At 68.8% G+C, this 222629-nt stretch carries 219 protein-coding genes, 2 tRNA genes, 3 pseudogenes and 1 riboswitch (1 of these 225 running past the window's edge); of the genes and pseudogenes, 120 read left to right on the top strand and 104 right to left on the bottom strand.

Annotated features, from left to right (window positions below):
* Positions 1–464: transposase domain-containing protein (locus ACZ3HL_RS05990; RefSeq protein ID WP_465529151.1), on the bottom strand; the 464-nt coding region annotated here is incomplete at its 3' end.
* Positions 465–853: 389 nt separating this feature from the next.
* Positions 854–2545 (bottom strand): hypothetical protein, encoded by a 1692-nt coding sequence (locus tag ACZ3HL_RS05995; protein ID WP_465529153.1) that lies wholly within the window; start codon positions 2543–2545, stop codon positions 854–856.
* Between the two features lie 140 nt (positions 2546–2685).
* Here ACZ3HL_RS05995 and ACZ3HL_RS06000 point away from each other — a divergent pair.
* A tRNA-Thr gene (locus ACZ3HL_RS06000) sits at positions 2686–2759 on the top strand.
* An 82-nt stretch (positions 2760–2841) separates the two neighbouring features.
* On the opposite strand, the gene ACZ3HL_RS06005 is transcribed toward ACZ3HL_RS06000, so the two are convergent.
* The gene (locus ACZ3HL_RS06005) at positions 2842–3480 is read right to left on the bottom strand and encodes a TetR/AcrR family transcriptional regulator (protein WP_465529155.1); all 639 of its coding nucleotides are present in this window, start codon (positions 3478–3480) and stop codon (positions 2842–2844) included.
* A gap of 44 nt (positions 3481–3524) precedes the next feature.
* Here ACZ3HL_RS06005 and ACZ3HL_RS06010 point away from each other — a divergent pair, with 44 nt between their 5' ends.
* The 6 genes from ACZ3HL_RS06010 (at position 3525) to ACZ3HL_RS06035 (ending at position 9766) form a co-directional block, all read left to right on the top strand.
* Positions 3525–4451, top strand: coding sequence for an alpha/beta hydrolase (locus ACZ3HL_RS06010; RefSeq protein WP_465529157.1), 927 nt, complete (start codon positions 3525–3527; stop codon positions 4449–4451).
* Complete coding sequence (locus ACZ3HL_RS06015; protein WP_465410476.1) at positions 4448–5263, top strand: SDR family NAD(P)-dependent oxidoreductase; 816 nt, start codon at positions 4448–4450, stop codon at positions 5261–5263. The genes ACZ3HL_RS06010 and ACZ3HL_RS06015 overlap by 4 nt, the downstream gene beginning before the upstream one ends.
* Positions 5263–6192 (top strand): ferritin-like domain-containing protein, encoded by a 930-nt coding sequence (locus tag ACZ3HL_RS06020; protein ID WP_465529159.1) that lies wholly within the window; start codon positions 5263–5265, stop codon positions 6190–6192. The genes ACZ3HL_RS06015 and ACZ3HL_RS06020 overlap by 1 nt, the downstream gene beginning before the upstream one ends.
* The gene (locus ACZ3HL_RS06025) at positions 6189–6674 is read left to right on the top strand and encodes an NAD(P)/FAD-dependent oxidoreductase (protein ID WP_465529161.1); all 486 of its coding nucleotides are present in this window, start codon (positions 6189–6191) and stop codon (positions 6672–6674) included. The genes ACZ3HL_RS06020 and ACZ3HL_RS06025 overlap by 4 nt, the downstream gene beginning before the upstream one ends.
* On the top strand, positions 6671–8158 hold the full coding sequence (locus ACZ3HL_RS06030) for a flavin-containing monooxygenase (protein ID WP_465529163.1): 1488 nt from the start codon (positions 6671–6673) through the stop codon (positions 8156–8158). Before ACZ3HL_RS06025 ends, ACZ3HL_RS06030 begins: the two co-directional genes overlap by 4 nt.
* Before the next feature lie 69 nt (positions 8159–8227).
* Entirely contained in the window at positions 8228–9766 is a 1539-nt protein-coding gene (locus ACZ3HL_RS06035; protein ID WP_465529165.1) for a PstS family phosphate ABC transporter substrate-binding protein, read from the top strand.
* A 234-nt stretch (positions 9767–10000) separates the two neighbouring features.
* On the opposite strand, the gene ACZ3HL_RS06040 is transcribed toward ACZ3HL_RS06035, so the two are convergent.
* Positions 10001–10465, bottom strand: coding sequence for a GreA/GreB family elongation factor (locus ACZ3HL_RS06040; protein ID WP_034310019.1), 465 nt, complete (start codon positions 10463–10465; stop codon positions 10001–10003).
* Between the two features lie 123 nt (positions 10466–10588).
* Here ACZ3HL_RS06040 and ACZ3HL_RS06045 point away from each other — a divergent pair, with 123 nt between their 5' ends.
* From ACZ3HL_RS06045 to ACZ3HL_RS06070, 6 genes are all read left to right on the top strand, one after another.
* The gene (locus tag ACZ3HL_RS06045; RefSeq protein WP_465410482.1) at positions 10589–11176 is read left to right on the top strand and encodes a TetR/AcrR family transcriptional regulator; all 588 of its coding nucleotides are present in this window, start codon (positions 10589–10591) and stop codon (positions 11174–11176) included.
* 115 nt (positions 11177–11291) lie between these two features.
* Positions 11292–12518 (top strand): M14 family metallopeptidase, encoded by a 1227-nt coding sequence (locus ACZ3HL_RS06050; RefSeq protein WP_465529989.1) that lies wholly within the window; start codon positions 11292–11294, stop codon positions 12516–12518.
* 85 nt (positions 12519–12603) lie between these two features.
* Entirely contained in the window at positions 12604–13125 is a 522-nt protein-coding gene (locus tag ACZ3HL_RS06055; protein ID WP_378445428.1) for a gamma carbonic anhydrase family protein, read from the top strand.
* Positions 13126–13158: 33 nt separating this feature from the next.
* A complete protein-coding gene (locus ACZ3HL_RS06060; protein ID WP_125797578.1) occupies positions 13159–13590 on the top strand; it encodes an uL11 family ribosomal protein in 432 nt (143 codons plus the stop codon).
* Positions 13587–14006: a CGNR zinc finger domain-containing protein gene (locus ACZ3HL_RS06065; RefSeq protein WP_465529167.1), complete on the top strand. Its 420-nt coding sequence runs from the start codon at positions 13587–13589 to the stop codon at positions 14004–14006. Before ACZ3HL_RS06060 ends, ACZ3HL_RS06065 begins: the two co-directional genes overlap by 4 nt.
* A 111-nt stretch (positions 14007–14117) precedes the next feature.
* Complete coding sequence (locus tag ACZ3HL_RS06070) at positions 14118–15386, top strand: serine hydroxymethyltransferase (protein WP_465529169.1); 1269 nt, start codon at positions 14118–14120, stop codon at positions 15384–15386.
* 94 nt (positions 15387–15480) lie between these two features.
* Here ACZ3HL_RS06070 and ACZ3HL_RS06075 read toward each other — a convergent pair whose 3' ends face one another.
* Entirely contained in the window at positions 15481–15999 is a 519-nt protein-coding gene (locus ACZ3HL_RS06075) for an inorganic diphosphatase (protein ID WP_016337787.1), read from the bottom strand.
* 167 nt (positions 16000–16166) lie between these two features.
* Here ACZ3HL_RS06075 and dacB point away from each other — a divergent pair, with 167 nt between their 5' ends.
* The 13 genes from dacB to folK all read left to right on the top strand — a co-directional run bounded on the left by dacB (position 16167) and on the right by folK (position 29619).
* The gene (gene dacB, locus ACZ3HL_RS06080; RefSeq protein ID WP_465529171.1) at positions 16167–18167 is read left to right on the top strand and encodes a D-alanyl-D-alanine carboxypeptidase/D-alanyl-D-alanine endopeptidase; all 2001 of its coding nucleotides are present in this window, start codon (positions 16167–16169) and stop codon (positions 18165–18167) included.
* Between the two features lie 100 nt (positions 18168–18267).
* Positions 18268–19296, top strand: a complete 1029-nt coding sequence (locus tag ACZ3HL_RS06085; protein WP_465411197.1) for a zinc-dependent metalloprotease — start codon at positions 18268–18270, stop codon at positions 19294–19296.
* Positions 19293–20255 (top strand): tRNA lysidine(34) synthetase TilS, encoded by a 963-nt coding sequence (gene tilS, locus ACZ3HL_RS06090; RefSeq protein ID WP_465410486.1) that lies wholly within the window; start codon positions 19293–19295, stop codon positions 20253–20255. Before ACZ3HL_RS06085 ends, tilS begins: the two co-directional genes overlap by 4 nt.
* 200 nt (positions 20256–20455) lie before the next feature.
* Positions 20456–21019, top strand: coding sequence for a hypoxanthine phosphoribosyltransferase (gene hpt, locus ACZ3HL_RS06095; protein WP_093933323.1), 564 nt, complete (start codon positions 20456–20458; stop codon positions 21017–21019).
* 144 nt (positions 21020–21163) lie between these two features.
* A complete protein-coding gene (locus ACZ3HL_RS06100; RefSeq protein ID WP_465410487.1) occupies positions 21164–21529 on the top strand; it encodes a hypothetical protein in 366 nt (121 codons plus the stop codon).
* A 17-nt stretch (positions 21530–21546) separates the two neighbouring features.
* Complete coding sequence (locus tag ACZ3HL_RS06105; RefSeq protein ID WP_465410488.1) at positions 21547–22923, top strand: WXG100 family type VII secretion target; 1377 nt, start codon at positions 21547–21549, stop codon at positions 22921–22923.
* Positions 22924–22988: 65 nt separating this feature from the next.
* A complete protein-coding gene (locus ACZ3HL_RS06110) occupies positions 22989–23783 on the top strand; it encodes an ESX secretion-associated protein EspG (RefSeq protein ID WP_465529173.1) in 795 nt (264 codons plus the stop codon).
* A 136-nt stretch (positions 23784–23919) separates the two neighbouring features.
* The gene (locus tag ACZ3HL_RS06115) at positions 23920–24753 is read left to right on the top strand and encodes an ESX secretion-associated protein EspG (RefSeq protein WP_465529175.1); all 834 of its coding nucleotides are present in this window, start codon (positions 23920–23922) and stop codon (positions 24751–24753) included.
* A 189-nt stretch (positions 24754–24942) separates the two neighbouring features.
* Positions 24943–27360, top strand: a complete 2418-nt coding sequence (gene ftsH / locus ACZ3HL_RS06120; RefSeq protein ID WP_465529177.1) for an ATP-dependent zinc metalloprotease FtsH — start codon at positions 24943–24945, stop codon at positions 27358–27360.
* A complete protein-coding gene (gene folE, locus ACZ3HL_RS06125; protein WP_465410493.1) occupies positions 27329–27943 on the top strand; it encodes a GTP cyclohydrolase I FolE in 615 nt (204 codons plus the stop codon). Before ftsH ends, folE begins: the two co-directional genes overlap by 32 nt.
* The gene (gene folP, locus ACZ3HL_RS06130) at positions 27940–28782 is read left to right on the top strand and encodes a dihydropteroate synthase (RefSeq protein WP_465529179.1); all 843 of its coding nucleotides are present in this window, start codon (positions 27940–27942) and stop codon (positions 28780–28782) included. Before folE ends, folP begins: the two co-directional genes overlap by 4 nt.
* Positions 28775–29134 carry a dihydroneopterin aldolase gene (folB, locus tag ACZ3HL_RS06135; RefSeq protein ID WP_020632060.1) on the top strand — a complete coding sequence of 120 codons (360 nt, stop codon included), beginning with the start codon at positions 28775–28777 and terminating at the stop codon, positions 29132–29134. Before folP ends, folB begins: the two co-directional genes overlap by 8 nt.
* Complete coding sequence (folK, locus tag ACZ3HL_RS06140; protein WP_465529180.1) at positions 29131–29619, top strand: 2-amino-4-hydroxy-6-hydroxymethyldihydropteridine diphosphokinase; 489 nt, start codon at positions 29131–29133, stop codon at positions 29617–29619. The genes folB and folK overlap by 4 nt, the downstream gene beginning before the upstream one ends.
* 398 nt (positions 29620–30017) lie before the next feature.
* Here the strand turns inward: folK and ACZ3HL_RS06145 are convergent, their stop codons facing one another.
* Positions 30018–30959, bottom strand: a complete 942-nt coding sequence (locus ACZ3HL_RS06145) for a MerR family transcriptional regulator (RefSeq protein WP_465529182.1) — start codon at positions 30957–30959, stop codon at positions 30018–30020.
* A 60-nt stretch (positions 30960–31019) separates the two neighbouring features.
* Here ACZ3HL_RS06145 and ACZ3HL_RS06150 point away from each other — a divergent pair, with 60 nt between their 5' ends.
* From ACZ3HL_RS06150 to ACZ3HL_RS06180, 7 genes are all read left to right on the top strand, one after another.
* A complete protein-coding gene (locus ACZ3HL_RS06150) occupies positions 31020–31481 on the top strand; it encodes a DUF3180 domain-containing protein (RefSeq protein ID WP_126730147.1) in 462 nt (153 codons plus the stop codon).
* Positions 31482–31550: 69 nt separating this feature from the next.
* Positions 31551–33530, top strand: coding sequence for a DUF6779 domain-containing protein (locus tag ACZ3HL_RS06155; RefSeq protein WP_465529184.1), 1980 nt, complete (start codon positions 31551–31553; stop codon positions 33528–33530).
* A 28-nt stretch (positions 33531–33558) separates the two neighbouring features.
* Positions 33559–34728, top strand: coding sequence for a PrsW family intramembrane metalloprotease (locus ACZ3HL_RS06160; RefSeq protein ID WP_465529186.1), 1170 nt, complete (start codon positions 33559–33561; stop codon positions 34726–34728).
* 134 nt (positions 34729–34862) lie between these two features.
* Positions 34863–35789 (top strand): Rossmann-like and DUF2520 domain-containing protein, encoded by a 927-nt coding sequence (locus ACZ3HL_RS06165; RefSeq protein ID WP_465529991.1) that lies wholly within the window; start codon positions 34863–34865, stop codon positions 35787–35789.
* Complete coding sequence (panC, locus tag ACZ3HL_RS06170; protein ID WP_465529188.1) at positions 35786–36694, top strand: pantoate--beta-alanine ligase; 909 nt, start codon at positions 35786–35788, stop codon at positions 36692–36694. The genes ACZ3HL_RS06165 and panC overlap by 4 nt, the downstream gene beginning before the upstream one ends.
* Positions 36695–36706: 12 nt before the next feature.
* On the top strand, positions 36707–37201 hold the full coding sequence (panD, locus tag ACZ3HL_RS06175; RefSeq protein WP_016337767.1) for an aspartate 1-decarboxylase: 495 nt from the start codon (positions 36707–36709) through the stop codon (positions 37199–37201).
* Between the two features lie 4 nt (positions 37202–37205).
* Positions 37206–38024 carry a type III pantothenate kinase gene (locus tag ACZ3HL_RS06180; protein WP_465410500.1) on the top strand — a complete coding sequence of 273 codons (819 nt, stop codon included), beginning with the start codon at positions 37206–37208 and terminating at the stop codon, positions 38022–38024.
* A gap of 46 nt (positions 38025–38070) precedes the next feature.
* On the opposite strand, the gene ACZ3HL_RS06185 is transcribed toward ACZ3HL_RS06180, so the two are convergent.
* Positions 38071–38835: a class I SAM-dependent methyltransferase gene (locus ACZ3HL_RS06185; RefSeq protein ID WP_465529190.1), complete on the bottom strand. Its 765-nt coding sequence runs from the start codon at positions 38833–38835 to the stop codon at positions 38071–38073.
* The gene (locus ACZ3HL_RS06190) at positions 38832–39605 is read right to left on the bottom strand and encodes a class I SAM-dependent methyltransferase (protein WP_465529192.1); all 774 of its coding nucleotides are present in this window, start codon (positions 39603–39605) and stop codon (positions 38832–38834) included. Before ACZ3HL_RS06190 ends, ACZ3HL_RS06185 begins: the two co-directional genes overlap by 4 nt.
* A 96-nt stretch (positions 39606–39701) precedes the next feature.
* On the opposite strand from ACZ3HL_RS06190, the gene lysS reads away from it, so the two are divergent.
* On the top strand, positions 39702–41213 hold the full coding sequence (lysS, locus tag ACZ3HL_RS06195; protein ID WP_465410503.1) for a lysine--tRNA ligase: 1512 nt from the start codon (positions 39702–39704) through the stop codon (positions 41211–41213).
* Between the two features lie 153 nt (positions 41214–41366).
* Positions 41367–41720, top strand: coding sequence for a histone-like nucleoid-structuring protein Lsr2 (locus ACZ3HL_RS06200; protein WP_005165380.1), 354 nt, complete (start codon positions 41367–41369; stop codon positions 41718–41720).
* Between the two features lie 6 nt (positions 41721–41726).
* On the opposite strand, the gene ACZ3HL_RS06205 is transcribed toward ACZ3HL_RS06200, so the two are convergent.
* Positions 41727–42566, bottom strand: coding sequence for an AraC family transcriptional regulator (locus tag ACZ3HL_RS06205; protein ID WP_465529194.1), 840 nt, complete (start codon positions 42564–42566; stop codon positions 41727–41729).
* A gap of 66 nt (positions 42567–42632) precedes the next feature.
* On the opposite strand from ACZ3HL_RS06205, the gene ACZ3HL_RS06210 reads away from it, so the two are divergent.
* Positions 42633–43214, top strand: coding sequence for a TIGR03086 family metal-binding protein (locus tag ACZ3HL_RS06210; protein WP_465529196.1), 582 nt, complete (start codon positions 42633–42635; stop codon positions 43212–43214).
* On the opposite strand, the gene ACZ3HL_RS06215 is transcribed toward ACZ3HL_RS06210, so the two are convergent.
* Complete coding sequence (locus ACZ3HL_RS06215; RefSeq protein WP_465529993.1) at positions 43211–43978, bottom strand: (2Fe-2S)-binding protein; 768 nt, start codon at positions 43976–43978, stop codon at positions 43211–43213. The genes ACZ3HL_RS06210 and ACZ3HL_RS06215 overlap by 4 nt on opposite strands.
* Before the next feature lie 406 nt (positions 43979–44384).
* Here ACZ3HL_RS06215 and ACZ3HL_RS06220 point away from each other — a divergent pair, with 406 nt between their 5' ends.
* On the top strand, positions 44385–46943 hold the full coding sequence (locus tag ACZ3HL_RS06220) for an ATP-dependent Clp protease ATP-binding subunit (protein ID WP_465410506.1): 2559 nt from the start codon (positions 44385–44387) through the stop codon (positions 46941–46943).
* Between the two features lie 375 nt (positions 46944–47318).
* The gene (locus ACZ3HL_RS06225; RefSeq protein ID WP_465529198.1) at positions 47319–49079 is read left to right on the top strand and encodes an Hsp70 family protein; all 1761 of its coding nucleotides are present in this window, start codon (positions 47319–47321) and stop codon (positions 49077–49079) included.
* On the opposite strand, the gene pcp is transcribed toward ACZ3HL_RS06225, so the two are convergent.
* Together pcp and ACZ3HL_RS06235 are read right to left on the bottom strand one after the other, a co-directional pair.
* Positions 49080–49715: a pyroglutamyl-peptidase I gene (pcp, locus tag ACZ3HL_RS06230; protein ID WP_340685372.1), complete on the bottom strand. Its 636-nt coding sequence runs from the start codon at positions 49713–49715 to the stop codon at positions 49080–49082.
* 68 nt (positions 49716–49783) lie between these two features.
* Positions 49784–51205: a M1 family metallopeptidase gene (locus tag ACZ3HL_RS06235; protein WP_465529201.1), complete on the bottom strand. Its 1422-nt coding sequence runs from the start codon at positions 51203–51205 to the stop codon at positions 49784–49786.
* 196 nt (positions 51206–51401) lie between these two features.
* On the opposite strand from ACZ3HL_RS06235, the gene ACZ3HL_RS06240 reads away from it, so the two are divergent.
* Positions 51402–54587 (top strand): BTAD domain-containing putative transcriptional regulator, encoded by a 3186-nt coding sequence (locus ACZ3HL_RS06240; RefSeq protein WP_465529203.1) that lies wholly within the window; start codon positions 51402–51404, stop codon positions 54585–54587.
* Between the two features lie 61 nt (positions 54588–54648).
* Here the strand turns inward: ACZ3HL_RS06240 and ACZ3HL_RS06245 are convergent, their stop codons facing one another.
* Positions 54649–55449 carry an ABC transporter permease gene (locus ACZ3HL_RS06245; RefSeq protein WP_465410513.1) on the bottom strand — a complete coding sequence of 267 codons (801 nt, stop codon included), beginning with the start codon at positions 55447–55449 and terminating at the stop codon, positions 54649–54651.
* Positions 55446–56423 carry an ATP-binding cassette domain-containing protein gene (locus ACZ3HL_RS06250; RefSeq protein ID WP_465410515.1) on the bottom strand — a complete coding sequence of 326 codons (978 nt, stop codon included), beginning with the start codon at positions 56421–56423 and terminating at the stop codon, positions 55446–55448. The genes ACZ3HL_RS06245 and ACZ3HL_RS06250 overlap by 4 nt, the downstream gene beginning before the upstream one ends.
* Before the next feature lie 136 nt (positions 56424–56559).
* On the opposite strand from ACZ3HL_RS06250, the gene ACZ3HL_RS06255 reads away from it, so the two are divergent.
* Positions 56560–57570 carry an endonuclease/exonuclease/phosphatase family protein gene (locus tag ACZ3HL_RS06255; protein ID WP_465529205.1) on the top strand — a complete coding sequence of 337 codons (1011 nt, stop codon included), beginning with the start codon at positions 56560–56562 and terminating at the stop codon, positions 57568–57570.
* A gap of 52 nt (positions 57571–57622) precedes the next feature.
* On the opposite strand, the gene ACZ3HL_RS06260 is transcribed toward ACZ3HL_RS06255, so the two are convergent.
* Both ACZ3HL_RS06260 and ACZ3HL_RS06265 read right to left on the bottom strand, forming a co-directional pair.
* Complete coding sequence (locus ACZ3HL_RS06260; RefSeq protein WP_465529207.1) at positions 57623–58438, bottom strand: SIR2 family NAD-dependent protein deacylase; 816 nt, start codon at positions 58436–58438, stop codon at positions 57623–57625.
* Positions 58431–58739, bottom strand: coding sequence for an antibiotic biosynthesis monooxygenase family protein (locus ACZ3HL_RS06265; RefSeq protein ID WP_192743939.1), 309 nt, complete (start codon positions 58737–58739; stop codon positions 58431–58433). Before ACZ3HL_RS06265 ends, ACZ3HL_RS06260 begins: the two co-directional genes overlap by 8 nt.
* Positions 58740–58779: 40 nt before the next feature.
* Between ACZ3HL_RS06265 and ACZ3HL_RS06270 the strand changes: the two are divergent.
* Positions 58780–60008: pseudogene (locus ACZ3HL_RS06270) on the top strand (FAD-dependent monooxygenase).
* Positions 60009–60288: 280 nt separating this feature from the next.
* Here ACZ3HL_RS06270 and ACZ3HL_RS06275 read toward each other — a convergent pair.
* On the bottom strand, positions 60289–61731 hold the full coding sequence (locus ACZ3HL_RS06275; protein ID WP_465529209.1) for a M1 family metallopeptidase: 1443 nt from the start codon (positions 61729–61731) through the stop codon (positions 60289–60291).
* On the opposite strand from ACZ3HL_RS06275, the gene ACZ3HL_RS06280 reads away from it, so the two are divergent.
* Complete coding sequence (locus ACZ3HL_RS06280) at positions 61730–62527, top strand: alpha/beta fold hydrolase (protein WP_465529211.1); 798 nt, start codon at positions 61730–61732, stop codon at positions 62525–62527. The two genes, ACZ3HL_RS06275 and ACZ3HL_RS06280, sit on opposite strands and share 2 nt — an antisense overlap.
* Here ACZ3HL_RS06280 and ACZ3HL_RS06285 read toward each other — a convergent pair.
* From ACZ3HL_RS06285 to ACZ3HL_RS06295, 3 genes are all read right to left on the bottom strand, one after another.
* Positions 62509–62943: a thioredoxin family protein gene (locus tag ACZ3HL_RS06285; protein ID WP_465410521.1), complete on the bottom strand. Its 435-nt coding sequence runs from the start codon at positions 62941–62943 to the stop codon at positions 62509–62511. The two genes, ACZ3HL_RS06280 and ACZ3HL_RS06285, sit on opposite strands and share 19 nt — an antisense overlap.
* Positions 62944–62955: 12 nt before the next feature.
* Complete coding sequence (locus ACZ3HL_RS06290) at positions 62956–63306, bottom strand: rhodanese-like domain-containing protein (protein WP_465410522.1); 351 nt, start codon at positions 63304–63306, stop codon at positions 62956–62958.
* A 94-nt stretch (positions 63307–63400) separates the two neighbouring features.
* Positions 63401–64327, bottom strand: a complete 927-nt coding sequence (locus ACZ3HL_RS06295) for a LysR family transcriptional regulator (protein ID WP_465529213.1) — start codon at positions 64325–64327, stop codon at positions 63401–63403.
* 186 nt (positions 64328–64513) lie between these two features.
* On the opposite strand from ACZ3HL_RS06295, the gene ACZ3HL_RS06300 reads away from it, so the two are divergent.
* The 3 genes from ACZ3HL_RS06300 to ACZ3HL_RS06310 are packed head-to-tail and all read left to right on the top strand — an operon-like array spanning position 64514 to position 67493.
* Positions 64514–65200, top strand: coding sequence for a tRNA-dependent cyclodipeptide synthase (locus ACZ3HL_RS06300; RefSeq protein ID WP_465410524.1), 687 nt, complete (start codon positions 64514–64516; stop codon positions 65198–65200).
* 2 nt (positions 65201–65202) lie between these two features.
* Positions 65203–66516 (top strand): purine-cytosine permease family protein, encoded by a 1314-nt coding sequence (locus tag ACZ3HL_RS06305; RefSeq protein WP_465529215.1) that lies wholly within the window; start codon positions 65203–65205, stop codon positions 66514–66516.
* A complete protein-coding gene (locus ACZ3HL_RS06310; RefSeq protein WP_465529216.1) occupies positions 66513–67493 on the top strand; it encodes a LysR family transcriptional regulator in 981 nt (326 codons plus the stop codon). The genes ACZ3HL_RS06305 and ACZ3HL_RS06310 overlap by 4 nt, the downstream gene beginning before the upstream one ends.
* Positions 67494–67530: 37 nt before the next feature.
* Here the strand turns inward: ACZ3HL_RS06310 and ACZ3HL_RS06315 are convergent, their stop codons facing one another.
* Positions 67531–68973, bottom strand: a complete 1443-nt coding sequence (locus ACZ3HL_RS06315) for a M1 family metallopeptidase (RefSeq protein ID WP_465529218.1) — start codon at positions 68971–68973, stop codon at positions 67531–67533.
* 166 nt (positions 68974–69139) lie between these two features.
* Between ACZ3HL_RS06315 and ACZ3HL_RS06320 the strand changes: the two genes are divergently transcribed.
* On the top strand, positions 69140–70294 hold the full coding sequence (locus ACZ3HL_RS06320) for an MFS transporter (RefSeq protein WP_465529220.1): 1155 nt from the start codon (positions 69140–69142) through the stop codon (positions 70292–70294).
* Here ACZ3HL_RS06320 and ACZ3HL_RS06325 read toward each other — a convergent pair.
* The 4 genes from ACZ3HL_RS06325 to ACZ3HL_RS06340 all read right to left on the bottom strand — a co-directional run bounded on the left by ACZ3HL_RS06325 (position 70239) and on the right by ACZ3HL_RS06340 (position 73827).
* On the bottom strand, positions 70239–71201 hold the full coding sequence (locus ACZ3HL_RS06325) for a peptidoglycan recognition protein family protein (RefSeq protein ID WP_465410529.1): 963 nt from the start codon (positions 71199–71201) through the stop codon (positions 70239–70241). The two genes, ACZ3HL_RS06320 and ACZ3HL_RS06325, sit on opposite strands and share 56 nt — an antisense overlap.
* Before the next feature lie 88 nt (positions 71202–71289).
* Positions 71290–72165 (bottom strand): HhH-GPD family protein, encoded by an 876-nt coding sequence (locus tag ACZ3HL_RS06330; protein ID WP_465529222.1) that lies wholly within the window; start codon positions 72163–72165, stop codon positions 71290–71292.
* Positions 72166–72183: 18 nt separating this feature from the next.
* Positions 72184–72675 carry a beta-class carbonic anhydrase gene (locus ACZ3HL_RS06335; protein WP_465410532.1) on the bottom strand — a complete coding sequence of 164 codons (492 nt, stop codon included), beginning with the start codon at positions 72673–72675 and terminating at the stop codon, positions 72184–72186.
* Between the two features lie 51 nt (positions 72676–72726).
* A complete protein-coding gene (locus ACZ3HL_RS06340; RefSeq protein ID WP_465410533.1) occupies positions 72727–73827 on the bottom strand; it encodes a LacI family DNA-binding transcriptional regulator in 1101 nt (366 codons plus the stop codon).
* 200 nt (positions 73828–74027) lie between these two features.
* Here ACZ3HL_RS06340 and ACZ3HL_RS06345 point away from each other — a divergent pair, with 200 nt between their 5' ends.
* Genes ACZ3HL_RS06345 through ACZ3HL_RS06355 form a run of 3 tightly spaced genes read left to right on the top strand, consistent with a single transcriptional unit; the run spans position 74028 to position 76679 of the window.
* The gene (locus ACZ3HL_RS06345) at positions 74028–74960 is read left to right on the top strand and encodes a metal ABC transporter solute-binding protein, Zn/Mn family (RefSeq protein ID WP_465529224.1); all 933 of its coding nucleotides are present in this window, start codon (positions 74028–74030) and stop codon (positions 74958–74960) included.
* Positions 74960–75793 (top strand): metal ABC transporter ATP-binding protein, encoded by an 834-nt coding sequence (locus ACZ3HL_RS06350; protein ID WP_465529226.1) that lies wholly within the window; start codon positions 74960–74962, stop codon positions 75791–75793. Before ACZ3HL_RS06345 ends, ACZ3HL_RS06350 begins: the two co-directional genes overlap by 1 nt.
* A 4-nt stretch (positions 75794–75797) precedes the next feature.
* Positions 75798–76679 (top strand): metal ABC transporter permease, encoded by an 882-nt coding sequence (locus ACZ3HL_RS06355; protein ID WP_465410538.1) that lies wholly within the window; start codon positions 75798–75800, stop codon positions 76677–76679.
* A gap of 29 nt (positions 76680–76708) precedes the next feature.
* On the opposite strand, the gene ACZ3HL_RS06360 is transcribed toward ACZ3HL_RS06355, so the two are convergent.
* Genes ACZ3HL_RS06360 through ACZ3HL_RS06370 form a run of 3 tightly spaced genes read right to left on the bottom strand, consistent with a single transcriptional unit; the run spans position 76709 to position 80488 of the window.
* Positions 76709–77932, bottom strand: a complete 1224-nt coding sequence (locus ACZ3HL_RS06360; RefSeq protein WP_465529228.1) for a DUF445 domain-containing protein — start codon at positions 77930–77932, stop codon at positions 76709–76711.
* A 49-nt stretch (positions 77933–77981) separates the two neighbouring features.
* Positions 77982–79208, bottom strand: a complete 1227-nt coding sequence (locus ACZ3HL_RS06365) for a DUF445 domain-containing protein (protein ID WP_465410543.1) — start codon at positions 79206–79208, stop codon at positions 77982–77984.
* Positions 79209–79258: 50 nt separating this feature from the next.
* A complete protein-coding gene (locus ACZ3HL_RS06370; RefSeq protein WP_465410545.1) occupies positions 79259–80488 on the bottom strand; it encodes a DUF445 domain-containing protein in 1230 nt (409 codons plus the stop codon).
* Positions 80489–80611: 123 nt separating this feature from the next.
* Between ACZ3HL_RS06370 and ACZ3HL_RS06375 the strand changes: the two genes are divergently transcribed.
* Positions 80612–81580: a coiled-coil domain-containing protein gene (locus ACZ3HL_RS06375; RefSeq protein WP_465529230.1), complete on the top strand. Its 969-nt coding sequence runs from the start codon at positions 80612–80614 to the stop codon at positions 81578–81580.
* Positions 81581–81584: 4 nt separating this feature from the next.
* Here the strand turns inward: ACZ3HL_RS06375 and ACZ3HL_RS06380 are convergent, their stop codons facing one another.
* From ACZ3HL_RS06380 to ACZ3HL_RS06395, 4 genes are all read right to left on the bottom strand, one after another.
* Entirely contained in the window at positions 81585–83024 is a 1440-nt protein-coding gene (locus tag ACZ3HL_RS06380) for an FGGY-family carbohydrate kinase (protein WP_465529232.1), read from the bottom strand.
* Entirely contained in the window at positions 83021–84355 is a 1335-nt protein-coding gene (locus ACZ3HL_RS06385) for an MFS transporter (protein ID WP_465529234.1), read from the bottom strand. The genes ACZ3HL_RS06380 and ACZ3HL_RS06385 overlap by 4 nt, the downstream gene beginning before the upstream one ends.
* Positions 84356–84890: 535 nt before the next feature.
* Positions 84891–85685, bottom strand: a complete 795-nt coding sequence (locus ACZ3HL_RS06390) for a DeoR/GlpR family DNA-binding transcription regulator (RefSeq protein WP_126730204.1) — start codon at positions 85683–85685, stop codon at positions 84891–84893.
* Positions 85686–85690: 5 nt separating this feature from the next.
* Positions 85691–86308, bottom strand: a complete 618-nt coding sequence (locus ACZ3HL_RS06395; RefSeq protein WP_465529236.1) for a histidine phosphatase family protein — start codon at positions 86306–86308, stop codon at positions 85691–85693.
* Positions 86309–86385: 77 nt separating this feature from the next.
* Here ACZ3HL_RS06395 and ACZ3HL_RS06400 point away from each other — a divergent pair, with 77 nt between their 5' ends.
* The 6 genes from ACZ3HL_RS06400 to ACZ3HL_RS06425 all read left to right on the top strand — a co-directional run bounded on the left by ACZ3HL_RS06400 (position 86386) and on the right by ACZ3HL_RS06425 (position 92438).
* Positions 86386–87072 (top strand): HAD family hydrolase, encoded by a 687-nt coding sequence (locus tag ACZ3HL_RS06400; protein WP_465529238.1) that lies wholly within the window; start codon positions 86386–86388, stop codon positions 87070–87072.
* The gene (locus ACZ3HL_RS06405; RefSeq protein ID WP_465529240.1) at positions 87069–88754 is read left to right on the top strand and encodes a dihydroxyacetone kinase family protein; all 1686 of its coding nucleotides are present in this window, start codon (positions 87069–87071) and stop codon (positions 88752–88754) included. The genes ACZ3HL_RS06400 and ACZ3HL_RS06405 overlap by 4 nt, the downstream gene beginning before the upstream one ends.
* Entirely contained in the window at positions 88754–89209 is a 456-nt protein-coding gene (locus ACZ3HL_RS06410) for a ribose-5-phosphate isomerase (RefSeq protein ID WP_465529242.1), read from the top strand. Before ACZ3HL_RS06405 ends, ACZ3HL_RS06410 begins: the two co-directional genes overlap by 1 nt.
* A 96-nt stretch (positions 89210–89305) precedes the next feature.
* Complete coding sequence (locus tag ACZ3HL_RS06415; protein WP_465529244.1) at positions 89306–90340, top strand: 2-hydroxyacid dehydrogenase; 1035 nt, start codon at positions 89306–89308, stop codon at positions 90338–90340.
* A complete protein-coding gene (locus tag ACZ3HL_RS06420; protein ID WP_465529246.1) occupies positions 90337–91785 on the top strand; it encodes an FGGY family carbohydrate kinase in 1449 nt (482 codons plus the stop codon). Before ACZ3HL_RS06415 ends, ACZ3HL_RS06420 begins: the two co-directional genes overlap by 4 nt.
* Positions 91786–91787: 2 nt before the next feature.
* A complete protein-coding gene (locus tag ACZ3HL_RS06425; protein ID WP_465411200.1) occupies positions 91788–92438 on the top strand; it encodes a class II aldolase/adducin family protein in 651 nt (216 codons plus the stop codon).
* Positions 92439–92513: 75 nt separating this feature from the next.
* Here the strand turns inward: ACZ3HL_RS06425 and ACZ3HL_RS06430 are convergent, their stop codons facing one another.
* From ACZ3HL_RS06430 to ACZ3HL_RS06450, 5 genes are all read right to left on the bottom strand, one after another.
* Positions 92514–93206, bottom strand: coding sequence for an HD domain-containing protein (locus tag ACZ3HL_RS06430; RefSeq protein ID WP_465529248.1), 693 nt, complete (start codon positions 93204–93206; stop codon positions 92514–92516).
* A gap of 66 nt (positions 93207–93272) precedes the next feature.
* Positions 93273–93911 (bottom strand): hypothetical protein, encoded by a 639-nt coding sequence (locus ACZ3HL_RS06435; protein WP_465410566.1) that lies wholly within the window; start codon positions 93909–93911, stop codon positions 93273–93275.
* Between the two features lie 40 nt (positions 93912–93951).
* On the bottom strand, positions 93952–94998 hold the full coding sequence (locus tag ACZ3HL_RS06440; protein ID WP_465529995.1) for a hypothetical protein: 1047 nt from the start codon (positions 94996–94998) through the stop codon (positions 93952–93954).
* A gap of 149 nt (positions 94999–95147) precedes the next feature.
* The gene (locus tag ACZ3HL_RS06445; protein WP_465529250.1) at positions 95148–95753 is read right to left on the bottom strand and encodes a transglutaminase domain-containing protein; all 606 of its coding nucleotides are present in this window, start codon (positions 95751–95753) and stop codon (positions 95148–95150) included.
* Positions 95750–96310 (bottom strand): TetR/AcrR family transcriptional regulator, encoded by a 561-nt coding sequence (locus ACZ3HL_RS06450; protein WP_465410568.1) that lies wholly within the window; start codon positions 96308–96310, stop codon positions 95750–95752. Before ACZ3HL_RS06450 ends, ACZ3HL_RS06445 begins: the two co-directional genes overlap by 4 nt.
* An 87-nt stretch (positions 96311–96397) precedes the next feature.
* On the opposite strand from ACZ3HL_RS06450, the gene ACZ3HL_RS06455 reads away from it, so the two are divergent.
* Positions 96398–97117 (top strand): alpha/beta fold hydrolase, encoded by a 720-nt coding sequence (locus ACZ3HL_RS06455; protein WP_465410570.1) that lies wholly within the window; start codon positions 96398–96400, stop codon positions 97115–97117.
* Here the strand turns inward: ACZ3HL_RS06455 and ACZ3HL_RS06460 are convergent.
* The 11 genes from ACZ3HL_RS06460 to ACZ3HL_RS06510 form a co-directional block, all read right to left on the bottom strand.
* Positions 97045–97524 carry a hypothetical protein gene (locus ACZ3HL_RS06460; RefSeq protein WP_465529252.1) on the bottom strand — a complete coding sequence of 160 codons (480 nt, stop codon included), beginning with the start codon at positions 97522–97524 and terminating at the stop codon, positions 97045–97047. The genes ACZ3HL_RS06455 and ACZ3HL_RS06460 overlap by 73 nt on opposite strands.
* Positions 97525–97533: 9 nt before the next feature.
* Positions 97534–97884 (bottom strand): hypothetical protein, encoded by a 351-nt coding sequence (locus ACZ3HL_RS06465; protein WP_465410574.1) that lies wholly within the window; start codon positions 97882–97884, stop codon positions 97534–97536.
* Between the two features lie 12 nt (positions 97885–97896).
* Positions 97897–99330 (bottom strand): MBOAT family O-acyltransferase, encoded by a 1434-nt coding sequence (locus ACZ3HL_RS06470; protein ID WP_465529254.1) that lies wholly within the window; start codon positions 99328–99330, stop codon positions 97897–97899.
* Positions 99331–99522: 192 nt separating this feature from the next.
* Positions 99523–100479 (bottom strand): 23S rRNA (guanosine(2251)-2'-O)-methyltransferase RlmB, encoded by a 957-nt coding sequence (rlmB, locus tag ACZ3HL_RS06475; RefSeq protein ID WP_037335364.1) that lies wholly within the window; start codon positions 100477–100479, stop codon positions 99523–99525.
* A gap of 35 nt (positions 100480–100514) precedes the next feature.
* A complete protein-coding gene (gene cysS, locus ACZ3HL_RS06480) occupies positions 100515–101906 on the bottom strand; it encodes a cysteine--tRNA ligase (protein ID WP_465529256.1) in 1392 nt (463 codons plus the stop codon).
* 46 nt (positions 101907–101952) lie between these two features.
* Complete coding sequence (locus tag ACZ3HL_RS06485; protein ID WP_465529258.1) at positions 101953–102639, bottom strand: HAD family hydrolase; 687 nt, start codon at positions 102637–102639, stop codon at positions 101953–101955.
* 71 nt (positions 102640–102710) lie between these two features.
* The gene (locus ACZ3HL_RS06490; protein WP_465410581.1) at positions 102711–103106 is read right to left on the bottom strand and encodes a PPOX class F420-dependent oxidoreductase; all 396 of its coding nucleotides are present in this window, start codon (positions 103104–103106) and stop codon (positions 102711–102713) included.
* Between the two features lie 22 nt (positions 103107–103128).
* Positions 103129–103524 carry a PPOX class F420-dependent oxidoreductase gene (locus ACZ3HL_RS06495; protein ID WP_034310201.1) on the bottom strand — a complete coding sequence of 132 codons (396 nt, stop codon included), beginning with the start codon at positions 103522–103524 and terminating at the stop codon, positions 103129–103131.
* Positions 103525–103552: 28 nt separating this feature from the next.
* The gene (gene ispF / locus ACZ3HL_RS06500; RefSeq protein ID WP_465529260.1) at positions 103553–104023 is read right to left on the bottom strand and encodes a 2-C-methyl-D-erythritol 2,4-cyclodiphosphate synthase; all 471 of its coding nucleotides are present in this window, start codon (positions 104021–104023) and stop codon (positions 103553–103555) included.
* Positions 104020–104667: an IspD/TarI family cytidylyltransferase gene (locus ACZ3HL_RS06505; protein ID WP_465529262.1), complete on the bottom strand. Its 648-nt coding sequence runs from the start codon at positions 104665–104667 to the stop codon at positions 104020–104022. The genes ispF and ACZ3HL_RS06505 overlap by 4 nt, the downstream gene beginning before the upstream one ends.
* A gap of 59 nt (positions 104668–104726) precedes the next feature.
* A complete protein-coding gene (locus tag ACZ3HL_RS06510; RefSeq protein ID WP_005165253.1) occupies positions 104727–105218 on the bottom strand; it encodes a CarD family transcriptional regulator in 492 nt (163 codons plus the stop codon).
* Positions 105219–105515: 297 nt separating this feature from the next.
* Here ACZ3HL_RS06510 and ACZ3HL_RS06515 point away from each other — a divergent pair, with 297 nt between their 5' ends.
* A complete protein-coding gene (locus ACZ3HL_RS06515; RefSeq protein WP_465529264.1) occupies positions 105516–106205 on the top strand; it encodes a copper chaperone PCu(A)C domain-containing protein in 690 nt (229 codons plus the stop codon).
* A 138-nt stretch (positions 106206–106343) separates the two neighbouring features.
* Positions 106344–107702 carry a DNA repair protein RadA gene (radA, locus tag ACZ3HL_RS06520; protein ID WP_034310209.1) on the top strand — a complete coding sequence of 453 codons (1359 nt, stop codon included), beginning with the start codon at positions 106344–106346 and terminating at the stop codon, positions 107700–107702.
* A gap of 136 nt (positions 107703–107838) precedes the next feature.
* Here the strand turns inward: radA and ACZ3HL_RS06525 are convergent, their stop codons facing one another.
* Both ACZ3HL_RS06525 and ACZ3HL_RS06530 read right to left on the bottom strand, forming a co-directional pair.
* Complete coding sequence (locus tag ACZ3HL_RS06525; protein ID WP_465529266.1) at positions 107839–108948, bottom strand: CU044_5270 family protein; 1110 nt, start codon at positions 108946–108948, stop codon at positions 107839–107841.
* Between the two features lie 10 nt (positions 108949–108958).
* Positions 108959–109570 (bottom strand): RNA polymerase sigma factor, encoded by a 612-nt coding sequence (locus ACZ3HL_RS06530; protein WP_465529268.1) that lies wholly within the window; start codon positions 109568–109570, stop codon positions 108959–108961.
* Positions 109571–109728: 158 nt separating this feature from the next.
* Between ACZ3HL_RS06530 and ACZ3HL_RS06535 the strand changes: the two genes are divergently transcribed.
* The 4 genes from ACZ3HL_RS06535 to ACZ3HL_RS06550 all read left to right on the top strand — a co-directional run bounded on the left by ACZ3HL_RS06535 (position 109729) and on the right by ACZ3HL_RS06550 (position 112992).
* Positions 109729–110379 (top strand): C39 family peptidase, encoded by a 651-nt coding sequence (locus tag ACZ3HL_RS06535; protein WP_465529270.1) that lies wholly within the window; start codon positions 109729–109731, stop codon positions 110377–110379.
* A gap of 116 nt (positions 110380–110495) precedes the next feature.
* Complete coding sequence (locus ACZ3HL_RS06540; RefSeq protein WP_465410591.1) at positions 110496–111452, top strand: glycoside hydrolase family 6 protein; 957 nt, start codon at positions 110496–110498, stop codon at positions 111450–111452.
* A gap of 214 nt (positions 111453–111666) precedes the next feature.
* Positions 111667–112719 (top strand): WD40/YVTN/BNR-like repeat-containing protein, encoded by a 1053-nt coding sequence (locus ACZ3HL_RS06545; RefSeq protein WP_465529272.1) that lies wholly within the window; start codon positions 111667–111669, stop codon positions 112717–112719.
* Entirely contained in the window at positions 112720–112992 is a 273-nt protein-coding gene (locus ACZ3HL_RS06550) for a MoaD/ThiS family protein (RefSeq protein ID WP_465410595.1), read from the top strand.
* Positions 112993–113091: 99 nt separating this feature from the next.
* Here the strand turns inward: ACZ3HL_RS06550 and otsB are convergent, their stop codons facing one another.
* From otsB to ACZ3HL_RS06565, 3 genes are all read right to left on the bottom strand, one after another.
* On the bottom strand, positions 113092–115620 hold the full coding sequence (otsB, locus tag ACZ3HL_RS06555; RefSeq protein ID WP_465410598.1) for a trehalose-phosphatase: 2529 nt from the start codon (positions 115618–115620) through the stop codon (positions 113092–113094).
* 36 nt (positions 115621–115656) lie between these two features.
* Positions 115657–117108, bottom strand: a complete 1452-nt coding sequence (locus ACZ3HL_RS06560; protein ID WP_016337688.1) for an alpha,alpha-trehalose-phosphate synthase (UDP-forming) — start codon at positions 117106–117108, stop codon at positions 115657–115659.
* Positions 117109–117189: 81 nt separating this feature from the next.
* Positions 117190–118755, bottom strand: coding sequence for a threonine/serine exporter family protein (locus ACZ3HL_RS06565; protein ID WP_465410602.1), 1566 nt, complete (start codon positions 118753–118755; stop codon positions 117190–117192).
* Between the two features lie 149 nt (positions 118756–118904).
* Here ACZ3HL_RS06565 and ACZ3HL_RS06570 point away from each other — a divergent pair, with 149 nt between their 5' ends.
* Together ACZ3HL_RS06570 and ACZ3HL_RS06575 are read left to right on the top strand one after the other, a co-directional pair.
* Positions 118905–120473 carry an alkaline phosphatase D family protein gene (locus ACZ3HL_RS06570; RefSeq protein ID WP_465529274.1) on the top strand — a complete coding sequence of 523 codons (1569 nt, stop codon included), beginning with the start codon at positions 118905–118907 and terminating at the stop codon, positions 120471–120473.
* Between the two features lie 44 nt (positions 120474–120517).
* Positions 120518–120590 (top strand) — tRNA-Thr (locus ACZ3HL_RS06575).
* A gap of 57 nt (positions 120591–120647) precedes the next feature.
* Here ACZ3HL_RS06575 and ACZ3HL_RS06580 read toward each other — a convergent pair.
* From ACZ3HL_RS06580 to ACZ3HL_RS06600, 5 genes and pseudogenes are all read right to left on the bottom strand, one after another.
* Positions 120648–120869, bottom strand: coding sequence for a hypothetical protein (locus ACZ3HL_RS06580; protein ID WP_465529276.1), 222 nt, complete (start codon positions 120867–120869; stop codon positions 120648–120650).
* Positions 120845–121318, bottom strand: a complete 474-nt coding sequence (locus ACZ3HL_RS06585; protein WP_465529278.1) for a hypothetical protein — start codon at positions 121316–121318, stop codon at positions 120845–120847. Before ACZ3HL_RS06585 ends, ACZ3HL_RS06580 begins: the two co-directional genes overlap by 25 nt.
* 1089 nt (positions 121319–122407) lie before the next feature.
* A pseudogene (locus tag ACZ3HL_RS06590) lies at positions 122408–122869 on the bottom strand (DnaB-like helicase C-terminal domain-containing protein); the annotation flags it as partial.
* 21 nt (positions 122870–122890) lie between these two features.
* Positions 122891–123118, bottom strand: coding sequence for a hypothetical protein (locus tag ACZ3HL_RS06595; protein WP_465529280.1), 228 nt, complete (start codon positions 123116–123118; stop codon positions 122891–122893).
* A 671-nt stretch (positions 123119–123789) separates the two neighbouring features.
* Positions 123790–124197: an RNA polymerase-binding protein RbpA gene (locus ACZ3HL_RS06600; protein ID WP_465529282.1), complete on the bottom strand. Its 408-nt coding sequence runs from the start codon at positions 124195–124197 to the stop codon at positions 123790–123792.
* Positions 124198–124261: 64 nt separating this feature from the next.
* On the opposite strand from ACZ3HL_RS06600, the gene ACZ3HL_RS06605 reads away from it, so the two are divergent.
* Positions 124262–124729: a hypothetical protein gene (locus tag ACZ3HL_RS06605; protein WP_465529284.1), complete on the top strand. Its 468-nt coding sequence runs from the start codon at positions 124262–124264 to the stop codon at positions 124727–124729.
* A gap of 324 nt (positions 124730–125053) precedes the next feature.
* On the opposite strand, the gene ACZ3HL_RS06610 is transcribed toward ACZ3HL_RS06605, so the two are convergent.
* The 5 genes from ACZ3HL_RS06610 to ACZ3HL_RS06630 all read right to left on the bottom strand — a co-directional run bounded on the left by ACZ3HL_RS06610 (position 125054) and on the right by ACZ3HL_RS06630 (position 129707).
* Positions 125054–125563 (bottom strand): hypothetical protein, encoded by a 510-nt coding sequence (locus ACZ3HL_RS06610; RefSeq protein WP_465529286.1) that lies wholly within the window; start codon positions 125561–125563, stop codon positions 125054–125056.
* Positions 125564–126086: 523 nt separating this feature from the next.
* On the bottom strand, positions 126087–127274 hold the full coding sequence (locus ACZ3HL_RS06615) for an ABC transporter permease (RefSeq protein ID WP_465529288.1): 1188 nt from the start codon (positions 127272–127274) through the stop codon (positions 126087–126089).
* Positions 127271–127954 carry an ABC transporter ATP-binding protein gene (locus ACZ3HL_RS06620; RefSeq protein ID WP_465529290.1) on the bottom strand — a complete coding sequence of 228 codons (684 nt, stop codon included), beginning with the start codon at positions 127952–127954 and terminating at the stop codon, positions 127271–127273. Before ACZ3HL_RS06620 ends, ACZ3HL_RS06615 begins: the two co-directional genes overlap by 4 nt.
* A complete protein-coding gene (locus ACZ3HL_RS06625; protein WP_465529292.1) occupies positions 127951–129066 on the bottom strand; it encodes a peptidoglycan-binding protein in 1116 nt (371 codons plus the stop codon). The genes ACZ3HL_RS06620 and ACZ3HL_RS06625 overlap by 4 nt, the downstream gene beginning before the upstream one ends.
* Positions 129067–129116: 50 nt before the next feature.
* Entirely contained in the window at positions 129117–129707 is a 591-nt protein-coding gene (locus ACZ3HL_RS06630) for a hypothetical protein (RefSeq protein ID WP_465529294.1), read from the bottom strand.
* Between the two features lie 99 nt (positions 129708–129806).
* Here ACZ3HL_RS06630 and ACZ3HL_RS06635 point away from each other — a divergent pair, with 99 nt between their 5' ends.
* Both ACZ3HL_RS06635 and ACZ3HL_RS06640 read left to right on the top strand, forming a co-directional pair.
* Positions 129807–130499 carry a response regulator transcription factor gene (locus tag ACZ3HL_RS06635; protein ID WP_465410623.1) on the top strand — a complete coding sequence of 231 codons (693 nt, stop codon included), beginning with the start codon at positions 129807–129809 and terminating at the stop codon, positions 130497–130499.
* Positions 130489–132237 (top strand): sensor histidine kinase, encoded by a 1749-nt coding sequence (locus ACZ3HL_RS06640; RefSeq protein ID WP_465529296.1) that lies wholly within the window; start codon positions 130489–130491, stop codon positions 132235–132237. Before ACZ3HL_RS06635 ends, ACZ3HL_RS06640 begins: the two co-directional genes overlap by 11 nt.
* 46 nt (positions 132238–132283) lie before the next feature.
* On the opposite strand, the gene ACZ3HL_RS06645 is transcribed toward ACZ3HL_RS06640, so the two are convergent.
* Complete coding sequence (locus ACZ3HL_RS06645; protein WP_465529298.1) at positions 132284–132580, bottom strand: putative quinol monooxygenase; 297 nt, start codon at positions 132578–132580, stop codon at positions 132284–132286.
* A 129-nt stretch (positions 132581–132709) separates the two neighbouring features.
* Between ACZ3HL_RS06645 and ACZ3HL_RS06650 the strand changes: the two genes are divergently transcribed.
* Positions 132710–133288 carry a TetR/AcrR family transcriptional regulator gene (locus tag ACZ3HL_RS06650; protein ID WP_465529300.1) on the top strand — a complete coding sequence of 193 codons (579 nt, stop codon included), beginning with the start codon at positions 132710–132712 and terminating at the stop codon, positions 133286–133288.
* Between the two features lie 199 nt (positions 133289–133487).
* On the opposite strand, the gene ACZ3HL_RS06655 is transcribed toward ACZ3HL_RS06650, so the two are convergent.
* Positions 133488–134738 carry a hypothetical protein gene (locus tag ACZ3HL_RS06655; protein WP_465529302.1) on the bottom strand — a complete coding sequence of 417 codons (1251 nt, stop codon included), beginning with the start codon at positions 134736–134738 and terminating at the stop codon, positions 133488–133490.
* The gene (locus ACZ3HL_RS06660; RefSeq protein WP_465529304.1) at positions 134735–135319 is read right to left on the bottom strand and encodes an RNA polymerase sigma factor; all 585 of its coding nucleotides are present in this window, start codon (positions 135317–135319) and stop codon (positions 134735–134737) included. The genes ACZ3HL_RS06655 and ACZ3HL_RS06660 overlap by 4 nt, the downstream gene beginning before the upstream one ends.
* A gap of 70 nt (positions 135320–135389) precedes the next feature.
* Between ACZ3HL_RS06660 and ACZ3HL_RS06665 the strand changes: the two genes are divergently transcribed.
* A complete protein-coding gene (locus ACZ3HL_RS06665; protein ID WP_465529306.1) occupies positions 135390–136841 on the top strand; it encodes a hypothetical protein in 1452 nt (483 codons plus the stop codon).
* 8 nt (positions 136842–136849) lie between these two features.
* Here ACZ3HL_RS06665 and ACZ3HL_RS06670 read toward each other — a convergent pair whose 3' ends face one another.
* Positions 136850–137218: a hypothetical protein gene (locus ACZ3HL_RS06670; protein ID WP_465410633.1), complete on the bottom strand. Its 369-nt coding sequence runs from the start codon at positions 137216–137218 to the stop codon at positions 136850–136852.
* A 137-nt stretch (positions 137219–137355) separates the two neighbouring features.
* Here ACZ3HL_RS06670 and ACZ3HL_RS06675 point away from each other — a divergent pair, with 137 nt between their 5' ends.
* The 3 genes from ACZ3HL_RS06675 (at position 137356) to ACZ3HL_RS06685 (ending at position 141224) form a co-directional block, all read left to right on the top strand.
* Positions 137356–138147 (top strand): ArsR/SmtB family transcription factor, encoded by a 792-nt coding sequence (locus tag ACZ3HL_RS06675; protein WP_465529308.1) that lies wholly within the window; start codon positions 137356–137358, stop codon positions 138145–138147.
* Between the two features lie 32 nt (positions 138148–138179).
* Positions 138180–138959: a DUF3800 domain-containing protein gene (locus tag ACZ3HL_RS06680; RefSeq protein ID WP_465529310.1), complete on the top strand. Its 780-nt coding sequence runs from the start codon at positions 138180–138182 to the stop codon at positions 138957–138959.
* Between the two features lie 105 nt (positions 138960–139064).
* Positions 139065–141224, top strand: a complete 2160-nt coding sequence (locus ACZ3HL_RS06685) for a terpene synthase family protein (protein WP_465529312.1) — start codon at positions 139065–139067, stop codon at positions 141222–141224.
* Positions 141225–141628: 404 nt separating this feature from the next.
* Here ACZ3HL_RS06685 and ACZ3HL_RS06690 read toward each other — a convergent pair whose 3' ends face one another.
* Positions 141629–142816 (bottom strand): beta-1,3-glucanase family protein, encoded by a 1188-nt coding sequence (locus tag ACZ3HL_RS06690; RefSeq protein WP_465529314.1) that lies wholly within the window; start codon positions 142814–142816, stop codon positions 141629–141631.
* A gap of 305 nt (positions 142817–143121) precedes the next feature.
* Between ACZ3HL_RS06690 and ACZ3HL_RS06695 the strand changes: the two genes are divergently transcribed.
* From ACZ3HL_RS06695 to ACZ3HL_RS06710, 4 genes are all read left to right on the top strand, one after another.
* Entirely contained in the window at positions 143122–143742 is a 621-nt protein-coding gene (locus ACZ3HL_RS06695) for a sigma-70 family RNA polymerase sigma factor (RefSeq protein ID WP_465410640.1), read from the top strand.
* 301 nt (positions 143743–144043) lie between these two features.
* Positions 144044–144769: a GAF and ANTAR domain-containing protein gene (locus ACZ3HL_RS06700; RefSeq protein WP_465529316.1), complete on the top strand. Its 726-nt coding sequence runs from the start codon at positions 144044–144046 to the stop codon at positions 144767–144769.
* Positions 144770–144800: 31 nt separating this feature from the next.
* Positions 144801–145514, top strand: coding sequence for a GAF and ANTAR domain-containing protein (locus tag ACZ3HL_RS06705; protein ID WP_465529318.1), 714 nt, complete (start codon positions 144801–144803; stop codon positions 145512–145514).
* A 52-nt stretch (positions 145515–145566) separates the two neighbouring features.
* Positions 145567–146481 carry a LysR substrate-binding domain-containing protein gene (locus ACZ3HL_RS06710; protein ID WP_465529320.1) on the top strand — a complete coding sequence of 305 codons (915 nt, stop codon included), beginning with the start codon at positions 145567–145569 and terminating at the stop codon, positions 146479–146481.
* Here the strand turns inward: ACZ3HL_RS06710 and ACZ3HL_RS06715 are convergent.
* On the bottom strand, positions 146463–147452 hold the full coding sequence (locus ACZ3HL_RS06715) for a small ribosomal subunit Rsm22 family protein (protein WP_465529322.1): 990 nt from the start codon (positions 147450–147452) through the stop codon (positions 146463–146465). The genes ACZ3HL_RS06710 and ACZ3HL_RS06715 overlap by 19 nt on opposite strands.
* Positions 147453–147604: 152 nt before the next feature.
* On the opposite strand from ACZ3HL_RS06715, the gene ACZ3HL_RS06720 reads away from it, so the two are divergent.
* The gene (locus tag ACZ3HL_RS06720) at positions 147605–148021 is read left to right on the top strand and encodes a YciI family protein (protein WP_465529324.1); all 417 of its coding nucleotides are present in this window, start codon (positions 147605–147607) and stop codon (positions 148019–148021) included.
* 30 nt (positions 148022–148051) lie between these two features.
* Positions 148052–149326 carry an RNA polymerase sigma factor gene (locus ACZ3HL_RS06725; protein ID WP_465529326.1) on the top strand — a complete coding sequence of 425 codons (1275 nt, stop codon included), beginning with the start codon at positions 148052–148054 and terminating at the stop codon, positions 149324–149326.
* Between the two features lie 56 nt (positions 149327–149382).
* Here the strand turns inward: ACZ3HL_RS06725 and ACZ3HL_RS06730 are convergent, their stop codons facing one another.
* From ACZ3HL_RS06730 to ACZ3HL_RS06755, 6 genes and pseudogenes are all read right to left on the bottom strand, one after another.
* Positions 149383–149778 (bottom strand): sigma factor-like helix-turn-helix DNA-binding protein, encoded by a 396-nt coding sequence (locus ACZ3HL_RS06730; RefSeq protein ID WP_465410654.1) that lies wholly within the window; start codon positions 149776–149778, stop codon positions 149383–149385.
* 120 nt (positions 149779–149898) lie between these two features.
* A complete protein-coding gene (locus ACZ3HL_RS06735) occupies positions 149899–150771 on the bottom strand; it encodes a nuclease (protein WP_465529328.1) in 873 nt (290 codons plus the stop codon).
* Between the two features lie 189 nt (positions 150772–150960).
* Positions 150961–152647 (bottom strand): annotated as a pseudogene (locus tag ACZ3HL_RS06740) (L-lactate permease).
* A 1-nt stretch (position 152648) separates the two neighbouring features.
* Entirely contained in the window at positions 152649–153431 is a 783-nt protein-coding gene (locus tag ACZ3HL_RS06745) for an IclR family transcriptional regulator (RefSeq protein ID WP_465410659.1), read from the bottom strand.
* A gap of 281 nt (positions 153432–153712) precedes the next feature.
* A complete protein-coding gene (locus ACZ3HL_RS06750) occupies positions 153713–154120 on the bottom strand; it encodes a CoA-binding protein (protein ID WP_125782248.1) in 408 nt (135 codons plus the stop codon).
* A gap of 34 nt (positions 154121–154154) precedes the next feature.
* Complete coding sequence (locus tag ACZ3HL_RS06755) at positions 154155–154727, bottom strand: hypothetical protein (RefSeq protein ID WP_465529331.1); 573 nt, start codon at positions 154725–154727, stop codon at positions 154155–154157.
* 130 nt (positions 154728–154857) lie between these two features.
* Between ACZ3HL_RS06755 and ACZ3HL_RS06760 the strand changes: the two genes are divergently transcribed.
* Both ACZ3HL_RS06760 and ACZ3HL_RS06765 read left to right on the top strand, forming a co-directional pair.
* Entirely contained in the window at positions 154858–155655 is a 798-nt protein-coding gene (locus tag ACZ3HL_RS06760; protein WP_410648071.1) for a 2-keto-4-pentenoate hydratase, read from the top strand.
* The gene (locus ACZ3HL_RS06765) at positions 155652–156413 is read left to right on the top strand and encodes a 2-keto-4-pentenoate hydratase (RefSeq protein WP_465529333.1); all 762 of its coding nucleotides are present in this window, start codon (positions 155652–155654) and stop codon (positions 156411–156413) included. The genes ACZ3HL_RS06760 and ACZ3HL_RS06765 overlap by 4 nt, the downstream gene beginning before the upstream one ends.
* Before the next feature lie 58 nt (positions 156414–156471).
* Here ACZ3HL_RS06765 and ACZ3HL_RS06770 read toward each other — a convergent pair whose 3' ends face one another.
* The 3 genes from ACZ3HL_RS06770 to ACZ3HL_RS06780 are packed head-to-tail and all read right to left on the bottom strand — an operon-like array spanning position 156472 to position 159570.
* A complete protein-coding gene (locus ACZ3HL_RS06770) occupies positions 156472–157398 on the bottom strand; it encodes an alpha/beta fold hydrolase (RefSeq protein ID WP_465529335.1) in 927 nt (308 codons plus the stop codon).
* 32 nt (positions 157399–157430) lie between these two features.
* A complete protein-coding gene (locus ACZ3HL_RS06775; protein WP_465410666.1) occupies positions 157431–157622 on the bottom strand; it encodes a hypothetical protein in 192 nt (63 codons plus the stop codon).
* Between the two features lie 46 nt (positions 157623–157668).
* On the bottom strand, positions 157669–159570 hold the full coding sequence (locus ACZ3HL_RS06780) for an ABC transporter ATP-binding protein (RefSeq protein WP_465529337.1): 1902 nt from the start codon (positions 159568–159570) through the stop codon (positions 157669–157671).
* Between the two features lie 512 nt (positions 159571–160082).
* Here ACZ3HL_RS06780 and ACZ3HL_RS06785 point away from each other — a divergent pair.
* Complete coding sequence (locus ACZ3HL_RS06785; RefSeq protein WP_465529339.1) at positions 160083–160514, top strand: hypothetical protein; 432 nt, start codon at positions 160083–160085, stop codon at positions 160512–160514.
* Here the strand turns inward: ACZ3HL_RS06785 and ACZ3HL_RS06790 are convergent.
* Entirely contained in the window at positions 160477–160953 is a 477-nt protein-coding gene (locus ACZ3HL_RS06790) for a cupin domain-containing protein (protein ID WP_465529341.1), read from the bottom strand. The genes ACZ3HL_RS06785 and ACZ3HL_RS06790 overlap by 38 nt on opposite strands.
* Positions 160954–161013: 60 nt before the next feature.
* Between ACZ3HL_RS06790 and ACZ3HL_RS06795 the strand changes: the two genes are divergently transcribed.
* Genes ACZ3HL_RS06795 through ACZ3HL_RS06810 form a run of 4 tightly spaced genes read left to right on the top strand, consistent with a single transcriptional unit; the run spans position 161014 to position 166232 of the window.
* On the top strand, positions 161014–161556 hold the full coding sequence (locus ACZ3HL_RS06795) for a TetR/AcrR family transcriptional regulator (protein WP_465529343.1): 543 nt from the start codon (positions 161014–161016) through the stop codon (positions 161554–161556).
* Positions 161557–161594: 38 nt separating this feature from the next.
* Positions 161595–163187 (top strand): 2,3-epoxybenzoyl-CoA dihydrolase, encoded by a 1593-nt coding sequence (gene boxC / locus ACZ3HL_RS06800; protein WP_465529345.1) that lies wholly within the window; start codon positions 161595–161597, stop codon positions 163185–163187.
* Between the two features lie 7 nt (positions 163188–163194).
* Entirely contained in the window at positions 163195–164616 is a 1422-nt protein-coding gene (boxB, locus tag ACZ3HL_RS06805) for a benzoyl-CoA 2,3-epoxidase subunit BoxB (protein ID WP_465410677.1), read from the top strand.
* Between the two features lie 17 nt (positions 164617–164633).
* On the top strand, positions 164634–166232 hold the full coding sequence (locus ACZ3HL_RS06810; protein WP_465529347.1) for a benzoate-CoA ligase family protein: 1599 nt from the start codon (positions 164634–164636) through the stop codon (positions 166230–166232).
* A gap of 54 nt (positions 166233–166286) precedes the next feature.
* Here ACZ3HL_RS06810 and ACZ3HL_RS06815 read toward each other — a convergent pair whose 3' ends face one another.
* Entirely contained in the window at positions 166287–166748 is a 462-nt protein-coding gene (locus ACZ3HL_RS06815; RefSeq protein WP_465410681.1) for a MarR family winged helix-turn-helix transcriptional regulator, read from the bottom strand.
* A gap of 99 nt (positions 166749–166847) precedes the next feature.
* Here ACZ3HL_RS06815 and ACZ3HL_RS06820 point away from each other — a divergent pair, with 99 nt between their 5' ends.
* The 4 genes from ACZ3HL_RS06820 to ACZ3HL_RS06835 are packed head-to-tail and all read left to right on the top strand — an operon-like array spanning position 166848 to position 169988.
* Positions 166848–167807 carry a ring-cleaving dioxygenase gene (locus tag ACZ3HL_RS06820; protein ID WP_465529348.1) on the top strand — a complete coding sequence of 320 codons (960 nt, stop codon included), beginning with the start codon at positions 166848–166850 and terminating at the stop codon, positions 167805–167807.
* Positions 167804–168409 (top strand): alpha/beta hydrolase, encoded by a 606-nt coding sequence (locus ACZ3HL_RS06825; RefSeq protein ID WP_465529350.1) that lies wholly within the window; start codon positions 167804–167806, stop codon positions 168407–168409. Before ACZ3HL_RS06820 ends, ACZ3HL_RS06825 begins: the two co-directional genes overlap by 4 nt.
* 36 nt (positions 168410–168445) lie before the next feature.
* Positions 168446–169594 (top strand): dipeptidase, encoded by a 1149-nt coding sequence (locus tag ACZ3HL_RS06830; RefSeq protein ID WP_465529352.1) that lies wholly within the window; start codon positions 168446–168448, stop codon positions 169592–169594.
* A 37-nt stretch (positions 169595–169631) separates the two neighbouring features.
* Complete coding sequence (locus ACZ3HL_RS06835; protein ID WP_465410690.1) at positions 169632–169988, top strand: LapA family protein; 357 nt, start codon at positions 169632–169634, stop codon at positions 169986–169988.
* On the opposite strand, the gene ACZ3HL_RS06840 is transcribed toward ACZ3HL_RS06835, so the two are convergent.
* Positions 169976–170905 carry an AraC family transcriptional regulator gene (locus tag ACZ3HL_RS06840; RefSeq protein ID WP_465529354.1) on the bottom strand — a complete coding sequence of 310 codons (930 nt, stop codon included), beginning with the start codon at positions 170903–170905 and terminating at the stop codon, positions 169976–169978. The two genes, ACZ3HL_RS06835 and ACZ3HL_RS06840, sit on opposite strands and share 13 nt — an antisense overlap.
* Before the next feature lie 82 nt (positions 170906–170987).
* Here ACZ3HL_RS06840 and ACZ3HL_RS06845 point away from each other — a divergent pair, with 82 nt between their 5' ends.
* Complete coding sequence (locus tag ACZ3HL_RS06845) at positions 170988–171386, top strand: pyridoxamine 5'-phosphate oxidase family protein (RefSeq protein ID WP_465529356.1); 399 nt, start codon at positions 170988–170990, stop codon at positions 171384–171386.
* On the opposite strand, the gene ACZ3HL_RS06850 is transcribed toward ACZ3HL_RS06845, so the two are convergent.
* Positions 171367–172218: a maleylpyruvate isomerase family mycothiol-dependent enzyme gene (locus tag ACZ3HL_RS06850; RefSeq protein WP_465529358.1), complete on the bottom strand. Its 852-nt coding sequence runs from the start codon at positions 172216–172218 to the stop codon at positions 171367–171369. The genes ACZ3HL_RS06845 and ACZ3HL_RS06850 overlap by 20 nt on opposite strands.
* A 96-nt stretch (positions 172219–172314) precedes the next feature.
* Between ACZ3HL_RS06850 and ACZ3HL_RS06855 the strand changes: the two genes are divergently transcribed.
* On the top strand, positions 172315–173097 hold the full coding sequence (locus ACZ3HL_RS06855) for an Abi-alpha family protein (protein WP_465410700.1): 783 nt from the start codon (positions 172315–172317) through the stop codon (positions 173095–173097).
* A 7-nt stretch (positions 173098–173104) separates the two neighbouring features.
* Positions 173105–174349: a DUF445 domain-containing protein gene (locus tag ACZ3HL_RS06860; protein WP_465410702.1), complete on the top strand. Its 1245-nt coding sequence runs from the start codon at positions 173105–173107 to the stop codon at positions 174347–174349.
* Between the two features lie 78 nt (positions 174350–174427).
* Here the strand turns inward: ACZ3HL_RS06860 and ACZ3HL_RS06865 are convergent, their stop codons facing one another.
* The gene (locus ACZ3HL_RS06865; protein WP_465410704.1) at positions 174428–174799 is read right to left on the bottom strand and encodes a winged helix-turn-helix transcriptional regulator; all 372 of its coding nucleotides are present in this window, start codon (positions 174797–174799) and stop codon (positions 174428–174430) included.
* A gap of 125 nt (positions 174800–174924) precedes the next feature.
* On the opposite strand from ACZ3HL_RS06865, the gene ACZ3HL_RS06870 reads away from it, so the two are divergent.
* The 7 genes from ACZ3HL_RS06870 (at position 174925) to ACZ3HL_RS06900 (ending at position 185910) form a co-directional block, all read left to right on the top strand.
* Positions 174925–175908 carry a zinc-dependent alcohol dehydrogenase family protein gene (locus ACZ3HL_RS06870; protein ID WP_465529360.1) on the top strand — a complete coding sequence of 328 codons (984 nt, stop codon included), beginning with the start codon at positions 174925–174927 and terminating at the stop codon, positions 175906–175908.
* Positions 175909–176197: 289 nt separating this feature from the next.
* Entirely contained in the window at positions 176198–179212 is a 3015-nt protein-coding gene (locus tag ACZ3HL_RS06875; RefSeq protein WP_465529362.1) for a patatin-like protein, read from the top strand.
* Positions 179213–179436: 224 nt separating this feature from the next.
* On the top strand, positions 179437–179928 hold the full coding sequence (gene ectA, locus ACZ3HL_RS06880) for a diaminobutyrate acetyltransferase (RefSeq protein ID WP_465529364.1): 492 nt from the start codon (positions 179437–179439) through the stop codon (positions 179926–179928).
* A gap of 38 nt (positions 179929–179966) precedes the next feature.
* Positions 179967–181217: a diaminobutyrate--2-oxoglutarate transaminase gene (ectB, locus tag ACZ3HL_RS06885; RefSeq protein WP_465529366.1), complete on the top strand. Its 1251-nt coding sequence runs from the start codon at positions 179967–179969 to the stop codon at positions 181215–181217.
* 44 nt (positions 181218–181261) lie between these two features.
* Positions 181262–181651, top strand: a complete 390-nt coding sequence (locus tag ACZ3HL_RS06890; protein WP_007033454.1) for an ectoine synthase — start codon at positions 181262–181264, stop codon at positions 181649–181651.
* 24 nt (positions 181652–181675) lie between these two features.
* The gene (thpD, locus tag ACZ3HL_RS06895) at positions 181676–182575 is read left to right on the top strand and encodes an ectoine hydroxylase (protein ID WP_465410714.1); all 900 of its coding nucleotides are present in this window, start codon (positions 181676–181678) and stop codon (positions 182573–182575) included.
* A gap of 545 nt (positions 182576–183120) precedes the next feature.
* Positions 183121–185910 carry an AfsR/SARP family transcriptional regulator gene (locus tag ACZ3HL_RS06900; protein WP_465529368.1) on the top strand — a complete coding sequence of 930 codons (2790 nt, stop codon included), beginning with the start codon at positions 183121–183123 and terminating at the stop codon, positions 185908–185910.
* A gap of 281 nt (positions 185911–186191) precedes the next feature.
* Here the strand turns inward: ACZ3HL_RS06900 and ACZ3HL_RS06905 are convergent, their stop codons facing one another.
* The 6 genes from ACZ3HL_RS06905 to ACZ3HL_RS06930 all read right to left on the bottom strand — a co-directional run bounded on the left by ACZ3HL_RS06905 (position 186192) and on the right by ACZ3HL_RS06930 (position 190823).
* Entirely contained in the window at positions 186192–186842 is a 651-nt protein-coding gene (locus ACZ3HL_RS06905; protein ID WP_465410717.1) for a DUF4190 domain-containing protein, read from the bottom strand.
* Positions 186843–187003: 161 nt separating this feature from the next.
* Positions 187004–187888 carry a hypothetical protein gene (locus ACZ3HL_RS06910; RefSeq protein ID WP_192743853.1) on the bottom strand — a complete coding sequence of 295 codons (885 nt, stop codon included), beginning with the start codon at positions 187886–187888 and terminating at the stop codon, positions 187004–187006.
* A complete protein-coding gene (locus tag ACZ3HL_RS06915; protein WP_126730318.1) occupies positions 187885–188361 on the bottom strand; it encodes a DUF6932 family protein in 477 nt (158 codons plus the stop codon). Before ACZ3HL_RS06915 ends, ACZ3HL_RS06910 begins: the two co-directional genes overlap by 4 nt.
* A 216-nt stretch (positions 188362–188577) precedes the next feature.
* On the bottom strand, positions 188578–188994 hold the full coding sequence (locus ACZ3HL_RS06920) for a hypothetical protein (protein ID WP_465529370.1): 417 nt from the start codon (positions 188992–188994) through the stop codon (positions 188578–188580).
* 7 nt (positions 188995–189001) lie between these two features.
* Positions 189002–189718, bottom strand: a complete 717-nt coding sequence (locus ACZ3HL_RS06925; RefSeq protein ID WP_465410722.1) for an OmpA family protein — start codon at positions 189716–189718, stop codon at positions 189002–189004.
* Between the two features lie 265 nt (positions 189719–189983).
* On the bottom strand, positions 189984–190823 hold the full coding sequence (locus ACZ3HL_RS06930; RefSeq protein WP_465410724.1) for an SGNH/GDSL hydrolase family protein: 840 nt from the start codon (positions 190821–190823) through the stop codon (positions 189984–189986).
* Between the two features lie 272 nt (positions 190824–191095).
* Here ACZ3HL_RS06930 and ACZ3HL_RS06935 point away from each other — a divergent pair, with 272 nt between their 5' ends.
* On the top strand, positions 191096–191779 hold the full coding sequence (locus ACZ3HL_RS06935) for a DUF3159 domain-containing protein (protein WP_465529372.1): 684 nt from the start codon (positions 191096–191098) through the stop codon (positions 191777–191779).
* Between the two features lie 108 nt (positions 191780–191887).
* Here ACZ3HL_RS06935 and ACZ3HL_RS06940 read toward each other — a convergent pair whose 3' ends face one another.
* Positions 191888–192838, bottom strand: a complete 951-nt coding sequence (locus ACZ3HL_RS06940; protein WP_465410728.1) for an N-acetylglucosamine kinase — start codon at positions 192836–192838, stop codon at positions 191888–191890.
* On the bottom strand, positions 192835–193878 hold the full coding sequence (locus tag ACZ3HL_RS06945; RefSeq protein WP_219147819.1) for an SIS domain-containing protein: 1044 nt from the start codon (positions 193876–193878) through the stop codon (positions 192835–192837). Before ACZ3HL_RS06945 ends, ACZ3HL_RS06940 begins: the two co-directional genes overlap by 4 nt.
* Before the next feature lie 140 nt (positions 193879–194018).
* Here ACZ3HL_RS06945 and ACZ3HL_RS06950 point away from each other — a divergent pair, with 140 nt between their 5' ends.
* The gene (locus tag ACZ3HL_RS06950; RefSeq protein ID WP_005160527.1) at positions 194019–194774 is read left to right on the top strand and encodes a GntR family transcriptional regulator; all 756 of its coding nucleotides are present in this window, start codon (positions 194019–194021) and stop codon (positions 194772–194774) included.
* Between the two features lie 91 nt (positions 194775–194865).
* The gene (locus ACZ3HL_RS06955; RefSeq protein WP_465529375.1) at positions 194866–196383 is read left to right on the top strand and encodes an MFS transporter; all 1518 of its coding nucleotides are present in this window, start codon (positions 194866–194868) and stop codon (positions 196381–196383) included.
* Between the two features lie 79 nt (positions 196384–196462).
* Here ACZ3HL_RS06955 and ACZ3HL_RS06960 read toward each other — a convergent pair whose 3' ends face one another.
* On the bottom strand, positions 196463–197401 hold the full coding sequence (locus tag ACZ3HL_RS06960; protein ID WP_465529377.1) for a threonine ammonia-lyase: 939 nt from the start codon (positions 197399–197401) through the stop codon (positions 196463–196465).
* A gap of 149 nt (positions 197402–197550) precedes the next feature.
* Here ACZ3HL_RS06960 and ACZ3HL_RS06965 point away from each other — a divergent pair, with 149 nt between their 5' ends.
* Positions 197551–198255: a hypothetical protein gene (locus ACZ3HL_RS06965; protein ID WP_465410735.1), complete on the top strand. Its 705-nt coding sequence runs from the start codon at positions 197551–197553 to the stop codon at positions 198253–198255.
* Positions 198256–198334: 79 nt separating this feature from the next.
* On the opposite strand, the gene thiE is transcribed toward ACZ3HL_RS06965, so the two are convergent.
* A complete protein-coding gene (gene thiE / locus ACZ3HL_RS06970) occupies positions 198335–199000 on the bottom strand; it encodes a thiamine phosphate synthase (protein WP_465529379.1) in 666 nt (221 codons plus the stop codon).
* Positions 199001–199030: 30 nt separating this feature from the next.
* Positions 199031–199138: riboswitch (TPP riboswitch) on the top strand.
* Here thiE and thiO point away from each other — a divergent pair.
* The 4 genes from thiO to ACZ3HL_RS06990 all read left to right on the top strand — a co-directional run bounded on the left by thiO (position 199132) and on the right by ACZ3HL_RS06990 (position 201707).
* Entirely contained in the window at positions 199132–200202 is a 1071-nt protein-coding gene (gene thiO, locus ACZ3HL_RS06975) for a glycine oxidase ThiO (protein ID WP_465529381.1), read from the top strand. (Overlaps the previous riboswitch by 7 nt.)
* Entirely contained in the window at positions 200202–200402 is a 201-nt protein-coding gene (gene thiS, locus ACZ3HL_RS06980) for a sulfur carrier protein ThiS (RefSeq protein WP_007033436.1), read from the top strand. Before thiO ends, thiS begins: the two co-directional genes overlap by 1 nt.
* A 2-nt stretch (positions 200403–200404) precedes the next feature.
* Positions 200405–201163: a thiazole synthase gene (thiG, locus tag ACZ3HL_RS06985; RefSeq protein ID WP_465410737.1), complete on the top strand. Its 759-nt coding sequence runs from the start codon at positions 200405–200407 to the stop codon at positions 201161–201163.
* A gap of 109 nt (positions 201164–201272) precedes the next feature.
* On the top strand, positions 201273–201707 hold the full coding sequence (locus ACZ3HL_RS06990) for a MarR family winged helix-turn-helix transcriptional regulator (protein ID WP_125683770.1): 435 nt from the start codon (positions 201273–201275) through the stop codon (positions 201705–201707).
* On the opposite strand, the gene ACZ3HL_RS06995 is transcribed toward ACZ3HL_RS06990, so the two are convergent.
* The 3 genes from ACZ3HL_RS06995 to ACZ3HL_RS07005 are packed head-to-tail and all read right to left on the bottom strand — an operon-like array spanning position 201685 to position 204286.
* Positions 201685–202482: an ion transporter gene (locus tag ACZ3HL_RS06995; protein WP_465529383.1), complete on the bottom strand. Its 798-nt coding sequence runs from the start codon at positions 202480–202482 to the stop codon at positions 201685–201687. The two genes, ACZ3HL_RS06990 and ACZ3HL_RS06995, sit on opposite strands and share 23 nt — an antisense overlap.
* A 26-nt stretch (positions 202483–202508) precedes the next feature.
* Positions 202509–203339: a bifunctional hydroxymethylpyrimidine kinase/phosphomethylpyrimidine kinase gene (gene thiD / locus ACZ3HL_RS07000; RefSeq protein ID WP_465410739.1), complete on the bottom strand. Its 831-nt coding sequence runs from the start codon at positions 203337–203339 to the stop codon at positions 202509–202511.
* Between the two features lie 23 nt (positions 203340–203362).
* Complete coding sequence (locus ACZ3HL_RS07005) at positions 203363–204286, bottom strand: NADP-dependent oxidoreductase (RefSeq protein ID WP_465529385.1); 924 nt, start codon at positions 204284–204286, stop codon at positions 203363–203365.
* Between the two features lie 88 nt (positions 204287–204374).
* Here ACZ3HL_RS07005 and ACZ3HL_RS07010 point away from each other — a divergent pair, with 88 nt between their 5' ends.
* Together ACZ3HL_RS07010 and ACZ3HL_RS07015 are read left to right on the top strand one after the other, a co-directional pair.
* Positions 204375–204773, top strand: a complete 399-nt coding sequence (locus ACZ3HL_RS07010) for a winged helix-turn-helix transcriptional regulator (protein WP_465410741.1) — start codon at positions 204375–204377, stop codon at positions 204771–204773.
* 95 nt (positions 204774–204868) lie between these two features.
* Positions 204869–206395: an alkaline phosphatase family protein gene (locus tag ACZ3HL_RS07015; protein WP_465529387.1), complete on the top strand. Its 1527-nt coding sequence runs from the start codon at positions 204869–204871 to the stop codon at positions 206393–206395.
* A 444-nt stretch (positions 206396–206839) separates the two neighbouring features.
* On the opposite strand, the gene thiD (ACZ3HL_RS07020) is transcribed toward ACZ3HL_RS07015, so the two are convergent.
* The 3 genes from thiD (ACZ3HL_RS07020) to ACZ3HL_RS07030 all read right to left on the bottom strand — a co-directional run bounded on the left by thiD (ACZ3HL_RS07020) (position 206840) and on the right by ACZ3HL_RS07030 (position 210049).
* Positions 206840–207655: a bifunctional hydroxymethylpyrimidine kinase/phosphomethylpyrimidine kinase gene (gene thiD / locus ACZ3HL_RS07020; protein ID WP_465529389.1), complete on the bottom strand. Its 816-nt coding sequence runs from the start codon at positions 207653–207655 to the stop codon at positions 206840–206842.
* Positions 207652–209295, bottom strand: coding sequence for a phosphomethylpyrimidine synthase ThiC (gene thiC / locus ACZ3HL_RS07025; protein WP_465410744.1), 1644 nt, complete (start codon positions 209293–209295; stop codon positions 207652–207654). Before thiC ends, thiD (ACZ3HL_RS07020) begins: the two co-directional genes overlap by 4 nt.
* Positions 209296–209455: 160 nt before the next feature.
* A complete protein-coding gene (locus tag ACZ3HL_RS07030) occupies positions 209456–210049 on the bottom strand; it encodes a LysE family translocator (protein ID WP_465529391.1) in 594 nt (197 codons plus the stop codon).
* Between the two features lie 157 nt (positions 210050–210206).
* On the opposite strand from ACZ3HL_RS07030, the gene ACZ3HL_RS07035 reads away from it, so the two are divergent.
* The gene (locus ACZ3HL_RS07035) at positions 210207–212375 is read left to right on the top strand and encodes a glycoside hydrolase family 15 protein (protein ID WP_465529392.1); all 2169 of its coding nucleotides are present in this window, start codon (positions 210207–210209) and stop codon (positions 212373–212375) included.
* 56 nt (positions 212376–212431) lie between these two features.
* Here the strand turns inward: ACZ3HL_RS07035 and ACZ3HL_RS07040 are convergent, their stop codons facing one another.
* Entirely contained in the window at positions 212432–212992 is a 561-nt protein-coding gene (locus ACZ3HL_RS07040; protein ID WP_465529393.1) for a peptide deformylase, read from the bottom strand.
* A gap of 158 nt (positions 212993–213150) precedes the next feature.
* On the opposite strand from ACZ3HL_RS07040, the gene ACZ3HL_RS07045 reads away from it, so the two are divergent.
* Positions 213151–213462, top strand: a complete 312-nt coding sequence (locus ACZ3HL_RS07045; protein WP_005160574.1) for a DUF3263 domain-containing protein — start codon at positions 213151–213153, stop codon at positions 213460–213462.
* Positions 213459–214094: a LytR C-terminal domain-containing protein gene (locus tag ACZ3HL_RS07050; RefSeq protein WP_465529395.1), complete on the top strand. Its 636-nt coding sequence runs from the start codon at positions 213459–213461 to the stop codon at positions 214092–214094. Before ACZ3HL_RS07045 ends, ACZ3HL_RS07050 begins: the two co-directional genes overlap by 4 nt.
* Before the next feature lie 57 nt (positions 214095–214151).
* Here ACZ3HL_RS07050 and ACZ3HL_RS07055 read toward each other — a convergent pair whose 3' ends face one another.
* The 3 genes from ACZ3HL_RS07055 to ACZ3HL_RS07065 all read right to left on the bottom strand — a co-directional run bounded on the left by ACZ3HL_RS07055 (position 214152) and on the right by ACZ3HL_RS07065 (position 218456).
* A complete protein-coding gene (locus tag ACZ3HL_RS07055) occupies positions 214152–216431 on the bottom strand; it encodes an AAA family ATPase (RefSeq protein WP_465529397.1) in 2280 nt (759 codons plus the stop codon).
* 321 nt (positions 216432–216752) lie between these two features.
* Positions 216753–217724, bottom strand: coding sequence for a CDP-diacylglycerol--serine O-phosphatidyltransferase (gene pssA, locus ACZ3HL_RS07060; protein ID WP_465410750.1), 972 nt, complete (start codon positions 217722–217724; stop codon positions 216753–216755).
* A gap of 3 nt (positions 217725–217727) precedes the next feature.
* A complete protein-coding gene (locus tag ACZ3HL_RS07065; protein WP_240599416.1) occupies positions 217728–218456 on the bottom strand; it encodes a phosphatidylserine decarboxylase in 729 nt (242 codons plus the stop codon).
* A 173-nt stretch (positions 218457–218629) separates the two neighbouring features.
* On the opposite strand from ACZ3HL_RS07065, the gene ACZ3HL_RS07070 reads away from it, so the two are divergent.
* Entirely contained in the window at positions 218630–218854 is a 225-nt protein-coding gene (locus ACZ3HL_RS07070; protein ID WP_465529399.1) for a hypothetical protein, read from the top strand.
* A gap of 80 nt (positions 218855–218934) precedes the next feature.
* Here ACZ3HL_RS07070 and ACZ3HL_RS07075 read toward each other — a convergent pair whose 3' ends face one another.
* Positions 218935–219216, bottom strand: a complete 282-nt coding sequence (locus ACZ3HL_RS07075; RefSeq protein ID WP_465410751.1) for a GlsB/YeaQ/YmgE family stress response membrane protein — start codon at positions 219214–219216, stop codon at positions 218935–218937.
* 131 nt (positions 219217–219347) lie between these two features.
* On the opposite strand from ACZ3HL_RS07075, the gene ACZ3HL_RS07080 reads away from it, so the two are divergent.
* From ACZ3HL_RS07080 to ACZ3HL_RS07105, 6 genes are all read left to right on the top strand, one after another.
* Positions 219348–219713 carry a hypothetical protein gene (locus ACZ3HL_RS07080; protein WP_465410752.1) on the top strand — a complete coding sequence of 122 codons (366 nt, stop codon included), beginning with the start codon at positions 219348–219350 and terminating at the stop codon, positions 219711–219713.
* 18 nt (positions 219714–219731) lie between these two features.
* Positions 219732–220394: a hypothetical protein gene (locus tag ACZ3HL_RS07085; protein WP_465529401.1), complete on the top strand. Its 663-nt coding sequence runs from the start codon at positions 219732–219734 to the stop codon at positions 220392–220394.
* A 16-nt stretch (positions 220395–220410) separates the two neighbouring features.
* Positions 220411–220848, top strand: coding sequence for a YbaB/EbfC family nucleoid-associated protein (locus tag ACZ3HL_RS07090; protein WP_465410754.1), 438 nt, complete (start codon positions 220411–220413; stop codon positions 220846–220848).
* Positions 220845–221252 (top strand): hypothetical protein, encoded by a 408-nt coding sequence (locus ACZ3HL_RS07095; protein ID WP_465529403.1) that lies wholly within the window; start codon positions 220845–220847, stop codon positions 221250–221252. Before ACZ3HL_RS07090 ends, ACZ3HL_RS07095 begins: the two co-directional genes overlap by 4 nt.
* Before the next feature lie 95 nt (positions 221253–221347).
* Complete coding sequence (locus ACZ3HL_RS07100; protein ID WP_465529405.1) at positions 221348–221911, top strand: ArsR/SmtB family transcription factor; 564 nt, start codon at positions 221348–221350, stop codon at positions 221909–221911.
* Positions 221908–222629, top strand: the 5' portion of a protein-coding gene (locus ACZ3HL_RS07105; protein ID WP_465529407.1) for an MFS transporter. Its footprint extends 523 nt past the window's final position; 722 of the gene's 1245 nt are visible here — the first part of the coding sequence; its start codon is at positions 221908–221910; its stop codon lies off the right edge, out of view. The genes ACZ3HL_RS07100 and ACZ3HL_RS07105 overlap by 4 nt, the downstream gene beginning before the upstream one ends.

Genomic DNA, 222629 nt, shown 5'->3' on the forward strand with positions numbered 1-222629 from the left:
TTGTCCTCGGTATCCGGAAGATTGAAAACCACACCGTCAACGGCCATAACCCGAAACCCGCGCAGCCACGCGCCTGGCGTGGATCGTTTCGCCATCGGCACGGCGACCCGTTCGAACAACAACCGCAATGGCTCTTCGCCCAGCCGCATCCGCGCCTTCGAAATCGCACCGACCGTCGGGACAGTCCATTCCTTCCGCCAGGAACCAACAGCTCGCAACCCGTGAGACAGTTTGCGCATGACCTCTTCGTAGCCATCGCCGAAGAACAAACACAACGCCAGCACGTAATACACAACAACCCGTGCAGGCAATAACCGGACACGCTTCTCCTGCCGGTCGGCGGCAGTGATCACCTCATCGACCAGGTCACGATCCAAGAGCCGAGTCAGCACACCAATGCCAATGGCGTCCGTCAAACGCTCGTGATCACTAACCATCGCCCGCAAATCGCGCGTCACACCCACAACGGAACGCTACCCCACGCCCCGTTACAATCAGCAACAACACCAACACAGCCAGAGCCAGCGGCCAGCTAAGTAAGTGGCATTGTCCCAGGGGGGCGACCCCGAGTCCAGTCTACCGGGGGTGGAGGGGGAAAAGGGCTGGTCGCGGGAGTTGTCCACAGGTGGGGATGGTTGTGGACAAGTGCTGTGGGTAAGTGAAGGCGCTTCGGATTCGTGGAGCAGCGTGGATGCGCCCAATGTGGCATTGGGGACGTCCAGTGACCCCAATGCCACATTGGGCGCAGCGAGCGGACCGCAGGCGCGAGACCTCTGAAAGCGATCGAGGTATGGACGGTCCTCTCACGCGGGACTCAACGTGAAAGGACCGTCCATCACCCTCCTCGCCCCGTCTAATCCTCCGAGTCCAGAGACCGCGGACGCGGCGAAGGTTTGAACGGCTTCTTCCCTTCGGCAGGAACAGGAACCACCGCGAGCCGTCGCCGTCCCGGCATGGCCGCCACGAGCACCACGCCGAGCAGCAGCATCGCCGTACCCGTCCAGAACATCGGCACCGTGTCGTAGGCCGCGCTGGTGTAGGCCAGGTTCTTGACCGGCCCCTTCGGTGCCGCGCCACCGTTGTTACCGGCAGGGGGCGCCTGAGCCGTCCCGCATTCGACACCGCCGGCCGGCGCGTACGCGCGGGCGATCTGCTCACCGAGCGAGACCTGGGCCAGCGACGAAGGCAGCTTCTTGGCGGCATCCGGCGGCAGTGCCTTCTGCAACGCCGTCGTCGGCAGGATCTGCAGGTCCAGCAGCCGCGCCGAGGCGCCCATCTGGAAACCCTTGAACGGCGACGTCATGTCGCTCGACTTCTGGTTCAGCCCGGCGATCGACAGCTTCAGCACTCCGAGGTCGAGGGTGAGCCCGTTGCCGGCCTCACCACCCGGAAGGTGCTTGGTGGCACCGTCCATCATCTCGGCGAGCCCGCCGACGACCGGCACGTTCTTCAGCTGCTCGAAGCCGGGGGTCTGCTTGAGCGACGGCAGCGGGATCCCGATCGGGATGTCCTTGGTCGGGTTGTTCGCGTCGAGGGTGAACAGCACCTTGTCGCCGCGGACGATTTGCAGCACCGGCGCGGTGTACTCGACCTTCGACGTCTTCTTGTCGCCGGTCGAGGTGACCCGCAGCGTCGGCTGGCTGGCGACCTTGATCGTCAGGCCGAGCGGCGTGCCCTTCAACAGTTCGATGTTGGCCGCCTGCAGCGTCGACGTCGATTCGACGGCCTTGTTCTTCGAGCCGGGGATGTCGACCAGCCGCACGACCGAACGCGACGACAGCGTGTTCGGCAGGCTCAGTACCGCGCCCTTGCCGTCGGCGTTGGTGCTGGTGCCCGAAAGCAGCCCGCCCAGGTTCGCCAGCGGGCCGAGCGCGGACAGGCCGGCCTTGAGCTGGTCGGAGGCCTGGGTCAGCTGGTCGGCGCCCGGGATGTTCGGGATGGTCGGCAGCAGCGCGAGGTTCGCGATCGACGTGCTCGAGTCGGCGATCGTGCCGACGCACGGCCCGAGCGTCGGGCTCCAGCGCGCGTGCGCCTCACCGTTGAGCAGGCCCAGGTTGAACAGCGGGTTCTTGGGCGCGTTGAGGCCGCCGCTGATCGGCTTCGGGTTGTCCGGCAGGGCCGTCTGCACGAGGCTGCCCGGCGTCTGCGGCGCGTTGCCCGCGGCGGACAGGCCGAACGGCGACGACTGCGCGATCGACTTCTCGTAGTTCAGGTAGGCCTCGGAGTTGGCCTGCGCGCTGGAAAGACCCATCCCGGCCTCGAGCGCGGACTGCTTCGGCAGCAACTCACCGGCGCCGGGGAGGATGGCGCTGGTCGGCACCGCGTTCGGCAGCAACCGCAGCACGCCGAGCGCCGCCCCGGCGTCACCGACGGCCTTGCCCAGTGGCTGCGGGCCGATCGGCGCCGACATCGGCGGCTGTCCCGGGTTCGCCGGATCGGGGATCGGCGTGGTCGGGATCGTCTGGGCGGTCGCCGGGGCCGCGGTCAGCAGAAGCAGGGCCGCGGCGGCCGGAAGCGCCAGCACACGGGGCAGTCGTTGCCGCATGAACAGGTCCTCCAGTGGGGGTGGGCCGATCTTGGGGGACTGAGACCGGCGTCATAGGACCCTAACGACGGTGGCCCTGGAAGGTGACGTTCAAGCCTCCGCTACACTTGTCCCCGTCATCGGGTGCGAGCCCGATGTCCGCCGCCTTAGCTCAGTCGGCCAGAGCGATTCACTCGTAATGAATAGGTCAGGGGTTCGATTCCCCTAGGCGGCTCCGCAGGTCAGGGCCTCATTCGGAACACTCCGGATGAGGCCCTGACTCGTTTCCGGCCCGGCGGAGAGCCCGCGCCGAAAGTTCACCCGTTGGTGTCACCCTTGAGGAACATCCGCGACAGTGAAGTGCCCACTCCGGTGAGGTGGCCGACGAGCGCGTCCGCGTCCGCGTCGAGCAGGCCCGAGCGCCACGCGAGCATGATCTCCACGAAGCCGCCGATGCCCAGCAGGACGTTGACCCGGAACTCCAGTTCGTCCACGTCCGGCTTGAGATGCGGCCGCGCGAGTTCGATCAGCAGGCCGGTGGTCTCCTGGACGGTCTGCCGCCGCAGTTGCTCCAGCACCGCGCTCCCCGCGTGGTCGCCGAACAGGATCTGCGCGCGGGCGGGCTCCTCCTGCACGTGGTGCACGACGACGTCGACAGCGGCGCGGAGCTGGTCCAGAGCGGGCTCCTCGATGTGGGCGGCGACGGCGTCGAGGACCATCCGCAGGGTCTCGTCGCGGACCTGTTCCCAAGCGGTGGCGAGCAACGTGTCGCGATTCGTGAAGCTCTCGTAGAAATACCGGTCGGTCAGGTTCGCCCGCGCGCAGACGCCGCGCATGGTGACCGCCGCCCAGCCCTGTTCCTGCCAGATCTCCAGTGCGGCGCCGAGGAGCGCCAGCCGTCGTTCGGCGCGGCGTTCGTCGGCGGTTTTGCCGCTGTAGCGGCGGGACGCGGTCACCCCTCCATCTTGACAGCAGGTGCCCTCAGATTCATTCTGAGGGCATGCGACTGCAGAATGGTCTGCGAGCCGGTTTGGCCTCCGCGCTGACGTCCGCCTTCGTGCGGCCGATCGCCAACGCGATCCCGGCCAGCCGGGCGGGCGTCGCGTTCTCCCGCGCCTTCATCGCGAGCAGTCTGTGGCTGGCCTCGCCGCCGTTGAAGGGAAGCCGCGTCGAGCCGGGCATCCGCGGCGAGTGGGTCCGCGCGCCAGGGGTGACCGAGGGCAACGCCGTGGTCCTCTACGTCCACGGCAGCGGTTACGCGCTCTGCTCGCCGCGCACCCATCGCGGGCTGACCACACGGGTTTCCGAAGGCACCGGGCTGCCGGTCTTCGCCTGCGAGTATCGCCTCGCACCCGGTCATCGGTTCCCGAGCGCCGCCGACGACGTCCGCGCCGCCTACGACCGGCTGCTCGACCAGGGATACCGGCGCATCCTCGTCGCGGGTGACTCCGCGGGCGGGCATCTCGCGGTCGACCTCGCCGCGCAGCTGCTCCGGGAACGAAAAGACCCACCGGCCGCACTGGCGCTCTTCTCTCCGCTGTTCGACGTGACGTTCTCCCTGGCCGCCGAAAGAGAACGCATGAGGCCGGACCCGATGATCTCCGCCGCCGCGGCCGCGCGGCTGGTCGGTCTGTACACAGTGGACGCGGACCTCGCTTCGACGCGGCTCCGGTTCGCCTTCGACGACATCAAAGGGTTCCCGCCGACGATCATCCAGGCGGGCGGGCTGGAAATGCTCGCCGCGGACGCCATCGAACTGGCCAGGGCCCTGCGCCGCGCGGGGGCCGACTGCGAACTCGAAGTGGTCCCCGGCCAGATGCACGTCTTCCAGGCGTTGACCCGCTTCATTCCCGAGGCGGCACCGGCGATGGAGCGCGCCTGCCGCTTCCTCACCGGCAATCTTCCGGCGATCGTGAGGGCGGCATGACGAAACGGACCCACGGAGCACACGCCGTCGTCACGGGCGCGGGCAGCGGGATCGGCAGGGCGATCGCGGCCGAGCTGGTCCGGCGTGGCGGCCGGGTCGTCTGCGCGGACATCGACCTCGGAGCGGCCGAAGAAACCGCGAAGATGCTCAAGAACACGGTCGCCATCGCCTGCGACGTGTCCGATGTGGACGAAGTCGCCGACCTGGCGAACCAGGCACGGTCCTGGTTCGGCCGCGATCCGGACCTCGTCGTCAACAACGCCGGGATCGGCGCGGGCGGCAAACTCGTCGGGGAGAGCCCGTTGCCCGATTGGCGACGGACGCTCGGCGTGAACCTCTGGGGCGTGATCCACGGCTGCCACACCTTCGTCCCCGCCATGCGCGCGGCGAAGGCGGGCGGCGTCATCAACGTCGCTTCGGCCGCGGGCTTCACCGCCGCGCCGAGGATGGCCGCGTACAACGTGAGCAAGGCGGGCGTCGTCAGCCTTTCCGAAACGCTGGCCGCCGAACTGTCCGGCACCGGCGTCGCGGTCACCGTACTGTGCCCCACCTTCGTGCGCACCAACATCTTCGGCGGCGAGCTCATCGAAGACGGGGCACGCGGGCTCGCCCAGCGGGTCTCCGACGTGGTCGGGTTCTCGCCGGAGCGCGTCGCCAGGATGACGCTCGACGCCCACGATCGCGGCCGCCTGTACGTGGTGCCGCAGCCGGACGCCCAGCTTCTGTGGCACGCCAAGCGGTTCGTGCCCGTCCCGTACACGCGGATCGCCGGTCTGCTCGGCCGGTTCCTGCCCGCCGAAAAGGAGAAGTGATGGCCTACGACTTCGCCGCGATGCTCCAGACCATCAAGGACAAGCAGTGGTCGCTGGCCGACATCGACTGGGACGCCCCCGGCGCCGAGACGATGACCGACGAGCTCCGCGCCAAGATGCGGCCGTTCATGGCCGACCTCGTGTGGATCGAGCACGTCGGCGCCCGCGGGTTCGCCTCGCTGGCCAAGAAGGCGCCGACCCCGGTGATCCAGGAGATCTACCGCTACTTCCACGCGGAGGAACAGAAGCACGCCAACGCGGAACTGGCGTTGATGAAGCGCTGGGGCATGCTCGACGAGCACGGCTCGATGCCCGAGCCGAACATCAACGTCAAGCTCGCCATCAAGGTACTCGACGACTACGGTGACACGCTTCCGCTGACGGCGCTGGCCACGCTCATCCCGCTGCTGGAATGCGCGCTGGACGGCGCATTGGTGAAGTTCCTGCTCGAAGAGGTCTCCGATCCGGTGTGCCACCAGGTGTTCCGGCATATCAACTCCGACGAGGCCCGGCACATCACGGCCGACTTCGAGGTGCTGGAGCTGATCGGCGCCGGCTCCACGACCAAATTGCTCACTGAATCCGTCGGCTCGCTCAAACCCCAGATCGTCCTCGGCCTGATCGTGGTGTTCGTCCCGCTGATCAACAAGATGCGGGACAACATCGTCGCGATGGGCCTGCCGGAGAAGAAGCTGTACAACGCGGTGAAGCGGTTCTCCACCATCGGCGGCCGCGGCGAGTTCACCAAACGCATCCCGGCGTATCACGTGCTCAAGGCGCAGGCGGCGATGATCGTCGACCGCTCGCACGTCTACCACCGGCTGCTCGCCGACCCGATGGTGAAGGTGACCCGCCTGATCCCCGCGCGGCTGCTGGGAAAGCCGCAGTCGTGGACCGAGGAGATCACCCACGAACCGGTCGCGTCGTGAGCCTCGGCGAATTCCGGGGCGAGGTGCTGCGCGGTACCGAGTGGTTCGGGCACGACTTCTCCGGGCAGCGCGTCGCCGTGGTCGCGCCCGGCCGTGAGGCGGCGCAGATCGTGCCCGAGGTCGCGGCCACCGCGCGTGCGGTGAAGGTGTTCCAGGAGGAACCGGACTGGGTGGTGCCGATGCCGGTCCCGGGGCCGGCTGCGCTCGGCATCGCCGTCGCCCGCGTCTTCCTGCGCTGGCAGGTGAAAGACCCGTGGATCCGCAGGCTCCTGACGCCGGACAGGCGCTTCGGCTCGCGCCGGACGGCGCCGGGTCTCGGCTACTACGGGGCGTTACGGCGGCCCGGCTGCAAGCTCATCACCTGGCCGATCTACGCCTTCGCACCCGACGGCATCCGCACCGCCGAAGGTATCGAGCACCAGGCCGACGTCGTCGTGCTCGGTGCGAGTTCGCTGTTCGCCAAGGAAGGACTTCCCGCATGACGCCGGACCACGAGATCGCGATCATCGGCGGGGGGTTCTCCGGTATCGGTGCCGCGATCCTGTTGCACCGAGCCGGTTTCGAAGACTTCCTGATGTTGGAGGAGGGCGACGGCGTCGGCGGCGCCTGGCATTGGAACACCTATCCCGGTGTCGCCGTCGACATCCCGTCGTTCAGCTACCAGTTCTCGTTCGAGCAGATCTCCGGCTGGTCGCGGGTCTACGCGCCCGGCCGCGAGCTGAAGGCCTACGCCGACTACTGCGTCGACAAGTACGACATCCGCCGCCGCACGCGTCTCGGCAGCAAGGTCGTTTCCGCGACCTTCGACGACGAAACACATTTGTGGCGCCTCGAAACCGTCGAAGGCTGGTCGATGACGGCCCGGTTCGTCGTCGGCGCGACCGGCGTGCTCACCCAGCCGAAACCGCCGGACATCGCCGGGCTGGACGGCTTCCGCGGAACGGTCATGCACACCGCGCGCTGGGACCACGGCGTCGACCTGCGGGGCAAACGCGTCGCCGTCGTCGGCACCGGGGCCTCGGCCGTGCAGGTGATCCCGTCCATCGCGCCTGAGGCCGGGCATCTGACGGTCTTCCAGCGCACGCCGATCTGGTGCCTGCCCAAACCCGACGCCGTCCTGCCGCGGCCGGCGCGGCTCGCGCTGCGGCGCCTGCCGGGCGCGAAACTGGTGTCCCGGCTGGCCAGCCAGGCGCTCGTCGAGGTGACCTTCCCGCTGGCCGCGCATTTCCACAATCTCCTGCCGACCGCGGGCGCGGGGGAGCGGATCGGGCGCGCGCATCTGCGTCGCGCGGTGAAGGACCCGGTGACCAGGGAGAAGCTCACGCCGCGCTATGCCTTGGGCTGCAAGCGGCCGAGCTTCTCCAACGAGTACCTGCAGACGTTCAACCGGGACGACGTGACGCTGGAGACCACGGGCATCGACACGATCACCGAATCCGGCGTGCGCACCGCCGACGGCACCGAGCATCCGGTCGACGTCCTGGTGCTGGCGACCGGGTTCAAGGTGTTCGAGAAGGGCAACATGCCCGCCTTCACCGTGCGCGGCGCGGGCGGCGCCGATCTGGAGAAGTTCTGGGCGGAGAACCGGTTCCAGGCCTATCAGGGCGTCAGCGTCCCCGGTTTCCCGAACTTCTTCACCATTCTCGGACCGTACGGCTACAACGGTTCGTCGTACTTCAACCTGATCGAGACGCAGACCGCGCACATCGTCCGCTGCCTGCGCAACGCCCGGAAGACCGGCGCGACCCGCGTCGAGGTCACGAGCGAGGCCAACGACCGGTACTTCCGGAGCATGCTGGAGCGCCGCAAGCACCAGGTGTTCTTCCAGGACAGCTGCTCACTGGCCAACAGCTACTACTTCGACGCGAACGGCGACGTGCCCTTCCGCGCCTCGCCCACCCTGGAAACCATGGTGACGAGCCGGTTCTTCGACCTCGGTGACTACGCCTTCGCGGACGGCCGGTGAACACTGGCTGAAGTCCGCCGTCCCCCGCCGGGATGAGCCATAGGTTCGATACCCCGAACCTGGAGGCTGGTGTCTTGGAAGGCTTTCCCTGGGACGTCCTGCTCGCGGTGGTCGGGATCGCCGTCCCGGCCGTCGCGTTCGGCGTGGGAGTTCGTACTCGTCGGCCGCAAACGGCTCGGCTACCGCGTGCAGATGGACACCCCGACGGCGTCCGGACGCGGGTTCGCGCCGACGGCCGACGCGCTGGCGCAACTGCAGCACGAGAACGGCGAGCGGCTCGTCGACCCGTCGTTCGTGCTGCTGCGCATCGAGAACAGCGGCACCACCGACATCGACACCGACGACTACGCGGTCAACGCGGACGACCCCGTCGGCATCCGCGTGAAGTTCCCCGGCCGCACCGTGGCCGGGATGGTGGTGACCGAGCTCAGCTCGCCGCATCTGCACGAATGCTTCGGCGACGACTCCGGGTTCGGTGCGCGGGACGAGAATCCCGAACGGCCCGCCGGCGTGATCGACCTGCCGAGGGTGCCGCTGAACCGCGGCGCGCACTACAAGATCCTCGCCGTGCTCGACCGTGTTCCCAACGGCTCGCCCGACGCTTTCGACGATCCTCGGGTCATCGGCGAGATCAAGGGCGGCAGCCTCCGCGAGACCAAGAGCCGTACCGGGCCGACGGGTTCGGTGATGGCGCTGGTCCTCTTCCTCGTCGTCGTCAGCATCTTCCAGCTGACCCGTTCGTTGTTCTTCGACGAGAAGCCGCCGCCGCTGGACTGCGCGTCCGGGAAGCTCACGATCACCGGGTCGACGGCCTTCGCTCCGGTGCTGAAGGAAGCGACCGCTTCGTACACGAAGACCTGCCCGGGCGCGTCGTTCGTCTTCGACAGCCGGGGGAGCGCCGAAGGGCTCGGGAGCCTGAATCAGGCGGCGAACGACGGCACGCTGGCGTTCTCCGACGGTGCCAAGGGCGAGGGCTACCCTCAGCTGCTTCCTCGCCCGGTCGCGTTCTCGCTGTTCACGCTCGTGATCAACTCCGACGCGGGCGTCCAGGACCTGTCGCTCGCCCAGATCCGCGACGTCTACGACGGCAAGATCGCGAACTGGCGGGAGATCGGCGGCAAGGACCAGCCGGTCCGGCTCGTCGACCGGCATTCCGACTCCGGCACGCGGAGGACGTTCGAGGCCCAGCTCCTGGCGGGCAAGCGGGAACCCGGCGACAACTCCGACGACTGCCTCAAACCGGCGCCGGGCGCCCAGCCGGGAGTGACGCGGTGCGCGAAGCCGTCCACGAACGACGTCCTCGACGCGGTGTCGCGGGTGCCGGGTGCGCTGGGTTACAGCGAACTGGGCGCGGCCACGAAACGCCAGGACGTGCTGCCGGTGCGGATCGACGGCCACCAGGCGACGCTGGAGGGCGCGATCCACGCCGCGTACCCGTTCTGGGAGACCGAGTACGCGTACACGTTCGGCGAGCCGAAGGCCGATTCGCTCGTCGCGAGCTTCCTGCGGTACCTGACGAATCAGGTCGGCAAGGACATCGTGCGGTCGCACGGGCACCGGCCGTGCGCGGAACTGGCGAATCCGGTGTTGTGCCGTCCGGGTGCGTGAAGGGGCGCTTCACGCACTTGCCGGACGCTGGTGCCGGCGCTGGGGTGTCGCGAAGGTGGCTTTCGCGACATGCGTCCAGACGACCTGGGGAGGCCGCTGAAGTTGCGAAAGCCACTTTCCCAACCTTCAACGTTGCGAAAGTGGCTTTCGCAACGCGCCGCCTTCGCCGTCCCCTCGACAACGCACGTGAAAGCCCCCTTCAGGTCATGAAGGGGGCCTTCACTCATGAACGAGTCAGGCAGGCGGCTTCAGCGTGACGACGGTGGCGCTGGTCTCGCCACGCGGCGTCCGGTACGTGATCTCGTCGCCCTCCTTCGCGCCGACGAGCGCGAGACCCAGCGGGCTGTCCGAGGTGACCGTGGAGGCGTCCGCGTCCTCCCCGGGGATCGTGACGATGTGGAGCTCGTCCTCGTCGCCGTCGGCGAACCTGAGGGTGACGGTGGTGCCGTCGGGGAGCAGGCCCTTGCTGTTCCGGCCGCCGTGCTCGAGCTTCGCCGCGACGTCGGCGATGCGCCGGTCGAGGTAGGCGGCGGCCTCCGCGCGGTCCAGCACCTCCGCCTGGTCTGCCGCGTCGCCGGTTCGTTCCTGCTCACCGACGAGCGGCGCCATCGCGTCGCGCTGCGCACGCAGATCGGCGAGTTCCTTCTCCAGCTGCCGCCGCGCGGCCGGGCTGAACCCGTTGTCCCCTGAGGTCACCATGTCGCGCATTGTCCGCTACGGATCGACGGCTAGCCACCTAGATTTTTCACCCGCTGTGATCGGCCAGGACGGTTGCCCTAAGCTTCAGGGCTCCCGTCCTGACTACTTGGTGTAAGGAACTTCGTGACCGCCGTTCCCGGCCGCAGCGCGCGGCTCTCCCCCAATCAGCTGCAGAAACAGGAGCAGATCGTCGAAGCGGCGCGTGTCGTGCTCGCCAGGGACGGGCTCGCGGGCTGCACCGTGCGTGCGATCGCGGACGCGGGACCGCTCACGAAGAGTGCGATTCATTACTACTTCGCGGATATCGACGTCCTGATCGACCGCGCGATGGCGGCGCACATCACAACGTTCATCGCCGATTTGCGCAAAATTTCGGCGAAGCACGATCACCCGGACGAGCGGCTCTTCGCCGCGCTCGAAGCCTTCCTCGGCGAGTTCTCCGGCCGCCCGAACGCCGCGTTCCTCTGGTTCGAATACTGGATCGCCGCGGGCCGCGCGCAGCATCCTCAGGCCATCGACGTGATGCTGACGTCGATCACCGAACTGCTCGCGGAACTGCTCGCCCCGCTCGACGTCGAAGATCCGCGGGCCCGGGCGCGGGCGCTGCTGTCCTACCTGCTCGGCGCGATCGTCCAGCAGCGCGTCCGGCGGCGGCCGTTCGCCGCACTGCGTGGCGACATCGAAGCTCTCTGTTTCGCGAACTACGGCTAGAAATACGCATTAGATCCGTACCGTTACGGATTGTTCGCTCCTGCCGCTCCGGTCATGGTGAGGTTCCCCTTCCCTGCCTGAGAGCTAGGAGACGACGATGCGCATAAGACGGTGCATGGCCGTGGCGATCGCGGCCGTCGCGGCGTTCACCATCCCGGTCGCCGCGAGTCCGGCGACCGCGGACCCGCAGGCCGAGGACGCGCAGGTGCAGATCTACGAGGTCTTCGGGACCGGGACTTCGCAGCAGCGCACCCAGATCTCCCGGCTCGGCGTCGACGTCCTCGGCTCGGCCGGCGGCACGACCACGTTCATCGGCGAGGCGCGCGACGCGGCGAAGATCCGTTCGCTCGGCTACCGGGTCGAGCAGCGCGGCGTCGTCGACCGGTCGGAGACCGTCGGCACCAACGCGATCAACGATTTCCCGCCGTCGGACTCCGGCTACCACAACTACGCCGAGGTCACGACCGAACTGCGCAACGCCCAGTCGAGCTTCGGGTCGATCGCGCGCCTGAGCAGCGTCGGCAACTCGTACCAGGGCCGCGCGCTGAACATGCTCAAGATCAGCGACAACGTCGCCACGGACGAGAACGAGCCCGAAGTCCTCTTCACCTGCAACCAGCACGCCCGCGAGCACCTCACCACCGAGATGTGCCTGCGGATCGTGAACCGGTTCACCCGGGGCTACGCCACCGACCCGGCGATCAAACGCTTCGTCGACAGCGTCGAGATCTACGTGATCCCGAACGTCAACCCGGACGGCTCGGAGTACGACATCTCCGGCGGCAGGTACAAGTACTGGCGCAAGAACCGGCAGGGCAACGGCACCGACCCCAACCGCAACTGGGCCTACAACTGGGGCTGCTGCGGCGGTTCGTCGGGCTCGACGACCAGCGAGACCTACCGCGGCCCGTCGCCGTTCTCCGCACCCGAGACCCGCGCGGTGTCCAACTTCGTCAACTCGCGCAAGATCGGCGGCGTCCAGCAGATCAAGGCGAGCATCGACTTCCACACCTACTCGGAGCTCGTGCTGTGGCCGTTCGGCTTCACCTACAACGACACCGCCCCCGGCATGACCGCCGCGGAGGCGCAGCGGTTCCAGACGGTGGGCCGTCAGCTGGCGGCGACCAACGGCTACACGCCGCAGCAGTCGAGCGACCTGTACATCACGGACGGGACGATCGACGACTGGATGTGGGGCACCCACAAGATCCTGAGCTTCACCTTCGAGATGTACCCGCGGGGTTCGAACCCCGGTTTCTACCCGCCCGACGAGGTGATCGTCCGGGAGACCACCCGTAACGACAAGGCCGTGGACCTCCTGCTGAACACCGCCATCGGCTGATCTCCGACGTTCCGTGAAGGCCCCCTTCCCTACGCTCAAGGTAGGGAAGGGGGCCTTCACGGACTTTCGGCATAGGGTGCGGGGCATGCCGATGTTCGAATTCGAGGGGCACCGTCCCCAGGTGGATCCCGAAGCGTGGATCGCCCCCACCGCCACCCTGATCGGCGACGTCGTCGTCGAGAAGGGCGCCTCCGTCTGGTACGGCGCCGTGCTGCGCGCCGACTTCGGGAGGATCCTCATCCGCGAGGGCGCCAACATCCAGGACAACTCGGTCATCCACGTCAACGGCGGCGTGACCGAGGTCGGCAAGAACGTCACCGTCGGGCACCAGTGCCTCGTGCACGACTGCACGATCGGCGAGCAGGCACTGATCGGGAACGGCTCGACCGTGCTCGACAAGGCGCAGATCGGCGCGAAGGCGCTGGTCGCGGCCGGCGCCACGGTGACGCCGGGGATGGTCATCCCGCCGGAGACGGTCGCCATGGGCAGCCCGGCGAAGAAGCACGTCCCGCTCGACGGCACCGCCCGCGGCTGGGTCGAGCACAACGCGGCGATCTACCAGGAGCTGGCGCGCCGTCACGCGGAAAGCGTCAAGCCGATCGATTGACTCTCCAGTAACTGGAGACCATAGCTTCGGCGCATGGCACCGAAGTCGAAGAAGAAGACGCACCAGGCGACGCTCGAGTTGACGGCAGGCAACGCGCCGGTGGTCGACCTCGGGAAGACGCTCGGGCAGACCGGCGTGAACCTCGTCGAGGTCAAGAAGGCCTACGACGCGGCGACCGCCGCGCAACGCGGAGACATCGTCCCGGTGGTCGTGTCGGTGTTCGAGGACCGTTCCTTCGAACTCCGGCTGAAGACCCCGCCCGCGTCGTTCCTCATCAAGAAAGCGTTGGGCGGCAAGGGTTCCGGCCGTCCAGGGCATGAGGTCGCCGGGAAACTGACCCAGGAGCAGCTGCGCGGGATCGCCGAGCGGAAACTGCCGGACCTCAACACCGGCGACATCGAGGCGGCCATGCGCACGATCGCGGGCACGGCCCGGTCGATGGGCGTCGCGATCGAAGAACCGTGACGCGCAAGCATCTGATCGTCCCGCCTTTCCGCGACCTCGACCCGGCCCTCGAGGTCGCGGAAAGGCTGCTGGCGCAAGGAAACCCGCCGCTCGTCGAAGTCGTTTCGGCACTGCCGGACGAATACGCCGCCGCCGGCCGGCTCAACCGGATCCTCGCCGGGACCGGCGCCGCGCCCCGGCTCGTCGAAGTCGCGAACGGCTGGCGTCTCGTGCAGGTGGCGTCGTGGCCCGGCTGCGGAGACCTGGTCGCGGGCGCCTCCGGGCTGGCGGAGCTGGTCGCGTTCGGCGGCTGGCGGCGGCTCAAACGGTGTGCCGTCTGCGCGCAGGCGTTCTGCGATCGGACGGCCGGATGCAGCCGCAGATGGTGTACCGGGCATCGTCCGCACACCGAGCCGGCCCCGAGCGGAGTGCTCTAGTCTGGTCCGCACCAGCGACTGGCGCCATTTGAGGTGGAGCACCACCGGGAAGCGACGACGAGGCCGGTACCGCGCGCCTGGGTCCGGCCGTCTCTGGCAGGAGTACGTCCGATGACACACCAGCCCGAACTTTCCGCGCTCGCCGCCGCCGACCCGCAGATCGCGGGGCTCGTGGAGGACGAGGCGAAACGCCAGCACGACAAGATCCGCCTGATCGCGTCCGAGAACTACGTCTCCCAGGCCGTACTGGAGGCGACGGGTACCGTCCTCACCAACAAGTACTCCGAGGGCTACGCAGGCAAGCGGTACTACGAGGGCCAGCAGCTCATCGACCAGGTCGAGAGCCTCGCCATCGAGCGCGCGAAGGCCGTCTTCGGCGTCGACCACGCGAACGTCCAGCCGTACTCCGGCTCCCCGGCGAACCTGGCGGTGTACCTCGCGTTCGCCCAGCCGGGCGACACCGTGCTCGGCATGGCGCTGCCGGACGGCGGCCACCTCACGCACGGCTGGAGCGTGTCCGCGACCGGCAAGTGGTTCACCCCGATCCGCTACGGCGTCCGTAAGGAGACCGGCCGCGTCGACCTCGACCAGGTCCGCGAACTCGCGCTGAAGCACCGGCCGAAGCTGATCTTCGCGGGCGGCACCGCGATCCCGCGCACCATCGACTTCCCGGCGTTCGCGGAGATCGCCCGTGAGGTCGACGCCGTCCTGGTCGCCGACATCGCGCATATCGCCGGGCTGGTCGCCGGTGGCGCGCACCCGTCGCCCGTCGGGCACGCGCAGGTCATCACCACGACCACGCACAAGACCCTGCGCGGCCCCCGCGGCGCGATGATCCTTTCCGACGCCGATCACGCGAAGGCCGTCGACAAGGCGGTGTTCCCCGGACTGCAGGGCGGCCCGCACAACCACACGACCGCCGCGATCGCGGTCGCGCTGGGCGAGGCGCGGAAGCCGGAGTTCGCCGAGTACGCGCACACGATCGTCGCGAACGCGCGGGCGCTGGCGGAGGCGCTGGCCGAGCGTGGCTACGACCTCGTGTCCGGCGGCACCGACAACCACCTGTTGCTGATCGACCTGACCAACAAGAACGTGCCCGGCAAGCCGGCCGCGCAGGCGCTGGACCGCGCCGGTATCGAACTGAACTACAACACCGTGCCGTTCGACCCGCGCAAGCCGTTCGACCCGTCCGGCATCCGGCTCGGCACCTCCGCGATCACCACCCGCGGCCTCAAGCCGGAGCACCAGACGCAGGTCGCCGAGTGGATCGACCGCACGATCACCGCGGCGGCGGGCGAGGAACAGTCCGCTTTGGACACCATCGCCGCCGAGATCCGCGAGTTCCTGGCGCCGTTCCCGATCCCGGGCTACTCGGTGTAGCGGGTCCCCGCAGTTAGCCGACTAAACGCGGAAGACGCGAAGGGCCCCTTCACCGCACGAGATGCGGTGAAGGGGCCCTTCAGCACTTAAGCGACTAGTGCGCCGCCGGACCGTCGATGGCCTCCTTGGCCAGCCGGTCGGTCTCGCGGTCGAGCGAGCGCTTGATCTCGGCCTCGGCCTCGGAGCGGCCGACCCAGGTCGACCCCTCGACGCTCTTGCCCGGCTCCAGGTCCTTGTACACCTCGAAGAAGTGCTGGATCTCGAGCTTGTGGAACTCGTTCAGGTGGTGGATGTCGCGCAGGTGCTCGAGCCGCGGGTCGTTCGTCGGCACCGCGAGGACCTTGTCGTCCGGGCCCTTCTCGTCGGTCATCCGGAACATGCCGATCGCGCGGCAGCGGATCAGGCAGCCCGGGAACGTCGGCTCCTGGACGAGCACCAGCACGTCGAGCGGGTCGCCGTCCTGGCCGAGGGTGTCGTCGATGAACCCGTAGTCGGCGGGGTACTGCGTGGCGGTGAACAGCGTCCGGTCGAGTTTGATCCGACCGGTCTTGTGGTCCACCTCGTACTTGTTGCGCTCCCCCTTGGGGATTTCGATAGTGACGTCGAATTCCACGCCGACCTCGCTGCTCTCATCTTTGGTCCGCGCGGGCGTCGCGGACGGCTCACCGAGTTCATGGTCTTGTCTTCACTAGTGTGGACCACGGGGTCCCGGGCGGTCGCATCGATGTGGTCGTATGTGAGCTTGGCCCCTTCCCCGGACGGTGGATGAAGGAGCGTTGAGTGCCGGAAAACGATGCCCCGAGGTGGCCGTCGGACGACAAGGACACCTCATCCGCCGAGCCCAAGGGCGCCAAGGGGGAGGGCGAAGCCACCATCTGGCTGCCCATGTCGGGGACGGCGAACGGCAAGACCGAAGAGCTGTCAGTGCCGAAGGTCACACCCGAAAGTGGCTCCTGGTTCGAGCCGGTCGTCGAGGTGGACGAGGAACCGGACGTTCCGGAGACCCCGACGCCGAAGTGGTCCGCCTTCGAACCGGTGACGCCTGTCGAGCCGAAGGAACCCGAAGCGCCGAAGACCGTCTTCGTCCAGCCCGTCCAGCCGCGGCAAACGGACGAACCGGACTGGGACCAGTTCGACCGGCGTGACCATGAGCTCGCGAGACCCGAGCCGAGGCAGGAGCCGCCGCGCCGTCCCGAGCAGACGCGGGTCGAGCCGCCGCCTCCTGCGCCGGTCCCGTCCGCGACCATGCACGCGCGCCCGGTCCGCATCGAGCCCGCCGAAGAACGCTTCGACGCCGAAGCGACCGTCGGGATCCAGCGGCCCGAGCCGCCGTCACAGGAGCCCCCGGCCGCCGAGACCGAGGCCGCGCCCGCGCCGAAGCCGAAGCGCAAACGCAAGGCCCTGCTGATCACGACCCTGGTCGTCGTCCTGCTGCTCGCCGGGATGGGCGGTGCCGCCGCGATGCCGAAGGTGTCGAACCGCCTCGGCCTGCCCTGGGCGCCGAACGCGCCGAAGGGCGAGATCCCCAAACCCGCCGGGGTCACTCGGGTCCTGCACGGGCCGGACGTCAACGGCGCCGGGCCGACGAAGGAAGGTCTCGCGGCCGCGCTGGCGGGCCCCGCCGGTTCGCCGGACCTGGGCACGCTCACCGGCACCGTCGTGGACGCGGCGTCCGGCGAAGTCCTGTGGGACAAGAACTCCGGCACCCCGCTGACCCCGGCGTCGACCACGAAGATCCTCGTCGTCGCGGCCGCACTGCTGTCGATGGACCACGGGACGCAGTTCTCGACGAAGATCGTCCAGGGTGCCGAGCCGGGCACCGTCGTCCTCGTCGCGGGCGGCGACCCGTCGCTGACCTCATTGCCGCTGGGCACGGACTCGCCGCTGTACCCGGGCGCGGCCCACGTCGACGACCTCGTCGCCCAGGTCAAGAAGGCCGTCGGCGGCAAGATCTCCAAGGTCCAGCTGGACATCAGCCTGTTCAAGGGGCCGACGTCCGCGAAGGGCTGGGACCCGGAAGACACCGCCGCCGGGAACACGTACATGGCGCCGGTCCTCCCCGTGATGGCCGACGGCGGCCGCGCCGACCCGAAGAACGACCACTCGCCCCGCGTCGCGAACCCGGCGGCCGCGCTGACCCAGAAGATCGCGGGCAAGCTCGAAGCCCAAGCAGGCGGTACGACGACGGCGCCGAAGGACGCGAAGGTGCTCGGCGAGGTCAAGTCCCAGCCGCTCGCGGAGTTCGCCAACTCGCTGATGCTGCTTTCGGACAACCTGATGGCCGACGTCCTCGCCCGCCAGCTCGCGCTCGCGAAGGGTGCCGAGGCGTCGTTCACCGGCGGCGCGACCGCGACGATGGACGTGCTCAAGCAGGCCGGATTCGACCTCACCGGCGTACAGATCAACGACGGCAGCGGACTGTCCGACCAGAACAAGATCCCCGCCAAGGTGCTCAGCGAGATCCTCGCGGTCGCGGCGGCGCCGGACGGCAAGGATCCGAGGACGCCCAAACTGCGCCCCCTGCTGGCGGGTCTCCCCGTCGCGGGCGGCAGCGGGACGCTGGAGAAGCGCTACGGCGACCCGGCTTCGGCCGCGGGCCGCGGCTGGGTGCGCGGCAAGACCGGGACGCTGTCCGGCGTGAACACCCTGGCCGGTGTGGTGCTGGACACCGACGGCCGGATGCTGGTGTTCGCGCTGATGTCGTCCGGTTCGGACCAGAACAAGGGCAGGGCGGCGCTCGACGTCGTCGCGGCCACTCTGCACAAGTGCGGCTGCCGGTGAGCGACCGGAACCGGAGCGTGAGGAAGTCGGGACGGAAACCGGTCTTCCAGCGGGTAGCGTCATAAGAGTGACTGAGGAAACGCCGACCAAGACACGTTCGATGGTCGACTGGTCCCTGGCCGCCTCGACGGGCGCCCTCCTGGTGCGCGGCGGTCCGGTGGTCGACCGCGAAGAGGCCGAAGAAGCCGTCGCCGATCTCCGTGACCTGACCGGCGAGGCGGAGGGGCACGTCCGCGAGCTGACCGGGCTCGGCCTCGATCTGCCGCTGCTGCCCGCCGAGGTCGTCGACAGACCCGGCTGGGTCCGTTCGGCCGCCGCGGGGCTCGACGCGCTCACCGGTCGCGCGCTGCCGGAAGCCCAGGGCGGCCCGCTGGCTCCCGTGCTGGCCGGGGGCGCCGGCGTCCAGACCGGACTGGTGCTCGCTTTCCTGGCTTCCCGCGTGCTCGGCCAGTACGACCCGTTCGGCGGGCCGGACCGAGCCGGGCGGCTGGTGCTCGTCGCGCCGAACGTGGTCGCCGCCCAGCGCGCGATGGACGTGCCGGGGCACGACTTCCGCCTGTGGGTCTGCCTGCACGAATGCACCCACCGGTTGCAGTTCACCGCGGTCACCTGGCTGCGCGACTACTTCGCCGACGAGGTCGAGCGCCTGATCGGCGGGCTCGCCGGCCGGGACGCGGACGGCCTGAGCGATCTGGTCGGCCGCCTGCCGGACACCATCAAGCAGATCGGCAAGGGCAAGGCGGGCGGCGCCGGGCTCGCCGAACTCCTGCAGTCGCCGAGCGAACGAGCGGTGTTCGACCGGTTGCTGGCCCTGTCCACCCTGCTGGAGGGGCACGCCGACTTCGTGATGGACGCGGTCGGTCCGCAGGTCGTGCCGAGTGTCGAGCTGATCCGTTCGCGGTTCACCGCCCGGCGCAAGGGCGGCGGCCTGATCGATCGGGTGCTGCGCGCTCTCCTCGGCGTGGACGCGAAGCTGCGCCAGTACGAACAGGGCGCGAAATTCACCAAGCACGTCGTCGAGGCCGTCGGGATGGAAGGCTTCAACGCGGTGTGGACTTCGCCGAACACGTTGCCGACCAGGGCCGAGATCACCGATCCGGCGGCCTGGGTGCGGCGCCTGCACGGGTGAGCGGGCCGGATCCGGCGATCGCGGCCGTGCGGACGGCCGTGCGGGACTTCCTCGCGTCGGCAAGTCCGCGCGACCAGGTGTACGTCGCGGTCTCCGGCGGCGCGGACTCCTTGGCGCTGGCCGAAGCGGCGGCGTTCGCCGGATCGCGCGCCGGGTTGAAGGTGCGGGCGCTCGTCGTCGACCACGGCCTCCAGGACGGTTCCGCCGAAACCGCCGCCCGGGCCGCGGACACGGCGCGGGAACTGGGCGCCGATACGGCCGAAGTCCTGAAGGTGCGCGTCGAGGGCGCGGGCGGACCGGAAGCGGCGGCCCGGCGGGCCCGCTACGGCGCCTTGCGCTCGGCGCTCCCCGACGGGCACGGCCTCGTCCTGCTCGGCCACACCCTCGACGACCAGGCCGAAACGGTCCTGCTCGGCCTCGGCCGGGGTTCCGGACCGCGCTCACTGGCCGGGATGCGGCCGCACGACCCGCCGTGGGGGCGGCCGCTGCTCGGCGTCACCCGCGCCACCACCCGGCAGGCGTGCCGGGCGCTCGGCGTCGACCCGTGGCAGGACCCGCACAACGAAGACCCGCGCTTCACCCGTGTCCGGTTACGGACCGAAGTACTGCCCCTCCTGGAGGATGTGCTGTCCGGCGGCGTCGCGGCGTCGCTCGCCCGCACGGCGGCGCAACTGCGCGAGGACGCCGAGGCGTTGGACACACTTGCGGACGAGGTCCACCTGCGCGCCTTCACCGGCGAAGGGCTCGATGTCGCGGTGCTCGCCACCGAACCGCCCGCGCTGCGGCGACGCGTCCTCCGCAGGTGGCTGCTGGACTCCGGCGTCCGCGAACTCACCGACGCCCACCTGCGTTCGGTCGACGCGCTGGTGGGGAACTGGCGGGGTCAGGGCGGGGTCTGGCTACCCGGCGACTTGGTGGCCGCGCGGGCGCATGGCAGGCTCACGGTGTCGATCGGGTGAACCCGCGTCCGCGATCGACGTCGGCAGGACGCTGCCTGGTCATCCACCTCCTGGAGGTGGATCGGGCGTCCTGCCACCGCGATAGCGGGGCCTCCGGCCGTGCGGGTTCACGCGTATCGTGACCATTCATCGACACGACCCGGCTCCGCGAACAGGCTCAGCCGAAGCACCCCAGTCCACCACCTAGAGGGGATCGTCCCGTGTACGAAGGCGAGATCGCCTCCGTGCTCGTCACCGAGCAGCAGATCAACGACAAGATCGCCGAGCTGGCGGCCAAGGTCGCCGCGGACTACCCGGCCGACGGCCCCGGCTCCGGGCAGGGAGACCTCCTGCTCGTCGGCGTGCTCAAGGGCGCGGTGATGTTCATGACCGACTTCGCCAGGGCGCTCCCCCTTCCCTCCCAGCTCGAGTTCATGGCGGTGTCCTCCTACGGCTCGGCGACGTCGTCGTCCGGCGTGGTGCGGATCCTCAAGGACCTCGACCGCGACATCGCCGGCCGCGACGTGCTCATCGTCGAGGACATCGTCGACTCCGGGCTGACGCTGTCCTGGCTGCTGAAGAACCTCGCCAGCCGGAACCCGGCTTCGCTGGAGGTCGTCTCGCTCCTGCGCAAGCCGGAGGCGGTCAAGGTCGACGTACCGGTCAAGTACATCGGCTTCGACATTCCCAACGAATTCGTAGTCGGATACGGCCTCGACTACGCGGAGCGTTACCGGGACCTGCCCTACATCGGAACCCTGGATCCGCACGTCTACACGTCCTGAGAACCGCTTGCCCGGGTGTGCGGAAATACGGAACCCTGAGCACGCGGAACGCGTCATAGGCTGCGATCGAGTGCGTTAACCTATGCGAAGACCTTTGCCACGCAGCCGTCGTGGCCTGGCCCGGGGGAAACGGAGAGAGCTCAGATGGGGAACAGCAGCCTGGCGGACGCGAACGCGTTCAAGAACGCCGCGGCTCAGGGGCAGGTCGGGATCGACCCGGACGCGGCCCAGACCGCACTGAACAAGATCCGCACCGGCAAGGACGCCGTCGAGGCACTGCTCCGCAATGCCGGCGACCTCGGGCAGGCGCCGAAGCTGGGCAACAACCCCGTCGGCAACGCGATCGCGGCCAAGGTCGCGAACCGTGCCGACGGTGGCGGCGACTCCTACACGGCCGCCCTCCAGAACCTTTACCAGCAGTACGAGGCCGCCGAGTCCGGCATCGTGACCGCGATGGCCCGCTACCACGAGATCGACCAGGCCGCGGCCGAGCCGTTCCGTAACGTCTGAGGGGGAGTCAGAAAGCCATGCCACCGAAGCACAGCGCCGACTCTTACGGCGAGAGCAACACCAGCGGCACGCCGGTCCAGCTCGGCGACAACACCGAAGCCGCGAACATCGTTTCGTCCGCGCGCGGCCGTTCCGACGGGTTCGACATCGGCGCCGACCGCGCCATCACGAACCCGCCGAACTGGGAGAGCGCGCCGAGCAGCCAGGACCTGTGGAACCAGGCCAACATCGGCAACGACCCCAGCACGGCGACCGCCATCAGCCAGTCGTGGGGCTCGCACGGCAGCAAGCTGAGCCAGGCGTCGAACGACCTCTACAACGCGATCTCCGAACTGGGCGCCGCCTGGATCGGACAGGGCGCCGCGGCCGCGCAGGGTTCGCTGGTCGCCATCGCGAACTCGGGTTCGCAGGCCTCCGAGGCCGCGCACACGATGGCGGACAGGCTGCAGAAGCAGGCCGACGCGGCCACCAAGGTCAAGCTCATGCCGAAGCCGACCGACTACAGCCCCGAGAAGGCCATGGGCCAGGCGCTGGCGGCGGGCCCGATCGGCATGATCACCGACCAGAAGCCCCTCGCCGACCAGGACAAGGAAGTGCGGGCGGAGCAGGCCAGGTTCCTCGAGGCCTACACCAAGGAGATGAGCGAGGTCGACAGCTCGACCCCGAGCTTCGGCCCCGAATCCCTCGGCATGAAGCCGACCGCGACGCACAACAGCGCTTCGTTCAGCGGCGTCGGCAACATCGGCGGCGGAGGCCTCAACTCCGGCGCCGTCTCCGGCACTCCCGTCTTCGCCGGCACGCACGGCTACGGCGGCGCGCAGGGCGGCGGCGCGGCTCCGGTCCACGTCGGTCCGGACTCGGGCGTGTTCTCGCAGGCCGGCTACAGCCCCGCCGCGAACGTCCCGGCCGCCGGTGTCGCGCCGGGTGCCGGTGTCGCTTCCGGCGCCGGTGCCCCGATGACCCCGCACGCCCCGGCGAGCGGCGGCAACGGGCTCGGCCAGGCCCTCACCGCGGCCGGGCTCGGCGGCGCTCTCGGCTACGCGGGCGCCAAGGCACTCGGCCAGGGCAACAAGTCCGGCGCCAAGGACACCGACAGCACCGACGCGGCGGCCACCGAGAAGGGCGGGCCTGCGCAGAGCGCGGCGTCCCAGGCCGTTCCGCAGCAGGGCATCGTGTCCTCCAGCGGCACCATCGGTGGCGGCGCCACCCCGCCGATGCACGGCGGCGGCATGGGCATGGGCGGCGGTATGGGCGCGGGTGCGCAGGCCGACCAGGAAGAGGAGCACACGCACGCGTCGTTCCTCATCGAGCCGGACCCGGACGACGCCTTCGGCGCCAACGAGGCGACCCCGCCGCCGGTCATCGGCGCGTGGACCGAAGACGACGAACGCTAGAGCGGTTTTCACCGGGCGCGCGGCCGATCCGGCCGCGCGCCCGCTGACTTGTTTGGGGGCGGAAGATGGCGAACGGTGACCTGCTCACCCCGGTCGAGCTGGACTTCCTGTGGGAGACCGCGAACGCCGGTGAGCTGCCGTACCCGCTGCGGCTCCGCTCGCACGGGGCGACCATGGACGAGCGCGCCGCCCTGCGGACGCAGACGCTCCAGTCGCTGAACCAGCGTCGTCTCGCCGACGAGCGAGGACGCCCCGAGCCGCATATCGAGGACTACTTCGGTGTCCTCGCGAGGCCGGACCTGAGCCTGGACTGCGTCCAGCTCAACAATCCCAACACCGAACCGCTGCTCGCGGTCGCGTCGCTGCTCGGCGGCCAGGGCCTGCTGACGGTGCAGGATCCGCGCGGTTTCCATTTCCACCCGATCGCCCCGGACGGTCTCGCGAGCGCGATCGTCTCCCTCCTGCCGCCGGGTTCGCGCGGCACGGAGAAGTCGATCACCCTGCCGCTGGACGGGCTCGTCGGTGCTTCGGGAGCGGACTTCCTCCAGCGTCGTCAGCCGCAGGTCGACGGTTCGGCGACGTCCGACGAGGACCGCAAGGCCCTGTCGAGGCTCCAGGCGCAGCCGCGGCTTCGCGGCGGCCAGTTCGGCGCCAACGCGCGCAGCAAACACGGCACGCGGAGCCGGTCTTCGGTGCTGAGCTGGTTCGACACGCAGTCCGGCCGGTACTTCACCCAGGCCAGCCGCGGTTCCGACGGACGGGACTGGATCACCGTCGCGCCCGCGGATCCGGCGACGCTGCGGCAGCGGCTCACGGAACTGCTGGGGAAGATCGCGGCTGAGTCTTCTGTCGCGCGCTGATCTTTGGGCCTCGTGAGTGGTAAGGACGGTTAGAACCGTCCTTACCACTCACGAGGCCTCCCCGAGTGTTCGCTATCGTGAACCTCTGGGCGTCCCGAGGCCCATGAAGCCGAGGTGCCGGGAGGGCACGGAGCAAATGCACCAGGAACACTTCACACCGATGGCGTTCGACTTCCTCTGGGAGTCCGCCGAGCTCGGCGACCTGCCATACCCGCTGCGCGTCCGGTCGCACGGCGCGACCGAGCTCGAACGCCGGGCGCTGCGCCAGCGCGTCGACAACGAACTCCAGGCCCGCGGCATCCGCGACGGCCGGGGAAGGCTGGAGCGGAGGATCGAGGACTGGCTGTACCTCCTCGCCCGCGGTTCGCTGACCATCGACGCCCTGCACATCCCCGAATTCCAGGCCCCGACGATCGCCGTGCTCGGCGCCACCGACGGCCGCGACGCGGTGATCGCGATCCAGGACCAGTCCGGGATCTGGCTGCGCGAAGCACCCGCCGACGGGCTCCCGACAGCGGTCGTCGACCTGCTGCCCCCGGGGCAGCGCGGCTCGGAGGCGTCGGTCACGCTGCCGATCGACGACGCCCGCCGCACCGAGCCGATCCGCGCCGCCATCAACGCGACGAAGCAGGCCGAGGAGCCCGAGGCGACGAAGACCCGCCGCAAGGACAAGCCGCGAGTCTCGCTCAGTGAACGCATCACCGCGGACCCGCGCGAGGCGTTCGGCAAGCTCACCGGCCAGCCGAGGCTGCGCGGAGGTCAGCTCGCAGCGAACAGCCGGTCCCACGTGGGCGCCAAACAGCGGTCCCGGGTCCTCGGCTGGTTCGACACCGCCAGCGGGCGCTATCTCAGCACGTCACAGGCCGGTCCGGACGGACGCGAGTGGGTCACCGTCTCGCCCGCCGACGTCAAGACACTCCGGACGCGGCTGGGCGAAATGGCCGCCGGTGTGGCGGTCGACACACGCTAGGGACCGGCTCCGGGAACCCTCGCGAGGCGGCGGGCGTTTACGTCCGAGAGGCTCACCACCCTCATCCGTCCAGGCGGGCGGTATCCTGAGGGGCGGGTGTCGGAGCACCATGGGTCGTCAAGATCGTGATGGCGGGTATCACATGAGCCGCCCAACCAGGAAGGGTCGAGGCCACCAGGGCCGAGTCGTATGAACCGGAAGAGCGTGCTCAAGAACCCAGTGCTCTGGATTCTCGCGGCGGTACTGGCGTTTCTCGCATACAACACGATCTTCGACAGTGATCGTGGCTACACCCAGGTGCCGATCTCGATCGCGAACCAGCAGATCACCGCGAACAACGTCAAGGAAGCCTCGCAAGAGGACAAGGAGCAGCAGATCAAGCTGCTCCTGAACAAGAAGATCGAGGTCGAGGGCCAGCAGGTCGACCAGATCATCGCGCAGTACCCGGCGAACGTCGCGGGCACCATCTACGGCCAGCTCATCGGCCTCAAGAACGGTGACAACCCGGTCAAGTTCACCACCAAGGTCACCCAGCAGAACATCCTCACCCAGATCCTGATCTTCGCCATCCCGCTGGCGCTGGTGCTGGGCCTGCTGATGTGGATGATGAACAACGCGCAGGGCGGCGGCAACCGCGTCCTCAACTTCGGCAAGTCGAAGGCCAAACAGCTCAACAAGGACATGCCCAAGACGACCTTCGGGGACGTCGCGGGCGCCGACGAGGCCGTCGAAGAGCTGTACGAGATCAAGGACTTCCTGCAGAACCCGGCGCGCTACCAGGCGCTCGGCGCGAAGATCCCCAAGGGCGTCCTGCTCTACGGGCCGCCCGGCACCGGTAAGACGCTGCTCGCGCGCGCCGTCGCCGGCGAGGCGGGCGTGCCGTTCTACACGATCTCCGGTTCCGACTTCGTCGAGATGTTCGTCGGTGTCGGCGCCTCGCGCGTCCGAGACCTGTTCGAGCAGGCCAAGCAGAACGCGCCCTGCATCATCTTCGTCGACGAGATCGACGCGGTCGGCCGCCAGCGCGGCGCCGGCCTCGGCGGCGGCCACGACGAACGCGAGCAGACGCTGAACCAGCTCCTCGTCGAGATGGACGGCTTCGACGCGCGCGGCGGCATCATCCTGATCGCCGCGACCAACCGCCCCGACATCCTCGACCCGGCGCTCCTGCGCCCCGGCCGCTTCGACCGCCAGATCCCGGTGTCCGCGCCGGACATGCGCGGCCGCAAGGCGATCCTCGAGGTGCACGCCAAGGGCAAGCCGATCGCGCAGGGCACCGACCTGAGCAGCCTCGCCAAGCGGACCGTCGGCATGTCCGGCGCGGACCTGGCGAACGTGCTCAACGAGGCCGCGCTGCTCACCGCCCGCCAGAACGGGCACGTGATCACCGACGCCGCGCTGGAGGAGTCGGTCGACCGGGTCGTCGGCGGCCCCGCCCGCAAGAGCCGGATCATCTCCGAGAAGGAGAAGAAGATCACGGCCTACCACGAGGGCGGGCACGCGCTCGCCGCGTGGGCGATGCCGGACATCGAACCGGTCTACAAGCTGACGATCCTGCCGCGCGGGCGCACCGGCGGTCACGCCCTGCTCGTCCCGGAGGACGACAAGGAGCTGATGACCCGCTCGGAGATGATCGGGCGCCTGGTCTTCGCGATGGGCGGCCGGACCGCGGAGGAGCTCGTCTTCCACGAGCCCACCACCGGTGCCTCCTCCGACATCGAGCAGGCGACGAAGATCGCCCGCGCGATGGTCACCGAGTACGGCATGAGCGCCCGGCTCGGCGCGGTCAAGTACGGCCAGGAGCAGGGCGACCCGTTCCTCGGCCGCTCGGCCGGCCGCCAGGCGGACTACTCGCTCGAGGTCGCGCACGAGATCGACGAGGAGGTGCGCAAGCTCATCGAGACCGCGCACACCGAGGCGTGGCACGTGCTGAGCACCTACCGCGACGTGCTGGACGAGCTGGTCATCGAGCTCCTCGAAAAGGAGACGCTGACCCGCAAGGACCTCGAGCGGATCTTCGCGACCGTCGAGAAGCGCCCGCACATCACCATCTTCAACGAGTTCGGCGACCGCAAGCCGTCCGACAAGCCGCCGATCAAGACCCCCGGCGAGCTGGCGATGGAACGCGGCGAGCCGTGGCCCCCGCCGGAGGAGAAGAAGGAGCAGCCGGTGCTGCAGCCGGCGCCGACCCCGGTCGGCACCGCGCAGGGCGGCGGCGACCTTCCCGGTGGCCCGCCGTACACGCAGCCCGCTCCGCCGCCGGACCCGAACGCGAACCCGTACGCCCCGCCGCCGCCGGGCGCCTACCCCAACGGTGGTCGCCCCAACGGTGGGCCGAACGGCACCGGTCACTGGCCCCAGGCATATGGTGGGCAGCAGCCGGGCGGTCCGGCAGGCGGTTACCAGGGTGGGCCCGTTGGCGGCCCGCCGAACTACGGGGCTCCTCCCGGATGGACCCCGGCCACGCAGCCGGGCGGCCAGCCGAACCAGCCCTGGCGTCCCGCCGAAGATCGCCCGCGTGACGGCTGGTTCGCTGACCAGCCCGGCGGTCAGCAGGACGAAGGACAGCAACGGCGTGACGACGGACAGGACGACACCAAGCGATAACGGCGACCGCCCGGTCTTCGACCAGGACCGGGCCGAGAAAGCCGTACGCGAACTCCTGCTCGCCTGTGGTGAGGACCCGGACCGGGACGGTCTCTTGGAGACCCCGGCCCGGGTCGCTCGCGCTTACCGGGAAATGTTCGCCGGTCTCTACACCGAACCGGACCACGTCCTGGACCGCACGTTCGACGAGGCCCACGAAGAACTCGTGCTCGTCACGGACATCCCGATGTTCTCGACCTGTGAACACCACCTCGTGCCCTTCCACGGTGTCGCCCACGTCGGCTACATCCCGAACGGCCACGGCAAGGTCACCGGCCTGTCCAAACTGGCCCGCCTCGTCGACCTCTACGCCAAGCGACCGCAGGTCCAGGAGCGGCTCACCTCCCAGGTCGCCGACGCGCTCATGCGCAAACTCGAACCCCGCGGCGCGATCGTCGTGGTCGAGGCCGAGCATCTCTGCATGGCCATGCGCGGTATCCGCAAACCCGGGGCCAGGACGACGACGTCCGCCGTGCGCGGGCTGCTGCAGACTTCGGCGTCCTCGCGGGCGGAGGCGCTGGACCTGATCAAGGGCCGTCGATGACCGCCCTGCCCCGGCCCGGCCGGTGCGCGGTGATGGGGATCCTCAACGTCACCCCGGATTCCTTTTCGGACGGTGGCCGCTATCTGGGCGTCGAGCAGGCGCTGGAGCACGCGCACGAGATGTGGGCGCGGGGCGCGGATCTGATCGACGTCGGCGGGGAGTCGACGCGGCCGGGAGCGTCCAGGGTGGACGCCGGGACCGAGATTTCCCGGATCATGCCGGTGATCCGCTCGCTCGCCGCCGACGGTGTCGCGATGTCCGTGGACACCACCCGCGCCGAGGTCGCCCTCGCCGCGGTCGAGGCAGGCGCGTCCGTCATCAACGACGTCTCCGGCGGGCTGGCCGATCCGAACATGGCGAAGGTCGCCGCCGAGACGGGTGTCCCGTATGTACTGATGCACTGGCGCGGGCACAGCAAGGACATGAACGCGCTGGCGTCCTATGAGGACGTCGTCGCGGACGTGCGCGCCGAGCTGCTGTCCCGAGTGGACGAAGCGCTCGCCGCGGGTGTCGATCAGAGCGCGATCGTGCTCGACCCCGGGCTGGGTTTCGCGAAGAACGCGGAGCACGACTGGGCGTTGTTGCACGGCCTGGATTCCTTTCTGTCGCTGGGTTTCCCGGTTCTCGTCGGCGCGTCACGCAAACGGTTCCTCGGGCGCCTGTTGTCCGGAAAGGACGGAAAGCCCGCTCCGCCGGACGGCCGAGAGAACGCGACCGCGGCCGTGTCCGCGCTCGCCGCGGCGGCCGGTGCCTGGGGAGTGCGGGTGCACGAGGTCGGCGCGAGCATCGACGCCGTGACCGTCGCGGCGGCTTGGCGGAAGGGGAGTCCTGTTGTCTGACCGGATCACGTTGACCGGATTGAGGGTCTTCGGCAGGCACGGGGTCTTCGACCACGAGAAGCGGGACGGGCAGGAGTTCGTCGTCGACATCGTGGTGTGGCTGGACCTCGGTCCGGCCGCCGCGTCCGACGACCTGACCAAGACGCTGCACTACGGCGAACTCGCGGAACTGGCCGCCGGGATCGTGGCGGGTGAGCCGTACGACCTCATCGAGAGTGTCGCCGGGAAGATCGCCGACGAGGTGCTGCGCGACGAGCGGCTGACCGCCGTCGAGGTGACGGTGCACAAGCCGTCCGCGCCGATCCCGCTGAACTTCGACGATGTCGCGGTCACGGTGCGGCGGGAGCGATGAGCCGCGCGCTGCTCTCGCTCGGCTCCAACCTGGGGGACCGGCTCGCGTTCCTCCGGTCCGCCGTCGCCGCGGTCCGGCCCGCGGTCGTCGCGGTGTCGTCGGTGTACGAGACCAAGGCGTGGGGCGTCGAGGACCAGCCGGATTTCCTCAACGCCGTCGTCCTGGTCGACGACCCGGCGCGTGATCACTGGGACTGGCTGCGCACCGGGCAGGCCGCCGAGCAGGCGGCGGAGCGCGTGCGCGAACTCCGGTGGGGCCCGCGCACGCTGGATGTCGACATAGTGACCGTGGACGGGGTTCGCTCCGACGACCCCCAGTTGCTGCTTCCGCATCCCGGCACGCCGGAGCGCGCGAGCGTGCTGATCCCCTGGCTGGAGATCGAGCCCGACGCGGTGCTTCCCGGCCACGGTCCCGTCGCCGACCTCCTCGCCGCCCGCCCCGCCTCGGACCGCGACTCCGTCCGCCTCACGCATTTCGTCCTCTGAATGCGGTAGTTGGCGATACGAACCACCGCATCCAGAGGACGAAACGCGCCTCGGGCAAGGGGGTGTGTGGATATAGGGACGTTGAGTGTCCCTATATCCACACACCCCTCACGTTCGGTCACCTCGCGGTGGGACTGGGGAGATTGGTGCGTTGGATGACCGGAAATCCACACAGTCACCGTCAAGCTCTGCCGGTGGTGCGTGGTGCGACTACCGCGAACCAGGTGTCGGATCGCTCCGGCGGGGAGCCCGATCTCCTCAGTGCCGGCGTTGCGAAAGCCACTTTCGCAACCTTCAACGTTGCGAAAGCCACTTTCGCAACGCCCACCCCGCCCCCGACCCTCGCAATTAGTCGACTAAATGCGGGAGCGGGGGCAGGTGGTAGCAAAGGTCCCTTGCTAACCCAGAGCGGAGCGCAGGGCGGCGATGATCCACTCGGCCTGCGCCATCTGCGAGGGGAACGACGGCCAGCCGTTGATCTTCCCCAGCAGCAGCCAGTACCGCTCGGCACGCGGGTCGGAGCTGATCGCCATCCCGTCGGTCAGCCGCTTCCGCCAGACCGGGTCGGCCGGGTCCCGGCCGTTCCGCGAAGACTGCGTGAAGATCGTCTCCGCCAGTTCGCGGCCCTCGGGCGAGTCCGGCGCGAGGCCGGCTTCGAGCGCTTCGGTCGCCCGAGCGCTCCACGCCATCCACAGCTCCTGCTGCTTCGCGCCGAAGTCCGCCCCGTCCTGCTTCCGCAGCTGCGAGTGCCACTCGCTCATCCGGCGGATGGACGCGCGGAACTCTTCGTCCTGCACGAGTTCGGCGAACTCGATCCAGGCCTCCAGCTGTTCGGGCGTCGGGTCGTCGGGCAGTTCCGGTTTCGCCGAGCGCATCCGCTCGTAGAACTCCGGGTCCAAGTCGAGTCCTTCGACCATGTCCGCCCAGAACTCGTCGAGCAAACGTTTGCGGTCTTCGTCCGACATCGACGCGAGTTTGTTCATCAGTTCGACCTCCTCCAGTGGTGAGTCCCGTTTGGCCACCGCTCGCAGGACCGCGCGGCGCAGTTCCAGCCGCCGGATCTGCTCGTCCAGGGCGGCGACGTGCTGGACCGCGAGGTCCCCGATGCTCGCTTCCCTGGTCAGCGCCCGCTCCACGTCGGCGAGGCCGAGTCCGAGCTCCCGCAGTGTCCGGACCAGTTCGAGACGTGCCATCGCGGTGGCGTCGTAGAGCCGGTAGCCCGAATCGGTGCGGTCGGTCGGGGGCAGGAGCCCCTCGTCGGAGTAGAAGCGGATGGTCTTCACCGGCAGGCCGGTCCGTTTGGCCAGCTCCCCGATGGTGAAAACCGCTGCGGTGCCCATATGCTTCATCGTCGACTCTCCAGTTGGTGGAGAGTCAAGCCTGCCAGGTAGCGTTGGACCATGCACTTCACCCGGCCACGTGAGCTGGCGGTGGCCGGCCTCCTGGGATTGGTCCTGGCCTATCTGCTCTTCCAGGTCGCCTACGGATCCATCCCCGCGCTTCCGCTCTTCGCCGGAATCACGCTGCTCGTCCTCGCGCTCTGCGAGTTCGTGCTCGCCTTCATCATCCGGTCGCGGATCAAGGAGGGCCGCGTGCTCTCCGCGATCTCCGTCGCTCGATCGGTGGCCCTCGCGAAAGCCTCTTCGCTCGCCGGATCCGCCATGACGGGCGTCTGGCTCGCGGCTTTCGCGTATCTTTTTCCGCGACGTGACGAACTCCTCGCGGCGAGCGGCGATCTCCGCTCGGCCACGGTCGGGATCGTCAGCTCGGCGGCGCTGGTAGCTGCGGCTTTATGGCTCGAACACTGCTGCCGGACCCCCGAGGGCGGTGATCGGGACACCGATCCCGAGCCGACCGGTTAACGCGCGAGAGCCACCGCTCGAAGTACCGACTAGGTCTCGTTCGGATTACTAGAAGGTACGGTGTTGGGCATGACCGGGGTGGGTGACGACTCGCGCGGCCGCCTTGCGGGTAGGCCGTGGCTTGTCGTCGGCTTGGTTCTCGCCGTCGGCGCGACTCTCGCATTGGTGCTTTCCGACGACCTCCGCTACTTGCGTCTGGGGATCGTCGCGGCGCTGTGGGCCGCCTTGATCGGTGCGTTCCTCGCGGTCCGCTACCGCAAGCACGTGTCACAGAGCGAGGACGCCGTCGCCGAGGCGCAGGCCGTCTACGAGCTGGAGCTGGAACGCGAGATCGCCGCCCGCCGCGAGTTCGAGCTGGAGATCGAGGCGGAGACCCGCCAAGCCGCCGAGAGCCGCTCGCAGGAAGAGCTCGAAGCGCTCAGAGCCGAGGTGAGCGCTCTGCGTGAAAGCCTCCAGTCGCTCTTCGGCGGCGAGGTCCTCCTCGAACGCGTCGCGCTCACCGCGCAGGCCACCCGGATGCGGTCCCTCGACAACAAGCAGCTGATGAGCGCGGGGTCCGAGAACGGCAACGGCAAACCCCAGCTCATGGCGGCCAAGAGCACCACGATCGACGTCGACGAGCGTGAGCGTGAACGGCCGACCGAGATGATCGACCGCGTCCTCGAACCCGCCGCCGCGCGGGTTCCGGCGCCGCCCGCCGCCCGCCGCAAACCGGCGAACGGCCAGGTCAACGGCGCAGGTGGCTACGGCCAGAGCAATCAGGTCCAGCGGCCGAAACCGGTCGACGAGTCGACTCGCCGCAGTATGCGCAAGGCGGACGCCCGCGCCTCGAAGGCGGCCGAAGCGCTCGCCGCCGAAGCCGCCCGCCGCGAGCGGATGGAGATGTCGAACCCCGGGATGTCGCCCGCCGAGATCTCCCGGCCGATGCCCAGGGTCAAGACCCCGCCGCCGGTGACCCCGGCCGAGGTGTCCCGCCCGTCCATGCCGGGGGTGTCGCGCGCCGAGGCCTCGCAGCCCTCGATGCCCACCGTCGCCCGGCAGCCCCAGCGCAACGAACCGCCCCGCCGGCCGCAGCAGCCGTCGCTGCAGCAACGACTCGACGCCGGCACCGTGCAGCGTCCGCCCGCGCCGCGGCCCGATGAGCAGACCCGGAAGCAGACGCCGCCGGTGAAGCCGCCCGTGCAGGCGAAGCCGGTCAAGAAGGTCGAGCCGGATCGCCCCCGGCCGAACCGCGAGCTCGGCCTGACCCGCCCCGGGATGAAGCCGGTCGAGCGGTCCCAGCCTGCCGGTGGCACGCCGCCGCCCGCGAACAAGCCCGCCGCGCCGGAGCCGATGGAGGCCACCGGCGAGTGGAAGCCGTCGTGGACGCAGGAGCGCCCGGTCTCCGACCTGAGCGCGGCGTTCCCCAGGAAGGACGACTTCCAGGACAGGCTGCGTCCCACGCCGCCGCCGAAACCGCAGCCCTCGGTGTCCCTGCCCCGGCCGGAGCCGCGTCCCGAGCTTCGTCGTGAGCCGGAGCCGCCGACCCCGCCGTCGATCCCGGCCGTGTCCGAGCCGCCTCGCCGGGCCGAGCCCGTGCGGAAGCCGGAGCCCGAACCGGTGCGCCGTCCGGCGGCCGAGGCGCCGTCGCGGCACAGTTCGCCGCCCGCCGAGGAGCCGCCCGCGGTCAACCCGACGTTGCCCGAAGAGATCCGCCTGGCGCAGAACGGCGGCGGTGGACGCCGTCGCCGCGCGGCGGAAGACTCCTCGGTTTCGCTCACCCCGGCCCCGAACGTTCCCGAGCCCACCGGAGGCGGCCGTCGCCGTCGTCCGGACGGCGAGCCCCCGGCCTGGCAGAACACCGAGTCCTCGGGTGGCCGTCACGGCGGCAGACGGGCGAAGCCGGACGACGAGACGCCGTCCCGCAGTGGCTCGTCCGGGGCTTCGCACAGCCGCCCGGAGACTTCCGAGGCGGGTTCCCACGCGTCCGGCCGGTCGGTGATGGATCTGCTCGCCGCCAACGGCGCGAACGAGTCCACACCGCGGCGCAGGCGGCGCGCCGAAGACTGACCCCGTACCGACGGTAGGGTGACCCGCTGTGAGCGAGCCTTCCTCCCCGGCGCCCGGTCCCGACCGGATCCGCCGGTCTCGGTCGATCACCGTGCTGCTGCCGGTGCTCGGGCTGATCGCCGTCGCGCTGTGCGGGTTGTTCGTCTTCGGCACGGTGACCGAAAGGGTCGGCCCGCTCGCGGTGGGGATCGGTGTGCTCGCGGCGCTGGTCCCGGTCGCCGTGGTGGTCACCGCGTTCCTGTGGGTCGACCGCTGGGAACCGGAACCGCCGAAGCTCCTGCTGCTGTCCTTCGTCTGGGGCGCGTGCGTCGCGACGATCATCGCGCTGCTGCTCAACAGCGGTGCCGAGGCCGTCGGTGACCTGCTGCTCGGCACCGGCGTCGGCGGCAAGATCAGCGGGCTCGTCTCCGCGCCGCTGGTCGAGGAGGCCGCGAAGGCCGCTTTCATCCTTTTGCTGTGGTGGCGCCGTCCGATCGAATTCGACGGCGTCGTGGACGGCATCGTGTACGCCGGGTTCACCGCGGCGGGCTTCGCCTTCACCGAGAACATCTACTACTTCGGCCGCGCCTTCGCCGAGCACGGATTCGGCGACGGCACGAGCGCCGGTGTGCTCGCGGCGTTCTTCCTCCGCGGCGTGCTCTCGCCGTTCACCCATCCGCTGTTCGCCGTGATGACCGGGATCGGGCTCGGCGTCGCCGCGAGCAGCAAGGTGCGCTCGCTGCGGATCCTGGCGCCCATCGGCGGCTACGTCGTCGCGGTGCTGCTGCACGCACTGTGGAACGGTGCCGCGCTGCTCGGCGGCGCGAAGACCTTCCTGAACGTCTACTTCCTGATCATGGTGCCGTTGTTCATCGGGGTCTTCTCGGTGGTGGTCATGCAGCGGCGCCGCGAGCAGCGGATCGTCGCGGCCGCGCTGCCGATGATGGTCGACGCGCGCTGGATCGCCCCGTCCGAGGTCGCGCTGCTGGCCAGCCTCTCCGGACGGCGGTCGTGGCGGAAACAGGCGCGGAAGCAGTCGGGGCGGGAGGCGGCGAAGGCCGTCGGCCGTTACCAGGCCAGCGTGACCGAGCTCGCGTTCCTGCGGCGCGGCCGCAAGCTCACCGACGACGCGAAACAGCGGCAACGTGAGCTGCTCCAGGTGCTCAAGACGTCGCGGGCCGAGGCCGTGCGGCTGGCCGACGGCGCGCCGCGCGGGTGACCACTGTCAGGTGAAGCTGGTCACGGGGGCCGGTTCAGACCCACGCCGGAGGGTTACCCTCGCGCCGTCGTCTGGTACCCGCGACCGCAGAGCGGGACTGGAACGAGTTGAGGAGTTTCGACCATGAGCGTCCACTGGCGCGCGCCATGATGAGGCCCGCTCGCCTGGCCGTCGGCGTCGTTTCCGCGGGCCGGGTCGGCAGTGTCGTCGGCGCCGCGCTCACCAGGGCGGGGCACACGGTCGTCGCCGCTTCGGGCCTTTCCAACGCTTCGGTGCGCCGGGCGGAGCAACTGCTCCCCGACGTGCCCCTCCTGCCTCCCGACGAGGTCGCCCGCCGTGCCGACCTGGTCCTCTTGGCGCTTCCGGACGACGCGCTCGCCGGGATGGTGCGCGGTTTCGTCGCGACCGGATCCCTCCGGCCGGGGCAGATCGTCGTGCACACCTCCGGCGCGCACGGGATCGACGTCCTCGCGCCCGCCGCCGAGGCCGGGGCGCTGCCGCTGGCCTTGCACCCCGTGATGACCTTCACCGGCCGCGCCGAAGACCTCGAAAGGCTGGCCACCTGCAGCGTCGGCGTCACCGCGACAGAGGGTGACGAAGCGGCGTGGAACGTCGGCGAGGCGCTGACCGTGGAAATGGGCGCGGAGCCCGTCCGGGTCCCTGACGAGGCGCGAGCGCTCTATCACGCGGCGCTGGCACACGGCGCGAACCACCTGATGACACTGGTCGCCGACTGCGCGGAATTGTTGCGGGAGGCGGGAATCGCCCAGCCCGAACGCCTGGTGGCTCCGTTGTTGTCGGCGGCGTTGGATAATGTTCTCCGACACGGGGACCGGGCGCTGACCGGGCCGGTGGCCCGTGGTGATCTCGGCACCGTGCGTAAGCATCTCGCGGTGCTGGCCGAACGTGGCCCCGGCATCGCCCCGAGCTACCGCGCGCTGGCCAAGCGCACGCTGGCGCGCGGCGACGCCGCCGGGCTCCTGGACGCTTCGGCCGCCGCCGAGCTCACCGAACTCCTGAGTGATCCCGCAGATCCCGCCGAAGGGCAGCAAAACCAGTGACCACACCGAAATTCGCCCGAGGCACGCTGCACACCTTCCAGCCGCCCGAGCAGGTCAGCCAGGTGACGCGTGCCCTGCACGGCGTCGGCCGCAAGGTCGCGCTCGTGCCCACGATGGGCGCCCTGCACGCGGGGCACCGCGAGCTGATCCGCCGGGCGAAGCGGCTGCCGAACACCGTGGTCGCGACGTCGATCTTCGTGAACCCCCTGCAGTTCGGGGAGGGCGAGGACTTCGAGGCGTACCCGCGTCCGCTGGACAAGGACCTCGAGGTGCTGAAGGAGGACGGCGTCGAACTGGGCTTCCTGCCCAAGGCGTCGGATCTGTATCCCGAGGGGGCCACCGTCACGGTGCATCCCGGCGCGCTCGGCGACGAGCTGGAAGGCGCGGTGCGGCCGGGGCATTTCGCCGGCGTGCTGACCGTGGTGGCGAAACTGTTCAACATCGTGCGGCCGGACTACGCCTTCTTCGGGGAGAAGGACTACCAGCAGCTGGTGCTGATCAAGAAGATGGTGCGTGACCTGAACTTCGACACCCGCGTCATCGGGGTGCCGACGGTCCGGGAACGCGACGGGCTGGCGTTGTCCTCGCGCAACGTCTACCTGACCCCGGAACAGCGCGAGGACGCGATCGTGTTGTCGGCGGCACTCACCGCGGGTGCCTTCGTCGGACGCGACGGCGCGGAAGCCGTGCTGGCGACCGCCAGGCAGACCCTCGCCGCGCGTGCGGGAGTCGAGGTCGACTATCTGGAATTGAGGGGAACCGACCTCGGGCCCGCGCCCGTGGACGGTGAAGCGCGGTTGCTGATCGCGGCCAGGGTGGGGAGTACCCGGCTGATCGACAACGTCCCGGTGATGCTCGGCGCCGCCGTGGATCATCCGGAACAAGCGCTGGACGCAGGGGAATAGGGAGAGTCCACGATGTACCGCACGATGCTGAAATCGAAGATCCACCGGGCGACGGTCACCCAGGCCGATCTGCACTACGTCGGTTCGGTGACCGTCGACGAGGACCTGATGGACGCGGCGGATCTGCTGCCGGGCGAACAGGTGTCCATTGTGGACGTCACCAACGGCGCGCGGCTCGAGACCTACGTGATCGCGGGCGAACGCGGCAGCGGGGTGCTCGGCATCAACGGCGCCGCGGCGCACCTGGTGCACCCGGGTGATCTGGTGATCCTGATCTCGTACGCGCAGATGGAGAACGCCGAGGCCGCCGCGTTCCGGCCGCGGGTCGTCTTCGTCGACGCGGACAACCGGATCGTCGAGAAGGGCGCCAACCCCGGGCACGCGCCGGAGGGTTCCGGTCTGCTGAGCGGCACCGTGACGCTGGCCGACGACGACACGATGACCTTCCCGGTCGCCGAAACCGCCGACGCCCGCCGTCTCGACGCGCTGCTGCACGCCGAAAGCTGAGCCCTTGCTGCTCACGGTCGACGTCGGCAACACCAATATCGTGCTCGGCCTGTACTCCGGGCACGCTCGAGCTGATGGCTCCTCGGCGGGAAAGAGTACCTCGGAGCTGATCGGTGACTGGCGCATGCGCACCGACGCGCGCATGACCGCCGACGAGCTCGCGTTGACCATGCGCGGGCTCCTCGGTTCGCACGCGGACGCGATCACCGGGATCAGCGCGCTGTCCACGGTTCCCGCCGTGCTGCGGGAGTTGCGCGTCATGCTTTCGCGGTACTACGCCAAAGTGCCGAAGATCGTCGTCGAGCCGGGGGTGCGCACCGGTGTGCCGCTCCTGGTCGACAACCCCAAGGAGGTGGGCGCGGACAGGCTGGTGAACACCCTCGCCGCGCACCATCTGCACCCGGACACCGCCTGTGTGGTGGTGGATTTCGGGACTTCGACCAATGTGGACGCCATCTCCGCGAAAGGCGAGTTCCTCGGCGGCGCGTTCGCGCCCGGTATCGAGATCTCGGTCGACGCGCTGGCCGCGCGGGCCGCGGCGCTGCGCAAGGTGGAGCTGGTGCCGCCGCGGTCGGTGATCGGGAAGAACACCGTCGAATGCCTGCAATCCGGCATCCTCTACGGTTTCGCCGGCCAGGTCGACGGCCTGGTGAAGCGGATCAAGCGCGAGCTTTCGCCCGGCGGGACGGAGCCGGTCGCGGTGATCGCGACGGGTGGCCTCGCGCCCCTGGTGCTCGACGAGTCCGAGACGATCACCGAGCACGCGCCGGATCTGACGCTCCTTGGCCTCCGGCTGGTCTACGAGCGCAACCACCGCGTTTAGTCCTCTGAATGCGGTCCTTGCGTGTGCAACGACCGCATTCAGAGGACTAAATGCGGCGGGAAGCGACGATCAGCACCCGCCGCGTCATGAGGTCTTGGTTCCGCAGCGTCTGTTCGAGGCTCGCCCGCAGCTGAGCCGGATCCTGCCCCGATTCCGCGGCGAGTTCCGCCACCCTCTCGAGCGAGAGCTCCACGGTCCGCCGTTGCCGTGCCCGCCAGTCCGGCGTCTCTTCGTAGGAGAGGACGTCGAAGCCGGCGGCCTCCAGCAGCGGCCGGTGGTCGGCCACCTGGGGCGGCCGGTTCACCGGCTGCCCGTCGAAATCCCAGGTCGTGACGAGCAGACGTCCGCCCGGTACGAGGATCCGCGCGAACTCCGCGCAGGCACGCCGCTTGTCGGGCGCGAACAGCAGCGCGTCGACGCTCATCACCGCCTCGAACGACGCGTCGTCCAGGCCGGTCTCCTGGAAATCGCCGAGACGGAACTCGGTCGCTTCCACGTCCATCGCCTCGGCGCGACGCCGTGCCGACGCCAGCGCCGTCTCCGCGATGTCGATGCCGGTGAGCGTCGCATAGGTGCGCGCGGCGACCCACAGCCCGGGACCGCCGCGCCCGCAGCCGATGTCGGCCAGCCGCCCACCCGGCTCCAGGCGCGCTTCGGCCGCGATGCGGCGCAGGTCGGTCCGGGTCACGAAGCTGTAGGTGTCCAGCTCGGCGGGGTACTCGTCGCCGTACACCTCGGCCCAGATCCGCGCGGACACCGCCGACGCCGGAGCGCCGAACGTCGCGGTGAACGCCGACTTCCAGTCGGTCATCGCTTACCCGCCCGGAAGACGGTGGTGGTGATCGGCAGGTCGAATTCCCCCGAAGCGGTTTCCGGATTCCGGTCGAGGAATTCCCGTGCCGTGCGAAGTTTGGCTTCGCGTTCCTCCGCCGGGGCCACCAGCATGTGCGAATGGGTGGCGAGAGTCGCCACCAGGGTCTCGGCGGTCCTCGGCTGTTTGTGGCCGAACGTCTTCTTCTCGAACGGCTCGAAGGCCTCGTGTCCCGGCAACGATTCGTAGTCGCTCAGCCAGCGCCTGCTCGCCGACGTCTTGATCAAGGCGTTCAACTCGGCCAGCCAGCCGGACGACTCGTCGTCGTGGTTCCACAGCGCGGCGACGACGCCTCCCGGTTTCAGCACCCTGGCCATCTCCGGATAGGCCCGGTCGAGGTCGAACCAGTGGACGGCCTGGCCGACGACCACGGCGTCCACGGAGCCGTCGGGCAGCGGGATCTCCTCGGCCGTCCCGATGAGCGGGGTCACGGAGGGGAGTGCCTTCTTCAGTTCCGCGAGCATCTTCCCGTCCGGCTCCACCGCGGTGACCTCGACACCGAGCGCGAGCAGCCCTTCGCTGACCTTGCCGGTCCCGGCCGCGAGGTCCAGTACCCGTTCCGGCGCGTGCCGGGCGCCTGCCAGCCCCCAGGCCAGTGCCTTTTCCGGATAATCGGGCCGATGCGCGGCATAGTCGGCGGCCTTCGCGCCGAAGGAAGCGGCGCGACGCGCGTGCAGTTCGGGTTCGATGCCGGGAGTCGATGAGTTCACGCGCTCAAGGTTAATGGACAGAAAACCGGCCGGTCCGGAGCCGGAAAAGGTAATCCGGTTGGCGTAGGGAAGCGGCGGGTTCGTACGCTGTGCGCCATGACTGAAATCCCCGCATCTGAGGGCGTGAGCCCCGACGAAGACCTGCCGGAACAGATGCGGGTGCGCCGGGACAAGCGCGACCGGATAATCGCGGAGGGTATCGATCCGTATCCGGTCGAGGTGCCCCGGACGCACTCGCTGGCCGAAGTGCGCGCGAAGCATTCCGGCCTTCCTGCCGACACCGCCACCGGCGACATCGTCGGTATCACCGGCCGGGTCATGTACATGCGCAATACCGGCAAACTGTGTTTCGCGAGTCTCCGCGAAGGCGACGGCACCGAGTTGCAGGCGATGCTCAGCCTCGCGAAGGTGGGCGAAGACGCGCTCGCGGCGTGGAAGTCGGATGTCGATCTCGGTGATCACGTATTCGTCTCCGGCGAGGTCATCACCTCGAAGCGCGGTGAGCTTTCCGTGATGGCCACCTCATGGCGGATCACGTCGAAAGCATTGCGCCCGTTGCCCGTGGCGCACAAAGATCTCGCCGAGGAAACGCGGATCCGGCAGCGTTATGTCGATCTGATCGTGCGTCCCAAGGCGCGGGACGTGGTCCGCACCCGTGCCGGTGTGCTGCGTTCCCTGCGTGACTCGTTTCACGGCCGGGGATTCCTCGAGGTCGAGACCCCGATGCTCCAAACGCTGCACGGCGGCGCGGCGGCCCGCCCATTCGTCACGCATTCGAATGCCTTCGACCTCGACCTCTACTTGAGGATCGCGCCGGAGCTGTACCTCAAGCGTTGTGTGGTCGGCGGTATCGAGAAGGTCTTCGAGATCAACCGGAACTTCCGGAACGAGGGCAGCGACTCGTCGCACTCGCCCGAGTTCGCCATGCTCGAGTACTACGAAGCGTATGCGACCTATGACTCCAACGCGGTGATGACGCGTCAGCTCGTCCAGGAGGCGGCGCAGAACGTTCTCGGTACTCAGGTGGTCACTCTGGCCGACGGTTCGGAGTACGACCTGTCCGGCGAGTGGACCACACTCGGAATGTACGAGTCGTTGTCCGAGGCGTTGTCGGAAGAGGTCACTCCCGAGACATCGGCGGACAAGCTGCGTTCCTATGCCGAAGCGCGAGAGCTGGAGCTCGACCCAAAGTTAGGCCACGGCAAACTCGTCGAAGAACTTTGGGAACACCTCGTCGGCGATCATCTCCACGAACCTACTTTTGTCCGTGATTTTCCGGTCGAGACATCCCCGCTGACCAGGCAACATCGCAGCAAGCCGGGGATCGCCGAGAAGTGGGATCTGTACGTGCGCGGATTCGAACTGGCCACCGGATACTCCGAGCTGGTCGATCCCGTCGTGGAGCGGCAGCGGCTGGTGGAACAGGCCCGGCTGGGCGCGCAGGGCGATAGTGAGGCCATGAACCTGGATGAGGATTTCCTCCGTGCGCTGGAGTACGGAATGCCGCCGAGCGGGGGTGTCGGAATGGGGATCGACCGGTTGCTGATGGCGCTGACCGGCCTTGGTATCCGGGAGACCATCCTGTTCCCGCTCGTCCGGCCGGAATAACCCGTCCGCGTGACAGAGATACCTCGATCGTTCTCGTAAACAAGATTTGCGTTATGTCTCGGTAGCGGGTATTAATGTCGCTAGACAAAGTCTTCTGTCCGGGGCATGCCCCGTACCAGATCATTCGTGTAAGTCCCCAGCAGGAGGAAACAGATGGCACAGAAGGTGCTCGTCTCGCTCGTCGACGACCTCGACGGCACTGAGGCGGAAGAGACCGTCGAGTTCGGTTTGGACGGTGTGAGCTACCAGATCGACCTTTCCGCGGAAAACGCGGAAGAGCTTCGTGACGCGCTGGCCCAGTATGTGGAGCACGCCCGTCGCGCGGGTGGCCGTAAGCGCACCGCCATTCGTCCGGTCGCCGGCGTGAAGGCCGCCGCCCGTCCCGCGACCGTGGACCGCGAGCAGAACCAGGCCATTCGCGCCTGGGCCCGCAAGAACGGCTTCCAGGTTTCCGACCGTGGACGTATCCCGTCCGAGGTCGTGGAGGCCTACCACAAGAAGAACTGAGGTCTTTCAGACCTGACGGCCGCCGGGAATCCGTTCCCGGCGGCTTTCTTGTTCTTGTACACGGTTCAAGCGGGCGTACTCGGTGGGCGCCCATCCGGTCACGGAGCGGAAATCCCGGATGAAGTGCGCTTGGTCGCTATAGCCCAGCACCGTCGCCAGTTCCGCGTAGTCCGGCCGTTCCTCGGCGGCGATCCGTGCCGCCGCTTCGTTCAAGCGGTATACCTGAATCGCCCATTTGGGGGCGGTGCCGACATGTTCGGCGAACAGGCGTTGCAGGCTTCGGTGAGACAGGCCCGTCCGGCTTGACAGCTCGCCGACTCTGGTAATGGCCGGATCGGCCGCGATTGTTTCCACCGCTTCGACGGCCGTCCTGGCCGCGGCGGTCAGCACCGGATCTCCTCCGAGGAGCAGTTCCTCGCAGCGGCGGACCATTTCGAAGTCGTCCGTCGCATTCCGTACCGATTCCGTCACTGGCCCGGCGCCGGGGAAGAGATCGGTGAGCGGAACGGAACCGCCGGAGATCATCGAGACCGGACCGGTGAGGAATGCCCGGAAAGCCCCCGGCCGGAATCGCACGCCGATACCGTGGTCCGTGCCCGCGACGGTGTAGCGGAAAGGCCGTTTCCCGGGGCCGAACGCGCCCGCCGCGTCGCGGAAGAACGTGACGTTCACCGCGAGATTGGGCAGGACCACCTGTTCCTGGGGTGGACGGCCGCTCAGCTCCCAGCGCAGCACCCAGTGATGGTCGACGAACGGGCGCAGCTCCGGCGCGGGCGGATGCCGGACGAGGCTGAACTTCGCCTCCCGCGCGTTGACGATCCCCGCCGGGATCCGGTGCCCGCTCACCGGATCAACCTAACCCTGTCGCGTTTCTTCAAGACAGCGCGCCGGGTTCCGTGAACTCATGCCCTCATGTCCGAACACGCTGCCCTGATCGCCCCCGCCGCCGCGGAATTCACCGGAATCCTCCGCGGGATCGGCGAAGCCGACCTCTCCGCACGCACCCCGTGCGCCGAATACGACGTCCGCGCGTTGCTGAACCACCTTCTCTACTGGGGCCCCTGGCTCGAAGCCGCCGGACGCAAGGCGGCGCCGCCCGAGGTGTCCTCCGGCGAGGCCGAGGCGGACCTCGTCGGCGACGGATGGCTCGACGGCATCGAGAAGCAGACCGCGCGGCTCGTGGACGTCTTCGGGGCGCCGGAGGCGTGGCAGGGGCAGACCACCTTCGGCGGCAACCCGATGCCCGCGTCGATGGCGGGATACATGGTGCTGGACGAGTTCGTCTTCCACGGCTGGGACCTCGCCAGGGCGACCGGCGCGGAGTTCTCCGTCCTCCCCGAAGTCGCCGACGCCGTGTACGCCATCGCGCTGGAGATCGGCGATCAGGCGCGCGCCATGAAGGTGTACGGCGAAGAAGTGGCCGTCGCGGACGACGCGACGACGTTCGAGCGCGCCCTGGGCGCGACGGGGCGCAATCCCGGCTGGACGCCTTAACGAACTCTCGGGCAGCCGCCGCATTCCGATTCCGCGGGCAACAGATAGTTGTAACAGCAGCCTTCGCGGTTTCGCGTCCATTCGCGGCGTCCGTCGGCTCCCGTGGCCAGCGTCAGCTTCGACGGCGATGTCAGCGGCGGGAACCGGGCTTCGAGGACCAGGGCGGCGTCCGCGACGCCGGCGCCTTCGGACTCCGGTGTCCCGCCCATCCGCCCCGCCGACCACAGCGCGTTGTCGAGCGCGTCCGTGGCGGCCGCCCACAACTGCCGTCGTCCGAGCCTCGTCAGCGGCCCGTAGACGTCGATGAACCGGCTCGCGTGGGCGACGAACCTGCCCCGCAGCACCGTCGCCAGCGCCCGCTCGTCCGGGACGACGACGGCCCTCGGATGCGCCGAGCCCGGGTCGGTCGGGAGACAGTGGAAACCGCGGAGGTCCGGGTCGAGGACGGCGACGGAGTCGGGATGGGGCCGGTCGGCGCCGATCCGGAACGCCAGCGCGGACGGCGCCAGCGACGGGACACGTCGTGCGTGATGGAGCAGCATCGCGCCGGCGAGGGCCGGGACGTGCAGGTACCAGGACAGGATCCAGCTCGCCGGGGTCCGCTCGGGGATCTTGGCCGCCTCCGGGTACGTCTCGGTCAGCCAGGCGGTGAGGCGCTCCCTCCACCGCACGAGCCGGGCCGGCTCGCCGAGCAGGTCGCCGCAGCGGACCCAGCCCGGCTCTCCGTCCGGCACGTCTCCGCGGAGCCCGGCGTCCTCCGGCATCCTGGAGAGGGATGCCCGGAGCCCGTCCGGCGGGGACGCGAGAGCGTAGTGTCGTGACACACCGGCCTCCCGTCATTAGGTACGCCTTACCTTACATACGGTCCGTGACTACTCCGGACGGGTGTCCATCCACTGGGCAGACCCGTGTTCGCGCTCAGCGGACAACCCTCGTCCGGCGGAATCCGAGGGCGCCTTCGCACGTTGGGCTTGACGTAAAGGTGCAGGGCAACCGGAAGATGAAAGAGCGCACGGCCGGAGAACGGCCGGGGCGCGAACGGGCCGCAATCAGCCGTAGTGGTACGCCAGCGCGACCGCATGGCTACTAGAGTGGTCTCACGGTGCTGAATCCATCGCGGTGAAAGCACGATGGAAACGGGCCGCCGTCGCAGCAGTCGAGGGAGTGCACATGTTTGAGAGGTTCACCGACCGCGCGAGGCGGGTGGTCGTCCTGGCCCAAGAAGAAGCCAGGATGCTCAACCACAACTACATCGGCACCGAGCACATCCTCCTGGGTCTGATCCACGAGGGTGAAGGTGTCGCCGCCAAGGCGCTGGAATCGCTGGGCATCGCGCTGGAGGGCGTCCGCCAGCAGGTCGAGGAGATCATCGGCCAGGGGCAGCAGGCCCCGAGCGGGCACATCCCCTTCACCCCGCGGGCCAAGAAGGTGCTTGAGCTGTCCCTGCGCGAAGCGCTGCAGCTCGGCCACAACTACATCGGCACCGAGCACATCCTGCTCGGGCTGATCCGCGAGGGAGAAGGCGTCGCCGCACAGGTGCTCGTCAAGCTCGGCGCGGACCTCAACCGGGTGCGTCAGCAGGTCCTGCAGCTGCTGTCGGGCTACCAGGGTGGCAAGGAGTCGACCGAGACGGGCTCCGGACGCGGTGAAGGCACCCCATCGTCGTCGCTGGTGCTCGACCAGTTCGGCCGCAACCTGACCGTCCAGGCCCGCGAAGGCAAGCTCGACCCGGTCATCGGCCGGGGCAAAGAGATCGAGCGGGTCATGCAGGTGCTGTCGCGGCGCACCAAGAACAACCCGGTCCTGATCGGTGAGCCCGGCGTCGGCAAGACCGCCGTCGTCGAGGGGCTCGCGCAGAACATCGTCAAGGGCGAGGTGCCCGAGACGCTGAAGGACAAGCAGCTCTACACCCTCGACCTCGGCTCCCTGGTCGCCGGTTCCCGGTACCGCGGTGACTTCGAAGAGCGTCTCAAGAAGGTGCTCAAGGAGATCAAGACCCGCGGCGACATCATCCTGTTCATCGACGAGCTGCACACGCTCGTCGGCGCGGGTGCCGCCGAGGGCGCGATCGACGCCGCGTCGATCCTGAAGCCGATGCTGGCCCGTGGTGAGCTGCAGACGATCGGTGCGACCACGCTCGAGGAGTACCGCAAGTACATCGAGAAGGACGCCGCGCTGGAGCGCCGCTTCCAGCCGATCCAGGTCGGCGAGCCGTCGCTCGAGCACACGATCGAGATCCTCAAGGGTCTCCGTGACCGGTACGAGGCGCACCACCGCGTCTCGATCACCGACGGCGCGCTGGTGCAGGCGGCGACCCTCGCGGACCGCTACATCAACGACCGCTTCCTCCCGGACAAGGCGATCGACCTGATCGACGAGGCCGGCGCCCGGATGCGCATCCGCCGCATGACCGCGCCGCCGGACCTGCGCGAGTTCGACGAGAAGATCGCCGACGTGCGCAGGGACAAGGAGTCCGCGATAGACGCGCAGGACTTCGAGCGCGCCGCCCGCCTCCGTGACGAGGAGAAGACCCTCCTCGGCCAGAAGGGCGAGCGGGAGAAGCAGTGGAAGGACGGCGACCTCGACGTCGTCGCCGAGGTCGACGAGGAGCAGATCGCCGAGGTCCTCGCCAACTGGACCGGTATCCCGGTGTTCAAGCTCACCGAGGAGGAGACCACGCGTCTGCTCCGCATGGAGGACGAGCTGCACAAGCGGATCATCGGCCAGGAGGACGCGGTCAAGGCCGTCTCCCAGGCGATCCGCCGCACCCGCGCCGGCCTGAAGGACCCGAAGCGCCCCTCCGGCTCGTTCATCTTCGCCGGCCCGTCCGGTGTCGGTAAGACCGAGCTGTCCAAGGCGCTCGCGGCGTTCCTGTTCGGCGAGGACGACGCGCTCATCCAGATCGACATGGGCGAGTTCCACGACCGCTACACCGCTTCGCGGCTTTTCGGTGCCCCTCCGGGCTACGTCGGCTACGAAGAGGGCGGCCAGCTGACCGAGAAGGTCCGGCGCAAGCCGTTCTCGGTGGTGCTGTTCGACGAGATCGAGAAGGCCCACCAGGAGATCTACAACACGCTCCTGCAGGTCCTCGAAGACGGCCGTCTCACCGACGGTCAGGGTCGTACGGTCGACTTCAAGAACACCGTGCTCATCTTCACCTCGAACCTGGGTACCTCGGACATCTCGAAGTCCGTCTCGCTCGGGTTCTCGTCCGGCGGCGACACCGCCAACCGGTACGAGAAGATGAAGCAAAAGGTCAACGAGGAAATGAAGAAGCATTTCCGGCCCGAGTTCCTGAACCGGATCGACGACATCATCGTCTTCCACCAGCTGACCAAGGACCAGATCATCCAGATGGTCGATCTGATGATCGCCCGGGTCGAGACGCAGCTCAAGGCCAAGGACATGGAGCTCGAGCTCACGGCCAAGGCCAAGTCGCTGCTCGCCAAGCGCGGCTTCGACCCGGTGCTGGGCGCGCGGCCGCTGCGTCGCACGATCCAGCGCGAGATCGAGGACCAGCTGTCGGAGAAGATCCTGTTCGGCGAGGTCCAGCCCGGCCAGATCATCCTGGTCGACGTCGAAGGCTGGAACGACGAAGAGGGCGAGAAGGACGACAAGGCGCACTTCGTCTTCCGTGGCGAAGCCCGGCCCTCGTCGGTCCCGGACGCCCCGCCGGTGAGCATCGGTGCCGGCTCGACCGAAGAGAACGGTGAAACCGAGGGCGAGTAAGTCCCTTTCGGTTCCGGAAGTGCCCGTCGCGGGTTCGCCGCGGCGGGCACTTTCGCGTTCGCTGCCGTGTTGTCCGTCTGATCACGTGAGTTCGCCTCCCAATCACGCGAGTTACGCGTTCAATCACGTGAGTTCGCCTTTCCCGCACAGGGGCCCTGTGTGCGTGGATGGCGAACTCGCGTGATCAGACGGACGACACGCGTGATTGGGCGGACGACACGCGTGATCAGACGGACGACTCGCGTGATCGGGGCCGTAACTCGCGTTATTGGGGCCGTAACTCGCGTGATCGGACGCGGAACTCGCGTGATCGGACGCGGAACTCGCGTGATCGGGGGGCGTGAGACGATGCCCTCGGGTCCGGGAGGGGGTCAGGTGGACGTTCTGGCGATCGATTTCGGTACCTCCAGCACGGTGGGGGTGCTGTCGATCCACGGCAGGGGGACGCAGGTCGTCGAGATCGACGGGTCGGTGACGATGTCGTCCGCGATCTACGCCGACAAGGACGGCACGGTTTTCGTCGGTCGTGACGCCGAACGCCGGGCCCGGCTGGATCCGAGCCGGTTCGAGGCGAATCCGAAGCGGCGCATCGACGAGGGCGCGCTCCAGCTCGGTGACGTCTCGCTCCCCATCGCCGACGCCTTCGCCGCGGTCCTGCGCCGGGTCGGCGAAGAGGCCGAGCTCATACTCCAGCGTCCGCCCGCCCAGGTGCGCATCTCGCATCCCGCAGGCTGGGGCCCGGATCGCAAGCAGATCCTCCGCGACGCCGCCCTCAAGGCCGGTTTCGGGACGACGATGCTCATTCCCGAGCCGGTCGCCGCCGCCGCGCATTACGCCTCGCTCAACAACGGTCACCGGCCGCCCGGTCCGATCGCGGTGTACGACCTCGGGGCGGGCACCTTCGACTGCGCGGTGGTCGGTGTCAGCGCGCAGGGGTTCGCCGTGCTGGCCGAGGACGGGCTGCCCGACCTCGGCAGTCTCGACATCGACCAGGCGCTCCTGGTGCATATCGGCCGCGAGGTTTCGCATTCCGAACCCGCGCGCTGGCAACGGATCCTGCGTCCGCAGTCGGTCAGCGACCGCCGGACGCGCCGGTCGTTGCTGCAGGACGTCCGTGACGCCAAGGAAAGCCTGTCCCGCCACCAGCAGACCGAGATCCCGATGCCGGAGCCGTTCGGCGACGTGCGGGTGACGCGGATGGAGCTCGAGGCGCTCGTCCGGCCGAGTTTCCTGCGCAGCGCCGAGCTTCTGGCCACCACGATCCGCCGCGCCGGGCTTTCCCCGGACCGCCTCGGTGGCGTCTACCTCGTCGGCGGGCCGAGCCGGATGCCGTTGCTGGCGAGTCTGCTGGCGAATCAGCTCAGGATCGCACCGACGACGCAGGACCAGCCGGAGACGGCGGTCGCGTTCGGGCTGCATCACGTGCCCGCCGGTGGCGAGGACTCCCAGCTGACCGTGCCCGCCTTCGCGCCGGTCGCGCCGCCGGTGCGGCAGCAGCCTGTGCAACAACAACCGCCGCGCCGTCCGCAGCCGCCGCGCTGGACGCCGCCACCACCACCGCCGGGGCGGAATTGGCAGAAGCCCACGACCTACGGCGTCATCGTGCTCGCTCTCGCGGCGATCGTGACGACGATCGTCCTGCTCAGCGGCGGCGAAGACGAGCCGGTCGCCGCGCCCACCCCGGCGAAACCGGTGAGCTGCGATCAGCCCGGGCCGAAGGACGCGCAGGGGTTCACGGACTGTCTCCGCCGGATCGCCGCCGTCATCCCGCAGCGGGACGAGTGCCGGGACGCGCCGGACGCGGCCGCCACGGTGGGCGCGGCGTCCGCGGTCACCTGCGTGTTCAAGGACGACAAGGGGTCGAACGCGATCAACTACTACCAGGGCGTCGCGATGACCGGCCTGGAGGACGGCGTCCGGCAGCGCATGACCAAGGGCAAGCCCGCGGAGGGCACCTGGGCGGCCGACGGTCTTCGGGGGCGCTACTTGGCGGGCGTGGGGCAGCGAAGGGGCATCGTGCTCTTCGGGACCGAGGACGCGCCGTTGAGCGCGATGCTCGTCTCGACCCGCAGCGACGGCTCCGCGCGGACGACCGCGGAGATGGTCGAGTTCTTCACCGCGCAGCTCAAGCCTTGATCAGTGCAGGGTGCCCGCCGGTGTCGAGAGATCCTCGGTCACCGAAAGCGAGGTCTCCACGATGATCTCCAGCGCTTCGGCGGCGCGGTGCACGGCCAGGCTCGGCGCGGTCGTCCGCGCGGCCTGCTCCGGCGTGTACGGCACGTGCACGAAACCGCCGCGCACCCCGGGAAAGTCGTTGTCCAGCAAGTGCATCAGCCCGTAGAAGACCTGGTTGCACACGTACGTCCCGGCGGTGTGGGAGACCGACGCCGGAAGCCCCGCGTCCTTGATCCCCGTGACACACGCCTTCACCGGCAGCGTGGTGAAGTACGCGTTCGGCCCGCCGGGGATCACCGGGACGTCGACGGGCTGCGAGCCCGCGTTGTCCGGGATGCGGGCGTCGATCAGGTTGATCGCGACCCGTTCCGGGGTGACGTCGGGGCGGCCGCCCGCCTGGCCGACGCAGATCACCAGTTCCGGCCGGTATTCGTCGATCGCGTCGCGCAAGGTGACCAGCGAACGCGAGAACACGCACGGCAATTCGACGGCGACGGTGTCGTGCCGACGGCCGGTGAGCAGGGAAACCGCCTGCCACGACGGGTTCACCCGCTCACCGCCGAACGGTTCGAAACCGGTGAGGAGCACTGACGTCATGCCCTCACCCTAACGTGTGACGCCGGTCCGGCTGGTTCTCGTGAGTGGCTAGGACGGTTCTAACCGTCCTAGCCACTCACGACCGGCTTGAGGTCCCCCGGGTAGAGGTACTCGGGCGCCGGTTTGGTGTTGCCGTAGAACCACGCGTCGAAGAAGCCCCGCAGGTCCTTGTGCGCGACGCGTTCGGCGAACTTCTGGAACTCCGGCAGGCTCGCGTTGCCGTCGCGATGGATGGCGGGCCACGTCTTCAGGATGCGGTCGAACGGCGCCGCGCCGATGTAGTTCTTCAGCGCGTGCAGTGCCACCGGGCCCTTCGAGTACACGTAGGTGAACTCGTTGCCGGGCCCCATGTCGTACAGCTTCCCGGCCCAGAACCGGTCCGTCGCCTTCTGCACGGCGGTCAGGTAACGCGCCTTGAGATCCTGGCCCGACTTGGCCTCCGACCACAGCCATTCCGCGTACGAGGCGAAGCATTCGTTGAGACAGACGTCCTTCCACTTGTCGACGGCGACCGAGTCGCCCCACCACTGGTGAGCGTTCTCGTGCACGATCGTTCCGACGTTGCCCGCCGCCCCCGAGTAGATCGGCCTGCTCAGCGTTTCCAGCGAGAACCCGATCGGCTCGGCGAGGAAGATGCCGCCCGCCGCGTCCACCGGGTAGCGCCCGAACTTCGACGCCAGGAAGTCGATGATCTCCGGCAGCCGCGCCTCGGCCTGTTTGGTCGACGCGGGGGTGCCGGGGGCGTAGGCGTTGACGACCGGGGTGCCGTCGGACAGCTTCGTCCGCTCGAACTCCCATTTGTCGATCGCGACCGTCGTCATGTACGGCACGGCAGGGGTCTCTTCGGCCCAGACGTACGTGGTGTTCTTCCCCGAAGCGAACTTCCCGCGCTCGCGGCCGTTCGAGATGACGCCCCATTCCGAGGGCACGGTGACGGCGAGGTGGAACGTCGCCTTGTCGCGCGGGGTGTCGTTGACCGGGTACCAGGTGGTCGCGGATTTCGGCTCGCCCGCGACGAACGCGCCGCCGGATTTCGCGTACTGCCAGCCGTTCTCGCCCAGCGCCGGATCCTCGATCGGCTGCGGGACGCCGTGGTATGCGACCTCGGTGGTGAACCGCTCGTGGTTCCGCAGCGAACGGGCCGGGGTGATCACGAGTTCGTGGTCGCCGGTCCTGGTGAAGGACGCCTTCCGCCCGTTCACCTTGACCGAGTCGACGGTGAGCCCGCGCAGGTCGAGGTTGAACGAGCTCAGCGCCTGGGTGGTCCGGCCGTCGATCGTCTGGAGGCCGGTGAGCTGCCTGGTGGCGGGCTCGTAGCCGATCTTCAGGTTGTAGCCGGCGACGTCGTAGCCGCCGTTGCCGTCCTGCGGGTAGTAGCTGTCGCCCGCGCCGTCGGCGCCGGGTTTCCCGGTGCCGGCGAGGGCGGTCCCGCCGCCGAGGACACTCGCGGCCAGAACGGCGGCGATGACGGCCGTACTCCGGTACCTCATTCACGCTCCCAGTCGATCGGCTGTGACTCGGTCACGAACGTAGCGCCGTGACCTCGGCGGTCCGCCCGGAAAGATCCTTCGTGCCCGGATAATCCCCACTTCCGTCGCCTGAGCGGAGTCCGGAGTTTGACAGCGCGTTCCGATGAACACAGCCTGACCGGGGTAAGCGTTTGCGGCTTCTGGAAAGCTGGGGGTCGTGCGTGTGACGCTGCTGGGCCCGGTCGGAGCGGAGGCCGGCGACGGCACCCCGGTCGACATCGGCGGTGCCCGCCTCCGCATGCTCTTGGCCAGGCTCGCGCTGGATCCCGGCCGCGCCGTCCCTGCCGCGGCCCTCGTCGACGGTCTCTGGGGCGCGGAGCCGCCCGCCGACGCGGCGAACGCGCTGCAGTCCCTGGTCTCGCGGTTGCGCAAGGTGCTGCGTGCCGACGACGTCACGCTCGACTCCGGGCCGGGTGGTTACCGCCTGGACATCGCTCGCGAGGACGTCGACGTCTGCCGCTTCGAGCGCCTGGCCGCGGAGGGCCGAGCGGAACTGGCAGCGGGCCGGGACGCCGGAGCGGCCGCGATCCTCGCCGATGCGCTCGGCCTCTGGCGAGGTCAAGCCCTGTCCGACGTGCTCGACGCCCCTTTCGCGCAGGCACCGGCGACCCGGCTGGAGGACCTGCGCCTCGAAGCCACCGAAGACCGTTTCGAGGCGGAGATCCGGCTGGGCGGGCACGACCGGGTACTCGCGGATCTCAAGGAGACGGCGGCGCGGCACCCGCTGCGTGAACGGCTCGCCGGACTGTGGATGCGGGCGTTGTGCGCGGCGGACCGGCAGTCCGACGCCCTCGCCGTCTACGAGGAGGTCCGGGCGGCGCTGGCCGATCAGCTCGGCGTCGACCCGTCGGCCGAACTCCGGGAGGTCCATCTCGCCGCGTTGCGTGGTGAGCTCGGCCCACCGCCCGCGGCCGCCGATCATCTCCCGGTCCGGCTCACCAGTTTCGTCGGCCGTGACGACGAGTTGAAGCTGGTCGCCGAGCTTCTCGCGGGCGCGCGGCTGGTGACGCTCGTCGGGCCCGGTGGCGCCGGGAAGACGCGGCTGGCCACGGAGGTCGCGACACGGCATCCGGCGCACGCGCGCGGACGCGTCTGGTTCGTGCCGCTCGCCGGTGTCCGCGATCCAGGCGACCTGTCCGGCGCGGTCTTCGCGGCGCTGGAGCTGTGGGATCTCGGCCTGTCGCACGCCGGCGATCCGATGCGCCGCCCGGCGGACGCGCTGGTCAGGGTCGTGGAGACGCTCGGCGCCGGTGAATCGGTGCTGGTGCTGGACAACTGCGAGCATCTGGTCGACGCGGCGGCGGAGCTGACGAACACCCTGCTGCGGCGCGTGCCGACGTTGCGCGTCCTCGCGACGAGCCGGGAGGCGCTGGCCATCGACGGCGAGACGCTGTGCCCGCTCGGCCCGCTGTCGGTCCCGGAAGGCATGCCGACCGTTTCCCAGGCCGCCGAGGCGGGCGCGATCCGACTGTTCGTCGACCGGGCGGTGGCCGTGCGCCCGGACTTCCGGCTCGACGAGTCCACTGTGGACGATGTCGCGCAGATCTGCCGCAGGCTGGACGGGATGCCGCTGGCGCTGGAGCTGGCCGCGGCGCGGCTGCGGTCGATGACCGTCGCGCAGATCTCGCAACGCCTCGACGACCGGTTCCGCCTGCTGACCTCCGGCAGCCGGACGGCGCTGCCGAGGCAGCGCACGCTGCGTGCCGTCGTCGAGTGGAGCTGGGACCTGCTCGACGACGCCGAACGCGTGCTCGCCAGGCGGCTTTCGGTGTTCGGGGCCGGTGCCGAGGTCGAAGCGGTCGAAAGCGTCTGCGCTGACGACGGCCTGCCCGCCGAGGACATCCTGTACGTCCTCGGCTCGCTCGTCGAGAAGTCCATTGTGGACGCGATCGCCGGGGAGCACGGCGAGCCGCGTTACCGCATGCTGGAGACCATCCGGGCCTACGCGGCGGAACGGCTCGACGAGGCCGAAGAGCGAGAACAGCTGACGAAGGCCTATCACCGCTACTACGCCCAGCTCGCCGAGCGGCTGGAGCCGATGCTGCGGACGGCGGATCAGCTCATCGCCATCTCGCGCTACGACGCGGAGCACGGCAACATCGTGACCGCGCTCCGCCAGGCCATCGACGCCGGCGACGTGGACATGGCGACGCATCTGTTCGGCAGCACCTTCTGGTACTGGCTGATCAAGGGCGACAGCGACCGGGTCGAATCCTTCGTCGCCGAAGTGCTCGCTTTCGGTGACCGGCTGGACGAGGACTTCGCGGCCGCTTTCCAGGCGATGCGCGAGATCACCACGATGGTGCCCGGCGTCGGCGACCGCGAAGCCGTGCGGGTCCTGATCGACGAATGCGTGCGGACGGACGCGTACACGCGGTTCGCCGGGCTGGCCATCGGCCTGCCGATGCTGGCCTTCTTCAGCCAGGACAAGGCACTCGCGCACCGTGAGGTGGAGCGGGCGTTGTCGAGCGCGGACCCGTGGGCGAGGTCGGCGGGGGCGTGGGCACAGAGTTTCATCCTCGTCGACGACGGTGACCCCGACGGCGCCGAACAGGCCAGGGACCGGGCCTACGAAGGATTTCTGGCCGTGGGCGACCGGTGGGGCACGGCGATGGCGCTGGGGATGAAGGCGAGCGACATCTCGATGTCCGGCGATCACGAAGCCGCGCTCGCGCTGTACCGCCGGGGGCTCGCCCTCGCCATCGAACTGGGGTCGCAGGACGACCTGGTCCAGCAGCGATGGAGGCTCGCGACGGAGTACGCGCGGGCGGGCGATCTGGACACGGCGATGCGCGAGATGTTCGAGGCCGAGCGCTACGCGAGCGAAATGGGCAACGCCCAGCTGGCGGTGATGGTGCTGGTGGGCAAGGCCGATCTGCTCTGCCGCGCCGGACGCGTGGACGAGGCGCGCGAGGTCGCCATCCGATTCCGGGAGAAGATGACCTCGGTCGCGGCGCCGGGCACGTTCGGCGAGGAGTTCGGCGGATACATCGACACCGAGATCGGGCTGGCCGCCGGGGATCTGGCCGCGGCCGAACGCGGGGCCGCGGCCGTCGCGAAGTCCACCGCGGAGCGCGGCGACATCGCCGACCTCGGGCGGATCGTCGAGGTCGGCGGCCTGATCCGGTTCCGGCAGGGACGACCCGAGACCGCCGTCCGGCTGCTCGGCGCGGCGAAACTCCTGCGCGGCAGGCTGGACCTCGGTGAACCCGGTATCCGGCAGCTGATCGACGATCTTCGCGAGCATTTCGGCGAGGAGCGCTACGAAGAGCTGCTCGTGCAGGACGCCGGGCTCGCCCGCACCGAGCTGCTGTCCTGGATCCTGCGGGAATTGGCTCCGTGAAGAAGGGCCCCTCGCCCGGCAGAGGCGAGGAGCCCTTCACGCGCGTTCCCCCTGACCCCCGTCAGACGCGCTTCCGGTAAGCCCAAGTGGCGAGCGGGAAGAAGACCGCGATCGCGGCCGCCATCCAGATCAGCGCCCCGGTCAGCGGACCGGCGACCGGTCCGCCGTTCATCAGCCCGCGCAGGACGTCGGACATCTGCGTCACCGGGCTGATGTCGGCCCACGCCTTCAGCCAGCCGGGCATGGTGCCGGTCGGGACGAAGACGTTGCTGCCGAAGGTCAGCGGCATCAGCACCACGAACATCAGGCCCTGTACCGCACCGGGGCTCTTCACCAGCATCCCGACGAAGACCGAGGCCCAGCAGAACGACAGCGCGAACGCGATGACGAGCACGATCGCGAGCGCGAACTCGGCCGGACCGGTCTGGACGCGATAACCCATGATCGTCGCGACGACCATCAGCACGACCAGGCACACCAGGTACCGCACGATATCGGCCAGTACGGCGCCGATCAGCGGCGCGGACCTGGCGATCGGCATCGCGCGGAACCGGTCGAACACGCCCTTGGTGACGTCGGTGTTCAGCTGGACGCCGACGGTCATGCTGGCCTGCAGGATGTTGAACACCATGATGCCGGGCACGATCATCTGGAGGTAGCCCTCGGTGCTGCCCATGATCGCGCCACCGAACAGGTAGACGAACATGACCAGGAAGATGATCGGCGCGATGGTGACGTCGGCCAGCTGCTCCGGATTCTTGCGGATTTTCAAGATGCCGCGCCAGGCAAGGGAAAGCCCGTGCCGCACGCCGCTCGACGGTGAAACGTGCCGTGGTGGTGCGGGCATCGCGATGGTCGTCATACCAGGCTCCCTTCCGGAGTGACGTCCTTTGTGGACTCGTCGGTCTTCTTGCCGGTCAGCGCGAGGAACACCTCGTCGAGGCTGGGCAGCCGCAGCGCCAGCTCGTCCGCGGTGATCCCGGCCTCGTCCAGCTTGCGGACCAAAGTGGACAGCAGGACCGGGTCGGCGACGGGCGCGGTGAGCAGCCCGGTGTCGTCGTCCCGGTGCGGCCGGGCCCCGGTGAGCCCGGCCAGGATGCGCTCGACGGCGTCGAGGTCGGCGAGCGCGGACGGCCGGACCTGCAGCGTCTGGCCGCCGGTCCGCCGCTTGAGCTCGTCGGCCCGCCCGTTCGCCACGACGTGCCCGTGGTCGAACACGGTGATCGTGTCGGCCAGCTGGTCGGCCTCCTCCAGGTACTGCGTGGTGAGCAGCACCGTCGTGCCGTCCGCGACCAGCGTGCGGACCACGGCCCAGACCTCGTTGCGGGCGTGCGGGTCGAGCCCGGTGGTCGGCTCGTCCAGGTACAGCACCTTGGGGCGGCCGACCAGGCTCGCGGCGAGGTCGAGCCGCCGCCGCATCCCGCCCGAGTAGGTCTTGATCGCGCGGCCGGCGGCGTCGGTCAGTTCGAACCGCTCCAGCAGATCGGCCGCGCGCTTCTTCGCGTCCGCCCTCGAGAACTCCAGGAGCCTGCCGATCAGGACGAGGTTCTCCGTACCGGAAAGGTCCTCGTCGACCGACGCGTACTGCCCGGTCAGCCCGATCATGCTCCGGACCGCCATCGGGTTCTTGACGACGTCGTAGCCGAAGACGCTCGCGTGGCCGCGGTCCGGCCGGATCAAGGTGGCCAGGATCCGGACGGCGGTCGTCTTCCCCGCGCCGTTCGGCCCCAGCACCCCGACCACCTTGCCCGCCGGGACCTCCAGATCGACCCCGTCGAGCGCCTTCGTCTCCCCATAGTGTTTGACCAGGCCCTCGGCCCTGATCGCGTGACTCATCGTTTCCTCCTGTGGATCTCGCCCCGCTGACCAAGGTGCACCCCCGGCCTGGCAGACCGCGCACAGCGCGCTGGCAGCGGCTGACAGGACCTGATAAGCGCTGGTAGACGCGGTGTGAGGAGGTTGTGGAGGTGTTGTGGAGACGGCCGCCACCACGCGCTTGATCGGCATACTCGACGGCATGGTGATCGAAGAACGCGTGGCGCGCCACGGCGCCGGGCGGAAGCTGGTCAGCGGGCTGCTCATCGGGGCGGTCGTGCCGTTCGCGGTGCTGACGGCGTTGCGGCTGGTGGGCTACGACGGCAACACGTACACGATCGCGGCGCTCGCGCTCACGCCCTACGCCGGGATCGCGACGCTGGTGCTGGGTGTCCTCGCGCTGGGGCTCCGTCGCTGGTGGACGGCGGCCGTCGCGCTGGTGCTGACCTGCACGATCGCGTCTCTGGTGCTGCCACGGGCGTTCGCGAACGAGCAGAAGGCGCTCGACGGGAAGCACGTGCGCGTGCTGGCGTCGAACATGCTGGGCGGGCAGGCGGATCCGGACCGGATCGTCGGCTACGTGAAGGAGCACCGGGTCGACGTCCTGAGCCTGACCGAGATGACGCCCGGCGCGATCACCGGCCTCGAACGGGCCGGGTTGTTCCAGGTCCTGCCCTACCACGTGCTGCACCCGGCCGCGTGGGCGTCGGGCTCCGGGCTGGTGTCGAGGTATCCGCTGACGCCGCTGAAGCTGAGCGGCGATTCGGACTACAAGCAGCCCAGCGCGAGCGTGGACCTCGGCGACGGCGTCCGGATCGAGGTCGTCGCGGTCCACCCGGCGGCGCCGATGTGGGACCGGCACGTGTGGGTCGACGAGGCGAAGGACCTGCCGTACGCCGACGCCGAGCACGACATCCGGATCCTGGCGGGGGACTTCAACGCGAGCCTCGACCACGCGCTTTTCCGCGAGCTGCTGACCAGGGGTTACGTGGACGCGGCCGATCAGCTGGGGAAGGCGCTGGAGGGGACCTGGACGAACGGGCTGGTGCCGCCGGTGGCGATCGACCACGTGCTCGCGGACAAGCGGACGGCCATCGCGGACTTCAAGGTGCTGGAGACGCCCGGCAGCGACCACGACGCGGTCTACGCGGAAATCGTCCTGCCCTGAGACGACGTCGCGTCTCGTGAGTGGTAAGGACGGTTCTAACCGTCCTTACCACTCACGAGCCGAGCAGGGCGTCCAGTGCCTTGAGGGTTTCGAGGCCGTTGGCCGCCAGAGAAACACCGCGGCCGTGCCGGACCTGTGGCTCGCGCGGGTTGATCCGGACCAGGGCGCCGGTCGCGGCGCTGGCCAGCTCCGAGTACCGCCGCACCGTCGGCACGGCCTGCCCGGCGCCGAGCTCCACCACCACGAGGTCGCGATGCTCGCGGCGCCACGCGTTCAGCTCGTCGAGCTGGGCTTGACTGCGCTGCCCGAGCCAGTCGTAGTCGCCGAACATCAGGATGTTGGGCCGGGCGAGGCCACCGCAGCGCGGGCAGGACGGCAGCGGCTCGAGCGCGCGCATGCTGTCTTCGTCGATCGGGACCGCGACGTCGTCCGCTGGCCAGATCTCCTTGGTGCACCTGTCGAGGCACTGCAGATGGTGGATGGACCCGTGCGCCTCGGCGACCCCCGGGTAGCCCGCCTTCTGGAACTGTCCGTCCACATTGGACGTGAACGCGCGCGTGCCGCCCGGTTTGCGCGCTCCCCAGGACAGCAGGAGCCCGAAGCCGTCGTGCGGGACGGTGGCGCGGTACAGCGCGAGCCGGTGCCCGTAGAAACCCCAAGCCAGCCCGGGGTCTTCGGCGAAATGCCGCGGGTCGGCGAGCTCGACGAAGCTGATGCCCAGCCGCTCGTACGGCGGATACGCCTTCCAGAAACCTTCGTCCCCCCGGAAATCGGGCAGGCCGGAGTCGACGCCCATCCCGGCGCCGGCACAGACGAGCAGCGCGCCGGCGCCGTCGATCAGTTCCGCGGCTCGTTCGAGCTCACTCACCCGGCTTCGAAGCCTGGACGACCTCGAATTCCAGCAGGTTCGCACCGGTGGAAACCGGCTTCGCGCGCTCGCCCGCGTGCGCCTCACGCGCCGGGCCGGACGCCCACGCCTGGTACGCCTCTTCGGACTCCCACTTGGTGTAGACGAAGTAGCGCGTCTCGCCGGAGACCGGGCGGAGCAGCTCGAAGCCGAGGAAGCCGGGCTGATTGTCGACGGCGTGCAGCCGCGCGGCGAACCGCTTCTCCAGCTCGGGGCCTGCGCCTTCGGGGACCTCGATCGCGTTGATCTTCACGACAGCCATGCCGCCAGCCTACGACGAAACTCTTTTGCGCCGCGATGTGATGCGTGGGACCTTCCCAAGGGTGGCTGACACCAAGATCCTCATTTCCGGGGCGAGCGTCGCCGGGCCGGCGCTGGCCTTCTGGCTCGCCCGGTACGGCTTCCGGGTGACCGTCGTGGAGCGCGCGCCTTCGCTGCGCCCCGGCGGCCAGGCCGTCGACCTGCGCGGAACGGCCAAGGAGGTCGCGCGGCGGATGGGCCTGGACGAACGTATCCGCGCCGCCTGCACGGACACGAAGGGCGAGACGCTCGTCGACCGGAAGAACCGCACGAAGGCCACGATCCGCGCCGACGACTTCGACGGTGACGGCGTCGTCGCCGAGATCGAAATCCTGCGCGGCGACCTGACCGACGTCCTCTACGAAGCGACCAAAGACACGACGGAGTACGTCTTCGGCGACCGGATCACGGCGCTGGACGAACGGGCCGACGGTGTCGACGTCACCTTCGCCGGCGGTGCGCGGCGGACGTACGACCTGGTCATCGGGGCGGACGGGCTGCATTCGGGGGTGCGGGCGCTGGCCTTCGGCGGGAGTCCCGGTTCGTCCGGCATCTGGGCTCGTACCTGGCGTTCTTCACCGTGCCGAACCGGATGGGCCTGCGGAACTGGGCCGTCGGCTACGACGACGTCGGCCGGTCCGCCGGGATCCGCGCCGTCCGCGACGGCGACGAGGCGATGGCCTACTTCGGGTTCGCCGCGGAGAAGGTGGACTACGACTATCGCGACGTCGAGGCGCAGAAGGCGCTGGTGCGCGAGTTCGCGGCCGGGATGGAGTGGGAGGCGCCCTGGCTGCTGGACCGGATGGACGAGGCCCCCGACTTCTACTTCGACTCGTGCGCCCAGGTGGTCATGGAGTCCTGGTCGCGCGGTCGCGTCGGGCTGCTGGGTGACGCGGCTTTCTGCCCCTCGCCGCTGTCCGGGCAGGGCACGAGCCTGGCGTTCGTCGGCGCGTACGTCCTCGCCGGGGAACTCGCCGCCGGTCTCGACACCGGGCTCAAGCGCTACGAGGCCGTCATGCGCGAATTCGTCGAGAAGACGCAGGAGATGGGGCGGGAGAACGCCGAGTCGATCTTCGCGAAGTCGCGGACCGCGCTGCGGACGCGCTACCTGATGATGCGGGTGATGCGGCTGAAGCCGTTCGCCGCGCTGGCTTCGCGGAAGATGCGGGACGTGGTGAACGGCATCGACCTGCCGGACTACCCCGATGCCCGACCGCATTCAGTCCTCTGAATGCGAGCGTCCCCGACCGCATTCAGAGGACTAAATGCGGTCGGGGCGTGAGGGGTTTGGCAAACGGGGCGGTCGCGGTGGGCTGAAGGCTCCTTTCGCCGGGTCTGATGCGGCGAAGGGAGCTTTCGGCGCTGGCCGGTACGCGCCGCGGCCTCGGTCCGCCGGGAAGGGTTGCGAAAGCCACTTTCGCAACCTTGAGCGTTGCGAAAGTGGCTTTCGCAACGCGCCCACGCGCCGGGGCATGGGGAGTCGCCCGCATTAAGAGGACTAAATGCGGGCGTCAGCCTCGCAGCGTGCCCGGCAGCAGTTCGCCGTCCGGCGGGATCGCCGTGCCGTGGAACCACGCGTCGAAGAACGGCCGCAGGTCCTGCGCCGCGAGCTTGATCGTGAACGCCTCGAAATCCGCCCAGGAGGCGTTGGCGTTCCGGTACGCCGCCGGCCATTCCTTCAGCAGCCGCGAGAACGCCGTTTCACCGATCTTCCGCCGCAGCGCGTGGATGGCCAGGATCCCCTTGTCGTAGACGCCGTGGAACTCCTTCCCCGCCCCCATGTCGACCAGTTTCGGTGTCCAGAAATCCTGGCTGCCGCGCATGATCTCGAGGGCGGCGCGGTAGCGGTCGTCCAGGTTCTCGTGGTCCCGCGACTCCTGCCACAGCCATTGCGCGTACGACGCGAGACATTCGTTGAGGCAGATGTCGGACCACGATTTCAGCGTCACCGAATCGCCGAACCACTGGTGCGCGGTTTCGTGCACCACGGTGATCAGGCCGGCCCATTTCGCGTAGGTCGGCCTGGTCTGGGTCTCCAGCGAGAAATGGATGTCCTCGTCGAGATAGATACCGCCCGCCGCGTCCACCGGGTACGGCCCGAACTTCGAGCTCAGGAAGCCGATGATCTCCGGCAGCCGCCTGCCGGCGTCGCGCCGGTCCTCGGCGCCCGGCGCGTACGCGTTGACCACCGGGGTCCCGTCCGGGAGCGCCATCCGGTCGACGGTGAACTTGTCGATCGCCACCGTGGTCAGATACGACGCCACGGGCGTGCGCTCCTGCCAGGACGTCGTGGTCCAGCCGTTCGCCGTGGTCTTCTGGATCTCGCGCCCGTTCGAGATGACCGTCCAGCCGTCCGGCACGCGGGCGGCGAGGGTGAACATCGCCTTGTCGCGCGGGGTCTCGTTGACGGGATACCAGAACGACGCCGAATGCGGCTCGCCGACGATGAACGCGCCGCCGTCCTTCGACTTCTGCCAGCCGTTCTCGCTGCCGCCCGCCTTGGGTGTCGCCGACGGGTCGCCGCCGTAGAGGACCTTCGTGCGGAATTCGGTCCCGTTCCGGATCGGCTCGGCGGGCGTCACCACCAGCTCGAATTCGCCCTCGCGCGCGAACTTCGCCGGTTTCCCGTCCACTTCGACGGAGTGCACGGTCAAGCCGCGTAAGTCCAGGTTGTACCGATCGAGGTCCTGGGTCGCTTTCGCGATCACCGTGGTGTCGCCGTCGAGACGCCCTTTCACGGGGTCGTACGTGATCCCGACCTGGTATTCGGTCGCGTCATAGCCGCCGTTCCCGTCCATCGGGTAGTACGGGTCGCCCGCGCCCGAAGCGCCGGGAGCCGGGTTCATCGGCGGCGGCGGTGGGGGCGCGGCCGGAGCGGGATCGGCGGTGCATCCGATAATCAGGGCGCAGACGGCCCCCATGACCAGACCGGCGGCGGGGACACGGCTGCGCATGGAGGGGAGCTTAGTGGTGATCCAGCGCGACGGGTTGATCACTTTCGGCGGTGACGGGCCGCCGATCGTCCTTCTGCACGGGCTGATGGGCAGGGCGACGACGTGGTGGCGGGTCGCGCGGAGGCTCCAGCCGTACGGGCGTGTCCACGGCCTCGACGCGCGAGGTCACGGCCGCGGACCGCGCGGCGGGCCTTGGCGCACCGAACGGTTCGCCGACGACGTCGCCGCGGTGCTGCGGGCCTTCGACGAGCCCGCGGTCCTGATCGGACATTCCATGGGCGGCCTGCACGCCTGGGTCACCGCGGCCACCCATCCCGGTCTCGTCCGCGCCGTGGTCTGCGAGGACTTCGCGCCGGACCAGCGCGGCCGGACCGTGGACACCTGGCGCGGGTACTTCGAATCGTGGCCGGTCCCGTTCCGCTCACTGGCCCACGTGCGCGAGTTCTTCGGTGACACCGGCGACTACTTCATCGAATGCGTCGAGGAACGCGAAGACGGCTACCACCTGATCGCGTCTCTCCCCGACCTGTACGAGATCGCGGCCGAATGGGGCAGGCGCGACTTCTGGGAGTTCGTCGAACGCGTGCAATGCCCGCTGCTCGCGATCGAAGGCGAACGGACCGCGATGCCCCCCGGCCAGCAGGCCGGGCTGGCCGCACGCGTGCCCGGCGGCCTCGGACGGCATGTCGTCGTCCAAGGCGCCGGGCACGTGGTGCACGACGAAGCGCCGGAAACCTATCTAGGTGCCGTCGAAGCGTTTCTCTCCGACGTCCTCGGTCAGCCCTTGGCGAGCTGAGCGTCGATCCAGGCGCGCAGCCGCGCTTCGCCCGGGTAGCCGATGTTCCGCGAAGACGGCAGCTCGGCGGCGTTCCGGACACCGACCAGCGTCGGGAGGTAGCGGATGTTGTACCGGGTGGACAGGTCCCGGCTCTGGTCGACGTCGACCTCGCCCAGCAGGAACCGGCCGCCGTATTCACCGGCGAGCCGTTCGATCACCGGCTTCATCTGGCGGCACGGCGGGCACCAGGTCGCGCCGAAGTCCATGATGACCAGTTTCTGCCGCGAGATGTCCATGACCTCGGCGTAGTTGGCCGAAGTCACCGTCATCACGTTTTCGGCCGCCGGCGCGGCCGAAGCCACGCCGTTGCCGACGCCGGTGATGAGCGCCAGCACACCGGCCAGCAAGCAGACGAACCGTTTGCGCTTGGACAAGACGATCTCCTTTCAGGACGAAGACCAGGTCGGCAATCCGTTCGCGACCCAGTCTTCGATGCCTTCGCGGTATTTGCGGACGTTCGTGTACCCGAGCTCCAGCAGCCGCCGCCCGACGAATTCACTGTTGCGGCACGGCGTGTTCGCGCAATAGACGACGATCGCGGCGGCCTTGTCCGGAAGCACCGCCGGTGCCAGGCGGTCGGTGAATTCGGTGGCCCGTTCGTACGGGAAACCCGGAATGTTGCGCGCTTCCGGAAGATGTTCCTTCGCGAAATAGGCGACCGGCATCGTGTCGACCACGATCACCGAGCCGTCCTCCATTCCGGAGAGCAGTTCCGAACGAGTGATCAACGGCAGCATGGTGTCCCTTCTTTTCCGGCGACCGTGATTGACGATTCCCATCGTCGGCCGCCGTCCGGGGCCCGCTCTAGTGCCGCCTCGGCATGCCGAGGGGTTATCCGGCGGTCAGCCTGCCGTGGCGATGCAGCCAGGCGCGGTACGGCGCCGTCCGTTCGGCGAGCCGCCAATATCCCGCTTTCGCCGACGCGGCGAGTGCCGGGACGCCGGACGCGCACCGGCCGTCCTCCCGCCAGGCGAGCACGTGCCGCACGCACATCGGCGCGCCCGCGAGCGGCCGGATGGCCAGTCCGTCGGCGGCCGGCCGCGTCGGCTGCAGCAGCCCGACGCCGTACCCGCCGCTGACCAGGTCCTCCCTCGTGGTGTCGAGGTCGGCGTCGTGGGTGATCCGGGGGTCGAAACCGTGCGCGAGACACATTTCGCGGAACACCACGCGGCAGCCGTCGCCACCGCTCGACACGATCCAGTCCTCCCCGGCCAGCTCGGCGAGCTCGATCTCTTCCTGGCCGGCGAGCGGGTGTTCCGCGGGGATCGCCACGAACGACGGCTCCTCGACCAGGGTCGTGGTCCGCACTTCGGGCGGCACCGGGAGGCCGCGCCCGCCGCAGATCATGATCAGCGCGAGATCGATGCCCCGGTTCGCCACCTGCGCGAGCAGCCGCGTGCGCGACGTGTCGGCGCGCGTGCGGAACGGCTCGCCGGGGCACAGGTCGCGCAGTCCGCCGAGCAGTGAACCCGTGATGGCGCTGTCGTTCCAGCCGATCCTGAGCGATTCGCCCGTCCCGGGTTCCTGGCGGTGGAAGTCGTGTTCCAGTTCATCGAACGTGAGCACGATCGCCCGCGCCCGCCGCAGGATCAGGGCACCGAGCTCGGTGGGGCGCACCCCGTGCTGGTCGCGGTGGAACAGCGGGCCGCCGACCATCCGCTCGATCCGGCGCAGCTGGTGGCTGAGCGCGGGCTGGCCGAGCCCCAGTGCGGCCGCGGCGCGGTTGAGGCTGCCGGAGGCGGCTATCTCACAGATCACGCGAAGATGCCGAACCTGAATCTCCATGACTTCGTATACCGCGACCCGTTCGCGCCCGGCACCCCCGAAAGTCGAGACACCCGATTTCTCATAACCCGGTGACAACATCCGGTGGCAATACCCGTGCCATCCGGTCGTGGCTACGTTCGGTCGACGCCCCGCATATCACGCGAATCAGGAGCCGTCTTGCCGCGACCACTGCCGCTCACGGAACATTGCGCTGATCCGCTGGCGCGAGCCGAGCACGTTTGCCTGGGTGTCAGCCCGTTCAACAGCCATTTCACGGTCGACCGTATCGCCGATCTCGCCCGCTGGGCCATGTCGGCCTTTCACGGTTTTCATTTCTTCGTCCCCGACGGCCCGTCCGCGTTCACCCTCGAAGCGCTCGGCTACGACCCGGTCCGCGCCGCTCAGAAGGCGCAGCGGCAGGGCAATTACACGCGGAACAAGATCGTCCGCGCGCTGGAGCAGATCTGTGTGCCGGATCCGCACGCCTTGATCCTGGACTCCGCCGCGCTCGAAGCCGACAGCGCGTATCTCGGCCTGCTTTCCGAGGCACACCACCGGTTCGCCACCGATCCGGAATTCGCCGGGCAGTGCCTCGGCGCCACGCGCTGGGTGCTGGACCGGCGGCTGCCCGAAGGCGAACATCCCACGCGTGACCAGCTGCGCAGCGCGGTCCGGTACTTCCTCGCCGAATTACCGATGTTCGTCGGCACCGTCGCCGTGGCCGGGGTCGAAAGCTCCGTGTTCGCCTATCACCAGCGGGTCGCCTTCCTCGAACGGCTCTACCGCGGCGAACTCTCGTGGCGGCCGTTGCCGGGCCAGGGCTTCGTCGTCCTCGAACAAGCCGTCCCGGAACGAGTGGAGTGACCGTGGAACACGACGACTTCTCCCTCCGGCGGGTGCCCGCCGAACGCCGCTACTCCTGGATTTCCGTCGCGTTGCAGCGGTTCGGGCAGGTGTCCTCGTTCCACCAGTTCCTGCTCGGCGCGGTGCTCGGCTTCGGAATGACCTTCTGGGAAGCGGTACTGGCCATCACGATCGGTTCGGTGCTGCTGGAGATCATCACCATCTTGATGGGCGTGGCCGGTACCAGAGAAGGGCTTTCGACGTCGGTTCTCGCGCGCTGGACCGGATTCGGCACCGGCGGATCGTCGCTGGTCGGGCTCCTGATGACGTTGAGCCTGGCAGGCTGGTTCGGGGTGCAGAACGACGTGTTCGCCCACGGCCTCCACGCCTTGATGGGCGGCCCGCCGGTGTGGGTGTGGGCGCTCGCGGGCGGCGCGCTGGTCACCGCGATCGTCGTGTTCGGCTTCCACGCGATGGCCTGGACGGCGTATCTGACGGTGCCCGCTTTTCTGGCGCTGGCGGGGTTTTCGATCGTCTCGGCGCTCGGCGACCATTCCCTGTCCGCGCTGATGGCCGAACCGCCACCGGGACCGTCGATGTCGCTGGCACAGGGCACCACGCTGGTGGCGGGCGCGTTCATCATGGGCGCGATCATGACGCCGGACATGACCCGGTTCAACCGGACGGCGTCCGACGTGGTGAAGCAGACCCTGGTCAGCGTCACCCTCGGCCAGTACCTCATCGGCCTGATCGGCGTCCTGCTCGCGCACGCGGCGAAAAGCGCCGACGTGGTCGGGATCATCACCTCGTCGTCCGGTGTGCTCGGCACGCTGATCCTGGTCACCGCGATCCTGAAGATCAACGACTGGAACCTCTATTCGTCCTCGCTCGGGCTGGTGAACACCGTGCAGGTGCTGCTGTCACGGCGGCTGGACCGCACCGCCGCGACCCTGCTGCTCGGTGGTCTCGGCACGGTGCTCTCCGCGATCGGCGTCCTCGACCACTTCACCACCTTCCTGACGTGGGTCGGCGTGCTCACCCCACCGGTGGCCGGCGTGGTGATCGCCGAGTACTACGTGGTCCGGCGCTGGAAACCGGATTTGGACGCCACCCGCGCGTCCGGAGAGCTGCCGTCCACCTGCCCGTCCTGGGTTCCATCCGCGCTGATCTGCTGGGTGGCCGGGGCGGCGGCAGGGGCCTGGCTGCCGTGGGGAATCCCCACCGTGAACTCCGTTCTCGGCGCCTTCCTCCTGTATGTTCTTCTCGGCAGACGGACCACGGCCGCGGTGTCCGCCACGGCCATGACTTCTTCCGGCGGGTCGAAAACCCGTTCGTGACAAAGGAGTTCGACGTCGTACAGCTGGATGTCCACCACCTGCGGGTGATCAGGGCGATCGCGGACACGGGCAGCCTTTCCCGTGCCGCGATCGCGCTCGGTGTCACCCAGCCCGCGGTCTCCGCGCAACTCAAACGACTGGAGAACATGCTGGGTTACCGGTTGTTCGACCGGTCCGAGGGCGGCGTGACCCCGACGCCGATGGGCGAACTGCTGCTGCGTCGCACCGCCGCTTTGCTGCCCCAGCTGGACAAACTGCTCGAAGACATCGAGCAGCGCGGCTGCCCCGGCGGTCCGCCCGACGTGGTCCGGGTGGTCGCGGTGGCCAGCGCGCTGGTGGCGCACCTGCCGTCGCTGGTGACCGGCTTGTGGCCCGAGGTCTCCGAGGTGCAGGTCGTGCACGACGACCATCCCGAGCGACTGTTGCCACTGCTGGCCCAGAGACGCGCGGAATTGGGGCTGGTCAAGGACTATCCGGGATACGAGCTCGAAATCCCCGCGAACGTGGACACCGCGGTGGTGGTGACCGAGCCGACCTTCGTCCTGCTGCCGGAGCGTCATCCGCTGGCGCGAGAGAAGGTCGTCGACCTGCGCGACCTGCGGGACGAATCGTGGGTGATGGTGTCCGATTCGTCGGCGGCCACGTTCCTCAAGTACTTCGCCGACACGTGCGCGCGACACGGTTTCAGTCCGTCGTTCACCCATCAGGTGACTTCGCAGCAGGTGGCGCTGCTGGTGGTCAAGGCGGGTGCGATCGGGCTGTCGCAACCGATCTGCCATCCGGGGAACCACGGCATCGTGCCCCGGCCGCTGCGTGGGGACGTGCTGCCGCGCCGGCACGTTCTCGCTTGGAACCGGGAGACCTTCGTGGCGGGGCGGCGGGAGGAGCTGCTCGCCGCCGTGGTCGAAACGTACTGGGCCGAGGCGCGAAAGGCCCCCGTCTACGCCGAGTACCTGGCCAGGCCTCGTGAGTGGTAAGGACGGTTAGAACCGTCCTTACCACTCACGAGGTCGTTCAGCTGCCGGGAAAGAGGAGCGCGTCCGGTGGTCGCACCGTGCCGTCCAGCCAGGCCCGGTCGAACTCGCCGAGATCGCGCTGGGTCATCGCGGAGACGTAGAGCTCGAAGTCGTGCCAGTTCTGGTTTCCCTGCGGGTTGATCATCGGGAAACCCGCCAGGATCTGGAAGAACGCGTCGTCGCCGATGAGACGGCGCAGCGCGTGCACCATCAGTACCGCCTTGGTCGTCGGCGCGAATTCGGCGCCCTTGCCCGGATCGGTGAGCTTGGGCGCCCAGAAAGCCGGGTCGTCGCGCACCTCGGCCACCATCTCCCGGTAGCGGCGGTCCAGGTCGGCGCCGTTCTTGGTCTCGTCCCACAGCCAGACCGCGTACCGCGCGACGGACTCGGACATCAGCGCGTCGCGCCACATCTTGCCGCTCACCCCGGCTCCCCACCATTGGTACGCGACGGCGTACACCAGATCGGCCATGGTGGCGGCGCGGCCGTACACCGGCCGGGTCTGCGCGCCGTGCGTGTAGCCGAGGGAGCGGTCGAGGAACAGCCCGCCCGCCGCCGACTGCGGGTAGTCACCGAACTTCCCGGTGAGGAATTCCAGGACCTCGGGCAGCCGCCCGCCGAGCCGCCGTTTGTCCACGGCGCACGGATGGTAGGCGTTGATCGCCGTGCGACCACCGGGAAGAGCGATCCTCTCGACCTCCCAGCGCCCGATGCCGAGCATCGCCGTACTCGGCGCGAGGGCGGTTTCCTCCGACCAGGTGACGGTGTGCAGTCCCGGTCCCGCCGGCACGTCGGAGACCGGGGAACCGTTGCCCAGCACGGAGAATTCGTTCTGGACGGTGACGGAGACGTGCAGGGCGGCCTTGTCGGCTTCGGTGTTGTTGACGGGGAACCAGGTCATCGCCGAACGCGGCTGCCCGGTGGCCACGGCCGAATCACCGTAGGCGGCGAGCCAGCCGACCCGGCCCCGCGCGGTGGGGATCGGTTCCGGGCGCCCGTCGTAGTCGACCACCACGGTGAACGGCCTGCCTTCGGCCAGCGGAGTCCGCGGGGTGATCACCAGCTCGTGTTCGCCCGCCCGCCGGAACGAGGCGGCCACCCCGTCGACGGTGACCGACCGGACGGTGAGCCCGCGCAGGTCGAGGTCGAACCGGCTCAGGTCCTGGGTCGCCGTCGCGGTGATCGTCGCCCGGCCGCTCAGGAGCATCGAGTACGGCGTGTACCGCAGCGCGAGTGAGTACTTGCCGACGTCGTAACCGCCGTTTCCGTCCTTCGGGTAATAGGGATCGGGTCCGAGGACCGTCCCGTCGGGTGAGACGTGCACGTATCCGTCACTGCCGGGTGCCGGCTGGGCCACCGCCGAGGCCGGGCAGGCACCGATCATCGTGGTGGCGAGCAACGCGGTGCACAGTGGCTCCTGCCACCGAAGCCGCACGGTCATGAACGAGCCTTCTCTCTCGAGGGGAGGGTGCCCGGTCATCGTGCGTACGTCCGTGCCGCGCCCGGCACTGTCAGCCGGTCATGCCGCCGGGTTATCCCGGCCGATAACCCCTCGGCATACCCGCCAGGGACTATCCGCGCCGCGCGCGGAAAGAGATCGTCGGGGCATGGTGCCCCTCCCCGCGCTGCTCGCGCTGACGACCACGGTCTTCCTCGGCTGCCTCACCGAAGTGCTGCCCGCCGGGTTGCTGCTGGGCATGTCCGAGGATCTGGGCGTTTCCCCTTCGGCCACCGGGCAACTCGTGACGGTCTACGCGCTCACCACCGCGCTCACCGCCGTCCCGCTCACCGGCGCGACCCTCCGGGTACCGCGGAAACGGTTGCTGCTGGCGCTGATCGTGGGCTTCCTGGGCACCAACCTGCTGATCGCCGTGTCCTCGTCGTACCCGGTGATCCTCGCGGCCCGGATCGTTTCCGGAGCGCTGACCGGGGTGATGTGGTCGCTCGTGGCCGGCTACGCGATGCGTCTCGCCCCGCCGGGACTCACCGGGCGAGCGCTGGCGGTGGCCATGTCCGGTACGCCGATCGGCTTCGCGCTGGGCGTGCCCGCCGGTACCGCGCTCGGCGAACTGGCCGACTGGCGCTGGGCGTTCGCCGCGATGGCGCTGATCACCGTGCCGCTGCTGGCCTGGGTGCTCGTCGCGGTGCCCGCCGTTCCCGCGGATCCGGCACGCCCCACCCGGCCGCTGGCCGCGTCACGGCTGCCGGGGATGCGTCCACTGCTCGCGACGGTGGCGCTGTTCTCGTTGGGGCACAACGTGGCCTACACCTACGTCGGACCGGTGCTCGCCGGTCTGGACGCCGAAGCGTTGCTGGGCGCGGCGCTGCTGGTGTTCGGCTGCGCGGCTGTCGGCGGGATGGCCGCGGTCGGCTCCGCCCTCGACGACCGCCCGCGCGCGGTGCTGCTGTCCTGCACCGCCGTGACCGCCGCCGCCATCGTCCTGCTGGGGATCTGCGACGGTGTCCACGGTCTCGTGCTGGTGGCCGCCGCCCTGTGGGGTCTGGGCTTCGGCGGTGCGCCGACCGCGTTCCAGGCCGTCACCGCCTTGCTCGCGGGCCCCACGGCCGACGCCGCCCAGTCGCTCACGATCGCGGCCTGGAACGGCGCCGTCGCCGGGGGCGCGCTCATCGGCGGACTGGTGCTGCCGCTGGGAACGGGTCTGCTCCCGTGGTGCGCCGCCTTGGTGGTCCTCTCGCCGCTGCTGTTCAGCCGGCGAGTCGTGCTTTCAGCGCCCGGAGATCGGTGCCGGGCCCGACGATGAGCGGCCAGACGTCGGAGCCGAGGAAGCCGGTCTCGTCGGTCGCCGCCGTCGCGCCGCAGGCGTCGCGCTCCAGCCCGTGCCGTGCCGCCACCGCGGCGACGGCGTCCTTTGTGGACTGTCCGAAAAGGCCGTCGGCGGGGACGGCGAAACCGCGTGCCCGCAGGAGTTCCTGGGCCATCCGCACCCGCGGCCCGCTGTCACCGGGTTTGAGCAGTGGCCACTCCGGCAGGTCCGCCTTCGGCGACGAAGAACCCAGCAGCTTCCCGACCTCGGTGCGCAGCTCCGGAAGCCGGTCGTACAGCACGGTCCCCGGGCATTCGGTGGAGTTGAAGTCCCGGTGTCCCTTGATGAATTCCGGCGAGATGCCGTACTGCGAAGCCATGTACGCGACCAGCTTCACCAGCGAGTCCCAGAGCGCGGGCGTGACGTCCTCTGTGCTGTAGAGGCCTTCGTTCTCGATCCCGATGCAGGTGCTGTTGTTGTTGCCCACGTTCGCGCCCAGCACGTGCTTGGTTCCGCCGCGCAGGATCTCCAGGCTGCGATGCCGCCCTTCGGTGATGTGCCCGCCGCGGCTGTTCGTGAACTGCTGGCCGGTGTCGATCCAGCCACGGGTGTCCATGTGGAAGTTCTGGATCGCACGCGACGCCCAGAAGGCGTGTTCGAGCGTGTAGTCGGTGACGTTCCCCGGTTCGACCGTGTGGTGCACGACGATGTACGTCGGCTTGTGGTTCTGCACCTCGATCGTCCCGCTCGGCGGTCGCGCGTTCCACGCGGCCGTTCCGTGGATCTTCGGTTCTGTCACCCCGGACGCCGCGTCGGCGGCGGAAATCGTCGCTGTCCCCAGTAGCCCGACGGCGCTTACCGTCAGGCCGCCCTTGAGCGCGGTACGTCGGTCGAAGTCGGCCACGGGCGAAACTCCCATCATGCGCGTTGGCCGGAAAACTAACCCGCCATCGCGCCGGTGACAACCATTGACCAACTTTTGTCGTAGTGCGTTAGTGTTCGCCAGGGAGGGCGAACAGGCCGTCCCTTGTCTGTTCGAGCAGCCCGTCCACCAGCAGGGAGTCGAGGCAGCGGTCGCGCTGCCCGGATTCGTGCCAGACGAGGTCGAGCCGCGCCTTTTCGACCGGGCCTTCGCTGCCGCGCAGGACGTCGAGCAGCAACCCGCGCACCTGGCGGTCGGTGCCGGCGAACTTCTGGACCTGCTTCGCGGGCCCGGCGTACGCGGGCCGTCCCGCGTGCTGCCACGCGCAGCCGTCGTAGATCGGGCAGTCCGCGCAGCGCGGCGAACGCGCGGTGCAGACGAGCGCGCCGAGTTCCATCAGGGCGGCCGAGAGTTTCGCGGCGGGCGCGTCTTCCGGCGGCAGCAGCGCCTCGACGTCGGCCATGTCGCGGGTGTTCGACGGCGGCCCGGCGTCACCCGCGCCGTGTACCGCCCTGGCCACCACGCGCCGGACGTTCGTGTCCACCACCGGAGCCCGCTTGCCGTAGGCGAAGGCCGCGACGGCGCGCGCGGTGTACGCGCCGATACCCGGCAACGCGAGCAGAATGTCCACATCGGACGGAACGACGTCGCCGTGTTCGGCGGCGATGACGGCCGCCGCGGCGTGCAGCCGCAACGCGCGCCGCGGGTAGCCGAGTTTGCCCCAGGCGCGCACGACCTCGCCCTGCGACGACGCCGCCAGCGCCGACGGCACCGGCCAGCGCGCCATCCAGTCGAGCCAGATCGGCTGGACCCGCGCGACCGGGGTCTGCTGCAACATGATCTCGCTGACGAGCACGCCCCAGGCGGAGCATTCCGGCTCACGCCAAGGGAGGTCGCGCCCCACTTCGTCGAACCACTCGGTCAGCACATCCGCGTCGACGCCCACCGAGCCAGCTTAAAACCCCTACGCGACCTCGGTCAGGCGGCCCAGCTTCACGTCGTAGACGAACCCGCGCACGTTGTCGGTGTGCGGGAGGAAGTCGCTGCGCCGGACACGTTGCACCGACCGGCGCACGCTGTCCTCCACCTCCCGGAACGCCTCGACCGACCACGTCGGGCGCAGTCCGCTGGCGGCTTCGAGTTCGTCCTTGAAGTCGTCTTCGGTGACCATGGACAGGCCGCAGTCGGTGTGCTGCACGATCAGCACCTCGCGCGTGCCGAGCTTTCGCTGGCTGAGCGCGAGCGAGCGGATCACGTCGTCGGTGACGACCCCGCCCGCGTTGCGCAGGATGTGGGACTCGCCCTGGATCAGGCCGAAGATCTCGAACACCCGGATACGGGCGTCCATGCAGGTCAGAATCGCCACCTGGAGTGATGGCCTCGGGGACGAGCGGTCACCAGGAGTGACGTCACCCAGCTCCTGGTTGCGCTTGAGCAGTACGTCGATTGAGGTCACACGCTCATTGGAACCGACCCGCCGGGGGAGAGCAACGCGAGCGGGCGTGGATCACGGCCCGAACCAGCGTTCTTCGGCCGTTCGTGGCGGTGCCGACGTGCGGCCGACCCGCAGTTCCGTGTGCAGGGTGATCACCTTCGGCCCGACCCGGTCGGCCGAGCTGAGCAGCAGCTTGCCCGCCGCCTTGCCCTTTTCGAGCACCGGCTGGTGGACCGTGGTGAGCCCCGAGCGTTCGGCCTCGGTGATGCCGTCGAACCCGGTGACCGTCAGATCCTGCGGCACGCGCAGGCCCCGGCGCTCCGCCTCGGCCAGCGCACCGAGGGCGAGGATGTCCGAGGTGCAGATCACGGCGGTGACCTGCGGATACGCGTCGAGCAGCTGGCGTGCGGCCGACGCGCCGTCATCCACCGTGTGGTCGAAGCGCTCGACCACCGGCACCGTCGCCCAGTCGACCCCGGCCGCAGAGAACGCGGCGGCCAGCGCCTCCAGGCGGATGCGCTGGACGTGGAAGTGCGCGGCGCTCTGCCGCTGGATGGAGACGAAGTCGTCGTTGCGCTCGCGGGCCAGCCGCATGCACAGCACGCCGATCTGCCGGTGGCCCAGCGAGATGAGGTGGTCGGCCATGGCGGTGACCGCGGCCGCGTCGTCCGGGCCGACCCGGTCGACGCCGTCGACGCGCGGCTGGTCGACGATCACCGTCGGCACCGGGCGTTCCAGTACGGCGCCGAGATGCGGGTCGTCGTCGGGCACCGAGTAGACGACGAAACCGTCGACGCCGGCGCGGTGCACGGCCGCGACGTCCTCCCTGCCCGGGCTCGCCGGGACCAGGTGCAGGCCGACGCCCGCGTCTTCGCAGGCCAGCGCGAGCCCCTCGAGCACCCCGACGGCGGCGGGATCGCGGAAGGCGTAGGAGAGGTTCTCGGTGAGCAGAAGACCGACGGCGCCGGCTTTGCGCGTCCGCAGTGAGCGGGCCACCGGGTCCGGGCCCGGGTAACCAAGGCGGCGTGCGGTCTCGAGGACGCGACGGCGCAGCTCAGGGGACAACTGGTCCGGTCGGTTGTAGGCGTTCGAGACGGTGGTCCTCGACACACCGAGCTCTGCGGCCAACGACGCCAGTGTCGCCTGCCTCCTGGTGCGGATAGGACGGCCCATCCGCAAACCGTAACGGTTCAGAACGTTTTGCAGAAGCATCACCCGGCGTGTGGCAGGTCTCGATTCAGAGTGACCCTGGGTACAGCTCGGACCTGGACCGGAGGCATCGTCATCCGGATGGGGTACAGTTGAATCTGACAACGGTTTCCATTACCCGGCATTGGGGACACCTGGCCAGGGCATCCGCAGGAGTGCAGTAAATGAATTCCCGCCGTACCAAGAGTGTTTTCGCGGCCGTTTCGGCCATGGCCGTCCTCGCGCTCGGCGCGACGGCCTGCGCGTCGAGCGACAAGGCGTCGACGGGCTCCGGTTCGCAGAACGCGTCCGCCGCGAACCCGGGCGGCGGCGAGAAGATCAAGGTCGTCGCCTCCACCGACGTCTGGGGCAGCGTCGTGACCGCCGTCGGCGGCGACAAGGTCGAGGTCACCTCGATCATCCACGACCCCTCGGCCGACCCGCACTCCTACGAGACCACCGCGAGCGACGCCGTCGCCGCGAAGAACGCGAAGCTGACGCTGTCCAACGGCGGCGGCTACGACGACTTCTTCTCCAAGCTGGCCGACCAGGCCACCGGCGCGCAGAAGCTGGTCGCCGTCGACATCGCCGCGACCGGCAACGAGAACGAGCACGTCTGGTACAGCCTGCCCGGCGTCGAGAAGGTCGCCGACCAGATCGCCGCGAAGCTCGGCGAGATCCAGCCCGCGTCGAAGGACGCCTTCACCGCCAACGCGACCGCGTTCAAGGGCAAGACGCAGGAGCTCCTGAAGAAGGTCTCGGGTCTGGGCGCCTCGGGCGCGAAGGTCGTCGCGACCGAGCCCGTCGCGCACTACCTGCTCGACAGCGCGAAGGTCACCGACGCGACGCCGCCGGCCTTCGCCGAGGCCGTGGAAGCGGAGCAGGACGTGCCCGCCGCCGCGCTCAACGAGGTCAAGCAGCTGATCTCCGGCAAGCAGGTCAAGGCACTGGTCAACAACGCGCAGACCACCACCCCGGTCACCCAGCAGGTCGTCGGCGACGCCAAGAACGCCGGGATCGCGGTCGTCGACGTCACCGAAACGCTGCCCCAGGGTGTGACCGACTACATTGCATGGATGACCAAGGAAGTGGACGCGCTGGCCGGAGCACTGAAGTAGTGACCTCCGTACCCGCCGAAGCTCGCCCCGCGGTCCGTGTCCGCGGGGCGAGCCTCGCGTTCGGCACCAGGACCCTCTGGTCCGGGCTCGACCTCGACGTCGAGCCCGGCGAGTTCCTCGCCATCCTCGGGCCGAACGGCTCCGGGAAGAGCAGCCTGCTCAAGGTGCTGCTCGGCCAGCAGGGGCTGCCCGAGGGCACGGTCGAAATCGCGGGGCGGCGCCCCGGCGGGACGAACCGGCGGATCGGCTACATCCCGCAGCAGCGCGCCCTCGACGAGAGCCTGACGATGCGCGGGGTGGACCTGGTCGGCCTCGGCCTGGACGGGCACCGGTGGGGCACGGGGCTTTTCGGGATTTCGAAGCGGCGTCAGCTGGTGGCGCGGGCGATCGAGTCCGTCGGCGCGCAGGCGTACGCGAAGCAGCCGGTGGGGCGGCTTTCCGGCGGCGAACAGCAGCGGCTCCGCGTCGCGCAATCCCTGGTCGGCGACCCCGAAGTCCTGCTCTGCGACGAGCCGCTGCTCTCCCTCGACCTCGCGCACCAGCGCGCGGTCAGCGAGCTGATCGACGAGCGGCGGCGCTCCGCCGGGACGGCCGTCCTGTTCGTCACCCACGAGATCAACCCGATCCTGTCCTATGTGGACCGGGTGCTGTATCTGGTGAACGGCCAGTTCCGGGTCGGCAAGCCGGACGAGGTGATGAACTCGGAGACCCTGTCCGAGCTGTACGGCACCCGCATCGAGGTGCTGAAGGTCGGCGGGCAGATCCACGTCGCCGGTGCGCAGAGCGCGCTGTGCGAGGACGAACCCCACCACATCGACGAACAGGCTTCCTAGCGCCGTGGACAAGATGTTCGACTTCGCCCTGACCGGCGAACTCCTCGGTCTCGATTTCGTTCAGACGGCGTTGCTCGCGGCCGCCGTCCTCGGCCTGGTCGCCGGGGTGCTCGGCCCGCTGGTGGTCATGCGGCGGATGTCGTTCGCCGTGCACGGCACCGCCGAGCTGGCCTTCACCGGCGCGGCGGGCGCGCTGCTGCTGGGGGTCGGCGTCGAACTCGGCGGCCTCGCGGGCGCGGTCATCGCCGCCCTGCTGATCGGGCTCCTCGGCGGCCGCGAGTCCGAACGCGACTCCGTGATCGGCGTGATCCTCGCCTTCGGCCTCGGTATGGGCGTCCTGCTGCTGTCGTTCTACGACGGCCGCAGCGCCAACAAGTTCGGCATCCTGGTCGGGCAGATCATCACCATCGACTCGACCAACCTGAACCTGCTCGTCGGCGCCTCGGTCGTCGTGCTGGTGGTGCTCGCGGTGATCTACCGGCCGCTGCTGTTCGCCACGGTCGACCCGGCGGTCGCGACGGCGCGCGGCGTGCCGGTGCGGCTGCTGTCGCTGATCTTCGCGGTGCTGGTCGGGATCTCGAGCGCGCTCGGCGTGCAGATCGTCGGCGCGCTGCTGGTGGTCTCGCTGATGGTGACCCCGGCCGCGGCGGCCGCGCGGGTCACGGCGAGCCCGTGGAAGGCGACCGTGCTGTCGATCGTGTTCGCGGAGATCGCCGCGCTCGGCGGGATCATCCTTTCGCTGGCGCCGGGGAAGCCGGTGAGCGCCTTCGTCACGACGATCTCGTTCGTGATCTACCTCGTCTGCCGTCTCATCGCGTGGCTGCGCGGGCGTTCGTCGCGGGTCCGCGTCGAGCCGACGGCCGTGGCACAGCCCGCCGTGTCCTAGCGGATCGCGTTTAGCCCGCTAAACGCAGGTCAGTGGAGCATCAGGAGGACCTGCAGCTCGCCGACCAGGAACCCGATGACCCCGCCCACCGCGATGAGCTTCCACTCGTCCTGCCGGAACGCCGGCCTCAGCAGCCCCTCGAACTCCAGCGGGGTCAGCCCGAGCATCCGCCGCTCGACGATCTTCGCGACGTCCATCGCCTCGGTCAGGTAGCCCTCGGCGTGGTGGATCGTCGGCGGCAGCCGCTCCAGCGCCTTCCGCGCGGCCGCCTGTTTGATCTCCTGCAGCCGCTGCCCGCCGACGGCCATCGCGACCACCGGTTTCGCGACGCTCGCCTGCTCGTCGACGGCCCGCGCCACGAGCCGCTCGACCAGCGCGTACAGCCGGTCCGACCGCGGCCCGCGCAGGACGGCGTCGAGCAGGTTCGGCACGGTGAGGATCTCGTTCGCGATCAGCTCGCCGTACTGATGCGCGACCTCGGCCCGCCGCCGCTGGAACTTGCCCTGCAGGATCACCCGGCCGAACCGCACCGGCTCACGCGGCACGAAGATCAGCTTGATCGCCAGCCAGTCGGTGAACAGCCCGATGCAGCCGCCGAAGATCGGCAGTACCCACGGTTCCTTCGTCGCCGCCCAGACGATCGCCTGCACGATGCCGAGCCCGAAGCCGAAGTAGATCCCCGTGCGCGCGATGAACGCCATCTCCGGCCGCGAAGTCTCGCGGATCAGCCGGACGAGCAGTTTCTTGTCCCTGGTGAGCCGCTGCACGGTCATGTGCCGGAAGTCGAGCACCTCGTCGAGGTTCTCGGTCATCTCCGTCATGAACTCGCGCACCAGCCGCGGCGTCGACGCCTGGACCTGCTTGATCAGCAGCTCCTGCGCCATCGTCGGCATGACCTCCCAGAGCCGGGGATGGTGCTTTTCGAGCACTTCGCGGGCAACCTCGTCCACGGCCCGCAGCAGTGGCTGCTCGATCTCGCGCGTGATGATCGCCGGGTCGATCCGCCGGAAGACCTCCTTGACGTCCAGCAGGTTCGACGTCAGCAGCTCGGTCGCGACGGCGGCCATCCGCCCGCCGTGTTTGGGCACCACGCCCTGCCAGCCGAGGAACGGCTTGATCCCGATGAACTCGAGCGGTTTGAACATCATCTCGATGGCGACGCGTTTGGTGACGTAGCCGATCAGCGCGGCGACGAACGGGATCGCGGCGTACAGCCACCAGTGCCGGGCGAGGTCGTCCAGGACGGCGTCCATCGGACCTCCTCGCTTCGCTCAGGGAAGGGGAAACGGTATCGGGTGGCGGTCAGTGGAGCAGCAGAAGCACCTGAAGTTCACCGACAAGGCCTCCGATCACCGCGCCGACGGCGATCAGCTTCCACTCGTCCTGCCGGAACGCCGGGCGCAGCAGCTGCTCGAATTCGAGCGGGTTCAGCCGCCGCATCCTGTCCACAATGGTGTTCCGGACGTCGAGCGCGTTGACCGCGTAGCTCTCGGCGTGGCGGATCGTCTCCGGGATCCGTGCCGCCGCCTTCGCCGCCGCCGTCTGCTTCATCTCCTGGAACCGCCTGCTCCCGACGGCCAGCGCGACGAACGGCTTCACGACGCTCGCCTGCGCGTCGATCGTCCGCTGCACCTCGCGGGTGATCATCGTGAACAGCTTGTCCGACTTCGGCCCGCTCAGCACGGCTTCGAGCAGGTTGGGGATGGTGATGATCTCGCGCGCGATCATGTCGCCGTAGTCGGCGGAGACCTGGTCCTTGCGTTTCTGGAACACGCCCTGCCAGGTGTAGAAGCCGAAGAACCGCTTCGGCTCCCGGGGCAGGAAGATCATCTTCAGGGCGATCCAGTCGGTGAACCAGCCGATGCCGATCCCGAACAGCGGCAGCACGATCGGCGACTTCGTCAGTGCCCACACCAGCAGTTGCACGCAGCCGAGCGAGAACCCGAACACGATCCCCGACCGCGCGATGAACCGCATCTCCGGCCGCGAGATGTCGCGGATCAGCCGGTTCAGCAAGGCCTTGTCGCGAACCAGGTTCGTCACGACCATGTGCTTGAGGTCGAGTACGTCCTCGATGTTGTCCGCGATCTCGCCCATGATCTTCGTGATCGCGCGCGGCGCCTCGGCCTGCACCCGTTTGAGCAGCAACTGCTGGGCGGTGTTCGGGAGTACCTCCCAGAGTCTGGGCTGGTACTGCTCCATCACCTCGCGGGTGACGTCCTCGACGATCCGCAGGAGCGGCTGCTCGATCTCCTTCGCCACCTGGGCCGGGTCGAGCCTGGCGAAGATCTCCTTCGGGTCGACGAGGTTGGTCGTCAGCATTTCGGTGGCGGTCGCGGCCATCCGTTCGGCGTTGGCCGGCAGCACCCCCTGCCAGCCGAGGAACGGCTTCACACCGACGAATTCCACCGGTTTGAACATCATCTCGATGGCGACGCGTTTGGTGACGTAGCCGATCAGCGCGGCGATGAACGGCATGGTGACGTACACCGGCCAGTGCTCGCCGAGATCGGCGATGACGGCGTCCACTTTCGAGCCCCTCCCGCGTCTTGCTTGAAGGGCAACCTAGCCGCCTGTCTTCAATGGAGGAGTAACAGGACCTGAAGTTCACCCACGAGCCCGCCGATCACCGCGCCGACCGCGATCAGCTTCCATTCGTCCTGCTGGAAGGCCGGACGGAGGATCCCCTCGAACTCGAGCGGGGTCAGTTGCCGCATCTTCGTGACGATGGTGTTGCGGACGTCGAGCGCGTCAGTGGCGTAGCTCTCCACGTGTTTCACCGTTTCGGGGAGATACGCGATGGCCTTCTCCGCCGCGGCCTTCTTCATCTCCTGGTACTGGACCCCGCCGACGGTCAGCGCCACCAACGGTTTCGCGATGCTCGCCTGCGTGTCGATGGTGCGCTGCACCTCGCGGGTGATCATCGCGAACAGTTTGTCCGACTTGGGCCCGGTGAGCACGGCCTCCAGCACGTTCCGCACGGTGAGCACCTCGTCCGCGATCAGCGCGCCGTAATCCTGGGCGACCGCCTGGCGGCGTTTCTGGAACATGCCCTGCCAGCTGAAGAACAGGAACCGGCGCGGCTCGCGCGGGTAGAAGATCATCTTCAGGGCCAGCCAGTCCGTGACGAAGCCGGTGACGAAACCGAAGATCGGCATGATCAGCGGCTGTTTCGTCAACGCCCACGCGACGAACTGGATCAGGCCGATGACGAAGCCGAACCAGATGCCGGAGCGGGCGATGAACCGGAGCTCCGGGGTCGCGACCTCCTTGATCAGGCGGCAGGTCAGCGATTTGTCGCGGACCATCGCGTTGATCAGCATCTCGTTGACGTCGAGGACCTCGTCGATGTTCGTCGACACCTCGCGCATCAGCCTCGCGACGACCTTCGGTGCCTGAGCCCGGACCTGGTCGACCAGCATCCGCTGCGCCCGGGTCGGCAGCAGTTCCCACAATCTGGGCTGATACTGCTCCATCACCTCGCGGGTGACGTCCTCGACGGCCTTGAGGAGCGGCTCCTCGAGTTCCTTGACCACCTCCTCGGGATCGAGCCGGGAGAAGATCTCCTGCGGATCGACGAGGTTCTTGGTCAGCAGGTCGACGGCGGTGGTCGCCATCCGGCGCGAGTTGGCCGGGATGACCCCCTGCCAGCCGAGGAAGGGTTTGATCCCGACGAACTCCAGCGGCCGGAACATCATCTCGATCGCGACGCGTTTCGTGATGTACCCGATGAGCGCGGCGATGAAGGGCATCGTGGCGTAGACGTGCCAATGCTCGCGGATGTCTTCGAGGATCGCCGAGATGTCCAACCGGGCCTCCCCTGCTTACGAGCTGTCAACAAAGCAGGATGCCATGTGATCGCTCTGCCGTACGCCGAGTGCAGCCGTTTGGCGGTACTGCCCCACGGGCCCCTGCTCATTAAGGTGGCCGCCATGGTCGCTCCTGAGAAGACGGCGCCTCAGGCGCCCTCAGCGAAATCGTCCCAGTTCGCGGGCGCTGTCCGCGGTTACGACAAGCGTCAGGTCGACGAGCGTCTCGCCGAGCTGGCGGCCGAAATCACACAGGCCTCACGCAGCCGCGACGAGGCCGTGGCGACCGCCGGTGAGCTCACCAAGGCGCTCGGCCACGCCCAGAAGGAACTGGACGAGACCAAGGCCGCCCTCGTGCGGATGAGTTCGAGCCCGTCCGGCGCCGGCGCGATGGCCGAACGCGTCCGCATGATGATGCAGCTCGCCGAGGAGGAGATCGCCGACCTCAAGGCCGCCGCCGAAGCCGACGCCAAGTCGACTCGGACCGAAGCGGACAAGTACGCCCACGAGACGCAGCGTGCGAGTGACAAGGCGGCCAAGGACGCGCAGGCGGAGCGGGAGAAGCTGCTCGCGGACGCCAAGGCCGAGATCGAACGGCTGAACTCCGAGGCGGCGCAGAAGCGCAAGGAACTGGACATGGAGAGCGTCCGGGCCCGCGCCGCGGCGGACAAGAAGGCCGAGGAGGCATCGGCCGCTCGTCGCGCGGAGGCGGAGAAGGCGTCCGCGGACAAGATCGCGGAAGCCGACCGGGTGTCCGCGGCCAAACGTGCCGAAGCCGAACGGATCTCGGCGGAGAAGATCGCCAAGGCGGAGAAGTCTTCGGCGGAGGACATCGCCGCGAAACAGGAGCAGGTCGCGGAAGCCCTCGCCGACGCGAAGACCCAACAGGCCGAAGCTCAGCAGGCGAGGAAGCTCGCGCTGGAACTCCGGTCGAAGGTCGCCGACCGGCTTTCCGCCACGGACGTCGCCGTCCAGGAGGCCATCCGGCTGCTGGCTCCCGCCCCCGAGAACGCTGCTGCCGCCGAGGCGCCCAAGCCCGAGTCCGCACCGAAGCCGGCCCCCAACAAGACCAACGGCCCACGCCCTTCCTGATCTCTCACCGCTGAGCGACGGCGAACAGCTCGTCGTCGATCCAGCCCCTGGTGTGCAGCTCGGTGCAGAACCGCCGGTACGACTCGGCGAGCGCGGCGCTTTCGCGCTCGTCGGGTTCGACCAGCACACCCTGACCGAGCCCTGCGGACGCCTCGGTGAGCCCGCCCGGCAGGACTCCCGCCGCGGCGAGCAGCGCGGCGCCGTATCCCGTTTCGGCCTGTGGTGACACCCGCAGGCCGAGACCGGTGACGGTCGCCCGGATCCGAGTCCACAATGGACTTTTGCTGCCGCCGCCCGCCGCCAGCAGCGGATCGGTGATCGTGACGCCGAGGCGGCGGAGATGATCCAACGCCAGCCGCTCGAGGAAGGCGACCCCCTCCAGCCGGGCCCGGTGCAGCTCGACCTCGTCGGCTTCGCCGGACACGAAGCCTTCGGCGTCCGCGCTGGCGAACGGGAAGCGTTCGCCCTTGCGTCGCAACGGATACGCGACCACCTTCGCCGGGCCCAGCGCGGCCGCCGCCGCGTCGAGTTCGGGAAGGTGTTCCTGCCCGGCGACGGCCTCGCCGCCGGTGTTCGACGCGCCGCCCGGGAGCCACCAGCCGTCCGGATGACGGTGGCTGTACATCGCCCCCGTCGGATCCGGGACCAGTTCTTCGGTGACTCCCTTGAGCACGTAGGTCGTGCCGAGGATGCCGACGAAACTCCCAGGGGTCACCGCTCCGGCCGCGAGCTGACCCGCGCAACCGTCGGTCATCCCGGCCACGACCTGGCAGCCTGCCGGGAGCCCGGCGACCGGACGGGCCACCTCGCCCAGCACGGTGGCCGGCGCGACCACCGAGGGAAGCAGGCTCTCCGGCACTCCCAAGGCATCGAACACCTCGCCCGGCCATTCACGGGCGAGCGGGTCGTAGCCGCTCTTCAACGCGTGCGACCAGTCGGCCGCCACCGGCCCGCCGGTGAGTTCGGTGGCGATCAGGTCCGGTGTGTGCCGGATCCCGGCGAGGCCGGGGACGTGCTCGGCCAGCCAGGCGATGCGGCCGAGCGCGGCCGTGGCGGACACACCGAAACCGAGCCGCCGCCAACGATCCGCGCCGAGTTCGGTGGCCTCGCGGTTGAGCTCCGCGCCGCGCCTGTCGTCGTACATCAGCGCGGACGTGACCGGCTCGCCCGAGGCGTCGACCCCGACGATCGTCCCCGACGTCGCGGCGACGGACACCGCGGCGACCTCGCCGCCCCTGCCCGGCAGCTCGCCGGTGACCTCCGCCAGCACCGTCTTCACCGCGGGCCACCAGGACCGGGCGTCCTGCTCGCTGCGCCCGCGGCCGTCGCGGACCGGTGCGGGCAGCGGCGCGGCGGCCGAAGCGAGGACGGTGCCGCCGCGTACCGCGAGGGCGCGGACCCCCGCGGTGGCGACGTCGATGCCGATCGTGACGGGTTGGTTCACGTGGTGACGACCTTCTCTCCGACTTCTTGCAGACTCTTGTCCTCTTCGATCGCCTTCGCCGTCTCATCGGGCAATTTGAGGTAGCGCACCATGACCGCCGCGACCAGGTACAGCGCGGCGAAGACGATCACCACTCCGGCCGCGCCCAGCGGGCCGAGGAACAGGCTGACGATCGCCGGCCCGACGAACGCCGCCGCACCCGCGCCGAGGTTCAGCAGCGCCATCGCACCGCCCTTGTTCTCCGGGGCGAGCGATGGGAGCAGCGCCGAGATCGGCACGAACCCGGCGAGCGTCGCGCCGTACAGCGCGCCGACGAGCAGCGCGAGCCAGTAGTACTCGGCACCCATGGCGATCGGGACGAAGTACAGCAACAGGATCGAGATCGCGCAGCCGATCGCGCCGAACCAGAAGATCGTCGTGCGCCAGCCGATCCGGTCGCTCAGCACGCCGAAGATCAGGTTGAAGAAGATGTTCGTGCCGTAGATGACCGAGACCAGGAGTAGCCAGCGGCTCTCCCCGAACCCGATGTCCTCGATGAAGATCGTCGGGAAGAACACCAGCATCCCGAACTCGGGCGCGGTGTTGATGACGCGGACGAGCATCCCGACGCCGACGCGGGGCTTCTTCCACGCGATCGACACGCTGGACACCAGGCTCTGCACCGGTTTCACGTCCGGTGGCGCGAGCCTCGTGTACCCCGTCCGCTGCCGGACCCCGAAGATCGCCAGCACCCCGCCGAGCGCCAGCAGCGCCACCGACAACCAGAGCGTGCCGTACTGGCCCAGCACCGGATTCGTGAAGCTCGCGACCAGCGCGCCCAGCGTCGGCAACCCGCCGGTGAAGGCGAAGTAGAACCAGCCGACGGCCGCGCCGAGCCTGGCGACCGGCGCCACCGCGGTGATCCAGACCAGGAAACCGAACGCGAACATCGGATAGCCGAAACCGCGGAGACCGTAGAACACCAGCATCAACGGGTAGCTCTCACCGGAGACCGCGACCGCGAGGAACAGCACGTCGAACACCAGCCAGATGGCCAGGCCGATCATCATCACGCGCCGCGGCCCCCACAGATCCGACAGCGCGCCCGACAACCACGACGCCAGCATCACGGCGACGCCGTACACGGTGATCACGTACGAGGCCTTGATCTCGGTGCCCGCGCCGTTGTCCGCCATGAACGGCGCGATGAAGCCCGACTCGACCCCGTCGCCGATCATGAACAACAGCAGCCCGGCGTAGCCGAGGAACAGCGGGGCGGGCAGGCCCCAGCGGTTCAGTACACGAGCGAACCCGCCCTCGGGTCGCGATAACGGCGATGTTACCTGGTTCATGCACGCCTCCATGACGTCGTGTTCAGCGTATCATGGATCGTGTTAACTTAACTTTCAAGATGTTACATCGGTGGATTTTCGTGTTAGCCTCGCGCGCCCGGGCGGGCTGGGTGCCTTCACGTATCGCGGCCGGTCTGTAGGCGAGCGCTGTCAAAAGATGCTGGTCAAGATGGTCGCGAGCGGCGATTCGGGTTCCATTTAAGGGCAGGTCAAACGTGCGTGATCCTGTCGCGCAGGCCGACTTCGCGATGAGGGGCCGCCCTGGGTGGCACCTACTCCGATGGAGAGTTTGTGCCCGACTGATGTCGTAATGTCTGGTTCTCGCGGGGGTCGTGAGTGGTAAAGAGGGTTAGAACGATCATCGCCACTCACGACCCCGGGGCAAAGCGCTCAAATCGGGCAGCGAGGGGGCTGGGTGTCCCTTGTGGACGGCGCGGTCACGACCAGCCCGGCTGGTCGCCCCCCGGCAGGCAGCGGCCATCCGCCGCCCCGGCCTCGCGCGCCCGGGTGGACTTCAGATGCCTCGCCGGAGCCTTCAGAGCTCCGCGATGTCCACTTCCACCTGGCTTCGCATCTCCTCGGCCAGATGCTCTTCCACCCCGTCGTCGACGATCAGCACGTCGAAGTCGCTCAACGGCGCCAGCCGGTGCAGTGCCGCGCGTTCGGTCTTGCTGTGGTCCATCAGCAGCACCTTCGTCCGGGCGCTGGCCAGCATCGCGCGTTTCAGCATCACGATCTCCGGCTCCTGGTGGAACGTCATCCGGGTGTTCATCGCCGAGGTCGAGACGAAGGTCGCGTCGACGTTGATGCGCTCGATCGCCTCCAGGCTCTGCATGCCGAGGAACGAGTCGTGGGTCGCCGAATAGTCGCCGCCGATGCAGATGAGCCGCAGGTCGGGGACCCCTTTGAGCAGTTCGATGGCGCCGAGGTAGTTCGTCGCGACGGTCAGCGGGGTCACCCGGTGCAGCATCTTCGCCAGCGCGAGCGCGCTCGTGGAGTCGTCGAGCAGGATCGACATCCCCGGTTCGACGCGGGCGAGCGCGTGCGCGGCGATGGCCATCTTCTCCTCCGAATGCACGTTCATCCGGTAGTCGGCGTTGCTTTCGAAGACCGTCGACGGCATGGCCGAAACGCCACCCCGGTACTTCCGGAGCAGACCGCGCCGCGCCAGTTCGTCGACGTCACGGTGCACCGTCATGGTGCTGACACCGGTGAGTTCCACCAGTTCGGCGATGCTCGCGGAGCCGGTCGTGAAGACGTGTTCGGTGATCAGCTGCTGACGCGTGTTACGAGAGTGTGCGCTCGCACCGGCCGTCTTCTCATCGCTCATACCGTTCAGTATCGCGTGTGCGCCGGCTGGTTGAGGCGCAGCAGGCCGGTGCGCGTGCCGTCGATCGCGATCTCGGTGACGGCCGCGTTGTCCAGCCGCGGGAACACCGTGCGGTAGGTCTCGAGCGGGATGCCGAGCAATGCGCACAGGGTCAGCCTGATCAGCGTGTTGTGCGCGACGACCAGCACCGTCTCGCCCGGGACCTCGGCGGCGATCCCGCGCAAAGCCGCGGCGCCGCGGGCGGCCGCTTCCCCCGGTGGCTCCGAGCCGGGGAAGGCGCCGGTCACGGGATCGGCCAGAAACCGCGCGACCGCTTCGGGATCCGATGCCGCCAGCTCGTTTCGGGTGCGCCCTTCCATCAGTCCGAAGTGGACTTCACGCAGGCCGTCGACCACTCGCAAGGGCAGGCCCAGCGCCGTGGCCGAAGGCTCCGCCGTGCGACGGGCCCGGCTCTGCGGTGAGCAGAAGACGGCCGACGGCTCGACCGCGGCGGCGAAGCCGGCGAGCTCGTCCGCCTGTCGCAGCCCTTCCTCGGTCAGCGCGACGTCGCTGCTGCCCGCGTACCGGTTCTCGGCGTGCCATTCGGTCTGGCCGTGCCGTGCCAATAACAACCGTGCGACCACGGGATCCCTCCTCAGGGCTTGTCCAGATCACATCATCGATGTTAACTTAACAGCATCGATGTGAAAGGAGATGCCGGATGGCACTCGCCGCGGTGGTGTTCGACCTGGACGGTGTCCTCGTCGACAGTGAACACCTTTGGGAGGAGAACTGGGTGGCGTACGCCGCCCGGCACCACACCGGATGGACGGCTGAGGACACCGCGTCCGTGCAGGGGATGAGCGCGCCCGAATGGGCCGCGTACCTCGCGAAGCGGTCCGGCACACCGGAAAGCGCGGCCGAGGTCGAGCGGGCCGTGGTGGACGGCATGATCGCCGCGATCGAGGCGGGGGAGGCGCCCTTGCTGCCGGGCGCCGGTGAGATGGTCCGCGAAGTGAGCGCCAAGGTGCCGGTCGCGCTGGCGTCGTCGGCCGCCCGCCGGGTGATCGACGCGGTACTCGGCAAGCACGGGCTCACCGGTGAGTTCTCGGCGACCGTGTCCAGTGCCGAGGTCGCCAGGGGCAAGCCGAGTCCGGACGTCTACCTCGAAGCCGCGGCCAGGCTCGGCCGGTCGGGTGAGGAATGCCTGGGCGTCGAAGACTCCAGCAACGGCATCCGTGCCGCCGCCGCGGCCGGGCTCACCGTGATCGCGTTGCCGAACCCGGTGTACCCGCCGAAGCCGGACGCGCTGGAGCTGGCCGCCGAGGTCGCGGAGAACAACGACGACGTGCGGCGCAAGCTGCTCGCGTACCTGTCCGGCGAACTCGTGGAAGCGAGCGGGCGATGACGGTCCTGGGTACCGCGGAGACGTTCAAACGCGACTGGCTGGACGGGTTCGTCACCGCCTACGGGCGTTCGGTGCGCAAGGTGCCCGATGCCTACGGCGTGCTGCGCCGGGAGGATTCCGCGCCCAAGGTCGCGGTGGTGATCGGCGGCGGCTGCGGGCACTACCCCGCGTTCGCCGGGCTGGTCGGTCCCGGGCTCGCCGATGGCGCCGTGGTGGGCGACGTGTTCACCAGCCCGAGCGCCGAGCAGGTCTATCGCACGGCACGGGCCGCGGAGAGCGGTGCCGGTGTGCTCTTCGGCTACGGCAACTACCAGGGCGACGTCCTGCATTTCGGGCTCGCCGCGCGCAGGCTGGCCGCCGAGGGCGTCGAGAGCCGGACGATCCTGGTCACCGACGACATCGCCAGCGGTCCCGCCGACGCGCCGGAGAGGCGGCGCGGTGTCGCGGGCGACTTCCTGGTCTTCAAGATCGCGGGTGCCGCCGCCGAGCGCGGTGACGATCTGGCCGCCGTGCACGCGGTGGCGGAGAAGGCGAACGCGAACACCCGGACCTTCGGTGTCGCGTTCGGCGGATGCACCCTGCCCGGCGCTTCCGCCCCGCTGTTCACCGTGGGCGAGAGCGAGATGGAGCTGGGGCTCGGCATCCACGGCGAGCCCGGCGTGCGCACGGTCGGCAGGCTGAGCGCGCGGGAGCTGGCCGACGAACTGGTCGATGGTCTCCTCCCGGAACTGCCCGCCGGTGACGGCCGGGTGGTGGTCCTGCTGAACGGGCTGGGCCGCACCAAGTACGAGGAGATGTTCGCGACCTACACCCGCGTGCACGAACGGCTCGCCGCGGCGGGGCTCGGCCCGCTGCACACCGAGGTCGGCGAATTCGTCACGTCGCTCGACATGGCCGGTGTCTCGCTGTCGATCCTGGTCCTCGACGACGAACTCGCCGAGCTCTACGCGGCTCCTTGCGACACCCCGGGCTACCGGAGTACCGGTGCCGCGCTGGCACCGGTGCCACTGGAGTCCACAGTGGACTCGCTGCTGGCCGAGACCGCGCCGGGCGAGGGCATCGTGGACCGGGCATTGACGGCGGCCCTGCACGACATCGAGGTCAACGAGGCCGAACTCGGCAGGTTGGACGCGGTCGCCGCCGACGGCGACCACGGGCTGGGCATGACCAGGGGAATGCGGGCCGCGGTGGCCGCCGCGCGGCGCGACGAAGACTCGCTGTCCACCGCGCTCCTGGCCGCCGGGACGGCGTTCGCCGACGCGGCGGGCGGTGCGTCCGGCGCGCTGTACGGGGTCCTGCTCGCCGAGACCGGAGCGGGGCTGCGGGGTCTGGCGGGCGACGAGGTCACCACGGAAGCTCTCGCGGGCGCAGTGGACGGCGCCGTGAAGGCGTTCGTCGAACTGGGCAAGGCCGAGCCCGGCGAAAAGACCATGCTCGACGCCATCGAGCCGTTCAGGCTGGCGTTGCGCGAACAGGCCGAAGCGGGCGCCGACGTCCCGCAGGCCTGGCAGAAGGCGGCCCAGGTCGCGGTGAGCGCGGCCGAGGCCACGGCGGACCTGCTGCCCGCAAAGGGACGGGCGGCGCGGTTGGCGAAGCGGAGCAAGGGGCACCCCGATCCCGGGGCCACTTCGTTCGCGTTGCTCGTCACCGCGGTCGGCCAGGCTCTGGGAAAGGAAGACTGATGCGGATCGTGGTGGCGGCGGACAACGCCGGGGTCGCCCTCAAGGATCAGCTGCGTGACCTGCTCCTCGCCGATGACCGCGTGGACGAGGTCACCGATCTCGGCGTGGCCGACGGCTCCGACGACAAGGCGTACCCACTGCTCGGCCTCGCGGCGGCGGAGACGATCGCGCGAGGCGAGGCGGATCGTGGGGTGCTGGTCTGCGGGACCGGGATCGGCATGGCCATCTCGGCGAACAAGGTGCCCGGGGTGCGGGCCACGGTCGCGCACGACTCGTACTCCGCCGAACGTTCGGTCAAGTCGAACGACTGCCAGGTGATCACCTTCGGCGCCCGGGCGATCGGTCCAGAGCTGGCGAAGAAGATCGTCGCCGAGTGGGTCGGCTACCGCTTCGACCCGGCCTCGGCCAGCGCGGGCAAGGTCGCGCACATCACCGAATACGAGCGAGCCCACTGAATCGGCCGTCGAGGCCGAGCGGCGTCGATTGCGGTAGCGGGTTCATCGACAGACACTGAGAACTGCCCAATACGGGCACGGAGAGAGGACGCAGAGTTGCGGATACTCGCTGCGGGAGACCATTTCGTCGGCACCGGCCTGCTGGCCGACGCCGTCCGTGCCGAGATCGGCGCCGGGCACGACATCTCGGAACTGACCCTGCCGTGGCCGGTGGAGCCGTTCGGCCCGGTCGCGAACGTGCACGAGGCGAGCGGCACCGAGGAGCAGGTGATCGAGGCACTGGTGGGAGCCGAGGTCGCGGTGACCCAGATGGCGCCCTTCACCAAACAGGTGTTCACCGCCGTGCCGGAGCTCAAGCTCGTGTCGGTGTGCCGGGGAGGCCCGGTCAACGTGGACCTCGCGGCGGCCACCGAGGCGGGTGTCGCGGTGACGTACGCGCCCGGCCGCAACGCCGGCGCCGCCGCCGAGTTCGCGGTGGGGATGATCCTGGCCGCGATGCGCCGGATCTCGACGTCCTCGGCCGAACTGCTGGGCGGCACCTGGCGCGGCGACTACTACGCCTACGACCAGGCCGGTCTCGAACTCGACGGGACCACCGTCGGCCTGGTCGGGTACGGCGCGATCGGCGCGCGGGTGGCCAAGGTGCTCGTCGCGTTCGGCGCGACGGTGCTGGTCTCGGATCCGTTCGCCGACCCCGCCAAGATCGCCGCCGACGGCGCGGAGCTCGTCGAGCTGGACGATCTGCTGCGCCGCAGCTTCGTGGTGAGCTTGCACGCCCGGCTCACGGAGGAGACCCGGCATCTGATCGACGCCGCCAAACTCGCCTTGCTGCCGGAAGGCGCCGTTCTGGTCAACACCGCGCGCGGTGGCCTGCTGGACTACTCCCCGCTGCCGGAAGCCCTGCGTTCGGGGCGGCTCGGCGCGCTCGCGCTCGACGTGTACGACGTCGAGCCTCCGCCCGCGGACTGGGCACTGCGGGACGCGCCGAACGTGATCGCGACGCCGCACCTCGCCGGAGCCAGCAGGCAGACGGCGGAGCGGGCGGCGGACATCGTCGCCGCCGAGGTCGGCCGGTACGTCCGCGGGGAAGCGCTCGCGAACCTGGCGAACCCCGAGGTCCTGCGGCCATGATCATCGGCGTCGACATCGGCACGTCACTGACGAAGGCGGTCGTCTTCGACAAGGCCGGGATGTCCGTGGTCAGCGCGTGCACCACCTCCGAGGTGCACCATCTGCCTGGCGGGCTGGTCGAACAGGATCTCGACCAGGTGCTCGGCACCGTGGCGACGGTGGTACGCGAGGTCGCCGCCGGGCTCGACGGCCCGGTCACCGCGCTGGCCCTCACCGGCCAGGGCGACGGATTGTGGCTGCGCGACGAAAGCGGCGAGGCAGTGCGCCCGGCGATCTCCTGGCTCGACGGCCGGGCGAACTCGTTGCTCGCCCAATGGCAGGCCGACGGAGTGACCAGGGAAGTGTTCCGCCGCACCGCGTCGGGAATGTTCCCGGGCTGCGCCGCGGCGATCATGTCCTTTTTGGACAAGCATGAACCGGAGTCGCTGGACAGGGCGGCGGTGGCGGGCTACTGCGTCGACGCGGTGCTTCAGCGCTTGACCGGCGAGATCACCGTCGACGCCTCGGATGCTTCGCTGCCGTTCCTCGATCCGGCCACCCGGCGCTACGACGAAGGCGCCATCGAGGCCGTCGGGCTCTCCCATCGCCGGAGCCTTTTCGTGGAGCCCGCCGCGCCGAAGACCGTCTTCCGGTTGGACGAGCGTGGAGCGGCGCTGCTCAGCCTTCCCGTCGGGTTACCGGTCACCGCGGGCCCGTTCGACCTGCCCGCGAGCGCCATCGGCGCCGGTGTGCGACGGCCGGGCGACGGCATCCTCACGGCGGGCACCACACTCGCGTGTCAGGTCCTGACGGATTCGGCGGGGTTCGATCCGGAGGGCGAGCCGGCGGGCATGTTCCTCTGCACGCCGGAAGAAGGGGAGTTCCTGCGGGCGATGCCTGCGATGGTCGGCACCGCGGGCATCGACTGGGTGTGCCGGCTGTTCGGCATCGCGGTCGAGGAGATCGGCCCGCTGCTCGACGCGAGCCGGCCCGGCGCGGGTGGTGTTCGCGCGCTGCCGTTCCTCTCCGCCTCGGGCGAGCGAGCGCCGTTCGTCGACGCTTCCGCGAGGGCGCAGTTCTCCGGGCTGAGCCTGGAAAGCGAACGCGGCGACATCGTCCGGGCGCTGTGCGAGTCGATCGCTTACGCGGCAAGGCATTGCTTCGACGCCGCCGGGCTCACCGGCACGTTGTACGCCTGCGGCGGCGGGGTTCGCTCGCTCGAGTGGACCCGCATCTTCGCCGACGTTCTCGGCCGGCCCATCGTGATCCCCGGCGATCCCGGGGTCGGCGCGCGGGGTGCGGTGATCGTCGCGGCCGACGCCCTCGGTGAACCGGTCGACAGGGAGCTCTGGGCGGAAAGCGCACGCGTCGTCGAGGTCCGGCCCGGGAACGTAGAGTTCTACGAGCAGGGCTACGCCGACTATCAGGCCTCATTGGCCGCGGCCCGCGGACTATGGAGGTTGTGACGGTGATCCTGGCCAAAGAACGCCTGGCGGTCTGCGAATTCGCCCGTCGGATGACCACCGACGGACTCGTGGTCGGCACCTCCGGGAACGTCTCCGCGAGGCAGGGCGACCTCATCGCGGTGACCCCGACGGGAGTCGACTACGCCGGGCTGCGGCCGGAAGACGTGCCGGTCGTCGGCCTCGACGGGGAAATCGTCGAAGGTTCGCTCAAGCCGACGAGCGAACTCCCGATGCACCTCACCGTGTACCGGCAGGCGGCGGATCCGGACGGCAAACCGGTGTCCGCCGTGGTGCACACGCATTCCGTGCACGCCACAGCGGTCTCGACCCTCGTCACCGAGGTGCCGCCGATCCACTACATGCTCGCCGCGATCGGCCCGACGGCCCGCGTCGCGGCCTACGCGACGTACGGTACCGAAGAGCTCGCCAAAGTGATGCTGGAAGCGCTGGAGGGCCGCCGTGGCTGCCTGCTGGCGAACCACGGCACCATCACCTTCGGCGACAGCCTCGGCTCCGCGTACAGCCGGGCGCAGCAGCTCGAGTGGGTCTGCCAGGTGTGGCTGACGGCCCGGGCGGCGGGAACACCGAACCTGCTCCCGCCCGCCGAGATCGAGCACGTGGTGGAGAAACTCCGCGGCTACGGTCAGCGCTGACGCCACGCGTGTCACGCCTCTGATCACGCGAAGTCCGCCGTTCGTCGGGTGACGAGCCGACGGCGAACGAGATCACTAGGAAGCAGCGGGCTCGGCTTCGAAATCCGAGGCGTCCACGGCGTGTACCGCGTCGAGGAGTTCGACCACCGTCGGATCGTCGACGGCTTCCTTGATGCACTGCCACAACTGAAGATTCGCCAACGCCCAACGGGAGTAGTTCTCCGCCGCCTTGGGGTTGTAGAAGTAGTAACCACTGTCGTGGACATCGCGTTGTTCGCCGACGATCTTGTGCGCCAGTTCACGGAGGCTCAACCCGTTCTCCCGCAGATAGCGGTGGGCGAGTACGACGGGCGTCACCGGCAGCGCCTTGAACAGCGTGTCGGCGTCGCTCAGCGCTTGAGCCTCGAGCGAGATGTGACGGCCTCTGGTGGCCATCTCGGCTTCGTCGACGATCTCGTCGATCCACTCGGCAACGGTTTCCTCGACACCGCATTCCCGCAGGATGCCCATCCGGAGGTCCCGCCCGGCGGCCGCGGGGGAGTTCCGGTGCACGATGTAGTTCACGTCGTGCACCAGTGCCGCCACCTCGACGACGGCGCGATCCGCACCGTTGTGTTCGGCGAACCCCGCGGCTTTGGCCCGGACGAAACTCACGTGGTGCCAGCCGTGGAACTGCAGTTTGTCCGCATAAAGCCAGCACAGCCGCCGGACGTGGCGTTCGACGGCTTCGATGGTCTGGGAAGGAATCGTGCTCTTTCGCGCGCGCATACACCTCTCCGATCCCGTTTACAGACGGGTGGAGTAAGGGTATGCGCCTTCAACGGCGGTGTGTAGTCAGATGCGGCCTGCCAGGTCCCCCAATCGGACCTCGACCGGAACGTGACGATGTCCGATTCCGGTAGTCGGGTCGAAGGAAAGACTGAACTCGCTCACCGGACGTGATTTCACCAGAAACGTCATAGTCCCTTCGGTGGCCTCGGGAATCCGATGGAACTCGTCCGCGTACATGACGCCCGCCGACCCTGTCCGGCACAGGGTGCTACGTCGTAACCGAACCGATGTGATCAAACCGGAAAGTTGATCTCGCAGGGTCGAATACCGCTCGTGGACGTAGTTGCCACGGAGGATCGTGGTGCAGAAGTGATATCTGTGATTGTGCACGGAATCGGCGTACCCCTCACGCCAGTCCGACGGCGCCTTGTACTCGTGCAGCCAGATCGAAAAGGGATCCGTCGGGCAATCGAGCAGGCACCAGGCGAAATGGGTGGTGGTCTCCCGGGACCGCTCGAGCACCGCACTCGCCTCGTCGGGGCTCAGCGAAGCCAAATGCCGCCGGAGGTCGTCGCGCAGCTCTGGTCTCGACGTCCAGTCGCGGAAGATCCCGTCGACGATCTGCCAGTGCTGCGTCAGCGGCAGGTCCGTGGTCCGGAGCAGCGCGGAGAGCTGGGTGAGGGGGGACAAGCGAGTGAGCAACTTCAGCTCCTCAAATCTAGTGCCGTGCGACGCCGAGAGGTCAGGGGTTCAGCTCGGCGATGGTGGTGAACTCCTTCCGGAAGGTGTGGAATTTCCCTTCCAGTTCGAGGAAGTTCTGTTCGGACAGGGGAGAGCCGGTGATCTTTTCGTACAGGGCGAGGAAATCCGCTCTCGTCGTCGTGGTCGAGATGCGGAAGTGCCGTCCGGAGCGGGATTGGGATACACGCAGGAACTCGGAGCGTTCCTTGTTGTACAGGAACGAACCTTCGCTGAACCGCAGCGTGCGCGGATACAACGTGGTCGCGCCGCGGATGTCGCTGTACAAGGTCACCCAAACGCTCTCGTCGAACACTTCGAGCCGGTCCAGTGGCGGATCGGCGACGACGGTGATGTCCACCAGCGAGCACCGGCTGCGCGCCAGGAACAACCCGACGAGGCCGATGCTGATCTCGTCGTCGAGCCGCTTCTGGATCGTCTCGTAGTCCATTCCCGCTTCTTCGCTGCGCAGGAGATAGCGCGCCCTGCCACCGATCGCGCCCTCGTCGCGTGGGTCGGCGATGACCACGCGAAGTTCCCTTTCGGTGCGGGACAACAACAATCGGGCGGCGGCGTGCCTGCCGGAGAACCCGCGGAAGAAGTAGTGCCTGGTCGCGTCGAGGTCTTCGGTCATGACCCGGTTGAACATCGGGTCCGGATCGGTGGTCGCCTCGAAGACGTGGGTGGGGAAGAATTCCTTGTTGAGCGAACGGTATTCGGCGCTGAGCGCTTCCAGCGCCCGGCGGCTCTCCTCGATCACCGGGGTCACCATCGCGCGTTGTGACGCGGTGGCGGTGATCAGGGTCTGGCCGAAGCCGACCACCGCGGAGATCAGGGTGCCGGTGCCCAGTGAGGTGAGCAGCGTCTTGCCGGCGCCGGGATCCATCATGCTGGAGATCCACAGGCTGAGGCCCGCGACGACGACCAGTACGGTGAGCAGCAGACTCGTCCTGGTCCAGAAGATCTCTTGCAACGGGGTACGGCGGAGCCGATCGGCTTCCGCGGGCACGAAGGTCACCTCCTTGATCGGCACTCGAACGGACGAACGCAGTGCGTATCTGTTCGAGTGCGGGGAGTTACTCTACGCGCATCGTGACCAACCCGAAATAAGAAATTCGGGGGAAAGCGACCGGCAACGAATGTGACGCTCGGCTATGCCGGTTTCGCGTCGGAGGTTTCGCCCCAGCACGGAAAAACCACTCACGGAGCGTGCGGAAGGATTCCTTCGTACCACTCGGGACCGGGCTTCGCCGACGACAAGGTTTCGACGACCGCCGAAGACGGTGCGGTGTACACCGTGGGGAAGTCGATCTCGCCCTTGGCCGGGTCCAGTGTCCACGCGAGCCGCTCGTCTTCCGGCAGGCTTGCTTGTATCAAAGGAAAGTGTGCGTCCGCACCGTTTTTGTTGCCTCTGGGGTCGAGCCGGATCCACCGGTCCGAGCTTGCGAGGTACACGCCGTTGAGCCCGTGCAGAACGCCGATCCGCTGATAACAGAACCCGGCTGGGATGCCTTGGCTGCGAAGCAAAGCGGCCAGAAGGTGGGCCTTCGCGTAGCAGAGGCCGACTCCCTCGCGCAGAACCTCGGAGGCCATAAGGGTGACCCGGGAATCGGCGGCGTCCACCGTATGGTCGATCTCGTCGCGCACGAAGTGAAACATCGAACGAATCACGTCGACTTCGGTGCCACCGGCCGGTGACAGTCTGTCAGCCGTTTCGCGGATCAGGGGGTGATCGTGATCGACGATCGCGTCGGCGACGAGATAATCTTCGAGTCGCTCGGATTCGATCTTCAGCGTGATTTTCACGCGGCACCACCCAGTACGGTGTCGACGGCTTCTTCGAGAAATTCCGGGCCGGCTTCGCCGCCGCGCAGCAGCAGCCGGAACCAGATCGCCCCCGCGAGCAGATCCATCACCAGAACCGGATCGACGCCGGCGCGCAGTTCGCCTCTCGCGGTGGCCCGGTCGAAGATGGGCTCTTCGCGGGCCATGCGGTCGGCGAAGAAACTCCGTGACACGTCACCGAGTTCGGGGCGCCGGGGGCCGGCGGTCAAGGCCGCCGTGACGACCGGCGCGGTGCGTTCCGACGTCAGCAGCCGGTGGATTTGCGTTGCCACGGCGAGAAGATCGCCGCGCAGGCTGCCGGTGTCGGGGACATCGACGGCGAACAGGCCCGAATCACGCAGCGCGGCGGCAAGGAGCGCGTCCTTCGACGGCCACCATCGGTACAACGTCGTCTTGTTGACGCCGGACCGGGCGGCGACGGCCTCGATGGCGAGCTTGTCGTAACCGTGCTCGGCCAGCAGCTCGAGGGTGGCGGCGAAGATCGCCTCGGCCTTGCGCGGACCGTTCTGGGTGGTCACCCGGCAACAATACAACGCACCGTTGCGTTGTGAGGCGAGGGCGCGTACTTTGCAACGCAACGGTGCGTTGCATTCAGGAGGTAGTCCATGGTCCCCATCGTCTTCGTCCACGGCATCCGGCTCAGCGGTGCCGCCTGGACAGAGCAACTCGAACTGCTCGGTGAGACCGCGAAAACAGTCGATCTCCCAGGCCACGGCACCCGCCGGGGAGAGCGGTTCACCCTGACCGAGACGGCGGACGTGATCGCCGAAGCCATCGACGAACCCGCACTGGTCGTGGGGCACTCGCTTGGTGGGTACGCCGCGATCGCCGCGGCCGCGCGGTATCCGGAGCGCGTGGCCGGCCTCGTCGTCGCGGACTCGACCCTCCTGCCCGGCCGTGCCCTGGAGACTCCGTTCCGCCTGGCGCACCGGCTGCTGATGTGGCTGCCGGACCAGGGTGAGGGGCTGAGCCGATGGCAGTTCCGAAGCGTCCTGCCGCCGGAACTCGCCGAAGCCGTGATCGGCGGCGGCATCGCGACCGAGGTGATCCCGGACGTCGCCGAGGCCTTCGCGGACTTTGACGTGCTGGCGGAACTCGCGGCCTACCCTGGCCCCACCTGGCTCGTCAACGGCTCACGTGACCACTTCCGCCGCCATGAGCGCCGCTTTCTCGGCGCCTGCGCCGACGGCAGGCTGGTCACTGTCCCGAAGGCCGGGCACTACCTGCCGATGGTGCGCGGCAAGGAGTTCGCTCAGCTCGTGGCCGACGCGGCTCGCAGCCTGTCGATCTCCGCGGTCAGTTCGGAACGCAGCGAATCATGCTGAGGCCCGAGCGAATCGGCCCAGTTCTCCACCGGATGGAGCCAAACCGGCCGTCCGACCAGACCGGCGGGCTCCCAGTCGTAGCGCGGCCAGACGTGCGCGTGCAGGAACGGATCCGTGTTGCCGAGGATCTCCAGGTTCACCCGGCGGAAGGCCGGATCCCTACGCGCGCAGACGTTTTCGACCGCTTCGCCGAGCAACTCCATGTCCGCCAAGAACTCCAGCCGTCGCGGCCGCGGTAGCCCGGTCAGCCTGCCGACAGCGGGGGAATCGGTCAGCAGGACGCAGTAACCCGGCAGGAACTGCGTATCGCCGATCACCGCGAAACTCGCGTCCAGCCGCCGCAGCACCGTCGGGTTCTCCCCGCGCAGCGCCGAACCGATCCGATCCCGCTTCCAGTCGCCGGTCATCCGCCCAAGCTAGCCGACCGGCAGCAGCGAACCCTCCCCGTTGGTCGGGAACTGGGCGGCCAGCCGGACCGGGGCCGCGTGGGGCGCGAGGACGATCGACGCGAACTGGGTCGACGTGTCTCCCGCGCGGCCCGTGTAATTGGTCTGCAGATGCACGCTGACGTGCACGTTCCGGTCCGCGGGGATTTCGAACATGACGGCGCCCCACGAGACCACGTATTGCCTGCCGTCGATGCTCGCGAGAGGCGCGAAGATCTGGGCATGGCGGACGAGCGGAATGTCGACGGTGAGCAGGCGACGCGTGCCCTCGTGGTTGTCGACGTAGGGGATCACTCCGGGCTGGGCGGCCAGATCGGACATTCTCGGGCTCCCTCAGAACTGGTAGTAGAGGAACGGGCTGAACGTCCCGGTCGCGATCAGGATGGCCGCGTACACCAGCCCGACGGTCATCACGCCGATCCGCAGAGCCGTCGCCGCGCGGCTCCGTGAGGACTCCAGCAACGGCCCGGTCACCGGATGGGCGGGCAGGAACACGACCGCCAGCGCGCACAACAGGATGACCAGGCGCTGGTTGGTCACCGCGCTCTCGACGACGTCGGTGAGCCCCGTGAAGTCCGGCAGCACCATGTGCCCGATCATGCCGAGCGCGTGCGGCAGGTCCTTGGCGCGGAAGAACACCCAGCCGAAGATCACGAGCACGAGCGTCAGGGCGCGGCGGCCGATGCGGGCGGCCTGCGATTTGGGGGTGGCGTCGTAGCCGAAAGCGCGTTCCACGATCAGGATCGCGCCGTGGTAGATGCCCCAGATCAGGAACGTCCACTGCGCGCCGTGCCAGAACCCGGTCAGCACGAACACGATGCACAGGTTCCGGTAGGTGTGCCCGGCGCCGGTGCGGTTGCCGCCCAGCGGGATGTAGACGTAGTCGCGGAACCAGCGTGACAGCGACATGTGCCAGCGCCGCCAGAACTCGGTGATCGTCACCGACGAGTACGGTCTCGCGAAGTTCTCCGGGAGCCGGAAGCCGAGCATGCGGCCGAGCCCGATCGCCATGTCGGAGTACCCGGAGAAGTCGAAGAACAGCTGCAGGGTGTACGCGATCGCGCCGAGCCAGGCGATCGCGAAGGTCATCTGATCCGGTGGCGTGTCGAAGCAGGCGTCCACCAGCGGGCTGAGCGAGTCCGCGATGATCGTCTTCTTGCACAGCCCGAGCGCGAACCGCGGGAAACCGGCGGCGATGTCGTCGAGGCGGTGGGACCGCTGCTGCGGCAGCTGGTCGGCGATCTCCCGGAACCGCACGATCGGCCCGGCCACCAGTTGCGGGAACATCGCGATGTACGCGGCGAACGACACCGGATTGCGCAGGGCACGGCGTTCACCGCGGTAGATGTCCACCACGTAGGAGATGTGGTGGAACGTGTAGAACGAGATACCGATCGGGATGACCAGGTCGGCCACTGGGAAACTGCCGCCGAACCAGTGCGTCACGGCCGCGATCTGCTGCGTCGCGAACCCCGCGTACTTCCAGATCAGCAGCATGCCGACGTTGAGGCCGATGACCCCGAGCAGCAGCCGCTTGCGCCGCTTGTTCTGCAGGTCCCACGCGTTCGGCTCCAGCGCGGGCCCGGCCAGGAAGTTGACCACCATGCAGCCGAGCAGCACCAGCGTGTACGGCCCGGCGCCGGTGGCGTAGAAGATCAGGCTGCCGACCGCGACGATGCCGTTCCGCCAGCTGCGTGGGCACACCAGTACGGCGAGCAGGACCGCCGGCATGAAATACCACAGGAACAGCGGTGAAATGAACGACATCGGTGCGGGGTCCCCCAGGGCGGTTACGCATTATCCGCTGGTGACCTTAGCCTGCGTACCTGTTGGCGGAGCCGAAATGGCCTCGGAAAAGTGACCACACGCATGAACCCGCACGGCCGGACGCCCTGCGACGTCGATCGCGGACGCGGGCTCACCGAACGACACAGCCCCGCACCGTGACGAAGTGCGGGGTCAGACCCGTCCCGCGAGGCGTCGGCGGCGCGCCACCTCGGCCAGCAGCACCCCGGCCGCGACCGACGCGTTGAGCGACTCGACGCCCGCCGCCATCGGGATCGACACGGTCGCGTCGCAGGTCTCGCGCACCAGCCGGGACAGGCCGCGACCCTCCGAGCCGAGCACGATGACCAGCGGATCCGCCGCGAGGTCGAGTTCGTCGATGTCGACCGAACCGTCCGCGTCGAGGCCGACGACCATCAGGCCTTCGTCCTTCCACGCCTTCAGTTGACGGGTGAGGTTGGTCGCGACGGCGATCGGCAGCTTGGCCGCGGTGCCGGCGGACGTCCGCCACGCGACCGCGGTCATCCCCGCGCTGCGCCGCTCCGGCAGGAGGACACCCTGCGCGCCGAACGCGGCGGCCGACCGGATCACCGCGCCGAGGTTGCGCGGGTCGGTGACGCCGTCGAGCGCGACGAACAGCGGGGTCTGCCCCGAGTCCTTCGCGACGGCCATCAGGTCGCGCGGGTCGGCGTAGACGAACGGCGGGACCTGCAGGCCGAGGCCCTGGTGCATGGCCCGGTTGGTCTTGCGGTCCAGTTCCTCGCGCGGGATCTCCAGGATCGAGATGCCCTTGTCGCCGGCGAGCCGGACGGCCTCGTTCACGCGATCGTCGATCTCGATGTTGATCGCGACGTACAGCGCGGTGGCCGGCACATCGGCGCGCAGCGCCTCGACCACCGGGTTGCGCCCGGCGATCAGCTCCGGCTTGTCGGCCTTCTTCTGCCGCGCCTGGTCCTTGCGGTCACGCGCGTTGGCCATCCGGTACGCCTTGTGGCCGGGCCGGTCCTCGGCCTTGGGCGTCGGGCCCTTGCCTTCGAGGCCCTTCCGGCGCTGGCCGCCGGAGCCGACGACCTGACCCTTCTTCGTGCCGGGCTTGCGAATAGCGCCCTGGCGCCGGGAGTTGCCTGCCATCAGTGAGAATCCTTGAGCTAGAGACCGAGTAAGTGTCAGACGTCCTTGACGGTCCACTGTGGACCGTTCGGCGTGTCCTCCACCACGATGCCCGCCTGCTGGAGGCGGTCACGCGCGGCGTCCGCACGGGCGAAGTCCTTCTCGGCGCGGGCCTGCTGCCGTTCGGTGAGCAGCCCTTCCACGAGTTCGGACAATGCCTGCCGGGTGGGCGTCTCATTGCCGCCCGCCTCGGACCAGCGCGCGGAGAGCGGGTCGAGGCCGAGCACGTCGGTCATCGCGCGCACGGCGGCGGCGATTTCGAGTGCCTTGGAATTGTCGGCCGCGTCGAGGGCCGCGTTACCGTCGCGGACCGTGTTGTGCAGCACTGCGAAGGCCTGCGGAGTGGCCAGGTCGTCGTCGAGCGCCGCGGCGAACCCGTCCGGGATCTCGCCGAGGCGCACGGCGCCGGCGCTGCTCGCGGTCCGGCGGAGGAACTGCTCGATCCGCCGGTAGCCCTGCGCGGCTTCGGCGAGCGCTCCGTCGGAGTACTCGATCGTCGACCGGTAATGCGGCTGGACAAGGTAGTACCGCAGTTCGGGCGCCCGGTAGTTCTTGAGCATCTCCGGGATCGAGACCGTGTTGCCCAGCGACTTCGACATCTTCTCGCCGGACAGGGTCACCCAGGCGTTGTGCAGCCAGAACCGCGCGAACCCGTCACCCGCCGCGTTCGACTGGGCGCGCTCGTTCTCGTGGTGCGGGAACACCAGGTCGACGCCGCCGCCGTGGATGTCGAACTCCGCGCCGAGGTACGTGGTCGCCATCGCCGAGCATTCGAGGTGCCAGCCTGGACGGCCGGAACCCCACGGCGTCGGCCACGACGGCTCGCCCGGCTTCGCGGCCTTCCACAGCGTGAAGTCGCGCGCGTCGCGCTTGCCCTCGCCGAGGCTCTCACCCTGCTGGACCTCGTCGAGCTTCTGGCCGGAGAGCTCGCCGTAACCGTCGAACGCCTTGACCGAGAAGTACACGTCGCCGCCCGAGGCGTAGGCGTGCCCGCCGTCGATCAGCCGTTGCATCAGCTCGACCATCTGCGTGACATGCCCGGTCGCCCGCGGAGCGATCGAAGGCGGCAAGCAGCCCAGCGCCTCGTACGCCGACTCGAAGGCGCGCTCGTGCGTGGCCGCCCACTCCCACCAGGGACGATCCGCCGCGGCGGCCTTGGTGAGGATCTTGTCGTCGATGTCGGTGACGTTGCGGACCATCAGCACGTCGAGTCCACTGTGGACGAGCCAGCGGCGCAGGACGTCGTAGTTCAGCGCGCCGCGGACGTGGCCGATATGGGGAACACCCTGGACGGTGGCACCACACACGTACATGGACGCCGTTCCGCTACGGGCGGGATGGAATTCCCGCACGCTCCGGGTCGCCGTGTCATAGAGGTGTAGTGCCACCCTAAAAGGGTACGGGGTCCGCGTGAGCGGTGTCGCAGTGACCGTGTTACAGCACGTTATGGGTGCGCAGGGCGCTGAGCAGGGCGTCCGGTCGCTCCGTCGTCGGCAGCGGCTCTACCAGCGCGAACGCGCAGCCGATGTCGCGCGCGGCGCCGTCCGCTTCCTCGCTGTCGCCGACCATGAGCGTTTCCGCCGGGTCGACCCCGAGCCGCTCGACGGCCGCGCGGAAGATCTCCGGCTCCGGCTTCACCGCCCCGACCTCGAACGACAGGACGAACTCGTCGACGTAGGCGTCCCAGCCCCGGCGGGCGAACGCGGGCCGGATGTCGAAGGCGATGTTGCTCAGCACCCCGAGCTTCACGCCCTTGCCGGAGACGCCCTTGAGGACGGCTTCGGTGTCCGGGTACGGCGTCCACTGGGTGGGATCGATCAGCCGGGTGTAGAGCGCGACCGCCTGGTCGGCGTGCGGCACCCCGGACTGCTTCAGGACCTCGAGGTACACCTTCCGATGCAGCACCGGGTCACGGTCGCGGTGGTTCCAGGCGTGCAGGTGCTCCTCGTCGAGATCGACGACCTGGCCGACCGGCGCGGTCATCCGGCGCATCAGTTCGGTCTGGGCCTCGATGTCCAGGCTCTCGCCCTCGTGGTCGGTGAGGTCGGCGAGCCAGGTCTCGTCCTGTTCGAGCCGGAAGACCGTGCCGGAGAAGTCGAACAACACAGCGCGAAAGGTCACGGGGTCCACATTAGCCGTTCCTCGTGAGTGGCAAGGACGGTTAGAACCGTCCTTGCCACTCACGAGGATCGTCAGGCGGCGTTGCCGGTGATCCGGGTGGGCGTGATCCGGACCAGCACGCGGACGACGTCGGCAGGCTCCTCCGGGTAGTCCTTGCCGAGGTACTTGTGCGAGAGCTCGTCGATCAGCTCGCGCCCGCCCTCGTCGGTCATCTCCACGGTCCCGCGGATCTCGACGTAGTCGTACGGGTTCTCCTGGTCGAAGACCGAGAGGGACACCCGCGGGTCCCTGGCCATGTTCCGCTCCTTGAGACGGCCGCGGACGGTCGCGAAGATCACCGTATCGCCGTCCCGCTTCGCCCACAGCACGGACGTCTGCGCGGAGCCGTCGGCGTTGATGGTCGCCAGCACCGGGAAGTTGTTGCCGTCGAGGAGTTTCTTGGTCGCTTCGTTGAAGGTCACACCCATGGCTGAATCCTAAGCAGCCTGATCACCGGACGTTCCCGGCGATCCGTTCGACCCGAAGGCGGACGATCACCCGCTGGACGTCGTCGCCCTCCGGCGGCGGGTCCTGGCCGAGGTACTTGTGGCTGAGCGTCTTCGGCAACGTCTTCCCGGGATCCGGGGTGATCGTGACCGTGCCGCGCAATTGCGTGTGCCGGTACGGGTTCTCCGCGTCGGTGATCGACACGCTCGCGCGGGGATCGCGACGCAGGTTTCGCACCTTCAGCCGGTCTTCGGTGGCGCTGAAGACCAGATCGCCGTCGTCGAGGCCCACCCAGATGACCGAGGTCTGGGGGCCGCCGTCGGCGTCCAGCGTGGCCACGGTCGCGAAGTTCTTGCCGTCCACCAGTTCGCGGACCGGTTCGGGAAGTGTGACTGCCATGACAGCTCGAACCGGCTCCCGGCGGCGGCTATTCCTGCGAGGGCAGGAGCAGCGCCGTCGCGAACGCCGCGATGCCCTCGCTGCGTCCGGTCAGGCCGAGCCCGTCGGTCGTCGTCCCGGAGACGCTCACCGGCCCGCCGACGGCTTCGCTCAGCACCTGTTGCGCCTCTTCGCGGCGCTTCCCGACACGCGGCGCGTTGCCCACGATCTGGACAGTGGCGTTCCCGACCGTCCAGCCGCCCGCCTCGACCAGGCGCCGCGCTTCCGCGAGGAATTCGACGCCGTGCTTGCCCGCCCAGCGCGGATCGCCGGTGCCGAAAACCGCGCCGAGATCACCGAGCCCGGCCGCGGACAGGAGCGCGTCACACAACGCGTGCGCCGCGACGTCGCCGTCGGAATGGCCCGCGCAACCGTCGACACCGGGCCAGAGAAGACCGGCGATCCAGCATTCGCGGCCCGCCTCGACGGGGTGGACGTCTACGCCGTTGCCGATCCTCACAGGGTTTCCTCTTCTCCGGCCCGGGCGATCGCCTCGGCCAGCTTCAGTTCGAACGCGTTGGTGACGCGCATCGCATCGGGATGCCCCGGGATGGTGTGCGCGCCGTCGAGGGACGGCTCGCCGGCATACGAGAGAAAAGTCTCACGTGTGAAGCCGAGCGGGGTTTGGGCCGTGCGCAGGTATGCGCGGTCTTCGGTGCCCGTGATCACCTTCGCCGCGTCGGTCACCTTCACGGTGTCCGCCATCGGCAATACGGGAACCACGACGGATGAGCCCGCACGGACCGCGTCCGCGACGGCACGGACGGTGTCCGCGGGAGTGAAGGCGCGCAAAGCGTCGTGCACGAGGAAGACCGGGTTCCCGGTGAGCTCTTTTTCGACGGTGTCGAAAGCATGCTCGAGTGACGAGCCGGGTACTATCCGGCAACGCTCTTCGAAGCCGCGCAAAGCGGCCGAAAACGAATCAGCACACCGCTCGGGGGCCGCTACGACCACCAGATCGAGATCCGGCAGGGCGAGCAGCCCCCGCACAGTGTGCGTGAGTAACGCTTCACCATTGACCGGCGCGAGAGCGAGCTCCGCGTCGGAGGCATGGTGTCGAACGACAGTGACGAACACGATCGTGCTCATAAGGACGGTGCTCATATGTGCGCGATCGTAGAGGTATCCCCCGCAGCCTCACCTGGCGTGGGACACCCGCCGGTTCAGACTGCCGCGGTTTCCAGAACTTCGTCGAGGAGGACTTCAGCCTTGTCCTCGTCGGTGCCCTCCGCGAGCGCCAGCTCGCTGACCAGAATTTGCCGCGCCTTCGCCAGCATGCGCTTCTCGCCGGCTGAAAGTCCGCGGTCCTTCTCTCGCCGCCAGAGGTCGCGCACCACTTCGGCCACCTTGTTCACATCGCCGGAGGCGAGCTTCTCGAGGTTGGCCTTGTACCGACGAGACCAGTTGGTGGGCTCTTCGGTGTGCGGAGCACGCAGAACGTCGAAAACCTTGTCCAGTCCTTCTTGCCCGACGACATCACGAACGCCGACGATCTCGGCGTTGTCAGCGGGCACGCGAACCGTAAGATCCCCTTGCGCGACTTTGAGGACGAGGTACTTCTTCTCCTCGCCCTTGATCACGCGGGTCTCGATGGCTTCGATGAGTGCGGCACCGTGGTGCGGGTAGACGACGGTCTCTCCGACCTTGAAAACCATGTGTCCTCTGCCCCTTTCGCTGAATTCATCTTAGCACGTGCCGACGAGGCCCACCTAGCGGCCCGCGATCGTCGTCGCAGGTCAGCGGCCTGATGGTGCTCCGCCCGGGGGTTGACAAACTCAATTCGCCCATGCTCACGCTGGTGAGAAGCGAACGATTTCCAAATCCTTTGTGGACGGTTGATCTTGGGCGCGCCACCGCATTGGAGGGCCGCCAACACGCACCGGGTTCTCCGCCCGCCGAGGCGCCCGGCTAGTCTTCGCGGTGAAGAGGCCGTGAGATGGAAGGACTCCGACGTGAGGCTGCAGAATCGTCGCGTGTTCGGCGCAGGTGTGCTGGCGCTCGGCGCCGCGCTCGTGCTCGCCGGCTGCGGTGCTGGTCAGATCACCCAGACCGACTCGCAGCAGCCCGCGGTCAACGGGACGTACGCGCAGGCGAAGGACCTGGTGCTGCGGAACGCCGCGCTCCAGTTCCCGACCGAGGGGCAGGCGTACCCGGCCGGTTCCGCCGCGCCGCTGACGCTGACCATCGTGAACCAGGGCAAGCTGGACGACGAGCTCGTCTCCGTCTCCTCCGAAGCCGCCACCGGTGACGCCAAGATCGCCGGGTCCAAGGTCATCGCCGCGGGCCACGCGCTCGTGATCGGCCCGTCCGACTCGGTCGAGTCGACCAAGGAGGTCGCCCCGACCTCCGCGCCGGCGTCGTCCTCGGGCGCGCCGTCGTCTTCCGGCGCCCCGTCGAGCTCCGCCGGGACGGTCACGCCGTCCGCGGGCCCGGAGACGACCAACGCGCCGGACCAGGTGGGCAAGGCCACGATCGAGCTGCAGGGGCTGAAGCAGCCGGTGTGGGCGGGCCAGACCATCAAGGTCACCTTCGTCTTCAAGAACTCCGGTTCGATCACGGTCGACCTGCCGATCGCGGCGCCGTCGCACCCGGGCAGCCGGGCGCCCGCGCCGGAGAAGGAAGCCAAGGGCGGCGGGCACTAGATTTTCCGAAGCCGGACTGAAAGGGCCCCTCAACGCATGCATGCGTTGAGGGGCCCTTTCGCTGCGTCACATGCGGGGAAAGTCCCCTTCAGCCCGTCGTTGCCGGGGTTTGTCGGTGGTGGCCGCTAGCCTCGCGGGGTGGTCAAGAAAGGCAGCACCTACCGCTGCGGTGAATGCGGGTACGAGGCGCCGAAGTGGGTCGGGCGCTGCCCCGAATGCCAGGCGTGGGGGACCATCGAGGAACGCGGCGACGCCCGCCCCGCGATAGCCAGGGTCGCGGCTGGAGCGCCGAGTGCCCCGGCCCGTCCGATCGGCGAGGTCGACGTCGAGACGGCGCGTGCGAAGCCCACCGGCGTCTCCGAGCTGGACCGGGTGCTCGGGGGCGGGTTCGTGCCGGGCGCGGTCATCCTGCTCGCGGGCGAGCCCGGTGTCGGCAAGTCGACCCTCCTGCTGGAGGTCGCCTACCAATGGGCGGCCACCGCGGGCCGGGCGCTCTATGTCACCGGCGAGGAGTCGGCGGGGCAGGTGCGGCTGCGGGCCGAGCGCACCGGCAACGTCCACGACGAGATGTTCCTCGCGGCCGAGAGCGACCTGTCCGCGATCCTCGGGCATGTCGACGCGGTCAAACCGGGGGTGCTGATCGTCGACTCGGTCCAGACCATGGCCTCGCCGCAGGTGGAGGGCGCCCCGGGCGGCGTCACCCAGGTCCGCGCGGTCACCTCCGGTCTGGTCGCGCTGGCCAAGGAGCGCGGGCTGCCGATCGTGCTGGTCGGGCACGTCACCAAGGACGGCTCGGTCGCCGGGCCGCGCGTGCTGGAGCACCTGGTCGACGTGGTCCTGCAGTTCGAGGGCGACAAGCATTCGACGCTGCGGATGCTGCGCGGCATCAAGAACCGGTTCGGTGCCGCCGACGAGATCGGCTGCTTCGAGCTGGTCGAGGAGGGCATCGTCGGCGTGCCCGACCCGTCGGGGCTGTTCCTCAGCCACACCGCGGAGCCGGTCGCGGGCACCGCGGTCACGGTGACCATGGAGGGTAAGCGGCCGCTGCTGGGCGAGGTGCAGGCGCTCGTGTCGGCGACCCAGTCACCGCAGCCCCGGCGCGCGGTGAGCGGCCTCGATTCGGCACGTGTCGCGATGGTGCTGGCGGTGGTCGAGAAGCGGGCGAACATCAAGGTCGGTGACAAGGACGTCTACGTGGCGACGGTCGGCGGCATGAAGATCACCGAACCCGGGATCGACCTCGCGGTGGTGCTGGCCCTCATCTCCTCGGCGAGAGACACGCCGCTTTCGCCCAAGCTCGTCGCGATGGGCGAGGTCGGGCTGTCGGGCGAGGTCCGGCGGGTGCCGAGCGTCGGGCGCCGGCTCGCGGAGGCCGCCCGGCTCGGTTTCACCTACGCGCTGGTGCCGCCGGACTCCGGCAAGATCCCGCCGGGGATCCGGGTGCTGGAGGTCCCGGACGTCGGTAGTGCGCTCAACGCCGCCAAGCACGCGCGTTAGGCGCACGAGCGGGCAGGCGCGGCCGGGTCGCCTCCGTAGTCGAGTTGGCGACCAGGGTCGCGCCGGATTCCGCGACGAGTGGTGGGACAAAGGGTCTCTCTTTCGAGAGCGCGGGCCAAGACCGCCCGTTCGCACGCTAGCTGGGCTTGGGGCCGCCGTCGTCGGTGATCGTCACCGAGATCGTCGTGTCGAACAGGGTCAGCCCCGGCCAGCCCTCGTGCTGCCCGTTGGACCGGACGGCGCGGTTCCCGACGACCGCCGCCGTCGCCGTGTCGACGACGAACGTGCGCGTCCGGTCCGGCAACGTGACCGTGAAGGAGATCGCGGGCCGTCCGCCGGGAGCGGCCACGCTCGCCACGGCGATACCGGGAATCCTCGCGAGCGCTTTGCACAGTGCCACCCGCATCGCGCCGAAGCCCTGGGAGGAGCGGAGGACGTTGAAGGCCATCTCGAACATCTCGGGGGTGGAGTTCAGCTGCTCCGGTGAGCGGCCGTCCGGCCAGAGGCCGTCACGGCGGAGCCGCTCGGACAGCTTCGCCGGGTCGGCCGGCAGTTCGGCGAGGAACTCCGGGGTGGGGTCGGTCCACCCGCTTTCCGACGGCAGCCGATCCTCGGAGGTCTTCACCGGAGGAGGGATCGGTGACGTGGTGGTGGTTCGCGGCGGACGGGCCTCCGCGAGGGTGACATGGGACGACGGGCCTGGAAGTGTCTCGCCGTGGGCCATGGCCGTCTGGTAGTCGCCCTTGACCCACCGGATCTCGCCGGTTCCGGTGAAGCGCGTCTTGACCGCCATCCAGGTGCGCGGCGGCAGCCATCGTTCGAGGATCTCGTGGGTTTGGTAGACGAGCCCCTTCTCGGTGACATGCGTGGTCCAGGTGGACTCGGTGACGAGCCGGAACTGGCCGTCCCGGATCGGGAAGTCGTCGCCGTGGAGGGCTTCGAGCGCGTCTTCGCCCCGGATGAGGGTGGAGTGGGCCGCGGGGTCCGGGCCGTCGTCGGCGGTGAAGACGTTCGCCGCCACGATCCCGCCGCCGGAAACCAGCGCCGCGGCGGCCGCCGCCGCGATCCACCGCCACGAACCCGGCCGCTTCCTCACCGGGGGCGCGGTCACGGGGAGGAGTTCGTCCTCGACATCGCCGGCGGCACGCAGGAGCGAGGCCCTGGCGCGGGAAAGTTCGTCCTGCCGGGTTTCCGGCTCGGCGTGGAGGCCGGCCAGCGCTTCGTCGAGTTCGGCCTCGGACCACACCTTCCTGATGTTATCGCCGTGCACTTCCGCCGCCCTCCTTTGTCGACTCCGCCGCGTTGGCGCGCAGCCATCTCCGGATCCGGTGCAACCGTGATCTGACCGTCCCGGCGGGGATTCCCAGCGCCTCGGCGACCTCGCCGGGATCCAGTCCCGCCCACGAGACCAGCAGCAGGGTGTCGCGGTCGGCGACGCTCAGTTCGGCCAAGGCGCCCGCGAGCTGGGCCGCACGGGTCTGGGCGTCGACCTGCTCGGCGACGCGGCCGTCGTGTCCGGCCGAGACCGTCTGGCCGGCGGCCGCGAGCCGGGCCGTCGCGTTGAGTGCCCTGGTCTCCGTGCGGACATGGTGGCGCAGCAGGTTCGTCGCGATCCCGTAGAGCCACGCGCGCGCCGTGCCCGCCTCGGGGCGGTACGTCTCGCGTCGCCGGAGCGCCACGAGGAACGTCTCGGCGACGAGGTCGTGCGCGGTCTCCGTGCCGACGCGGCGCGCGAGGTAGCGCTGCAGCGGGGCCGCGTGGGCGTCGAAGAGCATGCCGAAGACGGGTGCGGGGTCCGGGCCACCGAGGTCCGGTCTGTCCAGCCCGCGCGTGCCGGCCTGCTCGTGATCGTCCTTCATCACCTGCACGATCGCTATTGCCCGATGGCCCCCGGAGCGTTCATCCGATCCTACTTTCGTCGTGGGCCGATCGGGGAAAGCGCAGGTGACGCCGCAGACAAACGACGCTGGACCAGAGATCCTGTTCAGGATTCACTATTCAGAAGTGAAACTGGGGAAGGATTACCATGCGCCGACTCAGGACCGCGGTCGTGGCCGCGCTCGCGATGTCCGCACTGATCACCGCTCCGGCGGCCGCCGCCCAAGGCGGCAATGCCGTCGACGTGAATTCGCTGGCGCCGCCCGCCAGGGTCGAAGGGGTCAGGGCGGCCGCCGAGCTCGACATCCAGTACCAGATCCAGGAGACCGGGTACTGGTGCGGCCCGGCCGCGACCCGGATCGCCATCTCGGCCAAGAACGGCAATCCGCCGAGCCAGCAGCAGCTCGCGAACGAACTGCCGACCAGCACCAACGGCACCGACTGGATCGGGCAGGTCACCCGCGTCCTCAACAACCACGTCGCCGGTGGCTGGTACGAGACCAAGGAGATGCCGAACGACCCGCCGACCCAGGCGCAACGCGACCTCCTGTGGCGCGACATCGTGCTGGACATCGACAAGGGCTACGCGATCGTCGCGAACATCGTCGCCCCGGCGAACAACCACCCGCCGGGCTACCCGAACTACACGATCTACCACTACTTCACGATCATCGGCTACAACAGCGGCAACATGACGGTGAAGATCGCCGACCCGGCCAACTTCGGCGGCAACCAGATCTACTGGCTCACCTTCAACCAGCTCGCCACCCTGATCCCGCCGAAGGGCTATTCGGCCTGATCCCCTCCCGCGTTTCGTCCTCTGAATGCGTTACTTGCACGCGCAAGGACCGCGTTCAGAGGACGAAACGCGTGGGTTGTACGAATCTTGTACGGGAGGGCTCGAAACTGGTGGGCATGCGCATCAAGACGCTCGGTCTGCTGGCCGCTTCGCTGCTGGCGCTGGTCGCCACGCCGGCCCAGGCCGCCGACGGCAACCCGCTCGAGAAGACCAACGGCTTCTACGTCGACCCGAACTCCAACCCTGCGGTCTGGGTGCGGGATCACCCGGGCAGCACCGCCGACAAGATCAAAGCCGCCATCTCCACCAAGGCGGGCGCGCGCTGGTTCGGCAACTGGAGCGGGAACGTCAAGACCGCAGTCGACGGCTACACCTACGCCGCCGACGTCGCGGACAAGCTGCCGATCCTGGTCGCCTACAACATCCCCGGCCGCGACTGTGGCGGTCACTCCGGTGGCGGCGCGGGCAGCCCGGAGGCGTACCGGACCTGGATCTCGAACTTCGCCGACGGTATCGGCGGCAAGCCCGCGGTCGTCGTCATCGAGCCGGACGCGCTCGCGCAGGTCGACTGCCTGCCCGCCGGTGAGCGCCAGACCCGCCTCGACCTGCTCAAGTACGCCGCGGAGCAGTTCGCCGCCAAGGCCCCGAACACCTGGGCGTACATGGACGGCGGCAACTCGACCTGGATCCCCGCCGCGACCATGGCCGACCGGCTCAACGCCGTCGGGGTGAAGTCGATCCGCGGTCTCGCGATCAACGTGTCGAACTACAAGACCACCACCGACTCGGCGAACTACGGCAAGGCCGTCAGCGCCGCGCTGTCGAGCAAGTACGGCTACACCAAGCCGTTCGTGATCGACACCAGCCGCAACGGCAACGGCCCGCTGGGCTCCGAATGGTGCAACCCGGCCGGGCGCAAACTCGGGGCGACCTCGCAGACCGGCGGCGGCGCCGAGATGCTGCTCTGGGTCAAGGTGCCCGGTGACTCCGACGGCAAGTGCGGGATCGCGCCGAACGTCGAAGCCGGTCAGTTCAGCCCCGATCTGGCGCTGCGCCTGATCAGCGGGACCTGACCGCCCCCTCAAGCCCGTCGCGCCGGCTGTTCGTCTGTGACCCTCGTTCTCCCGAGAAGGCGAGGGCCACGACCCCTTGGACTGCAGCCGGCGCGACGCCTCCATTTCCCCGTGAAGGCCCCCTTCCCTCGGCTCAGTCGAGGGAAGGGGGCCTTCACGCGCGTCCGGTAGTACGGTGACCTGAGTCACAGTCCCGACCGAGGAGGATGGCGTCGTGGAGTTCCAGCTGGGGATCGGTACCAGGAAGGGCTTGTTCCTCGCCCGCAGCGAGGACCGCGAGAACTGGGAGATCTCCGAACCGAAGTTCCCCATGGAAGCCGTCCGGGCGGTCGCGCTGGCCCCCTCCAAGGTCTACGCGGCCGCGGTCAACGAACACTTCGGCCCGACCATCGCGACGTCCGGGGACCTCGGCGAGACCTGGTCCGAACCCGATCACGCGCCGGTCGCCTTCCCCGCCGACACGGAGACCGCGCTCGAAGGCATCTGGCAGATCGTGCTCGCCGGGGACGTCGTCTACGCCGGTGTCGAGCCGTCCGCCCTGTTCCGGTCCGAGGACGGCGGCGAGACCTTCGAACTCGTACGCGGGCTGTGGAAGCACGAGCACCGTCCACACTGGACTCCCGGTGGCGGCGGCCAGATGATCCACACGATCCTGCCGCATCCCACGGATCCGGGGCGGATCACCGTCGCCATGTCGACGGGCGGGGTCTACCGCACCGAGGACGGCGGCAAGAGCTGGACGGCGGCCAACCGCGGCATCAGTGCCGGTTTCCTGCCTGGCGAGGAGCCCGAATTCGGGCAGTGCGTGCACAAGGTCGCCATGCATCCGTCGCGTCCCGAGCGGTTCTTCCTGCAGAATCACGGCGGCGTATACCGCAGCGACGACGACGCGAAGACGTGGCGGTCGATCGCCGACGGCCTGCCGAACGACTTCGGGTTCGCCATGGTCGTCCATCCGTCCAAACCGGACACCGTCTACAACTTCCCCTTGGTGGCCGACGTTCTCCGCTTCCCGCCGGAGGGCCGCTGCCGGGTCTACCGCAGCGAGGACGCGGGCGAGACCTGGACGGGCCTCGGGAACGGCTTGCCGGACAAGGGTTTCTACGCGGGAGTGCTCCGGGACGGGATGTGCGTCGACTCGCGGGACGGCGTCTACTTCGGCACGCGATCCGGTGAAGTCTGGGCGAGTCCCGACGAAGGCGACGCGTGGCATCAAGTAGCCGCGCATCTGCCGGACGTGCTGTGCGTGCGGGCTCAGGTGGTCTAGGTGGTCCGGGTCCTGTTGCCCGCGATGCTGCGGCCACTCGCGGACGGCCGTGGCACGCTCGAAGTCGAGGCCGCGACGCTCGACGACGTCCTCGACTCGCTCGGCGCCGGGTACCCCGCGCTGGAACGCCGTCTGCGCGACGAAACCGGCGCGCTGCGACGCTACGTGAACTTCTATGTGGACGGTGAGGAGTGCCGCCGTCTCGACGGTGCCAAGACTTCGCTGGCCGAGGTGGAGGAAGTCCAGATCATCCCGTCGGTCGCCGGTGGTTGAACCTCGGGCCGGGGTTCCAGGTGGCGGAGGTCGTGAAGGCCTCCTTCCCTACCTTGAGAGTAGGGAAGGAGGCCTTCACGGCGTCGCGCCCTTCGGCTCCTACTGGGAAAGCAGGTTCGCGCAGCGGATCAGCCCGATGTGCGAGTACGCCTGCGGATGGTTGCCCAGCGAACGCTCCGCGATCGGGTCGAACTGCTCGGGCAGCAGCCCGGTCGGGCCCGCGGCGTCGACGATCTGCGTGAACAGCTCCTCGGCCTCGGTACGCCGCCCGGTGAGCAGGTACGCCTCGATGAGCCACGCCGCGCAGATGTGGAAACCGCCCTCACCGCCGGGAAGGCCGTCGTCGCGGCGGTAACGGTACACAGTGGACCCACTGCGCAGCTCCGCCTCGATCGCGGTCACCGTGGACTGGAACCGCGGGTCGGCCGGATCGATCAGCCCGGTGAGCCCGACGAACAGCGACGCGGCGTCGAGATCCGTTCCGTCGTAAGCCGTCGTGAAGGCCTGGACCTCTTCGTTCCAGCCCTTCTCCAGGACGTCGGCGGCGATCTCGTCACGCAGCGTCGGCCACGCGCCCGGCACCGCCCGGCCGTAGACCTCGCCGAGCTTGATCGCCCGGTCGATGGTCACCCAGCACATCACCCGCGAGTACACCCGGTGGCGCGGCACGTGCCGCTCCTCCCAGATGCCGTGATCCGGCTCGTTCCAGCGTCGCGTGACGGCCTCGGCCATCGCGCGCACCATCTGCCAGTCCTCGTCGCGGAGTTCGCCGCGCGCCGCCGCCAGTGTCTGCACGAGTTCGACGACCGGGCCGAACACGTCCAGCTGCACCTGGTGGTTCGCCAGGTTGCCGACGCGGACCGGGCGCGAACCGGCGTACCCGGGCAGCGACTCGATGACCGCTTCGGCGCCGATCACGCTGCCCGCCAAGGTGTACAGCGGGTGCAGCCGCTCCGGACCGGCCAAAGTGGACAGAACGCCGTGCAGCCAGCGGAGGTAGCCTTCCGCCTCGTCGGTCGAGCCGAGGTGGACCAGTTCGCGCACGGTCATGGCCGCGTCACGGATCCAGCAGTAGCGGTAGTCCCAGTTCCGGACGCCGCCGATCTCCTCCGGCAGCGAGGACGTCGCCGCCGCGAGCACGCCGCCGGTGTCGGTGTTGACCAGCCCGCGCAGCGTCAGCGCCGAGCGGCCGACGAGGTCGCTCTGGACACTGGGCAGCTTGAGCGTCTGCGCCCAGGTGCTCCAGTAGTCGCCCGCGCGCGACCGTCGCTCCACTTCGGACAGTTCGTGCGCGCCGAGATCCGAGGTGCCGCAACGGAGTTCGAGTACCACCGGGTGGTCCGGGGTGGGGGTGACGAGCGCCGTCGCGGTGTCGTTCATGCCGTCGGAGGTGATCTCCCACTCGACACCCGGCGAGCGCAGCGCGAACGGTTCCGAGGTGCCCTGCACCAGGATTCCGTCGCCCTGGGCGACCAGCTTCACCGGCACGCCACCGAACTCGGGCCGCGGTGCGAACACGATCTCCGCCGCCGCCTCGCCCGAGATCACCCGGACGAGATCCGTGCGGTGCGCGGGGCTCTCCGGCTCGAGGTAGTCGGTGACGAGCAGCCGCGACCAGCGGGTCTCGACCGTCATCGTGTTCGGCAGGTAACGCTGCCCGAGCGGCAGGCCGTTGCGGTGCGGCTTGATCGAGAAGTGACCGGCGCCGGCACCGCCGAGCAGGTCCGCGAAGATCGCGGGCGCGTCGGGGCCGGGGTGGCACAGCCAGGTCAGCCGGGCGTCCGGCGTGACCAGCGCGACCGAACGTTCGTTGGCCAGCATGGAAAGCCGCTCGATCGGCGGCGCCTGCTCGCCGTACAGCCAGTTGCGCCGCTCTTCGAGGAGGAAGGCGAGCGCCATCGCGACGTCGACGGTGTCCGGGACCCGGTACTGCGCGAGGCTTTCGCCGTCGCCGACCTTCACGCCGAGGTCCGGGCCGGAGATCCGGGCGAACGCCTTCTCGTCGGTGACGTCGTCGCCGAGGAAGACCGCGGCCGTCGCGCCGACCTGGTGGCGCAGGGTGTCCAGCGCGCGGCCCTTGTCCGTCTGGACGACCGCGAGCTCGACGACCTCCTTGCCGTCGGTCGTGGACACGCCCTCCCACCGCGCGGGTCCATTGTGGACGTCGCGCAGGACCCGGCGGCCCGCCTCGTGCTCGGCGCGGCGGACGTGCACCGCGATACTCGCGGGCTTGACCTCGAGCGAGACGCCCGGCACGTCGAGCACCAGGTTCTCCAGCTCGGCTTCGAGCCGTCTGTGCAGCTCCCGGGCCTTGTCGTCGAGCGCGTGGATGAAGCCGATGTCGAATTCGGACCCGTGGCTGCCGACCAGGTTCACCTCGGCCGGGAGACGGGACAGGGTGGCGAGATCACGCAGCGCGCGGCCGGAGATGACCGCGGTGGTCGTCTCGTGCAGGCCGGCCAGCGACCTCAGGGCGCCTACCGATTCGGGCAGCGGCCGGGCTTCGTCCGGATTGGCCGTGATCGGAGCCAGCGTGCCGTCGTAGTCGCAGGCGACCAGCAACCGCGGGGTGCGCGCGACCTGGACGATCGCGCGCCGCAGCTCGGCGGGCAGTGCCTCGGCGGTCAACGATTTCTCCTCGGGAACGTAGCGGGGGTGGGGGAATCAGTCGGCCGGTTCGGCACCGAGCGCTTGGAGGAACGAGCGCGCCCAGCGGTCGACGTCATGCGTGAGGACCTGTCGACGCATGGCGCGCATACGGCGGCGTCCCTCTGCGGGGTCGAGCGTAATGGCAGTCTCCAAGGCGTTCTTCACCCCGTCCAGGTCATGCGGGTTGACCAGGAGCGCGCTGGTGAGCTCCGCCGCGGCGCCGGCGAACTCCGAAAGCACGAGCGAACCGCCCAGGTCGTGGCGGCAGGCGACGTACTCCTTGCAGACGAGGTTCATCCCGTCACGCAGGGGAGTGACCACCATGACATCGGCCGCGGAGAAGAAGGCGGCCAGCTCCGTCCGGTTCACGGACTGGTGCAGATAATGCACGACCGGGTGACCCACGCGGGCGAACTCCCCGTTGATCCGCCCGACCATCTGCTCGATGTCGCCGCGCATCCGCTGGTAGTGCTCGACGCGCTCGCGGCTCGGGGTGGCCAGCTGGACGAACGTCACGTCCTCCGGCCGGACACGGCCTTCGTGCAGCAGCTCGTGCAACGCCTGCAACCGCAGGTCGATGCCCTTGGTGTAGTCGAGCCGGTCGACGCCGAGCAGCACCTTCTTCGGATTGCCCAGGTCACGCCGCAGCTGGGCGGCGCGTTCGGCGACGCCCTTGGTCTTGGCGAGTTTGTCGAGGCCGATGGCGTCGATGGAGATCGGGAACGCGCCGACGCGCACCGTGCGGTCGCCGACCTGCATCAGACCGGGGCGGGTGCGGATGCCGACCGCGCCGCGGCTGGACTCGAGGCCGGCCAGCTGCCGTGCCAGCCAGAGGAAGTTCTGCGCGCCACCCGGCCGGTGGAATCCGACGAGGTCGGCCCCGACCAAGCCGCGGACGATCTCGGTCCGCCACGGCATCTGCATGAACAACTCGACCGGGGGAAACGGGATGTGCAGGAAGAACCCGATCCGGAGGTCGGGACGCAGTTCGCGGAGCATCGCCGGGACCAGCTGCAGCTGGTAGTCCTGGATCCACACGGTCGCGCCCTCGGCGGCGACCTTCGCGCTCGCCTCGGCGAACCGCCGGTTCACCCGGACGTAGGATTCCCACCAGCTCCGGTCGAACACCGGCCGCGCCACCACGTCGTGGTACAGCGGCCAGAGCGTCGCGTTGGAGAAGCCCTCGTAGTAGTCGCGGACGTCGTCCGACGTCAGGGAGACCGGGTGCAGCACCAGACCGTCGTCGTCGAACTCCTCGACGTCGACGTCGGGCACACCCGGCCACCCGACCCAGGCTCCCTTGCGTGACCGCAGGAACGGTTCGAGCGCGGACACCAGCCCGCCCGGGCTCGCCGTCCAGCGCCTGCTTCCGTCGGCGGTCCGTTCGAGGTCCACCGGGAGCCGGTTCGCCACCACCACGAAATCCGCGGAGGCCGTTCTGCTCGTCTCGGCAATCACTTCGTCCACCAGCCGCTCCCTCGATTCGCGGGTCGCTGCCCTAAGCGGAAACCCTATCGCGCGAGGAGGCCACGGCCCGTCGCCGAGCGATCACTCCAAGCGTCGTTCGGCGGGTTCCATCGGGCCCGCCATCCTCGGCCCGGCGAACTTGCGTTCGAGCCTGCCGAGCCCCGTGCGCACCGGCTGCGCGAGGTATTCGCCGAGTACCACACCCGCTGCCAGGGCAAGCCCGATCGCGACCGCGGTCATCAGCGTCGAGATGTTCCCGCCGGGCTCGACGCCCAATTGGTATAGACCACGATAGGTGGAGAGACCGGGGAGGAGCGGCGTGATGCCGGACACAGCCACCACGAGCGGCGTCACCTTGAGCCGCCTCGCGAGCACGCCGCCGCAGAAGCCGACCAGCGTGGCGGCGACGGCGGACGAACTGACGGCCTGGAAATCGGTCAGCATCAAGGCGCCGTAGACCGCGCCGCCGATCGCGCCGGCCGCGGCCGCGACGAGCATCGCGCGCAGGGTCGAGTACGAGGCGAGCGCGAAGCAGGCTGCTGCGCCGGTGCTGCCGATGACGATGAGCGGGAGCTGCTGAGGTGTCGAGGAGACGACTTCCGGCAGCGGGGTGCGCGGAAGGCCGAGCAGTAGCGCGATCTTCAGCGCCAGTACCACGCCGGCGATCAACCCGGCACTCATCAGCGCGGTCTCCATCGTGCGCCCGGCGGCTGTGACGCTGTAACCGGTGATGGCGTCCTGCACGGCGGAGACGGTGGAAAGGCCGGACAGCAGCACGGTGACGGCGGCGGCGACGACCAGCGTTGGTTTGCTGGTGGTGAGCAGGTCGCTGCTGACGATCGCCATCGCGGACAGCGTCGCGACCAGACCGCCGATCACCTGCTGGAAGAAGAACGGCAGCGCGAACCGGTTGAGGAAGCGCCCGAGCCGGTCGATGACCGCGCTGATCACCAGCGCGACCAGCGCGACGTCGATGCCGCCGCCGAGGATGATCGTGATGAACGCGGCCATCCCGCCCCACGCCGCCGTGGCCACCCAACGGGGGTACGGGTGCGGCGCGGTCGTGATCCGCTGGAGTTCCTGCTGGGCCTCTTCGGCGCCGATGGTGCCGCGGACGATCCTGCGGACCAGCGTCTCGGTCTGGGTGAGCCGCGTGTAGTCGAGGCTGCGTGAACGGACCACGCGCAGCGCCGTCACGGGTGCCATGTCGGTACCGCGGTGGCAGGTCACCGTGATCGAGGTGAAGATCACGTCGACCTCGCAGTGCGGGAGACCGAGCGCGGAGGTCAGCGCGATGATCGTCGCGGTGACGTCGGAGGCGCCGGCGCCGCTCGACATCTGGACCTCGCCGATACGCAGCGCGAGGTCCAGGACGAAGTTGACCGTCGTGTCGTCCGGCGGCTTCGGGCCCAACGCCTCGTCGACGTCGACGGCGGGCTGTTCGGCTGTCGGCGCTTCGAGGATCTGCCAGGCGCGGCGGCGCAGCACGTTCGGCCGGTGTGAGCGAGTCTGGGGGATCGATCGCTCTCCGTCACGTTGGCGTGGTGCCTCCAGTAGCCATTCGCCACGTTCGGGTGTTTCGTCCTGGTTCTTTTTGCCACCCTTTTCGCCCTGCCGGGCTCCCTTGGTGTGCTCGTTGATCTTCATGATCGATCCACCTCCTCACTCTGGTTCGAGGGACTTTCCCGAGGAGCATCGGGCCCGGTGCCTCGACCGTTGCAGGAAACCCGAAGTGGCGTCCACCACGTCGGAGGAAGATCATCGCGGGCACGCCGGTCTGCGGCACACTGCAGGCCATGGCGTCCTCTGTGAGCAGGAGATCCGTTCTTCGCGCGGCCGGGGTCACCGCCGCCGGAACAGCGGCGACATTCACCCTTTCGGGTGCCTCTAGCGGGGCGGGAGCCCCGGTTTTCGCGCACGGGGTGGCGTCGGGTGATCCGATGCCCGACTCGGTCCTCCTCTGGACCCGTGTCACGCCCTCGCCGGCCGCCGTTCCGGGATCCGGAAAAGGCGCGCCCGTGGACGCCCGGTGGGAGGTGGCCGAAGATGCCGGATTCACGCACGTCGTCGCTCGCGGTCACGTCCGGACGGGGCCGGAACGCGACCACACGGTGAAGGTGACAGCGGGCGGACTGTGCGCGTCGACCGCGTATTGGTTCCGCTTCACGTCTCAGGGGAAGGTCTCGCCGTCCGGGCGGACCCGCACCGCCCCTTCGCACGACGAAGACGTCGCGAGCCTGCGGTTCGGCGTGGTCTCGTGTGCGAACTGGGCTGTCGGTCACTTCGCCCCCTACGGCTATTTGGCCGACCGTGACGACCTCGACGCCTTCATTCACCTGGGTGACTACCTCTACGAAGGGAATCCCAACCCTGCAAGTGATCTCCGCCCTTCGGTACCGCCCAACGAGTTGATCACCCTGGCGGACTACCGGCAGCGCCACGCGATGTACAAGACCGACGAGCACCTCCGGCGGCTTCACGCCCGTCACCCGATGGTCGCGACCTGGGACGACCACGAGGCCGCCGACAACGCCTGGTCCGGCGGATCGCCGTCACACGACCCGGCGACCGAGGGCGACTGGGCGGACCGGATGCGGGCCGCGCATCAGGCGTACTTCGAATGGATGCCGGTGCGGCATCGCGGCGACCGGCTGTACCGGCGGCTGAAATTCGGGCGGCTGGCCGAACTCACCATGCTGGACCTGCGGACGTACCGGACCCGGCAGCCCGGCGCGGCTTCGGTGGAGGGCACCATCCTCGGCGCCGAGCAACGCGAGTGGTTCCTCGACGGCCTCGCGCGCGGGACCGCGTCCTGGAACCTGATCGGGAACTCGGTGATGGTCACGCCCGTCAAGATCCCCGCGCTGCCCACTCGCGACCGGCTCGCGCTCGACGACCTGCTCGACGGCCAGCCGACCACGGTGAACACCGACCAATGGGACGGCTACACCGCTGACCGTCGCCGGGTCCTCGGCGCCATCGCCGCACAGGGCCGGGGCAACACGGTGTTCCTGACCGGCGACGTCCACTCGTCGTGGGCGAACGACGTGCCGCGGGACGGGACGAGCGTCGCCGTGGAGTTCGTCTGCCCGTCGATCACCTCGGACAACATCGACGAGCAGCTCGGCGTCCCGCCGCGGACCGGCTCGCTGAAGGTGGAGGCCGCGATCCGCGCGCTGAACCCGCACGTGCGTTTCGTGGAACTCGACTCGCACGGCTCCGGCGTCCTCGAAGTGACCCCGGAAGCCGTCCGGATGAACTGGTACTACGTCGCCGACCGTCGCGACCCGGCGACCGCCGTGACGTTCGCGCACGCCTTCCGGGCCGTGGCCGGGGAGCCCCGGGTGCGCCCTGCGGACGGCTGACCGGGCGCCGATATACTGGCCTCGCCCGGGCTGCCCTGGGCAAGGCCGCTATAGCTCAGCTGGTAGAGCATCTGTCTTGTAAACAGAAGGTCAGGGGTTCGAGCCCCCTTGGCGGCTCACTTCATCTTCCACCGAAAACACCCATCTACCTGGTTTTTCCGTCTTCAGCTGTTGCTAGCGGCCTGTCGCGTGGGTGCCCGTCGGCGTTACCGAGGCCTCCGGGGTGCCCGTGGGGTGCCCGGGCGTTTTCCGTCGCGGTACGAGCGCCACCGTGGCCTCGGCGGCCGAGCGCGCCAGCTCGGGAAGAACGCTCGTGTACGTGTCCCGCGTGACGACCCACGACGAGTGCCCGAGCGTTTCCTGGACCACCTTCAGGTCGATACCCGCGGCGAGCATGACCCGCCCGGAGTCACCCACGCCGGGCCGAGGCGCAGCCGTTCCCGACGCTGCCGTGCGCGATGCTCGCGCATGAGCCGCATCCCTTGATCGTCGACCGGCACACGCCGGGTCGACGCCTCGGACTTCGGATCGCCCTCTTCCACCTCGTACTCGACCTCAGTCAACTGCGTGTTGATCTCGATCTCCGATGCCTTGTCGTACACCTCGCTCCACGCGAGGCCGGCCTTCTGGTTGCACAGCCGGTGCGCGGCCTGCAGATGGGCGGGATCGTCGCCGTAGGCCTTGCCGTGCACGTGGTGCACCTGCGCGGACATCGGATCCGGGTTCCGGCGGGCGGGATCGATGGGCTTGTGGCACAGCTGGCAGATCCAGAGGTCGCGGTCCAGCACAGCGCGCCGGAGACGGCGCCACTGGCGGGTGGACCCACTGGCCCATGCGTGCGACATGCAGGAAGTGTAACCGTCTACCTGAGATTGAGGGTTACGGCAGCGCGTCGAAGCCCCAACCTAAGTAGGGCCAGGCGGCCCCGGCTATGCCGGGGCCGCCTGGCCTCTTCGTAGTAGTTCCACAACGGGCACTCGCGGCCCACCTACGGCGCAGTGCCTTCTTCCCCTGCCGCCGGGGGACCGACAGCGCCGAGTCTGCGCAGGGCGCCCGGTGTCGTCTCAGGCACGATCGCGGAGTGCGTGAAGGTGTGCTTGTCCGGGCACACGAGTGTCGCGTCCGCCAAGACGGTCAGCGGAGCCGTCGCGCCGCATTGAGGGCAGGCAACCGGCTGCATTGCCCCACCATCCACGGCGATGTCGATCCCGTTCACCTCACACGAGATTCCCAGTTCCTCTTCAGGGTCGCCTGACTGCGGGGTTTCCATAGCTCCACCGTACTTGACAGCCACACCACCTAGACGCAGGCGGGCTTGGCGGTGCGCCAAAAGTAGTCACGACCAGGCACCTTGACCGCACCGTAGTAACAATCATTCGCGAACCCGGACCATTGGGCACCCTTGATTGTCCCCGGCTCAGAGGTAAAGACCTCCGAGAGGCGAACCAGGCCCGTATTCTGCCCGTGAACCTTGAGTTGCGACGGTCCAAATCTCGAACCACTACGATTATCGAACCACACCGTTGTCGGAATCCCAGGACCAGTACTAACGCAGACCAGCGAGTCGTTCAGACTCGGAATAGGACTGCATTCGCGAGCGATACGCTGGTCACCAGCACCCGGAGCCTCACTCACATCGACCGGCGCGTTGACCTCGTTTGGCGCGGCAAGTGCTGTCGGAGCGAGCGAGAACATGGAGCCAACAGCAAACATTCCAACCAATACCCGACTACGAAATCGGAAACGTGATTTCTGCATCAAATCCCCCTAATAGCCGATACGTGATCAAGCAACGACATAGCAAGTAAGTCATAGCTACCCACTGCGGACTACCGCCGAACGGTGGATGCCGGAAAGTGAAGTAGACTACAAGTAACGGTAGCGCTTGATTCTTAAGAGATTTGCTACGAATTCTGCGCTTTCCGCAATTTCGGTCAGCCGATTCGCGATAAATAGGGGCGCCATGCCAGCTCCAGTTCACCCATGCGTCCGAAGCGGTTCTTCGCGATGTTCAGGTTGAGCATCCCGTTTGGTTCGCCGGTCTCGTCGTGCCCGCGTGCTAGGAGCAGCACGGCGTCGGCGTCCTGCTCGATGCCGCCGGACTCGCGCAGGTCCGAGAGCATGGCCTTCCCGCGAGCGACGGAGTTCCGGTTGAGCTGCGCGGGCACGACCACGGCGCAGTCGAGTTCCCGTGACAGCTGTTTGAGTCCGCGCGAGATCCCGGCGACCTGCTGTTCGCGCGGCATCCTCCGGTCGCCGTTGAGCAGCTGCAGATAGTCGATCACCACCAGGCCGAGCCCCTGGCGGCGTTTGAGCGCGCGGCACTGCGCGGCGATGTACCCCAACGTCAGGTCGGGCTTTTCGTTGATGGTGAGCGGGAAGTCCTGCGCGCGGGCCCGGTACTCTTGGAACTGGTTTCACGAGTACTCGGACAGTTCGCGGCGGGTGATCTCGCCCATCTCGACGGTGGCGCCGTTGGACACGATCCGGCCGACGTCCTGGTGGAAGCCGGTCAGGTACGCCATTCGTTCCCGCAACGCGTTCAGCTCGTCGCGGATGGCGTCCTGCTTCGCCAGCGAATCCCAGTACAGGTCCGGCAGGTTCGGATACTGGCGCCGAAGGTCGGTGTAGCGGTCGTCGTTCATTCGTGATCACTCTCTTCCGCATGGGGAGAGTGCATCGGTGGGGTGCGCGTGGGGTGCCCGGACGTTAAAGATCATGCGGACACCTAGCGGTGTGAAGTGGCACTAAAAGGGGCGCTGACCTGGCTGGGTTGGTATCGAGCGGCACGGCCCGACACCACCCGAAACCCACCTTGTATTTCTTGTAAACAGAAGGTCAGGGGTTCGAGCCCGCTTGGCGGCTCAAGATCAACATAGCTCCCGAACTGCTGATTTAACATGGTATATGAGTATTGTTCGCGTTTGATTCGGCCTCATTGGTCTCGGGTTTTGTCTCCGTTTCGCTGCTCCAGAGGAATGCGGGTCGGCGGTCGGTGTCGTTGAGCAGGGTCGGATGGAAGCAGTTGTCCAGGCGGCGAGGACGGCGGCCGTGGGCAGCAGCACGGCTGGAGTGGTTGTCGCTGTCAGCGAACACTTCAAGGGTGCCCAAGGCAGAGGGTGAACTTCCCATCTCGGTCGCGGCACGTGGTCAGGCGCAGGGCCATTCTCGTATCTGCTCTCTCGATACCGCGTTGCTGGCAATCTGCAATGCTCGACCTCCTGGAGGCGACCTGTCGAACTGAGCTACGAGAGGAGGTGATCTGGATTTGGCCTGGCCCACGGGGTCCTCAGATGGTCCGGCTGGGTGAACGCGGTCAACTGTTGTAGCTGAACGAGTACGTCCTGTCTCCTAGGTAAAAGCAACCAGGCCGCGGGCCTCCCTGCCATTCGATCGCCGCAAGCGCTTCGGCGAGCAGCGCCTCCAGTTCGGCTACGGGGCGCCGTTCGTGCAGTTTTGCCAGGTGCGTCCGAGGTGGCTTCGTCTCCCCGTCCCCGGTCGAGTCGTTGGTGGAGGATCGGGCTCGAGCGCAGTCCTCGAGTCCGTGCTGTCGGCAGCTCCAATGCGGCGGAAGGGCCGCCGCATCCGCCGCGAAGCGCACGGCGAACACCTGCCCACGTGAACACTCGAACTGGGCTGCCGCTCGGTCTACGGGGTCATCGTCGCGATCGGACTCCACGCTGGCACGACCCCAGCGGTAGCCGCGCAACACTGCTCGTCGCATCTACTTAGTGCCGATCTGACGATTGCTGTGGCGCGCCTGGGCGAGCCGGTGAAAGGCCGGCCGGGTGGCCTCCGATCTGGCGGTTCGCACCGCGTTCGACCGGTCCGATGTGGTCGGATTCTTCCCCGACGTCCGGGAGTTAGAGTCCTACGCGGACACCTGGGGAATTCGAGTTCGGGACCGGCTGCTGATCGACGCGACCGGTACCGGCGAAGTATCGCTCACTGCTCCGGACACTCCGGAACCGGCCGACGCCACAGCGTCGCTGGGGGCCGCGTGGTCCGGGCTGGGTCTGTCCACGCCGGGCGGCACCACGTTGGCCCGCAAGGTGGAGAAGGAAGGCATCGAACACTGGCAGCAGCTGCCACCGCCGCTAAATCTACAAGGCGCAGGAACTCACTATGGTGTCGGTGTTCCAGGAAACCAAGGCAAGGTATTGTCCGCGTACTTCGGTGGCATGAAGTCTACTGCCGTGGCGAACCGGCGACCCGAAGCACTGCCGGGCCGAGATCGGTTCCATTCCCAAGAGTGATCTTCGCGCGCTCTGTGTCGATTGGACGGACATCGTCTCCGACTCCGACGTTTACAGTCACCACCTCCGCCTGCCGCGCGCCGAAGTCTCCGAAACCAGGACTCACAGTTCTCCCGGATGCAGGAAGCCGGCTGGCGCATGACGTTCTCCGCCTTGGCACCGCCGAAGGGCAAGACCTACATCACGGTATGACTGACCAACGATCCGGCTGTGCTGTTTGGTGCCCCGGCAGTGGCAACAGGCGCGCTCGACGTCACCGCTAAGGCCCCGATAGGGTGCGCGTGAGATCATCGGGGCTTTGTCGTCGATCGAACTTCGCGGCCCTCAACGGAGATCCATGTCCGAGATGGCTTGCCAGAAGGAAACCACCCATTCCTCTAGTCCGACTGGGTTCGTTTCCGCTACCGACGGGGCGTATGTTTCCGGGGGTGTAAGAAGGCGTCGCGTAACCCGCGCGTGACAGATGCCGAAGTAGGGTGGATCGACCGCTTTTTCCGGCATTACCTGGTCGGGGTTTGCGAATAGGAGACCTCCTTCTTGGAGCACGACTCTTCCTGCGGCGGTCCGAACAGCTGGTTCGGCAGTGGCGTCAGCGGCCGCGTCGTTATTCTCGGCGCCTGCGGCCAAGAATTCGACTGTAACTTCGGTTAGATGCGACTGGAATGAGCTATTGAAGGTGATGCCGTTGTCCCCGAACAAACAGACAGCGTTGTCGACGTCGAGTTCGGAGGCAAGGTCGCTTGGATCGTGCTCGCCGACAGGCTGAGCGTTGGCGATGTAGAAAAGACCTGGATAGACCTCGATCGTGTATTGTTGTCGCTTCAGTGTGGCCATGCTCGCAAGCTATCAGAACTCGCACAGTTGGGGAGCGGGCCTGCCGATCCCCAACTCGCTGGCTAGCGATGATCAAATGGAGTTGACGAAGAATCCGTCACCATCGAGAAGGCGTTGGTTCTTGTAGAATATTCCGAGATCAGATCCCGCGGAACGATTTTGGCCTTCGCGAGAGGCCTAGCTGAGTAGCCGACCGATCCGCCGTTGTCGCTGTATGCGGCGCCTTGGTTTTGCACGCTGACGTCGCTCAGCTGCTGTGGAATCATCGCGTGCTTCCGACGCAGGTGAAGGAACGCCTGTGTCACGACTCGGTTCGCGGATCTTGAGTGAAATTGGTTTTCCCAGCAATCGTCGTCGCGTTCTGTCGCCGCCGGTCACACTCGCCGGTCTGGGTCGGACATGGGGAGCCGCCATTGAGTGGGGCGACGCCGCCTTCGATTGGGCTCCGTTTCGTCTCCGTTTTCACGGGCTCTGGTGCACCAGCCGGCACGCAGGGCCCGACGATCAGCAGAGGCATGCGGCACTAGGCGGTGGCCAGTGCCTCGGTCGGGGAGAGCCGGGACGCCCTGATGGCCGGGTAGACACCGGCTGTCACGCCGACGACGACCGCGCCGGCGAGCCCGGCGAGAACGGCGGCCGGTTGCAGGACCACGGGCCAGTTCTGGGAAATCGCGTAGACCACCGTGGCGAGTACGCCGATGACGCAGCCCACCAGCCCACCGAGTCCGGACAGCAGCGCGGACTCGGTGAGGAACTGGCCGCAGATCTGGCCCCGGCTGGCGCCGAGAGCGCGGCGGAGCCCGATCTCCCTTCGCCGTTCCAGCACGGAGATGAACATGGTGTTGGCGACACCGATTCCGCCGACCAGCAGCGCGACCCCGGCGAGCCCGAGGGTGAGCGCGGAGAACGAGCTCTGCGTGGCGCGCTTGGCGGCCAGCGCGTCCGAGGGCCTGCTGACCTGCACCATGCCCGGCAACTGCGGGTACAGCGTCGCCGCCAGTACGGCCCGCACGTCGTCGATCGCGTCTTCGCGAGCCTTGAGATAGACGACGGTGGGGCTGCCGTCGAAGCCGAGCCGGGCCTGCGCGACGGGCCAGCCGACGAGCACCGAACGTTCGAGATCAGGCGAGAGCGGCATCGCGTCCAGGATCCCGATCACGGTGAACCAGTGGCCGCCGACGAGGATCTGGGGCGTCTCGCCGGGTCGCAGATCGTCGATGCCGAGCCGGGTCGCGGCGACCGAGCCGAGGACGACGGCCGGGAAGTTCCGGGTGGCGGAGTCGAGGAACCGGCCCGCCCGCAGCTTGCCGTTGACCATGCCGAGCAGGTCGGGGTGCGCGGCGAGCGCGGTGAGGCCGGAGCCGTTCGGGTCGTCGCGGTCGGAACGGCGCACCACCGCGTGCGTGTTGGCCACGGCGGTGACGCCGGTGACCGGGCCGATCCGGCTCACCATCTCGATGGACTGGCCGGGCAGCTTGATCGGCGGGTCCTGGTCGGGTTGCGGTTCGGCGCGCAGCATGTCGGTGCCCAGCGCGGACAGCTCGTCCATCAACGCCTGGTGACTCGACGCCGGGATCCCGACCACGATGATCAACGTGGCGATCCCGATCGAGATGCCGAGCGCGGAAAGCGCCGCGCGCATCTTTCTGGTGATCAAACCCATGATCCCCAACGACATCAGGTCGGCCGGGGCGATACGCACTCCGCTCATCGCCTGCCCTCCGCGGAATCGGCGACGATCCGTCCGTCGTGGAGTTCGACCCGGCGGGGCAGGCGCGCGGCGATGTCCCGATCATGGGTGATCACCGCGATCGTGGTGCCCGCGGCGTTGAGCCGCGTGAGCAGTTCGAGCACCGCGTTGCCGTTGACGGAGTCCAGCGCACCGGTCGGTTCGTCGGCGAGTACCAGCGAGGGACCGTTGACCAGCGCACGGGCGATGGCGACCCGTTGCCGTTCCCCGCCGGACAATTGGTGCGAACGGTGTCCCGCGCGGTGGCCGAGCCCGACGCGCTCCAGCGCCTCGAGCGCGAGCGGCCTCCGGCGTTTACGCGCGACGCCCGCGTAGAGCAGTCCAGTGGCGACGTTCTCCGCGGCGGTCAGCCCGTCAGTGAGGTGGAACTGCTGGAAGACGAATCCCAGCCGTCGCCCTCGCAGCGTCGACAGCGCACGATCGTCCAAAGTGGACACCTCCGTGCCGTCGATGGTCACCGTGCCGGCCGATGGCCGGTCAAGGGTGCCCATCAGGTTCAGCAGCGTGGACTTCCCCGAACCGGACGGGCCGACGATGCCGACCAGTTCACCGGGCTCGATGGTCACCGAAACGTCGTCCAGCGCGACGACCCCGCCGGGGTAACGCTTGCTCGCGTCGCGCACGTCAAGCACCGCCGTCATGCCGCCACCAGCACCTGCATGCCCTCGGCGACGCCGGGTCCGCTGATCTCGACCTGGCCCATCGCGAACAGCCCGGTCCGCACGGGCACGTATTTCCCTTGCGGGGTCTGCACGGCGTATCCGCCCTCGCGCAAAGCCACCAGCGCGGTGACCGGCACCGCCAGGACCCCGGTACGACTGTCGCTGACGAACTTCACCTGTACACCGGCGGAGTCGAGGTTCGCCACCGCGGCCGGGTCGTCGAGCGTCACCGTGACGGTGATCTTCGGCGGGGCGTTGTCCCCAGGGGACTTTTCGGTCGTCGTCCTGCTGATGTCGCTGACCTTGCCCGGCACCTGCCGGCTGTCCGGCAGGACCACCGTCACCGCCGAGCCCTTCGCGAGCGACCCGACCTCGGTGGCCGCCATCGACACTGTCACCACCTTCGCGGTCGACGTCACAGTCATCAGCTCACCCTCCGCCGCGTCACCCAGCCGGGCGGTGACGCCGCCGACTCGCACGTCGCCGGGCAGCACGGCGACGTCGCCTACGCTGAGCGTCCCGGTCTGTGGCAGGCCGACGTCCTTCTGCCAGCGCTTGACCGCGGCAGACAGTGCGGGTGTCCACTGTGGATCGTCCTTCGCGGACAGTTTGCCGACGGTGTAGCCGAGCGCCTTCAGGTTTTCGGCGACCAGCTTCACGTCGCGGCCACGCGGCGGCGCCGGGATCTCGGCCGGCGGCGGTGGTGGCTGGCCTTCGGCGGGCGGAGGAGGTGGGGGCGGGGCTTGCGGCATTCCGAGCGTGCGGAACAGCGGCAGGTCGCCGTGGAAGATCGGCACCGGCTTGTCGTCGACGCGGTAGAGCGTGGATCCCCTGGTGAGGGTCTCGCCGGAGCCGGGAAGCCAGGTGATCATCCCCGGCTTGGTGCCCTTGACCGGCTGCTCGGCGCCGAAACCGAGGGTACCGGCCGTCGGTTTGGTGTCGGCCAGGTCGGTTTTGACCACGGTAGCGGTCTTGGCCGAAGCCGAGGGCTTCGACGTGGCGGCGGAATCCGCGTCGGAGCGGCCGGTCAGCACGAGCACGGCGATGCCCGCCGCGACCACGACGGCGACGGCCACCAGTCCGACGATCAAGCGGGTACGACTCTTTCCTTTGCCGGACGACGAGTCTGACGCGGCTTCAATCACTTGAACGCCTCCAGCTTGCAGTCCTTCTCGATCTTGTGCACCTGCTCCGTCGGCACGGTGGGATCCCCGGTGAAGGTCCAGCCGTCCTCGGTGACCTTGGTCGGGACGCCGCGCGCCGTCATGCACTTCGTCCACTCATGCATGTCATCGGCGTAGTGCGGGTTCTTGTTCTTGTCCATCTCCGGCGGCGCCAGCGGCAGTTTGATCTCGCACTTGTCGAAGGCCTGCGGGTACTTGCTCGAGTCGAGGTCCGACGGCAACGCCTTGGTCCGGCCACCAGGGCCGCCCATGACCGGGTTGTCGATGATCGGGACCCCGTTGTCGCCAAGGCAGGTGAAGTAGCTGTCCCACATCCGGCTCTCCTCCTCGTCGGAGGTGTCCAGGCGCCGTTGCGGACGGCCTGCCTCGTCTGCGGCTCCCGGGGCCGGTTTGGCCGATCCGCTCGGCGCGGCGCCGGTGTTCACCGACGCCACCTCCTGACTGCCGGGTGCGGCGTCGCCGCCGCTTCCGCAGGCGCTCAGTGCGAACGCACCGGCCAGCGCGGCGAGGGCGAACAGGCGGCGGGTACGTGGCGTGGAGTTCGTCATGCCCACACTTTCGCGGGCGGATGTGAGCGTCTTGTGATGGCGGCGTGTGCGGCTGTCGCGGAACGGGCTTGGCGGGGACCGTCCACGTAGGATCGCGGAATGTGTGCCAACGTGGTGGTCGCCGAGGACGACCGCAAGCAGGCCGACATCGTGCGCCTCTATCTCGAGCGCGAGGGCCACGAGGTGACGGTCGTGCACGACGGGCGGGCCGCGCTGGACGCCGTCCGCGGCGCACCGCGCGATCTGCTCGTGCTGGACGTGATGATGCCCAAAGTGGACGGTCTCGACGTGACCAGGATCCTGCGCAGGGAATCCGACCTCCCGGTGCTGATGCTGACCGCGCGCAGCACCGAGGACGATCTGCTGCTCGGGTTGGACCTCGGCGCGGACGACTACCTGACCAAGCCGTACAGTCCGCGCGAGCTGATGGCGCGGGTGCGCACGCTGCTGCGGCGGGCGGGTAACGCCGAGAACGCCGCCGGAGTGCACCGGGTCGGCGCGCTGGCCGTCGATCCGGCGCGTCATCTCGTCCAGCTCGACGGCGCCGCCGTGGAACTGACGAGGGGCGAGTTCCAGATCTTGGAGAAGCTCGCCGCGACACCGGAGCGGGTGTTCACCCGCGCACAGTTGCTCACCCACCTGCACGGGACGGACGAGTTCATCACCGAGCGGACGGTGGACGCGCATATGAAGAACCTGCGCCGCAAGCTCGAACGCGACCCGCGACGGCCCGCCTACCTGGTCACCGTGTTCGGGGTCGGCTACAAGCTGGTCGACGGCAGTGGCAGGTAGCCTTCCGTTTCGCAAGAGCCTGCTCGTCCGTCTGGTCGCGGGCGCGGTGCTGGTGGCCGCGGTCGCCATCGCGGCGACCGCTTTCCTTGCCGCGACGGCGACATCGCGGCAGATCCGGCAGGAGCAAGGGCAGACGGCGGCGGCCGACGCGGAGATCTACGACGCATTGCTCGGCTACGCGGCCACACACGCGTCCTGGGCGGACGTCGGCCCGGTCGCGGATGCGGTGGCGCGACGCACCGGCCGCCGGATCGCACTATCCACTGTGGACGGTTCGGTGAGCTACGAATCCTCGCCGGGTTCCACGCTCTCCCGGCCGGAGCTCATCGACCCGCTCAACGCGACCACCGAGGGCGCGCGCGACGGTATCGACCCCCGTGCGTCCGGCCCGTTCACCCTGCCACCGGACGAACGAACGCGGTTGCGCCGCATCGCCGACGAGCAGGTCGCCTGCCTCACTGGGTACAACACCTCCGCCCACATCCAGGTGAGCCCGACCGGACGGCCGAACGTGATCGTCGACGGCGTCCCCGGGACGGTACGCTGCCCACTCGCCGACCTCACCACGCCGACCGCGACCGAACGGCGTGCGCTGGGCGAACTCACCGCACTGGTCAACGCTTGCCTTGCCCGGCAAAGAATCGCGCCGGTCCAAGTCACTCTCGACTACAGCTGGACGAGCGATTCCCCGGTCGTCGTCAGCGGCATGCAGGAGCAGTTCGACACGTGCATCGGCTCGGCGCGGAAGGAACAGCTGCGACGCTACACCGCGCCGCCCGCACTGCTCACGCTCGGCCAACCCGCGGGCACCGAGCCGTCCACCGCGTTCGAATTCTCGCTGGGCCGCACGACCGGGATCGCCGCGCTGGTGCTGGCGTTCACCGTCGGCGTGAGCATCCTCGGCGCCACCCGGCTGGTCCGCCCGCTGCACGCCCTCACCGGCGCCGCACAACGAATGCGTGACGGCGACCTCTCGGCCAGGGCCGAGGTCAGGCCGGGCGGCGAGCTGGGCCAGCTGACCGACGCCTTCAACGAAATGGCAAGCCAGCGGGCATGGCTCGAACGCCAGCGCGGGGAACTGGTCAGCGACGTCGCCCACGAACTGCGCAACCCGCTGGCCAACATCCGCAACCTCCTGGAAGCCGCGCAGGACGGCGTGGTCGAACTCGACCCGGACCTGGTGTCGTCGCTGCTGGAAGAGGCACTGCTGCTGCAGCACGTCATCGACGATCTGCGCGACCTCTCCGCCGCCGAGGCCGGCGAACTGCGGCTGCATCCGGAACCAGTCGACCTGCGTGATTCGCTCGGCCAAGTCGTCGCCATGCATCAGACGTCAGCGGAACGCGCCGGGATAGGGATCGAGTCGCATGTGGACGGTGACCTGGTACTGACCGCTGACCCGGTACGGCTGCGCCAGGTGCTGGCCAACCTGGTGTCCAACGCGGTCCGGCACACGACGGCCGGTGGCACGGTCACCATTCGCGCGAGCCAGCACGGCGACGTCATCACGATCGCGGTGTCCGACACCGGTCCCGGTATCGCGGCCGAAGACCTGCCTCACGTGTTCGAGCGCTTCTGGCGTGCGGAGAAGTCGCGCAGCCGCCAGACCGGTGGCAGCGGTCTGGGTCTCGCGATCGTCCGCGATCTGGTGGCGGCGCACTACGGCACGGTGACCGTCACCAGTCCGTCCGGCGAGGGCGCGACGTTCACCATCCGCCTTCCGGTCATGATGTCGTGAGTGGCCATTGCGTGGCTCCCCAACTGAAGTTGGCTCGGGGCCGGATTCAGTCGATGGCGCGCAGTACCGCGGTCTTCGGGGGCTCACGCAGCACCTTGATCGCCTCGTTCATCCCGCTCTCGGCGGCGTCTTTCATGTGGGCGTGAAAAGCGTCCACGCTCTCCCACGCCTGGACGGCGTAGAACGCGCCCGGGTCGTCGAGGTCCTCGTACTCCGTGGAGCTGATGAGGCCCGGCTTCTCGGAGGTCTGGATCGCGTGAAGCAGCGAATCCCGGGCCTGCTGTTCCTGGCCGTCGTTCGCGTGGATCTCGATGAGGACGGTCACGGCGTCCTGGCTGCTCATGGCTCTCCTGCTGAGGCATGTCGGTGGGCCGGCAGGCGCTGTCGACGATAAGAAGTGCCTGCACATCTTATCGTGGACGATACGCCGCCGTCATAAGATGCGCAAACACATCTTGTAGGAGGTTGACGGATGCGGCGCAGACGAGGCAAGGACCTGGAAGAGGCCCTGCTCGATGCCGCCTGGGCCGAGCTGGCCGAGCGCGGATATGCGGCCTTCACGCTGGAGGCGGTCGCCAAACGTGCCGGTACGAGCACGCCGGTGATCTATCGCCGCTGGGCCAACAAGGCACTGATGGTCGAGGCGGCCCTCGCGCACGAGAGCTCCACGCGTGTCGTCGACGTCCCGGACACCGGTACGTTGCGCGGCGACCTGATCGCGATGATGCGGGCGGCCAACCGTTCGCGAATCGATCTGCTCGTCGTCACCGCGGTGCGGCTGGACGGCTACTTCGCCGAGCGAGGGTCGAGCCCCGAACTGCTGCGCGCGCACGTCCTGGCAGGCCGGAGTTCGGCGGCTGAGACCATCGTCGCGCGAGCGGTCGATCGCGGCGAGATCGAGGCCTCCATGCTGAAGCCGCATCTGATCTCGCTGCCCTTCGACCTGTTTCGGCACGAGGTGCTGATGACTCTGAAACCCTTGTCCGACAAGGCCATCGAGCGGATCGTCGACGACATCACGATACCCCTTCTGGTGCGGCGGGCACGGTGAGCCGTTGGGGTGCGAGGCCAACCGGGCTCATGAGCTCGTAGCCAAGGGGCTTCCCCTCAGGTAGTTCCGGGGTGAGCCCGCCTGCACCGATCGCGCAGGCCGAGCTTGGTGAGCACCTCGCTGACGACCATCGCCTCGGCGATCTCCGCGTCAAAACGCTTGAGCGGTCGGGAACAGGTGAACTCGAAGCGCGACCCGGTTACAGAGTCCCGTCGAACACGACAGTGCCGTCGGCATCACGCGCTCGAATGTGAACCCCTTGCGGGAACGGATCGTTCACCTCTTTCGGGACGAAGACCACGAAGGTCCCGTCGACCACATCGGACGTCGAGGTCGGTCCCGCGCCGAAGTCGCAGGTCACCGTCACCGCCGTGGCCGGCAGCCGCGTCCCGGCGAACGGCGTCCGGGCGTTGCCCCGTTCGCCACCATCCTCCACTCCGCCCAGGGGCTGCATCGGGATCATCCGGGGCTGCTCCGGCGGGAGCTCGAAATGGTCTTGGTAGACACGCATCTTCATCCGGCCGGGACGCCGCGGGTCCGGAATGGTCGTGCACGCCAGACTCCGGTCGCCCAACCGGCCGAGAACGACCTGGTAGCCGTCCTTGGCCAGCAGCGCGCCCGGCCGGTAGCCCGCCGCGTCGGAGACGGCGTCCGCCGCGCCGGACAGGCAATCGCCCAGCGCTCGACCCGCGGGCGAGGTCCGGTCGGCCGGGGCGATCGGGCGATCGACGGCCGAAAGCAGCGGCGCCGGAGCCGGCGGCAGGCTCGTGGTCGTCGCTCCGACGGGCTCGTAGACGGACAGCCGCGTTTTCGCGGGAGCGGTCCAGGTGAACGAAACGAACTGATGGGTCAGAGGCGAAGCTTCCACGGCGTCCCCGCCGCCGGAATCCTCGGCCCGGAATTCGAGACCCGCACCCGGCCACGCCGGATCGAGCACCCCGCCGATCAGCCCGCTCGCGCTCTGCAGGAGCAGCCCGGTGCGGGTGCCCGGCGCATAGGCGGGGGCGGCGTTCGGGTCGGACAAGGTCACGGTGGTCGGCGTCGTCTCGCAGAACATCGGCTTGCCCGACGCCGTCGCGGCGACGACCGAAACGTCCAGCATGACGTCCGTGAAGTGGGGAACCCATTCCTCGCGCGGGGCCACTCGGTCCGTCTTGCCCGCGGCCCGCACCGCGGCCCAGCAGCGGTCGAGCGACGACGTCGCCAGCCCGATGTCCAGGTTGAGCCCGCCGGCGGCCGGCTCGGGGCCGGGATCCGTGCCCTGCTGGCGAAGTGACTGCGTCGCGGCGGCGACACCGGATGCGACGAGGACGACCGCCGCCGCGGCGGCGTACCAGACGCGTGCCGTCCGCCGCGGCTTCGCGATCCCCTCGCGGACGGCCGACCGCATCCGGGCGCGGACGTCGTCCGGCATCGCACGGCGAGGCGGGTACCCGGGTTCGCCGCTCATTTCTCCTCCAGCAACGTACGCAGCCGGGCTCGTCCCCGGGAAAGATGGGCGCGGACGGTGACCTCGGCGATGCCGAGCAACTCCGCGGCGTCAGCGATGCTCACCTCGGCGGCCAGGCAGAGTTCGACGACTTCGCGCTGCGATTTCGGCAGCGACCGGACGGCATCGGCGACTCGTCCCAGCCGGCGCTGGCCGTCGATCTTCTCGGCCACCGAATCGGCATGGTCGGAGACGGCGGGCTGGGCGGGGATCCTCCCGAGCAGCCGCAGCCGGCGACGGGCACCGCGGTGCTCGTCACGGGCGACATTGGCCGCGACCGTGTAGAGCCACGGCAGGGCACTGTCCCGCACCAGGGTCACCTCGGCCCGCCGCCGCCAGGCGATGAGGAACGTCGTGGACGCCAGGTCCTCGGCGCTGCTCCACGAACCGGTCAGGCGGTACGTGTAGTTCCACAGAGCCTCGGCGTGCCGCTCGAACAGTGCACTGAACGCCCCCTCGTCGCCGTCGGCCGCGCGGGCCCACAGTTCCCGGTCACCGGTCTTTTCCACCGGTACCCCCGCCCCGATCGCAAGACTGCTCACACCCTGGTTGTGGCCGGCACCGGCCGGACGTTGCGCGCAACTTTCCGGGGCGTGGAAGCCATGTCAGGCCATGATCATGGAACAGGTCCGGACGACGGACAACCAGGCGACGTCCTGGCGGATGCCCCTGTCCGTGGCGGTGCTCTCGGCGGTGGTCTTCCTGCTCGCCCGCCCGCATTTGATCGACGACACGTTCATCACGCTGGCGTACGCGCGCAACGTCGCCTTCCACGGCCACTGGGGCCTGCTCGCCGACGCGACGTCGAATACCGCGACGTCGCCGGCGAACGTGCTCATCCTGGCGGCCTTGACCATCTTCGTCCGCGACGCCGTCTTCGCCGCCGGAGTGCTGTTCGTGCTGTGCCAGGTCCTTCTCGCCCTGGGGTTGCGGAGGCTCGGCGCGGCGTCCGGGTTGCCGCCCCGGTTCCCCGCCCTGACCCTCGCCGCGCTGACCGCGAACCCGCTTCTGCTCTCGTCGATCGGGCTCGAGGTCGCCCTCGGCGCGGCGGTCCTGGGCTGGCTCACCGTGTTCGCCGTCGAAAAGAATCCCTTCGCCTTCGGCCTGACAGCCGGCCTGCTCATCCTGGTCCGACTGGACCTGATCGTGTTCGCGGTGGTGCTCTTCGTCTTCCTCCGTCCCGGCACGGGACGCGCCTTGCTCGGCGCCGGGCTGATCACGCTGCCTTGGTTCGGTTTCAGCTGGGTGGTGCTCGGCGCGGCCGTGCCGGACACCGTGGTGATCAAGACTCTCCAAGGCGCGCAGCACGCTTGGGGCGATTGGAACTTCGGCAACGGCCCGCTGTTCTACGCGCGGACTTCGCCGGTGATGGCCGCGCTGGCGTTCCTTCCCGCCGTCCTCGCCGTTATCGCCGTGGCGACACTGGTCGTCCGGCAGCGCAGGATCCGTGCCGGGCTGCGGCCGTTCGTACTGCTCGCCCTCGGCGGCCTGCTTTACCACCTCGGTTACGTGGTGCTGGCGGTTCCGCCCTACCACTGGTACTACGGCCCCGGCCTCGTCGCGGCGACCGTTTTCGTCTGTGCCGTGGCGGTTTCCCGCCGGATCACGGCCGGCGCGGTGCTCGCGCTGATCGTCGCCGGTCTGATCGCGTACGCGGCCGCCGGACTTCCCCGCACGTACGCGCCGTTCACGTCGAACTACACGTCGAGCGCGCAGTACGCCCGTATCGGAGCGGAACTGGGCACGCTCGCCGAAGGCCGGATCGTCGGCAGCGCGGGCGAAATCGGCGTGCTCGCCTACAGTTGCGGCTGCCCGGTCGTCGACGTCTTCTCCGACCGTGGCCTGCTGCCCGCCGCGATCGAGGCGCGCGGCGAGGAGAACCGCTGGATCCGCGCGATGCTCCGCGTGAACTACGCCTTCTTCGACTTCGACGTCCGGCCACGCCGTCCCGAACTCGTGCTGCGCCGGCTGCCGGCCCCGCCGCCGGACGCGCTCGCGCACTGGACGCTCGACGCGCCGACTCTCGGCGAACAGGAGCTGTACTTGGTGCCGAACAAGGAGTGAAGCCCGAATCAGGCGTTCAGGGTCGCCGCTTCCCGCGCCGGGCGGATCCGGCTCAGCTGCAGGAGGCTGAAGCCGAACAACAGGACACCGAGCGGAACGTGGACCGCGGTGACGTGCGCTATCCCGAGGAACACCTGTACCAGCGTGAGCCCGAGGAACACGGCCGCCGGCAGGATCGGCTTGGGGGAGCCACCGCCAGGGCGCCACACGAGGATCGCGGTGAGCACGTGAAGCATCGCGACGACGAACAGTGTGTAGGCCGTGGCGCTGTGCAGCGCCTGACCGCTCGGCACGGTCAGCAGGAGACCGGCGGAGACCGGGGTGAGGAAGACGGCCAGGGTCTGCACGGCGATCGCGACACGCAACGGGGTCGGCATGGGGGAACTCCTTCGGGGTGGGAAGCGTCACCATGTCGACGAGGGAGCCGCCGGAAACGTGACAGGGCTTGACAGGCAGCCGTGTGGCTGCCTAATCTGCAAAGGCAGCCAAGAGGCTGCATATCAGGGAGAGCGGTATGGACGAGGTCTTCAAGGCATTGGCGGACCCCAGTCGTCGCCGGTTGCTCGACGACCTGAACGCCCGCAACGGGCAGACCCTGCGCGAGCTGTGCGCCGGGCTGGACATGGCGAGGCAGTCGGTCAGCAAGCATCTGGGCGTCCTGGAGGCGGCCAACCTGGTGACCACGGTGCGTCGTGGCCGCGAGAAGTTGCACTACGTGAACGCGGAGCCGATCAACGCGATCGCCGAGCGCTGGATCGACCGCTACCACCAGGGCCGCGTCGACGCGCTCGCCGACCTCAAGAAGGCATTGGAGCAGGAACCCATGAGCACCGACGAATTCGTGTACACCAGCTACATCAGGACGACGCCGGAGCGGCTTTGGCGGGCGCTCACCGATCCGGTCTTCACCAGGCAGTACTGGGGTTGTGAGTTCACTTCGGACTGGAAGCCCGGGTCGGCGATGGCCTGGGAGCAGCTCGGCGTGAAGCTGGAAGATCCCGAACAGGTCATCCTCGAATCCGACCCGTACCGGCGGCTGTCCTACACATGGCACACGTTCACGCCGGAATTCGCCAAGTCGGTCGGCCTCGACGACGACGTAGCGGCGAAGCTCCAGGCCGAATCGCGGTCGAAGGTCACCTTCGATCTCGAACCCGCAGGCGACATGGTGAAACTGACCGTGGTGCACGACGGTTTCGACCAGGGCAGCACCGCGCTGGAGATGGTCAAGGGCGGCTGGCCGTCCATCCTGTCGAGCCTCAAGACGCTGCTCGAAACCGGTGAGCCGCTGCCCGAACCCGCGTAACCCGGTCGCCTTCGCCAGGGGAATCGGGCACGATGCGCGGCGTGCCCCTGGAGATCGCCTGCGACGAGTCCGGGTCCGAGGGCGAGAAACTGATCGGCGGGGAGACCGACGTGTTCGCGCACGCGGGGGTCCGGCTGAGTCTCGACGAGGCCGCCGCCTGCCTGGCCGAACTGCGGCGAAGGATCCGTTCGCCGGCGGTCGAGTACAAGGCGAACCATCTGCTCCGCACGAAGCACCGGCGGGTCCTGGAATGGTTCCTCGGGCCGCGCGGCCCGGTCCACGGGCGAGCCCACGTGTACCTCGTGGACAAGAAGCGGCTGCTGGCGAACCGGCTCCGCGCGCTCGCCGGTCCGGAGATCCGGCCGGACGACGCACTCCTCGCCGCGTTCAACGACGTGCTGCGGACCAGGAACCGCCGGGATCCGGCGGCGGGATCGTTCTTCGCGATGGCCGGGGACACCGCGGAATCGAGGGCGAAGGTCGCCGCGGCACGTGACGCCGAAGTCCTCGATCCGCTGGTGCCCGCGATCCTCCGCGCCGTCGAGCGCTGGAGCGAGGGCGGGGAACAGGTCTTCCTCGTCCACGACGAACAACCGTCGCTCAAAGGGGACCGGCTCGCCCGGATCGAGTCCACTCCGGGATTGGCCGGGGTGGAGTTCGTGGATTCACGGACGGATCCGCGGGTGCAGGCCGCCGATTTCCTGGCCGGTGTCGCCCGCCGGATCGCCGAGGACGAATTGAACGGGAACGGCGACGAGATATTGACCGGATTGCTCGCGCCCTATGTCGATCCGGCGTCCCTCTGGTCCTGATTCACTCCATGGCACACCGAATCGCTCGGCTGGACGGTTGCCCCGCGCGGCGGCGGGCTGGAAACGTCGGAACGGATCCGACGCCGGCCCGGGAGGCACTCGCAGATGCAGGCTTTCACCTTGCCCGAGTTCTACGTGCCGCATCCGGCCAGGATGAATCCGCACCTCGAAGCGGCGCGGACGCACAGTATGGCCTGGGCGAGGCGAATGGGGATGCTCGATTCACCGTCGCCGTCCGGTGACGTCGTCTGGACCGAGCAGGCACTGGCGAAAATGGATTACGCGCTGCTCTGCGCGCACACCCATCCGGACTGTGACGGGCCGTCCCTCGATCTGGTCACGGACTGGTACGTGTGGGTGTTCTTCTTCGACGACGATTTTCTCGCGCAATTCAAGTACACCCGGGACACCGAGGGCGCGAAGGCTTATCTGGACCGTCTGGAACTGTTCATGACCGGGCCGGGGGAAACGTCACCGGAGCCGGGGAATCCCGCCGAAGCGGGGCTGAAGGACCTTTGGGCGCGCACCATTCCCTCGATGTCGGAGGCCTGGCGGCGGCGTTTCGTCACCAGTACGCACAACCTGATGGTCGAATCGCTCTGGGAACTGGACAACATCGACCGGGGCCGGATCGCGAATCCCATCGAATACGTCCAGATGCGACGCCGGGTCGGTGGTGCGCCGTGGTCGGCGAACCTCATCGAGTACGCCGTCGGCGCCGAAGTTCCGGCCGGGATCGCGGCGACCAGGCCGATGGAGGTCCTGCGCGACACGTTCGCCGACGCCGTCCACCTTCGCAACGATCTCTTTTCCTACCAACGCGAAGTGCGCGAAGAGGGGGAGAATTCCAACGCGGTGCTCGTCTTCGAGAAGTTCCTCGATCTCCCGACGCAGGAAGCGGCCGAACTCACCAACGACCTGCTGACCTCGCGGCTGCAGCAGTTCGAGAACACCGCGCTCGTCGAGGTGCCCGCGCTGCTGGCCGAACGCGACGTCTCGCTGGCCGAGCAGATCGCGGTCGGCCTTTACGTCAAAGGCCTGCAGGACTGGCAGTCCGGCGGGCACGAATGGCACGTGCGGTCGAGCCGGTACATGAACGAGGGCGCGGCCTCCGGAGCCCATGGGCCGGGCCTCGTCCAGCGGGTGCGGCAGCAGGCGTCCCCGCCGTTCGCGCGGTCCGGGCAGCTGCCCCTGCCGGAATTCCGCATGCCGTACCCCGTGCGCACCAGCCCGCACCTCGCCGCCGCCCGCGAGTACGGGCCGGGCTGGGCGCGCGAGATGGGGATGCTCGACGAGGGGATCTGGGACGAGCGCCGGTATCTCGGCATCGACCTGGCGCATTGCGCCGCGATGATCGACGCGGACGCGGACTTCGAACGGCTGAAGCTGTCGACCGACTGGCTCACCTGGGGTACCTACGGCGACGACTACTTCCCGGTGGTCTTCGGTGTGGGACGGGACCCGATCGCCGCGAAACTGTGCAGTGACCGGCTTTCCCTGTTCATGCCGCTCGACGGCGGCCCGGTGCCGAAGCCGTCGAACCCGGTCGAGCGAGGCCTCGCGAACCTGTGGGACCGCACCGCCGGACCGCTGACCCCGTTCGGGCGGGCGGGATTCCGGCGGGCGGTCGAGAGTATGACCGCGAGCTGGGTGTGGGAGGTGGGGAACCAGGCGCAGAACCGGGTCCCGGACCCGGTCGACTACGTGGAGATGCGGCGGCGGACGTTCGGATCCGACCTGACGAAGAGCCTCGCGCTCCTCGAACTCGGCGATGTCCTGCCGCCGGAACTCTTCCAGAACCGAGTGCTGTCCGAACTCGACACCGCGGCGCAGGACTACGCGGCGTTCGCCAACGACCTGTTCTCGTACCAGAAGGAGATCGAGTACGAGGGCGAGGTGCACAACCTCGTGTACGTCGTCGAACGGTTCCTGGAGGTGGACCGGATCGAGGCCCGCGACATCGCCGCCCGGCTGATGAACGCGCGGCTGGAGCAGTTCGAGCAGCTCGACGGCGAGGGCCTGCCGCGGATGTGCGACGACCTCGGGCTCGGCGACGACGTCCGCGCGGCGCTGACCGGGTACGCGGACCACCTCAAGGACTGGATGGCCGGAATCCTGGAATGGCACCGGAAATGCGTGCGGTACCGGCCGGAGGAACTGGAGCGGGCCCGCACCCCCGAGCCGGCGTCGTTCTCGTCGTCGTTCTCGCGCGTGCCGAGTGGGATCGGGATGTCGGCCTGGCGGATCGGGAGTGGGGCGCGCTGATCGCTCTCGGCTGGCGGGGTGTGTTGCGAAAGTGGCTTTCGCAACGTTGGGGGTTGTGAAAGTGGCTTTCGCAACGTTGGGCCTGGTGTGGGTTGTCCCGCTGTTGCCTCGGGGCGTGTCGCGGAAGTGGCTTTCGTGACGTCTGGTGTCTCGAAAGTGGCTTTCGCGACGGGCGGGTTGGTGGGTGCGTTGCGAAAGCCACTTTCGCAACGTTGAGGGTTGCGAAAGCCACTTTCGCAACATCGAGCCCGGCGTGGGCCGCCCCGTCGCTGCCCGCGACCAGCACCAGCACCAGCCAGCACCAGCGGCACCAGGCACCCACCAGGCACCCAGCGGTACCACCCCCCCGCGGTGAAGGGGCCTTCCCGGCATCCGATGCAGGAGAAGCCCCTTCACCCCGGCTCCTAGAACGCGGTCAGAACGATCCGCGCGGTCCGCGGGTCCCCGTCGTGCACCAGCGACTCGAAGTGCCCGACGTCGTCGAACGCGAACCCGTACGCCTTCCCGTCGACCATCTGCTCGTGCACGATCCGCGAGTAGTGGTCGGTCACGGCCTGCTTGTAGAACTGGCCCGCGTCGTACGTCGGCTGCGTGTGCAGGGTGCCGAGGGTCGACCGGTGCAGCGCCGCGCACAGTGTCCGCGCGATCGGCCCGACGACCTGGTCGTTCGGCGCGTGCAGCCGTCCGTCGCAGTTGAAGACGTCGCGGGTGCTCGGCTTGGTGAACGAAGCCACCGTGGCGCCCGAGGTGTCGGTGAAGCGCAGGACGTCGTCCCCGCCGGTCCGGCCGGTGAACTTCTTGCCGGGTTCGGCTTCGAACGGGACAACGGTCAGCGGTGTCGACTTGTAGGTGTTCCAGGCGCTCGTGACGTAGCCGTCGAGGTAGGTCCCGCTGAACTTGCCGGTGTCGAGCCCCTTGCCGGGAGCGAGTACCCGCAGCCGGTTGTACACCAGGTTCGAGAATCCGGACTGTCCTTGGACGGCGTTGAAGATGGCTTCGCGGCCACCCGCCTTGAGCCGTCCGGCCTCCTTGTTCGTCCCCGCCCCGTTGGTGAGCCCGACGGCGTGCGGCACGCTGAACATGTCGACCTGCGAGCTGTTGATGAACAGCCCACTGTTGTCGTAGGTGAATTCGCTCCAGTCGAACAGGATGTCGCGGTTCGGGTCACCGTCGGCCCACGGCGCGGGCTGCACCAGGCCGTCCGGGGTCAGGAAGAACTTGATCTTCTGCCCGAACGACATGTAGACCCGGCCCGAGAGCATCCGCGGGATCCGCAGCGTGGTCGAGCCGCCGTTGCCGGGGCCCGCGATCGAGACGTCCGGCGCGGGGCTCGGCGGGTTCGCGCCCGGCGGCCACGGCGTGAAGGTGCCGCCGGCGTTGACGTAGCCGAGTTTCCCGGTGTTGAGGTTCGTGCCGAGCACGTACAGGTGGACCGCCTCGGAGCGGTTCGAGTTGTTGGTGACGGTCAGCGGCAGCGGATCGGGGCCCGCGGCGACCGCGGTGGGTGCCGAAAGCGCCGATACTCCGGTGACCAGGGGAAGGGCGACCGCCAACACGGTCAAGACGCGCCGGATCTTCTTGCGGATGCGCACAGTTCACTCCTCGGCGGAATCCCGCCGCGGAGCGTGGACGCGCCGCGGCGGTGCTTGCGGATGTCGGCCGGGGGCGCGTTCCCGGCCTTGGCGTGACCTTGGCGAGGGGTCTCAGCACGGGAAGTTACGTCGCCGGACGCGGAGATGTCCAGACCACTGGTGGGAATCTGTCCGATTTTCGGCTGGGCCGGACAATTTGTCGCGGGCCTTTCGTCGATTGAGGTGGCCGGATTCCTCGGCTACCGTTGGCCGGGTTCCGTCCTGGACCCCGGCGGCCGGGTTTTCTCATCCGTGGGGAGCGGGACATGAGCGACGAGTTTCCGATGCGAAGAACCGGCGGCGGTGAGACGTGGATATCCCCCGCCTGCTGGGACGGGCTGGCCAGGGCGGCGGTGGACGCCGAGCCGCACGCCATGGACGAACTCATGGCCGCACTCGTGCCGTGGGCGCGGCAGTACGCCGAAACCCGCCTCGGCGGCCATGAGCTGACCTATCTCGAACCGGCCGACGTGGCACAGGAGATCTGCCTCGCGGTCTTCGTCGCGGTCCCCGCTTACGGCCGCCGCGGCGGCTCCTTCCTGTTCCTCCTGCGCGCCATCGCGGCGAACAAGGTCGCCGACGTCTTCCGGAAGGCCGCGCGGAGCAAGCAGGTGCTGACCGGCGAGCTCCCCGAACGTCCGGCGGGCGCCGCGGAGGAACCCGAGCAGCGCGCCCTGCGGACCGATCTCGGTATCCGGCTCGGCAGGCTGATGCGGACGCTGCCGACCTCCCACCGGGAGGTGCTGGGCATGCGGGTGATCGGCGAGCTGACGTCGGACGAGACCGCGGCCGCGCTCGGGACGACGTCGTCACGGGTGCGGGTGACCAAACACCGCGCGATCAGCAGGCTGCGCGCCTGCGCTCAGCGCCAGGACGCTTTGAGCTGAATGCGGATCAGCAGCCGGAAAAACGGATTCTCCCGTTTGGCACGGGTTTCGAGAATGCGAACGCACATGGCCCCTCCAGAGCTCGCCGTCGAGTTCCGCTGCCGGGGGCCGGGACAAGCGGTCTCGGATTCCACCCTAGGCGCGGACCGGTGAGCCGGAACCGGCCGAACGGACCATTGATGCCGGGCGATTCGTCACGGAAAACGTGGGAGGATGGTCGTGGTGCGGGCAAGTCGTACGTGCCGTTCGCCTTTGCTCCCGGCGGTCCCGTCCGATACCGGGCAGCACCGGGAGGCGCGCCATGGGGATTCGACGGCGTGATCGCGCCGCTTCGATCTGGGCGAAGATGTGTTTTCTCGCTTCGGAAAACGATTCACCGGTCTCGATCGAACACGCCTGCGTCCTGTGCGGAGAGGTCCTCGACGCCGCGGGTGTCGGACTCGCGCTCACCCTCGGCGGAGGTCTCGCCGAGCCGGTCTTCGCCACCGACGAACGCAGTCGCGAATTGGAAGATCTGCAGTTCACCTTGGGCGAAGGTCCCACGGTGGAAGTCGTGCGCGGCGGTATGCTCGTCGTCGTAACCGATGTGACCAGTTCGGAGGCATCACTCCGATGGCCGATGTTCGCGCCCGAGGCGATCGGCCGAAGCGTGAAATCGATCGTCGCGGTGCCGATCCGGGCCGGTGCGGTCGAAGTGGGCGTTGTCGGCTGCTATCGCGAATTCGCCGGGGCTCCGTCGAGGGAACGCCGGGCGCAAGCACTCGTCTGCGCCGAAGCGGTGATCGCCCTCGCCATCGCCGAGACCGACGCCGGCGGGCCGGGGCCGGCCGGATTGATCGATCGCGGATTCACCGGCCGACGCGACCGGGTGCATCAGGCCGCGGGGATGGTGTCGGTCCAGCTCGGCATCGGGCTCGCGGACGCGCTCGCGCGCTTGCGCGCCTTCGCCTACGCCAACGACCGGAAGCTCGACGAGGTGGCCAGGGACGTGGTGCTTCGCCGGGTCACGTTCCGGTCCGGACCATGACGGACGTGAGCCCGAGGAGACAGCGGAGACGATGACCGACCTGACGGCCGGCTTGCGGGAGACCTTCGTCCAGTTGGCGGACACCCTCGTCGACGACTTCGACCTCGTCGAGTTCCTCGATCTGTTCGCTTGCAGTTGCGTCGAACTGCTCGGGGTCGGTGCCGCCGGGCTGGTGCTCGCCGACGCGCGCGGCACGCTCACCATGGTCGCCGCGTCCGATGAAAAGACCCGTCTGCTCGAATTGTTCCAGCTGCGGAAATCGGAGGGGCCGGGGCTGGACTGCCACCGGGACGCCGAGCCGGTGGACTGCCCGGATCTGGCGAAGGTGGGCAAGCGCTGGCCGAAGTTCTCCCGGGAGGCGGAAAACGCCGGATTCCGTTCCGTGTACGCCTTGCCGATGCGGCTTCGTGACGAAGTGATCGGTGCGCTGAACCTGTTCGGCACGAGCCCCGCTTCGCTCGATGCCGCCGGAACGTGCCTGGGGCAAGCGCTCGCGGACGTCGCGACGATCGGCATCCAGCATCACCGGATGTGGCAGCGGCAGGAGATCGTCACCGCGCAGCTCCAGACGGCGTTGAACAGCAGGGTGATCATCGAGCAGGCGAAGGGCGTTCTCGCCGAACGGCTCCGGGTTTCGGTGGACGACGCGTTCGGCGTATTGCGCGCCCACGCGCGGAGCAACAATCGCAAGATCCTGTCCGTGGCGGCCGGGATCGTCGACCGCACAGTGGAAATCCCGCGCTGAACGATACCGGTTCGGCGCTTGTCCGTCCCCCGGTGATACCTAGACTGGCTGGGTGTTTTCCCTGGAGCAGCTGGTGAGTTTCGTCGCGGTGGCCGAGGAACTGCACTACGGCCGGGCGGCGGAGCGGCTCTCGATGACCCAGCCGCCGTTGAGCAGGCGGATCCAGTTGCTGGAGCGCGAACTGGGGGTCGAGCTTTTCGACCGGACGCATCGCGCCGTCCGGCTGACCCCCGCCGGACGGGTTTTTCTCGCCGAGGCAAGGAAGATCCTGCGTTCGGCACAGGAGGCGACGCTGTACGCCCGGCGGGCGAAGAAGGGGGAGGCGGGGGTCGTCACACTCGGTTTCACCGCCACGGCGGCGTACTCGTACCTCGAACGCGTCATCGCCGTGGCGAACGCCGAGGTGCCCGGTGTCGATCTCGTGCTCCGGGAGATGGTGACGGCGGCGCAGGTGGAGGAGCTGCTGGCGGGCGGCATCGATCTCGGCATGATCCGGCCGCCGGTCACCGGAGCCGACGTCCTGACGCTGCCGCTGTGGCGGGAGCCGCTGCTGGCGGCGTTGCCGTCGGCGCATCCGTTGGCGCGACGCAAGAAGAATCCCGACGTCCGCGACTTCGACGGCGAGCCGTTCATCATGTATTCGCCGTCGGAGGGCCGCTATTTCCACGACCTGCTCGTGGCGGTGTTCCGCGCTGCCCGGGTGCTGCCGGAATACACGCAATACCCCTGTCAGGTGCATACGGTCCTCGCGCTGGTGAAGGCGGAACTCGGGGTCGCGCTGGTTCCGGCGGCGGCCGCCACGCTGCGCTTCGAGGGGGTGGTGCTCCGTCCGGTGGACGGTGTGGAGAACCGCCCGGTCGAACTCGAACTGATGTGGCGGCGGAGCAACGACAATCCGGCGCTCGGCGCGTTGCTCGCCGCCGTCGGCGATCTGGCGCGGCGAACTCGTCAGTCCACTGTGGACTGAGGAGGCCAGGCGTCGCCCCATTCGGCGTCGCGGGCCGCGCGGTAGACCGTGCCGTGCCGTTTGGTGACGATCGTTTCGGTGAGCCCCGCCCCGGCGCAGAGGGAGAGGCCGACCATGCCCTTGCGTTTGGCCGGATGCCGCAGGATGCGGGCTTCGGCGCGTTCCGGCGCCGTGCGCGACGCGACGACGTAGGAGAACTTCTCGTCCTCGAAGCCGAGCGTGCCGGACTTGAGCTGGCGGTGCAGGCCGGTGCGCGGGAGCCGCGCGGCGAAATGGCACCAGTCCTCGCCGCGCGGGATCGGGCACGCGCCCTCGTGCGGACAGGGTGCGACCAGGGAGAGCCCGAGCCCGACGAGCTGATCACGCGCTTCGACGATCCGTTCGTAGCCGGCCGGGGTGCCGGGCTCGATCAGGACGAGCATCCCGGCCTTGGCCGACAGCCAGCCGACGGCGTCGGCCCGGCGGGCTTCGGGCAGCTCGCCCAGGACATAGGAGAGCGTCACCAGGTCGGCCTCGGGCGCGGGCGCGGCCGGGTCGATCAGACCACGCCGCCAGGTCGAGCCCCGGACGGCCTTGTCCCCGCCGTGCTCCGCCAGCCGCCGCCCCAGCGCGATCGCGCCCGGGACCTGCTCGACGACGGTGCTCTCCTCCAGCGACGGCCACACGCCGGCCGCCGCCCAGATCGCGGCACCGGTCCCGCCGCCGACGTCGATCTGTGTCCGCGGAGCGAACCCGGGACTGCGGAGGGCGGCTTCGGTGAGAACGGCGTGTACGGCCGCGTACGTGGCCGGCATCCGGTAGCCCGCGTACGCCGCGATGTCGACGTCGGAAGAGAGGATGGGCGCGCTCGCCGGATTGTTCTCGCGGTAGCGCGTGCTGAGCCGCTCGACGGACTGCGTCAGCCTGTTCTGCGGGTACTTGCCCAGCTCTTCGTCGAGGGCGGAGCGAAGGGTTTCGGGGAGTGCGGCCACGAGGGGTCATTATCTCATGAGCGCTTGACCTGCGGTTTTCCGGCTGCTCGAATGACCGCGGAAAAAAGTTCGGGGACCGTGTCGAAACCAGGGCCGCCCGATCGACGCGTAGATGTGGCAGGGACGAGCCCCGCCGGGAACGGAGACCTCAGATGCGGTTCATGGTGATTGTCAAGAGCGACGAGAAGTCGGACGTGGCCGGTGCGCAGCCGAGCGCCGAGGATCTGCAGGAGATGGGGAAGTTCAACGAGGAGCTGGTGAAGGCCGGCGTCATGCTCGCGGGTGAAGGCCTGCTGCCCAGCGCCGAGGGATTCCGCATCCAGTACTCCGGCGACACCGAGGCCAGGGTCGTCGACGGGCCCTTCGCCGAGAGCAAGGAACTCATCGCGGGTTTCTGGATCCTGCAGGTGAAGGACCGGGCCGAGGTCGTCGAATGGATGAAGCGCGCGCCGTTCCGCGAGGGCGAGATCGAGATCCGCCGGATCGCGGAGATGGAGGACTTCGACAACGCGACCCCGGAGATCGTCGAGCGTGAGCAGCGCCTGCGGGAGCAGGCCGGGGGGAACTAGTGGTTGCGGTCGTCGCGCCGACGATGTTGATTGGTCGGCGTGACGGCAACAGCAGACCCCCGTTCGGCGATCGACGCGGTGTGGCGGATCGAATCGGCCCGCCTCATCGCCGGCCTCGCGCGGATGACGCGAGATGTCGGACTCGCGGAGGAACTGGCGCAGGACGCGCTGGTCGCCGCGCTCGAACAGTGGCCTGAGTCGGGCGTCCCGAGGAATCCGGGCGCCTGGCTCATGACCACGGCGAAACGCCGCGCCGTCGACACCTTCCGGCGCAACGAGCGGTACGAGAAGAAGCTCGGCGAGATCGGCCGCGAGCTGGAGTTCGAGGAGGATCCCGACTTCACCGCGGGGCTCGACGACCATATCGAGGACGATCTGCTGCGGCTGGTGTTCACCGCCTGTCACCCGGTGCTTTCGACCGAGGCCAGGGTGGCGCTGACGCTGAAGATGATCGGCGGGCTCCAGACGCACGAGATCGCGCGGGCGTTCCTCGCCAAGGAGACCGCCATCGCGCAGCGGATCGTCCGGGCGAAGAAGACTCTCGGCGACGCCAAGGTGCCGTTCGAGGTGCCCGAGGGCCAGGACCGGGTCGCGCGCCTGTCCTCGGTGCTCGAGGTCATCTACCTGATCTTCAACGAGGGCTATTCGGCGACGGCCGGCGAAGACTGGATGCGCCCGGCGCTGTGCGAAGAGGCGCTGCGGCTCGGCCGGATCCTGGCCGGGCTGATGCCGAAGGAACCCGAGGTGCACGGGCTCGTCGCGCTGATGGAGATCCAGGCGTCGCGGTCCGCCGCGCGCGTCGGGCCGAACGGCGAACCCGTGCTGCTGATGGATCAGGACCGGACGAAATGGAACCGGCTCCTGATCGGCCGCGGTCTGGCCGCGCTGGAGCTCGCCGAGTCGCTCGCGGACGGCGCTTTCGGCGTCTACGCGGCGCAGGCCGCCATCGCCGCCTGTCACGCGCGGGCGCGAGCGGGCGACGAGACCGACTGGGCGCGGATCGCCGTCCTGTACGAAGGGCTCGGGAAGCTGAACCCGTCGCCGGTGATCGAGCTGAACCGGGCCGTGGCGCTGTCGATGGCCGTCGGGCCGGAGGCGGGGCTCGAAGTCGTCGACAAGCTGCTGTCGGAGCCCGCGCTGAAGTCGTACCACCTGCTGCCGAGTGTGCGCGGCGACTTCCTGTCGAAGCTCGGCCGCCTCGACGAGGCCCGCGCCGAGTTCGAGCGCGCGGCCGAGATGACCGGGAACGACCGCGAGCGCACCCTGCTGCTGAACCGGGCCGCGGAGTGCACCCCCCGCGTTTAGTCCTCTGGATGCGGTAGTGCGTGGTGCGAACCACCGCGTTCAGAGGACGAAACGCGTCAGGCGGGCGCGGGGCGCAGGGCGCTCAGCGCCCGGTGCTGCCCCAGCCGGACGGCCTGGACGGAGCAGCCGAGGGCCAGCGCGGTGTCGTCGGCGGAAAGCCCGACGAGCGACCGCAACACCATGATCTCGCGTTGCTGGCCAGGCAGTCCCGAAAGCGGGTTCGGCAGTTCGGCGGTGGTCCGGTGGAAGTCGTCCACCAGGCCGCGCATGACGTCGTAGGCGAACGTGAGGAGCGCGGGTGCGCCCGCCGCGCCGGCGATGATCTCGCGGCAGCTGTCGCCCGCGACGGCGTCGGCGATGTCGTAGGTGCCCGAACGGCGGCCGATCCGCGCCCGGCAGTAGCGCACGACCAGGACGCGGACGGCGTCGACGAGCTTCGAGGCTGTCTCCATCCGCCCGCCGGCCTCCTCCGGCCGTCGCGAACCGTGTCCTTGCATCGGCTCCCTCTCCCACCTTTCAGATGAGCACGCCGGAGGGGGAGGGAGGTACGGTCTTTTTGCCGACACGATGGCTCATGCCTCGATGAAGACGATCCTCTCCGGCTCGATCGTCAGGTTCACGGTCTGCCGCTTCACGCTCACCAAGGTCTCGAATTCCGTGGCGTGCCCGTCCGGGACGGTGAACAGACGGTCGTTGCGGGAATCGAGGAAGTCGGAGAAGCCGCTCAGCGAGACCCCACCGCTTTCGTCGAGCGCGAGGTAGTCGACGAGCCTGCGGAACAGTTTCGGCAGGATCACCAGTTCGTCGGCCAGTTGCCGCCGCGACGAGAGCTTGAACCCGGAGTTCGTGACGTCCCGGGGCCACAGCCCGAGCCCGTTGTCGCGCGCTTTGACCGCCGCTTCGGCCAAGGCGTCACGCAGGTCGGGGTAGAGCAGCGAATAGAACGTCGGGTAGACCAGTCCGTCCGCGACCTGCCGGTAGTTCGCGGAGTTCTTCAGAGTTTTGACGTCGAGATGGACCTTGGAAAGGTCCGCCGACCGTCCCGGCCGTTGTCCGGGAAAGGCGAACGCGACCGCCCGTCCGTATTTGTCGGCGAATCGCGTCAGTATGTGACCGGGTACCTTGACCGGCGTCGACGAAGTGACCGTTCCCCGTTCATCGCGTTCGACCGTCTTGAAACCGAGGGCCTTCAGCAGGTTCGCCGCGGCGGCGTCCGCGAATTCCGCGGGCTGATGCCACATCCCGCCGGTTCCCCTGGTCTGGTAATGCGTTTCGAGCGCGTCGATCGCGTCGAGCCGCAGCTGCATCCCGCCCCGCGAATTGAGCCGGACCTTCAGGCCCGCCTTCTTGGTCGCCTGGGGATCTTCGGGATAGAACCGTACCGAATCGCCGTCCGGTGAGGCTCCGACAAGCTGGAACGTACCTTTGATCAGCGTCATGGGCATGAGGACAACGGTAGTTCCCATTCCGCTGAACGAACCTGGCGTTCATCCATCCAGAGCAGTCGCGGGTTAAGAACGGGTGACCATTGTGGACATTCTCGGAGACCTTCGAACGGTTGGCGCGGAATGATCATTTCGTGGATGCCGGCATCGGCACGGCCGTCGGGCCGGCCGAAGCGGGCCTGATCCGGCTCAACGACCGGGGATCATGAAGTCCAGCACGGTCGCCTGCAACAACGCGATACCCCCGACCACGGCGGTCAGCACGACCGACCACAGGAAGGTCTGCCGCAGCAGTGCGCCCTCCTGCCCGGAGCGTCCGATCGCGGTGGCGCCGATGGACAGGTTCTGCGGCGAGATCATCTTGCCCATCACGCCGCCGGAGGTGTTGGTCGCACCGGCGAGGATCGGGTCGACGTGCAGTTGCTGTGCCGAAATCACCTGCATCGGCCCGAAGAGACTGTTCGTCGACGCGTCCGATCCGGTGAGGAAGACACCCAGCCAGCCGATGTAGGCGGAGAACAACGGGAACAGCACCCCGGTGGTCGCCAGCGCGAGACCGAGGGTCTGCGTCGCGCCCGAGTAGTTCATGACGAACGCGATCGCGAGGATCATGAAGATCGTCGCCAGTGCCCAGCGCATCTGGTGCAGGGTCCGGCGGTAGGTCGCCAGCAGCAGCCGCGGTTTCGCGCCCATCAGGAAACCCGCCACGATCGCCGCGATCAGGGCCACCGTTCCCGGTGAGTAAAGGAAATCGACGGTCAACGTCGCCGCGTACGGGGTGTCCTTCGGTGTGATCGGCGCGTGCTGGACGACTTCCTTGTGCAGCCCCGGCCACGCGAACACCCAATCGGCCTTGTGCAGCAGCTTCGTCAGGTCCAGCCATCCGGGCAGGTTCTTGAAGATCGTGCCGATCCGGGAAAGGAAGATCGCCGCGATCAGGACGATGTACGGCGCCCACGCGTACAGCGCGCCGCGTCGGGCCTTCGCCGCGCAGAGACTGGCTTTCACCGGTTCTTCGCCGTCGAAACGCCAAACCGCCGACGGCTGCCAGAACCGCGTCAGAAGCCACAGCGACGCCATCGCGGCGAGCGCGGCGACGACGTCGACGAGGCTCGGGCTGATGAAGTTCGAGGTGACGAACTGCATGGCCGCGAACGACAGCCCGGCCGTCAGCACGGCTGGCCAGACCTCGATCATCCGTTTCCAGCCCGCGAGGACCACGATCAGGAAACCGGGGACGATCAGTGCCAGCAACGGGAGCTGGCGGCCGACCATCGACGAGAACAGTTCCGTCGCCTGTTCCTGTTTCATCCCGAGGATCGGCGCGGTCAGCCTGCCCAGCACGATCAGCGGATTGCCGAGGCCGCCGAACGCGACCGGCGCGGTGTTCGCCAGCAACGCGAGCACGACCGCCTTCACCGGCGGGAAACCGAGCGCGGCCATCATCGCCGCGGTGATCGCGATCGGCGAACCGCCGCCCGCGATCCCTTCCAGCAGCGCGCCGAAACCGAACGCGATCGCCCGTCGCCTGGAGGCGGCGGTCCTCACTGAATCCGGCGAGAACCGCCTTGATGTCGTCGAAACGTCCCGTCGCGACGGTCACGTTGTGGAAGTACACGGCGTGGAACGCGATCCAGGCCACCGACCACACCCCGAACACGAGACCCATGGCCGCGGAATCGAAGGCGAGCCCGGCGGGCATGCGATAAAGCAGTACCGCGACCAGCAGCGAGGTGATCAGTGCCAACGCCGCCGAGAGATGCGCCGATCGGCGCAGGACCCCCAGCGTCACCAGCAGCACGATGATCGGCAGCGCCGCCAGCGCGGCGGACGGCCAGAGCGCGCCCGCCGGCTGGTAGTCCTGGAGCCAGCCCACCTCAGGCCCTTTGCGCGCGGACGTAACCCAGCCGGAGCGACAGCGCGGCCGCGGTGCCCGCCACCGTCGCGCCCAGTTCGTCGGTGCGGCGGAGCACCCGGCCGGCGGGGCCCGCGATGCTGATCGCGGCGATCGGCCGTCCGGTGTGGTCGCGGACGGCGGCGGCCACGCAGCCCACGTCCGGTTCGTTCTCGACGTCGTCCACGGCCCAGCCACGACGGCTGGTCCTGGCCAGGTCGTCGAGGAGCCGGACCGGATCGTTGATCGTCTTGAGCGTGAGGCTGTCGAGTTTCATCCGGCGGATGCGTTCGACGCGGTCCTGTTCGGGCAGTGCCGCCAGCCACGCCTTGCCCAGCGACGTCGCGTGCTGCGGGCGGCGGGTGCCGAGTCGGCAGGCCAGGGTGACGGCGTTGGCGCTGCGTTCGGTGGCGACGTAGACCATCGTGTCGTTGTCGGGGACGGCGAGATACGTCGTCTCGCCGCTGCGTTCGGCGAGCGACGCGAGATAGCGCGGCGCGCAGCGGTGGAGGTCGGTCGCCGCCATCGCGCGGGCGCCGAGTTCGACCAGCCGGGTACCGAGCCGCACGCGGCCCGTGGCGCGATCGGCTTCGAGGTATTCGAGGTTCTTGAGGGTGCCGACGATGCGGTACGCCGCGCTCCGGGACAGACCCAGTTGCCGGGCGATCGCGTTGGTGGAAATCTCCTGGTTCTGGCCGACATGCTCGAGAACCGCGAGCCCGCGTTCGAGTGTGCCACTGGAATCCAGGCCGCGTGGTGTGCCCACTTCGCCCCTCCGTTGGACCGGGGTACCGCTGTCCGGCACCTGTTTCCGCTAAGCGGATTCGGACGTTAACAGCTCGCCCGACCCTTGGGAAGGTTTCTTAACAAACTGACGACCGGACAAGTTTTCCCAGTTCGGAGGCTTCTGGTCAAGATCACCGGTTTGGACCAATCCGTTCGGCGGATCCGAATCGGTGTATGACTTCAAAGGTCATTTCTTTGTTCACGGATATGAACGAACCCCCACCGGAAAATCGTGGCGGGGGTTCGGCGCGAAGTGCGTTTCTAACGCACAGACAGATTCGCGACCGCTCGGACGACGGCGGTGCAGCGGTCTTCGACGTAGGCCAGCCCGCCTTCTTCGGCGATCCGGCGGGACTCGGCGGAGACGATGCCCTGCTGAAGCCAGAGTGCTTTCGCGCCGATCGCGACCGCCTGTTCGGCGATCGGCGGGGTGTCCTCGGACGGCCGGAAGACGTCGACCAGGTCGACCGGCTCGGGGATGTCGGTGAGCGAGCGGTACACCTTCTCGCCGAGCAGCTCGTCGGCCGAAGGATGGACGGGGATGATCCGGAACCCGTGCGCCTGCAGCACGGCGGCGACCCCGTGCGAGGCCTTGGCCGGATCGCGGCTCAGCCCCACGACGGCGATCGTCTTCGATCCGGCGAGGATTTCGGTGGCGCGATCGGTCATGACTGGTCCAACGACGGCGGGTGGCCGCGCATTCCTAGAGCTTCCAGAGCCGCAGGCCGCGCACCCGGTACACCGGCCAGACGACGTGCCAGGCGCGGCGCCGCAGGAAGACCGCGGAGCAGGTGAGCACGCTGCGCGCGGACGTCGTCGCGACGTCGTGGCGATCGGGCCAGCTCTCGCCATGCCGTCCGGCGGCGATCCGGAAGACGTTGACCAGGCCGCGGCCCTGCATGTCGAACTTCGCGCCGGTGTCACCGGAATCCGGCGTCAGGGAGGCGATCTCCGGGCCGAACGCGGCCGCGGGCGCGGGTCCCGCGTCGGCGGGAAGGTCACCGACGGTCGCCGAGACCGCCTTGCCGTAGAGACGGCGGGTGTAGCGCTGGAGCAGCAGCCGCTCCCACAACGGCAGGACACGACGATGCTTCAGCAGCGCCGAACACTCCGCGTGCCCGATGGCGAAGATGTCGGTCAGTTCGTCGTAGGCGTTGTGCGCGGTGGGCTCGTTGAGGTGCACCCGCACCTCGTAGCGGATCCGCGCGGTGAGCTCGTCGAGCTCTTCGCGGCGGTCGATCCTGGCCTTCGCCCGTGAGAGCGCCCAATCGGACATGGGAGCAGGCTAGGTGATGATCGGGGTCCCGCGAGACCCTTTCGGCCTAATCTGTTCGTACCGGCCAGTGGAACGGGCGTCTTGTGCGGGCACCGGCGACGGGGCAGAGTCCGACTGTCGGAAGGAGCCCATGGACGCCAGCACGCTGCAGGAGGCCGCGGCCGCGCTGCTCAGCGCGTACGAGACCGGGAAACCGATCGCGCCCCTCATCGAGTCCTATCCCGCCGCGACCCTGGAGGACGCGTACCGCATCCAGCAGCGGCTCGTCCGCCACTGGGCCGAACGCGGCGACGAGGTGCGCGGGCACAAGGTCGGTCTCGCGTCCGCCGCCATGCAGCGGCAGATGGGCGTCGACCAGCCCGACTACGGTCACCTGACCGCCTCGATGTTCCACCTCGAACACCAGCCGATCCCGATCGGCGGCTTCCTGCAGCCGAGGATCGAGCCGGAGATCGCGTTCGTGCTCGGCTCGCGGCTGCGCGGCCCCGGCGTCACGGTGGCGGACGCGCTGCGTGCGGTGGACTTCGTCGTCCCGGCGCTGGAGATCGTCGATTCCCGCATCCAGGACTGGAAGATCAGCATCGTCGACACGATCGCGGACAACGCGTCTTCGGGCGGCGTGGTCCTCGGCAGCAGGCCGACCGCGATCGGCGACATCGACCTGCGGCTGGTGGGTTGTGTCCTGCACCAGAACGGCGAGATCGCGGCCACCGGGGCCGGCGGCGCGGTGCTCGGTTCGCCGGTGAACGCGCTGGTGTGGCTCGCGAACACGGTCGGGCCGCTCGGTGTCGCGCTCGAACCGGGGCACGTCGTGCTGCCGGGTTCGATGACGCGCGCGATCCCGGTGAGCCCCGGCGACACCGTCGTCGCGACGATGGCGGGGCTCGGCAGTGTCACCGCGAAGTTCTCCGGGGAGGAACGGCCGTGAGCCTTGGTGTGCGGGAAGCGGCGGAAGCACTGCTGTCCGGGGAAGAACGCGAACCACTGACCGACGCGTGGCCGGATCTGGACGTCGGCACCGCTTATGCGATCCAGGACGAGGCGTTGCGGCTTCGGCGTGCGCGCGGCGAGACGGTGGTCGGCGTCAAGCTGGGCTTGACCTCGCGGGCGATGCAGCGGCGGATGGGGATCGACTCGCCGTTGCTCGCGTGGCTGACCGACGCGATGGTGCTGCCCGCCGGTGTCCCGGTGCCGTCGCTGATCCACCCGCGTGCGGAGCCGGAGCTGGTTTTCGTGCTGGGGGAACGACTCGCGGGCCCCGGCGTGACCGCGGCGACCGCGATGGCGGCGGTGAGCCGGGTCCACGGCGGCATCGAGATCGTCGACAGCCGCTACCGCGACTATCGGGGCAAGCTGCCGGACGTCGTGGCGGACAACGGTTTCTCGTCGTACTTCACCCTCGGCCCGGTCGGCGTCGAACCGTCCACAGTGGATCTTTCGCTGGAGGCGGCGCTTGTGGAGGTCGACGGCGCCATCGTCGACACCGCCACCGGCGCGGCCGTGCAGGGACACCCGGCGGAAGCACTGGCGCTGGCGGCCAACACCCTCGGCGCTCGAGGCCTCGCGCTGGAGCCCGGCTGGATCGTGCTCACCGGCGGGATGACCGACGCGGTCGACGTGCGCCCGGGTTCACGGGTGGCGGCGCATTTCTCGCATCTGGGCTCGATCACGCTCGCCGGGTCTTGACGGGCGAGGCGACTCGACCTTCACAGCGCCACCAGCAAGAGGCGAAAGCCCCCTTCGGCTACCTCTCAAGAGAACCGGAACGCCGCCCGCGACCGCCATGCTTGCCGTGCTCCTCGATGACGTCGGCGCGGTCGGCCGTCCGGACCAGGCCGCGCGTCAGCCGCGGCCAGATCGCGCGCGGGAGGTCGTGCCCCATCCCGGGGACGATGTCCACTTCGGACTCCCGCAGCGCGCGGGCCGTCGCCCGGCCACCGGAAACGTGGACGAGCGGATCCTTCGAGCCGTGCACGACGAGCGCGGGCACGTCGAGTTTCCGCAACGCGCGGAAGCGATCCCGGCTCGAAACGATCGCCGCCAGCTGTCGCGCGGTCCCACCGGGATTGACGCCGCGATCGAAGGAACGCTCCGCCCGTTCACGCATCCGCGCCTCGTCGAAGGGGTAGCCGGGCGAGCCGATGACGCGGAACGTGCGCACCAGCGAATCGACGTACTCCGCACGGCCGCGCGGGGGCGCCGTCAGCAGCATCGCCATCGCCTTGGCGCTCGGCCGCCCGACGAACCGGTTGCCGGTGGTCGACATGATCGACGTCAGCGACCGCACCCGCGACGGGTACTCGATGGCCAGCGTCTGCGCGACCATCCCGCCCATCGACGCGCCCACGACGTGCGCGCTCCCGACGCCGAGCGCGGTCAGCAGGCCGGCGGCGTCGCCCGCCATGTCCGCCAGGGAATACGGCGCCGTGCGCAGGGCGTACGCGAGCGGCAGGCTCGCCCGGCCGGTCATCCGGCTGGACCGGCCGGCGTCCCGGTTGTCGTAGCGGATGACGTAGAACCCCTCGGCCGCGAGGTTCTCGCAGAGTTCGTCGTCCCACCAGATCATCTGCGACGCCAGGCCCATGATCATCAGCAACGGCCTGCCGTCCGGCGAGCCGAACGTCTCGTGGCACAGCTGGATGCCGTTCACTTCGGCGATCTTCTCCGGCATCAGGACAGTGTGACCGCCCAAGGCGAAAACGGCTACGCCTCCTCGATGTGGACGGCTTGGCTCTCCGGCCCGGCGGCTCGCCGCGTGCCCTCGTCCTCGGCGATCTCTTCCGGCTCGGTGTCGCCCGGTTCGCCGCCGTCGGGCCTGCTGAGCTGGACGGCCTCTTCGGACGCGTCGGCCGGGCTCGGGCCGTCGGCTGCTTCGCGGTCTTCCTGGTCGGACATGGTTCCCTCCGGTGGATCGGGTCCTTCCCGTCCACCGGTTACCCGCTCATTCGCCGCGATACGCGCGAGCCTGGATTTCGTAGAGCTCGTGGTAGAGGCCTCCTTCCTCGATGAGTTCGGCGTGCGTGCCCTGCTCGATCAGCCGCCCCTTCTCCAGCACGAGGATCCGGTCCGCGGAGCGGATGTTGGCCAGCCGATGGGTCACCAGGATCGTCGTGCGCCTGCCCGCCCCGGAAACGCTCGCGTGCCTCAGCCCCGCGAAGACCCGGGCCTCGGCCTTCGCGTCGAGGGCCGCCGTCGGCTCGTCGGCGACCAGGACGGCGGCGTCGCGGTAGATCCCGCGGGCGATGCCCATCCGCTGCCACTGCCCGCCCGAAAGGTCCTGCCCGTCGTCGAACTTCTTGGACAGCACCGTTTTCTCCTTGGCGGGCAAGGAATCGATCACTTCGTCGGCGCCGGAGGAGGTGATCGCGTCGTGCCACGCGGCGCGCTCCGGATCTACCCTGCCGAGCCTGCCGACGGTCACGTTGTGCTCCGCGGTCATCGGCCATTCGGCGGGATCCTGGGCGATCACGGCGATGCTGGCGTGCACCGACTCGTGGTCGGCGGCCGCGAGATCGACGTCGTCCCAGTACACCTTTCCCTCCGACGGCGGAAAGAGCCCGGTGAGCAGCTTGCCCAGCGTGGTCTTGCCCGAACCGTTCTCCCCGACGAGGGCGACCACCTCGCCGCGCCGGATGGTCAGCGAAACCTCGCGCAGCGCGGGGTTCTCCTGACCGGGATAGGTGAAGCCGACGTTCTCCAGCCGGATCTCCGCCGGATCCGGCGGAGCGGCGACCCCGTCCTTCACCGGGCCGCGTTTCTTCGATTCCACCAGCAGCCGGTGGAAGTAGGCGATGTAGAACGACTCCTCGTACAGGGAGTTCACCGCGTGCATCGTGATGGACAGCGAGTTCGACGCCGTCCGCATGGCGAGCGCGGCCGTCCCGGCGAGGGCGAGCTCCATCCGGCCGGTGTAGAGCAGGAGGCCGAGCACCAGATACGCGATCGCGGTGCCCACTCCGGCCGCCGCGCGTCCGGTGAGGCGGACCATGTTGCTGCGATGCGCGAGCCGGACCTCTTCGCGCATCAGGCTGTCGGTGATCCGCCGGTACTCCCCGAGCAAGGGTTCCTGGAGGGTGAGGGCGTGCCGTTCGAGCGCGAACTGGCGCCACGTGGCCACCTCCTCGACGATCCCCTTCCGGATGTTGCGGGCGACGGTGTCGAGATAGTGCCGGTAGTTCAGCTTCGCGACCTTCGCCGCCGCCCAGCCGTCGGCCACCGCCGCGAGCAGCAGCACCGGCGCGAGCCACGGGTCGAGCAGGCCCGCCGCCACCAGCGCGGCGACCAGCGAGATCAGCGCCGACGTCAGATCCGCGAGCCAGCGCAGGCTCATCTCGATCGACCGGACCCCGTACCGCGCGCCCTGCCTCGCCAGCTCCCGGAAATCCGCGTCCTCGAAGGCCAGCAGCCGGACGCGGACCATCGCGGCGGTGACCTCGTCGCCCGCCGACGTCACGACTCGCGGCCGGAGCGCGCCCTCGACCGCGGCCACCGCCGTGTCGAGCAGCGCGCGCAAGGCATATGTGCCGACGACGACCAGCAGTGCGGGCAGCGATTGCAGCACCCTTTCCGGCGTCGGCCCGTTCTCCAGCAGCGCGATGAACACGTTCGCCGTGGCCAGCAGGCCGAACGCCGTGACACAGCCGGAAAGGAGGTGGACGACGCCGGCGAGCAGGGTCAGCCGCGGCGACGTCCGCCAGGCCAGCCGCAGCACGATGGCCACGGCGGACGGGAGCGTGCGGATGGCCTTGACCATCCCCGCCGAGGCCACGGTCTCGTCGACCGTGGCCCATTCGGGCATCTTGAGGTTCTCGACCCCGATCAGGGGCACGGTCGCTTCGGGCACTCCTCCTTCTCTACGCGCACCCACCGACAATTCCGGGCGCGGTGGCCTGCTTTCGTGATGCGGCACCGCTTTTCGGGGCACGCTTCCGATCGGCTGCACGCGTTGCGAAAGCCACTTTCGCAACGTTGAAGGTTGCGAAAGTGGCTTTCGCAACCTGCGCTCGGCGGCGAGGCCGGTGCAGGGTGGTAGCAAAGGTCCCTTGCTCCCCGGTCGCCTCGCGGGGTGGTGTCGTCCAGCGTCCGCACCGTCGGTCAGCGTCGCTACGCGGGGTGAGGGGTGTGTGGAAATAGGGACGCTCAATGTCTCTGTTTCCGCACACCCTCACGCCCCGACCTCGCCAGCGGTAGCAAAGGTCCCTTGCTCTCTCTGGTGACTGTGTGGGTTTCGGGTCATTCAACGCACCAAAATCCACACAGTCGGTCAGCGCACGGGACGAAAGGCCCCTTCACCTCCCTCGGACCGTGCGTTACGCTCTCGCTAGAGCGATCTATCAAGTCGCAAAGGGGGCGAACATGGCAACTCTTCAAGACCGGGGACTCACCGCGTTACGGCTGATCCTCGCCTTCACGCTGCTCTCCACTACGCTGCACTACGCGCACAACGTGATCAGGGCGGCGGACTATCCGCAGGTCGAGGGGGTCTCGGTGGGCATGGCCGCGACCTTGGTCGTCGTCGCGTACGTCCTCTTCACCGTCTTCGGCGTGCTCGGCTACCGCGACTATCTGCGCGGACGTTACTGGCGGGCGCTCGCCTTCCTGATGGTCTTCTCCCTGTCCGGCCTCGCGAGCCTCGGCCACTTCCTGGTCGCCGTGCCGCAGATCCCGGCCTTCTGGTTCGCCACGATCTACACGGACACGGCGGCCGCGGTGCTGCTGTGGGCATTCGTGGTCTGGGCGGCGACGAAGCTCAACCGCGTCCCCGCGGCGGTTGGCTCCCATACGTGATGTGGTGAGGCGCGGCGACCCGGTTGATCTTCGCCGGGTCGATCGCGCCGTCGGTGAGGACGGCGGGCCCCGCTTCGAACAGGTCTTCCAGGTAGTGCTCCCAGCCGCCGGGAGATGAGATCTGCAAGACCCGAGGCGGCTCGGAGACGCGGCGCAAGGCATGGGGGACGCCTCGCGGCAGCAGGACGAAAGTGCCCTTCGCCGCGACATGGCTTTCGTCGTCGAAATCGATCCCGAGTTCGCCTTCGAGGACGTAGATGCACTCGTCGGCCTCGTGGTGCACGTGCCGCGGGATGTCCATGGCGAGGGTGACCTCGATCAGCGAGAACCTCGTCTCGGTGTCCTCGGTCATCGCCTTGACTCTGAACGCGGGCGGGAGCGGCACCCGGCCGGGCCGGGCCTCGCCGGGTTCGAGCAGGAGAAAACGGTCCTTCGACATGTTATGCTGCCCTTCAATCGGAAACGGACTCCGTTTCCACTTAAACGCGAGGGAGGCGGGTTGTCAACCAAGCCGCGAGCGGACGCGGAACGCAACCGGGCACGGGTGATCGACGCCGCGCGCGCGTTGTTCGCCGAACGCGGGGACGACGTGCAGATGCCGGAGATCGCCCGCGCGGCCGGTGTCGGCGTGGGGACCGTGTACCGGCACTTCCCGGATCGCCAGGCGCTGGTCGAGGCGGCGGCGGAGCACCGGTTCGCGGAGATCGAGCAGTACGCCAGGGCGCATTGTTTCGGCGACGATTCCGGCCTGGAGCGCTATCTCCGGTATGTCGGCGAGGTGCTGGCGGGCGATCGCGGCCTCACCGCCGCCATCGACTCGGCCCGCGGGCGGCCGGGGAGTGAACCGCGCGGTTCGGCGCGCGAGCGCCTCGAAACGGTGGTCGCCGAGATCATCGCCCGCGATCAGGCCGCCGGTCACCTTCGGCCGGACTGCACGGTCGCCGACGTTTATCTGCTGGTAGGTGCCCTGTCGTCGGTCATTCGCAAGGGTGCCGACTGGGTTCGTTTCCTCGATCTGCTCCGTGACCAACTTTCTACATAACATTGACGCTGATCAGTGCCATGTAGACAATCGGAAGGGTGACGCGGACCACATCGGTGACGTTCGAACGTCATCCCAGCGGCTACCGGCACTGGAACCTGACCACCGACGGCGATGTCGCGTGGCTCGAACTCGATGTCGACGCGGACGGCGGGCTCGTACCGGGTTACGAGCTCAAGCTCAACTCGTACGACCTCGGCGTCGACATCGAGTTGTACGACGCGACGCAGCGGCTGCGGTTCGAACATCCCGAGGTCCGCGTGGTCGTCGTGACCAGCGCGAAGGACAACGTCTTCTGTGCCGGCGCGAACATCCGCATGCTGGCTTCGTCGTCGCACGAGTGGAAGGTGAACTTCTGCAAATTCACCAATGAGACCCGCAACGCCATGGAGGACGCTGCCGCGCACTCCGGGCAGGTCTACGTCGCGGCGGTCAACGGCACCTGCGCCGGCGGCGGCTACGAGATCGCGCTCGCCTGCGAAAAGATCCTGCTGGTCGACGACAACTCCTCGACGGTCGCACTGCCGGAGGTGCCGCTCCTCGGCGTCCTGCCCGGCACCGGCGGGCTCACCCGGGTGGTCGACAAACGCGGAGTGCGGCGGGACCTCGCCGACGTCTTCGCCACCCGCCCCGACGGGGTGAAGGGTCGGACCGCCGTCGACTGGCGGCTCGTCGACGAGCTCGTGCCGCGGCAGGGTTTCCGCGAAGCCGTGCTGGCCAGGGCGAGGGAGTTCGCGCGGACCAGCGAGCGGCTCGACGGCGAAGGCGTCGAACTGAAGCCGCTCCAACATCGTTATGTCGACATCGCCCGAGGCAAGGCCGAAGCGACGATCACCGTCAAGGGGCCGGAGGACGACGACGGCTGGCTGCTGGACGTCACCCGCGAACTGGACGACGCGATCCTCCGCCTGCGCACCAACGAACCCGAACTCGGCACGTGGGTGCTTCGCACCGAAGGCGATCCGGCGAAGGTCCTCGAACACGAACGCGCCGTGTTCGACGCGAAAGACTGTCCGAGCAACGAAATCGTCCACTACTTCAAGCGGACGCTGAAGCGGCTGGACGTCACCAGCCGCAGCCTGATCGCCCTGGTCGAGCCTGGCAGTTGCTACGCCGGGCTCCTGCTGGAACTCGCGCTCGCCGCGGACCGGCAGTACATCTTGGACGGTCCGCCGATCGACGACGAAGACAGTGAAGAACGAGCGTCCATCACGTTGTCCGAAGCCAACTTCGGCCGCTTCCCGATGGGCAACGGCCTGACCCGCCTCGAATCCCGGTTCTTCGGCGACCCGGACCACGTCGCGAGGCTCGCGGAGGTGCGTGGCAAGGCGCTGAGCCCGGCGGAGGCGAACGAACTCGGCCTGGTCACCGACGCCCCGGACGACCTCGACTGGGAGGACGAGATCCGGATCGCGCTGGAAGGACGGGCTTCGCTCAGCCCGGACGCCTTGACCGGAATGGAGGCGAACCACCGGTTCGTCGGCCCCGAGACACTGGAAAGCAAGATCTTCGGCAGGCTCGCCGCCTGGCAGAACTGGATCTTCACTCGTCCGAACGCGTCGGGCCCCGAGGGCGCGCTGCGTCGCTACGGTACCGGTCAGAAGGCCGTCTTCGACAGGAAGCGGGTTTGAACAGCTCATGCCCACCAAGATCGATTACGACGCCAAGATCCCCAACAACGTCGATCTCTCCGGTGATCGGCGCCTCCAGCGGGCGCTGGAGGGCTGGCAGCCGAAATTCCTGGACTGGTGGGGTGAAATGGGCCCCGCGCTGCGGACGCAAGGGGTCTACCTGCGGACCGCGGTCAGCGTCGGCCGGGACGGCTGGGCGCATTTCGACCACGTCGACGTGCCCGACTACCGGTGGGGGATCTTCCTCGCGGAGCCGGATCCGGACCGGGTGATCGGCTTCGGCGAGCACAAGGGCGAGCCCGCCTGGCAGCAGGTGCCCGGCGAATACCGCGCCGACCTGCAGCGGCTCATCGTCATCCAGGGTGACACCGAACCCGCGTCGGTCGAGCAGCAGAAACTGCTGGGCCTCACCGCGCCGAGCCTCTACGACCTGCGGAACCTCTTCCAGGTCAACGTCGAAGAAGGCCGCCATCTGTGGGCGATGGTGTATCTGCTGCACGCCTACTTCGGCCGCGAAGGCCGGGACGAAGCGGAAGGACTGCTGCTCCGGAACTCCGGAAGCCCGGACGCGCCCCGCATCCTCGGCGCCTTCAACGAGGAGACCGCGGATTGGCTCGCGTTCTACATGTTCACCTATTTCACCGATCGAGATGGCAAATATCAGCTCGGCACCCTCAAGGAAAGCGGCTTCGACCCGCTTTCCCGCACTTGTGAATTCATGCTCAAGGAAGAGGCGCACCACATGTTCGTCGGCACCACGGGGGTCGACCGGGTGGTCACCCGCAGCGCCGAACTGATCCGCGAGCACGACACCTTCGACATCGCCGGGCACGGCGGGATCCCGCTGGAGGTCATCCAGCGTTACCTCAACTTCCACTACACCGTCTCGCTCGACCTGTTCGGCGGCGAGACGTCGACCAACGCGGCGAACTACTACACCGCCGGGCTGAAAGGCCGCTGGCAGGAGACCCGCCGCAAGGACGACCACAAACTCACCGACGCCGCCGGATCGCTGTCCCGGCCGAGGGCCGACGGCACCTGGGAGACCGAGGAACTCGCGGCCATCCTGCTGCTGAACCTCGACCTGCGGGAGGAGTACCGGGCCGACTGCCAGACCGGCGTCAACCGCTGGAACAAGATCCTGGACGAGGCGGGCGTCGACTTCCGATTCGTCCTCCCGCACCCTGGATTCAATCGCGAAGTCGGCATAAACTCCGGCCACCATGTGACGCCCGACGGCACCGTTGTCGACGAGCGGACCTGGCTGGCCGGCAAACGCAGGTGGCTGCCCACTCCCGAAGACCTGACCTTCGTCCGATCGCTGATGCACCCGGTGTACGAGCGAGGAAAGATCGCGAGCTGGGTGGCGCCGCCACGCCAGGGCATCAATGGGAAACCGTTCGACTACGAATACGTTTACCTGAGCTGAGCGATAGAGGTGCGCCCGTGACCGCTGCTGCTACCGGGTTCAACGCGGCGAGCTACCTGCTCGACCGGCATCTGGCGGAAGGGCGCGGGGCGAAGGACGCCGTCGTTTCCCCGAGGCGAAGTCTCACGTACGTGGAGCTGGCGGCCGAAAGCCGCCGGGTCGCGGCGGGGCTGAAGGCGATCGGCGTCCGCCCGGAGGAGCGGGTCCTGTTCTGCATGGTCGACGACGTCGAACTGCTCACCGGGATCCTCGGCGCGATGCTGGCCGGAGCGGTCGCGGTGCCGGTGTCCACCATGGTCACCGGGCTGGATCTGGGCAAGCTGCTCGCGGATTCGCGGGCCAGGGTGCTGTGTGTTTCGGGCGAGTTCGCCGCGCAGGCGACGGTCGCGCTGGGGCTGGCGCCGGAGGTCACCGACGTCGTGCTGGACAGGGCCAAGGCGGCCGAACTGCCGTCCGGGGTCCGCGCGCACGAGTGGGGCTGGCTGTCCACAGTGGACGAAGACGGTTTCGAACCGGCGCCGACCTGGGAGGATTCGCCCGCGCTCTGGCTGTACACGTCGGGAACGACGGGCAAGCCGAAGGGCGCGATGCATCGGCACGCGAGTATCCGCGCGGTCTGCGAAACGTACGCGCGCGGCGTGCTGGACATCGGGCCGAACGACCGGTTCCTGTCCGTCCCGAAGCTGTTCTTCGCTTACGGCTTGGGGAATTCGGCGTTCTTCCCGCTCGCGGCCGGTGGTACGACCTTGCTCGAACCGGCGCGGCCGACCCCGGGGCTGATCGCCGCCAGGGTCCGCGCGGAGCGACCGACGTTGTTCTTCGCCGTCCCGACGTTCTACGCGGCGCTGCTCGCCAGCGACATCCCCGACGACACGTTCTCTTCGGTGCGCCAAGCGGTTTCGGCGGGCGAGCCGCTGCCCGCCGTGCTGTTCGAACGGTTCCGCGACCGCTTCGGCGTCGAAATCCTGGACGGGATCGGCTCGACCGAGGCGTTGCACATCTTCCTGTCCAACCGGCCGCGGCAGGTCCGGCCCGGCAGCACCGGGATGCCGGTGCCGGGCTACGAGATCGCGCTGCGCGACGAACAGGGCGAGCCGGTGCCGGACGGGCAGCCCGGTGAACTGTTCGTCGCCGGGCCCTCGATCGCGACGGGGTACTGGGCGCGGTACGAGACGACGAAGCACGTCTTCCAGGGTGAGTGGCTGCGGACGGGCGACAGCTTCGTGCGCAACGCCGACGGGAGCTACACCTGCCTCGGACGCTTCAACGACATGCTGAAACCGGGCGGGATCTGGGTGTCGCCCGCCGAGGTCGAGGACAGGCTGCTGCAACATCCGGCGGTCGCCGAGGTCGCGGTGGTGGCCGCCTTCGACGCCGACGGCATCGAGAAACCGGTCGCGTGCGTGGTCGGCGTGCCCGGCGGAAGACTGGACGCGGACGAGCTGATCGAGTTCTGCCGGGCCGGGCTGGCGTCGTTCAAACGGCCGCGGGGCATCGTCGAGCTGGGCGAACTGCCGAAGACGGCGACCGGGAAGATCCGCCGCAACGTCATCCGGGAACTGGTGCGGGACATGTACGAGGTCCAGGCCCCCGCTCCGCCGCATTTAGTCCTCTGAATGCGGTCCATGCGCACGCAAGTACCGCATCCAGAGGACTGAATGCGGTAGGTGTCAAGCGCCGTTGACGGTGCGCAGGGTTCGCATGGCCTCGGCCAGGTCGTGCGCGCCGTCACCGAGCGGAGTGAGGACGATGCGCCGCAGGATCTCCGCGCACGCTTCCCTGGCCTTCTCGGCGACGTCGAGACCGTGGTCGGTCAGCGCCGCGAACGTGACGCGGCGATCGTCCGGGCTGGGCACGCGGCAGATCAGATCCGCGGCGACCAGCCGGTCCGCGACCTTGGTGAACCCGCCGCTCGACAGCGCCGCCTCGACGGCCAGCCGCGTCATCGGCATCCGGTGCTCCGGTGACCGCACGAGCCGCAGCAGGATGTCGAACGACGCCGGCGCCAGGCCGAACCGTTCGGCGATCTCGCCCATCAGCTTGTTCTGGGTGGCCAGGTAGCCCTCGATCACCAGGCCCCACCACGTGACCACTTCGTCGTCGTTCGGTTCCTCCGCTTTCGCCACTGTCACGCGGGCGAGGGTACACCAAGAACTCTTGCTGGAATATATCTTGCGCGCGAGAGGTTATCGGGCTAGCTTGAGTTCACCGGCTCCCAGAGGAGGGGCACCATGTCGATCAAGACTTCGGGCCTGCACCACGTCACCGCCATCGGTGGCGACCCCCAGCGCAACGCGGACTTCTACACCCGGGCGCTCGGCCTGCGGCTGGTGAAGACCACCGTGAACTTCGACGACCCCGGCACGTACCACCTCTATTACGGCGACGAGTCCGGCAAGCCGGGCTCGCTCATGACGTTCTTCCCGTGGCGGGACGCGCCGAAGGGCCGGCACGGCACCGGCCAGGCGACCACGACGTCGTTCTCCGTGCCGGAGACCTCGCTCGGCTGGTGGAAGCGGCACCTCGCCGAGAACCGCGTCGAGACCAGCCGGATCCGCAACTCCGACGGCGAGGAGACGCTCACCTTCCTCGACCCGGACGGCCTCGAACTCGCGCTCGTCGCACATCCGCAGGGCGACCCGCGCGACCCGTGGGACACGAAGCTGGTCCCCGCCGAACACGCCATCCGCGGGCTGCACTCCGTCACGCTGTCGGTGTCCAAAGAGGACGCGACCGCCGGGATGCTGACCGACGGCCTCGGCCTGACCTTCGACCACCAGGATGGCGACCGACTGCGGTTTTCCGCCGGCGAAGGCGGCCCCGGTGCGCTCGTCGACGTCCTCGTCAAGCCGGACGCCCCGCGCGGGCTGGTGGCGGCGGGCACCGTGCACCACGTCGCCTGGCGCGCGCCGGACGAGGACACCCAGGCCGCCTGGCGCGACGAGCTGATCGACGACGGCGTGAACGTGACGTCCATTTTGGACCGTCAGTACTTCCGCTCGATCTACTTCCGCGAGCCGGGCGGCACACTGCTCGAGGTCGCGACCGACGAACCCGGTTTCGCGATCGACGAGCCGCTGCTGGAGCTCGGCCGCGCGCTGAAACTGCCGCCGTGGCTGGAGCCCAAACGCGAGGACATCGAGGCCATGCTGCCGAAGCTGGACCTGCCGAGCGAGAACAACCCGCGATGAGCGCCTTGGAGCACAAGTACGTCGAAGGGGCGCTCGACGAGCCGGTGCTGCTGCTCCTGCACGGCACCGGCGGCGGCCCGGACGATCTCGTGCCGCTCGCCCGGCAGCTGAGCCCGGCGTCGGCGCTGCTCGCGCCGGCCGGGCCGGTGTCGGAACACGGTGCGGCGCGTTGGTTCCGAAGGCTGGCGGAAGGGGTTTTCGACCACGAGGACGTCGTCTTCCGCGCGAACCAGCTGGCCGATTTCGTGCTCGCCTCGCGCGAGGAGTACGCCCTCGGCGACCGGCGGCTGGTCGCCATCGGGTTCTCCAACGGTGCCAACATCGCCGCCGCGGTGTCCCTGCTCCGTCCGGACGCCGTCCGCGAGTCCGCGCTGTTCGCGGCGATGTCACCGCTCCCGGAGCCGCCACGCGAAGACCTGTCCGGTACCCGGGTCTTCCTTTCGAACGGCGAGCACGATCCGATGGCACCGCTGGCTTCGGCCGAGACACTCGTCCGTGACCTGCGCGAACGCGGCGCGGACGTCGTCGCCCACCGGCATCCCGGCGGGCACCAGGTGACCGGCAACGGTTTGGTAGCGGCCGCGGGGTGGCTCAACCCATAGCGGGGAGAGCAAAGCACGCGAACGTAAAATCGTCCGATGACTAACGGGGACCTCGTCCGCGCCCAGGCCCTGCTCGACAGGGTCCTCCTCGCGGACGGGCACAACGATCTGCCATGGGAGCTGCGGGTCACGACCGGGCCGGACCCGGTCGAGGCCGTGGCCGGCACGGATCTCACGGTCCGTCAGCCGCATCTGCACACCGACTTCCCGAAGCTCGCCGAAGGCAGGCTCGGGATGCAGTTCTGGTCCGTCTACGTGCCCTGTCAGTTCGAGGGCCACAGCGCGGTGACGGCCGTGCTCGAACAGATCGAGATCGTGCACCAGATGGCCGAGCGCTACCCCGATCGCCTGGCCCTCGTCGACACCGCCGACGAGGCCGAAACCGCTTTCCGCGACGGCAAGATCGCGTCGCTGCTGGGTGCCGAGGGCGGGCACAGCATCGCCGAATCCCTTGGCGTGCTGAGGATCCTGCGCCGTCTCGGCGTCCGCTACATGACACTGACGCACAACTACAACACCACCTGGGCCGACTCCGGCACCGACGAACCCGAGCACGGCGGGCTCACCGAGTTCGGCCGCGACGTCGTCCGCGAGATGAACAAGATCGGCATGCTGGTCGACCTCTCGCATGTCGCGCCGAGCACGATGCGGGCCGCGCTGGAGGTCAGTTCCGCGCCGGTGATCTTCAGCCACTCGTCCTGCACCGCGGTCAACGACCATCCCCGCAACATCCCCGACGACGTCCTGGGGACCTTGGCGGCCAAGGACGGTGTCGCGATGGTGACGTTCGTGCCGGGCTTCATCTCGCCGAAGGTCGCGGAGTGGGACGACCAGCTGCGTCAGGACATGGAAGCCGCGGGCAAGGACTACCGGAACATCGACCAGCGCACGAAGTTCACCGCCGAACGAGGCGGCCCCGAGAAGCCGAAGGCGGGCATCGACGACGTCGTCGCGCACATCGAGCACGCGCGCGAAGTGGCCGGAGTCGACCACATCGGACTCGGCGGCGACTACGACGGAGTCGCGACGCTGCCCGAAGGCCTCGAAGACGTTTCGAAGTACCCGGTGCTCTTCGCCGCCCTGCTGGAACGCGGCTGGAGCGAAGAGGACTGCGCGAAACTGGCCGGGAAGAACACCTTGCGCGTGCTGCGCGCGGCGGACGAGGTCACCCGTTCGGACGCTTGAGAGCGCGATCAAGCCCGCTTCGGCGGACACTGTCCGCATGACGCAGCCGGAGGAGGGCGCCGCCCAGGTTCCCGTCAAGCCGTCCGAAACCGCGGGCGGCGCACGCCACAGCGGTAAATTCGAAGCCGGCCCGAAGCTCAAACGGACACGGGTGAGCGGCACCTGGATCGCCGTCATCGTGGCGTTGATCGTGCTGGTGTTCCTGCTCGTGTTCATCCTGCAGAACCAGGACACGGCCACCGTGCACTTCCTGGGCATGTCCGGAAGCATGCCGCTGGCGGTCGCGATGCTGTTCTCCGTGATCGCCGGTGGCGTGCTGGTCGCGCTCGTCGGCGGCGCCCGGATCCTGCAGTTGCGCAAGCAGGCCAAGAAGTCGCGGCATCAGCTGCGCTGAGGGACCCCGCGCCGGAACTCGCTCGGGTTGACTCCCCGCACGCGTTTGAACGCCGCGCTGAACCCGAACGCGTCGGAATAGCCGACGGTACGGGCGATGTCGGAAAGGGTCGCGGGTTCCGGACCGGCGAGGAGATCCGCCGCGAGGGTCATGCGCCAGCGGGTGAGATAGGTCAGCGGCGGTTCGCCGACCAGGTCGGCGAACCGTTTGGCCAGCGTCGACCGCGACACCCCGGTGCGCCCGGCCAGCGTGCCGACGGTCCACGGCGCCGCCGGTTCCGCGTGCAGCAGGCGCAGGGCGTCGCCGACGACGGGATCCCGCTGCGCGGCCCACCACGCCGGGGGCTCGCCGCCCGGCCGGTCGAACCACTCGCGCAGGGAACAGACCAGCAGCCAGTCCAGCAGCCGGTCGAGGACCACCTGCTGCCCCGGTGCGTCGACGGCGACCTCGGCGGCGACGTGCTCAAGCACGGGGTCGCCCGCGCCGCCGGAGTCCACTCGCACCAGGGCGGGCAGCGAGTCCACCAGCGGGCGGCAGATCTCGCCGCGCACCGGGTACGCGCCGACGATCAAGGTCGTTTCGCCGCCGGGATCGCCGACCCAGCCGAGACGATGCCGCGTCCCGCCCTGTTCGGGTGTCGCGCAGTGCTCGCCGCACGCGATCGGCTCGGCCGGGGTGCCGACCGCGTCGACGAAGGTGAACGTCGCGGGGCCGCGCACGATGACCGACTCGCCCGCGCGAAGCGGCTCGGGCGGGCCGTCCTCCGGGACGATCCAGCCCGCGCCGGTGAGCACCGCGCACAGGGTCAGCGGCGCGCCGTCCACGAAGTGCAGATTCCACGGCGGGGACAGGGTCGAACTGCCGAACAACGAACCGTGCGAGCGCACCCCGCGGATCAGGTCACTGAACACGTCCACCCGGCCGAGGTTAGACGAATACGCAGGCGATCCGGTCTTTCACCTATGGGATCGTCCGAGTCCGCCGTGTTGAATCGAGCTCATGCTCACCACCGACGACCTCGAATTCCTCCGCCGCCCGCTGCACGGGTTCCTGACCGTGGCCGACGGCCCGGTCCGCCCGGTGTGGTTCGAGGCCGCCGACGACGGCGCGATCCAGCTCTTCACACCCCGCGAGTCGCCCAAGGTGCGGCGCCTGAAGGACGATCCCCGCGCGTCGATCATCGTGGCCGCGCCGGTGGGCGAACGCGAGCGCTGGGTCTCGGTCGCCGGCAGTGTCACGGTGGAGCCCGACGGGGCGCACGAACTGGCCGCGCGACTCGGCGCGCGTTACTGGGACCTCGACGACCCCGCCCACGCGGGCGAGCTGGCCGGGATCCAGACCCTCGACCTCGTGCGGCTCGTCATCCGGCCGGAGAAGGTCAGCCGTTACTCGATGTGATGATCGACGTCATCCCGAGCAGGGCGGCGCAAACGTTTTCGTCGCCCTCGGCGGTGACCCGGCCGGGGTCCACCGGGTTCCGGGTGCACAGCCGCCAGAAGGTGTCCGCGTCGGTCGTCACCGAGGCCAGCGGCGCGCGTGACGTCGGCGCGACCCGGTCGAGTTCCCAGCCGTCGGCGGTCCGCCGTGCCGTCCACTTACCGCCACCCTGGCCGGTGACGGTCCAGGCGACCTGCCTCCCGACACGGGCGTCGACGTCACGCAGAGTGTGCGGCAGTGCCCGCATGAAGGTGTCGACCACCGGCCCGCGGAACTCCGCATCGTCCAGCATCCTCGCGCCGACGGCTTCGCGGATCTGCTGCTGGTGCACCCAGAATTCGGTGTACTCGCGGGCGACGTCGAGCCAGACCGGCGCGGGTTCTTCCCCCGCCCAGCTCACCGGATCGCCGACGGCGTCGAGGTCGGCGCGGCCGAACATCTCGGCGATCTGCGAGGTGCTGTCCACCAGCATCGCGAACAGCACTTCGGGGGACAGCCGCCGGCACGCGACGACCCATTCGTCGTTGATCCGGTCGATGAAGTCCCCGAAGCGCTCACCCTCGCGGGGCGCGGTCGTCCGGTAGTCGTCACGGTCGCGGGACAGCCTGCCGAGTTTGTCGCCGAGGATGTGGGCGGCGAGATCGTGCACCGTCCAGCCCGTGCACACCGTCGGCGCGGCCCACTGTTCCGCGTCGAGTCCCGTCAGTACGTCGAGGAGGGCTTGCTCCTCCCGGGCGAACAGCGGGAGGACGTCGATCGGCGGACCCCAGCGTGTGAAGCTCATGGTGACCATCCAACAGTGTCCATGAAAGCGGGCCCAGGTCCATCACATTTTCGGCCATTCGGCCTACTCGCAGGTAGCATCAGCGCGAACGCGAGGGGAGTGCCCGTGAGCAACGATCGACCCGCCGGTGAAGACCTGGCCGCTTTCGCCAAACGAGCTGGGCAGCTGGCGGGCTGGGCCGCGCGCACGGGCTTCGAGTTCACCCGCAAACTCCCCGGCGTCGAGATCGCCGAACAGATCGTCAAACAGGGCGAGCGGCAGCTGCTTTCGGAGCTGCGCCGCCGTCTCGACGAGGTCGACGATCCGTACCACGCCGCGCTCACCGCCGCTTCCGCGATGAATCGGCCCGACACCAACGGTTCCCGGGCGGTCGAGGCGACGATCACCCTCGTGCACACCCGCGCCCAGCTCGAACCGCTCCGCGCGGCGATGGCGGAACTGCTCAACCACTCCATCGGCTTCGGCCGCGAGCGGGCCCGCGAGTACCTCTACGCGATCATCCTGCGGCAGCTCACTCCGGACGAGGCCCGCATCCTGTCCGCGCTTTCCGACGGCTCGCCGTTCCCCGCCGTCGACGTCGCCGAGCGGACCAGCCTCGGTGCGGCCGGGCGGTTCGTGCTGCGCAACGCTTCCACCGTCGGCAAGGCCGCCGGGGTTTCGCTGCCGGACCAGGTGCCCGGTTATCTCACCAGGCTGATCGGGCTCGGCCTGATCGAGCTGGACGAAGAAGTGCCGGCGCTGGAGACGCAGTACGAGATCTTGCTGACCGACGAGACCGTCCGCGAGGCGGAGAAGTCGGTCAAACGGGCGAAGTTCGTGAAGCGCACCGTCCATATTTCCCGGCTCGGCGCCCAGTTCTGGCAGGCCTGCGACCCGAGCGCCGGCTGACTTCGGCATGGGTGCGTTCCTCGACGGGATCCTCGCCGATTTCGGCGAGCACTGGCCGCTCTACGTCTCCATCCCGGTCGTCGCCGCCCTGATCGGCTACACCACCAAACTCGTCGCGATCCGGATGATGTTCCAGCCGGTCGAGTTCGTCGGTGTCAAACCGTTCCTCGGCTGGCAGGGCATCGTGCCCAAACGTGCCGCCCGGATGGCGAGTATCGCCTGCGACACGATGACCGAGCAGCTGATCAAACCGGCCGAGATCGTCGCCCGGCTCGACCCGCACAGAATCGCCAAGGAGATCGAAAAACCGCTCCAGGCGGCCGTCGAGGACATCGTGCGCGACGTCGCCGCCCACTACCAGCCCGGCCTGTGGGAATCCCTGCCGGTGGGCATGCAGCGGCTGGTGATCCAGCGCGTCCAGGCCGAGACACCGCGGATGGTCGCGGCCGTACTGGAGCTGATCAAGTCCGATGTGGACAGTGTGTTCGACCTCAAGGGCATGGTGGTCACCGCACTGGTCAAGGACAAACGGCTGCTGAACCGGATCTTCCAGGAGGCGGGCGACAAGGAGTTCAAGTTCATCGCCCGCTCCGGCATCTTCTTCGGCGGCCTCATCGGCGTCATCCAGATGGTCGCGTGGGTGCTGTTCAAGTTCCCGCTGATCATGCCGCTGTTCGGGCTCTTCACCGGCTGGTTCACCGACTGGCTCGCGCTGCGGATGATCTTCTATCCGATCGAGGAACGCCGGTATTTCGGCGTGCGCTGGCAGGGCCTGTTCCTGAAACGGCGCGGCGAGGTCGCGGAGGCGTACGGCGCGCTGATCGCGAAGGAGATCATCACCCCGCACAACGTGATCGAGGCGGTGCTGCACGGCCCGCTGTCGGACCGGGTGCTCGGGCTCATCCAGCGCCAGCTCGACGAACAGCTCGGGCGCCGCGTCGGCGTCGGGAAACCGCTGGTGGTGTTCGCCGTCGGAAGCAAGCGCTACCAGGACATGAAGCTGAACATCGCCGAGAAGATCATGGACAAGCTGCCGGAGACCATGCGGTACATCGAGGACTACGCGAACGACGCGATGGACATCCGGAACGTGCTGGTGACGAAGATGAAGGAGTTGTCGCCGCGCGAGTTCGAGGGCCTGCTGCGGCCGGCCTTCCAGCAGGACGAATGGATCCTGATCGCGACCGGTGCCGTCCTGGGTTTCGCCGTCGGTGAGGCGCAAGTCCTCCTGCTGGAGCACTTCGCCGCCTGACGCCCCCCGCATTTCGTCCTCTGGATGCGGTAGTTGCACGCGCAAGGACCGCATCCAGAGGACGAAACGCGGGGAGGGTCAGGAGGCCTTCGTGGCGTCGTAGGCCCGGCGTGCTTCGCCCACGATCGCCCGGTGTTTCGAGGCCCAGGCGGAAAGCGCGTGCAGCGGCTCGTCGAGTTCGGCGGCGTGCGGCGTGATCTCGTACTCGACGCGCGGCGGGACCTCCGCGTAGACCGTCCGCGTCACGAGCCCATTGCGTTCCAGGTTCCGCAACGTCAGCGCGAGCATCCGGCGGCTGATCCCCTCGATACCGTGTTCGAGCTCGCTGAACCGTCGCGGTCCGCCGGTCAGCCGGACCAGGATCTGCATCGTCCACTTGTCACCGACGAGCCCGAGCACCTCGCGCAGCGAGCAGGGCTCCTCGTCGGAAAAATCTTCGGCGTCGCTCATGGCGCTGACCTCGTTCGTAACAGGCTTGTTCCGTCGTGACACGAAAGTGCCGTCTTCCAGCGGATTCGATCGTGTCAGACGATCTAGGACGTTACAAGTCGTAACGGACTCTCCAAGGGGATGACATGAGCAAGGCAGTACTTTTCCGTACCGAGGGCGGGCCCGAGGTGCTGGAGGTCGTGGACGTCGAGATCGGCGAGCCGGGCCCGGGTGAGGTGCGGATCTCGATCGAAGCGATCGGTCTCAACCGTGCCGAAGCGATGTTCCGCGGCGGCTACTACTTCGAACGCGCCGAGCGGTTCCCGGCGGGTCTCGGCTATTCGTCGTCGGGCGTGATCGACGCGGTCGGCCCGGACGTCACGGGTTTCGCGCCGGGCGACCGGGTCACCACGATCGCCGGGTTTTCCCAGAAGGAGTACGGGGTCTACGGCGAGCAGGCGATCGTCCCGGCCAGTGCCACGCTGCACCGGCCGGAAGGGCTCGGCTCGGTGGACGCGGTCACGATGTGGGGCTCGCTGCTCACCGCCTACGGCGCGATCATCGACGAAGGCAAGGTGCGGGCGGGCGACGCCGTGCTGATCACGGCGGCCTCCAGCGGGACGGCGCTGGCGGCGATCGAGGTCGCGAACCACATCGGCGCCACCACGATCGCGACCACCCGCACGCCCGCGAAGAAGGAACGGCTGCTGAAAGCCGGTGCGGCACACGTGATCGTGACGAGTGAGGAAGACGTCGTCGAGCGCACCAAGGCCTACACCGGCGGCCGCGGCGCGGACCTGGTCTTCGACGCCATCGCCGGGGAAGGCGTGCGCCAGCTGTCCGAGGCGACCGCGGAGGGCGGATCGCTCGTGGTCTACGGCGCCTTGGACACCAAGGAAACCCCGTTCCCGCTGTGGTTCGCGCCGACCATGCGGATGTTCAACGCCTTCGGCATCACGCTGAATCCCGAACGGCTCCGCCGGGCCGACGCCTTCGTGCGCGCCGGTGTCCGGGCGGGTTCGTTCCAGTCCAGGGTCGATCGCACGTTCCGGCTCGACGACGTCGTGGAGGCGCACCGGTATCTGGAATCGAACCGGCAGTTCGGGAAGATCGTGCTCACCGTCGGCTGAGTCACCTGGGCAGGCCGCTGAGGTTGCGAAAGCCACTTTCCCAACCTTCAACGTTGCGAAAGTGGCTTTCGCAACACTCCACTCACGACCACCTGGACCGAACCGGGAGTTTCGCGTGACTGGACGGACGACACGTGTGATCAGACGGACGACACACGTGACTGGACGGACGACACGCGAAACCGCCCGGCCGCAGGGCCTTGCCCGTACGGGCGCACCATCGGCGGTACCCGGGATCCTCCGCCCGGTCTAGAGTGCCCCCTGCACAAAAGCCTTGGGGAGGGCGCACATGGCCGACGCGGGAAGCCCGTGGCCGCAGGAGATCCGGCTGGCGATGACCATGGTGGGCGGGGCGAGCCTCGCGGTCTGGATGGGCGGGGTCGCCACCGAGACCTCGCATCTGTTGCAGGCGTCGAGAACGCCGGAATCGAAAAGCCCGTACCGGGCCCTGCTCGATCTGCTCAACGCCACCGTCTCGCTCGACGTGCTCACCGGCACGAGCGCGGGCGGTATCAACGCGGCGTGCCTCGGGCTGGCCGAAGCCTTCCGGTCGAGCCCGCAGGTACTGCGCGACACGTGGATCAGCACGGGTTCGCTCGACAACCTGATCCGCGACCCCGGTGAGAAGGAACCGCGTTCGCTGCTCGACGGCGACAAGGTGCTGCTCGGCGATCTCAAGGACGCGTTGCACCGGATCACCGACAAGGCGACGGTGAAACCCGACTGCCCCGACATCACCGTGCTGCTCACCGGCACGATGATCGACGGCGAGACGACCAGGTTCGACGACGCGCTCGGAAACCTGGTGCGGGACACCGAACATCGCCTCCTGTTCCGCTTCGACGCTCCTTTGTGGACGGATGACGTGGTCGGCCCGCTCGCGCTCGCCGCGCGGTCCACCGCGTCGTTCCCCGGCGCGTTCGAGCTCTCCCGGATGCCGATCGGCGAGAAGACCGGCCCGCTGCATCCGGACATGACGAAGTACACCGACGTCACGCGCTCGCATTGGCTCACCGACGGCGGGGTGCTGCTGAACAAGCCGCTGCGCCCGGCGCTGCGGGAGATCTTCGAACGGCAGTCGCATTCGGACGTCCGGCGGCTGCTGCTGTACGTGGTGCCGACGGCCGAACGCGAGGCCGAGCGGGTCGCGGTCGATCCGGAGCGGCCGCCGCTGCTGGGCAGCGCGATGAGCAAGGTCGTCGGCACCGTGCTGAGCCAGACGATCAGCGCCGAACTGGAGGATCTGACCAGGCACAACGACGCCGTCGTCCGGACGAGGGGGACCCGGGTCACCCTTGCCGCGATGGGGGTTCGCGGTGGCCCGGACTCGCTGGTCGACCAGCGGCTGATGAACGACTACCGCGACCGGCGGGTACAGGAGGACGCCACCGCGCTGGTCCGGGAGGCGACGCGCAGGCTCTCACTGTCCGATGTGGAGGATCAGGGTCGCCAGTGGGCGTCCGGGACGGCGGCGCAGCTGCGCGCGGCCGCGGCGGCCGGGTTGCGGGACGGCCTGCCCGCCGAGCCGCCGAAGGACGGCTGCGATCTCGCGGATCTCGTCGCCTTCCGCACCACCGCGCTCGACGATTCGGTCGCCACCGGCTTGCAACTGGTGAACGCGGGCTTCCGGCTGGATCCCTCGCCGGAGCAGGCGGTGCAGCTCAACCGTTGCCGGGTGCTGCTGCACGAAGCGCGGCACAAGGCCGCGCGGGGGAAGCGGCTCGCGGGCTGGGTCACCGAACAGGAGCCGCCTGCCTCTGACGTCACACTGGCCGCCTGGATCGAAGGCCTCGCCGAGGAGTGGGCCGCGCTCGGCCGTTCGGACACGCTGAAGGAGGCGTGGCCGCTCGTCGTCGCCGCGCTGCGGCAGGCCACCCCGATCCTTTTGCCGCTGGCACAGGCGAAACCCGAGGCCGAAGCCGCCGACACGGTCAGCACGCTGCTGGCCTGGACCGGGCTCACCGCCGACGGTGGGAACGCCACCGATAAGAGTGCCGACGCCAAGAGCACCGTTGATGGAACTGCCGACCCCGTCGTCACCTCGCGGCTCGTGCGCCTGCACATCGCGACCAGGGGACTGCTCGCGCAGCCTCCGTCGGTCGACCAGCGGGTCGACCTCGTCCAGGTCAGCGCGGATTCGCGGACGCTGCTGGACATGAAGCGACGCCGTTCGTGGGACAAGCTCACCGGGATGCAGGCCGATTACTTCGGCGCGTTCTACAAGGCGTCCTGGCGCGCGAACGACTGGATGTGGGGCCGGGTCGACGGCGCGGGCTGGCTGGTGCAGTGCCTGCTGGACCCGAAACGGCTGCGTCTGCTGCGCGACGTCGTCGGGCGGGACGCGTTCCGGGCGCGGGTGCGGGACACCTTCGAGGAGATCGGCTGGCGACAGCCGGGCACGGAAGACGGGCTGTCCCAAGAGGAAGCGGACGCGCTGCGCGCGCAATTGGACTGCGAACTGGCTTTCCTCGGCCTCGACGGCGAACTCGCCGACGTCGAAACCGAAGCCGTCCTGCCGATCAGCATGCCGGTGACGGCGATGGTGCTCGCCAGGGCCCGGCAGCTGGAGATCGCGCGCGAGGAGCTGCCGTGTGTCGGCCTCCACTGCGGACACGACGCGAAAACGGCCAAGGGGAACGGGAAACCGTCGGAACGGTTCAGGAAACTCATCGAGGACGAGCCGGAAACCGACGAGCAGACCCAGCGCGCGTTCCAGGCGTGCCAGGTCTCCGGCGAACGGTTCGAACACGAACGCGGGACGATGCTCCTGACGAAGACACTGGTCAAGGCGGGCGCGGCCGGGATCAACGCGGCCGCCGGGGCGACCAGGGTGCCGAAATCGGTCCAGCCCGCCGCCACCTTCGCCAAGGCCACCGGGCGCAGCGCGTGGTGGATCACGCGCGGGGCGGCCACCTTGCCGTCGCCGTGGAACGTGCTCGCCGCGCTCATCACCGTGCTCGCCGGCTTCGTCCTCGGTGGACAGGGCGGTCCGGTCCTGCAATGGGTCGGTGTGCCGGTCGCCGCGGGCGCCATCGTGTTCCTGGCGGTGAGCCTGATGACGTTGCGCAAGACGTGGCGGATGGTGCTCACGGTGCTCGGCGTGCTGGTGGTGGCCGCCCTGCTGTTCGCCGCGTTCCTGCCACCGGTGCGCGACCCGCTGTTCGGCTGGCTCGGCGACGTCGTCGCGGGCTGGCGGCGCGGCGAGGCGCCGGTGTGGTGGCTGGTCGTCTGCCTGTTGCTCGTCCTCCCCGCCATCTGGACGCCGATCGGTTCGCTCGCGGGTCGCAAGCGGCGTCGTGAATAGCGGAATCAGGTGCCGAATCGCGCGCTGACCGTGCGACGAAGTGGTAACGGTTGGTATCGTCACGTGCAGTGAGACCGCACCGAAGCGGCCTTACCCACGCGTGCTGCGCTTCAAACGTTACCGTTACCTTTGTCACGTGTGTTTCGAGGTTGTTGCAGGTAGCCGCGCTGCCGCCGCCGCGGGCGATCTGACCGCGCCCGAATCCTCCGGTACGTTTCTTGGACATGTCCGGAAAGCACTTGATCGAAAATCCGACCAAGGCAGACGGTGCCGCGCTCTGGAGAATCGCCCGCGATTCGAAGAAGCTCGATCTCAACACGCCTTACGCCTATTTGCTGTGGTGCCAGGATTTCGCCGACACCTCGGTGGTCGCGAAAGTCGACGGTACCCCGGTCGGCTTCGTGATCGGGTACCGCAAGCAGGACGCCGGCTTCGTCTGGCAGGTCGCGGTCGACGCGTCCCAGCGAGGAAAAGGCCTGGCCGGAGCTCTGCTCGACGAGCTGTTCGACCAGTTGACCGCCCAGGGCGTCCGGTACCTCGAAACGACGATCACCCCGGACAACGAGGCTTCGATCCGGTTGTTCGCCTCGTTCGCCAAGCGGTGGAACGCCACCGTCGAACGCCAGGATCTGTTCTCCGCGACGGATTTCCCGGCCGAGGCAGGAACGCATGAGCAGGAGGACCTGTACCGAATCGGTCCGCTCAGCAGTCAATAGAACGTAAATCCGGGGATCTCAGGGAGAAAGAAAAAGTCATGAGCATTTTCGAGGAACTCGAATCCGAGGTGCGCAGCTACAGCCGCGGCTGGCCCGTCGTGTTCGACAGGGCGCAGGGGAGCTACCTCTACGACGAGGACGGCAAGGCCTATCTCGACTTCTTCGCCGGCGCCGGCGCGCTCAACTACGGGCACAACAACCCGGCGCTGAAGCGGGCCCTGATCGACTACATCGCGCGTGACGGCGTGACGCACGCGCTCGACATGTTCACGGTGGCCAAGCGGGACTTCCTCCAGACCCTGCAGGAGAAGATCCTCCGGCCGCGGGATCTCGACTACAAGGTCGTCTTCCCCGGCCCCGGTGGCGCCAACGCGGTCGAGGCCGCGCTGAAGCTCGCGCGCAAGGTGACCGGCAAGGAATCGGTCATCAACTTCACCAACGCCTTCCACGGGATGACGCTGGGCGCCCTCTCGGTGACCGGTAACTCGATGAAGCGCGGCGGCGCGGGTGTCCCGCTGGTGCACGCCACCCCGATGCCGTACGACAACTACTTCGACGGCTCCATCCCGGACTTCCTGTACTTCGAGAAGCTGCTCGAAGACTCCGGCAGCGGCCTGAACGAGCCCGCCGCCGTGATCGTCGAGGGCGTGCAGGGCGAGGGCGGCATCAACGCCGCGCGCGTCGAGTGGCTCAAGGCGCTGGACGACCTGTGCAAGAAGCACGGCATCCTGCTGATCCTCGACGACGTCCAGATGGGCTGCGGCCGCACCGGCCCGTTCTTCAGCTTCGAGGACGCGGGCATCAAACCCGACATCGTCTGCCTCTCGAAGTCCATCGGCGGCTACGGCATCCCGATGGCGCTGACGCTGATCCGCCCGGACCTCGACGTCTGGGAGCCGGGTGAGCACAACGGCACGTTCCGCGGCATCAGCCCGGCGTTCGTCACCGCGACCGAGGCGCTGCGCGTCTACTGGAGCGACGACGAGCTGGAGAAGTCCACCAAGGCCAAGGGTGAGCGCATCGCCGCCGCCTTCCAGGGCATCGTCGAGGCGTACCCGGACGCGAACCTGTACGCGAAGGGCCGCGGCCTCGCCCGGGGCATCGAGTTCGCCGACGGCGACCTCGCGGGCAAGGTCTGCGCCGCCGCGTTCGAACGCGGGCTGCTGATGGAGACCTCCGGCCCCGACGGCGAGGTCATGAAGGTCCTGCCGCCGCTCACGCTGACGGACGACGAGCTCACGAAGGGCCTCGCGATCATCGACGAGGCCGTCGCCGCCGTCCTCGATTGACCCGACCTGACCGCCCTCAACCAGGAACGAGAAGGAGTTTTCCGTTGCTTGTCAGAACCCTCGACGAGGTCACCGACACCGACGCCGACATCAAGACCCCGAACTGGCGCAGCAAGCGCATCGTGCTGGCCAAGGAGGGCGTCGGTTTCTCGGTGCACGAGACCACGCTGTACGCCGGGACGGTCAACGACTTCTGGTACGCGAACCACATCGAAGCGGTGTTCATCACCTCCGGTGAGGGAGAGCTCGAAAACACCGCGACCGGCGAGGTCTTCCAGCTGAAGCCGGGCACGTTGTACCTGCTCAACGACCACGACAAGCACCAGGTCCGGCCCAAGACCGAGATCAAGTGCGTCTGCGTGTTCAACCCGCCCATCACCGGCCGCGAGGTCCACGACGAAAACGGCGTGTACCCGCTCGTCACCGAACCCTAGAAATCGCTCGAGGAGGCGACTGCATTGACGCTGACCGACACCCGAGTCGACGACAGTTACCCGACCCGCATCACGGGTACGCCCGAACACCTGCCCAGGACGCACCCCACCGTCTGGGGCACCGAGGCCGACGGTCCCTTGGACGCGGCCACGCTCGCCAACCACGAAACGCGTGGTTACACCGTCGTCGACCAGTTGCTGTCGCCCGGCGAGGTCCAGACCTACTGGCAGGAACTCGTCAGGATGTCGTCGGGGGACCACCGCGACGACGAGCGCGTCATCACCGAGGCCAAGACCGGTGAGGTCCGCTCCATCTTCGACGTCCACGAGACCAGCGAGCTGATCGCGGAACTCGTCCGCGACCCGCGCGTGCTCGACCGGGCCCGGCAGATCCTCGGCTCCGAGGTGTACATCCACCAGAGCCGCGTGAACTACATGCCGGGCTTCAAGGGCACCGGCTTCTACTGGCATTCGGACTTCGAAACCTGGCACGCCGAGGACGGCATGCCCGTGCCGCGCGCGGTCAGCTGCTCCATCGCGCTCACCGACAACTACCCGTTCAACGGCGGGCTGATGGTGATGCCGGGTTCGCAGCGGACCTTCGTGCAGTGCGCCGGGGAAACCCCGGAAGACAACTACAAGAGTTCGCTGAAAGAGCAGCGGGTCGGCGTCCCGAGCGAGGAGGACATCACCGCGCTCGCCGCCGAATACGGAATCGACCAGTTCACCGGGCAGGCCGGTTCCGCGCTCTGGTTCGACTCGAACGTGATGCACGGTTCCTCGAACAACATCACGCCGTACCCGAGGTCGAACATCTTCGTCGTGTTCAACAGCGTCGAAAACGCGCTGCGGGAGCCGTACGCCGCGATCGAACCGCGTCCGGCGTTCATCGCGGGCCGCGACTCGACCCCGTTGTCGCGCTGACGGAACCGCAGGTCGCGAAGGCCTTGACGGGGCGCTTGTAGCCGTCGGTGTGCACCCTGTTACGTTGTCGCCACGTGAGCGGGCCAGTGGGCTCGCTCACGTAGGTGTTGTCGACGACCGAACGGGTTCTTCGCTCGGGGTGAGCCCACCCGGACGGACGTGGACGCCGATGTCCGATGTGGGTCGCGCCCCCAGGCGGCCCAAGTCGGACATCTCCCGGCTCCGTGCCATCAGATCGGGACTGATGGCACGGGGCCTTTTTTCGTGTCTTGATCCAGGGTCGGTCCGTGAAGGCCTCCTTGAGGGACTCTGGGTCCCTCAAGGAGGCCTTCACGGACTTGCGGGTCCTGCCTGCGGGCAGTCCACAGTGGACAGAAGGCGATTGGGGTATTTGTCCGGATCGTCAGGTCGTGAGGGGCTCCTTCCCTACCCCTGAAAGTAGGGAAGGAGCCCCTCACGACCTCAAGCGTCCTGGTTGGCGACGTCTCCGCGCGGTAGGTTGGCTGTTCCGGTAAGGGGAGAGATCGGAGGGAGGGGGGCTTGTCATGGGCGAAAGCGGTTCCCCTGCCCGCTTCCAACTCCTCGGCCCCGTGCGCCTCCTCGACGGCGAACGGCCGGTCCCCGTCGGCGGTCCCGGCGTCCGCGGCCTGCTCGCGCTGCTGGCGCTGAAGGTCAACAAGGTCGTCGCGCTCGACGAGATCATCGACGCGCTCTGGGGCCACGACCCGCCGGCCACGGCCCGCACGATCGTCCACGGCAACGTCTCGCATCTGCGCCGCGTGCTCCGGGGCATCCAGGGCGACCATCCGCACGGCGCCCGGATCCTCACCGCGCCGCCCGGCTACCAGCTCACCGTCGAACCCGAGCGGATCGACGTCCATCGCGCCCGATCCCTGCTGGAGCGGGCTTCGGCGGAGGAGCCGGAGAAGGCGTCCGAGCTGCTCACCGAGGCCCTCGCGCTCTGGCAGGGGCCCGCGCTCGCCGGGGTTCCGGGGTCGGTCCGGGCTCCCGAGCTGGAGGATCTGCGGCTCGCCGTCCACGGTGCCAGGGTCGACGCGGACCTCGAACTGGGCAGGCACGCCGAGCTGATCGTCGAGCTCAGCCCGCTCGTCCGGGCGAATCCGCTCGCCGAGCGCACGGCCGGTCAGCTGATGCGCGCGCTCTACCACGCCGGCCGCCGCGGTGACGCGCTCGAGCTCTACCGCACGGTGTCCCGGGCGACCCTGCGCACCCTCGGCGTCGAACCCGGCGCGGACCTGCGCTGGCTGCACGAACGCGTCCTCAACGACGACCTGCCGGTCAAGGTCGTCGCGGAACCGAAGGCCGAGGCGGCGCCCGTCCAGCAGCTGCCGCCCGCGGTGCCGAACCTCGCCGGGCGCGAGGCCGACCTGGCCTGGCTCGACGAACTCGCCGAGCGCGCCGAAGCGGGCGAGACCGCGGTCGGCGTGGTCACCGGGACGGCCGGGATCGGCAAGAGCAGCCTGGTGGTGTGGTGGGCGCATCGGGCAGGCCGCCGCTTCCCCGACGGCATCCTTTTCGCCTCGCTGCGGGGTTTCGACCCGCATCATCCGCCGCTGGAGCCCGCCGACCTGCTCACCCAGTTCCTGCTCGGGCTCGGCGTCCCGGCCGAGGGCGTCCCGGAACAGGTCCACGAACGCGTCGCCCTCTACCGTTCGATGATCGCCGGGCGCCGGATGCTGGTCATTCTCGACAACGCCCGGAGTGCCGAGCAGGTCCGGCCGTTGCTGCCGCCCGGTTCGCGGTCGATGACGCTGGTGACCAGCCGCTCCCGGCTCGACGGGCTCGCCGTGTCCAACGCCGCCAGACTGCGGGTGCTCGGCACCCTCGCGCCCGGCGACGCCGTCCGGCTGATCGAGGAGCTCGCCGGGCCCGCCGGCTTCGACCTCAACCACGCGCTCGCCCGGCTCTGCGGCTATCTCCCGCTGGCGCTGCGGATCGCGGGTGCCCGGCTCGCCGCCAGCGCGCAGTGGTCCGCGCGGGATCTGGTCGACGAACTCGGCAACGAACGGACGAGGCTGGCCGCCCTCGACGTCGAAGGCCCGGACGACGGCGTCCGCGCGGCGTTCGACGTCTCGTTCCGGGGGTTGCCGCCCGAGGTCGCGGAGACGTTCCTGCGACTCGGCGTTGTCCAGTGCGTCTCGGCCGGTTCGCATCTGACGGCGGCGATCGGCGGGATCACCGTCGCCGAGGCACGGCGGCATCTGCGGGTGCTCGCCGCGCACAACCTGCTCGCCGAGACCGGCCGCGATTCCTTCGTCCCGCACGACCTCGTCCGCCTGTTCCTCCGTGAACTGGCGGAGAACGAACTCGGCGAAGCCGACCGGGAAGACGTCCTGTCGCGATCGGTGCGGTTCTATCAGGCCGTCGCCGACCGGGCCCGGCGGAAGATGCTGCGGATCGTCGATCCGCTCGATTTCACCGGGGCGCTGACCGACGAGCAGACGCCGCCGATCGGTTCCTTCGACGAGGCACAGGACTGGTTCACCGCGGAATGGGAGAACCTGATCGAGGTTCTCGAAGCCGCCCGCGCCGCCGGACGCCACGACGACGTCTGGCGGCTGGCCAGGGTCGCGCACACCTATCGCGCGGTGTACCCGCTGCTGGACGAGTGGACGCGGCTGGTCGGGATCGGGCTGGAGGCCGCCGAGCGATCCGGCGACGTCCTCGGCCGCTGCTGGATGCTCATCTCCCGCTGCGCCATCGCCCTCACCTTCGAGCTGCCGCAGGGCTGCCTCGCCGACGCCGAATGCGCGCTGGAACTCGCGACCGCGATCGGCGACGACCGGCTGACGATCTCCGCGAACATCCACCTCGGCTCCGCGCTGACCCTGCTGGGACGGCACGACGAGGCGATCAGGACGCTGCGGCGCGTGGTCGAGGAGACCGAGCGGACCGGCGATCTCGAACTGCGCGGGCAGGCGCTCAACAACTGCGCCGAGGCCGAAAAGCGGGCGGGGCGGTTCATCGAGGCGATCGGGCATCAGGTCGCCTCGCTGGAGATCGACCGCACGCTCGGGGATGAGAGCTACGTAGTCGTCTCGCTGAACAATCTGGCCGAACTGAGCCTGCGGATCGGCGAGCTCGCCGCGGCCGAGCGGTACGTGTGGGAAGCCGTGGACCTGACGATCAGCAGACGGTTCGTCCTGCAGGAGGGCGTCCTGCGGCTGACGCTGGGCAGGGTGCTGCGGGCCGGGTCGGATGTGGACGGTGCCCGCGAGCAGTTCGCGCTCGCGCTGAAAATCCTCGCGGACGCCAATCCCAAGCTCGCCGCGCTGGTCCGTGCGGAACTCACGGACCTCGACGAAAGTCCGTGAGTGATCCTTAGCGGATTCTTAGTGGCCTCGCCGCGCACGCGCGTAGGGTCCGGTTCAGTGTCGATCGAGCCCTAGGGGAGGGGCATGCGGTAGTGATCGGCGCTCGGGCGGGCCCGTTCGCAGGTCCCGTCTGAAGAGCCGCCAGGAGCGGCTCGTGGCGGTCCGGCCGGTGGAGGTGGGGGCGATACCGGCCGGCCGCCAGGCGGCACCCCCGCGTTTCGTCCTCTGAATGCGGTCCTTGCACGTGCAACTACCGCGTTCAGAGGACGAAACGCAGGGGATCAGCCGGTGCCGGCGGTGCACAGGGCGATGGTCTGGCCCTTGTTCTCCGCCACCTTCTTGCCGTTCACCAGGATCGTGCAGGCGATCTGGTTGCTGACCGACGAGTTCCGGGTGTCCGCGGTGACGGTGAGCAGGTAGTCGCCCGAGTTGAAGGACGCCGTGCCGCGCCATTCGTCGGTGCTGGCCGGGGTGGTCTCGGTCCGCTGGTCGTTGAGCGAGCCGTACCGGATGGTCGCGCCGCCGGAAGCGCTGACGACGAACTCGACGGTGTTCTTGTCCCCGGCGACCGCCGGGACGTGCAGCCCCGACTCGCCGGTAGCGAAGAAACTGGTGTAGACCAGTAACCCGCCGGCGGCCAGCAGTCCGGTGATCGAAAGCGCGAGCCCCGCGATCCCCATTCCCTTCTTGTCCGCTTCGCCCTTCTTGATTTTGGTCAAACCGATCACGGAAAGAATCAATCCGATCACGGCGAGCGGCCATGCGGCGATCCCGGCGACCGGGACGAAGGCGACCCCGACCGCGGCCAAGCCGACCAGGAAACCCGCGATGACCACGCCGTTCTTGGGTTTGCGGTGCCGGGTTCCGTGCGCGGCGAACCCAGGGCCGTAGCGGGTGGCAGGCGGGTGCGGGACAGGTGGATCGGTCGGCATACATGCCCTTTCGGAGGCTTCCGTCCGAAGACGTTAACCCATCGTTCGGGGCAATGGCCGAAATTGTTACCTGCCGGAAAAAGTCATCATTCAACGATGATCAAGCGGTCGCCGATATTTTCTGACGAGAATTGTGGCATCGCCGAATGTCGGAAACCCGATCACTGATCGAACAGGCTGACTTCCGGGGTGATCTCCAGCAGTTCGTGCACCGGGCGGCCGCGGCGGCCGTCGATGGTCGTGGTGCGCACGACGCGCAGCCGCGCGGTCACCGGCCGGTCCAGGTTCTCCTTGATCTCGTCGAGCAGATCCGGCGCGACCGCGCCCTGGATCGTGCCGCCCGACTCACGTTCGAGATAGAAGATCCGGCGCCGGGTGCGGACGCCGTCCAGCCTGCCGCTGACCGTTTCGTAGCCGACGGCCTCGCGCGACTCACGCAGGCTCCCGGACAGGATCCTCGCCTGCTCCGTGGTCATGCTGCGGGTCAGCTCGTCGCCGGACGTCGGGGTCAGCGCCATCCCGATCCCGGCGTGCTTGCTGACCGCGTTGACGATGTCGCTGACCGCGTTGCGGACGGTGTCGCGCTGCAGCAGCACCGCGTCCAGCGCGCCGTCGTCGGAGCCGTTGGCGGGCAGGAAGTCGCACAGTTCCTTGACCGCTCGTTCGGACAGCGACTCGATCCCGTCGTGGATGAGCGCATCGTCGAGCGCCGGTTCCGGGAAGCCGAAGAAGATCGCGTTGCCCGCCTGCCCGCGCTGGATCAGCGGGGCCTTCTCGCGGTCCGCGGGCTGGACGAAGGTCACCTCGCCGGACGGGTTCCGGATGATGTGCCCGATCTTCGCCGTCGCGTCCTGCAGCGCGCGGCTGATGTCGGAGAAGGTGTACGCGTCCAGATGCGACTCACCGAGCACGGACACGCGAAGCAGCGGCGACCGTGATGTGCGCTCGAACTTGGCGTACGCGGCCATCGCCGACGCGCGCGCGAGGTCGTCGAGCCAGGTGCCGCCGGGGATCTCGTCGGCGATACGCCGGAATTCGTTCCTCACCAGATCACTTCCGGAATTCCCCTGCCACCCGATGCCCACACTTCTTCCCAGATCTCCTCGTCACCGGGACGGCAGAGGAAGCCGTCGAGCATGCCGCCGACGGGCTGGACCTGGTCCAGGTACATGGCGGGCTGGCCGACGATGACCCCGCGCAGGGTCAGCAGCCCGTACAACGCCGAGCGGCCCGCGTCGTCGAGCCGTTTGAGCGCGCCCCATTCGTCAGGAATCAGCACCACGTCGAGCCCGCGCGGCGCGTGCGGGGTCCTGGCGGTCAGATCGCCGCCGATCCACGCGCGGCCGGTCGGCATGATCCGCCGGGCGACACCGAGGTAACTGTTCAGCGCGCTGAACAGGATTTCACGGTCGTTCTGGTGCGGCGCGTCGAAGACCAGCCGCTCGTAGACGTCGGCCAGATCGGCGGGATGGCGGCCAGGAGGCAGCAGGTTGTGCGGCGTCCAATAGGGGAGCGCCAATCGGAGCCTCCTTCGTGTGCCGGAGCTCCCGATCGAAGAAACGTACCCGGCGTCCCGCTCACAGTGCGTAGCCGAATTTACCAGGCGAGTGTCAGTGCTTATTGGTGAACCCACGACCGCGATCGACGTCGGCAGGGCTTCGCTGGTCAACCGGGTCGCGGAAGCGGAAAGGGACGCCCCGCCACCGCGATAGCGGGGCCTTCGGCCGGGGTGGGTTCACGTCCGTTCGGCAGGTGGCCAGTCCTCGTCGCTCGGCCAGACGGGTTCGGGTTCGTGGCCGCCTTCGCCGTTGCGGGCGGCCGCTTGCGGCGGCCCCGGGTGGTAGGCCTGCACCGATTCCGGCGTCAGCTGACCCTCGCGGTGGCCTTCCGCCTCCTGGTCGTACGGCTCGTCGTCGTCCTGCACCCGCGCGGGTGGCAGGAACTGCGTCCGTTCGGTGGAGAGCAGCTCGGGCACGGGTTCGGGATCCGGTTCGTGCCGGACCGGGACCGCGGCGCGCGCAGGCTCGTGGACTACCGGTTCCGCGGCGGGACGCTCACGTCGTTCGCCGCGCATCAGCAGCCAGGTGACACCGCAGCCGAGGGCGAACGAGATGAGCAGCCACAGCCAGATCTGCCCGAAGAGCCAGAGCATCAGGCCATCACCTCTGTTCTGCCGTGATGTCGACGCGGCGGCCCTCGCCGCTCGCGCCGTCGGAGTTCCTGCGCTGGGTGGAGTACGCCTGGTCGCGTTTGACCCCGTTGCGTTCCAGCAGCCGCTCGACGGTCAGTGCCCGGTTCAGCGCGAGCTTGCGGTCCGAACCGGTCGCGACCGATCCGGTGATCCGGAACCGCAGTTCGCGGGGCGCGTCCGTGAGCAGCTTCGCGATCTCCAGCGCGCCGCGTTCGCCGTCCGCGGTGAGGTCGGTGGTGTCCGGTTCGAAGGTGATCGGCGTGGCCGCCAGCAGCCGGTCGATCTCAGCCTGGAAGCCCGCCTTGTCCGTCGGCTTGGCCGACGTCGGCGCGGGGCTGGGCGGCGGGCTCGGCGCGGGTTGGCTCGGCGGCTCGCCGCTGGTCGTCACGGGGCCCGCCGGCGGGGCGGTGTCGCCGGAGATCTCGACCGTCCGGACCCCGTCGATCCGCTGGATGGCGTCCATCGCCTGCGCGGCCTTGCCCGGCGGGAAGCCGGTGAGGTTCGCGTCGCGGCCGGAGAAGCTCACCTGGCCGCCGGAGACGCCGACGTCGGCGAGCGCGTCCTTCGCGCGCGCGGTCAGCTCGGCCTCGATGTCGTCCGAGGCCGACCAGACGGTGATCGCCGTCAAGGCGAGCGTGACCAGCAGCGCTGTAGGCAGCAAGCGGCTCCAGCGTGTACCGGGCATGAAGGGACTGTAAGCCGCTTACGTCCGGTTAGCGAACCGGCTTTCCCCACGTTCGGGCCACCGTCGTGCGCTCTCCGCGAGGTGCCGCATACCCGGTCTGGCCTGCGACGTCGGCCGCGTTCCCGCACGGGCCCCGGATCCCGCGCCGGTGTACCGGGCGGTCAGTACATGACCCTTCTGGGTGACACCGATCTGCCGATCGCGCGTGAAGGCCCCCTTCCCTCGGCTCAGCCGAGGGAAGGGGGCCTTCACGGACTTACGCGGTTCAGCTCGCGTGGTGGTGGATCTCCCGCAGGTCCTTGGCCGGAAGCGTGACGCCCGCCGACTCGATCTGCTCCAGCGGGAGCAGCGGCGCGAGCTGGGGGCGCTTCGGGGACAGGCCGTCGCCCATGGACTCGCCCTTGAGCTGACGGCGGATCCACGGCAGCAGGTGCGCCTTCGTCCATTCGAGGTCCGAGCGGCGCGAAGTGATCCAGGTGCTCGGCTCCTCGGACGCCGGCCACGGCTCACGCCAGTCGTCGGCGACCGGGACGCCGAGGACCTCGGCCGCGCGCAGCGCGATCCGCCGGTGGGCCTCGGGGGTGAAGTGCAGCCGGTCGTCGCTCCAGGCGCGCCGGTCGTGCAGCGGGGCCATCGCCCACATGTCGACCATCTTGGCGCCGTGCCGGTCGGCGATCGCCCACAGATGCGCGTTGTAGATGCCGACCTTCCCCCGCAGGACGTGCATCACGGACAGATACTTGGTGTCCGGCCCGTTGAAGATCAGCACCGGGATCCCGGCCTCGCGCAGCTTGGCGACCCCCGCCTCCAGCCGCGCGGCGACGGCGTCCACGTCCGCGCCGGGCACGATGATGTCGTTGCCGCCAGCGCACAGGGTGACCAGGTCGGGCTTCACCGCGAGGGCGATCGGGAGCTGCTCTTCGAGGATCTCGTCGAGCATCTTCCCGCGGAGGGCGAGGTTCGCGTACTGGAAGTCGGGCCTGCCTTCGGCGAGGATCTCCGCCAGCCTGTCCGCCCAGCCCCTGAAGGTGCCGTCGGGCAAGCCGTCGTTGAGTCCTTCGGTGAAGCTGTCACCGATCGCCACGTAGCTGTCGAATCCGTACACGTTGGGTCCCCTTCCGTCCGTGTGCCCCCGGTGGTACTTGTACACCACAACTAACAGCTGAGAGCGCCCCTGCAATCCCGCCTGGCCGAAACCCGTGGTTCAGCCCGTTGACACAGTCTCTTATTTTGTCGGACGTCCATGCATCTCCATTACTGGGATGTACACTCCTGGGCTGCGTAGATTCCCCTCAAGCGGGCTCAAACCGGACACGGTATGTGGCGAACGTCTCCCCGCCCGGGTGTCCGGGCTCATAGATCCGGCAGGCTGTAAGGGTGACCTCACGACCCTCGCGCGAGTCGCTCGCCCAGATCCTCGGCGGGCGGCGGGGCGCCATCGACGCGAGCATCCCGCCCGCGGCCTTCGTCCTCGGCTGGCTGATCGCCGGCCGGTCGATCGCCTGGGGCGCCGGGGTGGCCATCGGAGTGGCGGTGCTGCTCGGCGGGTACCGGGTCGCGCGCGGCGACAAGGCCCGCGCGGTCTTGGTGAGCCTCGCGGCGGTGATCGCCGCCGCGCTGATCGCCCTGCACACCGGCCGTGCCGAAGACTTCTTCCTCATCCAGCTGCTGTCCAATGTGGCCAGCGCGCTGCTGTGGGCGGCCAGCATCGTGGTCCGGTGGCCGTTGCTCGGCGTCGTGGTGGGGCTCGTCATCGGGCAGAAGACCCGATGGCGCCGTGATCCCGCGCTGCTGCGCGCGTATTCGCGGGCGAGCTGGGTGTGGGTCTTCCTCCAGTACACGCTGCGGGTCGCCGTGTACGGCTCGCTGTGGTGGAGCGGGCAGGTGGTCGCGCTCGGCATCGCGCGGACGGTGCTCTCCTGGCCGCTGGTCGCGGTGACGGTCGCCGTGAGCGGCTGGGTGCTCTACCGCACGCTGCCGCCGGAACATCCCGGCCTGCGGGTGGTGGAGGAGAACGGGGATCCCTCGGATTCCGCGCCCGATGGGCTGCCCAGGACATAAGGCGGCCCCCGGCGAGGGGGGAGGGTCCGGGGGCCGGGTCCTACGGTACCCGGAGTTCGGCCCTGGAGTCGATGGTTTGGTCTTTTCGGGCTCGGTCCGGGTGTTTTTTCAGGGTGACACCGGCCGCGGGGCGGTCTCTCCGTAGGCGTCGACGGCGGCCAGCCAGGCGGCGCCGAGCACCCCGTCGGTGCTGGTCAGGACCTCGATGCCGGCGAGTTCGGCACGGACCTTCGCCCCCACCGGCCCCTCCGGCGACAACACGCCGCCCACCAGGACGACCGGCGTGTCCTCCCCGGGGTCCCGGGCGGCCATGACGTTCGTCACCAACGATTCCGCCGCGCGGGTGGTGATCTCGTCCGCCGCCGGATCGCCTTCGCGGTAGGCCTCGCTGACGAGCGGGGCGAACCGGGCGAGCCGGATCGGGGCTTCGGCGTTGGCGCTCGTGATGAGCGCGCGCCAAAGCGGGGCCCGGTCGGTCGCGGGGTCCACTGCGGACGGTCCCAGCGCTTCGGCGAGCACGGCGCGCGCGAGCGGACCGGGTTCGCCGCCGCGGCCGAGAACATCCAAAGTGGAGCGAACGGCTTCCCGGCCGAGCCAGTAGGCCGAACCTTCGTCGCCGAGCAGCCAGCCGTAGCCGCCGACGGTGGACACCGTCCGCCTGCCGCGGATCCGGCAGGCGATCGATCCGGTGCCCGCGACGAGTACCGACCCGTCCGGCGCGGAGGTCGCCGACGCGTAGGCGACCTCCGGGTCGGGGACCGTCCGCACAGGACTGATCCCCGCGTCCTTCCACGCGGCTTCGAAGATCTCCGCGATCGACGGATCGCTCAGCTTGCTGGCGCCCGCCATGCCGACGACGCACGCCGCGGTCGCGGCCGGATCCAGCGCACCGAGCGCGCCGGTGATCGCGCTCGCGATCCGCGCCGCGGCCTCGTGCGGCGGATGGGAGTTGGGATTCGCCCCGCCCGCGCGCCCGGTGCCGAGGACGGCGCCGGAGGCGTCGACGGCGATCGCTCGCGTCGACGTGCCTCCGGCGTCCACACCGATGACGTGGGTCACCGGGTCTTGGTCACCTTGAGCAGCCCGCGCGGGCTGTCCGGGTCACCGCCGCGCGCCAGCGAAAGGCCGAGCGCGATCCGCTGGATCGGCAGGATCTCCAGGATCGGGGCGACCTCTTCGGCGGACGGCGCGACACCGATCCGCAACGCCGCGGGGACGTCGGCCGAAGCGGAGCCGACCGCGAGCACGTCCGCGCCGCGTTTGCCGACGGCCTCGAGGACCTCCTGCATCGCGCCCACTCCGTGTCCCTGGCTCGTCACGGCGAGCACGGCGGTCTCACCGTCGACCGCGGCGACCGGACCGTGCAACAGGTCGGCGCCGCTGTACGCGCGGGCGGCGAGATAGCTGGTTTCGGCCAGCTTCAGCGAACCTTCCAGCGCCGTGGCGTAGGAGTATCCGCGGCCCGTGGTGAGCACTCGGTCGACGAAGCGGTAGCGGTCCACCGCGCGCCGCACGCCTTCTTCGGAACCGTCGAGGGTCTGCTGTGCGAGCTCGCCCAGCTTCTCCGCGTCCGCGCCCTTGCCGCCGCGGACCGCGTCGATCAGAAGGTAAAGCGAAAGCAAGGTGGCCGAGTAGGTCTTGGTGGCGGCCACCGCCTTTTCCAGTCCCGCGCCGATGTCGACGCCGAGTTCGGCCGCGGCGCGAAGCGGCGACTCCGGGGTGTTGGTGACCGAAACGGTCAGCGCTCCCTGGCGACGCGCGGTTTCGGTGACCTCGATGAGATCTGGGGAACCACCGCTTTGGCTTACTGTGATGAAGAGAACGTCCCGAAGATCGGGACGGGCGCCGTACAGAGTCGCGGTGGAGGGCGAGACGAGACCGCAGGGGAGACCGAGGAGTACTTCGATCAGGTACTTCGCATACAGGGCGGCGTGGTCGCTGGAGCCGCGGGCGGCGAGCAGTGCGAACCTGGGCGGGCGCTTGGAGATGGCTTCGGCCACCTCGGCGATTTCGGCCTGTCGCTCCACGATTCCTGCCAGAATGGCGGGTTGCTGGGAGATCTCCGCGGCCATGTGCTCGCCGGGGCGCTGTTCGGTCATCTCGTTCCCTTCCACCGGGACGTACTTCGTCCCCCGAGTAGGTCTAGACCAATGCTAGCCCGGATGGACGTTTGTGGTGAAGGGTACGTTTCCTAGTGGGGACGGTGCGCGTTCGAGTGGGAAGGCTTAGGGAGTCGGTCATGTTGGAGACAACCACCGCGAGTGAGGCGGGCGCTACGGCAGGGATGCGCGGGCAGCGCGAACCCAAGTACTGGGCGCTGAAACAGCATCTGCTCGATCTGCTCGACGCGTTGCCGCCCGGCTCGCCGATTCCGACGGAACGGGCACTGGCGGGGGAATTCACCGTTTCGCGCACCACCGTCCGGCAGGCGCTCGCCGACCTCACCGCCGAGGGCAGGCTCCACCGCGTTCAGGGCAAGGGCACCTTCGCCGCAGAGCCGAAACTCGCGCAGCGCCTGCAGTTGTCGTCCTACACCGAGGACATGCGCAAGCAGGGACTCAAGCCGTCGTCCAAGCTGCTGGAGATCGACGAACTGCCCGTCGAAGCCGATCTGGCGAAGCTGCTCGGAATCCGCGTCGGCGCGAAGATTCTTCGCCTTCGCCGTCTCCGGCTGGCCGATTCGCAGCCGATGGCGCTGGAGACCACGCATCTCCCGCTCGGCCGCTTCCGCGGTTTGCGCAAACATGTTTCCGCAGGTGGTTCGCTGTACGCCGTGCTGAGGGAGCACTACGGCGTCGAGCTCGAAAGGGCCGAGGAAACGATCGAGACCGCCCTCGCCGGACCGCACGAGGCGGAGATGCTCGGCGCCGACGTCGGAATGCCGATGTTGCTCCTTTCGAGGCATTCCTTCGCCACCGACGGAAAACCGGTCGAGTTCGCGCGCGCGATCTACCGGGGTGACCGTTACAAATTCGTCACCACGCTACTTCCCTGACGAGTCAGGTAATTCCGGGAAAGATCGCTTTCCCGGAATTCATGCCTCTTTCGCGGTGGCCCGGCCCCGGCCGTCATGATTCAGTCGTCCCATGACTGACACGGCGGCGGGGATCCGGTGGGGGACGCCGGTGGCGCGTGGCGTGCTCGCCACGACGATCGTGGGCTCGGGCATGGCGATGCTCGACGGGACGATCATCAACGTCGCGCTCCCGAGGATCGGCGACGAACTCGACGCGTCCGTCGCGGGCCTTCAATGGATCCTCGACGGCTACCTGCTCGCGCTCGCCGCGCTGATCCTCGTCGCCGGATCGCTCGGCGACCGCTACGGCCGCCGCCGCGTGTTCATCGTGGGCGTGGTCTGGTTCGGCGTCGCCTCCGGGCTGTGCGCCGCCGCGACGACGACCGAGGTGCTCGTCGCGACCCGGATCCTCCAGGGGATCGGGGGAGCTTTGCTCACGCCCGGCTCGCTCGCGATCCTCCAAGCGTCCTTCACCCATGAGGACCGGGCCCGCGCGATCGGCGCCTGGTCCGGGCTCGGCGGTATCGCGGCGGCGATCGGCCCGCTGCTCGGCGGCGTCCTCGTGCAGGTGTGGTCGTGGCGGCTGGCGTTCCTGATCAACCTGCCGCTCGCCGCGGTCTGCGTCCTGCTCGCCCGGCGCTACGTGCCGGAGTCCCGTGACGAGGAGGCGACCGGGCACCCCGACTTCCTCGCGGCCGCCGTCGGCGCGATCGGGCTGGCCGGGCTGACCGGCGCGCTGGTCGAAGCACCCGGACGCGGTATCGGCGACGTCGTCGTCCTGGTCGCCATCGTGCTCGGCGTCGCGGGGCTGGGGGCGTTCCTGGTGATGCAGCACCGCTCGGCCGACCCCCTGGTGCCGCCGAAACTGTTCCGCGACCGGACGTTCAGCCTCGCCAACGCGCTGACCTTCGTCGTCTACGCGGCGCTCGGCGGCGTGATGATGCTGATGGTCATGCAGTTGCAGGTGTCGCTGGGCTACTCGCCGACCGCGGCCGGGCTCGCCGGGCTGCCGATCACCGTCATCATGCTGCTGTTCTCCGGCCGGTCCGGCGCGCTCGCGCAGAAGATCGGGCCGCGCACGCAACTGGTCGCCGGCCCGATCCTGGTCGGCGTCGGCATGCTCCTGCTGATGCGGGTCGGGCCGGGGTCTTCGTACCTGGGTTCGGTGCTGCCCGCCGTCGTCGTGTTCGGCGCCGGGCTGGCGACGGTCGTCGCCCCGGTGACCGCGACGGTGCTGGCCGCCGCGCCGGACCGGTACGCCGGCGTCGCCTCCGGGGTCAACAACGCCATCGCCCGGTCGGGTGGCCTGCTCGCGATCGCCGTGCTGCCCGCCGTCGCCGGGCTGTCCGGCGCCGCCTACACCGATCCGGTCGCGCTGACCGCGGGCTGGCGGACGGCGTTGCTGGTGTGCGCGGCGCTGGCTATCGGCGGCGGGCTGATCGCGCTCGGCATCCACAACGGCGTCCTCGACACACCTGCCGGCGACACCACCGACACCGAGGAGTCACCGCATCCGGGCGAATGTCTCCATTGCGGGGTCGACTCGCCCCCGACGCACGTCCGCCCCGGCCGGCACTCGCGTGATTGAAGGCGTAACTCACGTGATTGAAGGCGTAACTCGTGAGTTACGCCTTCAATCACGCGAGTTACGGCGCCAGTCACGCGAGTTACGCCAATAGGCCGGCCAGGGTCGCCGGGTCCAGGTTGCCGCCCGAAACGACCGAAACGACCTTGCCCGGCGGAAGCGCGTCACGGTGGGAAAGGAACGCGGCGGTCGCGGTGGCGCCGCTCGGCTCGGCGACCAGACGGGCGCGGTGCGCCAGCGTCCGGACGGCCTCCCGGATCTCCTCCTCCGAAACGGTGATGACGTCGTCGAGCACCGCCTGGAGGTGGGCGAAGGTCAGGTCCGACGGCTGGGCGCGCAGGCCGTCGGCGCTGGTGCGCGCCCGCAGCTCCATCGGCCACTCGATCCGCCTGCCCGCGCGGAGGCCCTCGGCGGTGTCGCCCGCCAGTTCCGGCTCGACACCGATGACCTTCGCGTCCGGCAGCAGTTCCTTGATCGCCGTGCCGACGCCCGAGGCCAGCCCGCCGCCGCTGAGCGGCACGAGCACGACGCCGGCGTCCGGAAGGTCTTCGGCGATCTCCAGACCGACGGTGCCCTGCCCGGCGATGACGTCGCGGTGGTCGAACGGCGGGATCATGGTGAGCCCGCGTTCGACGGCGACGGCGAGCGCGGAGGACTCCTGCGCGTCGATGGGGACCTCGATGACCTCTGCGCCGAGCGCCTTGGTGGCTTCGACCTTGGCGCGCGGGGCGACGTCCGGAATGAGGATCACCGCGGGAATCCCGAATCGCTTCGCCGAGTACGCGACCGCTTGCGCGTGGTTGCCACTGGAGAACGCGACGACGCCGCGGGCGCGCCGATCTTCGTCCAGCGCGGCGATCGCGTTGTAGGCCCCGCGCACCTTGAAAGCACCGATCGGCTGAAGGCTTTCCGGCTTGAGCCACAACGGCGCCCACCCCTGTTCCAGTAACGGGGTGCGCACCGCGACGCCTTTGACACGGTTCGCCGCGTCGCGGATTTCCTCGATCGATACCAGGTTCATACGTCCGATTATGTCAAGGAATTGTGAGGCGTGGACAGTCCTTTTTGGACAGAGAGCGTGGCGCTCCTCACGTGCGGACAACGCGGGGAGCATCCCGTGCGCCTTAGTCGTTAGGACGGGTGAGGACCGACTAACAGCAGAACGGGATCATGACCAAGGAGAGCACGGAGAAAGCCGAAAAGACGGAAAAGCAGGGCCGGATCATCCAGGTGGTCGCCGCCGCCATGGCCGCGATCACCGCGGCGCTGCTGGGTTCCACGCTCGGCGTGGCGGGCACGGTGGCGGGCGCCGGGCTGGCGAGCGTGATCACGACGCTCGGCGGCGAGCTGTACCTGCGTTCGCTGCAACGGACGAAGGACGCGGCGCTGAAGGCGCGAGTGGTGCTGACCGTTCCCGGCCGCCGCAAGGTGCTCGACCCGGCGGAGCAGGAAACCGTCCGGATCACCCAGGCGGAGGACGAAGAGCCGTCAGGGCGGAAGTTCAAACCCCGCTGGGCGGTGATCGCCGGGGTCAGCGTGGTGGCGTTCGCGGTGGCGCTCGTCGCGATCACCGGTTTCGAGGGGGCGACCGGGAAGACCTTCGGCGGCGGAACCGGGACCACGATAGGGAAGATCATCGGCGGCGGACAGGCCCAGGAGCGGCAGGACAAGCACGACACCCCGCCGGCGACGACCCCTTCGGAGGCTCCGGACGACCAGCCCGAGAAGACGCCGTCGACCACGCCGACCCCCTCGACGACGCCCACCACCACGACGCAGGCACCCCCGACGACGCAGTCCACAGCGCCGTCGACCTCCCAGGCACCCTCGACGACCGCCTCGGCCCCGCCGGCGTCGAACACCCCCGTGCCCTGATCCCCTTCCCGCATTTCGTCCTCTGGATGCGGTAGTTCGCGCTGCCAACTACCGCATCCAGAGGACGAAACGCGTGGGGTCAGGAGAGGGCGGAGCGAAGGGTGCGTGCGGCCGCTTCGGGGTCTTCGGCCTCGGTGATCGCGCGGACGACGACGATCCGCGACGCCCCCGCGTCCAGCACGTCGGGCAGCCGCTCGACGTCGATCCCGCCGATCGCGAACCACGGCCGCGTCGTCCCGGACGCGGCCGTCGAGCGCACCAGGTCGAGCCCTGGAGCGGACCGGCCGGGCTTCGTCGGGGTGGGCCAGCACGGCCCGGTGCAGAAGTAGTCCACGCCGGGCTCCCCGGCGGCGGCCGCGGCCTGTTCGGCCGAATGGGTGGACCGGCCGATCACCACGTCGTCCCCGAGCACCCGGCGCGCGAGCGACACCGGGATGTCGTCCTGCCCCAGGTGCAGCACGTGCGCGCCGACGCCGAGCGCGACGTCCGCGCGGTCGTTCACCGCCAGCAGCTTGTCGTGCTTCTCGCACGCCTCGGCCAGCACTTCCAGTGCGGCGATCTCGTGTTTCGCCTCGATCGGCGCACCGCCGGTCTTGTCCCTCAGCTGGATGATGTCGACGCCGCCCGCCAGCGCGGCGTCGGCGAATTCGGCGAGATCGCCGCGGCCGGACCGGGCGTCGGTGCAGAGGTACAGGCGGGCGTCCGCGAGCCGGGCGCGGATCAGCGAACCAGACAGGGTGGGCATGGCGGCGACGGTACTCGCGCGCTACGGTGGGGTGGTCCGCACGGGAGCCCGAGGACGGGCTGAGAGGGAGCCGGGACCGCTCCGACCGTGGAACCTGATCCGGGTCATGCCGGCGCAGGGAGCGTGATCTCATGAGAGAACTTTCGGTTGTCGGCGGCGGGGTCATCGGCCTCTCGGTCGCTTGGCGCGCGTCCGCGCGCGGCCATCGCGTCACCGTGTACGACCCCGATCCGGGGCGCGGCGCGTCGTGGCTCGCGGGCGGCATGCTCGCGCCGGTCACCGAGGCCTGGCCCGGCGAGGAGGATGTCCTCGCCCTCGGCGAAGCCTCCCTGCGGCGCTGGCCGGATTTCGCCCGTGACCTGGCGGAAGAGGGCGTCGACCCGGGCCTTTCCCCGCACGGCACGCTCGTCGTCGCGCTGGACAGCGCCGACGCGGGCAACCTCGAAATGCTCGCCGCGTACCTCGCCGAGCTCGGCCGGGACGTCGGGCAGCTCACCGGCCGCGAGGCCCGCCGCGCCGAGCCCGGTCTCGCCGGATCCGTCCGAAGTGGACTCCTGGTACCCGGGGATCTGGCCGTGGACAACAGAAGGCTGCTGCAAGCGCTCGAACACGCCTGCCGTGCGCGCGGCGTCGAGTTCTGCCACGAGACCATCACCGACCTCAGCGGATTGGGCGACGTCGTCCTCGCCGCGGGCGCCTGGACCGGACGGCTGCATCCCGCGCTCGACGGCGCCGTCCGCCCGCTCAAGGGCGAGATCCTCCGCCTCCGGCCGCGACGGGGTTGCCTGCCGCCCCCGAAGCGCACCGTCCGCGCGATGGTCGAGGGCCGCCCGATCTACCTCGTCCCTCGTGACGACGGTCAGCTCGTACTCGGCGCGACCCAGTACGAGGCCGGTTTCGACGAGACGGTCACCGTCCGAGGCGTGCGTGAGCTGCTCGAAGGCGCGGAGCGCGTCTTCCCGGGCCTCACCGAGTACGAACTCGTCGAGACCTCCGCCGGACTCCGCGCGGCGAGTGTCGACACGATGCCCTTCATCGGTGAGCTGGGCGAAGGTGTCTTCGCCGCGACAGGTCACCATCGCAACGGTCTCCTGATGGCCCCGGTCACCGCGGACGCCGCGGTCGCCTGGCTGGACGGGGTGCCGTTGCCGGACGAGGTCGCGGCGGCCACGCCGTCGCGGCGAAGCGAGGAGCGGGTGTGATGGAGATCCAGGTCAACGGCCAGTGGCGCGAATTCCCCGACGGGACCACCGTCGAGGGCGTGCTGGAGGCGCTGGGCACGGCGACACAGGGCGTCGCGGTCGCGGTGGACGGCGTGGTCGTCCGGCGCGGCGAATGGCCGGAAGCGGTGGTGCGCAAGGGCGCCAGCGTCGACATCCTGACCGCTGTGCAAGGAGGCTGAAAATGGACGGCGACCACCTCGTCATCGGCGAGCACAAACTCTCGTCGCGGTTGATCATCGGTACCGGCGGCGCGGGCAATCTCGCCGTGCTGGAGCGCGCGCTGGTGGCGTCCGGCACGGAACTGACCACCGTCGCGATGCGCAAGGCCGACGCCGAAGGCGGCTCCGGAGTCCTCGAACTGCTTCGCCGCCTTGGCATCCGCCTGCTGCCCAACACGGCAGGCTGCCGGACGGCCGCCGAAGCGGTGCTCACGGCGCAGCTCGCCCGCGAAGCGCTCGAAACCGACCTCGTCAAGCTGGAGGTCCACGCCGACGACCGCACCCTGCTGCCGGATCCGTTCGAGACCCTCGAAGCGGCCGAACAGCTCGCCGCGGACGGCTTCACCGTGCTCGCGTACACCAACGACGACCCGGTGCTGGCGCTGCGGCTGGAGGAGGCGGGCTGCGCGGCGGTGATGCCGCTCGGCGCGCCCATCGGCACCGGTCTCGGCATCCGGAACCCGCACAACATCGAGCTGATCGTGTCGCGCGCGGGGGTCCCGGTGATCCTCGACGCCGGGATCGGCACGGCTTCCGACGCGACACTCGCGATGGAGCTCGGCTGCGACGCCGTCCTGCTCTCCACCGCCGTGACCAGGGCCGCGGACCCGGAACGGATGGCGTCGGCGATGCGGGCCGCCGTCACCGCCGGGCGGCTGGCCGCCGGCGCGGGACGGATCCCGCAGCGGTTCTGGGCGCACGCGTCGAGCCCGCCCCGGTAACCCTTTTGTACGGTTCACGGCCTTCACGGCGAGTTCGCCCCCGGAGCCCGTATGGTTGACGGCACTTTCCGGAGGCGCACTCGCCGCCGTGTACCCAGAGGAGCCAGTGGTGACCACGTCAGCGGTCCAGGACGTTTCGGGCAGGTTGTTCCTGGCGGTGGGCAGGTTGTCCCGGTCGCTGCGCCAGGCGGGCGTGCCCGGGCCCGGCCACGGCGCGATCTCGGCGCTCGCCACACTCGTGCACTACGGCCAGCTCCGCCTGGGTGATCTCGCGGCGAAGGAAGGCGTCGCCGCGGCCACCATGTCGAGGATCGTCGCTTCGCTGGTCGAAGCGGGCTACGTCAGCCGTGAGTCGGATCCGATCGACAGGCGCGCGTGGCTCGCGGAGGCCACCGAAGAAGGCGAGAGGCTGGTTTCCGGTGTCCGCTCGACGCGGGTGAACGAACTGGGCAAACGCCTCGAACGGCTGACCCCGGAGCATCAGGCGGCCCTGGCGGCGGCTCTCCCGGCGCTCGAAGCGCTTATTGCCGACGAAGAGCGCTGACTTCGGCGCGAAGGGCGCGGAGCTCGTCGAGGATCTCCTTGTTCGCCACGGCCTGGGTTTCGGCCTGCTTCGCTTCTTCTTCGCGGATGTCCTGGCGAAGCTCGTCCTCCATCCCGCTGACCACCACGGCGATGAAGAGGTTCAGCACCGCGAAGCTGGACACGAGGATGTAGACCACGAAGAACACCCAGGCCATGGGCGCTTCCTTCATGACCTCCTTGGCGATGTCCGGCCAAGCCTCGCCGGTCATCACCTGGAACAGCGTGAACAGCGAAGTGCCGAGGTCGCCGAAGTTCTCCGGCGAGATCGCGCCGAACAGCTTGGTCGCCATCACGCCCGCGACGAAGATGATCAGCGCGAGGAGCGCGGCGATCGACGCCATGCCGGGGATCGCCGCGAGCAGGCCGGTGACGACCTTCCGCATCGACGGCACGACCGAGATCAGCCGGAGTACGCGCAGGACCCGCAACGCCCGCAGCACCGCGAACGGGCCGGTCGTGGGGATCACCGCGATCCCGACGACGATCAGATCGAAGACGTTCCACGGGTCACGGAAGAACTTTCCGCGATAGGCGTACAGCTTCGCGCCCAGTTCGAGGACGAAGATCCCGAGCGCGACGTAGTCGACCGTGTGCAGCAGCGGCCCGTACTCCGCGAGCATTCTCGTCGAGGTCTCCAGGCCGAGGGTGACGGCGTTGAAGACGATCACCGTGATGATGAAGTTCTGGAAGCGGCGGTCCTCGACGACCCTGGCCACCGTTTCGCGTCCGGTCACGGCGCAGATCGTAACCGGGCGGGTGCTCAGTGCTCCGGCGCAAGCCGCCAGAACGCCGAAACCGGACCGACCTTCGCGCCCATCGGGTAGGCGTTTTCGACCGCGTGTGAAACGAACCACTTGCCGTAGCGGGCGGCCTCCACGACGGACATGCCCTTCGCGAGACCGGCCGTCAGCGCCGACGCCATCGTGTCCCCGGCGCCGTGCGTGTGCTGCGTCGCGAACCGCTCGCCCGGCAGTTCGACGAACGTGGAGCCGTCGAAAAGCACGTCGACGCATTCCGGGTCGGAGACGAGGTGACCGCTCTTCACGAGCACGTATTTCGGCCCGAGCCGGTGCAGGACGACGGCCGCCTGGTGCATCTGCTCGCGGGTGGTCACGGTCATCCCGGTCAGCAGGCGGACCTCGTCGAGGTTCGGGGTGAGGACGGTCGCCCGCGGCAGGAGCTCGTCGCGCAGGGCCACCAGTCCGGCCTCGTCGAACAGCGGGTGACCGTGCATCGACGCCGCGACCGGATCGACCACGAACGGCACCTTGGCGTCGCGGCCGATCTCGGCCTTGTCGCACGCGGCGGCGACGGCGTGGATGATCTCGGCCGAAGCGAGCATGCCCGTCTTGGCCGCGTTGACACCCATGTCGGCCGCGACCGCCTCGATCTGCCCGGCGACGATATGCGCCGGGATGTCGGTGCGGTCGTGCACGCCGAGGGTGTTCTGGACGGTCACGGCGGTGACCGCGACCAGGCCGTGCACGCCACAGGTGAGGAACGTGCGCAGGTCCGCCTGAAGTCCGGCGGCGCCGCCGGAGTCGGACCCCGCGATGGTCAGCGCCGACGGCGGGCTCGGGTTCTCGCTCATGGGTTCATTTTCCATGCGCGTTCTCAGAGGGTCAGGACGAGCTTCCCGGTCACCCTGCCGCCTTCGCCGGCTTCGTGCGCCTTCGCGACGTCATCGAGAGGGAAGGTCTGGTCGACGTGGACGCGCAGTTCACCCTTCTCGATCAGGCCGGTCAGCGCCAGGAGACCGATCTCGTCGGGTTCGGCGAGCATCCCCGACGTCCGCACGCCCAGCGTCTCGGCCTTCGCGGCGACAGCCTCGCTCACGCCGCCGGGGACCGCGATCAGCAGACCGCCCGGTTTCACCGCGTCCAGCCAGCGCAGGTCGCTCTGCTCGCCGACCAGTCCGAACACCACGTCCACATCGGCGGCCGTCGCGGTCTCGTCGCGGTAGTCGATCGGCTCGTCGACACCGAGTTCGCGGAGGAAGTCGTGCTTCCCGGCGCTCGCCGTGCCCAGGACGTACGCGCCGCGCGCCTTCGCCACCTGCACGGCGAGGTGTCCGACACCGCCCGCGGCCGCGTCGATCAGCACACGCTGCCCGGGCTGGACGTCGGCGATGTCCACGAGGCCCTGCCAGGCGGTGAGCCCGGCGAGCGGCAGTCCGGCGGCTTCCTCGTGGGTGAGGCTCGCGGGTTTGCGCACGAACTGGCGGGCGGGCGCGGTCACGTATTCGCCGTAGCCGCCGGCCTGCCGCGGGAACCACGGGAAGCCGAGGACTTCGTCGCCGACGGCGAAGCGCGTGGTGCCCACGCCGAGCTCCTCCACCACCCCGGAGACGTCCCAGCCGAGGACGAACGGCGGCTCGCCCATGAAGACGCCGTAGGCCCGGGTCTTCCAGTCGACCGGGTTGATCCCGGCCGCGCGCACGCGCACGAGCACCTCCGTCGGGGCGGGGGACGGCCGATCGGTTTCGGTCACCTCCAGCACTTCCGGGCCACCAAGCCGCTGCTGGGTCACGACGCGCATCGAAAGCTCCTTCGTTGTTGGTGCTTTCCATGCTCGGCCGCTTGGTCTCTTTTCGCCAGAAGGCACTTAAAAGTAAACTAGGTACCTGATGGAAACCACCTGTGAAGTGCCGGAATCCCCGTGGGACATCTACCTGCGGAACTGCCCGTGCCGAGACGTCCTCGATCTGCTCGCCAACAAGTGGACCGCGCTGGTGCTCGGCGCGCTGTCGCGGCGGCCGCACCGGTTCGGTGAACTGCGCCGCGCCGTCGGCGGGATCAGCCAGAAGATGCTGACGCAGAACCTGCGCGCCTTCGAACGCGACGGCCTGGTCACGCGCACGGTCTTCCCGACCACGCCGCCGACCGTCGAATACGCGCTGACCGAACGCGGGGCGAGCGCGGGCACGCTGCTCATGGCGGTCAGCGAATGGTCGGTCGCCAACTTCGACGGGATCCTCGAGTCGCGCAAGGAGTACGACTCGCGGGTGCTGGAGCCCGTCGGCTGAAGTCCGCCGCGGCGGCACGCGGACTTCATCGGGAAGACAGCTCGGCGCACTAACTTGACGAACAATTGGTTCGAACAAGTTATCCGGAGGCTTTCGTGCGCAGAACGCTTTCCCTCCTGTCGGTTTTGGTGGCCGTCGCCGGGCTGACGTCCGGTGTCGCCGTCGCCGCGGCCAAAACGCCCAAGGTGCTGGTCATCGGCCTGGACGGCGCCCGGTTCGACAAGCTGATGGCCGCCGACACCCCGAACGTCCACGCGCTGGTGGAGCGCGGCTACGCCTCGCGCAGCTCGCTGTACGGCAGCGGGATGGCGCCGACGGTGAGCGGCCCCGGCTGGTCCACGATCCTCACCGGCGTCTGGCCGGACAAGCACAAGGTGAAGGACAACTCCTTCTCGGGCAACGACCTCGCCTCGCATCCGAGCTGGCTCGCCCGCGCCGAAACCGCGAACCCGGCGCTGGACACCTACGCCGCGGTCGACTGGACGCCGATCAGCGACCGGATCCTGCGCACCGGCCAGGACCGCAAATTCGTCCTGAACGGCGACAGCGCCGGTTACGAGAAGACGGACGAGCAGGTCGCCGTCGACGCGGAGAAACACCTCAAGCAGGACAAGGCCGACGCGTCGTTCGTCTACTTCGGACAGACGGACATCGCGGGCCACGACCACGGCGCGGATTCCCCGCAGTACGAAGCCAGTCTGCGCACCGACGACGCGCTGATCGGCCGTCTGCTCGCCGCCGTCGACGCCCGCGCGGGCCGGGCGAACGAAGACTGGCTGATCATGATCTCGTCGGACCACGGTCACACGCCCTCGGGCGGCCACGGCGGCGATACCCCCGAGGAACGGATGACCTTCGTGATCGCCGTGGGCGGCGCGGTCCCGGCCGGAACTCCCGCCGTGGCACCGAAGATCGTCGACATCGCGCCGACGGTGCTGCGGCACCTCGGCGTCGCGGCTCCGGCGGTCTACGACGGCTACGTGCTCGGCGCCGCGCCTTCGGACGTCTTCGACACGGCCGCCTTGAAGGCGCGGCAGGACGAAACCGGTGTCCCGGCGGGAGTTCTCGGCTGGACGCACGACGCGCCTGGGGGCTGGAGCGTGCGCAACGCGTCCGGCATGCCCGCCGGTGTGACGGAATGGCAGGGCTGGTCCTTCACCACCGACGACTTCTGGACCCGCACCGCTCCTGGCCAGCAGCGCGAGGCGAACGCGCGGGCGCGTGGCGTGGTCGCGGTCGCGGATCCGGACGAGTGGGATGACAAGGGCTCGCCCTCGTCGCGTGGCGCCTTCGACTCTTCTCTGGTGTCGCCTTCGCTCGACGTCACCGGAAAGTCCACAGTGGACGTCTCGTTCGTTTCGCACTATCGGCAGGACGGGACGCAGCGGGGTGCGCTGACGGCGTCGTTCGACGGCGGTCCCGAGCAGAACGTGCTGGCCTACGGGCCGGAATCGGGTACGGCGAACAAGGGCGGTGACGTGCTTTCGGTGCCGACGGCGGCTTCGGTCAAGGTGCCTGCCGGGGCTCGTTCGGTGAAGCTGACCTGGCGGCTGTACGCGGCGGGGAACAACTGGTACTGGGCGGTGGACGCTCCTCGCCTCGGCACCGTGCCAAGTACATAAAGGACCCCTTCACTGCGCCTAGGTACAGGAAGGGGGCCATCACGTACTTGAGCGGCGAGCAAAGGCGGAGGTGGCGAAGTGGGGCACGGCTCGTGAGTGGTAAGGGCGGTTAGAACCGTCCTTACCACTCACGAGGCCCAAGACCCGCTTGGTATCGGGGTTCTGCTGGGCTTGGCCGGCGGGTTGCGAAAGCCACTTTCGCAACGTTGAAGGTTGCGAAAGTGGCTTTCGCAACGTCGGCCGTAGCCGGGCCCGGCACCGTCCTGGTGAGCATGTCGCGAAAGCCACTTTCGAGACCTCTGATGTCCCGAAAGTGGCTTCCGCGACACCGGCTCCAGACCCGCAGGCCCTGACGAACCGGGCCCGGCATCAGGGCGGCCGGAGCCAGTAGGTACCTGAGACACCCTCGGCCAGAACCGTCCTTACCACTCACGAGCCCAGCGCTTACCGCAGCGTCCAGAACGGCGACACGGGCCCCACCCCGGCCCCCAGCGGATACGACTCCGCCACACACCGCTCGATGAACCGCTTCCCCTCGGCGACGGCCGTCGGCACATCGGCCCCCTTCGCCAGCGAAGACGTGATCGCCGAAGCCATCGTATCCCCGCCACCATGCGTGTTCCGCGTGTCGAAACGCGGACCGCTCAGCTCCACCCAGGACTCGCCGTCGGACAACAGGTCCACACAGTCCTGAGCCGCGTCGAGATGCCCGCCCTTCACCAGTACCCATTCCGAACCGAACTCCAGCAACGCCTCCGCCGCCTCGCGCTGGGTCGACGGCCCGGTCACGGAAACGCCGGTCAGCAGCCGGACCTCGTCCAGGTTCGGGGTGATCAGCGTGGCCCGCGGGAAAAGCTCGGTGCGGATCGCCTCCAGCGCCTCCTCGCGCAACAACGCGTGCCCGGTCATCGAAGCCGCGACCGGGTCCACGACGAACGGCGTGCCCGACGAGCGTCCGATGTGGACCTCGTCGAGCGTCTTCGCGACGGCGCCGATGATCTCGGCCGTCGCGAGCATCCCGGTCTTCGCCGCGTCGACACCCATGTCCGTGGCGACGGCCTTGATCTGCCCGGTGACGACGTCGACCGGGATCTCGCTGAAACCCTGCACGCCCAGCGAGTTCTGCACGGTGACCGCGGTGAGCGCGACCATCCCGTGCACCCCGTTGGCGAAGAAGGTGCGCAGGTCGGCCTGGATGCCCGCACCACCGCCGGAATCCGATCCGGCGATGGTGAGGGCGGTCCGGGGAGTCTCCGTCACTGATTGACCACCGGCAGGTACACCTTGTTGCCCTGCTCGGCGAATTCGTTCGACTTCTCCTCCATGCCGGCCTCGATGGCCTCCACAGTGGACAGTCCGTGTTCCTCGGCGTACTTGCGGACGTCCTGGGTGATGCGCATCGAGCAGAACTTCGGCCCGCACATCGAGCAGAAGTGCGCCGTCTTCGCCGGCTCCGCGGGCAACGTCTCGTCGTGGTACGCGCGGGCGGTGTCGGGGTCCAGCGACAGGTTGAACTGGTCGTTCCAGCGGAATTCGAAGCGGGCCTTGGAAAGCTCGTCGTCCCACTCCTGCGCGTACTGGTGCCCCTTGGCGAGGTCGGCGGCGTGCGCGGCGATCTTGTAGGTGATGACGCCGGTCTTCACGTCGTCGCGGTTCGGCAGGCCGAGGTGCTCCTTCGGCGTGACGTAACAGAGCATCGCCGTGCCGTACCAGCCGATCTGCGCCGCGCCGATGGCCGAGGTGATGTGGTCGTACGCCGGCGCGATGTCGGTCGCGAGCGGGCCGAGGGTGTAGAACGGCGCCTCGCCGGTCAGCTTCTCCTCGAGTTCGACGTTCTCCTTGATCTTGTGCATCGGCACGTGGCCGGGGCCCTCGATCATCACCTGGACGTCGTGGTCGCGGGCGATGTGCGTGAGCTCGCCGAGGGTCTCCAGTTCGGCGAACTGCGCGCGGTCGTTGGCGTCGGCGATCGAGCCGGGCCGCAGGCCGTCACCGAGCGAGAACGTGACGTCGTACTCGCGCAGGATCTCGCAGAGTTCGGCGAAATTGGTGTACAGGAACGATTCCTTGTGGTGTGCGAGGCACCAGGCCGCCATGATCGAGCCACCGCGCGAGACGATGCCGGTGACCCGGCGCGCGGTCAGCGGGATGTAGCGCAGCAGCACCCCGGCGTGCACGGTGACGTAGTCGACACCCTGCTCGCACTGCTCGATGATGGTGTCGCGGTACACCTCCCACGACAGCTTTTCCGGCTCCCCGTTGACCTTTTCGAGTGCCTGGTAGATCGGCACGGTGCCGACCGGCACCGGCGAGTTGCGGATGATCCACTCGCGCGTCTCGTGGATCCGCTTGCCGGTGGAGAGGTCCATGATCGTGTCGGCGCCCCAGCGGGTGGCCCACACCATCTTGTCGACCTCCTCCTCCACGGAGGACCAGACGGCCGAGTTGCCCATGTTGGCATTGATCTTCACCAGGAAGTTCTTGCCGATGATCATCGGCTCGGTCTCCGGGTGCTTGCGGTTGGCGGGGATCACCGCGCGTCCGCGCGCGACCTCGTCCCGCACGAATTCCGGCGAGCAGCGCTCGCGGGCCGCGACGTACTCCATCTCGCGGGTGATGACACCCTGTTTCGCCCAGCCCAGCTGGGTGTTGTGCTCACGACCGTCGGCCCAGCCGGCGCGCAGGCGATGGAGTCCACTGTGGACATCGATCTGCGCGTCGTCGTCGGTGTACGGGCCGGAGGTGTCGTAAACGTCGAAATGCTCGCCGTTCGAAAGATCGATCCGCCGCGCGGGGACCCGGAGACCGGATTCCGTCTGGTGATAGATCTTGCGGGAACCGGTGATCGGCCCGGTGGTCACGGTCGGCGTGATGCCCTGGGCATTCTCAAGCGTCGTCAACGACGTTCACTCCCTACGCCGGCATTACCCGGTCAGGTTCATGCGGTCGGCGGCGCCGGGTCCCCTAGAAAGACTCCAGCCGCCCTCTCAGCCCGCCATGGCGCGAGCTCCCGCGGTTGTTTGGTTGTGCCCCGACCATGCCACGCCGGGGCGCGGACAATCAACCCTCCAAGGCGACGGTCACTCCGAAGCCGACCAGAACACCGCCGGACGTGCGCTCCAGCCACAGCTTGACGCGATCGCGGCGCAGCCACTCACCCAGGCGTGTGACCAGCAAGGCGAGCGACGAATACCACACGATGTCGACCGCGATCCACACCGCGACGCACAGCAGCAGCGGCCACGGCCCCGCGTCGGAGGGGACGAACTGCGGGAGGAACGAGATGGCGAACACGCCCGCCTTCGGGTTGCTCACGTTGATCAGGAAGCCGGACCGGAAGCCGCGTCCGGCGGGTTCGGGAGCGTCGCCGTCGCGTTTGCGGAAGAAGAGCGCTTTGACGCCGAGGTAGACCAGGAAGATCGCACCCGCGATGCGCAACACGTCGTAGGCGACCTGGGAGGCGATGAGGAGTGCGGTGAGGCCGAAGACCGCGGCGAGTCCCCAGAACGCGACGCCCGCCTCGATACCCGCGACGGTGGCGAACGCGTTCCGGCGCGAGCCCTTCGCCGACTGCTTGATCAGCATCACCGTCGCCGGGCCGGGGACCATCGCCATGAGAAAAGCGGCGGGGACGAACGCCAGGAGGTTCGGCATGCCCCGATCGTCGGGGAGGAGGGCCGCCGCGGGCAACGCGATTTCCGGGCCGACATGTCGACAGCGTTAACGGTTCACCGGTTTGGAGCATGTGCTCGCGGGGGATTCACGACAGAATCCCGGAGGTTCTGCACCGTTACAGAAGTCTGGGGTGGAAATGCGGAAACTCGTGCTCCCGGCACTGGCAGGCGTCCTGATCGCGGGGCTGGTCCCGGCGGTGGCCTCGGCGCGGGGCGGTGAGGCGCCCGGAGCGCCCGGCGCCCATCCGAGCTGGCTCCCGGCGGACAAGACCGGCTTCGGCACCGCCCGCGAACGGGCGAGCAACGTCTGGTTCACCCTGCAGGGTGGCCGGATGTCCGAGGTCTACTACCCGGATCTGTCGACGCCGAGCGTGCGGGCGCTGGATCTGGTGGTCACCGACGGGAAGAGCTTCGCGACGGTCGATTCCTCGGCCGAAGCACAACAGGTGCGCCGCACCGGCGGCCTCACCTACGAACAGACAGTCACCGACGACCAGCACCGCTGGAAGCTCCGCAAGACCTACGTCACCGACCCGGCGCGCGCGAGTGTGCTGATCGACGTCGATTTCGTTTCGCTGACCGGCCGCCCGTACCAGGTGTACGCGGTCGCGGATCCCGATCTCACGAACGAGGGATCCGACGACTCCGCACACGCCGATGGGGTGAACGCGGTCGCGTCCGACGCGAAGACCGCGGCCGCGCTGGTGGCGGAACCGGCGTTCTCACGCACTTCCGTGGGTTACGCAGGCGCCTCCGACGGCGTCACGCAGCTGACGAAATCCTTCACTCTCAAGGATTTCGCGACCGCGACCAAGGGCAACGTGCTGATCACCGGGCAGACCTCCGCCGACGGCGTCCGCTCACGGGACTTCACGCTTTCGCTGGGTATGGGCGCGAAGGGCCCCGACGCGCTCGCCAACGCCAAAGCCTCACTACGCCGCGGATTCGCCGACGCCGCCCGCGCGTACGACCGGGGCTGGAAGCAGTACCTGCGGCAGCTGAAGGACGCGCCGTCGTCGCTCAAGACCAAGCGGGAACGGGACCTCTACCAGGCGTCCGTGCTCGTGCTCGCGGCGAGCGAGGACAAGATCCACCAAGGCGCGCTCATCGCGTCGCCGAGTATGCCGTGGCGGTTCGGGAACAACGACCCGGAATGGTCGCCGTCGGGCACCTATCACCTGGTCTGGCCGCGGGACCTCTACCAGATCGCGACCGGTCTGCTCGCCGCCGGCGACCGCGACGCCGCCAACCGGTCGATCGACTACATGTTCGGGACGCAGCAGCTGCCGGACGGGCATCTGCCGCAGAACAGCCACGTCGACGGCACTCCGTACTGGACGTCCATCCAGCTCGACGAGACCGCGTTGCCGATCGTGCTCGCCCAGCAGCTCGGCCGCACCGACGCCAAGACCTGGAAGGGTGTGCGCGAGGCGGCGGAATTCCTGTTGTCCTACAAGGCGGACAACGGGCACGCGTCGCCGTACAGCCAGCAGGAACGCTGGGAAGAACAGGACGGCTACTCGCCTTCGACGATCGCCGCGGTGATCGCCGGGCTGGTGTGCGCGGCCGACATCGCCAAGGCGAACGGCGCCGCCGCCGACGCGAAGCGCTACCTCGACACCGCCGACGCGTTCAAGGCGAAGCTCGCCCAATGGACGGTGACCACGAACGGCCCGCTGTCGAAGGACCCGTACTTCGTCCGGCTGACCAAGGACGGCGACGCGAACAACGGCACGAAGTACAACCTGGGCAATTCCAGCGTGACCATGGACCAGCGTGCCGTGACCGACGCCGGCTTCCTCGAACTGGTGAGGCTGGGCATCTACCGCGCCGACGATCCGGTGATCAGGAACAGCGTCAAGGTCACCGACGCCGACATCGCCTTCACCACCCCGACGGGGCAGTTCTGGCACCGGTACACGAAGGACGGCTACGGCGAGCAGGCCGACGGGTCACCGTGGGACTACACGTTCCCGGCGGAAAGCCGGACCACCTTCGGGCGACTGTGGCCGCTGCTGGCGGGTGAACGTGGCGAGTACGACCTCGCCAATGGTGACCGGCGTACGGCCGCGAAGCGCCTTCGCGACCTGGGGCGCGTCAGTAGCTCCGGGGACACGATGCCGGAGCAGGTTTGGGACGAAAACGCGCCTTCGGGGCAGCCCGGTTTTCCGGCGGGCACTCCGACCGCGTCCGCGACGCCGCTGGCCTGGACGCACGCGCAATATCTGCGGCTCGCGTGGTCGGTGGAGGCGGGGAAGGTGATCGAGCAGCCGCGCGTGGTGCGGTGCCACTTCCTGGGCTGCTGACCCCCACGCCTCGTGAGTGGTAAGGACGGTTCTAACCGTCCTTACCACTCACGAGGTCAGGCGTCGGCGGCCTCGGGCAGCCACGAGTTGCCCGGAACGCCCCATTTGTTCGCCTTGAGCATCTTCTTCGCCGCGCGAGCGTGGCGCCCGACCAGCCGGTCGAGGTAGATGAAGCCGTCCAGGTGATCGGTCTCGTGCTGCAGGCAACGCGCGAAGTAACCGGTTCCTTCGACCTCGATCGGATTGCCGTCGGCGTCGAATCCGGTCACCTTCGCCCACGAAGCGCGGCCGGTCGGGTACGACTCGCCAGGCGCCGACAGACAGCCTTCCCAGTCGTCGTCCGGATCCGGCATCGTCTCCGGGATCTCCGACGTCTCGAGCTTCGGGTTCACCACGGCGCCCTTGTGACGAGTGCCCTCGTCGTCGGGGCAGTCGTAGACGAACACGCGCAGGTCGAGGCCGATCTGGTTGGCCGCGAGGCCCACCCCTTCGGCGGCGTACATGGTCTCGAACATGTCGTCGATGAGGGTGCGCAGCTTGTCGTCGAACTCGGTGATCTCCCGAGTCGGGTTGTGCAGCACGGGCTCGCCGGCGATCACGATGGGATGGACGGTCACGCGCGCAGTTTAGTCGGACCCTTCTGGTACACCCTTACCCATGACGCGCCGACGCCGATACCGAGGCCGGGCGCCGTATCCGTGGTCTAATGGCGCCGCGGAATGACAAGCCTGTGGTTTCACGCCCGCCGAGCACTGACCTGATTGCGAGGAGTCGGATGGACGCCGCGGAGTCGATGGCCGAGCCCGACCAGCCATCCCCGTCGGAGACCGTGAACGGCCTCAGCGAGCGCGAGCTCGACATGCTCGCGTTCGAACGTCAGTGGTGGAAGTACGCCGGCGCGAAGGAACAGGCGATCCGCGAACGCTTCTCGATGTCGTCGACGCGCTACTACCAGTTGCTGAACCGGCTGCTCGAGAAGACCGAAGCCATGCAGGCCGATCCGATGCTGGTGAAGCGCCTGCGAAAGACGCGAGCGGCCCGGCAGCGCAATCGCGCGGCCCGGCGACTGGGGATCGATCTCTCATGAGTCTGTTTTCGGGTCTGTCCCGGCCGATGAAGGCCGCCGGACTGGCCTTGGTCGGTGTCGCCGTGATCGCCGCCGTGATCGGCGGGATCACCTTGACCAGCGGCGGCGGTGATTCGGACACCGCGACGCCGCCTGGCACCACGCCCACGACTTCGGACGGCGCGACGCAGCCGTCGTCCCCGGCGCCGGGTTCCCCCTCCGCCAGCACGCCGCCCGCGTCGTCGGCGCCGCCGTCGAGCGCGCCCGCGAGTTCCGCGCCGCCGGTGAGCCAGCCGGGGCAAACGGGCCAGCCGGGTCCGGGGCAGCCCGGCGGTGATCAGCAGGCGTCGCACAAGTGGGTGACGGTGCGCGTCTACAACAACAGCACGATCCAGGGCCTCGCCGAGCAGGCCGCGAAGGACTTCCGCGCCTCCGGCTGGAACGTCTCCGAGGTCAAGGGTTACCCGGGCAGGCTCCCCGAGACCGTGGCCTACTACCGGCCGGGCACCGACGAGGAAGCGGCCGCGAAGGCGCTGGCGCTGGAGTTCGGCTTCCGTGCCGAGCCCAGGTTCAAGGAGATCGAGAACATCGGCCCCGGCGTGATCGTCATCCTCACCAAGGACTACAAGACCAACGACAAGGACGGCTCCTAGCCGGATCCGTGAAAAGGGCCCTCTTCCTCGCGAGGAAGAGGGCCCTTTTCACGTAGTTCAGACCTGAGTCCGCGCGTACGCCTCCAGCGCCGCGAGCTGGGCCGGGTCGAGCGACGGACGCACGGCCTGGGCCGCCTTCGTCAGATGCTCGGCGGTGACCTCCTTGGCCTCCAGCGACTCGCGCATCGCGGTGAGCGCCGCCTCCCGGATCAGCGCGGCGCAGTCCGCCGCCGAGTAACCGTCCAAAGTGGCCGCATAGGCCGCGAGGTCCACATCGGACGCGAGCGGCGTGTTCTTGGCGCTGGCGGCCAGGATCGCCTCGCGCGCGTGCGCGTCCGGCGGCGGAACGTAGACGCGGCGCTCCAGCCTTCCCGGCCGCAGCAGGGCCGGGTCGACCAGTTCCGGCCGGTTCGTCGCGCCGAGGACGACGACCTCGCGCATCGGCTCGACACCGTCCAATTCGGTCAGCAGGGCCGCGACGACGCGGTCCGACACGCCGGAGTCCGAAGACTGGCCGCGGCGCGGGGCGAGCGCGTCGATCTCGTCGAGGAAGATCAGCGACGGCGCGGCCTCGGCGGCGCGACGGAACAGTTCCCGCACGGCGCGCTCGGACTCGCCGACCCATTTGTCCATCAGTTCGGCACCCTTGACCGCGAAGACGTTCAGCGCGCCGGTGCCCGCGAGCGAGCGGACCAGGAACGTCTTGCCGCCACCGGGCGGCCCGTACAGGAGCACGCCGCGCGGCGGGTCGACGCCGAGGCGGGCGAACGAGTCCGGGTAGCGCAGCGGCCACAGCACCGCCTCGGTGAGCGACTGCTTGACGTCGGTCATGTTCCCGACGTCGTCCAGCGTCAGCCCGCCGGTCGCCAGGTTGTCCGAAGTGGACATCGAAATGGGACGGACCGTGGTCAGCGCGTCGAGCAGGTCCTGCTGGGAGATCCGCGGCTCGTCGGCCTCACGTTGCCGCAGCGCGGCGCGGAGGGCGGCGTCGCGGCGGAGCGCGATGAGGTCCGCGGCCACGAAGCCGGGGGTGCGCTCGGCGATCGGGCCGACGTCGACGCCGGACTCCAGCGGGGCTTCGCGCAGGAGCACGCGCAGCAGTTCCGTGCGGGTCTTCGAGTCCGGGAGCGGCAGGCCGAGTTCGCGGTCGAGCAGGTCGGCGGCGCGCAGCCGCGGATCGGTGGACTCGGCCCGCCCGGTGGTGGCGACGACGGCGAAACCCTTGGTGCGCAAGGCTTTGCGCAGGTCGTCGAGGACGACCGTCGCGAGCGGAGGCGGCTGGGACGCGGGCAGTAGCGCGTCGATGTCGGTGATCAGCAGGACGGCTGGGTCTTCGTCGCGAGTGGCCTGTCCGATCGCCTCGCGCAGGCGCGCGGCGGCGACGTTCGGTTCGAGGACGGCGATGTTCGGCGCCGCGAGCGACACCACCCGCACCTTCTCGGCCTGTGCCACGGCACGGACCAGCGTCGCCTTCCCGACGCCTTCCGGCCCGGACAGCAGGACCCCGAGATGTGCCGACGTCCCGAGTTTCGCCAGCAGCTCCGGGCGGTGGAAGGCCAGGTCGAACCATTCGGCGAGCTTGCGCGCGGCCGATTCGGAACCGGCGAGATCCGACAACGGCGGCACGGTTTCCTCGGCCACCTCGTCGATCCGCTCGTCTTCGACGATCTCGGCGTCGATGAAGTCCTCGTGTGGCGTGGAGGGTGTGCTGCGCACCAGCGTCGTCCCGGCGCGGGCCGGCGCGGCGGCGGGCGCGGCCTCGCCGGTGCGGGCGCCGTCCCGCCAGCTGACCACAGTGGACGGTCCGACGGCGACCGGCCCCGACGGCTCGGTGGCCGTGACGGTGAGCAGCTCGTTCGTCCACGTCATGCCGATGGCGCGGGAGAGCTGGCCGCGGACCGCGGAGACGTCCGAGCCCGGCGCGGGCGCGAGATCCTGGGGGAGCAGGGAAACGGCGTCGCCGACGGTCAGGACCTTGCCGATCAGGGCGAGCCGCAGGGTGTGCGGGGAGAGCGACACACTCGCCATCCGCGAGCCCGCCACGGTGACCGTCTTGGCGGCCGACACCTCCGCCGGCGCGACGACGACCTCCGATCCCTCGGTCACGCCGAGATTCGACATCGTGACGTCGTCGAGGAGAATCACCCCCGGGACCCCCTCCGCGTCCGACGGGGCGGCCAGCGCCGAGCTGACGCGCGCGCCGGTGACGCGGACGGCGTCCCAGGCCATCAGGCCGAGCGCGTCGAGGACTTCGGGGTGCAGCCGGACGACGCCGCGGCGGGAGTCCAGGACGGACGGGGTGTGCCGGACGGTCAGCGTGATCTGGGGTGCGCTCACCCCGCCACCCTATCCACGCGGACCGTTGCCGGCGGTCGAAGGACAGGATCTCCCCGGCGGGTCGCGGGGCGGCTGCCGCTGGGGCGCGCGCGGATGTCGCGAAAGCCACTTTCGAGACATCTGGTGTCCCGAAAGTGGCTTTCGCGACACCCTCCCGACTCAGCGATCCCCAAGTTGCCCACAGGCTCACCCGCTTGTGGACTACTCCCGCCTCCCACCCCCGTTTCCCCCGGTCCCGTCGGGAACCCCCGGTACGCTGGGCGCGGGGCCGTCCCCCAGGGACGGGCGGGGGGGCTGGGAGTGGGCGGTCAGCCGAGTGGATCAGCGTTTCCGCAGGCCGATGCGGCGCCACGAGCGGCGGCGCGGGCCTCGGCCGTTGTCGCGGTCCTTGTCGGTGCTGATGGTGCGCGGAGTCCGCGCGACATGCTGTTCGCCCCGCTGGAGCCGGACCCGCTGAGCGGCGCCGGCCACCACCCGCCGCAGCGGAGGCCGCAGGCCGAGACGGCGACGGCTCGAACGCCGCCGGATCGCGCGCCGTTCCCGCGGCGGCGCCATCCACGCCTCGGGGTGGTTCGCCAGCCAGCGGTGCCGGTACACCGAGTACGGGATGTGCGCCAGGTACAGGATCAACGCGATCGCCAGCGCCACCAGCGGGAACTGGATGATCGCGGCGGCCAGCAGGCCCACCCCGACCAGCAGCGGCGCGATCGCCTTGGGCGGCGCCTTCACCGTCTTCAGCGAAAGCGTCGGGATCCGGCTGATCAGCAACACGGCGACGGCGATCGTCCACACCCACACCACGTACTGATGCGACCACCACCCCTGCCCGAACTGGAGCTCCAGGATCAGCGGCAGCATCGCCAGCAGACCACCGGCGGGCGCGGGCACACCGACGAAGAACTCGCCCGCGTACGGCGGCTGCTCGGTGTCCTCGATCAGCGTGTTGAACCGCGCCAGCCGCAAGATCATGCAGACCGCGAAGATCAGCGACGCCACCCAGCCGATCCGCTCGCCCTCCGCGTGCCAGACGTAGAGCACCAGCGCGGGCGCGACACCGAACGAGATCCCGTCGGACAGCGAGTCGAGCTCCTGCCCCATCTTCGACGTCGCGTCCAGCAGCCGCGCGATCCGGCCGTCGAGACTGTCGAGCACCGCGGCGATCCCGATCGACGCGATCGCCATCGGATAGTTGCCGATCAGCGCGAACTGCACCGACGACAGACCGGCGCACAGGGCGAGCACCGTGATGGCGTTCGGCAGCAGCCGCACGCCGGGAGTGGTCACGCGGACCATGGATCAGCCTTCCGGGTGCGGCGCCGTGGGCAGCTCGGCGATCGGCGTCTCGCCGCCGATCGTGCGCTGGCCCTTCGAGACGAGAACCTTGCTGCCCGGCGGCAGGTACAGGTCGACTCGCGAGCCGAAGCGGATGATGCCGTACGTCGCGCCGACGCCGACCTTGTCACCCTCGCGGATCTCACAGAGGATGCGCCGGGCCACCAGGCCCGCGATCTGCACCACGACGAGCTCGTGACCGTCGTCGGTGCGCATGAGCACGGAGTTGCGCTCGTTGTCCTCGCTCGCCTTGTCCAGGTCCGCGGACAGGAACTTCCCGGGCCGGTACGCGACCCGCTCGATCACACCCGACGCCGGGACCCGCTGGACGTGCACGTCGAACACCGACAGGAACACGCTCACCCGCATCCGCGGTTCGGCGGGCAGCCCCAGCTCGGGCGGCGGCACGGCCTCCTCGATCAACGAGACCAGACCGTCCGCCGACGCGACCGCGAGGCCGGGCTGGGCGGGCGGGACGCGCTTCGGCTCACGGAAGAACGCGGCCGTGGCGGCCGTCGCGAGCGCGCCGACGACGCCCAGGCGCTTGGAGAACCTCCGCAGCACCAGCGTCGCGGCGAGGCCGCCGAACACGAACGGCCTGCCGGCCGGGTGCATCGGCGGGACGGTCTCGCGGGCGAGTTTCACGGCGTGCGCGAGGGGGTTACCAGTGGCTTCCGGCCGGTTGCCGCTCATTGGTCGGGTTCACCGCAGTTCGTGTCGGGGGGTCGGGACAGGAAGAGCCACCACGCTACCGCCCTGTCCGGAGACGGGCCGTGGCCTCCCCCGGAAGGGTTTCCCCGGGCCGGGTGGGCGGGGCCACATCCCGGTAACGGAAGGTGGAAATACGCGATAACTCTAGGTAGTTGATGCCGATCGCCGACCTTGAGGACCCGCGAATGCCCGCCAGCCCGGACCCCGCAGGCGAGCGACTCGCCGAGCTGTTCCGCGCCTGGAAGAGGGACATTTCGGCGGTGCCGATGCCGCCGCTCGTCGATCCCGTCCGCGCCGCCTCGGTCATCGCCGAGGCACGCGCGTCCGGGCGCATATGCCCCCCGACGGCACATGCGACCGGACACGGCCACTGGAACTGAGCGAAACTCCCACTCTAGTTCGCCGGCCGCCATTGATCACCGGTCGCGAGAAAACCGTTACCAACGGTTACTCCGTCGGGTCATCGGCGATAGGAGTCGCTCCGCCCGGAGCCGCGCACCAGCCGCAGCAGGGCGAGCAGCACGATCGAACCGAGAATGGCGACGCCGAAGCTGGGGAAGTCGAACTCGAAGGTCCTCTCGGTGCCGGTGGCGAGGCGGTAGACGAAACCGCCGAGCGCCGCGCCCAGCACGCCGATCAGGATGCTGAACAGGCAGCCGCCCCGCCGGTCCTTGCCGCCGACCACGACATTGGCCAGCCACCCCGCGATGGCGCCGAACACGATCCACGAGAAGAAACCCATGCCGTCGAGATTACGCGAGCGGGCACAGTGACTTGGTTCACAACGTGTGCATATGCCAAGGTGGCGGGGAGGGCTTTCGATCTGTGTCTCGGGGCCCTTCGGTGAAGTCGCGCGTCAGGGGAGGAAGCACGATGAGCCCGAACGGTTACGGCCTTGATCCCGATGAGATCCCGCGTCTGAAGAAGATCCTCGAAGGTGCGAGTGACGCGCTGGGCATGAACGACTTCGAGCAGCGGGCGACCCTGGAGGGTTTCCTCACGGTTCAGTCGGTCAGTGCGTACGAGAACGTCGAGGAGACGGTCGAGGAGAAGGTCCTCAAGCTGTCCGAGTTCTGCAACACCAAATACCCGGGCGTGGTCTCGGCGATGGAGAAATTCCTCGCCCGCGCGCACGTCACGATCATCGGCACGGCGGAGGGCGTCGCGAAGGCAGGCGAGAAATACCAGGCCACGGAGGAGCAGGCCGAGCAGTGGATGAAGGACCACGAGCCGAAATAGGGGACGCGAGGGGGAACCATGAAATTGAAGGATCTGATCGACGAGGGCGTCCTGGCGGACGCGCGCAAGATCGACGCTTTCGCCAAGGAGCACGGCAAGTCGATGCCGTCGATCGAGAACACCTTGCGCCTGGTACGCGACATCGACACCGATCGGCTGCGCAAAGTCGGCCAGGATGTCTGGGGTACCGGCGGCGAGGACGGGGCCGATCTGGTCGGCAAATCCTTCGACGCGTGTATCACGGAGCTCTCCAAAGCCAGTGAACAGAGCGCCGCGTGGACCGGTGACGCGAACAACGCCTACGTCAAGCGGGTGAACAAGACCAAAGGCGCGATCACCGGGATGGAAAAGCCGTCCAAGGACGTGGGCAAGGCATTGGTGGCCATCGCCGATGCCTGGGACCAGATCTTCGGCAGCAGTTTCGGCGACATTCTCGCGATCATCGGGCTCATCCTGTCGATCATCGGAGTCGCCGTCGCGGTCATCGTGGAGATCGTCGCCGGCTGGACCGGTATCGGCGCTATCGTCGGGCTCATCATCGGGGTTTTGAGCATTCTGGTCGGCGCCGTGTCGATCTGGTGGACCATGCACAGCAATGAGCAGGCCAAGATCGAGGCGCTGACCGAGGCTTCGGCACAGGCGACCGAAACGATGAACTCGGCCGATACCAGCGCTCCCTGATCGAAGGAGGAGGACGATGACCGGTCCACAGGACGATGCCGAAACCGCCGAACTCATGAAGAGCCGCCTCGGCAAGATCAAGGAAAACCCTGAGCTGGCGTTGTTCAGTGAGTTCAAGGGGAGCTCTCGCGGTGGAGCGGTCACCGTGTCGGTCGACCTGCTCGGCAGGCTCAAGCGAGTGCACATCAAGCCCGGAACCCTGTACGAGGGCGCCGAGCAATGGCTCACCGACGAAATCTCGAGCGCCTGCGAGGCCGCGCGAAAGGCCGCGAACTTCCTGGACTTCGACGTCGCCGAGTTCGCCGCCGAACTCGAGAACACCCCGGCGCTCAAGAAGAAGGTCGAACAGAACATCGCCGAACGGGCACCGGCGAGCCGTCGCGAACGGGAGCGAAGGCAACCGGTCGACGACGACGAATGGTTCGACGGCGGCCCCCTCGGTAACCGGCGATGAAACCGGAGAAGCCCGAGCCGTCCGAGATCCTCGTTCATTCGGACAACTACACCGTCGAAGTCCCCGGCGGCAGCCCGCCGCGAAGGCGTGTCCGCGACCTGCCACGCGTCGTGGTCATGCTGGTCTTCGGCTGGAGTATCGCGATCCTCGTCGCCGTCGTCTCCGCTGGTGTCATCAGCTTCTTCGAGGTGCGGCGCGCCTGCGAAAAAGGCCTCGGCGACGTGGGCGCGAGCACGGCCGAAGTGACCTTCAAGTCGGCGATAGCCGTCACCTGCCGCACTCCGGAAGGCACGATCGTGATCCCGATGAACGGCTCGGCCGCGACCGTTCTGTTCGGTGGCTTCGGGCTCCTCGTCCTGCTGCTGCTCATGGTCGCCTACTCCGTCTTCCGTTCCCGGGCCTGACCGCCGCCATCCTCGAAATCGTGAGCCGCCGCCAGGGTGCGGCAAAGCACAAGAGGTGTTGTGCAAGTAGTCTTGTGCAACTACTGTTGTGCGTCATGGCCGACCGTGAAGTCCGTGAAGTCCACGATTCGAAGGTGCTCGCCGCGATGTCGCATCCGCTGCGGCGCCGCCTGCTCGACGTCCTCCGCCTGGACGGGCCGTGCACGGCGTCCGTGCTCGCCGAGCGGACCGGGCAGGCGGTCGGGAACGTCAGTCACCACTTGAAGGTGCTGGCCGCCAGCGATCTGGTCGAGGAAGCGCCGGAGCTCGCCCGCGACCGCCGTGAGCGCTGGTGGCGCCGCGTCGGCTATGCCGTTTCCTGGTCACCGTCGGACTTCCCCGACGACCCGGTCGCGGCCGCCGCCGAATCCCTCGCCCTCGAACGCCAGGTTTCCATGGCGCGCCAATGGTTCGCCGAACGCGAGACCTATCCGGAGGAGTGGCATCGCGCCGCCTTCGCCACCGACAGCTGGATGAAGCTGTCGGTGGCGGAACTGGCCGAGATCGAGGGCCGGATCCAAGCGCTGGTCCGGGAGTACAGCGATCGCGATGAGCCGGACGACGGCCAGGAGCGCAGGCCGGTGTTCTTCTCGGCCCGCGCCGTCCCGGCCCGCCCGTGACCACCCGCGAACGCGGCGGATTGCTGCGCTCACGCGATTTCCGGCTCCTGTGGACCGGCGAGACGACCAGCGTGCTCGGCAGTTCCATCGCCGTCGTCGCGCTGCCGCTCGTCGCGGTGGTCACGCTCCAGGCCAGCACGTTCGCGGTCGGGCTGCTGACCGCGGCCGCCTGGCTGCCGTGGCTGCTGATCGGCCTGCCCGCCGGAGCCTGGGTCGACAGACGGCCGAAGCGCCCGGTCATGCTGGTGTGCAACGGCATCTCGATGCTGGTGTTCCTGAGCGTCCCGGTCGCGGCCTGGTTCGGCCTGCTCACGATGAGCCAGCTGATCGTCGTCGCCTTGGCGGGCGGCGTCGCGAAGGTGTTCTTCAACGTCGCGTACCGCGCGTACTTGCCTTCACTGGTCGAGAAGGACCAGCTCCAGGAAGCCAACGAAAAACTGCAGGGCAGCGAATCCGCCGCGCAGATCGGCGGTCCCGGGCTGGCCGGTCTGCTGGCGCAGGGGTTCGGCGCCGTCGCCGGAGTGCTCGCCGACGCCATCAGCTTCGGGATCTCCGCACTGTGCCTGCGATCCATCCGTCACCGGGAGCCGGCGCGTCCGGCGAAGACGCGGTCACGGCTGCGGGACGAGATCCGCGACGGCCTCGCTTTCGTCGTCCGCGACCCGTATCTGCGTGTCCTGGCGGTCTTCGGCGCGATCTCGAACGTCGCGCTCATGGG

The sequence above is a fragment of the Amycolatopsis sp. NPDC000009 genome, from assembly GCF_055563465.1.

Bases quoted from the DNA above. Each gene is read 5' to 3' on its own strand.
- ACZ3HL_RS05995 (WP_465529153.1), bottom strand. From the start codon at position 2,545: ATGCGGCAACGACTGCCCCGTGTGCTGGCGCTTCCGGCCGCCGCGGCC.
- ACZ3HL_RS06010 (WP_465529157.1), top strand. From the start codon at position 3,525: ATGCGACTGCAGAATGGTCTGCGAGCCGGTTTGGCCTCCGCGCTGACG.
- ACZ3HL_RS06015 (WP_465410476.1), top strand. From the start codon at position 4,448: ATGACGAAACGGACCCACGGAGCACACGCCGTCGTCACGGGCGCGGGC.
- ACZ3HL_RS06020 (WP_465529159.1), top strand. From the start codon at position 5,263: ATGGCCTACGACTTCGCCGCGATGCTCCAGACCATCAAGGACAAGCAG.
- ACZ3HL_RS06030 (WP_465529163.1), top strand. From the start codon at position 6,671: ATGACGCCGGACCACGAGATCGCGATCATCGGCGGGGGGTTCTCCGGT.
- ACZ3HL_RS06040 (WP_034310019.1), bottom strand. From the start codon at position 10,465: ATGGTGACCTCAGGGGACAACGGGTTCAGCCCGGCCGCGCGGCGGCAG.
- ACZ3HL_RS06050 (WP_465529989.1), top strand. From the start codon at position 11,292: ATGGCCGTGGCGATCGCGGCCGTCGCGGCGTTCACCATCCCGGTCGCC.
- ACZ3HL_RS06055 (WP_378445428.1), top strand. From the start codon at position 12,604: ATGCCGATGTTCGAATTCGAGGGGCACCGTCCCCAGGTGGATCCCGAA.
- ACZ3HL_RS06060 (WP_125797578.1), top strand. From the start codon at position 13,159: ATGGCACCGAAGTCGAAGAAGAAGACGCACCAGGCGACGCTCGAGTTG.
- ACZ3HL_RS06070 (WP_465529169.1), top strand. From the start codon at position 14,118: ATGACACACCAGCCCGAACTTTCCGCGCTCGCCGCCGCCGACCCGCAG.
- ACZ3HL_RS06085 (WP_465411197.1), top strand. From the start codon at position 18,268: ATGGTCGACTGGTCCCTGGCCGCCTCGACGGGCGCCCTCCTGGTGCGC.
- ACZ3HL_RS06100 (WP_465410487.1), top strand. From the start codon at position 21,164: ATGGGGAACAGCAGCCTGGCGGACGCGAACGCGTTCAAGAACGCCGCG.
- ACZ3HL_RS06105 (WP_465410488.1), top strand. From the start codon at position 21,547: ATGCCACCGAAGCACAGCGCCGACTCTTACGGCGAGAGCAACACCAGC.
- ACZ3HL_RS06110 (WP_465529173.1), top strand. From the start codon at position 22,989: ATGGCGAACGGTGACCTGCTCACCCCGGTCGAGCTGGACTTCCTGTGG.
- ACZ3HL_RS06115 (WP_465529175.1), top strand. From the start codon at position 23,920: ATGCACCAGGAACACTTCACACCGATGGCGTTCGACTTCCTCTGGGAG.
- ftsH (WP_465529177.1), top strand. From the start codon at position 24,943: ATGAACCGGAAGAGCGTGCTCAAGAACCCAGTGCTCTGGATTCTCGCG.
- folP (WP_465529179.1), top strand. From the start codon at position 27,940: ATGACCGCCCTGCCCCGGCCCGGCCGGTGCGCGGTGATGGGGATCCTC.
- folK (WP_465529180.1), top strand. From the start codon at position 29,131: ATGAGCCGCGCGCTGCTCTCGCTCGGCTCCAACCTGGGGGACCGGCTC.
- ACZ3HL_RS06145 (WP_465529182.1), bottom strand. From the start codon at position 30,959: ATGGGCACCGCAGCGGTTTTCACCATCGGGGAGCTGGCCAAACGGACC.
- ACZ3HL_RS06150 (WP_126730147.1), top strand. From the start codon at position 31,020: ATGCACTTCACCCGGCCACGTGAGCTGGCGGTGGCCGGCCTCCTGGGA.
- ACZ3HL_RS06155 (WP_465529184.1), top strand. From the start codon at position 31,551: ATGACCGGGGTGGGTGACGACTCGCGCGGCCGCCTTGCGGGTAGGCCG.
- panD (WP_016337767.1), top strand. From the start codon at position 36,707: ATGTACCGCACGATGCTGAAATCGAAGATCCACCGGGCGACGGTCACC.
- ACZ3HL_RS06185 (WP_465529190.1), bottom strand. From the start codon at position 38,835: ATGACCGACTGGAAGTCGGCGTTCACCGCGACGTTCGGCGCTCCGGCG.
- lysS (WP_465410503.1), top strand. From the start codon at position 39,702: ATGACTGAAATCCCCGCATCTGAGGGCGTGAGCCCCGACGAAGACCTG.
- ACZ3HL_RS06200 (WP_005165380.1), top strand. From the start codon at position 41,367: ATGGCACAGAAGGTGCTCGTCTCGCTCGTCGACGACCTCGACGGCACT.
- ACZ3HL_RS06210 (WP_465529196.1), top strand. From the start codon at position 42,633: ATGTCCGAACACGCTGCCCTGATCGCCCCCGCCGCCGCGGAATTCACC.
- ACZ3HL_RS06215 (WP_465529993.1), bottom strand. From the start codon at position 43,978: ATGCCGGAGGACGCCGGGCTCCGCGGAGACGTGCCGGACGGAGAGCCG.
- ACZ3HL_RS06220 (WP_465410506.1), top strand. From the start codon at position 44,385: ATGTTTGAGAGGTTCACCGACCGCGCGAGGCGGGTGGTCGTCCTGGCC.
- pcp (WP_340685372.1), bottom strand. From the start codon at position 49,715: ATGACGTCAGTGCTCCTCACCGGTTTCGAACCGTTCGGCGGTGAGCGG.
- ACZ3HL_RS06235 (WP_465529201.1), bottom strand. From the start codon at position 51,205: ATGAGGTACCGGAGTACGGCCGTCATCGCCGCCGTTCTGGCCGCGAGT.
- ACZ3HL_RS06245 (WP_465410513.1), bottom strand. From the start codon at position 55,449: ATGACGACCATCGCGATGCCCGCACCACCACGGCACGTTTCACCGTCG.
- ACZ3HL_RS06250 (WP_465410515.1), bottom strand. From the start codon at position 56,423: ATGAGTCACGCGATCAGGGCCGAGGGCCTGGTCAAACACTATGGGGAG.
- ACZ3HL_RS06265 (WP_192743939.1), bottom strand. From the start codon at position 58,739: ATGGCTGTCGTGAAGATCAACGCGATCGAGGTCCCCGAAGGCGCAGGC.
- ACZ3HL_RS06280 (WP_465529211.1), top strand. From the start codon at position 61,730: ATGGAGGGGAGCTTAGTGGTGATCCAGCGCGACGGGTTGATCACTTTC.
- ACZ3HL_RS06275 (WP_465529209.1), bottom strand. From the start codon at position 61,731: ATGCGCAGCCGTGTCCCCGCCGCCGGTCTGGTCATGGGGGCCGTCTGC.
- ACZ3HL_RS06290 (WP_465410522.1), bottom strand. From the start codon at position 63,306: ATGCTGCCGTTGATCACTCGTTCGGAACTGCTCTCCGGAATGGAGGAC.
- ACZ3HL_RS06315 (WP_465529218.1), bottom strand. From the start codon at position 68,973: ATGACCGTGCGGCTTCGGTGGCAGGAGCCACTGTGCACCGCGTTGCTC.
- ACZ3HL_RS06320 (WP_465529220.1), top strand. From the start codon at position 69,140: ATGGTGCCCCTCCCCGCGCTGCTCGCGCTGACGACCACGGTCTTCCTC.
- ACZ3HL_RS06340 (WP_465410533.1), bottom strand. From the start codon at position 73,827: ATGGGCCGTCCTATCCGCACCAGGAGGCAGGCGACACTGGCGTCGTTG.
- ACZ3HL_RS06345 (WP_465529224.1), top strand. From the start codon at position 74,028: ATGAATTCCCGCCGTACCAAGAGTGTTTTCGCGGCCGTTTCGGCCATG.
- ACZ3HL_RS06360 (WP_465529228.1), bottom strand. From the start codon at position 77,932: ATGGACGCCGTCCTGGACGACCTCGCCCGGCACTGGTGGCTGTACGCC.
- ACZ3HL_RS06375 (WP_465529230.1), top strand. From the start codon at position 80,612: ATGGTCGCTCCTGAGAAGACGGCGCCTCAGGCGCCCTCAGCGAAATCG.
- ACZ3HL_RS06385 (WP_465529234.1), bottom strand. From the start codon at position 84,355: ATGAACCAGGTAACATCGCCGTTATCGCGACCCGAGGGCGGGTTCGCT.
- ACZ3HL_RS06390 (WP_126730204.1), bottom strand. From the start codon at position 85,685: ATGAGCGATGAGAAGACGGCCGGTGCGAGCGCACACTCTCGTAACACG.
- ACZ3HL_RS06400 (WP_465529238.1), top strand. From the start codon at position 86,386: ATGGCACTCGCCGCGGTGGTGTTCGACCTGGACGGTGTCCTCGTCGAC.
- ACZ3HL_RS06405 (WP_465529240.1), top strand. From the start codon at position 87,069: ATGACGGTCCTGGGTACCGCGGAGACGTTCAAACGCGACTGGCTGGAC.
- ACZ3HL_RS06410 (WP_465529242.1), top strand. From the start codon at position 88,754: ATGCGGATCGTGGTGGCGGCGGACAACGCCGGGGTCGCCCTCAAGGAT.
- ACZ3HL_RS06420 (WP_465529246.1), top strand. From the start codon at position 90,337: ATGATCATCGGCGTCGACATCGGCACGTCACTGACGAAGGCGGTCGTC.
- ACZ3HL_RS06430 (WP_465529248.1), bottom strand. From the start codon at position 93,206: ATGCGCGCGCGAAAGAGCACGATTCCTTCCCAGACCATCGAAGCCGTC.
- ACZ3HL_RS06455 (WP_465410570.1), top strand. From the start codon at position 96,398: ATGGTCCCCATCGTCTTCGTCCACGGCATCCGGCTCAGCGGTGCCGCC.
- ACZ3HL_RS06460 (WP_465529252.1), bottom strand. From the start codon at position 97,524: ATGACCGGCGACTGGAAGCGGGATCGGATCGGTTCGGCGCTGCGCGGG.
- ACZ3HL_RS06465 (WP_465410574.1), bottom strand. From the start codon at position 97,884: ATGTCCGATCTGGCCGCCCAGCCCGGAGTGATCCCCTACGTCGACAAC.
- ACZ3HL_RS06470 (WP_465529254.1), bottom strand. From the start codon at position 99,330: ATGTCGTTCATTTCACCGCTGTTCCTGTGGTATTTCATGCCGGCGGTC.
- rlmB (WP_037335364.1), bottom strand. From the start codon at position 100,479: ATGGCAGGCAACTCCCGGCGCCAGGGCGCTATTCGCAAGCCCGGCACG.
- ACZ3HL_RS06490 (WP_465410581.1), bottom strand. From the start codon at position 103,106: ATGGGTGTGACCTTCAACGAAGCGACCAAGAAACTCCTCGACGGCAAC.
- ACZ3HL_RS06495 (WP_034310201.1), bottom strand. From the start codon at position 103,524: ATGGCAGTCACACTTCCCGAACCGGTCCGCGAACTGGTGGACGGCAAG.
- ACZ3HL_RS06505 (WP_465529262.1), bottom strand. From the start codon at position 104,667: ATGAGCACCGTCCTTATGAGCACGATCGTGTTCGTCACTGTCGTTCGA.
- ACZ3HL_RS06510 (WP_005165253.1), bottom strand. From the start codon at position 105,218: ATGGTTTTCAAGGTCGGAGAGACCGTCGTCTACCCGCACCACGGTGCC.
- ACZ3HL_RS06535 (WP_465529270.1), top strand. From the start codon at position 109,729: ATGCGCCGACTCAGGACCGCGGTCGTGGCCGCGCTCGCGATGTCCGCA.
- ACZ3HL_RS06540 (WP_465410591.1), top strand. From the start codon at position 110,496: ATGCGCATCAAGACGCTCGGTCTGCTGGCCGCTTCGCTGCTGGCGCTG.
- ACZ3HL_RS06565 (WP_465410602.1), bottom strand. From the start codon at position 118,755: ATGAAGATCAACGAGCACACCAAGGGAGCCCGGCAGGGCGAAAAGGGT.
- ACZ3HL_RS06570 (WP_465529274.1), top strand. From the start codon at position 118,905: ATGGCGTCCTCTGTGAGCAGGAGATCCGTTCTTCGCGCGGCCGGGGTC.
- ACZ3HL_RS06580 (WP_465529276.1), bottom strand. From the start codon at position 120,869: ATGCTCGCCGCGGGTATCGACCTGAAGGTGGTCCAGGAAACGCTCGGG.
- ACZ3HL_RS06585 (WP_465529278.1), bottom strand. From the start codon at position 121,318: ATGTCGCACGCATGGGCCAGTGGGTCCACCCGCCAGTGGCGCCGTCTC.
- ACZ3HL_RS06595 (WP_465529280.1), bottom strand. From the start codon at position 123,118: ATGAACGACGACCGCTACACCGACCTTCGGCGCCAGTATCCGAACCTG.
- ACZ3HL_RS06600 (WP_465529282.1), bottom strand. From the start codon at position 124,197: ATGCGACGAGCAGTGTTGCGCGGCTACCGCTGGGGTCGTGCCAGCGTG.
- ACZ3HL_RS06610 (WP_465529286.1), bottom strand. From the start codon at position 125,563: ATGGCCACACTGAAGCGACAACAATACACGATCGAGGTCTATCCAGGT.
- ACZ3HL_RS06615 (WP_465529288.1), bottom strand. From the start codon at position 127,274: ATGAGCGGAGTGCGTATCGCCCCGGCCGACCTGATGTCGTTGGGGATC.
- ACZ3HL_RS06620 (WP_465529290.1), bottom strand. From the start codon at position 127,954: ATGACGGCGGTGCTTGACGTGCGCGACGCGAGCAAGCGTTACCCCGGC.
- ACZ3HL_RS06630 (WP_465529294.1), bottom strand. From the start codon at position 129,707: ATGACGAACTCCACGCCACGTACCCGCCGCCTGTTCGCCCTCGCCGCG.
- ACZ3HL_RS06635 (WP_465410623.1), top strand. From the start codon at position 129,807: ATGTGTGCCAACGTGGTGGTCGCCGAGGACGACCGCAAGCAGGCCGAC.
- ACZ3HL_RS06645 (WP_465529298.1), bottom strand. From the start codon at position 132,580: ATGAGCAGCCAGGACGCCGTGACCGTCCTCATCGAGATCCACGCGAAC.
- ACZ3HL_RS06650 (WP_465529300.1), top strand. From the start codon at position 132,710: ATGCGGCGCAGACGAGGCAAGGACCTGGAAGAGGCCCTGCTCGATGCC.
- ACZ3HL_RS06655 (WP_465529302.1), bottom strand. From the start codon at position 134,738: ATGAGCGGCGAACCCGGGTACCCGCCTCGCCGTGCGATGCCGGACGAC.
- ACZ3HL_RS06665 (WP_465529306.1), top strand. From the start codon at position 135,390: ATGATCATGGAACAGGTCCGGACGACGGACAACCAGGCGACGTCCTGG.
- ACZ3HL_RS06670 (WP_465410633.1), bottom strand. From the start codon at position 137,218: ATGCCGACCCCGTTGCGTGTCGCGATCGCCGTGCAGACCCTGGCCGTC.
- ACZ3HL_RS06675 (WP_465529308.1), top strand. From the start codon at position 137,356: ATGGACGAGGTCTTCAAGGCATTGGCGGACCCCAGTCGTCGCCGGTTG.
- ACZ3HL_RS06680 (WP_465529310.1), top strand. From the start codon at position 138,180: ATGCGCGGCGTGCCCCTGGAGATCGCCTGCGACGAGTCCGGGTCCGAG.
- ACZ3HL_RS06685 (WP_465529312.1), top strand. From the start codon at position 139,065: ATGCAGGCTTTCACCTTGCCCGAGTTCTACGTGCCGCATCCGGCCAGG.
- ACZ3HL_RS06695 (WP_465410640.1), top strand. From the start codon at position 143,122: ATGAGCGACGAGTTTCCGATGCGAAGAACCGGCGGCGGTGAGACGTGG.
- ACZ3HL_RS06700 (WP_465529316.1), top strand. From the start codon at position 144,044: ATGGGGATTCGACGGCGTGATCGCGCCGCTTCGATCTGGGCGAAGATG.
- ACZ3HL_RS06705 (WP_465529318.1), top strand. From the start codon at position 144,801: ATGACCGACCTGACGGCCGGCTTGCGGGAGACCTTCGTCCAGTTGGCG.
- ACZ3HL_RS06720 (WP_465529324.1), top strand. From the start codon at position 147,605: ATGCGGTTCATGGTGATTGTCAAGAGCGACGAGAAGTCGGACGTGGCC.
- ACZ3HL_RS06730 (WP_465410654.1), bottom strand. From the start codon at position 149,778: ATGGAGACAGCCTCGAAGCTCGTCGACGCCGTCCGCGTCCTGGTCGTG.
- ACZ3HL_RS06735 (WP_465529328.1), bottom strand. From the start codon at position 150,771: ATGCCCATGACGCTGATCAAAGGTACGTTCCAGCTTGTCGGAGCCTCA.
- ACZ3HL_RS06750 (WP_125782248.1), bottom strand. From the start codon at position 154,120: ATGACCGATCGCGCCACCGAAATCCTCGCCGGATCGAAGACGATCGCC.
- ACZ3HL_RS06755 (WP_465529331.1), bottom strand. From the start codon at position 154,727: ATGTCCGATTGGGCGCTCTCACGGGCGAAGGCCAGGATCGACCGCCGC.
- ACZ3HL_RS06760 (WP_410648071.1), top strand. From the start codon at position 154,858: ATGGACGCCAGCACGCTGCAGGAGGCCGCGGCCGCGCTGCTCAGCGCG.
- ACZ3HL_RS06770 (WP_465529335.1), bottom strand. From the start codon at position 157,398: ATGCCGGAGAAGATCGCCGAAGTGAACGGCATCCAGCTGTGCCACGAG.
- ACZ3HL_RS06775 (WP_465410666.1), bottom strand. From the start codon at position 157,622: ATGTCCGACCAGGAAGACCGCGAAGCAGCCGACGGCCCGAGCCCGGCC.
- ACZ3HL_RS06785 (WP_465529339.1), top strand. From the start codon at position 160,083: ATGGCAACTCTTCAAGACCGGGGACTCACCGCGTTACGGCTGATCCTC.
- ACZ3HL_RS06790 (WP_465529341.1), bottom strand. From the start codon at position 160,953: ATGTCGAAGGACCGTTTTCTCCTGCTCGAACCCGGCGAGGCCCGGCCC.
- boxB (WP_465410677.1), top strand. From the start codon at position 163,195: ATGCCCACCAAGATCGATTACGACGCCAAGATCCCCAACAACGTCGAT.
- ACZ3HL_RS06820 (WP_465529348.1), top strand. From the start codon at position 166,848: ATGTCGATCAAGACTTCGGGCCTGCACCACGTCACCGCCATCGGTGGC.
- ACZ3HL_RS06825 (WP_465529350.1), top strand. From the start codon at position 167,804: ATGAGCGCCTTGGAGCACAAGTACGTCGAAGGGGCGCTCGACGAGCCG.
- ACZ3HL_RS06830 (WP_465529352.1), top strand. From the start codon at position 168,446: ATGACTAACGGGGACCTCGTCCGCGCCCAGGCCCTGCTCGACAGGGTC.
- ACZ3HL_RS06835 (WP_465410690.1), top strand. From the start codon at position 169,632: ATGACGCAGCCGGAGGAGGGCGCCGCCCAGGTTCCCGTCAAGCCGTCC.
- ACZ3HL_RS06845 (WP_465529356.1), top strand. From the start codon at position 170,988: ATGCTCACCACCGACGACCTCGAATTCCTCCGCCGCCCGCTGCACGGG.
- ACZ3HL_RS06850 (WP_465529358.1), bottom strand. From the start codon at position 172,218: ATGGTCACCATGAGCTTCACACGCTGGGGTCCGCCGATCGACGTCCTC.
- ACZ3HL_RS06860 (WP_465410702.1), top strand. From the start codon at position 173,105: ATGGGTGCGTTCCTCGACGGGATCCTCGCCGATTTCGGCGAGCACTGG.
- ACZ3HL_RS06865 (WP_465410704.1), bottom strand. From the start codon at position 174,799: ATGAGCGACGCCGAAGATTTTTCCGACGAGGAGCCCTGCTCGCTGCGC.
- ACZ3HL_RS06870 (WP_465529360.1), top strand. From the start codon at position 174,925: ATGAGCAAGGCAGTACTTTTCCGTACCGAGGGCGGGCCCGAGGTGCTG.
- ACZ3HL_RS06875 (WP_465529362.1), top strand. From the start codon at position 176,198: ATGGCCGACGCGGGAAGCCCGTGGCCGCAGGAGATCCGGCTGGCGATG.
- ectA (WP_465529364.1), top strand. From the start codon at position 179,437: ATGTCCGGAAAGCACTTGATCGAAAATCCGACCAAGGCAGACGGTGCC.
- ectB (WP_465529366.1), top strand. From the start codon at position 179,967: ATGAGCATTTTCGAGGAACTCGAATCCGAGGTGCGCAGCTACAGCCGC.
- ACZ3HL_RS06900 (WP_465529368.1), top strand. From the start codon at position 183,121: ATGGGCGAAAGCGGTTCCCCTGCCCGCTTCCAACTCCTCGGCCCCGTG.
- ACZ3HL_RS06905 (WP_465410717.1), bottom strand. From the start codon at position 186,842: ATGCCGACCGATCCACCTGTCCCGCACCCGCCTGCCACCCGCTACGGC.
- ACZ3HL_RS06920 (WP_465529370.1), bottom strand. From the start codon at position 188,994: ATGCTCTGGCTCTTCGGGCAGATCTGGCTGTGGCTGCTCATCTCGTTC.
- ACZ3HL_RS06925 (WP_465410722.1), bottom strand. From the start codon at position 189,718: ATGCCCGGTACACGCTGGAGCCGCTTGCTGCCTACAGCGCTGCTGGTC.
- ACZ3HL_RS06945 (WP_219147819.1), bottom strand. From the start codon at position 193,878: ATGACCGAACAGCGCCCCGGCGAGCACATGGCCGCGGAGATCTCCCAG.
- ACZ3HL_RS06950 (WP_005160527.1), top strand. From the start codon at position 194,019: ATGTTGGAGACAACCACCGCGAGTGAGGCGGGCGCTACGGCAGGGATG.
- ACZ3HL_RS06955 (WP_465529375.1), top strand. From the start codon at position 194,866: ATGACTGACACGGCGGCGGGGATCCGGTGGGGGACGCCGGTGGCGCGT.
- ACZ3HL_RS06960 (WP_465529377.1), bottom strand. From the start codon at position 197,401: ATGAACCTGGTATCGATCGAGGAAATCCGCGACGCGGCGAACCGTGTC.
- ACZ3HL_RS06965 (WP_465410735.1), top strand. From the start codon at position 197,551: ATGACCAAGGAGAGCACGGAGAAAGCCGAAAAGACGGAAAAGCAGGGC.
- thiE (WP_465529379.1), bottom strand. From the start codon at position 199,000: ATGCCCACCCTGTCTGGTTCGCTGATCCGCGCCCGGCTCGCGGACGCC.
- thiO (WP_465529381.1), top strand. From the start codon at position 199,132: ATGAGAGAACTTTCGGTTGTCGGCGGCGGGGTCATCGGCCTCTCGGTC.
- thiS (WP_007033436.1), top strand. From the start codon at position 200,202: ATGGAGATCCAGGTCAACGGCCAGTGGCGCGAATTCCCCGACGGGACC.
- thiG (WP_465410737.1), top strand. From the start codon at position 200,405: ATGGACGGCGACCACCTCGTCATCGGCGAGCACAAACTCTCGTCGCGG.
- thiD (WP_465410739.1), bottom strand. From the start codon at position 203,339: ATGAGCGAGAACCCGAGCCCGCCGTCGGCGCTGACCATCGCGGGGTCC.
- ACZ3HL_RS07005 (WP_465529385.1), bottom strand. From the start codon at position 204,286: ATGCGCGTCGTGACCCAGCAGCGGCTTGGTGGCCCGGAAGTGCTGGAG.
- ACZ3HL_RS07010 (WP_465410741.1), top strand. From the start codon at position 204,375: ATGGAAACCACCTGTGAAGTGCCGGAATCCCCGTGGGACATCTACCTG.
- ACZ3HL_RS07030 (WP_465529391.1), bottom strand. From the start codon at position 210,049: ATGCCGAACCTCCTGGCGTTCGTCCCCGCCGCTTTTCTCATGGCGATG.
- ACZ3HL_RS07035 (WP_465529392.1), top strand. From the start codon at position 210,207: ATGCGGAAACTCGTGCTCCCGGCACTGGCAGGCGTCCTGATCGCGGGG.
- ACZ3HL_RS07045 (WP_005160574.1), top strand. From the start codon at position 213,151: ATGGACGCCGCGGAGTCGATGGCCGAGCCCGACCAGCCATCCCCGTCG.
- ACZ3HL_RS07050 (WP_465529395.1), top strand. From the start codon at position 213,459: ATGAGTCTGTTTTCGGGTCTGTCCCGGCCGATGAAGGCCGCCGGACTG.
- pssA (WP_465410750.1), bottom strand. From the start codon at position 217,724: ATGGTCCGCGTGACCACTCCCGGCGTGCGGCTGCTGCCGAACGCCATC.
- ACZ3HL_RS07065 (WP_240599416.1), bottom strand. From the start codon at position 218,456: ATGAGCGGCAACCGGCCGGAAGCCACTGGTAACCCCCTCGCGCACGCC.
- ACZ3HL_RS07070 (WP_465529399.1), top strand. From the start codon at position 218,630: ATGCCGATCGCCGACCTTGAGGACCCGCGAATGCCCGCCAGCCCGGAC.
- ACZ3HL_RS07075 (WP_465410751.1), bottom strand. From the start codon at position 219,216: ATGGGTTTCTTCTCGTGGATCGTGTTCGGCGCCATCGCGGGGTGGCTG.
- ACZ3HL_RS07080 (WP_465410752.1), top strand. From the start codon at position 219,348: ATGAGCCCGAACGGTTACGGCCTTGATCCCGATGAGATCCCGCGTCTG.
- ACZ3HL_RS07085 (WP_465529401.1), top strand. From the start codon at position 219,732: ATGAAATTGAAGGATCTGATCGACGAGGGCGTCCTGGCGGACGCGCGC.
- ACZ3HL_RS07090 (WP_465410754.1), top strand. From the start codon at position 220,411: ATGACCGGTCCACAGGACGATGCCGAAACCGCCGAACTCATGAAGAGC.
- ACZ3HL_RS07095 (WP_465529403.1), top strand. From the start codon at position 220,845: ATGAAACCGGAGAAGCCCGAGCCGTCCGAGATCCTCGTTCATTCGGAC.
- ACZ3HL_RS07100 (WP_465529405.1), top strand. From the start codon at position 221,348: ATGGCCGACCGTGAAGTCCGTGAAGTCCACGATTCGAAGGTGCTCGCC.